General features: G+C 58.6%; 225 protein-coding genes, 7 tRNA genes and 4 pseudogenes (2 of these 236 running past the window's edge). 120 read left to right on the top strand and 116 right to left on the bottom strand.

The window, feature by feature from the left end; translation table 11 throughout:
* The 5 genes from ychF to mscL all read left to right on the top strand — a co-directional run.
* Positions 1-764, top strand: partial view of a redox-regulated ATPase YchF gene (gene ychF, locus H9Q10_RS03405; RefSeq protein WP_197902621.1) — the 3' portion only. The gene continues 328 nt to the left of window position 1, outside the view; only the last 764 of its 1,092 coding nucleotides appear in the window; its start codon lies off the left edge, out of view; its stop codon occupies positions 762-764.
* A 133-nt stretch (positions 765-897) separates the two neighbouring features.
* A complete protein-coding gene (locus tag H9Q10_RS03400; RefSeq protein ID WP_197902620.1) occupies positions 898-1,074 on the top strand; it encodes a hypothetical protein in 177 nt (58 codons plus the stop codon).
* 87 nt (positions 1,075-1,161) lie between these two features.
* Entirely contained in the window at positions 1,162-2,043 is an 882-nt protein-coding gene (locus tag H9Q10_RS03395; RefSeq protein ID WP_197902619.1) for a carbohydrate kinase family protein, read from the top strand.
* A gap of 215 nt (positions 2,044-2,258) precedes the next feature.
* A complete protein-coding gene (locus H9Q10_RS03390) occupies positions 2,259-2,570 on the top strand; it encodes an HAD family hydrolase (protein ID WP_197902618.1) in 312 nt (103 codons plus the stop codon).
* A gap of 118 nt (positions 2,571-2,688) precedes the next feature.
* On the top strand, positions 2,689-3,126 hold the full coding sequence (mscL, locus tag H9Q10_RS03385; RefSeq protein ID WP_067592561.1) for a large conductance mechanosensitive channel protein MscL: 438 nt from the start codon (positions 2,689-2,691) through the stop codon (positions 3,124-3,126).
* Positions 3,127-3,190: 64 nt separating this feature from the next.
* Here the strand turns inward: mscL and rng are convergent, their stop codons facing one another.
* From rng to H9Q10_RS03360, 5 genes are all read right to left on the bottom strand, one after another.
* On the bottom strand, positions 3,191-4,693 hold the full coding sequence (gene rng, locus H9Q10_RS03380) for a ribonuclease G (RefSeq protein WP_197902617.1): 1,503 nt from the start codon (positions 4,691-4,693) through the stop codon (positions 3,191-3,193).
* Positions 4,694-5,068: 375 nt separating this feature from the next.
* The gene (tyrS, locus tag H9Q10_RS03375) at positions 5,069-6,370 is read right to left on the bottom strand and encodes a tyrosine--tRNA ligase (RefSeq protein ID WP_197902616.1); all 1,302 of its coding nucleotides are present in this window, start codon (positions 6,368-6,370) and stop codon (positions 5,069-5,071) included.
* Between the two features lie 135 nt (positions 6,371-6,505).
* Positions 6,506-6,582 (bottom strand) — tRNA-Pro (locus H9Q10_RS03370).
* 102 nt (positions 6,583-6,684) lie between these two features.
* Positions 6,685-7,092: a hypothetical protein gene (locus H9Q10_RS03365; protein WP_420841830.1), complete on the bottom strand. Its 408-nt coding sequence runs from the start codon at positions 7,090-7,092 to the stop codon at positions 6,685-6,687.
* Complete coding sequence (locus H9Q10_RS03360) at positions 7,059-7,265, bottom strand: dioxygenase (RefSeq protein ID WP_197902615.1); 207 nt, start codon at positions 7,263-7,265, stop codon at positions 7,059-7,061. The genes H9Q10_RS03365 and H9Q10_RS03360 overlap by 34 nt, the downstream gene beginning before the upstream one ends.
* A 314-nt stretch (positions 7,266-7,579) precedes the next feature.
* Between H9Q10_RS03360 and dinG the strand changes: the two genes are divergently transcribed.
* Both dinG and H9Q10_RS03350 read left to right on the top strand, forming a co-directional pair.
* Positions 7,580-9,715, top strand: a complete 2,136-nt coding sequence (dinG, locus tag H9Q10_RS03355; RefSeq protein WP_197902746.1) for an ATP-dependent DNA helicase DinG — start codon at positions 7,580-7,582, stop codon at positions 9,713-9,715.
* A 173-nt stretch (positions 9,716-9,888) separates the two neighbouring features.
* Positions 9,889-11,043 carry a hypothetical protein gene (locus H9Q10_RS03350; RefSeq protein ID WP_197902614.1) on the top strand — a complete coding sequence of 385 codons (1,155 nt, stop codon included), beginning with the start codon at positions 9,889-9,891 and terminating at the stop codon, positions 11,041-11,043.
* A 97-nt stretch (positions 11,044-11,140) separates the two neighbouring features.
* Here the strand turns inward: H9Q10_RS03350 and cysI are convergent, their stop codons facing one another.
* The 10 genes from cysI to fba all read right to left on the bottom strand — a co-directional run bounded on the left by cysI (position 11,141) and on the right by fba (position 23,914).
* Positions 11,141-12,916, bottom strand: coding sequence for an assimilatory sulfite reductase (NADPH) hemoprotein subunit (gene cysI / locus H9Q10_RS03345; RefSeq protein ID WP_197902613.1), 1,776 nt, complete (start codon positions 12,914-12,916; stop codon positions 11,141-11,143).
* Between the two features lie 91 nt (positions 12,917-13,007).
* Entirely contained in the window at positions 13,008-14,798 is a 1,791-nt protein-coding gene (locus tag H9Q10_RS03340; protein WP_197902612.1) for an assimilatory sulfite reductase (NADPH) flavoprotein subunit, read from the bottom strand.
* Positions 14,799-15,195: 397 nt separating this feature from the next.
* Complete coding sequence (locus H9Q10_RS03335; protein WP_197902611.1) at positions 15,196-16,497, bottom strand: sulfate adenylyltransferase subunit 1; 1,302 nt, start codon at positions 16,495-16,497, stop codon at positions 15,196-15,198.
* 241 nt (positions 16,498-16,738) lie between these two features.
* Positions 16,739-17,680: a sulfate adenylyltransferase subunit CysD gene (cysD, locus tag H9Q10_RS03330; RefSeq protein ID WP_338082304.1), complete on the bottom strand. Its 942-nt coding sequence runs from the start codon at positions 17,678-17,680 to the stop codon at positions 16,739-16,741.
* Between the two features lie 194 nt (positions 17,681-17,874).
* Positions 17,875-18,663 (bottom strand): phosphoadenylyl-sulfate reductase, encoded by a 789-nt coding sequence (locus H9Q10_RS03325; protein WP_197902609.1) that lies wholly within the window; start codon positions 18,661-18,663, stop codon positions 17,875-17,877.
* A 10-nt stretch (positions 18,664-18,673) separates the two neighbouring features.
* Positions 18,674-20,128, bottom strand: a complete 1,455-nt coding sequence (cysG, locus tag H9Q10_RS03320) for a siroheme synthase CysG (protein WP_197902608.1) — start codon at positions 20,126-20,128, stop codon at positions 18,674-18,676.
* 219 nt (positions 20,129-20,347) lie between these two features.
* Positions 20,348-20,626, bottom strand: coding sequence for a hypothetical protein (locus tag H9Q10_RS03315; protein ID WP_197902607.1), 279 nt, complete (start codon positions 20,624-20,626; stop codon positions 20,348-20,350).
* Between the two features lie 169 nt (positions 20,627-20,795).
* Complete coding sequence (gene metW, locus H9Q10_RS03310) at positions 20,796-21,377, bottom strand: methionine biosynthesis protein MetW (protein WP_197902606.1); 582 nt, start codon at positions 21,375-21,377, stop codon at positions 20,796-20,798.
* Positions 21,364-22,512 carry a homoserine O-succinyltransferase MetX gene (gene metX, locus H9Q10_RS03305; RefSeq protein WP_197902605.1) on the bottom strand — a complete coding sequence of 383 codons (1,149 nt, stop codon included), beginning with the start codon at positions 22,510-22,512 and terminating at the stop codon, positions 21,364-21,366. The genes metW and metX overlap by 14 nt, the downstream gene beginning before the upstream one ends.
* A 334-nt stretch (positions 22,513-22,846) precedes the next feature.
* Entirely contained in the window at positions 22,847-23,914 is a 1,068-nt protein-coding gene (fba, locus tag H9Q10_RS03300) for a class II fructose-bisphosphate aldolase (RefSeq protein WP_197902604.1), read from the bottom strand.
* 116 nt (positions 23,915-24,030) lie between these two features.
* Here fba and H9Q10_RS03295 point away from each other — a divergent pair, with 116 nt between their 5' ends.
* Positions 24,031-24,681 carry a pyrimidine 5'-nucleotidase gene (locus H9Q10_RS03295; protein ID WP_197902603.1) on the top strand — a complete coding sequence of 217 codons (651 nt, stop codon included), beginning with the start codon at positions 24,031-24,033 and terminating at the stop codon, positions 24,679-24,681.
* A gap of 244 nt (positions 24,682-24,925) precedes the next feature.
* On the top strand, positions 24,926-26,356 hold the full coding sequence (locus tag H9Q10_RS03290; RefSeq protein WP_197902602.1) for an MFS transporter: 1,431 nt from the start codon (positions 24,926-24,928) through the stop codon (positions 26,354-26,356).
* 72 nt (positions 26,357-26,428) lie between these two features.
* Here the strand turns inward: H9Q10_RS03290 and H9Q10_RS03285 are convergent, their stop codons facing one another.
* The gene (locus H9Q10_RS03285; protein ID WP_197902601.1) at positions 26,429-27,013 is read right to left on the bottom strand and encodes a hypothetical protein; all 585 of its coding nucleotides are present in this window, start codon (positions 27,011-27,013) and stop codon (positions 26,429-26,431) included.
* A gap of 360 nt (positions 27,014-27,373) precedes the next feature.
* On the opposite strand from H9Q10_RS03285, the gene H9Q10_RS03280 reads away from it, so the two are divergent.
* Both H9Q10_RS03280 and glmU read left to right on the top strand, forming a co-directional pair.
* Entirely contained in the window at positions 27,374-27,661 is a 288-nt protein-coding gene (locus tag H9Q10_RS03280; RefSeq protein ID WP_197902600.1) for a hypothetical protein, read from the top strand.
* Between the two features lie 135 nt (positions 27,662-27,796).
* Positions 27,797-29,167: a bifunctional UDP-N-acetylglucosamine diphosphorylase/glucosamine-1-phosphate N-acetyltransferase GlmU gene (glmU, locus tag H9Q10_RS03275; protein WP_197902599.1), complete on the top strand. Its 1,371-nt coding sequence runs from the start codon at positions 27,797-27,799 to the stop codon at positions 29,165-29,167.
* A gap of 163 nt (positions 29,168-29,330) precedes the next feature.
* Here the strand turns inward: glmU and H9Q10_RS03270 are convergent, their stop codons facing one another.
* The 9 genes from H9Q10_RS03270 to H9Q10_RS03230 all read right to left on the bottom strand — a co-directional run bounded on the left by H9Q10_RS03270 (position 29,331) and on the right by H9Q10_RS03230 (position 36,360).
* Positions 29,331-29,783: an MliC family protein gene (locus H9Q10_RS03270; protein ID WP_197902598.1), complete on the bottom strand. Its 453-nt coding sequence runs from the start codon at positions 29,781-29,783 to the stop codon at positions 29,331-29,333.
* A 217-nt stretch (positions 29,784-30,000) separates the two neighbouring features.
* On the bottom strand, positions 30,001-30,639 hold the full coding sequence (locus tag H9Q10_RS03265) for an MBL fold metallo-hydrolase (RefSeq protein WP_197902597.1): 639 nt from the start codon (positions 30,637-30,639) through the stop codon (positions 30,001-30,003).
* Positions 30,640-30,885: 246 nt separating this feature from the next.
* Positions 30,886-32,451 carry a glutamine-hydrolyzing GMP synthase gene (gene guaA, locus H9Q10_RS03260; protein ID WP_197902596.1) on the bottom strand — a complete coding sequence of 522 codons (1,566 nt, stop codon included), beginning with the start codon at positions 32,449-32,451 and terminating at the stop codon, positions 30,886-30,888.
* 110 nt (positions 32,452-32,561) lie between these two features.
* Complete coding sequence (locus H9Q10_RS03255) at positions 32,562-32,924, bottom strand: hypothetical protein (RefSeq protein WP_197902595.1); 363 nt, start codon at positions 32,922-32,924, stop codon at positions 32,562-32,564.
* A gap of 80 nt (positions 32,925-33,004) precedes the next feature.
* Positions 33,005-33,796 (bottom strand): indole-3-glycerol phosphate synthase TrpC, encoded by a 792-nt coding sequence (gene trpC, locus H9Q10_RS03250; RefSeq protein ID WP_197902594.1) that lies wholly within the window; start codon positions 33,794-33,796, stop codon positions 33,005-33,007.
* 11 nt (positions 33,797-33,807) lie between these two features.
* On the bottom strand, positions 33,808-34,332 hold the full coding sequence (locus tag H9Q10_RS03245) for an RNA pyrophosphohydrolase (RefSeq protein WP_197902593.1): 525 nt from the start codon (positions 34,330-34,332) through the stop codon (positions 33,808-33,810).
* Between the two features lie 204 nt (positions 34,333-34,536).
* Positions 34,537-35,442, bottom strand: a complete 906-nt coding sequence (gene xerD / locus H9Q10_RS03240; protein WP_197902592.1) for a site-specific tyrosine recombinase XerD — start codon at positions 35,440-35,442, stop codon at positions 34,537-34,539.
* The gene (locus H9Q10_RS03235; RefSeq protein WP_197902591.1) at positions 35,436-35,900 is read right to left on the bottom strand and encodes a methylated-DNA--[protein]-cysteine S-methyltransferase; all 465 of its coding nucleotides are present in this window, start codon (positions 35,898-35,900) and stop codon (positions 35,436-35,438) included. The genes xerD and H9Q10_RS03235 overlap by 7 nt, the downstream gene beginning before the upstream one ends.
* A 10-nt stretch (positions 35,901-35,910) precedes the next feature.
* Entirely contained in the window at positions 35,911-36,360 is a 450-nt protein-coding gene (locus H9Q10_RS03230) for a peroxiredoxin (RefSeq protein WP_197902590.1), read from the bottom strand.
* Between the two features lie 216 nt (positions 36,361-36,576).
* Here H9Q10_RS03230 and H9Q10_RS03225 point away from each other — a divergent pair, with 216 nt between their 5' ends.
* On the top strand, positions 36,577-37,128 hold the full coding sequence (locus H9Q10_RS03225) for a nitroreductase family protein (RefSeq protein WP_197902589.1): 552 nt from the start codon (positions 36,577-36,579) through the stop codon (positions 37,126-37,128).
* Positions 37,129-37,305: 177 nt separating this feature from the next.
* On the opposite strand, the gene H9Q10_RS03220 is transcribed toward H9Q10_RS03225, so the two are convergent.
* The 3 genes from H9Q10_RS03220 to cmk form a co-directional block, all read right to left on the bottom strand.
* Positions 37,306-37,608, bottom strand: a complete 303-nt coding sequence (locus H9Q10_RS03220; RefSeq protein WP_067592341.1) for an integration host factor subunit beta — start codon at positions 37,606-37,608, stop codon at positions 37,306-37,308.
* Between the two features lie 11 nt (positions 37,609-37,619).
* Positions 37,620-39,296, bottom strand: coding sequence for a 30S ribosomal protein S1 (gene rpsA, locus H9Q10_RS03215; RefSeq protein ID WP_197902588.1), 1,677 nt, complete (start codon positions 39,294-39,296; stop codon positions 37,620-37,622).
* A 198-nt stretch (positions 39,297-39,494) separates the two neighbouring features.
* Positions 39,495-40,148, bottom strand: coding sequence for a (d)CMP kinase (gene cmk, locus H9Q10_RS03210; protein WP_197902587.1), 654 nt, complete (start codon positions 40,146-40,148; stop codon positions 39,495-39,497).
* 309 nt (positions 40,149-40,457) lie between these two features.
* Here cmk and H9Q10_RS12220 point away from each other — a divergent pair, with 309 nt between their 5' ends.
* Entirely contained in the window at positions 40,458-42,278 is a 1,821-nt protein-coding gene (locus H9Q10_RS12220) for a M48 family metalloprotease (protein ID WP_197902586.1), read from the top strand.
* A gap of 77 nt (positions 42,279-42,355) precedes the next feature.
* A complete protein-coding gene (locus H9Q10_RS03200) occupies positions 42,356-42,808 on the top strand; it encodes a hypothetical protein (protein ID WP_197902585.1) in 453 nt (150 codons plus the stop codon).
* A gap of 243 nt (positions 42,809-43,051) precedes the next feature.
* Here the strand turns inward: H9Q10_RS03200 and H9Q10_RS03195 are convergent, their stop codons facing one another.
* Positions 43,052-43,834 carry a polyamine aminopropyltransferase gene (locus H9Q10_RS03195; protein WP_197902584.1) on the bottom strand — a complete coding sequence of 261 codons (783 nt, stop codon included), beginning with the start codon at positions 43,832-43,834 and terminating at the stop codon, positions 43,052-43,054.
* A gap of 146 nt (positions 43,835-43,980) precedes the next feature.
* On the opposite strand from H9Q10_RS03195, the gene aspA reads away from it, so the two are divergent.
* Positions 43,981-45,375, top strand: a complete 1,395-nt coding sequence (aspA, locus tag H9Q10_RS03190; protein WP_197902583.1) for an aspartate ammonia-lyase — start codon at positions 43,981-43,983, stop codon at positions 45,373-45,375.
* Between the two features lie 149 nt (positions 45,376-45,524).
* Here the strand turns inward: aspA and H9Q10_RS03185 are convergent, their stop codons facing one another.
* The 7 genes from H9Q10_RS03185 to H9Q10_RS03155 form a co-directional block, all read right to left on the bottom strand.
* Positions 45,525-45,728 carry a DUF4926 domain-containing protein gene (locus H9Q10_RS03185; RefSeq protein ID WP_197902582.1) on the bottom strand — a complete coding sequence of 68 codons (204 nt, stop codon included), beginning with the start codon at positions 45,726-45,728 and terminating at the stop codon, positions 45,525-45,527.
* Positions 45,725-46,429, bottom strand: coding sequence for a beta-ketoacyl synthase chain length factor (locus tag H9Q10_RS03180; RefSeq protein ID WP_197902581.1), 705 nt, complete (start codon positions 46,427-46,429; stop codon positions 45,725-45,727). The genes H9Q10_RS03185 and H9Q10_RS03180 overlap by 4 nt, the downstream gene beginning before the upstream one ends.
* 68 nt (positions 46,430-46,497) lie before the next feature.
* Complete coding sequence (locus H9Q10_RS03175; RefSeq protein WP_197902580.1) at positions 46,498-47,619, bottom strand: beta-ketoacyl synthase N-terminal-like domain-containing protein; 1,122 nt, start codon at positions 47,617-47,619, stop codon at positions 46,498-46,500.
* A 3-nt stretch (positions 47,620-47,622) separates the two neighbouring features.
* Complete coding sequence (locus H9Q10_RS03170; RefSeq protein WP_197902579.1) at positions 47,623-48,099, bottom strand: hypothetical protein; 477 nt, start codon at positions 48,097-48,099, stop codon at positions 47,623-47,625.
* A 426-nt stretch (positions 48,100-48,525) separates the two neighbouring features.
* Complete coding sequence (locus H9Q10_RS03165) at positions 48,526-48,813, bottom strand: phosphopantetheine-binding protein (protein ID WP_197902578.1); 288 nt, start codon at positions 48,811-48,813, stop codon at positions 48,526-48,528.
* The gene (locus H9Q10_RS03160) at positions 48,813-50,060 is read right to left on the bottom strand and encodes an ABC transporter permease (protein WP_197902577.1); all 1,248 of its coding nucleotides are present in this window, start codon (positions 50,058-50,060) and stop codon (positions 48,813-48,815) included. The genes H9Q10_RS03165 and H9Q10_RS03160 overlap by 1 nt, the downstream gene beginning before the upstream one ends.
* A 71-nt stretch (positions 50,061-50,131) precedes the next feature.
* Positions 50,132-51,040 (bottom strand): ABC transporter ATP-binding protein, encoded by a 909-nt coding sequence (locus tag H9Q10_RS03155; RefSeq protein WP_197902576.1) that lies wholly within the window; start codon positions 51,038-51,040, stop codon positions 50,132-50,134.
* Positions 51,041-51,206: 166 nt separating this feature from the next.
* Here H9Q10_RS03155 and H9Q10_RS03150 point away from each other — a divergent pair, with 166 nt between their 5' ends.
* Positions 51,207-52,253, top strand: a complete 1,047-nt coding sequence (locus H9Q10_RS03150) for a 2,3-butanediol dehydrogenase (RefSeq protein WP_274381489.1) — start codon at positions 51,207-51,209, stop codon at positions 52,251-52,253.
* 81 nt (positions 52,254-52,334) lie between these two features.
* On the opposite strand, the gene darH is transcribed toward H9Q10_RS03150, so the two are convergent.
* The 3 genes from darH to H9Q10_RS03135 form a co-directional block, all read right to left on the bottom strand.
* The gene (gene darH, locus H9Q10_RS03145) at positions 52,335-53,339 is read right to left on the bottom strand and encodes a BtrH-related acyltransferase DarH (protein ID WP_197902744.1); all 1,005 of its coding nucleotides are present in this window, start codon (positions 53,337-53,339) and stop codon (positions 52,335-52,337) included.
* A gap of 248 nt (positions 53,340-53,587) precedes the next feature.
* Positions 53,588-54,130, bottom strand: coding sequence for a methylated-DNA--[protein]-cysteine S-methyltransferase (locus H9Q10_RS03140; RefSeq protein ID WP_238480124.1), 543 nt, complete (start codon positions 54,128-54,130; stop codon positions 53,588-53,590).
* A gap of 166 nt (positions 54,131-54,296) precedes the next feature.
* Entirely contained in the window at positions 54,297-54,554 is a 258-nt protein-coding gene (locus tag H9Q10_RS03135) for a SemiSWEET family transporter (RefSeq protein ID WP_197902575.1), read from the bottom strand.
* Between the two features lie 374 nt (positions 54,555-54,928).
* On the opposite strand from H9Q10_RS03135, the gene parC reads away from it, so the two are divergent.
* From parC to H9Q10_RS03115, 4 genes are all read left to right on the top strand, one after another.
* Positions 54,929-57,235, top strand: coding sequence for a DNA topoisomerase IV subunit A (gene parC, locus H9Q10_RS03130; protein WP_197902574.1), 2,307 nt, complete (start codon positions 54,929-54,931; stop codon positions 57,233-57,235).
* The gene (locus tag H9Q10_RS03125; RefSeq protein WP_197902573.1) at positions 57,235-58,839 is read left to right on the top strand and encodes a sensor histidine kinase; all 1,605 of its coding nucleotides are present in this window, start codon (positions 57,235-57,237) and stop codon (positions 58,837-58,839) included. Before parC ends, H9Q10_RS03125 begins: the two co-directional genes overlap by 1 nt.
* Complete coding sequence (locus H9Q10_RS03120; protein ID WP_197902572.1) at positions 58,832-60,409, top strand: sigma-54-dependent transcriptional regulator; 1,578 nt, start codon at positions 58,832-58,834, stop codon at positions 60,407-60,409. Before H9Q10_RS03125 ends, H9Q10_RS03120 begins: the two co-directional genes overlap by 8 nt.
* 304 nt (positions 60,410-60,713) lie before the next feature.
* The gene (locus H9Q10_RS03115) at positions 60,714-61,475 is read left to right on the top strand and encodes a class I SAM-dependent methyltransferase (RefSeq protein ID WP_197902571.1); all 762 of its coding nucleotides are present in this window, start codon (positions 60,714-60,716) and stop codon (positions 61,473-61,475) included.
* 237 nt (positions 61,476-61,712) lie between these two features.
* On the opposite strand, the gene aceF is transcribed toward H9Q10_RS03115, so the two are convergent.
* The 4 genes from aceF to H9Q10_RS03095 form a co-directional block, all read right to left on the bottom strand.
* Positions 61,713-63,335 carry a dihydrolipoyllysine-residue acetyltransferase gene (gene aceF / locus H9Q10_RS03110; protein WP_197902570.1) on the bottom strand — a complete coding sequence of 541 codons (1,623 nt, stop codon included), beginning with the start codon at positions 63,333-63,335 and terminating at the stop codon, positions 61,713-61,715.
* Positions 63,336-63,584: 249 nt separating this feature from the next.
* A complete protein-coding gene (locus tag H9Q10_RS03105; protein ID WP_197902569.1) occupies positions 63,585-63,782 on the bottom strand; it encodes a hypothetical protein in 198 nt (65 codons plus the stop codon).
* A gap of 192 nt (positions 63,783-63,974) precedes the next feature.
* The gene (gene aceE, locus H9Q10_RS03100; protein ID WP_197902568.1) at positions 63,975-66,665 is read right to left on the bottom strand and encodes a pyruvate dehydrogenase (acetyl-transferring), homodimeric type; all 2,691 of its coding nucleotides are present in this window, start codon (positions 66,663-66,665) and stop codon (positions 63,975-63,977) included.
* A 332-nt stretch (positions 66,666-66,997) separates the two neighbouring features.
* Positions 66,998-67,597, bottom strand: a complete 600-nt coding sequence (locus H9Q10_RS03095; RefSeq protein ID WP_197902567.1) for a Smr/MutS family protein — start codon at positions 67,595-67,597, stop codon at positions 66,998-67,000.
* A gap of 337 nt (positions 67,598-67,934) precedes the next feature.
* On the opposite strand from H9Q10_RS03095, the gene ubiM reads away from it, so the two are divergent.
* Complete coding sequence (gene ubiM, locus H9Q10_RS03090; protein ID WP_197902566.1) at positions 67,935-69,107, top strand: 5-demethoxyubiquinol-8 5-hydroxylase UbiM; 1,173 nt, start codon at positions 67,935-67,937, stop codon at positions 69,105-69,107.
* 30 nt (positions 69,108-69,137) lie between these two features.
* Here ubiM and H9Q10_RS03085 read toward each other — a convergent pair whose 3' ends face one another.
* Positions 69,138-69,305, bottom strand: coding sequence for a hypothetical protein (locus H9Q10_RS03085; protein ID WP_197902565.1), 168 nt, complete (start codon positions 69,303-69,305; stop codon positions 69,138-69,140).
* A gap of 16 nt (positions 69,306-69,321) precedes the next feature.
* Here H9Q10_RS03085 and H9Q10_RS03080 point away from each other — a divergent pair.
* Positions 69,322-69,397 (top strand) — tRNA-Thr (locus H9Q10_RS03080).
* Positions 69,398-69,483: 86 nt separating this feature from the next.
* Here the strand turns inward: H9Q10_RS03080 and H9Q10_RS03075 are convergent.
* The gene (locus H9Q10_RS03075; protein WP_197902564.1) at positions 69,484-69,828 is read right to left on the bottom strand and encodes a cupin domain-containing protein; all 345 of its coding nucleotides are present in this window, start codon (positions 69,826-69,828) and stop codon (positions 69,484-69,486) included.
* Positions 69,829-70,058: 230 nt separating this feature from the next.
* Here H9Q10_RS03075 and H9Q10_RS03070 point away from each other — a divergent pair, with 230 nt between their 5' ends.
* The 4 genes from H9Q10_RS03070 to pyrF all read left to right on the top strand — a co-directional run bounded on the left by H9Q10_RS03070 (position 70,059) and on the right by pyrF (position 72,958).
* Entirely contained in the window at positions 70,059-70,388 is a 330-nt protein-coding gene (locus H9Q10_RS03070) for a LapA family protein (protein WP_197902563.1), read from the top strand.
* Between the two features lie 4 nt (positions 70,389-70,392).
* Positions 70,393-71,571 carry a lipopolysaccharide assembly protein LapB gene (gene lapB, locus H9Q10_RS03065; protein ID WP_197902562.1) on the top strand — a complete coding sequence of 393 codons (1,179 nt, stop codon included), beginning with the start codon at positions 70,393-70,395 and terminating at the stop codon, positions 71,569-71,571.
* A gap of 18 nt (positions 71,572-71,589) precedes the next feature.
* Positions 71,590-72,120: a DMP19 family protein gene (locus H9Q10_RS03060; RefSeq protein WP_197902561.1), complete on the top strand. Its 531-nt coding sequence runs from the start codon at positions 71,590-71,592 to the stop codon at positions 72,118-72,120.
* Between the two features lie 100 nt (positions 72,121-72,220).
* A complete protein-coding gene (gene pyrF, locus H9Q10_RS03055; protein WP_197902560.1) occupies positions 72,221-72,958 on the top strand; it encodes an orotidine-5'-phosphate decarboxylase in 738 nt (245 codons plus the stop codon).
* On the opposite strand, the gene H9Q10_RS03050 is transcribed toward pyrF, so the two are convergent.
* Complete coding sequence (locus tag H9Q10_RS03050) at positions 72,930-73,268, bottom strand: hypothetical protein (RefSeq protein WP_197902559.1); 339 nt, start codon at positions 73,266-73,268, stop codon at positions 72,930-72,932. The genes pyrF and H9Q10_RS03050 overlap by 29 nt on opposite strands.
* Here H9Q10_RS03050 and H9Q10_RS03045 point away from each other — a divergent pair.
* The gene (locus H9Q10_RS03045) at positions 73,267-74,046 is read left to right on the top strand and encodes an amino acid ABC transporter permease (protein ID WP_197902558.1); all 780 of its coding nucleotides are present in this window, start codon (positions 73,267-73,269) and stop codon (positions 74,044-74,046) included. The two genes, H9Q10_RS03050 and H9Q10_RS03045, sit on opposite strands and share 2 nt — an antisense overlap.
* Before the next feature lie 97 nt (positions 74,047-74,143).
* Here the strand turns inward: H9Q10_RS03045 and H9Q10_RS03040 are convergent, their stop codons facing one another.
* The 4 genes from H9Q10_RS03040 to H9Q10_RS03025 all read right to left on the bottom strand — a co-directional run bounded on the left by H9Q10_RS03040 (position 74,144) and on the right by H9Q10_RS03025 (position 77,554).
* Positions 74,144-75,721, bottom strand: a complete 1,578-nt coding sequence (locus H9Q10_RS03040; RefSeq protein ID WP_197902557.1) for a glycosyltransferase family 2 protein — start codon at positions 75,719-75,721, stop codon at positions 74,144-74,146.
* A gap of 127 nt (positions 75,722-75,848) precedes the next feature.
* Positions 75,849-76,589: an SAM-dependent methyltransferase gene (locus H9Q10_RS03035; protein ID WP_197902556.1), complete on the bottom strand. Its 741-nt coding sequence runs from the start codon at positions 76,587-76,589 to the stop codon at positions 75,849-75,851.
* Positions 76,590-76,615: 26 nt separating this feature from the next.
* Complete coding sequence (locus H9Q10_RS12290; RefSeq protein WP_338082303.1) at positions 76,616-76,804, bottom strand: YciI family protein; 189 nt, start codon at positions 76,802-76,804, stop codon at positions 76,616-76,618.
* A gap of 159 nt (positions 76,805-76,963) precedes the next feature.
* Complete coding sequence (locus tag H9Q10_RS03025) at positions 76,964-77,554, bottom strand: Maf family protein (protein WP_197902555.1); 591 nt, start codon at positions 77,552-77,554, stop codon at positions 76,964-76,966.
* Between the two features lie 54 nt (positions 77,555-77,608).
* Here H9Q10_RS03025 and H9Q10_RS03020 point away from each other — a divergent pair, with 54 nt between their 5' ends.
* From H9Q10_RS03020 to H9Q10_RS02965, 10 genes and pseudogenes are all read left to right on the top strand, one after another.
* Entirely contained in the window at positions 77,609-78,112 is a 504-nt protein-coding gene (locus H9Q10_RS03020) for a YceD family protein (protein ID WP_197902554.1), read from the top strand.
* A gap of 36 nt (positions 78,113-78,148) precedes the next feature.
* Entirely contained in the window at positions 78,149-78,328 is a 180-nt protein-coding gene (rpmF, locus tag H9Q10_RS03015; RefSeq protein WP_003824258.1) for a 50S ribosomal protein L32, read from the top strand.
* Between the two features lie 235 nt (positions 78,329-78,563).
* Positions 78,564-79,097, top strand: coding sequence for a phosphoribosyltransferase (locus H9Q10_RS03010; RefSeq protein WP_197902553.1), 534 nt, complete (start codon positions 78,564-78,566; stop codon positions 79,095-79,097).
* Between the two features lie 100 nt (positions 79,098-79,197).
* Positions 79,198-80,247 (top strand): annotated as a pseudogene (gene plsX, locus H9Q10_RS03005) (phosphate acyltransferase PlsX); the annotation flags it as partial.
* Positions 80,248-80,295: 48 nt separating this feature from the next.
* Positions 80,296-81,042: a triose-phosphate isomerase gene (gene tpiA / locus H9Q10_RS03000; RefSeq protein ID WP_197902742.1), complete on the top strand. Its 747-nt coding sequence runs from the start codon at positions 80,296-80,298 to the stop codon at positions 81,040-81,042.
* Positions 81,043-81,054: 12 nt separating this feature from the next.
* Entirely contained in the window at positions 81,055-81,411 is a 357-nt protein-coding gene (gene secG, locus H9Q10_RS02995) for a preprotein translocase subunit SecG (protein WP_197902552.1), read from the top strand.
* Between the two features lie 15 nt (positions 81,412-81,426).
* A tRNA-Leu gene (locus H9Q10_RS02990) sits at positions 81,427-81,512 on the top strand.
* A 223-nt stretch (positions 81,513-81,735) separates the two neighbouring features.
* A pseudogene (locus tag H9Q10_RS12090) lies at positions 81,736-82,907 on the top strand (tyrosine-type recombinase/integrase).
* A gap of 440 nt (positions 82,908-83,347) precedes the next feature.
* On the top strand, positions 83,348-83,665 hold the full coding sequence (locus H9Q10_RS02970) for a helix-turn-helix domain-containing protein (RefSeq protein WP_197902548.1): 318 nt from the start codon (positions 83,348-83,350) through the stop codon (positions 83,663-83,665).
* A gap of 457 nt (positions 83,666-84,122) precedes the next feature.
* Positions 84,123-84,739: pseudogene (locus H9Q10_RS02965) on the top strand (IS1595 family transposase).
* Between the two features lie 181 nt (positions 84,740-84,920).
* On the opposite strand, the gene H9Q10_RS02960 reads toward H9Q10_RS02965, so the two are convergent.
* The gene (locus H9Q10_RS02960; protein ID WP_197902547.1) at positions 84,921-85,334 is read right to left on the bottom strand and encodes a hypothetical protein; all 414 of its coding nucleotides are present in this window, start codon (positions 85,332-85,334) and stop codon (positions 84,921-84,923) included.
* A 143-nt stretch (positions 85,335-85,477) separates the two neighbouring features.
* On the bottom strand, positions 85,478-86,821 hold the full coding sequence (gene gshA, locus H9Q10_RS02955; RefSeq protein WP_197902546.1) for a glutamate--cysteine ligase: 1,344 nt from the start codon (positions 86,819-86,821) through the stop codon (positions 85,478-85,480).
* 98 nt (positions 86,822-86,919) lie between these two features.
* Here gshA and mnmM point away from each other — a divergent pair, with 98 nt between their 5' ends.
* From mnmM to H9Q10_RS02900, 11 genes are all read left to right on the top strand, one after another.
* Positions 86,920-87,501: a tRNA 5-(aminomethyl)-2-thiouridylate-methyltransferase MnmM gene (mnmM, locus tag H9Q10_RS02950; RefSeq protein ID WP_197902545.1), complete on the top strand. Its 582-nt coding sequence runs from the start codon at positions 86,920-86,922 to the stop codon at positions 87,499-87,501.
* A gap of 122 nt (positions 87,502-87,623) precedes the next feature.
* Positions 87,624-88,064, top strand: coding sequence for a hypothetical protein (locus H9Q10_RS02945; protein ID WP_197902544.1), 441 nt, complete (start codon positions 87,624-87,626; stop codon positions 88,062-88,064).
* A gap of 135 nt (positions 88,065-88,199) precedes the next feature.
* A complete protein-coding gene (locus H9Q10_RS02940) occupies positions 88,200-88,571 on the top strand; it encodes a SirB2 family protein (protein WP_197902741.1) in 372 nt (123 codons plus the stop codon).
* Between the two features lie 127 nt (positions 88,572-88,698).
* On the top strand, positions 88,699-89,403 hold the full coding sequence (locus H9Q10_RS02935; protein WP_197902543.1) for a response regulator: 705 nt from the start codon (positions 88,699-88,701) through the stop codon (positions 89,401-89,403).
* Positions 89,400-90,734 (top strand): ATP-binding protein, encoded by a 1,335-nt coding sequence (locus tag H9Q10_RS02930; RefSeq protein ID WP_197902542.1) that lies wholly within the window; start codon positions 89,400-89,402, stop codon positions 90,732-90,734. Before H9Q10_RS02935 ends, H9Q10_RS02930 begins: the two co-directional genes overlap by 4 nt.
* Before the next feature lie 279 nt (positions 90,735-91,013).
* The gene (locus tag H9Q10_RS02925; protein ID WP_197902541.1) at positions 91,014-91,958 is read left to right on the top strand and encodes an energy transducer TonB; all 945 of its coding nucleotides are present in this window, start codon (positions 91,014-91,016) and stop codon (positions 91,956-91,958) included.
* 56 nt (positions 91,959-92,014) lie between these two features.
* Positions 92,015-92,671: a MotA/TolQ/ExbB proton channel family protein gene (locus H9Q10_RS02920; RefSeq protein WP_197902540.1), complete on the top strand. Its 657-nt coding sequence runs from the start codon at positions 92,015-92,017 to the stop codon at positions 92,669-92,671.
* Between the two features lie 3 nt (positions 92,672-92,674).
* Entirely contained in the window at positions 92,675-93,115 is a 441-nt protein-coding gene (locus H9Q10_RS02915) for an ExbD/TolR family protein (RefSeq protein WP_197902539.1), read from the top strand.
* Between the two features lie 357 nt (positions 93,116-93,472).
* On the top strand, positions 93,473-96,262 hold the full coding sequence (ileS, locus tag H9Q10_RS02910) for an isoleucine--tRNA ligase (protein ID WP_197902538.1): 2,790 nt from the start codon (positions 93,473-93,475) through the stop codon (positions 96,260-96,262).
* Positions 96,263-96,624: 362 nt separating this feature from the next.
* Positions 96,625-97,305 carry a hypothetical protein gene (locus H9Q10_RS02905; protein ID WP_197902537.1) on the top strand — a complete coding sequence of 227 codons (681 nt, stop codon included), beginning with the start codon at positions 96,625-96,627 and terminating at the stop codon, positions 97,303-97,305.
* 122 nt (positions 97,306-97,427) lie between these two features.
* A tRNA-Lys gene (locus tag H9Q10_RS02900) sits at positions 97,428-97,503 on the top strand.
* A gap of 89 nt (positions 97,504-97,592) precedes the next feature.
* Here the strand turns inward: H9Q10_RS02900 and H9Q10_RS02895 are convergent.
* The 3 genes from H9Q10_RS02895 to dapF are packed head-to-tail and all read right to left on the bottom strand — an operon-like array spanning position 97,593 to position 99,732.
* Entirely contained in the window at positions 97,593-98,231 is a 639-nt protein-coding gene (locus H9Q10_RS02895) for a hypothetical protein (RefSeq protein ID WP_218042242.1), read from the bottom strand.
* Complete coding sequence (locus tag H9Q10_RS02890; RefSeq protein ID WP_197902536.1) at positions 98,231-98,884, bottom strand: DUF484 family protein; 654 nt, start codon at positions 98,882-98,884, stop codon at positions 98,231-98,233. The genes H9Q10_RS02895 and H9Q10_RS02890 overlap by 1 nt, the downstream gene beginning before the upstream one ends.
* Entirely contained in the window at positions 98,884-99,732 is an 849-nt protein-coding gene (gene dapF, locus H9Q10_RS02885) for a diaminopimelate epimerase (RefSeq protein WP_197902535.1), read from the bottom strand. The genes H9Q10_RS02890 and dapF overlap by 1 nt, the downstream gene beginning before the upstream one ends.
* A gap of 328 nt (positions 99,733-100,060) precedes the next feature.
* On the opposite strand from dapF, the gene lgt reads away from it, so the two are divergent.
* Positions 100,061-100,927 (top strand): prolipoprotein diacylglyceryl transferase, encoded by an 867-nt coding sequence (gene lgt, locus H9Q10_RS02880; protein ID WP_197902534.1) that lies wholly within the window; start codon positions 100,061-100,063, stop codon positions 100,925-100,927.
* Here the strand turns inward: lgt and H9Q10_RS02875 are convergent.
* A complete protein-coding gene (locus H9Q10_RS02875) occupies positions 100,924-101,061 on the bottom strand; it encodes a hypothetical protein (RefSeq protein ID WP_197902533.1) in 138 nt (45 codons plus the stop codon). The genes lgt and H9Q10_RS02875 overlap by 4 nt on opposite strands.
* A 58-nt stretch (positions 101,062-101,119) precedes the next feature.
* Here H9Q10_RS02875 and H9Q10_RS02870 point away from each other — a divergent pair, with 58 nt between their 5' ends.
* Entirely contained in the window at positions 101,120-102,058 is a 939-nt protein-coding gene (locus H9Q10_RS02870) for a D-2-hydroxyacid dehydrogenase (protein WP_197902532.1), read from the top strand.
* A 116-nt stretch (positions 102,059-102,174) separates the two neighbouring features.
* Here H9Q10_RS02870 and H9Q10_RS02865 read toward each other — a convergent pair whose 3' ends face one another.
* Positions 102,175-103,338 carry a 5-(carboxyamino)imidazole ribonucleotide synthase gene (locus H9Q10_RS02865; protein WP_197902531.1) on the bottom strand — a complete coding sequence of 388 codons (1,164 nt, stop codon included), beginning with the start codon at positions 103,336-103,338 and terminating at the stop codon, positions 102,175-102,177.
* 490 nt (positions 103,339-103,828) lie between these two features.
* Between H9Q10_RS02865 and kdsA the strand changes: the two genes are divergently transcribed.
* The 11 genes from kdsA to H9Q10_RS02810 all read left to right on the top strand — a co-directional run bounded on the left by kdsA (position 103,829) and on the right by H9Q10_RS02810 (position 113,177).
* On the top strand, positions 103,829-104,680 hold the full coding sequence (gene kdsA, locus H9Q10_RS02860; RefSeq protein WP_197902530.1) for a 3-deoxy-8-phosphooctulonate synthase: 852 nt from the start codon (positions 103,829-103,831) through the stop codon (positions 104,678-104,680).
* A 21-nt stretch (positions 104,681-104,701) separates the two neighbouring features.
* Positions 104,702-105,100 (top strand): DUF4870 family protein, encoded by a 399-nt coding sequence (locus tag H9Q10_RS02855; RefSeq protein WP_238480123.1) that lies wholly within the window; start codon positions 104,702-104,704, stop codon positions 105,098-105,100.
* 87 nt (positions 105,101-105,187) lie between these two features.
* Positions 105,188-105,847 (top strand): uracil-DNA glycosylase, encoded by a 660-nt coding sequence (gene ung / locus H9Q10_RS02850; protein ID WP_197902529.1) that lies wholly within the window; start codon positions 105,188-105,190, stop codon positions 105,845-105,847.
* Complete coding sequence (locus H9Q10_RS02845) at positions 105,835-106,548, top strand: energy-coupling factor ABC transporter permease (protein WP_238480122.1); 714 nt, start codon at positions 105,835-105,837, stop codon at positions 106,546-106,548. Before ung ends, H9Q10_RS02845 begins: the two co-directional genes overlap by 13 nt.
* Positions 106,549-106,808: 260 nt before the next feature.
* Positions 106,809-108,203 (top strand): DEAD/DEAH box helicase, encoded by a 1,395-nt coding sequence (locus tag H9Q10_RS02840; protein ID WP_197902528.1) that lies wholly within the window; start codon positions 106,809-106,811, stop codon positions 108,201-108,203.
* A 235-nt stretch (positions 108,204-108,438) separates the two neighbouring features.
* Entirely contained in the window at positions 108,439-109,830 is a 1,392-nt protein-coding gene (gene dnaB, locus H9Q10_RS02835; protein WP_197902527.1) for a replicative DNA helicase, read from the top strand.
* Positions 109,831-109,891: 61 nt separating this feature from the next.
* The gene (locus tag H9Q10_RS02830) at positions 109,892-110,563 is read left to right on the top strand and encodes a GspH/FimT family pseudopilin (protein WP_238480121.1); all 672 of its coding nucleotides are present in this window, start codon (positions 109,892-109,894) and stop codon (positions 110,561-110,563) included.
* Between the two features lie 26 nt (positions 110,564-110,589).
* The gene (gene pilV, locus H9Q10_RS02825) at positions 110,590-111,147 is read left to right on the top strand and encodes a type IV pilus modification protein PilV (protein WP_197902526.1); all 558 of its coding nucleotides are present in this window, start codon (positions 110,590-110,592) and stop codon (positions 111,145-111,147) included.
* A 5-nt stretch (positions 111,148-111,152) separates the two neighbouring features.
* Positions 111,153-112,232: a PilW family protein gene (locus H9Q10_RS02820; RefSeq protein ID WP_197902525.1), complete on the top strand. Its 1,080-nt coding sequence runs from the start codon at positions 111,153-111,155 to the stop codon at positions 112,230-112,232.
* Positions 112,214-112,732, top strand: a complete 519-nt coding sequence (locus tag H9Q10_RS02815; protein ID WP_197902524.1) for a pilus assembly PilX family protein — start codon at positions 112,214-112,216, stop codon at positions 112,730-112,732. The genes H9Q10_RS02820 and H9Q10_RS02815 overlap by 19 nt, the downstream gene beginning before the upstream one ends.
* Before the next feature lie 16 nt (positions 112,733-112,748).
* On the top strand, positions 112,749-113,177 hold the full coding sequence (locus H9Q10_RS02810; RefSeq protein WP_197902523.1) for a type IV pilin protein: 429 nt from the start codon (positions 112,749-112,751) through the stop codon (positions 113,175-113,177).
* 69 nt (positions 113,178-113,246) lie between these two features.
* Here the strand turns inward: H9Q10_RS02810 and pheT are convergent, their stop codons facing one another.
* The 12 genes from pheT to mltA form a co-directional block, all read right to left on the bottom strand.
* Positions 113,247-115,607: a phenylalanine--tRNA ligase subunit beta gene (gene pheT, locus H9Q10_RS02805; protein ID WP_197902522.1), complete on the bottom strand. Its 2,361-nt coding sequence runs from the start codon at positions 115,605-115,607 to the stop codon at positions 113,247-113,249.
* A gap of 111 nt (positions 115,608-115,718) precedes the next feature.
* Positions 115,719-116,708: a phenylalanine--tRNA ligase subunit alpha gene (pheS, locus tag H9Q10_RS02800; RefSeq protein WP_197902521.1), complete on the bottom strand. Its 990-nt coding sequence runs from the start codon at positions 116,706-116,708 to the stop codon at positions 115,719-115,721.
* 276 nt (positions 116,709-116,984) lie between these two features.
* Positions 116,985-117,425, bottom strand: a complete 441-nt coding sequence (locus tag H9Q10_RS02795; protein WP_197902520.1) for a DNA polymerase III subunit chi — start codon at positions 117,423-117,425, stop codon at positions 116,985-116,987.
* A 130-nt stretch (positions 117,426-117,555) separates the two neighbouring features.
* Positions 117,556-118,506 (bottom strand): thioredoxin-disulfide reductase, encoded by a 951-nt coding sequence (gene trxB / locus H9Q10_RS02790; protein ID WP_197902519.1) that lies wholly within the window; start codon positions 118,504-118,506, stop codon positions 117,556-117,558.
* A 156-nt stretch (positions 118,507-118,662) separates the two neighbouring features.
* Positions 118,663-120,330 (bottom strand): DNA repair protein RecN, encoded by a 1,668-nt coding sequence (gene recN, locus H9Q10_RS02785; RefSeq protein WP_197902518.1) that lies wholly within the window; start codon positions 120,328-120,330, stop codon positions 118,663-118,665.
* A 206-nt stretch (positions 120,331-120,536) separates the two neighbouring features.
* Positions 120,537-121,688 (bottom strand): signal recognition particle-docking protein FtsY, encoded by a 1,152-nt coding sequence (ftsY, locus tag H9Q10_RS02780; protein ID WP_197902517.1) that lies wholly within the window; start codon positions 121,686-121,688, stop codon positions 120,537-120,539.
* 120 nt (positions 121,689-121,808) lie between these two features.
* Positions 121,809-122,177, bottom strand: coding sequence for a roadblock/LC7 domain-containing protein (locus H9Q10_RS02775; protein ID WP_197902516.1), 369 nt, complete (start codon positions 122,175-122,177; stop codon positions 121,809-121,811).
* A 23-nt stretch (positions 122,178-122,200) separates the two neighbouring features.
* Complete coding sequence (locus tag H9Q10_RS02770) at positions 122,201-122,860, bottom strand: roadblock/LC7 domain-containing protein (RefSeq protein ID WP_197902515.1); 660 nt, start codon at positions 122,858-122,860, stop codon at positions 122,201-122,203.
* A 2-nt stretch (positions 122,861-122,862) separates the two neighbouring features.
* Positions 122,863-123,399: a GTP-binding protein gene (locus H9Q10_RS02765; protein ID WP_197902514.1), complete on the bottom strand. Its 537-nt coding sequence runs from the start codon at positions 123,397-123,399 to the stop codon at positions 122,863-122,865.
* An 11-nt stretch (positions 123,400-123,410) separates the two neighbouring features.
* A complete protein-coding gene (locus H9Q10_RS02760) occupies positions 123,411-124,529 on the bottom strand; it encodes a hypothetical protein (RefSeq protein ID WP_197902513.1) in 1,119 nt (372 codons plus the stop codon).
* Positions 124,530-124,532: 3 nt separating this feature from the next.
* The gene (locus tag H9Q10_RS02755; RefSeq protein WP_197902512.1) at positions 124,533-126,038 is read right to left on the bottom strand and encodes a hypothetical protein; all 1,506 of its coding nucleotides are present in this window, start codon (positions 126,036-126,038) and stop codon (positions 124,533-124,535) included.
* A gap of 224 nt (positions 126,039-126,262) precedes the next feature.
* Positions 126,263-127,561 carry a murein transglycosylase A gene (gene mltA / locus H9Q10_RS02750; RefSeq protein WP_197902511.1) on the bottom strand — a complete coding sequence of 433 codons (1,299 nt, stop codon included), beginning with the start codon at positions 127,559-127,561 and terminating at the stop codon, positions 126,263-126,265.
* A 261-nt stretch (positions 127,562-127,822) separates the two neighbouring features.
* On the opposite strand from mltA, the gene mutS reads away from it, so the two are divergent.
* The 18 genes from mutS to rfbD all read left to right on the top strand — a co-directional run bounded on the left by mutS (position 127,823) and on the right by rfbD (position 148,203).
* Entirely contained in the window at positions 127,823-130,420 is a 2,598-nt protein-coding gene (mutS, locus tag H9Q10_RS02745) for a DNA mismatch repair protein MutS (RefSeq protein ID WP_197902510.1), read from the top strand.
* A gap of 255 nt (positions 130,421-130,675) precedes the next feature.
* Entirely contained in the window at positions 130,676-131,167 is a 492-nt protein-coding gene (locus H9Q10_RS02740; RefSeq protein WP_197902509.1) for a hypothetical protein, read from the top strand.
* A gap of 222 nt (positions 131,168-131,389) precedes the next feature.
* Complete coding sequence (locus tag H9Q10_RS02735) at positions 131,390-132,547, top strand: alpha-hydroxy acid oxidase (RefSeq protein ID WP_197902508.1); 1,158 nt, start codon at positions 131,390-131,392, stop codon at positions 132,545-132,547.
* 152 nt (positions 132,548-132,699) lie between these two features.
* Positions 132,700-133,137 carry a hypothetical protein gene (locus tag H9Q10_RS02730; RefSeq protein ID WP_197902507.1) on the top strand — a complete coding sequence of 146 codons (438 nt, stop codon included), beginning with the start codon at positions 132,700-132,702 and terminating at the stop codon, positions 133,135-133,137.
* Between the two features lie 56 nt (positions 133,138-133,193).
* Complete coding sequence (locus tag H9Q10_RS02725; RefSeq protein ID WP_197902506.1) at positions 133,194-133,625, top strand: hypothetical protein; 432 nt, start codon at positions 133,194-133,196, stop codon at positions 133,623-133,625.
* 103 nt (positions 133,626-133,728) lie between these two features.
* Positions 133,729-134,289, top strand: coding sequence for a hypoxanthine-guanine phosphoribosyltransferase (locus H9Q10_RS02720; RefSeq protein WP_197902505.1), 561 nt, complete (start codon positions 133,729-133,731; stop codon positions 134,287-134,289).
* Between the two features lie 385 nt (positions 134,290-134,674).
* Positions 134,675-136,753 carry a phosphate acetyltransferase gene (gene pta, locus H9Q10_RS02715; protein ID WP_197902504.1) on the top strand — a complete coding sequence of 693 codons (2,079 nt, stop codon included), beginning with the start codon at positions 134,675-134,677 and terminating at the stop codon, positions 136,751-136,753.
* Positions 136,754-137,095: 342 nt separating this feature from the next.
* Positions 137,096-139,159, top strand: a complete 2,064-nt coding sequence (gene glyS / locus H9Q10_RS02710; RefSeq protein WP_197902503.1) for a glycine--tRNA ligase subunit beta — start codon at positions 137,096-137,098, stop codon at positions 139,157-139,159.
* A 98-nt stretch (positions 139,160-139,257) separates the two neighbouring features.
* Positions 139,258-140,367 (top strand): glycosyltransferase family 9 protein, encoded by a 1,110-nt coding sequence (locus H9Q10_RS02705; RefSeq protein ID WP_197902502.1) that lies wholly within the window; start codon positions 139,258-139,260, stop codon positions 140,365-140,367.
* 6 nt (positions 140,368-140,373) lie between these two features.
* Positions 140,374-141,588 (top strand): glycosyltransferase family 9 protein, encoded by a 1,215-nt coding sequence (locus H9Q10_RS02700; RefSeq protein WP_197902501.1) that lies wholly within the window; start codon positions 140,374-140,376, stop codon positions 141,586-141,588.
* 136 nt (positions 141,589-141,724) lie between these two features.
* Positions 141,725-142,834, top strand: a complete 1,110-nt coding sequence (locus H9Q10_RS02695) for a glycosyltransferase family 9 protein (protein ID WP_197902500.1) — start codon at positions 141,725-141,727, stop codon at positions 142,832-142,834.
* Complete coding sequence (locus H9Q10_RS02690) at positions 142,827-143,885, top strand: glycosyltransferase family 4 protein (RefSeq protein WP_197902499.1); 1,059 nt, start codon at positions 142,827-142,829, stop codon at positions 143,883-143,885. Before H9Q10_RS02695 ends, H9Q10_RS02690 begins: the two co-directional genes overlap by 8 nt.
* Positions 143,886-143,913: 28 nt before the next feature.
* Positions 143,914-144,978, top strand: a complete 1,065-nt coding sequence (rffG, locus tag H9Q10_RS02685; protein WP_197902498.1) for a dTDP-glucose 4,6-dehydratase — start codon at positions 143,914-143,916, stop codon at positions 144,976-144,978.
* Between the two features lie 14 nt (positions 144,979-144,992).
* Complete coding sequence (locus H9Q10_RS02680; RefSeq protein WP_197902497.1) at positions 144,993-145,361, top strand: hypothetical protein; 369 nt, start codon at positions 144,993-144,995, stop codon at positions 145,359-145,361.
* 73 nt (positions 145,362-145,434) lie between these two features.
* Complete coding sequence (gene rfbA, locus H9Q10_RS02675; RefSeq protein ID WP_197902736.1) at positions 145,435-146,301, top strand: glucose-1-phosphate thymidylyltransferase RfbA; 867 nt, start codon at positions 145,435-145,437, stop codon at positions 146,299-146,301.
* A 15-nt stretch (positions 146,302-146,316) separates the two neighbouring features.
* Complete coding sequence (locus H9Q10_RS02670; RefSeq protein WP_197902496.1) at positions 146,317-146,760, top strand: hypothetical protein; 444 nt, start codon at positions 146,317-146,319, stop codon at positions 146,758-146,760.
* A gap of 15 nt (positions 146,761-146,775) precedes the next feature.
* Complete coding sequence (locus tag H9Q10_RS02665) at positions 146,776-147,225, top strand: hypothetical protein (protein ID WP_197902495.1); 450 nt, start codon at positions 146,776-146,778, stop codon at positions 147,223-147,225.
* 105 nt (positions 147,226-147,330) lie between these two features.
* Positions 147,331-148,203, top strand: a complete 873-nt coding sequence (rfbD, locus tag H9Q10_RS02660; RefSeq protein WP_197902494.1) for a dTDP-4-dehydrorhamnose reductase — start codon at positions 147,331-147,333, stop codon at positions 148,201-148,203.
* A gap of 145 nt (positions 148,204-148,348) precedes the next feature.
* Here the strand turns inward: rfbD and H9Q10_RS02655 are convergent, their stop codons facing one another.
* From H9Q10_RS02655 to H9Q10_RS02645, 3 genes are all read right to left on the bottom strand, one after another.
* On the bottom strand, positions 148,349-149,239 hold the full coding sequence (locus H9Q10_RS02655; RefSeq protein ID WP_238480120.1) for a prephenate dehydrogenase: 891 nt from the start codon (positions 149,237-149,239) through the stop codon (positions 148,349-148,351).
* 239 nt (positions 149,240-149,478) lie between these two features.
* Positions 149,479-150,204 (bottom strand): phosphatidylserine decarboxylase, encoded by a 726-nt coding sequence (locus H9Q10_RS02650; RefSeq protein WP_197902493.1) that lies wholly within the window; start codon positions 150,202-150,204, stop codon positions 149,479-149,481.
* Between the two features lie 248 nt (positions 150,205-150,452).
* Positions 150,453-151,013 (bottom strand): hypothetical protein, encoded by a 561-nt coding sequence (locus H9Q10_RS02645; protein WP_197902492.1) that lies wholly within the window; start codon positions 151,011-151,013, stop codon positions 150,453-150,455.
* 592 nt (positions 151,014-151,605) lie between these two features.
* Between H9Q10_RS02645 and argG the strand changes: the two genes are divergently transcribed.
* The 6 genes and pseudogenes from argG to H9Q10_RS12320 all read left to right on the top strand — a co-directional run.
* A complete protein-coding gene (gene argG, locus H9Q10_RS02640) occupies positions 151,606-152,952 on the top strand; it encodes an argininosuccinate synthase (protein WP_197902491.1) in 1,347 nt (448 codons plus the stop codon).
* Between the two features lie 270 nt (positions 152,953-153,222).
* Positions 153,223-154,407, top strand: a complete 1,185-nt coding sequence (gene hflX, locus H9Q10_RS02635; RefSeq protein WP_197902490.1) for a GTPase HflX — start codon at positions 153,223-153,225, stop codon at positions 154,405-154,407.
* Between the two features lie 46 nt (positions 154,408-154,453).
* On the top strand, positions 154,454-155,287 hold the full coding sequence (locus H9Q10_RS02630) for an alpha/beta hydrolase (RefSeq protein WP_197902489.1): 834 nt from the start codon (positions 154,454-154,456) through the stop codon (positions 155,285-155,287).
* A 113-nt stretch (positions 155,288-155,400) separates the two neighbouring features.
* The gene (locus tag H9Q10_RS02625) at positions 155,401-155,868 is read left to right on the top strand and encodes a hypothetical protein (protein WP_197902488.1); all 468 of its coding nucleotides are present in this window, start codon (positions 155,401-155,403) and stop codon (positions 155,866-155,868) included.
* A 208-nt stretch (positions 155,869-156,076) separates the two neighbouring features.
* Entirely contained in the window at positions 156,077-157,066 is a 990-nt protein-coding gene (locus H9Q10_RS02620) for an NAD-dependent epimerase/dehydratase family protein (RefSeq protein WP_197902487.1), read from the top strand.
* A 2-nt stretch (positions 157,067-157,068) separates the two neighbouring features.
* Positions 157,069-157,179, top strand: a pseudogene (locus H9Q10_RS12320) (IS5/IS1182 family transposase); the annotation flags it as partial.
* A 49-nt stretch (positions 157,180-157,228) separates the two neighbouring features.
* On the opposite strand, the gene H9Q10_RS02610 reads toward H9Q10_RS12320, so the two are convergent.
* The 7 genes from H9Q10_RS02610 to H9Q10_RS02580 form a co-directional block, all read right to left on the bottom strand.
* Positions 157,229-157,879, bottom strand: a complete 651-nt coding sequence (locus tag H9Q10_RS02610; protein WP_197902486.1) for a MarC family protein — start codon at positions 157,877-157,879, stop codon at positions 157,229-157,231.
* A 23-nt stretch (positions 157,880-157,902) separates the two neighbouring features.
* On the bottom strand, positions 157,903-158,433 hold the full coding sequence (locus H9Q10_RS02605; protein WP_197902485.1) for a cysteine hydrolase family protein: 531 nt from the start codon (positions 158,431-158,433) through the stop codon (positions 157,903-157,905).
* Between the two features lie 377 nt (positions 158,434-158,810).
* Positions 158,811-159,923 (bottom strand): rod shape-determining protein RodA, encoded by a 1,113-nt coding sequence (gene rodA, locus H9Q10_RS02600; protein ID WP_197902484.1) that lies wholly within the window; start codon positions 159,921-159,923, stop codon positions 158,811-158,813.
* A 2-nt stretch (positions 159,924-159,925) separates the two neighbouring features.
* Entirely contained in the window at positions 159,926-161,983 is a 2,058-nt protein-coding gene (gene mrdA / locus H9Q10_RS02595; RefSeq protein WP_197902483.1) for a penicillin-binding protein 2, read from the bottom strand.
* Entirely contained in the window at positions 161,980-162,483 is a 504-nt protein-coding gene (gene mreD, locus H9Q10_RS02590) for a rod shape-determining protein MreD (protein ID WP_197902482.1), read from the bottom strand. Before mreD ends, mrdA begins: the two co-directional genes overlap by 4 nt.
* 2 nt (positions 162,484-162,485) lie before the next feature.
* Entirely contained in the window at positions 162,486-163,364 is an 879-nt protein-coding gene (gene mreC / locus H9Q10_RS02585) for a rod shape-determining protein MreC (protein ID WP_197902481.1), read from the bottom strand.
* A 113-nt stretch (positions 163,365-163,477) separates the two neighbouring features.
* Positions 163,478-164,512, bottom strand: a complete 1,035-nt coding sequence (locus H9Q10_RS02580) for a rod shape-determining protein (RefSeq protein ID WP_067589912.1) — start codon at positions 164,510-164,512, stop codon at positions 163,478-163,480.
* Between the two features lie 197 nt (positions 164,513-164,709).
* Between H9Q10_RS02580 and gatC the strand changes: the two genes are divergently transcribed.
* From gatC to H9Q10_RS02500, 16 genes are all read left to right on the top strand, one after another.
* Positions 164,710-165,000, top strand: a complete 291-nt coding sequence (gene gatC / locus H9Q10_RS02575) for an Asp-tRNA(Asn)/Glu-tRNA(Gln) amidotransferase subunit GatC (RefSeq protein ID WP_197902480.1) — start codon at positions 164,710-164,712, stop codon at positions 164,998-165,000.
* Positions 165,001-165,121: 121 nt separating this feature from the next.
* Positions 165,122-165,628: a hypothetical protein gene (locus tag H9Q10_RS02570; protein WP_197902479.1), complete on the top strand. Its 507-nt coding sequence runs from the start codon at positions 165,122-165,124 to the stop codon at positions 165,626-165,628.
* Positions 165,629-165,743: 115 nt separating this feature from the next.
* Positions 165,744-166,457: an SMI1/KNR4 family protein gene (locus tag H9Q10_RS02565; protein ID WP_197902478.1), complete on the top strand. Its 714-nt coding sequence runs from the start codon at positions 165,744-165,746 to the stop codon at positions 166,455-166,457.
* A gap of 56 nt (positions 166,458-166,513) precedes the next feature.
* The gene (locus H9Q10_RS02560) at positions 166,514-167,119 is read left to right on the top strand and encodes a DUF4240 domain-containing protein (protein WP_197902477.1); all 606 of its coding nucleotides are present in this window, start codon (positions 166,514-166,516) and stop codon (positions 167,117-167,119) included.
* Positions 167,120-167,166: 47 nt separating this feature from the next.
* On the top strand, positions 167,167-167,748 hold the full coding sequence (locus H9Q10_RS02555) for a DUF4303 domain-containing protein (protein ID WP_197902476.1): 582 nt from the start codon (positions 167,167-167,169) through the stop codon (positions 167,746-167,748).
* 69 nt (positions 167,749-167,817) lie between these two features.
* Positions 167,818-169,266 carry an Asp-tRNA(Asn)/Glu-tRNA(Gln) amidotransferase subunit GatA gene (gene gatA, locus H9Q10_RS02550; RefSeq protein WP_197902475.1) on the top strand — a complete coding sequence of 483 codons (1,449 nt, stop codon included), beginning with the start codon at positions 167,818-167,820 and terminating at the stop codon, positions 169,264-169,266.
* 104 nt (positions 169,267-169,370) lie between these two features.
* Positions 169,371-169,790, top strand: coding sequence for an SMI1/KNR4 family protein (locus H9Q10_RS02545; RefSeq protein WP_197902474.1), 420 nt, complete (start codon positions 169,371-169,373; stop codon positions 169,788-169,790).
* A gap of 70 nt (positions 169,791-169,860) precedes the next feature.
* Entirely contained in the window at positions 169,861-170,487 is a 627-nt protein-coding gene (locus H9Q10_RS02540; RefSeq protein ID WP_197902473.1) for a trimeric intracellular cation channel family protein, read from the top strand.
* 131 nt (positions 170,488-170,618) lie between these two features.
* On the top strand, positions 170,619-170,789 hold the full coding sequence (locus H9Q10_RS02535; RefSeq protein ID WP_197902472.1) for a hypothetical protein: 171 nt from the start codon (positions 170,619-170,621) through the stop codon (positions 170,787-170,789).
* A complete protein-coding gene (locus tag H9Q10_RS02530; RefSeq protein ID WP_197902471.1) occupies positions 170,779-171,384 on the top strand; it encodes an ATPase in 606 nt (201 codons plus the stop codon). Before H9Q10_RS02535 ends, H9Q10_RS02530 begins: the two co-directional genes overlap by 11 nt.
* A gap of 26 nt (positions 171,385-171,410) precedes the next feature.
* Positions 171,411-172,841 (top strand): Asp-tRNA(Asn)/Glu-tRNA(Gln) amidotransferase subunit GatB, encoded by a 1,431-nt coding sequence (gene gatB, locus H9Q10_RS02525; RefSeq protein WP_197902470.1) that lies wholly within the window; start codon positions 171,411-171,413, stop codon positions 172,839-172,841.
* 80 nt (positions 172,842-172,921) lie between these two features.
* A complete protein-coding gene (locus H9Q10_RS02520; protein WP_197902469.1) occupies positions 172,922-173,389 on the top strand; it encodes an RDD family protein in 468 nt (155 codons plus the stop codon).
* Positions 173,390-173,590: 201 nt separating this feature from the next.
* The gene (gene tig / locus H9Q10_RS02515; RefSeq protein ID WP_197902468.1) at positions 173,591-174,895 is read left to right on the top strand and encodes a trigger factor; all 1,305 of its coding nucleotides are present in this window, start codon (positions 173,591-173,593) and stop codon (positions 174,893-174,895) included.
* 159 nt (positions 174,896-175,054) lie between these two features.
* Positions 175,055-175,675, top strand: a complete 621-nt coding sequence (gene clpP, locus H9Q10_RS02510; RefSeq protein WP_067589942.1) for an ATP-dependent Clp endopeptidase proteolytic subunit ClpP — start codon at positions 175,055-175,057, stop codon at positions 175,673-175,675.
* Between the two features lie 222 nt (positions 175,676-175,897).
* Positions 175,898-176,263, top strand: a complete 366-nt coding sequence (locus tag H9Q10_RS02505; protein WP_197902467.1) for a SpoIIAA family protein — start codon at positions 175,898-175,900, stop codon at positions 176,261-176,263.
* Positions 176,260-176,913 carry an esterase/lipase family protein gene (locus H9Q10_RS02500; RefSeq protein WP_197902466.1) on the top strand — a complete coding sequence of 218 codons (654 nt, stop codon included), beginning with the start codon at positions 176,260-176,262 and terminating at the stop codon, positions 176,911-176,913. Before H9Q10_RS02505 ends, H9Q10_RS02500 begins: the two co-directional genes overlap by 4 nt.
* Positions 176,914-177,099: 186 nt before the next feature.
* Here H9Q10_RS02500 and rplI read toward each other — a convergent pair whose 3' ends face one another.
* From rplI to H9Q10_RS02465, 7 genes are all read right to left on the bottom strand, one after another.
* Positions 177,100-177,552, bottom strand: coding sequence for a 50S ribosomal protein L9 (gene rplI / locus H9Q10_RS02495; protein WP_197902465.1), 453 nt, complete (start codon positions 177,550-177,552; stop codon positions 177,100-177,102).
* Positions 177,553-177,570: 18 nt separating this feature from the next.
* Complete coding sequence (gene rpsR, locus H9Q10_RS02490; protein WP_197902464.1) at positions 177,571-177,801, bottom strand: 30S ribosomal protein S18; 231 nt, start codon at positions 177,799-177,801, stop codon at positions 177,571-177,573.
* A gap of 5 nt (positions 177,802-177,806) precedes the next feature.
* Positions 177,807-178,103, bottom strand: coding sequence for a primosomal replication protein N (gene priB, locus H9Q10_RS02485; RefSeq protein ID WP_197902734.1), 297 nt, complete (start codon positions 178,101-178,103; stop codon positions 177,807-177,809).
* An 8-nt stretch (positions 178,104-178,111) separates the two neighbouring features.
* On the bottom strand, positions 178,112-178,489 hold the full coding sequence (rpsF, locus tag H9Q10_RS02480) for a 30S ribosomal protein S6 (protein ID WP_197902463.1): 378 nt from the start codon (positions 178,487-178,489) through the stop codon (positions 178,112-178,114).
* A gap of 241 nt (positions 178,490-178,730) precedes the next feature.
* Positions 178,731-178,806 (bottom strand) — tRNA-His (locus H9Q10_RS02475).
* A gap of 10 nt (positions 178,807-178,816) precedes the next feature.
* Positions 178,817-178,893: transfer RNA gene (locus tag H9Q10_RS02470), tRNA-Arg, on the bottom strand.
* 39 nt (positions 178,894-178,932) lie between these two features.
* Positions 178,933-179,010: transfer RNA gene (locus H9Q10_RS02465), tRNA-Pro, on the bottom strand.
* Positions 179,011-179,312: 302 nt separating this feature from the next.
* Here H9Q10_RS02465 and folD point away from each other — a divergent pair.
* The 4 genes from folD to H9Q10_RS02445 all read left to right on the top strand — a co-directional run bounded on the left by folD (position 179,313) and on the right by H9Q10_RS02445 (position 182,718).
* Positions 179,313-180,176 (top strand): bifunctional methylenetetrahydrofolate dehydrogenase/methenyltetrahydrofolate cyclohydrolase FolD, encoded by an 864-nt coding sequence (gene folD / locus H9Q10_RS02460; RefSeq protein WP_197902462.1) that lies wholly within the window; start codon positions 179,313-179,315, stop codon positions 180,174-180,176.
* A gap of 467 nt (positions 180,177-180,643) precedes the next feature.
* Positions 180,644-181,120 carry an LPS-assembly lipoprotein LptE gene (locus H9Q10_RS02455; RefSeq protein WP_197902461.1) on the top strand — a complete coding sequence of 159 codons (477 nt, stop codon included), beginning with the start codon at positions 180,644-180,646 and terminating at the stop codon, positions 181,118-181,120.
* Positions 181,120-182,127 (top strand): DNA polymerase III subunit delta, encoded by a 1,008-nt coding sequence (gene holA / locus H9Q10_RS02450; protein ID WP_197902460.1) that lies wholly within the window; start codon positions 181,120-181,122, stop codon positions 182,125-182,127. The genes H9Q10_RS02455 and holA overlap by 1 nt, the downstream gene beginning before the upstream one ends.
* 141 nt (positions 182,128-182,268) lie before the next feature.
* Complete coding sequence (locus H9Q10_RS02445) at positions 182,269-182,718, top strand: hypothetical protein (RefSeq protein ID WP_197902459.1); 450 nt, start codon at positions 182,269-182,271, stop codon at positions 182,716-182,718.
* Positions 182,719-182,782: 64 nt separating this feature from the next.
* Here H9Q10_RS02445 and H9Q10_RS02440 read toward each other — a convergent pair whose 3' ends face one another.
* The 5 genes from H9Q10_RS02440 to H9Q10_RS02420 form a co-directional block, all read right to left on the bottom strand.
* A complete protein-coding gene (locus H9Q10_RS02440) occupies positions 182,783-182,977 on the bottom strand; it encodes a DUF1737 domain-containing protein (RefSeq protein ID WP_197902458.1) in 195 nt (64 codons plus the stop codon).
* A 111-nt stretch (positions 182,978-183,088) separates the two neighbouring features.
* Entirely contained in the window at positions 183,089-183,583 is a 495-nt protein-coding gene (locus H9Q10_RS02435) for a hypothetical protein (protein ID WP_197902457.1), read from the bottom strand.
* Positions 183,584-183,614: 31 nt separating this feature from the next.
* Entirely contained in the window at positions 183,615-184,223 is a 609-nt protein-coding gene (locus H9Q10_RS02430; RefSeq protein WP_197902456.1) for a BON domain-containing protein, read from the bottom strand.
* A gap of 36 nt (positions 184,224-184,259) precedes the next feature.
* Positions 184,260-184,868 (bottom strand): phosphoheptose isomerase, encoded by a 609-nt coding sequence (locus tag H9Q10_RS02425; RefSeq protein ID WP_197902455.1) that lies wholly within the window; start codon positions 184,866-184,868, stop codon positions 184,260-184,262.
* Positions 184,869-185,164: 296 nt separating this feature from the next.
* Complete coding sequence (locus tag H9Q10_RS02420; RefSeq protein ID WP_197902454.1) at positions 185,165-185,512, bottom strand: YraN family protein; 348 nt, start codon at positions 185,510-185,512, stop codon at positions 185,165-185,167.
* Between the two features lie 58 nt (positions 185,513-185,570).
* On the opposite strand from H9Q10_RS02420, the gene rsmI reads away from it, so the two are divergent.
* Complete coding sequence (gene rsmI, locus H9Q10_RS02415) at positions 185,571-186,449, top strand: 16S rRNA (cytidine(1402)-2'-O)-methyltransferase (protein ID WP_197902453.1); 879 nt, start codon at positions 185,571-185,573, stop codon at positions 186,447-186,449.
* A 215-nt stretch (positions 186,450-186,664) separates the two neighbouring features.
* Here rsmI and H9Q10_RS02410 read toward each other — a convergent pair whose 3' ends face one another.
* The 6 genes from H9Q10_RS02410 to gshB form a co-directional block, all read right to left on the bottom strand.
* Complete coding sequence (locus H9Q10_RS02410; protein WP_197902452.1) at positions 186,665-186,946, bottom strand: DUF7710 domain-containing protein; 282 nt, start codon at positions 186,944-186,946, stop codon at positions 186,665-186,667.
* Entirely contained in the window at positions 186,943-187,368 is a 426-nt protein-coding gene (locus H9Q10_RS02405) for a hypothetical protein (protein ID WP_197902451.1), read from the bottom strand. The genes H9Q10_RS02410 and H9Q10_RS02405 overlap by 4 nt, the downstream gene beginning before the upstream one ends.
* A gap of 194 nt (positions 187,369-187,562) precedes the next feature.
* Entirely contained in the window at positions 187,563-188,006 is a 444-nt protein-coding gene (locus H9Q10_RS02400; RefSeq protein ID WP_197902450.1) for a hypothetical protein, read from the bottom strand.
* A 340-nt stretch (positions 188,007-188,346) separates the two neighbouring features.
* On the bottom strand, positions 188,347-188,814 hold the full coding sequence (locus H9Q10_RS02395; protein WP_197902449.1) for a copper chaperone PCu(A)C: 468 nt from the start codon (positions 188,812-188,814) through the stop codon (positions 188,347-188,349).
* A gap of 23 nt (positions 188,815-188,837) precedes the next feature.
* Positions 188,838-189,200: a diacylglycerol kinase gene (locus H9Q10_RS02390; protein WP_197902448.1), complete on the bottom strand. Its 363-nt coding sequence runs from the start codon at positions 189,198-189,200 to the stop codon at positions 188,838-188,840.
* Positions 189,201-189,547: 347 nt separating this feature from the next.
* Positions 189,548-190,501 carry a glutathione synthase gene (gene gshB, locus H9Q10_RS02385; RefSeq protein ID WP_197902447.1) on the bottom strand — a complete coding sequence of 318 codons (954 nt, stop codon included), beginning with the start codon at positions 190,499-190,501 and terminating at the stop codon, positions 189,548-189,550.
* A gap of 181 nt (positions 190,502-190,682) precedes the next feature.
* Here gshB and folE2 point away from each other — a divergent pair, with 181 nt between their 5' ends.
* Entirely contained in the window at positions 190,683-191,465 is a 783-nt protein-coding gene (gene folE2, locus H9Q10_RS02380; protein ID WP_197902446.1) for a GTP cyclohydrolase FolE2, read from the top strand.
* Between the two features lie 98 nt (positions 191,466-191,563).
* Here folE2 and H9Q10_RS02375 read toward each other — a convergent pair whose 3' ends face one another.
* The 8 genes from H9Q10_RS02375 to acpS form a co-directional block, all read right to left on the bottom strand.
* Positions 191,564-194,728, bottom strand: coding sequence for a type I restriction endonuclease subunit R (locus H9Q10_RS02375; protein ID WP_197902445.1), 3,165 nt, complete (start codon positions 194,726-194,728; stop codon positions 191,564-191,566).
* Between the two features lie 52 nt (positions 194,729-194,780).
* The gene (locus H9Q10_RS02370; RefSeq protein WP_197902444.1) at positions 194,781-196,094 is read right to left on the bottom strand and encodes a restriction endonuclease subunit S; all 1,314 of its coding nucleotides are present in this window, start codon (positions 196,092-196,094) and stop codon (positions 194,781-194,783) included.
* Entirely contained in the window at positions 196,087-197,745 is a 1,659-nt protein-coding gene (locus H9Q10_RS02365; protein ID WP_238480118.1) for a class I SAM-dependent DNA methyltransferase, read from the bottom strand. The genes H9Q10_RS02370 and H9Q10_RS02365 overlap by 8 nt, the downstream gene beginning before the upstream one ends.
* 211 nt (positions 197,746-197,956) lie before the next feature.
* Complete coding sequence (hpnC, locus tag H9Q10_RS02360; RefSeq protein ID WP_197902443.1) at positions 197,957-198,772, bottom strand: squalene synthase HpnC; 816 nt, start codon at positions 198,770-198,772, stop codon at positions 197,957-197,959.
* A 58-nt stretch (positions 198,773-198,830) separates the two neighbouring features.
* Complete coding sequence (locus tag H9Q10_RS02355) at positions 198,831-198,977, bottom strand: hypothetical protein (RefSeq protein ID WP_197902442.1); 147 nt, start codon at positions 198,975-198,977, stop codon at positions 198,831-198,833.
* Positions 198,978-199,019: 42 nt separating this feature from the next.
* Positions 199,020-199,223: a hypothetical protein gene (locus H9Q10_RS02350; protein WP_197902441.1), complete on the bottom strand. Its 204-nt coding sequence runs from the start codon at positions 199,221-199,223 to the stop codon at positions 199,020-199,022.
* A 188-nt stretch (positions 199,224-199,411) separates the two neighbouring features.
* Positions 199,412-200,758: an aldehyde dehydrogenase family protein gene (locus H9Q10_RS02345; protein ID WP_197902440.1), complete on the bottom strand. Its 1,347-nt coding sequence runs from the start codon at positions 200,756-200,758 to the stop codon at positions 199,412-199,414.
* 127 nt (positions 200,759-200,885) lie between these two features.
* A complete protein-coding gene (acpS, locus tag H9Q10_RS02340; protein ID WP_197902732.1) occupies positions 200,886-201,266 on the bottom strand; it encodes a holo-ACP synthase in 381 nt (126 codons plus the stop codon).
* Between the two features lie 202 nt (positions 201,267-201,468).
* On the opposite strand from acpS, the gene H9Q10_RS02335 reads away from it, so the two are divergent.
* The 3 genes from H9Q10_RS02335 to H9Q10_RS02325 all read left to right on the top strand — a co-directional run bounded on the left by H9Q10_RS02335 (position 201,469) and on the right by H9Q10_RS02325 (position 205,532).
* On the top strand, positions 201,469-202,242 hold the full coding sequence (locus tag H9Q10_RS02335) for a BUD32 family EKC/KEOPS complex subunit (protein WP_197902439.1): 774 nt from the start codon (positions 201,469-201,471) through the stop codon (positions 202,240-202,242).
* A 241-nt stretch (positions 202,243-202,483) separates the two neighbouring features.
* Positions 202,484-203,611 carry a phospholipase A gene (locus H9Q10_RS02330; protein ID WP_197902438.1) on the top strand — a complete coding sequence of 376 codons (1,128 nt, stop codon included), beginning with the start codon at positions 202,484-202,486 and terminating at the stop codon, positions 203,609-203,611.
* A 667-nt stretch (positions 203,612-204,278) separates the two neighbouring features.
* Entirely contained in the window at positions 204,279-205,532 is a 1,254-nt protein-coding gene (locus H9Q10_RS02325) for a M48 family metallopeptidase (RefSeq protein WP_197902437.1), read from the top strand.
* A gap of 198 nt (positions 205,533-205,730) precedes the next feature.
* On the opposite strand, the gene H9Q10_RS02320 is transcribed toward H9Q10_RS02325, so the two are convergent.
* The 3 genes from H9Q10_RS02320 to yihA all read right to left on the bottom strand — a co-directional run bounded on the left by H9Q10_RS02320 (position 205,731) and on the right by yihA (position 208,354).
* Positions 205,731-207,005, bottom strand: a complete 1,275-nt coding sequence (locus H9Q10_RS02320; RefSeq protein WP_197902436.1) for an N-acetylmuramoyl-L-alanine amidase — start codon at positions 207,003-207,005, stop codon at positions 205,731-205,733.
* Entirely contained in the window at positions 206,975-207,457 is a 483-nt protein-coding gene (gene tsaE, locus H9Q10_RS02315) for a tRNA (adenosine(37)-N6)-threonylcarbamoyltransferase complex ATPase subunit type 1 TsaE (RefSeq protein WP_197902435.1), read from the bottom strand. The genes H9Q10_RS02320 and tsaE overlap by 31 nt, the downstream gene beginning before the upstream one ends.
* Positions 207,458-207,694: 237 nt before the next feature.
* Positions 207,695-208,354 carry a ribosome biogenesis GTP-binding protein YihA/YsxC gene (yihA, locus tag H9Q10_RS02310; protein ID WP_197902434.1) on the bottom strand — a complete coding sequence of 220 codons (660 nt, stop codon included), beginning with the start codon at positions 208,352-208,354 and terminating at the stop codon, positions 207,695-207,697.
* Positions 208,355-208,490: 136 nt separating this feature from the next.
* On the opposite strand from yihA, the gene H9Q10_RS02305 reads away from it, so the two are divergent.
* The 10 genes from H9Q10_RS02305 to H9Q10_RS02260 all read left to right on the top strand — a co-directional run bounded on the left by H9Q10_RS02305 (position 208,491) and on the right by H9Q10_RS02260 (position 218,748).
* Positions 208,491-209,129, top strand: a complete 639-nt coding sequence (locus H9Q10_RS02305) for a c-type cytochrome (RefSeq protein ID WP_197902433.1) — start codon at positions 208,491-208,493, stop codon at positions 209,127-209,129.
* Between the two features lie 217 nt (positions 209,130-209,346).
* On the top strand, positions 209,347-209,700 hold the full coding sequence (locus tag H9Q10_RS02300; RefSeq protein ID WP_197902432.1) for a YgiW/YdeI family stress tolerance OB fold protein: 354 nt from the start codon (positions 209,347-209,349) through the stop codon (positions 209,698-209,700).
* A 106-nt stretch (positions 209,701-209,806) separates the two neighbouring features.
* Positions 209,807-210,178, top strand: coding sequence for a PepSY domain-containing protein (locus H9Q10_RS02295; protein WP_197902431.1), 372 nt, complete (start codon positions 209,807-209,809; stop codon positions 210,176-210,178).
* Positions 210,179-210,331: 153 nt separating this feature from the next.
* On the top strand, positions 210,332-212,380 hold the full coding sequence (locus H9Q10_RS02290; protein ID WP_197902430.1) for a cytochrome c biogenesis protein ResB: 2,049 nt from the start codon (positions 210,332-210,334) through the stop codon (positions 212,378-212,380).
* A gap of 34 nt (positions 212,381-212,414) precedes the next feature.
* Complete coding sequence (ccsB, locus tag H9Q10_RS02285) at positions 212,415-213,632, top strand: c-type cytochrome biogenesis protein CcsB (protein WP_238480126.1); 1,218 nt, start codon at positions 212,415-212,417, stop codon at positions 213,630-213,632.
* A 346-nt stretch (positions 213,633-213,978) separates the two neighbouring features.
* The gene (locus tag H9Q10_RS02280) at positions 213,979-214,785 is read left to right on the top strand and encodes a threonine/serine exporter family protein (RefSeq protein ID WP_197902428.1); all 807 of its coding nucleotides are present in this window, start codon (positions 213,979-213,981) and stop codon (positions 214,783-214,785) included.
* Positions 214,786-214,788: 3 nt separating this feature from the next.
* Entirely contained in the window at positions 214,789-215,247 is a 459-nt protein-coding gene (locus H9Q10_RS02275; RefSeq protein ID WP_197902427.1) for a threonine/serine exporter family protein, read from the top strand.
* Between the two features lie 205 nt (positions 215,248-215,452).
* Entirely contained in the window at positions 215,453-217,012 is a 1,560-nt protein-coding gene (locus H9Q10_RS02270) for a TerC family protein (protein ID WP_197902426.1), read from the top strand.
* 191 nt (positions 217,013-217,203) lie between these two features.
* A complete protein-coding gene (nfsA, locus tag H9Q10_RS02265) occupies positions 217,204-217,941 on the top strand; it encodes an oxygen-insensitive NADPH nitroreductase (protein ID WP_197902425.1) in 738 nt (245 codons plus the stop codon).
* A gap of 99 nt (positions 217,942-218,040) precedes the next feature.
* Positions 218,041-218,748 (top strand): hypothetical protein, encoded by a 708-nt coding sequence (locus tag H9Q10_RS02260; protein ID WP_197902424.1) that lies wholly within the window; start codon positions 218,041-218,043, stop codon positions 218,746-218,748.
* A 117-nt stretch (positions 218,749-218,865) separates the two neighbouring features.
* Here H9Q10_RS02260 and grcA read toward each other — a convergent pair whose 3' ends face one another.
* From grcA to moaA, 8 genes are all read right to left on the bottom strand, one after another.
* On the bottom strand, positions 218,866-219,255 hold the full coding sequence (gene grcA, locus H9Q10_RS02255) for an autonomous glycyl radical cofactor GrcA (protein ID WP_197902423.1): 390 nt from the start codon (positions 219,253-219,255) through the stop codon (positions 218,866-218,868).
* Between the two features lie 114 nt (positions 219,256-219,369).
* Positions 219,370-219,708, bottom strand: coding sequence for a cupin domain-containing protein (locus tag H9Q10_RS02250; RefSeq protein ID WP_197902422.1), 339 nt, complete (start codon positions 219,706-219,708; stop codon positions 219,370-219,372).
* A 393-nt stretch (positions 219,709-220,101) separates the two neighbouring features.
* Positions 220,102-220,545 carry a molybdenum cofactor biosynthesis protein MoaE gene (locus H9Q10_RS02245; protein ID WP_197902421.1) on the bottom strand — a complete coding sequence of 148 codons (444 nt, stop codon included), beginning with the start codon at positions 220,543-220,545 and terminating at the stop codon, positions 220,102-220,104.
* Between the two features lies 1 nt (position 220,546).
* Entirely contained in the window at positions 220,547-220,801 is a 255-nt protein-coding gene (gene moaD / locus H9Q10_RS02240; RefSeq protein ID WP_197902420.1) for a molybdopterin converting factor subunit 1, read from the bottom strand.
* Positions 220,785-221,258 (bottom strand): cyclic pyranopterin monophosphate synthase MoaC, encoded by a 474-nt coding sequence (gene moaC / locus H9Q10_RS02235; protein ID WP_197902731.1) that lies wholly within the window; start codon positions 221,256-221,258, stop codon positions 220,785-220,787. Before moaC ends, moaD begins: the two co-directional genes overlap by 17 nt.
* A gap of 252 nt (positions 221,259-221,510) precedes the next feature.
* Positions 221,511-222,125, bottom strand: coding sequence for a molybdenum cofactor guanylyltransferase (gene mobA, locus H9Q10_RS02230; RefSeq protein ID WP_197902419.1), 615 nt, complete (start codon positions 222,123-222,125; stop codon positions 221,511-221,513).
* Between the two features lie 4 nt (positions 222,126-222,129).
* Entirely contained in the window at positions 222,130-222,651 is a 522-nt protein-coding gene (gene moaB / locus H9Q10_RS02225) for a molybdenum cofactor biosynthesis protein B (RefSeq protein ID WP_197902418.1), read from the bottom strand.
* 3 nt (positions 222,652-222,654) lie between these two features.
* Positions 222,655-222,780: the 3' end of a GTP 3',8-cyclase MoaA gene (gene moaA / locus H9Q10_RS02220; protein WP_197902417.1), read on the bottom strand. 861 nt of this gene lie beyond the right edge of the window; the window shows 126 of its 987 coding nt (coding positions 862-987); its start codon lies off the right edge, out of view — the gene reads right to left on this strand; it ends in the stop codon at positions 222,655-222,657.

The following is a 222,780-nucleotide window of genomic DNA, read 5'->3' as shown; positions in this document are numbered from 1 at the left end:
ACAACATCGTGCACGTATCCGGCAAAGTCGATCCGATTGCCGACATCGAAACCATCGGCACCGAACTGGCTTTGGCAGACTTGGCCAGCGTGGAAAAAGCCATCGTCCGCGAAGAAAAACGCGCCCGCTCCGGCGACAAAGACGCGCAAAAACTGGTGGAACTGTGCAAAAAAATCCTACCGCACCTGAATGAAGGCCAACCCGTGCGCTCCTTCGGCCTCGACGCGGAAGAGCTCGCCCTGCTCAAGCCCCTGTTCCTGCTCACCGCCAAGCCCGCCATGTATGTGGGCAACGTGGCCGAAGACGGCTTTGAAAACAACCCGCATCTGGAACGCCTGAAAGAACTCGCCGCCAAAGAAAACGCCCCCGTGGTGGCCGTGTGCGCCGCCATGGAGAGCGAAATCGCCGAGCTGGAAGACGGCGAAAAAGCCGAATTCCTCGCCGAAATGGGCTTGGAAGAACCCGGCCTGAACCGCCTCATCCGCGCCGGCTACGACCTCTTGGGCCTGCAAACCTACTTCACCGCCGGCGTGAAAGAAGTGCGCGCCTGGACCATCCACAAAGGCGACACCGCCCCGCAGGCCGCCGGCGTGATCCACACCGATTTCGAACGCGGCTTCATCCGCGCCCAAGTCATCGCCTACGACGATTTCGTTTCCCTCGGCGGCGAAGCCAAAGCCAAAGAAGCCGGCAAAATGCGCGTGGAAGGCAAAGAATACGTGGTGCAGGACGGCGATGTGATGCACTTCCTGTTTAACGTGTAAAGCGCATCAAGGCTACCTGAAAAATGCCAACCGATTTTCAGGTAGCCTCTTCTTCATTTGGCTACCTGAAAACTGTCTGACACAGCCAAGACTGAAACGGCACTAAGCCAAAACCAAAAGAAACAACCGCCCCATGCAACCATCCCGCCTATTCCCGCCCCTAGCGCTGGCCGCCCTATTCGCCTGCCACACCGCCCAAGCCGACCCAGCCAACGAACGCATGCGGCGCGAAGCCGACCGGCAGCTTCAAGAGCGGATAGGGCACTGCCTGCAAACATACGGCAACCAAAACTGCACGCCCCAAACGTAAAGGCAATACAATGCTTGAGGCTACCTGAAAACATCCCAACCATTTTTCAGGTAGCCTCCCCCTAATATCCACCATAAGAGAACCATCATGAAAATCAGCAGTTTCGGCGAAGTATTATGGGACGACTTCCCCGGCGGCAAAGCCCTAGGCGGCGCCCCGCTCAACGTACTGGTGCGGCTCGCCTCCCTAGGCGCCGAATGCAGCATCATCAGCCGTTGCGGCCGCGATGCCGACGGCGAAGAGCTGCTGCGCCAGATTGCCGCGCGCCAAGTGGCCGCCGACCTGGTGCAAACCGACGAAGAACACGCCACCAGCCTGGTGAAAGTGCTGCTCCAGGCCGACGGCAGCGCCCGCTACGAAATCGTCTATCCCTGCGCTTGGGACAAAATCTGCGTTACCGAAGCCGCACTGGCGCGCGTGGCCGCCTCCGACGCCTTCGTGTATGGCAGCCTCTCCGGCCGCGATCCCGTCTCCCGTGCCGCACTCGAGCAAATCCTGCCCGCCGCCCGCTTCCGCGTGCTCGACGTGAACCTGCGCAAGCCGCACTACAGCGCCGATCGCGTACTCGGCCTGATGCGCAGCGCCCACCTCATCAAGCTCAACGACGAAGAGCTCTACGAGCTCGCCGCCGCCTTCGGCTCGCCCTACCGCAGCCTTGAGCAAAACCTGCGCTACCTCGCCGGCCACACCGATACCGAACACATCTGCGTCACTCTCGGCCAGCACGGCGCCCTCTACTTCCGCCACGGCGAAATCCTCGCCCACCACGGCTTCCGCGTGAACGTGGCCGACAGCGTGGGTGCGGGCGACAGCTTCCTCGCCGGCTTCCTCCACCAACTGCTCTCCGGCGCCGCCCCGGCCGACACCCTCGCCTTCGCATGCGCCATCGGCGCCCTCAACGTTACCCGCCACGGCGCCACCCCGCCCATTTCTTTGGAAGAAGTGCAAACCCTGATGCACCCGGGCTGATGGTAAAGCTCAGTCGCACGGGAAGTTTTCAGGTAGCCCGAAGCATTGGCGAAATATTGCTTACTCAGCCATAGGGTGAGTTTTATATCCACCTTTAGCCAACCAGCCAATTGAACCGTATCCTTGATAAATCAAGCAAACGGCAGAGAGGAAAGCCTCCGTTGCGAAAAATTTCGCCAAGGTTTCAGCCCCCAATATTTTTCAGGTAGCCTCAAATGACCCCGCCCCGCCCCCAAACCATTTTTGTCGATGTCGACGACACCCTCGTGCGCAGCGTCGGCCGCACGCGCATCCCCATGGCCGCCGTGATTGCCGACATCCGCCGCCTGCACGCCGCCGGGCATGCCCTCTACCTCTGGAGCAGCGGCGGCGCCGAATACGCCCGTGCCAGCGCCGAAGCGCTCGGCATCGCCCACTGCTTCCTCGCCTTCCTGCCCAAACCGCAGGCCTACCTCGACGACCAGCCCGTGGCCGATTGGCGTTTCTGCCGCCACATTCTGCCCGCCAACAGCGGCGATATAGAATAATCCGCCCTTTCCCGCCGCACCCGCCCACAATTAACAAAATTTATCCGCAACATACAGACGGCGGCTCATAAAACCATTATCATGCCGCCGATTTTAACCACACTTAAAGGAAACACACATGGCACTTCGCGACGAATTCAAAGCCTTCATCATGCGCGGCAACGTGATCGACCTCGCCGTCGGTATGGTGGTGGGCACCGCCTTTTCCGGCATCGTCAAATCATTGGTAGACGACGTGATCATGCCGCCCATCGGCCTGATTTTGGGCGGCGTGGATTTCTCCAACCTGTTCATCACTCTGAAAGACGGCGCCAACGCCCCCGCCGAAGGCTACGCCACCCTGGCCGCCGCCCAAGCCGCCGGCGCGGTTACGCTCAACATCGGCCTCTTCATCAACACCGTGATCAGCTTCCTGATTATCGCCACCGCCATCTTCGCCGTGATCAAAGGCATCAGCAAACTGCAAAAAGAAGCCCCCGCCGCCGAAGAAGCCCCGGCCGAACCTTCCGAAGAAATCCTCCTGCTGCGCGAAATCCGCGATTCGCTGAAGAAATAATCCGCCGCACAGCGCAAAAGGCTACCTGAAAATTTTCAGGTAGCCTTTCCTTCATCCCGCGCCATCACAGCAGCACAATATCATACTGCTCCTGCGTGTAGCTGCCCTCCACCATCAGCGAAATCGGCTTGCCGATGAAATCGATCAGCAGCGCCAACGACTGCGATTCTTCGTCTAAAAACAGATCGATCACCGGCGGGGCGGCCAGGATGCGGAACTCGCGCGCATCGAAGCGGCGCGATTCGCGCACGATTTCGCGCTGGATTTCGTAGCACACGGTTTGCGCGGTTTTCAGGTAGCCCCTGCCCTGGCAGGTGGGGCACGGCTCGCACAATACATGATTCAGGTTTTCGCGGGCACGCTTGCGCGTGAGCTCCACCAGGCCGAGGCTGGTGAAGCCGTTGAGGGTCACGCGGGTGCGGTCGAAGCGCAGGGCTTTGGCCAGCTCGCCGAGCACGGCCTGGCGGTGTTCTTCGCTGGCCATGTCGATGAAATCCACGATGATCATGCCGCCGAGGTTGCGCAGGCGCAGCTCGCGGGCGATGGAATGGCAGGCTTCGAGATTGGTTTTGAAAATGGTTTCGTCGAAATTGCGCGCACCCACGAAGCCGCCGGTGTTCACGTCGATGGTGGTCATGGCTTCGGTGCTTTCGATGATCAGATAGCCGCCGAAATTCAAATCCACGCGCGGCTGGAGCGATTGGTTGATTTCCTGCTCCACGAGGAAAAGCTCGAACAGCGGCTTCTCGCCTTGATAATGTTGGATGCGCTCCACGGCGCCCTGCACATATTGCCGGGCGAAATCCTGCATGCGTTGGTAGTTGTGCGCGGAATCGACGAAGATTTTCTGGGTGTTGCCGTTGAACATGTCGCGCAGCACGCGCAGGCTGAGCGGCAAATCTTGGTAGAGCATGGTTTCGGGCGGGCTGTTTTTGGAGCGCTGCCGGATGTCTTGCCAGAGTTTGGAGAGGTAGTCGATGTCGGCTTGCAGCTCTTCGTCGCGGGCGGTTTCGGCGCTGGTGCGGATGATGTAGCCGTGGCTGCCTTCTTCGGGCAGCAGGGCTTTGAGGCGCTCGCGCAGCTCGTTGCGCTCGTTTTCGTCTTCGATGCGCTGGGAAATGCCGATGTGGTTGTCTTGCGGCAGATAAACAAGGAAGCGGCCGGCCAGCGAGATTTGGGTGGAAAGGCGCGCGCCTTTGCTGTTGATCGGGTCTTTGATCACCTGCACGAGGATGGTTTGCCCTTCAAACAGCATGTGTTCGATGCGCTGGGTTTCTTCGGGCTTCTGGCGCTGTTCGAGCACGTCTACGATGTGCAGGAAGGCGGCGCGCTCCAGGCCGATGTCGATGAAGGCGCTCTGCATGCCGGGCAGCACGCGCCGCACCACGCCCAGATAAATATTGCCCACCAGGCCGTGGCCGCTGTTGCGGTCGATGTGCAGCTCGCACACTTTGTTTTCTTCCAGCAGCGCCACGCGGGTTTCCTGCGGCGTGATGTTCACCAGAATGGTTTCCGGCGGGCGGCCGGTTTCGTCGGCCAGCCGGATTTGGTTGATTGCCTGGGTCATTTTGTGTCTCGATTCAATAACATTTTGCAGAACGGACAGGCATGCCTGCGCGTTTTGCAAAATCTACTGGTGGCCGAAACTTCCCCGTTTCGCGGCAGCCGTAGCGGCGAATCATACGCTGAAAGCCGCCCCGCCGACAACCTGGGCGCGGCCGGGAAAACGGTTTGAGGCTGCCGGAATTCGCCTTTCAACTTCACAGGAATCCGGCTCCGGCTTAAGCTGGAACACCGCTTCGGCTTCGCTGAAACTTGCGCCCTCAGGCAGCCTCTTTGGCTAAACAATCATCCATGCCTTCAACACGCAAGCTGACAAAAAGGCTACCTGAAAAATGCCACGGCAAGATTTTCAGGTAGCCTTTCGCTTGGCTTTAGAAGATTACTGCCACACCAAGAGCGCGTGGTTGCGTTTGCCGCGGCGCAGGATGGTGTATTTGCCGAAACGTTTGTGCGCGTCGGCGATGAGGTAGGCATCGTCGGGGCGTTCGGCGGCGTGGTTCGGGTTGTTCTGCTCGGCGGGCGCGCCGTTGAGCAGCACTGCTTTGCTGTTCACAAAGCCGCGCGCTTCTTTGTTGGACGAAGCCAGGCCGGTTTTCACCAAGGCTTCCACCACATTGAGGCTACCTGAAACTTCAAATGCGGGCAGGCCGTCGAGCGCGAGCTGCTCGAAGTCGCTTTCGGTGAGGCTGCTTTGGTCTTCGGCAAACAGGCTCTCGCTGATGCGCTGCGCGGCGGCAAGTGCTTCTTCGCCGTGAATCAGGCGGGTCATTTCTTCAGCAAGGATGCGCTGGGCTTCGGGCTTGGTGCCGCTGGCTTGGTCTTTGGCTTCAATGGCGCCGATTTGCTCGATGCTCAGGAAGGTGAAGTATTTCAGGAATTTATACACATCGGCATCGGCCACTTTCAGCCAGAATTGGTAGAACTGGTAGGGCGAGGTTTTCTTCGCGTTCAGCCACACCGCGCCGCCTTCGGTTTTGCCGAATTTGGTGCCGTCGGCTTTGGTTACCAGCGGCAGTGTCAGGCCGAATACTTGTTTTTGGTTCAGGCGTCGGGTGAGGTCGATGCCGTTGGTGATGTTGCCCCATTGGTCGGAACCACCGATTTGCAGCAGTGCGCCGTGGCGCTTGTTCAGCTCGGCGAAATCGTAGCTTTGCAACAGCGTGTAGGCGAATTCGGTGAAGGAAATGCCCACGTCGTCGCGGTCGATGCGCTGCTTCACGGATTCTTTGTTCAGCATAGCATTCACGGAGAAATGCTTACCGATGTCGCGCAGGAAGCTCAGGCAGTTCATGCCGGCAAACCAGTCGGCATTATTGGCCATGATGGCGGCGTTTTCGCCTTCAAAACTCAGGAAGGGTTGGAGCTGGTTGCGGATGCTCTCTACCCAGCCGGCCACGGTTTCGGCGGAATTGAGGCTGCGCTCCACGGCTTTGAAACTGGGATCGCCGATCATGCCGGTGGCACCGCCCACCAGGGCAATCGGCGTGTGCCCGGCCTGCTGGAAACGGCGCAGGGCGAGCACGGGCAGCAGGTGGCCGATGTGCAGGCTGTCGGCGGTGGGGTCGAAGCCGCAGTAGAGGGCGATTTTCTGTTGGTTCAGCAGGGTGTTCAGGGCTTCGATGTCGGTGGTTTGCGCGATGAGGCCGCGCGCTTGCAGGTCTTGGATCAGGGAAACAGTCATAACGGTTTTCTTTGCGATAACTGGGTAGAAATGGGGGAAATATTTTTCAGGTAGCCTTTCCGGCTTGGGGGCATGGCATCGCTTACGCCGCACCAAAACAAAAAGACTTGGCAGCACCAAGTCTTTTTGAAAAGCTGGTCGGAATGAGAGGATTCGAACCTCCGACCCCTTCGTCCCGAACGAAGTGCGCTACCAGACTGCGCTACATTCCGAAAGAAGGCGCATTATAAGCCCGGGCAGGCCGTTTAGCAAGCATATTCTGCGGCCTTAGCGCATTCTCCTCGATGCGCCGCGCATGTCTGCACCGATGGTTTTCACGCTTCTTGCTTATCCCGCGCCCTGCCCCGCGCCGCCTGCACCTGCACGGCAAAATACAGCGCGGCCGCCGCACCGGCCATATCCGCCGCCGCATCCAGCCAATCGGCCTGCCGCGTGGCCGTGAGCGCGCCCTGTGCCCACTCGCTGCCCGCGGCCAGCACCAGCGCCACCGCCAGCAAAGCCCTCACCGGCACCGGCCGCCGCCGCTGCAAAAACACCTTGGCCAGCAGCCAAAACTGCCCGAAAAACAATCCCGCGTGCACGATTTTGTCGAAATGGGCAAACGGCGGCGGCGTATTGCCGCCCTCGTGCAGCAGCAGCGCATACACCATGCCGGCAAACCACAGCCCGCTCAGCAGCAGCCAGCGGCTCACGCGCCATGCTCCGCGAGCCAGTCGGCGCACATCATCGCCAGCCGCGTAAACCGCCCGCCTCGCGCATCCAGCACCGCCTGCCACTGCGCCACTTCCTCTGCCGTGGGCGCTTCGTCCAGGCTGCATTCGTTGAGCCAGAAATCCAGCGTTTCCGCCGCCGCGCCCACCGTTTCGGTGCGGAAAAATTCCAAGAGTTCAGACATTTCGTTTCTATCCTTTTGATTCGCGATGCGGCGGATTGTACTTGCCTTTTGAAATAGCCGCCATCCAGTTTCAGGTAGCCCTCCACCGGCATAAAGGCTACCTGAAAACGATGTCTTGGCGGTAAGCCAAGGCTGAGTTTCTGCGAAGCTAAAATGCCAGCTTCAACGCAGTGGACCGATGTCTTGGCGTAGCGCAGCGAGTTTCTACGAAGCTAAAAACCCGCGCCCGCCCCAAGCCATATTTTTCAGGTAGCCTCTCCGCCCGCCCACCCATAATCTCTTATAATACCCGCCTCTTTCCCACCCTTGCCGCCATGCTCACCGACTTAGAAAAAGACGCCATCCGCCGCCACTACCAGGCCATCAGCGAAAACCTGCCCCATTTCCGCCCGCGCAAAGCGCAGCGTGAAATGCTCGCCGCCGTGGCCAACACCTTCTCGCGCAGCCAGGAGCAGGCCGAAGGCGGCGAAGCGCCCAAGCGCGAGGGCGAGAGCATCGCCGTAATCGAAGGGCCCACCGGCGTGGGCAAAAGCCTGGCCTACCTCTTGGCCGGCGGCATCATGGCGCAAACACGCGGCAAACGGCTGGTGGTGTCCAGCGCCACCGTGGCGCTGCAAGAGCAGCTCGTAGGGCGCGATTTGCCGTTTCTCGTGGAACAAAGCGGGCTCGAGCTCACCTTCGCCCTGGCCAAAGGCCGCGGCCGCTACCTCTGCCCCTACAAACTCTACCAGCTCACCCAAGGCAGTGCCCAGCAAACCCTCGCCGGCTTCGACGCGCCCGCCGTTTTGTGGGACAGCAAACCCAAGCCCGAAGAAATCCAAACCCTGCGCGAGCTGGCCGACGCCTTTGCCGAGCGCCGCTTCAACGGCGACCGCGACACCTGGCCGGAAAAAATCGACGACGCCCTCTGGCTCAAGGTAAACAACGACAACTACGGCTGCCTCAAAGCCGCCTGCCCCAACCGGGCCGAATGCCCTTTCTACCTCGCCCGCGACACGCTGGAAACCGTAGACGTGGTGGTGAGCAACCACGACCTGCTGATGGTGGACATCGGCATGGGCGGCGGCGTGATCCTGCCCGCGCCCGAAAACAGCTTCTACTGCATCGACGAAGCCCACCACCTGCCCAAAAAAGCGCTCAACCAGTTTGCCGCCGAACATTCGCTCAACCAAGCCGTGTGGGCGCTGGAAAAACTGCCGCCAATCACCGACAAAATCGCCGCCCTCGCCGACAAAGCCGATCTCGCCAACCTGGCCGACGAAGCCGCCGCCAGCCTGCTCGACAGCCTCTACGAATGGCAGTTCCACCTCGGCGACACCCCCGAGCTCGCCTACAACGACAGCGGCCGCGATCCGCAATGGCTGTGGCAAGACGGCCAAATCCCCGAAGCGCTCTCCCTGCTCGTGTCCAACACCGCCGCCGCCGCGCAAAGCCTCTACAAACACGCCAACGGCCTCAACGACGCCCTCTCCGCCGCCCGCCGCGAAAAAGACAGCGACAGCGCGCAAATCGACCGCCTCAGCAGCGAATTCGGCGTCTTCCGCGCCCGCATCGAGCAAATCAGCGCCGTGTGGGACCTGCTCGCCACCGAGCCCACCGGCGACGCCCCGCCGCTGGCCAAATGGATAGAATGCAGCCACGGCAGCGACAAAACCGACTACTCCTTCCACGCCTCCCCCGTGAGCGCCGCCGCCATGCTTGCCGCCGGCCTGTGGCGCCGCGCCGCCGGCGCCGTGCTCACCTCCGCCACCCTGCAATCGCTCGGCAGCTTCGACCATTTATTAAAGCAAACCGGCCTGCACTGGCTGCCCGAAACTACCACCCTCGCGCTGGAAAGCCCCTTCAACTTCCCCGCCCAAGGCGAACTCTACCTCCCGCCCGTGGCCGCTAGCCCCAAGCAGGCCGAAGCCCACACCGCCGAAATCGCTGAATGGCTGCCCAAGCTCATCAGCCCCCAAGAAGCTGTGGGCACCCTCGTGTTGTTCTCCTCGCGCAAACAAATGCAGGATGTTGCCCTGAGGCTACCTGAAAGCCACCTGCCGCTCCTGCTCATCCAAGGCGACCAACCCAAAGCCATCCTGCTCGAGCGCCACCGCCAAGCCATCGCCGAAGGCCGCGCCAGCATCCTCTTCGGCCTCGACAGCTTCGCCGAAGGGCTCGACCTGCCCGGCAGCGACTGTGCCCACGTCATCATCGCCAAGCTGCCCTTCACCATGCCCGACCACCCCATCGAAAAAACCCGCAGCCGCTGGATCGAGCAGCGCGGCGGCAATCCCTTTATGGAAATCACCGTGCCCGAAGCCGGTATCAAGCTCGTGCAAGCCGTGGGCCGCCTCATCCGCACCGAGCACGACTACGGCCGCGTTACCATCCTCGACAACCGCATCCTCACCGCCCGCTACGGCAAACAGCTCCTCGCCTGCCTGCCCCCGTTCAAACGCATCGGCTAAGCGCTGCGCAGGCGAAAGGCTACCTGAAAACCGAAACCCGGTTTTCAGGTAGCCTTTTTTGCCATTAACAACAAAATGAGCTTACCCATTGTTTGCAAATAAATCATTTTTTGCAGCCCCCATGCCCCGGGCGTACAATCTCACCACAATACCTTGTTTACAGAGAAATCGCCATGCACCATAAAACCGCCACCCCAGCCAAACCCATCCGGGCAAAATTAATGCTGCCCATATTGCTTTCCCTCTTTGCCATTGCCGCCTGCACCCCGCAAACAAACCAATCCTCCGCAGAAACAGCGGCAAGCCAAGCTTCTATACCAATCACGCAACAACCCCATTTAACCCACGCAGAATTTAGTGATTTCCGTGCACTATATCTGCAAGATTACGAACAATCCGACCAAATCATAAACAGAAAACGGCTGAGTATGCAGAAACAGACTATACGTGGCTTTTTCTCTTCTGATTTGAACAGTAAATTCTCTCAAGGCGGCCCAGAATTAGTAGATTTATTGATTGTGGATGGTGTATATCATCTTCTAATTTTAGCTGAATATGACAACACTTTTGAATATACACGCCTGTATGAAAACGGCGTACCAGAGAACCTGATTAAGACCGAACAGGCCTCCCTATTGGTCAATTTAGAAACCGGCTCTGTGATTCAGGATGACAAAACAGACGAAATGAGGGTATATAACTATTTAAAATCAGCAGAATATATCGTTGAAGTGCCAGCTATTACAGGTGAGCGAAAAGCTATATTTATGGAACAAGAAGAACCTGCATATTATTGTGCAAATAAAATCTATCGTGGCTGTCATCATCCGATATACTATGACACCGGCTATCATCTTGGGGAATATAGATATGCCTTCTATACCAGCGACACCTCATATCAATCTATAAATAACAAGCCTTTATATATAGGTTTTTATCGTTACACCAACAACGACTCTAAAGCACTAGAAAATACTCCGTTTTTAGCACCTGAAACCCTAATTATCAATAGACCTGTTAGGGTTAAACTCGATCAACCCAATACCTATATCGATTCAAAACATGTTCCTGCCGACTTTGTCGGTAATATACGGACATTATGGCAAATTGACAAAAACCGCCGCTATTTAGTTTATTTCGGCGACCGCTATCCCTTCCTGTTCCTGATTATGGATGGCGAAAAGGGGCTGAATATTCCGGAAAACCAGTTTGACGGCATCAGTTTTGTGCCCTATGCCGAAGCGTATGCGAAATTCGGGCAGTACACCGATTACCGCAAACGTGCCAATGATTTGTCTGATTGGATGAATGCTAGGAAAGAGCGTTAAACAACAAGCCGCAGGCGAAAGGCTACCTGAAAACCGAAAAAGGATTTTCAGGTAGCCTTTTGCTTTTGCCTGCCGCGCCGTTTCACCGGATGCCGGTTTAGGCGGCGGAGGCGGCCCAGAAGTCGCGCGGTGGGTCGAGCACGGGGCGGACGATGCCGCTACGCACGGCGTAGTCGCCGAAGCCTTCGCCTGCCTCGCGCTGCTGCGCCCAGCCGGCAATCCAGTCGGCGAGGATGGCGAGGATTTCGGGCTCGGTGATGTTTTCTTTATAGAGGCGGGGGATGCGCGTGCCTTGGCGGTTGCCGCCGGCGTAGAGGTTGTAGCGGCCGGGTGCTTTGCCCACCAGGCCGATTTCGGCCAGCATGGTGCGGCCGCAGCCGTTGGGACAGCCATTTACGCGCAACACGATGTGCTCGCCGGAAAGGCCGTGTTCGGCCATGATTTCGTCCACACGGTCGATGAATTCGGGCAGGAAGCGTTCGGCTTCAGCCATGGCCAGCGGGCAGGTGGGCAGGGCAACGCAGGCCATGCTGTTTTCGCGCTGGCGGGTAACGGTGTCGCTAATGAGGCCGTGTGCGCGGGCGATTTGCTCGATGCGCTCTTTTTCGCCTTCGGGCACGCCGGCCACGATGAGGTTTTGGTTGGCAGTGAGGCGGAAGTCACCATGGTGGATGGCGGCGATTTCGCGCAGGCCGGTTTTGAGCGTTTTGCCGGGGGTGTCGGTGATGCGGCCGTTTTCGATGAAGAGGGTGAGGTGCCATTTTTGGTCTTCGCCCCGCACCCAGCCGATGCGGTCGCCGCGCGTGGTGAATTCGTAGGGGCGGACGGGCTGGAATTGGGCGCCCATGCGGCTTTCCACTTCGGCGATGAATACTTCGGCGCCCACGCGCTCGAGCGTGTAGCGGGTTTTGGCGGCTTTGCGGTCGCTGCGGTTACCCCAGTCGCGCTGCACGGACACCACGGCGGCGGCGCAGTCGAGCACTTTGTCGAGCCCGATGAAGCCGAATTCGCGGGCGGTGTTGGGGTAGGTTTTGGTGTTGCCGTGTTCGGTGGAGAGGCCGCCGCCCACGAGCACGTTGAAGCCGATGAGTTTGCCGTTTTCGCCGATGGCGACGAAATTGAGGTCGTTGGCGTGCAAATCGACGTCGTTGTGCGGGGGGATGACGACGGTGGTTTTGAATTTGCGCGGCAGGTAGTTGGCGCCGAGCACGGGCTCGGTGGCGTCGCCGCTTTTCACGCTGTCGGCGAGCGGGGCGGCGGGGGTGGTTTCGGTGGATTCCACCTTTTCGCCGTCGAGCCAGATTTCGGCATAGGCGCGGGATTTGGGCAGCAGGTGTTCGCTGATTTTCTTGGCCCATTCCCAGGCTTCGCGGTGCAGGCTGCTTTCCACGGGGTTGCTGGTGCACAAAACGTTGCGGTTCACGTCGCCGGCGGTGGCGATGGAGTCGAGGCCGAGCTTGTGCAGCCATTGGTGTACGGCTTTGATGTCGGGTTTGAGGATGCCGTGGTATTGGAAGGTTTGGCGGTTGGTGAGGCGGATGGAGCCGTAGAGGGTGTGGCTGCCGGCGAATTGGTCGATGCCGAGCCATTGCTGCGGGGTGATGACGCCGCCGGGCAGGCGGCAGCGCAGCATGACGTTTTTGAGGTTGTCGAGCTTTTGTTCGTGGCGCTCGGCGCGGATGTCACGGTTGTCTTGCTCGTACATGCCGTGGAAGCGGATGAGCTGGAAGTTGTCGCCGTTGAAGCCGCCGGTGAGGCCGTCGCCGAGGTCTTGGGCGATGGTGCCGCGCAAGTGGCGGCTTTGGCCTTTGAGGCGTTCGTTGTCGGCCAGGGGGGATTGGGGGAGTTTGGCGCGGGGGTCGGGGGTGGTCATGGCGGTTTCCTTTGGGTTTGGGATGTTTTGGGTTTTCAGGTAGCCTTTGCGTTTGCCTACGCTGAGGCTACCTGAAAAACAGCAGCTGTTTTCAATACACGTCGCGGCGGTATCGGCCTTCCTGGCGCAGGGTGTCGAGGTAGTCTTCGGCTTCGTCGGGGCTGAGGCGGCCTTGTTCGGCGATCACGGCGAGCAGGGCTTGCTCCACGTCTTTGGCCATGCGCGAGGCGTCGCCGCACACGTACACATAGGCGCCCTGTTGCAGCCATTGCCACAATTCGGCGGCTTCTTCGCGGATTTTGTGCTGCACGTAGATTTTCTCTGCCTGATCGCGCGACCAAGCGAAGCTGTATTTGCTCAGCAGGCCTTCTTTCGCCCAAGCCTGCCATTCGGTTTGATAGAGGAAATCCTGGGTGAAATGCGGGTTGCCGAAGAAGAGCCAGTTTTTGCCGGAGTCACCGTTGGCGGCGCGCTGCTGCATGAAGGCGCGGAAGGGGGCAATGCCGGTGCCCGCGCCGATCATGACCACGGGTGTTTCCGGGTTTTCAGGTAGCCTGAAGCGCGGGTTGGGCTCAACAAACACGCGCACGGTTTCGTCTTCGGCGATGCGCTCGGCCAGGAAGCCGGAGGCAGCGCCGGTGCGCGGGATGCCGTGGTGTTCGTAGCGCAGCACGCCCACGGTGAGGTGCACTTCTTCGCCCGCCTCTTCGGGCGCGGAGGAGATGGAATAAAGGCGCGGCGCGAGGGGGCGCAGCAGGCCGGCCAGCTGCGTGGCGGTGAGCTTGGCCGGGTGGCGCGACACGATGCCGGCAACCGGGTTGGCGGCGGCATAGGCGGCGGCATTGCCCTCGGCGGCCTGCTGCAGCTCGGGGCTACCTGAAATTTCGGCGTAGCCCTGCACAAACTGCGGCGTGTTTAGGCCGATTTCCAAATCGTGCAGCAGGGCTTGGCGGATGGGCTTGACCTGGCCGTTGATGCTGGCTTCTTCCTCACCCGTGAGCGAAACGGCGGCCAAAATCTCGTCCACCACGGCGGGGTCGTTATCAAACCACACGCCCAGCGCGTCGCCCGCGCGGTAGGAGAGGCCGGAGCCGGACAAATCCAGCTCGATGTGGCGCACGTCTTTATCGGAATCGCGGCCGGTGATTTTCTGGCGGGCGAGCAGCGTGGCGGGGAAGGGATTGGCTTTGCCGTAGGCGGATGCGGGGGCGGCCGTGCCGGTGCTGGCTGACACACCGCTCGGCACGGCAGCCGGCGCGGCTGCGGCGGCCTGCTCGCACACCAGCGGCACGATGCGCTCCAGCCAGGCTTCGGCAGTGGCGCGGTAGTCTAAATCGCAATCTTGCCGTTCCAACAGCCGCTCGCCGCCCAAATCGGCCAGCAGGCGGTCGAAATCGCGGGCGGCGCCGCAAAACAGCGGGTAGCTGGAATCGCCCAGCCCGAGCACGGCAAAGCGCAGGCCGGCAAGCTGGGGCGCTTTTTTGCCGCTGAGCAGTTTGTACAGGCTGAGCGCTTCTTCCGGCGGTTCGCCTTCGCCCTGGGTGGAGGTCACGAGCAGCACCAGCCGTTCGGCGGCGAGGTTTTTCGGTTTGTAGTCAGCGGCGGCTATGTGGGTGGCGTGCACGCCGGCGGCGGCGAGCTTTTGCTGTAACTGTTCGGCCACGGCGCGGGCGTTACCGGTTTGCGAGGCGGAAATCACGGCCACACGCAGGGGTTCGGCGGGCGCGCTTGGCGCGGAATGAGCTGCGGCGGCGGGCGCGGCAACATCGGACGGCACGGCTTGGCCGCCGGCCTGCGCCCAGCAATAGCCGGAGAGCCAGGCCAGTTGCAGCGGGCTGAGCGCGGCAAGTTGGGCGGCGAAATCGGGGGGAAGCGGGTTCATGGCGGGTTCCTTGGGGTTTGCTTGTTGTGATGGGTTGGGGCTACCTGAAAACGAACGTAGTGAGTTTCTGCGAAGCTAAAGTGCCAGCTTCAGCGAAGTGGACCGATGTCTTGCGAAGCAAGGCTGAGTTGCTGCGAAGCTAAAATCAGGGCGGCTTGGCTTGGTTGCGGCTTTCAGGCGGCCTTTGCGGCGGTTTGTGCAAGCCTGCGGCAACAGCGGCGTTCACGGCTATGTTCATCCAAACTGTCTGATTGGCAAAGCGGTTTAGGCTACCTGAAAATCGGCAGAAGGTTTTTAGCGAGCGGAATGTTGGGTTATGGCTTACTGCCTAACCCGGCCTACTCTTGCTAGGGCTACCTGAAATTTGCCAACTGGATTTCAGGTAGCCTTTGCCGCGTTAGCCTGCCGCTTCGCCGTTTGCCAATATCATGCCGGCAGCCACGGTGTGGTTGGTGGCGTCGTCGATGAGGATGAAGGCGCCGGTGGCGGGGTTGGCGGCGTAGGGGGTGCAGACGACGGGCTGGGCGAGGGAAAGCTCGGCTTCGCCCAGGTCGTTCATTTCCAGGGTGTGCCGTTCGGCAAAGTGGCTGAGGGTGTGCACGTCCCACACGCGGCGGATGGCGGTGATTTTGGCGGGCACGGTGCGGGTGGTGTGTTTGAGCAGGTAGCGGCGGGCGGGGTTGAGGGGGCGGCTGTCGAACCAGCATAGGGTGGCGGCCAGGCGGCGCTGCGGCTCGAGCGCTGAGGCGGCGGCGAGGAAGGTGTCACCGCGCGAGATGTCGATGTCGTCGGCGAGGCGCAGGGTAACGGGCTGTCCGGCGGCAGCCTGCTCCACGCGGCCTGTGAGGCTGATGATTTCGCGCACGCTGCTTTCCAGCCCGGCGGGCTCAACGCGGATTTTATCGCCCACGCGCACGCTGCCGGCTTCGATGCGGCCTTGGTAGCCGCGGAAGTCGTCTTGCTTGCTGCCGTCGGCGCGCTGCACGAGCTGCACGGGGAAATGGAAGTCTTGCGGCGCTTCGGACACGCCTTCGCCCACGGGCAGGCTTTCCAGCACGGAAAGCAGCGTGCCGCCGCCATACCAGGGGGTGTGTTCGCTTGCGTGGACGATGTTGTCGCCGTGGAGCGCGGAAATGGGGATGAAGCGGATTTCAGGTAGCCCTAGGGTGTCGGCAAGGGCGCGGTAGGCCTGCACAACGGCGTTGAATTTCTCTTGGCTGAAGCCGAGCAGGTCCATTTTGTTTACCGCCACGATGATGTGCGGGCAGCGCAGGTGACGCAGGATGGCGGAGTGGCGTTTGGTTTGCGGCAACAGTTGCAGCGGCTGCTGCGAGAAGTCGAGCTGGGCGGCGTCGATGAGCAATACGGCGGCATGGGCGGTGGAGGCGCCGGTCACCATGTTGCGGGTGTATTGCTCGTGGCCGGGGGTGTCGGCGATGATGAATTTGCGCTTTGCGGTGGCGAAGTAACGGTAGGCCACGTCGATGGTGATGCCTTGTTCGCGTTCGGCTTCGAGGCCGTCGGTGAGGGCGGAAAAATCGATGGCGCCTTGGCTGCGGCTGCTTTCGAGCCGGCGAATTTGGTCGCCGAGCAGGGCTTTGCTGTCGTAGAGCAGGCGGCCGATGAGGGTGGATTTGCCGTCGTCCACGCTGCCGGCGGTAATGAAGCGCAGGGGGGCTTGGCGGTTAGGGCTGGTCATGGCTGGGCTTTCTCGGGATGGTTTGGGTTTCAGGCGGCCTCTTGCTGTGTTGGGTGTGTAGTGCGTAGGTTGGGCGGTATGCCGTAACCCGGCCTACTCTTGCTATTTTTCAGGTAGCCTTCTGATGCGGCGTGCTGGGCTACCTGAAAGCGCAAGCTTCAACGCAGCGGGCCGATGTTTTGCGAAGCAAGGCTGAGTTTCTGCGAAGCTAAAATCGGGCGCTTGGTTTGAACTTCGTCGGCTAGAAATAGCCTTGTTTCTTGCGCTGCTCCATGGCGGCTTCGCTCACTTGGTCGTCGAGGCGGGTGGCGCTGCGCTCGGAAATGTCGGCCAGGGCAGTTTCGGCGATGATGTCGGCGGGGGTGGCGGCGCTGCTGGCCACGGGGCAGGTGCAGGAAATGTCGCCCACAGTGCGGAAGCGCACGGAAAGCTCTTCTATCGCTTCGCCTTCGCGCGGCGGGGTGAGCTCGGTTACGGGCACGAGCAGGCCTTGGCGGCGCACCACCCGGCGGCGGTGGGCGTAGTAGATCGGCGGCAGGGCGAGCTTTTCGCGTTCGATGTATTGCCACACGTCGAGCTCGGTCCAGTTGGAAATGGGGAACACGCGCAGGTTTTCGCCGGGGTGCAGGCGGGCGTTGTAGAGCGACCAGAGCTCGGGGCGTTGGTCTTTGGGGTTCCATTGGCCGAATTCGTCGCGGAAGGAGAAGATGCGCTCTTTGGCGCGGGCTTTTTCTTCGTCGCGGCGGGCGCCGCCCATCAGGGCGTCGAAGCTGTGTTCTTCGATGGCTTCGAGCAGGGTGACGGCCTGGGCGGCGTTGCGCGAGTCGGTGTTGCGGCGCAGCACGACGGTGCCTTTGGCGATGGAGTCTTCCACGCTGCCCACGATGAGCCTGGCGCCGGCCTGGCTGGCGGTTTCATTGCGGAAGGCGATGACTTCGGGGTAGTTGTGGCCGGTGTCGATGTGCAGCAGGGGGAAGGGCAGCGGGATGCTGCGCCCGGGCACGGCGAAGGCTTTGCGGGCAAGAGCGAGCAACACGACGGAATCTTTGCCGCCGGAAAACAGCAGGGCGGGATTTCGGCATTCGGCCAGTACTTCGCGGATGATGTGGACGGATTCGGCTTCGAGCCAGTCGAGGTGGTCGTTGTGCAGGGTGGCGCTCATGGCGGGCTTTCTGTGTCGGATGGGTTGTTTGGCTGCCGTTTGGTTTCAGGCAGCCTGTATGGCGGGTGGGGCTACCTGAAAATTTTTGCGGGGATGTTGCCGGGCAGGAATGCCCGGCTGCGGGTTTTAGCTTCGCAGAAACTCCGCCTTGGCTGTGCCAAGACATCGGTCCACTGCGTTGAAGCTTACGCTTTCAGGTAGCCTTTGCGGCGGGATTACTTGTGCAGGCCGCATTCTTTGCTGTCGCGGTTTTCCCACCACCAGCGGCCGGAACGGATGTCTGCGCCGGCCTTCACCGGCATGGTGCAGGGCTCGCAGCCGATGCTGGGGTAGCCTTGGCGGTAGAGCGCGTTGGCGGGCAGGCGGTGTTGCAGCACGTAGGCCCACACGTCTTGCTCGCCCCAGTCGGCCAGCGGGTTGTATTTGGCGATGCCGCGCGCGTTGTCTTGCTCGGCCAGGGGCAGGTGGCTGCGGGTGGGAGATTGGCCGCGCCGCTGGCCGGTGATCCAGGCGTCGGCGTCGGCCAGCGCGCGGTTGAGCGGCTCCACTTTGCGGATATGGCAGCACTGCCGCCGCAATGCCACGCTGTCGTAAAACGCGTTGGCGCCGAATTCGTTTACATAGGCGGCCACTTCTTCGGCATCGGGGTAATACAGGCGCAGGTCCAAATCGGGATAACGGCTGCTCACTTCATCGGCCAGCGCCAGGGTTTCGCGGTTGAGCCGGCCGGTTTCCAGCACGAACACTTCCACCCGCAGCGAGAGCGCGGCCAGCAGGTCGGTGAGCACCATGTCTTCGGCGGCCAGGCTGCTGGCCAGTTTTACCTTGCCGTGGCGCTGGTAGATGTCTTGCAGGCGGCGGCGCAGCGCAGCGGTTTTTTCAGGTAGCCTCTGGTAGACGCCGGCACCTGGCTGCGGTATCTGCCACAGCTTCGGTTTGGCCAGCACGCTGCTTGGCGGCACCAATTCCACCGTTGCTGTTTCCAATGTTTCTTCTTTGCTCATCACGCGCTCCTCAAGCCACCCGAACTGCAGGCTTATCCGCCCCGGCGGCGGGCTGCACATACCAGCCGCTGCGGTCGGCCGACAAAGCCGGCTGCTCGCCGAACCAGCCCAGCCGGTGATGTAGCGCGGCGGTTTCGCCGATAATCAACAATGCAGGCAGGGGCGCCTTCTCGGCCAGCCCGGGCAGCTCGGAAAGGCTACCTGAAAACACCTGCTGCCCAGGCAACGTGCCGCAGCTGACCACGGCGGCGGGCGTGTCGGCGGCGCGGCCGTGGGCAATGAGTTCGCGCGCCAGCTCGGCGGCCTTAATCGTGCCCATATACACCACCAGCGTTTGCCGGCTCTGCGCCAGCGCCTGCCAATCGGGCGCATCGGCGTCGATTTTACGCTGGCCGGGGATGAACATGGCGCTGTGCGCATGGTCGCGGTGGGTGAGCGGGATGCCGGCATAGGCGGCGGCGCCCAGCGCGGCGGTGATGCCGGGCACCACTTCAAACGGTACACCCGCCTCACGCAACGCTTCCAATTCCTCGCCGCCGCGCCCGAACACAAACGGGTCGCCGCCTTTGAGCCGCACCACGCGCTTGCCGGCCAGGGCATAGCGCACCAGCAGGCGGTTGGTTTCCTCCTGCGGCACGCTGCCGCCGTTCGCGCGTTTGCCCACGCAGATTTTGTCGGCATCGCGCCGCACCAGTTCCAGCACCTGCTCCGACACCAGCGCGTCGTACAGCACCACATCTGCTTCCTGAATGCGCTGCAAGCCTTTGAGCGTGAGCAGCCCGGCATCGCCCGGCCCCGCGCCCACCAGCGCCACTTCGCCGGTTTGCGGCCAATCGCCGGCCAGCTGCCGCCGTACCAGGCGTTCGGCCTCACGGCTGCGGCGGCTGTCGGCCAGCCGCTGGAAAGCGGCGGAAGTGAACAGCTTTTCCCAGAAACGGCGGCGCTGCGCCGTGCTGACCAATTTGGCTTTCACGCGGCCGCGCCACCGCCCGGCAATGCCCGCCATCACGCCCAAACCCTGTGGCAGCAAAGCTTCCAGCTTTTCGCGCAGCAGCCGCGCCAGCACCGGCGCTTGGCCGCCGCTGGAAATGGCGATTTGGATGGGATGGCGGTCGATGATGGAGGGGAAGATGAAGTTGCAGCGGGCGGGGTCGTCCACGGTATTTACCAGCAGGCGGCGCTGCTGCGCGGCTTGAAATACCTGCTCGTTCAGGTCGGCATCGTTGGTGGCGGCCACGGCGAGAAAGGCCGTGTCCAGCAATTCGGGGGAAAACGCGCGTGCCGCCCATTCCACCCGCCCGGCTTCGTGCAGCGAGCGGATGTGCGGGTGCAGCTTGTCTGCCGCAATGCGGATGAGTGCGCCGCATTTGAGCAACAGGCGGATTTTACGCAGCGCCACGCCGCCCGCGCCGACCACCAAAACGGGCCGGCCTTTCAAATCGGCAAACAGGGGGAAATAGTCCATTTTCGTTCTCCAAACCGTGCGCTCATCATAGGCGAAGCGGCGGGCAGAACGGAAAGACTGATTTTGCCCTTAGATAGAAGGAAAAATTATATATGCCGTAATAATATGATTTTAAAAAGGATTATTTATAGAAAACCCAAACGGCCAAATAAAAAGGCTACCTGAAAACCATCCTTCGGTTTTTCAGGTAGCCTCTTGTGCTTGATTATTGGCGGCAGCTTAAAGCTGAAAGCCCGCCAGCACTTTGCTGCGGAATTCGGGGTATCCCTCCAATTCGTCCAACACGAAGCGCTGTGCGTCGATTTCGCGCGCCATGTCTTTTTCGAATTTTTCCAGCAGCGTGGTGCGGGCGTTGCTGTCGTTGTATTTTTTGGTGATTTTCAGGCGCACCGCCCATTGGTGCCGAGCCTTGTCTTCGATGATCATCATCAGGCAATTGAGCTCGAATTCGCCTTTGTCGTCACTGGTGGTCAGCTTGTCGGAAAAATTACGCAGCATAAGTATCCAATCTCCCTATTCTTACAAAACAAACGGATATTTTTACTTAATTATACAATTCACCCCGGCCGGATATTTGACCCAGCTCAAACAAGCCAAACATTGTCTGAATTTGAATAATCTTTCTAAACCGGCGGCTAACTGCCGAAACAAACAGGAAAACCAACCATTAGCCCACGCGGTAAAACGCCAAGCTGCCCAGCAGATTGGGCAGGTATTGCACGCGCTGGCCGCCGGCCATCACCGCCCGTTCGAGCACGCGGATGCGGTTTTTGGCGCACAGGCGGTCGAAATCGCTCAGGGTGCACCAATGGATGTTGGGCGTGTCGTACCAATCGTAGGGCATGCGCTCGCTCACGGGCATGTGCCCGCCGAAGGCTACCTGAAAACGGTTGCGCCAATAGCCGAAGTTGGGGAAGGTTACGATGGCTTGTTTGGCTACGCGGGTGAGGTCGCGCAGGATGGTTTCCACGTTTTGCATGGCCTGGATGGTTTGGCTGAGCACGATGATGTCGAAGCTGCCGTCGCCAAAGGCTTGCAGGCCTTGTTCCAAGTCGGCCTGGATCACGTTCACGCCGCGGCCGATGGCGGCAATCACGCTGCCGGTGTCGATTTCCACGCCGTAGCCGGTACAGTTTTTGTGTTTCACCAGGGCTTGCAGCAGCTCGCCGTCGCCGCAGCCTAAATCGAGCACGCGGCTGCCCTCGGGAATCCAGTCGTAGATTAATTGCAGGTCGTCACGCAGGTTCATGCGCCAACTCCTTGTGGATATTGTCGATATAGGCTTTCACGGCTTTTAAGTAGGGCTCGTCTTCCATCAGGAAGGCGTCGTGGCCGTGGGAAGACTCGATTTCGATGTATTGCACGTTTTTCTTGGCGCCGATGAGGGCTTTTACCAACTCGTGCGAGCGCTCGGGGGCGAAGCGCCAGTCGCTGCTGAAGCTGGCCACGAAGAATTTGCCCTGCACGCCGGCGAGGGCGGCTTGGAGGCTGTGGCCGAAATCGGCGGCAGGATCGAAATAATCCAGTGCTTTGGTCATCAAGAGATAAGTGTTGGCATCGAAGCGTTCGGCAAATTTGTCGCCTTGATAGCGAAGATAGCTTTCCACTTCAAACTCAATGCCATAGCCATATTGCAGCTCGCCGCTTTTCATCTGGCGGCCGAACTTTTTGCCCAACCCGTCTTCGGCCAGATAGGTGATGTGCCCCATCATGCGGGCAATACGCAGGCCTCGGCGCGGCACGGCCTGGCGGCAGGCATAGTGCCCTTCGTGGAAATCGGGGTCGGTGAGGATGGCTTGGCGGGCCACGTCGTTGAAGGCGATGTTTTGGGTGGACAGTTTGGGCGCGGAGGCGATAACAAGGGCGTGGCGCACGCGCTCTGGGAAGTCGATGGCCCACTGCAAGGCCTGCATGCCGCCGAGGCTGCCGCCCATCACCGCCGCCCATTGTTGGATGCCGAAATGGTCGGCCAGGAGCGCTTGGGAGCGCACCCAGTCTTTCACGGTTACCACGGGGAAATCGGAGCCGTAGGGCTTGCCGGTGGCGGGGTTGGTGCTCAGTGGGCCGGTGCTGCCGGCACAGCCGCCGAGGTTGTTGAGCCCGACCACGAAGAAGCGGTTGGTGTCGACCGGCTTGTTGGGGCCGACCATGTTGTCCCACCAGCCGGGGTGTTTGTCGCCCGGGCTGTGCCGGCCGGCCACGTGGTGCGTGCCTGAAAGGGCGTGGCAGATGAGGATGGCGTTGGATTTGCTCTCGTTGAGCGTGCCGTAGGTTTCCGTGATCAGCTCGAAACGCGGCAGGGTGTCGCCGTTTTGCAGGCTGAAGGGCTGGTTGAATTCGATGGTTTGCGGGGTAACGATCCCCACGGAGGCGGGCGGGTTCATAAGCGTTCGGGTTGTTAAATTATGTTTATTATAGCGGAAGGTGCGGAGAAATTCATGGCGTGCGCCCAGAGGGGAAGGCTACCTGAAAGCACCAGCTTCAACGTGGTTAAAGCATACCTGCGGTTTGCCTGCCCCGCCCGCAAGAGAGGGGGATGGGTTTTCAGGTAGCCTCTATCCTATTCTGCCCTTCTGATTATTCTGTAAAAACCTGTTTTCAAAAACAAAACAGGCTACCTGAAAAGCTTCAGCTCCGCAGAAACTCGCAAAGCTCGTTTTAACTGCGTTGAAGCTGGCGCTTTCAGGTAGCCTGCTGGCTCGTCATCCGATCAAGCGTTTACTTCACCACCACTTGGTTCAGCTCGCCTTTGGCATAGCGGGTGGCCATTTTTTCCAGCGAAACGGGTTTGATTTTGTCTGCCATGCCTTCGCAGCCGAAGGCCTGGTAGCGGGCAAGGCAGATGCCTTTCATGGCTTCGATGGTTTTGGCCAGGTATTTGCGCGGGTCGAATTCGGACGGGTTTTCGGCCAGGAAGCGGCGGATGGCGCCGGTGCTGGCCAGGCGCAGGTCGGTGTCGATATTGACTTTGCGCACGCCGTGTTTGATGCCTTCCACGATTTCTTCCACCGGCACGCCGTAGGTTTCGCCGATGTTGCCGCCGTATTCATTGATGACTTTGAGCCATTCCTGCGGCACGGAGCTGGAGCCGTGCATCACGATGTGCGTGTTCGGCAGAGCAGCGTGGATTTCTTTGATGCGGTCGATGCGCAAAACGTCGCCGGTGGGCGGACGGGTAAATTTGTATGCGCCGTGGCTGGTGCCGACGGCAATCGCCAATGCGTCCACGCCGGTGTCTTTGACGAAGCGCACGGCGTCTTCCACGCTGGTGAGCATTTGGTCGTGGGAGAGTTTGCCGACTGCGCCCACGCCGTCTTCTTCGCCGGCTTCGCCGGTTTCGAGGTTGCCCAACACGCCGATTTCGCCTTCGACGGAGACGCCGCAGGCATGGGAGAAGTTGACGACGGTGCGGGTAACGTCCACGTTGTATTCGTAGCTGGACGGGGTTTTGCCGTCTTCAAGCAGGGAGCCGTCCATCATGACGGAGGAGAAGCCGAGCTGGATGGAGCGCTGGCACACGTCGGGCGAGGCGCCGTGGTCTTGGTGCATAACGACGGGGATGTGGGGAAACTCTTCCACCGCCGCCAAAATCAGGTGGCGCAAAAAGGGCGCGCCGGCGTATTTGCGCGCGCCGGCAGATGCCTGCACGATCACGGGCGCGTTCACCTGGTCGGCCGCTTCCATGATGGCGCGCATCTGTTCCAAATTGTTCACATTAAAGGCGGGCAGGCCGTAGCCGTGTTCGGCGGCGTGGTCCAAAAGCTGGCGCATGGATACCAAAGCCATAGCAATCTCCTGAGTGATAATCGTTGGTAAAAATCGGCACGATTATAGCAGCAAACGGCAGCCTTGGCGGGCTGGCGGTATAATCCTCGCCCTTTCCTTTTTTTCAGGTAGCCCTTATGCCGCCGCCCCAGCCCGTTTGGCTGTTTGATTTAGACGACACCCTGCACCGCGCCGATGCGGGCATCTTCCTGCTCATCAACCGCCGCATGACCGCCTTCATGGCGCGCGAGCTCGGCCTGAGCCTGCCTGAAGCCTCCGAGCTGCGCGAACACTACTGGCGGCACTACGGCGCCACGCTCGGCGGTTTGCAACGGCACCATCCGCACATCCGCCCCGCCGATTTCCTGCGCCAAAGCCACCATTTGCCCGAGCTCCTCGCCGCACTGCAGCCCATGCCGCACGCCGCCGAAGCGCTCGCCGCCCTCCCCGGCCGCAAAGCCGTGTTTTCCAACGGTCCCGCGTTTTACGTGCGCGCCCTGGTTGAGGCGATGGGATTGGGCGGCCATTTCGACGCGCTGCTCGGCGTGGACGACCTGGCCCTGCACCACAAGCCGCAGCCGCAGGCCTTTCATTTGGCCTGCGCCGCGCTGGATGTGCTGCCGCCGCAGTGCATCCTGGTGGACGACAGCGCCGCCAACCTGCGGGCGGCCAAGGCGCTGGGCATGCGCACGGTGTGGTTCGGCAGCCGCGCCGAGCCGCAGCCCTTCGCCGACTATGTGGCACGCGACATGCTTGATGTGCGGGATTTGGCGGGCGGAATCGGGTAGAATCCGCCGTTTGCCCCTGCCGGCCTACCTTACCGTTTGACTGCCTGTTTGCGCTGTGCCGAAGCCTGCGTTTTAGCTTCGCAGAAACTCACTCTGTTCGTTTTCAGGTAGCCTTCTGCTTCGTAGAACCCCTGCCCGGGCTGCACCAGTAGTTTTCAGGTAGCCTCACGCTTTCCGGCAGCCCTGTACTATTTTTCAGGTAGCCTGTTTTACCCACCATCCCACAACAAGGAAGAACGTCTCTATGCAATCTGCCGATTCCGCCGAATCCACACACGAATACTTCGCCGAGCGCGAGGGCTTCCCCGCCAAAACCATCGTGGCCACCCTCTTTATCGGTGCCTTCTTCGGCTACCTGAACGACACCCTGCTCAATGTGGCGCTCACGCCCATCATGCGCGATTTCCACATCGACAAAACCACCGCCCAATGGCTCACCACCGGCTTCCTCTTGGTGATGGGCGCGTTCACGCCGATTACCGCCGGCGTGATCCAATGGTTTGAAACGCGCAAAATGGTGCTCATCACCCAGGCTACCTTCCTCGCCGGCTCGCTGATTTGCGCGCTCGCGCCCAATTTCGGCACGCTTTTGGCCGGGCGCATGGTGCAGGCCGTATCGGCCGCGTTTTTCGTGCCGCTGCTGTTTAACGGCATCCTCAATATCTTCCCGCCCAACCGGCGCGGCACCGCCATGGGCGTAATCACCATGATGTTCACCGCCGCCCCGGCGCTCGGCCCCACCCTCTCCGGCATCATCATCGACCACACCCATTGGCGCGTGCTCTTCGCCGCCACCGCGCCGTTTATGCTCGTGGCCATGCTGCTGGTGGGCAAATACCTCAGCGTCAACCTCAGCCCCATCACCCGCCCGAAAATCGACATCCCCTCCGCCCTGCTCTCCATCGGCGGCTTCGGCGGGCTGGTGTATGCGTGCAGCAACTTCGCCGCGCTGCCCTTGGCTGAGTTTGCTCTGCTGTTTGCCGGATCGGTGGGGCTCATCGGCTGGTTTGTGCGCCGCCAGTTCCACATTGCCACGCCGCTGCTCAACCTGCGCGCGCTGCAATACGGCCAGTTCAGCCTGTGCCTGGCCATCCTCGCCTGCGCCTATTTCCTGTTTCTCGGCCTCGAGCTGATGGTGCCCATCTACACCCAGCAGGTGCTGCTGCTCACCGGCACCGCCACCGGCCTCATCCTGATGCCTGCCAGCATTGCCCAAGCCTTTGCTGCGCCGCTGTTTGGCAAACTGCTGGATAAAAAAGGCGGCCGCTTCGTGGTGCTGCCCGCCACCATCCTGCTCACCGCCTCGCTGGCCGTATTGTGGGGCTACCTGAAAATCGACACCCAAACCGCCGCCCTCTCCGCCATGTTTGCCCTGATGGCCGTGGCCGTATCCGCCTGCATCACCGGCGAAACCCACGGCCTCAACGCCCTGCCCAAACACCTCAACCCGCACGGCGCCGCCATCATCACCACCGTCAACCCCATCGCCGGCGCCATCGGCGCCGCCTTCTTCGTGGGCACCACCAATATCGGCGAACACCTCTCCAGCGGCAGCAGCCCGCAGCAGGCCATGCTCAACGGCATCCACCTCAGCATGAGCTTCGCCCTCGCCGTCGGCATCCTCACCATCGTCTGCGCCTACCGGCTCAAGCCGCACGGCGAAAACAGCGATTAACCCCGCTGTGCCTGCAAACCAAATAACAGGCTACCTGAAAATTTCAGGTAGCCTGTCTTCCTCACCGCACCATTACTCCCCCGCACACCCCTGCTCGCGGCAAGGCGGGCAAGATTCCCGCTCATGGTAGCTGCCCGCCAGCTGGAGCAGTGCCGCCTCCACCTCCACCGCCGCCGCATCTGCCCGAGCCGGCACCTGCGCCACAAAATAATTCACCGAGCGCCTGCCCGGAAAATACGCCGCCAGCTCCTGCCCGCCGTTGCGGTAGCCCGTAAAGCGCCACAGCTCGCCCGAGCCGCCGCGCGAACGGATACGGCGCACCATCGTCGGCCGGATTTGTTCGCCCGACTCGGCATACTGCGCCGCCACATCATTCACCTGCGCCCGCACCGCTTCGGCAAAACTCCCGCCCGGCTGGCGGCTGATGCTCCCCGTATACATCATCACCTTCGCCGCGCGCAGCCCGCCCGCCTGCGGCAGAAACACCATCGGCACGCCCTGGTCCGCCAGCAGCCGGTTATCCTGAATCCAACCCGCCGGCACCCGGAAACCATAGCAATGATTCGCCCCATGCGCATAGCCCGTGTCGCCCTCCGGCGCCGCCTGCACACTCCCCGCCGCCAAACACACCGCCAGCATCAAACCCAAACGTTTCATGATTTCTTCCTTTTCCAATCGGTTAAACGGCAAACCGCCGCCCCGCCACTCTATCATCCCGCCGCCAAAGCAGCCAGCCAGCCTGCTTCGCTTATTTTCAGGTAGCCTCAAAGCCGGAAAAGCTGATCAAATAAGCAAGCAAAAGGCTACCTGAAAAATAAAAAACACCAACCCAAACCGGCCAAACCCCACCCACCGTTTTCAGGCAGCCCCAGCGCACCCATCCTGATTGCGCAAAAAGCCGCCCGAAATCGCCGCCCCGCAACGCCCACCCCCGTTTTCCGGCCGTGCCGCAGCCAGCCTCCCCCGTTCGCGTTATAATTGCCCCAAGCCATCCCACAACAACACAAAGGAAAAGCCATGCGTCCCGCCATCCTACTGCTCGCCCTCCTCTCCCTCACCGCCTGCACCTGGGAAACCTACCAAGACCAGCACGGCAAAACCGGGCTGCGCCAGCGCTACGCCCCCGGCACCCCCGTCGTCTACCAAGACGGCACCTTCGCCCGCGACCAGCGCTACAACGAATACCGTCCCGTGCCCGTGCCCGTTACCCGCGAAGAACACCAGCACAGCGTGCCGCGCACCACCTGGAGCAACGAAGCCGCCCCCGAAACCTCCGGCGGGCAAACCATTCACCCCGCCCAATAAAACACCGTTTTAGGCAGCCCCAACATTTTCAGGTAGCCCCAAAGGCTACCTGAAACCCATTCCCCCGCTTCAGAAAGCCGGGGAAACACCGCAAGCAATTTACCTCGCCCAACAACCAATCCGAGAAAACCAGCCATGCCCACCCCCCTCCACATCGTCATCCTCGCCGCCGGCAAAGGCACCCGCATGCATTCCGCCCTGCCCAAAGTGCTGCACCAAATCGGCGGCCAAAGCATGCTCGAGCGCATTATCCGCACCGCGCAAAGCCTGCAGCCGCAAAGCATCAACGTCGTCATCGGCCACGGCCGCGAGCTCGTGCGCGAAAAGATAAGCCGCAACGACGTAAACTGGGTGGAACAAACCGAGCAGCTCGGCACCGGCCACGCCGTGCAAACCGCCCTGCCCCACCTCGGCACCGAAGGCCGCACCCTCATCCTCTCCGGCGACGTGCCCCTCATCAACCGCGAAACACTCCAAGCCCTGCTCGATGCCGCCGGTAACGAAGTCGGCCTGCTCACCGACATCCCGCCCAACCCCTTCGGCCTCGGCCGCATCATCCGCAATGCCGAAGGCCAGGTGGACGCCATCGTGGAAGAAAAAGACGCCAGCCCCGAGCAAAAAGCCATCCGCGAAATCAACACCGGCATCCTCGTGCTGCCCAACCGCCACCTCGCCGGCTGGCTCGCCCGCCTCTCCAGCAACAACGCCCAAGGCGAATACTACCTCACCGACGTCATCACCCTCGCCCGGCAAAGCGGCGTGGCCGTGCACCCCGTGCAAGTGGCCGCATCCCACCTCGCCGCCGGCGTCAACAACAAAGCCCAGCTCGCCGAGCTCGAACGCATCTTCCAGCGCGAACAGGCGCAAGCCCTGCTACAAGCCGGCCTCACCCTGCGCGACCCCGAGCGTTTCGACTTGCGCGGCAGCCTCGAGCACGGCCAAGACGTGGTCATCGACGTAAACGTTGTTTTGGAAGGAAACAACCAATTCGGCCACAACGTATCCATCGGCGCCAACTGCGTGATCAAAAACGCCGTCATCGGCAGCCACACCGTTATCGAGCCCTTCTCCCACCTCGAAAACTGCCGCATCGGCAGCAGCGCCCGCATCGGCCCCTTCGCCCGCCTGCGCCCCCATGCCGACCTCGCCGACGAAGTGCACATCGGCAACTTTGTGGAAGTGAAAAACAGCACCATCGGCCGCGGCAGCAAAGCCAACCACCTCACCTACCTCGGCGACGCCCAAATCGGCAGCCGCAGCAACATCGGCGCCGGCACCATCACCTGCAACTACGACGGCGTGCACAAACACCGCACCATCATCGGCGACGAAGTGCGCATCGGCTCCGGCAACATGCTCGTGGCCCCGCTCACCATCGGCCACCGCGCCACCACCGGCGCCGGCAGCACCCTCACCCGCAACTGCCCCGAAGGCGAGCTCACCCTCGCCCGCGCCCGCCAAACCACACTCCACGGCTGGGTGCGTCCCGAAAAAGAGAAAAAATAAGCCCGCGCCGATAGGCATCATTAGCAACGAAAGGCTACCTGAAAAATCTGCTGCGGATTTTTCAGGTAGCCTTTCCCTTGCACCCAGCAAAAACCGGCAGCGGCGGATTACTCCGTGGCTGCCGGCCTGATTTCACTCATGCGGCGGTTGGATTCAAATCAGCTTAACGGCGCTGGCAGGCAGTATCCACCTGGTTGCCGTAGGGGTCTTTGAAGCTGAACGCGGCTTCGTTGCCCTTGCGGTGCCATTCCGCGCCGCTGCCGAACAGACCGCGGTTGCTGGTATAGCGCTCGCCGGAAGCGGCAACGGCGCTGGTCAGCACGGCGCGTTTGTCGTCGAGCTGGAGGCTCACGCGGTTGGTGCCTTCCTGGCGCACGCTCACGCTTAAGCCGTTTTCGCAGCTGAAGCGCTCAACACCGTTTTGGCTGCGGTGTTCGGGGCGCGGGCGGCGCTGATGGTCGCGGTCGTCGCGGCGGTCTGGCATGTCGTCGCGGCGCTGTTCTTCATAACGGTGGCGGGGCGGCCTGTCGTGGTCGCCGTCTGCATGCATGGGCGCCACGCAGGCGGTGAGCAGCAGGGCCAATGAGGCGGGCACAGCCCAAGTACGTACTTTCATTATGCTGTTCCTATGAGGTTGGAAAATACCGCCTGCCTGATGCGGGCGGCAGGGTTATCTTAGTTCAAAGATTTCGGCATAAGAAGTGGGATTAACCAAGATTTACGGCGGCGGCGGAATGCATACGCCTTAACACTGGCGGCCTTTACAATTATCTTGCACAGGCTAGGCCGATTTCCTCTGCCGCGATGTTTCCCGGCGGGGGAATCGGGTTTCGTTATCCGGCCAGGAAAGGATTGTGCCGCTTTTCGTGGCCGATGGTGGTGGTGCGGCCGTGGCCGGGCACGACGATGGTGTCTTCGGGCAGCACCAGCAGTTTTTCGCGGATGCTGTGCAACAGGTCGGCATGGCTGCTGCGCTCGAAATCGGTGCGGCCGATGGATTCGTAGAACAATACGTCGCCGGCAATCAAGAGATTGGCTTCAGGGCAGTAAAACACGACGTGGCCGGGGGTGTGACCGGGGGCGTGCAGCACTTGGAAGCGGTAGCCGCCCACGGCGAGCTCGTCGCCCTCTTCCAGCCAGCGCGTGGGTTGCACGGGCGGTGAGACGGGGAAGCCGTAGCCGGCGGTGACAGCGGGCAGGCTGTCGAGCAGCCATTGGTCGGCGCGGTGCGGGCCGATAACGGGCAGCGGGGTGCGGGCGATCATGTCGGCCACGCCGGCGGCATGGTCGAGGTGGCCGTGGGTGAGCCAGATTTCTTTGGGCTGCAAGCCGAGTTTGGCGGCTTCGCTTTGCAGCCATTCGGCTTCGCCGCCCACGTCGATCCACACGGCTTCCTTGCTTTGTTCGTCCCACAGGAGGGAGCAGTTTTGCCGGAAGGGGGTAACGGGGAAGAGGTTGAGTTGCAGGGCCATGATGGTGTTGGGGGAAAGGTTGGAAAAGGTTTTCAGGTAGCCTGCGGCGCAAGGGAGGCTACCTGAAAATATGGCTGATGGTTTCGTTTCTATAACAGGCAGCGAGAAGTTCATCTGCGGCAAATATTTTTAGCTGGGCAGAAACTCAGCCTTGGTTTCGCCAAGATATCGCTTTAACTTCGTTGAAGCCGACGCTTTCAGGTAGCCTGTATTCATGCTGAGGCTACCTGAAAAACCTGCGCCGGCTTATTCCCACTCGATCGTGGCGGGCGGTTTGCCGCTGATGTCGTACACCACGCGGTTGATGCCGCGTACTTCGTTGATGATGCGGTTCGACACTTTGCCCAGCAGGTCGTAGGGCAGCTCGGCCCAGTGCGCGGTCATGAAATCGCTGGTCACCACGGCGCGCAAGGCCACCACGTATTCATAAGTGCGGCCGTCGCCCATCACGCCCACGGATTTCACCGGCAGAAACACGGTGAAGGCCTGGCTGGTGAGGTCGTACCATGATTGGCCTGCTTCGTTGAAGGTGTTGCGCAGCTCTTCGGTGAAAATGGCATCGGCGCGGCGCAACAGCTCGGCGTATTCGCGTTTAACTTCGCCCAAAATGCGCACGCCGAAGCCGGGGCCGGGGAAGGGGTGACGGTAGATCATTTCCTTGGGCAGGCCGAGGGTGAGGCCAAGCTCGCGCACTTCGTCTTTAAACAGATCGCGCAGGGGTTCGAGCAGCTTCAGGTTGAGGGTTTCGGGCAGGCCGCCCACGTTGTGGTGGCTCTTAATGGCGTGCGCCTTTTTGGTTTTGGCACCGGCGCTTTCGATCACGTCGGAATAAATCGTGCCCTGCGCCAGCCATTTGGCGTTTTTCAGCTTGGCGGCTTCGCGCTGGAACACTTCGATAAACTCGGCGCCGATGATTTTGCGCTTGCGCTCGGGGTCGGTTACGCCGGCGAGTTTGCCCAAAAATTCTTCGGAAGCGTCCACGTGCACCACGTGTATGCCGAAGTGCCGCCCCATCATCTCCAGCACGGCTTCGCGCTCATCCAGCCGCAACAGGCCGTGATCGACAAACACGCAGGTGAGCTGCTTGCCGATGGCGCGGTGGATGAGCGCGGCGGCCACGGAGGAATCCACGCCGCCGGAAAGCCCGAGGATCACTTCCTCATCGCCCACCTGCTCGCGGATTTTAGCCACCATTTCATCCACATAATTGGGCATGGTCCAGCCTGGTTTGGCGCCGCAGATATCCAGCACGAAGCGGTTGAGCAGGGCGCGGCCCTGTTTGGTGTGGGTAACCTCAGGGTGGAACTGGATGCCGTAGAAGCGTTTGGCTTCGTGCCCCATGATGGCCACAGGGCAGGAGGGCGTGTCGCCGAAAATGCGGAAGCCTTCGGGCAGGGCGGACACTTTGTCGCCGTGGCTCATCCACACTTCCAGCGTGTTCGGTTCGCCGTCGCTCAGGCCGGCGGTGAGCGGGCTGTCGGTGGTTTTCACTTCGGCATAGCCGAATTCGCGCTGGTCACCGGGGGAAACCTTGCCGCCGAGGTGGTGCGCCATAAACTGCATACCGTAGCAGATGCCGAGCACGGGCACGCCCAAGTCGAAAATGCCGGTGTCGGCCTGATAGTCGGAGTCGTACACCGAATTGGGGCCGCCGGAGAGGATGATGCCTTTGGGGTTGAAGGCCTTAATCTCAGCAAGCGGCATATCGTAGGGGTGCAGCTCGCAATACACATGGGCCTCACGCACGCGGCGGGCGATGAGCTGGGTCACTTGCGAACCGAAATCGAGAATCAGGATTTTGTCTTGGGTCATATCGGTGTCTCTGGGTGGTTTTGAATGGGGTTTCTTTTTTCAGGTAGCCTGCCCTCAAAGCAGCTTGAGGCTACCTGAAATATTTCATACACGCTGCCGGCGCGGCAGGATCAGCGGTAGCGCCGCAAAATCTGCCGGATATGCGCGCTGCGCTGCCGGCACACCGCCGCCGTATCCACATCGGCGGCCGCCTCATAACGGGCGCGCTCGGCCTGCATGCGTGCGCCGTTCTGCCGCCACCAGGTTTCTTGGTCGCTGCTGGAGCATTGGTTAGCCAGCTGCATCAGCTTGTCGGACTGCTGCTCGGCGGCGGCGGGCAGCGCGGCGGCATCGCTATCGGTGCAGGCATACAGATAAGTGAGCACCTCGATGCTGTCGCGGTTCACCTGCGGGCATGGCGCCTGCCCTGCCGTTTGTTTGGCGAAGGCGGCAGCTGGCAGCAGCAAAGCCAGGGCCATCAATAAGCGTTTCATACTGACTCCTTAATACGGGCAAACGAAGCACCTCAACTATTTTCAGGTAGCCTCATCATCAAGAAAGGCTACCTGAAAACTCAAGCAAACAATTTTTTCACTTCCGCGCCCACATCGTCGGCGCGCATAAAGGTTTCGCCAATCAGGAAGCTGTGCACGCCGTGGCGGCGCATAAACTCCACATCTTCGCGGCTGCGGATGCCGCTTTCGGTGACAATCACGCGGCCTTCTCCGCCAATTTCGGGCAGCAAGTCCAGCGTCTGCTGCAGGCTCACTTCAAAGGTGCGCAGGTTGCGGTTGTTCACGCCGACAAGCGGGGTGGCGAGGCGGCGGCATTTTTCCAATTCGCCGGCATCGTGCAGCTCCAGCAGCACGGCCATGCCCAATTCGTGTGCGATACCTTCAAATTCTTCCAGCTCGCCTCTATTAAGCGCGGCGGCAATCAGCAGCACCGCGTCGGCGCCCATGGCGCGGGATTGGTAAATCTGATACGCGCTCACCATAAAATCTTTGCGCAACACGGGCAGCGCCACGGCGGCACGGGCGGTTTTCAGGTAGCCTGCCGAGCCTTGGAAATACTGCTCGTCGGTGAGCACGGAAAGGCAGGCGGCGCCGGCGGCCTCATAGGCGCGCGCCAGCTGCTCGGGCTGAAAGTCTGGGCGGATCAGGCCTTTGCTGGGGCTGGCTTTTTTGATTTCGGCAATCAGCGCGGCCTGCCCTTGGCCGTGTTTGGCACGCATGGCTTGCACAAAGCCGCGCGGCGGCGGCATGTCGGCGGCGCGGGCGCGCACTTCGACCAAGGGCAGCGCGGCTTGCGCGGCGGCCACTTCTTGCTGTTTGGTGGCGAGGATGCGGGTGAGGATGTCGCTCATCGGCGGGGCTTTCACTCTTTGGGCAGGGCGGCCTGGCGCAGGTTAAACTGCTCCAGGCTTTCCAGGTTGTGCAGGAAGCGCGAAAGCTCCTGCAGGGCGTTGGTGTACACTTCTTTTTTAAATTCGATCACTTCTTCGATGGGCGCCCAGTAGTCGTGCCAGCGCCAGGCATCGAACTCGGGCTGGCTGCTGGCGCGCAGGTGCACGTCGCTTTCGCGGCCGGTGAGCCGCAGCAGATACCAAATCTGCTTCTGCCCGCGGTATGCCCCGCGCCATTGGCGGCGCACCCAGTTGCCGGGCACGTCGTAGCGCAGCCAGTCGCGCGTGCGGCCGAGGATTTTCACGTGGTGCGGCAAAAGGCCCACTTCTTCGGCCAGCTCGCGATACATGGCGGCTTCGGGGCTTTCGCCGGGCTTGATGCCGCCCTGCGGAAACTGCCAGGAATGCTCCTGCACGCGTTTGCCCCAAAACACTTCGTTGCGCTGGTTGGTGATGATGATGCCGACATTGGGGCGATAACCTTCTCTGTCCAACATAATATTTCGCCCGATTTGAATAATTTTAAATGTGCGGATTTTCCCACAAAACGGCCTGGCAGGCTACCTGAAAAGCTGGCGGGCGGCCTGCCGGGCGGGAAGCGTCCGCTTGTTTGATAAACTTGTTTGCATGTTTGGGTGGGCGGAAAATTTTTCAGGTAGCCTCAGAGGCTACCTGAAAACCAACCATGCCGCTTTCCGCCGCTACCCCCGCGGATGGTGCCGCTCCACCATCTGCTTGAGCCGCTCGTTGGCCACATGGGTGTAGATTTGCGTGGTGTTCAGGCTGGCGTGGCCGAGCATCATCTGCACGCTGCGCAAATCGGCGCCGTGGTTCACCAGATGGGTGGCGAAGGCGTGGCGCAGGCCGTGCGGGCTGAGCGCGGCAATGCCGGCATCGGCCGCATAGCGCTTCACCATCTGCCACACCAGCTGGCGGCTGATGCCCATGCGCTTCTGCCCCACAAATACGAAATCGCAAGGGGTTTGCCTGAGCAGCCTGCCGCGCGCTTCTTTCAGGTAGCGTTCCAGCCAGTACACGGCTTCGGCGCCCAGCGGCACGATGCGCTGCTTATTGCCCTTGCCGATGACGGTCACCACGCCGCGCTGCAAATCCAAATCCTGCAACTGCATTTCGGCGGCCTCGGACACGCGCAGGCCGGAGGCATACAGGGTTTCGAGCACGGCTTTGTCGCGCAGGCCGAAAACGGTGTCGGTGTTGGGCGCGGCAAGCAGCACGTCGATTTGCGCTTCGCTGATGAGCGGCGGCAGGGCGCGGCCGTTGCGCGGCGGGGAGAGGGTTTGCGTGGGGTTGTCGCTGCGGCGGTTTTGCAGCTGCAGCAGGCCGTAGAGCTGCTTCACGGCGGAGAGGGCGCGGGCTTGTGAGGCGGGTTTCTCGCTGTGGGCATACACGGCTTCTGCCAGCCCGGCAGCATCGGCCTGCAGCCAATCGGTATCGCGCGATTGCAGGCGGCGGGCGACCTTTTCCAAATCGCGCCGGTAGCCGGCCAGGGTGTTGGCGGAGAGCTGGCGGGTGAGGAAGAGGTCGTCCAGCGTTTGCTCGATGGGGTCTTGCCAACGCGGCGGCAGCGGCTCGGCTGTTTTCACCATGTGATGCCTTCGTGCTTGAGCAGCCAGCGTTTCACCGCCAGGCCGCGCTCGCTGTCGCCGCCCATGCTGAAGCCTCCCAGCCCGCTTGCGGAAAGCACGCGGTGGCAGGGTATCAGGAGCGGCAGCGGGTTTTTGCCGCAGGCGCCGCCCACCGGGCGCGGGTGGCTGCCGATGCGTTCGGCAATTTGTTGGTAGCTGAGGGTTTGCCCGGGCGGGATGCCGGCAATCTGCGCCCACACTTGGCGCTGAAACGGTGTGCCGGGCGGAATTTCGGCCACTTTGGGCAAAGCGTGGAGGCTACCTGAAAAATAGCCGTCCAGCCCGCGGGCGAGCGCACTGTTTTCCGGCAGCAGGGGCAGGAAGTCGATGCGCTCGTCGCCGAGCAGGATTTCGGTGAGCTTGGCGCCCTCGAAACGGCAGATCAGCGTGCCGAACGGGGCTTCGTATCGGTATTGCATCTCCGCACCCCTATTCCGCCTGTTCCCGCAGTGCGTCGAGCACGGCTTGGGCGTGGCCGGCGGCTTTCACTTTGCGCCATTCGCGCGTGATATTGCCTTGTGCGTCCAGCACAAAGGTGCTGCGCTCGATACCGAACACTTTTTTGCCATACATGTTTTTCTCTTTTATCACGTCAAACAGGCGGCACACGGTTTCGTCTTTGTCTGAAAGGAGCGGCACTTCCAGCGCGTATTTGCACACGAATTTCTGGTGGCTGGCCACGCTGTCGCGCGATACGCCGGCCACCTGGAAACCGAGCGCCTGAAATTCGGGCAAGAGCGCGCTGAATTCCTGCGCTTCGGTGGTGCAGCCGGGCGTGCTGTCTTTGGGGTAGAAATACAGCACCAGCGGCAGGTGGCCGGCGGCAGCGAATTCGTTGCCGTTTTGGTCGGGCAGGGTGAAGAGGTAGTTGGCGCTCATGGCGGGCTTTCGGGTGGATGGAAAATGTGCGCATTATATCGCCAAACGCTGCAGGGCGAGGCCGGCAATTTTTAGCTTTGCAGAACCTCAGCCTTGGCTATACGCCAAGACATCGTTTTAACTTCGTTGAAGCTGACGCTTTCAGGTAGCCTGAACGCAGGGCGTGTGGTATAAGCACGGCGTTTCTGTTTTCAACGCACACAAGGAATCAACCATATGAACACCCTAGATTTGCTCACCACCCGCCGCTCCGTGCGCCTCCTCACCGCGCCCGGGCCCGATGCCGCCCAGCTGGAAACCATCCTGCAAGCCGCCACGCAGGTGCCCGATCACGGCAACCATACGCCGTGGCACTTCATCGTGGTGCAGAGCGAGGCCGGCTGGCAAACCTTCCGCCACGTGCTCGGCCAATGCGCGGCCGAAATTGGCGGCGAAGCGGCGCGCAAGGCCGAAGCCGTGGGGCAGATGGCGCCGATGATGATCGGCGTGGTGGCCAAGCCCGACCTGAACTGCCTCAAGCCCAAACCCGAATGGGAACAAGTGCTCAGCGCCGGCTGCGCCGCCTACGCCATCCAGCTGGCCGCCAAGGCGCAAGGCTTCGACAACGTGTGGCTCACCGGCCTGTGGGTCAACTGCACCGCCCTGCGCGAAGCCTTCGCCTGCGAAAAGCACGACAAAATCATCGGCCTGCTGATGATCGGCACCGCGCAGAAAGAAGCCGCCGGCGGCAAAAATACCGATTTGGCGGAGTTTGTGAGCTATTGGTAATAGCTGCCTATAGATCAAAGAAAGGCTACCTAAAAGCGTAATCTTCAGCGCAGTTAAAACAAGCAAAGCAAGTTTCTTGTGCAGCTGAATTTTTCAGGTAGCCAACTCCCTATCCACCAAGCAACAAAAAGGCTACCTGAAATTTTCAGGTAGCCTTTTCTTCAGCTCAAGCCAGTCTTACTTGGCGGCCTGGTCCACGCGTTCGCGCAGCTCCTTGCCGGCTTTGAAGTGCGGCACGTATTTCTCGGGCACGTTCACTTTTTCGCCGGTTTTCGGATTGCGGCCCACGCGGGCCGGGCGGTGGTTCAGGTCGAAACTGCCAAACCCGCGAATCTCGATACGCTGGCCGCGGGCCAGGGCGCGGGTCATGGCATCCACCAAAACTTTCACGCTCTGCTCCACGTCTTTCACTGCCAGGCGGGCATGCCCCTGAGCCAGGTATTTTTCGGCCATATGGGCCATCAACTCTGATTTGGTCATTTACAGCATCCTTATTCGTTGTCGCCGCCCAGCTTGGCCTTCAGGAGGTCGCCCAGGCTAGTGGTGCCGGCATGGCTGGCCGCAGCGTTCACGGTGTTGAGCGCTTCGCGGTTTTCTTTGGCGGTGCGGGCTTTCACGGAAAGCTTGATGTTGCGGTTTTTGCGGTCTACCGTAACGATCACGGCTTCCACTTCGTCGCCTTCTTTCAGCTTGGTGGTCAGGTCTTCCACGCGCTCGCTGTCGAACTCGGAAGCGGGCAGGTAGCCCACCACTTCATCGGCCAGCTGCACTTCGGCGCCCTTGGCTTCAACGGATTTCACGGTGCCTTTCACCAAGGCGCCTTTGTCGTTGATGCTGATGTAGGTGCCGAAGGGGTCGCCTTCAAGCTGCTTGATGCCCAGGCTGATGCGCTCTTTCTCCACATCGATAGACAATACAACGGCTTCCACATCTTCGCCTTTTTTGTATTTGCGCACGGCTTCTTCGCCGCTTTCGCTCCAAGAGAGGTCGGAGAGGTGCACCAGGCCGTCGATATTGCCGGGCAGACCCACGAAAATGCCGAAGTCGGTGATGGATTTCACGGCGCCGGTGAGTTTGTCGCCTTTGTTGAAGTTGGCAGCAAATTCTTCCCACGGGTTGGCCTGGCATTGTTTCATGCCCAGGCTGATGCGGCGGCGGTCTTCGTCGATATCCAGAATCATCACTTCCACTTCGTCGCCCAGCTGCACAACCTTGCTCGGGTGTACGTTTTTGTTGGTCCAGTCCATTTCGGAAACGTGTACCAAGCCTTCGATGCCCTGCTCGATTTCAACGAATGCGCCGTAGTCGGTGAGGTTGGTTACCTTGCCGAACAGGCGAGTGCGGGCAGGGTAACGGCGGGCAAGGCCGCTCCAGGGGTCTTCGCCCAGCTGTTTCATACCCAGAGACACGCGGCTGCGGTCTTGGTCGAACTTAAGCACTTTGGCTTCCACTTCCTGGCCCACTTCCAGCACTTCGCTCGGGTGTTTCACGCGGCGCCAAGCCAAATCGGTGATGTGCAGCAAGCCGTCGATGCCGCCCAAGTCCACGAATGCGCCGTAGTCGGTGATGTTCTTCACGATGCCTTTTACCACGGTGCCTTCCTGCAGGCTTTCCAGCAGGGCCTGGCGCTCTTCGCCCAGGGTTTCTTCCAGCACGGCGCGGCGGGACACCACCACGTTGTTGCGTTTTCTGTCCAGTTTGATCACTTTGAATTCCACTTCTTTGCCTTCAAAGTGAGAGGTGTCTTTCACCGGGCGCACGTCCACCAGCGAGCCGGGCAGGAAGGCGCGGATGCTGTTGATCATCACGGTGAGGCCGCCTTTGACCTTGCCGTTGATCACGCCGGAGAGGATCTCGCCGCTTTCCATGGCTTCTTCCAAAGCCAGCCAATCGGCGGCGCGTTTGGCTTTTTCGCGCGAGAGCTTGGTTTCGCCGAAGCCGTTTTCCACCGATTCGATGGTTACGGTAACGAAATCGCCTACTTTCACTTCCAGCTCGCCCTGGGCGTTTTTGAATTCGTCCAGATCAATCAGGGATTCGGATTTCAGGCCGGCGTTCACGATCACGTGTTTGTCGGTAATCGCCACCACTTCGGCGGTGATCACCTCGCCCTGGTTCATTTCTTGTACGGCTGAGTATTCTTCCAGTAACTGGGCAAAATTTTCCATAAGGTTTTGTCTTTTCCACGCACGGCCAAGGAGTGCGGAGGGTTGAGGTTGCTAAAAGCCTGCCGCCCTTGGCGCGGCAGGCAGGGGTTTAATCTGTTTGCTTGTCTTTAACGGAAAAGCAATCAATCAACCGATTATGCAGCACACGCGCCTCAAAACAGGGCGGATGCGCTGAAAACGCGGCATTATACAGCAAGTTTATTTTTCCCGATACCAATCAAGCACTTTTTTTACCGATTCTTCGATGGTGAGTGCAGAAGTGTCGAGCAGGCGGGCCTCGGGCAGCCTTTGCAGCGGCGCAACGGCGCGCTTGCGGTCGGCTTCGTCGCGCGCTTCGATGGCGGCTAGGATGCACTCAAAACGCCCGCCTGAAAGCGGCTCGCCGATTTGCCGGGCGCGGCGTTCGGCGCGCACTTGGGCGCTGGCGGTGAGGAACACTTTGAGCACGGCGTCGGGGAACACCACCGAGCCCATGTCGCGCCCGTCGGCCACCAGGCCTTGTTCGGTTAGAAACGCGCGCTGCCGTTGCAGCAAAGCCGCGCGCACCGCCGGCAGCGCCGCCACCCGCGAGGCACCCATGCCGATTTCCTCGCTGCGGATGGCGGCGGACACGTCTTCCCCGTCCAGCAATACGGCGCCGCCGGCAAACTCGGCCGGCAAAGCCTGCGCCAGCGCGGCCACTGCCGCTTCGTCGCCCCAATCCGCGCCTTGGCGGCGGGCATATAGTGCGGTGATGCGATAGAGCGCGCCGGAATCGAGATAGGCCCAACCCAGCGCCTCGGCCACGCGCTGCGCCACCGTGCCTTTGCCCGATGCGCTCGGCCCGTCGATTGCGATTACTTTCTGCGGCATAGCTGTCTCCGAAAAAAGCGCTATCTTACCCGAGATTGCGCCGGCGCGGGGTTGGCTTGCCTTCGATGGAATTTTTCAGGTAGCCTCTAATGCCTACCAAAGGGTACCTAAAACCCTGCTTGCCCCTTTCTTTTACGAAAGGTTTGCTTTGTTTCCCTCCCTAGTTTTCAGGTAGCCTCCTTTACCAAACAACAGGCTACATGAAAACTTTCCCCTGCCGCCAAACCATTTTCAGGTAGCCCCAACCCTTTGCCAAACCCCGCCGGATTGGCTATATTCAGCCCATCCCTCCCGCACACGGATTCCCCCATGCGCTTCTTCCGCCGCCAACAGCAAGCACGCCGCCGCAGCGCCCGGCTGGTGGTGCTGTATGCGCTCGCGCTGGCCGGCACCGTCATCCTCACCGCCGCCGTGCTCGGCAGCCTGCCGCTCATGTTTGGCTTCGGCAGCCCGCGGCACAGCCTCTGGTGGTACTACCTGCCGCCCGCCGTCCTCGTGTGCCTGCTCACCGTCGCCCTCAGCCTGCACCGTCTGCGCGAACTGCGGCGCGGCGGCGAGGCCGTGGCCAAACGGCTCGGCGGCGAGCGGCTGCAGCTGCAGGACGGCACCTTCGCCGAACGCCGCCTGCTCAACGTGGTGGCCGAAACCGCGCTGGCCGCCGGCCTGCCCGTGCCGCCCGTCTACCTGCTGCGCCGCGACGGCAGCATCAACGCCTTCGCCGCCGGCCTCAGCCCGCGCCGCGCCGTGATCGGCGTTACCCAAGGCGCGATACACCGCCTCACCCGCGATGAGCTGCAAGCCGTGATCGCCCACGAATTCAGCCACATCCGCCACGGCGACATACGCCTCAACCTCCGCCTCTCCGCCTGGCTGCACGGCCTGCAAGGCATCGCCAGCAGCGGCCGCTATTTCCTCGAAGGCCGCGACGACGAACACTATCTGGAATACCGCCGCAATAAAAATGTGGACAACCACCCCTTCGACAACGGCATCGAAATCATCATGCAAACCCTGCCGCTGCAAGCCTTCGGCGGCCTGCTGATTGTGCTCGGCTCCATCGGCAGCCTGTTTGCCGGCTGGCTGCAGGCCGCCGTGTGCCGCGAACGCGAATTCCTCGCCGATGCCGCAGCCGTGCAGTTTACCCGCCAAACCGCCCCGCTCATCGAAGCCCTGTGCAAAATCGCCCGCAGCGGCAGCTGCCGCCTGCACGCCGCCCACGCCCCCGAATACGCCCACATGATGTTCGGCCGCATCAGCGCCGGCAGCCTCGCCGCCACCCACCCCCCGATCATCGAACGCATCCGCCGGCTCGACGCCTCCGCCGCCCGCCGCCTCGCCCCCAAACTCGAAGGCGCCGACAGCCCCGTCTTTTTTCCCGACGGCCACTTCCGCTTTGCCCCCGGCGACGAAGCCGCCCCGGTTACCGACCAGAGCGAAGCCAGCTACCGCCACCGCCAAGCCACCATGCAGGCACGCATCCGCCGCTACCGCCCCACCACCCCGCACCTCCCACTCCACGCCGACTGGCAGGCCGCCGCCCTCGACGGCGAACACGCCTCCGCCGCCCTGCTCTGTCTGTTCCAAATCCAAGGGCTACCTGAAAATACAGGCTTCAACGAAGTTCAAACGCAACGAAACGGATTTCTGCGCCGCAAGAACACCCCCCTCACCCCCTTCGTTTGGCAGCAACTCGCCCGCCTCCGCCAACACCCCCTGCTGCCCAGCACCGAGCTGCTCGAACACCTCCTGCCCGCCTTCGTGATGCAGGAAGACGCCGCCCAACAAGCCCTGCTCGACCAAGTCCGCCTCCACTTCAGCCAACAGAGCACCAGCCGCGAACAAACCCAGCTCTGGCTGCTGCTCAAAGCCTACCTCGCCCCTACCCCCCAGCCCGGCCGGCTCGCCCATCATCCTGCCGCCGACGCCCTCATCCACGCCACCACCCTTCCCCCCAAACAGCTGCAAACCGCCGTCAAAGCCGCCCTGCTGCTCACCGAACCCGCCAAAACCGCCCTGCTGCGCCCCCTCTCCGCCACCCTCGCCGTGAGTCAGCCCCTGCTGTGGCGCTACCTCTGCGTCCGCCTCGACGTCGGCGCCTGGCACTTCGGTGCCGCCGACCGCCGCGGCTAAAGGCTACCTGAAACCTTACCGCCCCGGTTTTACAGGTAGCCTTCATCCCAACCCAAGCGCACCAAAAAAGGAAAAACATGAAACGCCTGCTTCCCCTCCTCGCCGCCCTCTTCCTCCTCACCGCCTGTCAGAAAGACACCGCCATGCCCACCGCCACCTCCAGCCCAATGCCCCCACAAACCAACGAAGAAATCCTCGCCGCCGCCGAAGAGCACCTCGCCGCCTACCGCTATTTCGACGCCGCCGCCTGGGCATACGAGCTGAAACAACGCGGCGTTGCCCTGCCCCCGCGCCTGCAAGCCGTGCTCGACGAAGAACGCTACGACCCCGAAACCCCCATATCCACCGGCAGTATGTACCACCTCCAACCGCAGCAGCTCGCCCGCGTGCAAAGCCTGGCCGAACACGGCGACCGCGCCGCCGCCCACCGCCTGTGGCAATACTACACATTCTCCGCCCCCAACCGGGACACCGAGGAAGGCCAAGCCGCCGCAGCCTATTGGGCAAAACAAGCCGGCAATACGGACTAGGCACAGTAGCCATCCACTTCCCCACCAAAACAAAGGCTACCTGAAAGCATCAGCCTCAACGCAGTTACAACGATGCCTCGGCGCATTCAAGGCTGAGTTTCTGCGAAGCTAAGGCGGATTAAATTTAAACCTCCTGCCGGCAAGCACCACACGGCAAAACAAAGGCTACCTGAAAATTCCTCGGTGCAGCAACCCCGCTCAACACGCGCCATTTTCAGGTAGCCTTTTGCCCGCCATCCCGCCTCAGCGCAGCCATTTCCATTCGCTGCCCGGCGGCAGTTTGGCCTGATGCAGCATGGTTTTAAAGCCCAGCCGGAACTGCTTGTCGAGCCCGGCCGCTTTTTTCTGCAATCCGGCCAAGGGCTGCGGCTTCCAGCTTTGAAAGGCCAGCACCGCCACGTTGCCGTGCGTTTCCGCCGGCACGCACAGCACACGCTGTTCGAACACCTGAGAGAGCCGTTGCAGGAAGAGCGGATAACGCTTGTCGCCGCTCCACCAGTTGGTTACAAAAATGCCGTTTTCGCTCAAGGCGGTGCGGCAGTCGGCAAAGAAAGGCTCGCCCACCAGCGCGTCGATAATCTGCTCGCCGTCGAAGCCGTCCACCAGTAGGATATCCGTGCCACCGCGCAGGGTTTTGATGTATTCCGCGCCGTCGGCCTCGATGATTTCAAACTTTTCGCCTTCAAACGGCAGCTCGAACAGCCCGCGCGCCACGCTGATCACCTGCGGGTTGATTTCCACCGCCGTCTGCGCCACGTCGGGCAAATAGGCATCGATCCAGCGCACAAACGAGCCGCCGCCCAAACCGATCTGCGTGATGTGCCGCACGTTTTCGGCAAACAGCAGCCAGGCCATCATGGCGCGGCTGTAGGAGAGCACCAGCTCGGCTGGATCGTCCACATTCATCGAGCTTTGCACCGTTTCGCTGCCCAAATGCAGCGATCGGATGTTGCCGATTTCGGAAATGCCCACTTCGGGCATGGCCGTGCGGGCCGAACGCAGCCGGCGGTAGGGATGACGTGCCATATAACCAACCTTTATCGAGAGGGCGCGCATTCTAGCACATTTCCCCGGCGGCAATCGGGCGCGGCAGCACGGTTTAAACAAGCTGAAAGCGGCAGAACTTGGTATCATCCTTCCGTTTCCCACCCCTCCACACAAAAGGAACACGCATGAACACCCGCACCGAACACGACCTCCTGGGCGAACGCCAAATCCCCGCCGAAGCCTATTGGGGCATCCACACCCTGCGCGCCATGGAAAACTTCCAGATTTCCGGGCAGAAAATTTCCGACGTGCCGCAGTTTGTGCGCGGCATGGTGATGGTGAAGAAGGCGGCGGCGCAGGCCAACGGCGAATTGGGCGCGCTCAAGCCGGAAATCGCCACCGCCATCGCCCAAGCCTGCGATGAAGTGCTGGGAAAAGGCCGCTGTCTCGACCAATTCCCTTCCGACGTATTCCAAGGCGGCGCCGGCACCTCGGTGAACATGAACACCAACGAAGTAGTCGCCAACCTGGCTCTGGAAATCCTCGGCCACGCCAAAGGCCGCTACGACATTGTGAACCCGATGGATCACGTGAACGCCAGCCAATCCACCAACGATGCCTACCCCACCGGCTTCCGCCTGGCCGTGTACGAAAGCACGGGCGGGCTGCTGGACAAGTTAGGCTACCTGAAAAACGCCTTTGCCCAAAAAGCCGAAGAATTCAAAACCGTGCTGAAGATAGGGCGCACCCAGCTGCAAGACGCCGTGCCGATGACGGCCGGGCAAGAATTCAAATCCTTCCAAGTGCTGCTGGAAGAAGAAATCCTCAATCTGGAGCGCACCCGCCAACTGCTACTGGAAGTGAACCTCGGCGCCACCGCCATCGGCACCGGCGTAAACACGTCCAAGGGCTACGCCCAACTGGCTGTGCAGAAGCTTTCCGAAATCAGCGGCCTGCCCTGCAAGCTCACCGAAAACCTGATTGAAGCCACTTCCGACTGCGGCGCCTATGTAATGGTGCACGGCGCGCTCAAGCGCACGGCGGTGAAGCTCTCCAAAATCTGCAACGATTTGCGCCTGCTCTCCTCCGGCCCGCGCGCCGGCCTGAAGGAAATCAACCTGCCCGAAATGCAGGCCGGCTCCTCCATCATGCCGGCCAAGGTAAACCCGGTGATTCCCGAAGTGGTAAATCAAATCTGCTTCAAGGTAATCGGCAACGACACCACCATCACCTTCGCCGCCGAAGCCGGCCAGCTGCAACTCAACGTGATGGAGCCTGTGATTGCGCAATGCATGTTTGAAACCCTCTCCCTCCTGGGCAACGCCGCCGCCACGCTGGCCGACAAATGCGTGCGCGGCATCACGGTAAACCGCGACATCTGCGAGCGCTACGTATTCCATTCCATCGGCCTGGTTACCTACCTCAACCCCTACATCGGCCACGAAAACGGCGACCTGGTGGGCAGAATCTGCGCTCAAACCGGCAAAGGCGTGCGCGAAGTGGTGCTGGAGCGCGGCCTCTTGAGCGAAGCCGAGCTCGACCGCATCCTCGCGCCGGAAAACTTGGTGAGCATTGATTGACGGCGTCGGACGTCGCGAAACCTTAGCCGGCAATAAAAAAGGGATGATTCGTCATCCCTTCGCTTGGCCGAACATAAAGGCTACCTGAAATTTTTGTCTTCGCGGAAACGCCGCTGCATTGCATTTTAACTTCGTTGAAGCCGGTGTTTTCAGGTAGCCTCATGCCGCTCAAAATCGCTTTTCCCGTTCAACACCAGCAAAGCCAAAGTCTCACCCCTTTCGTTAGCAAACTCCACCTCGTAAGCATCCTGCCCATACACTTCCACCACCGTGCCGATGCTGCCCGCGCGCAACCCGTGCTCCGGCACATTCCGCTTTAAGCGCACCACATCCAACAGCCGATATTCCCTCATCCTTCACCCCACTCCACCCGCAAAGCCGGCCACATCCCACACGGCGGCAACACCACCCCGCCCTGCCGCGCCTGCGCCTCCCACGCCAGCACCGCAGGCAGAAAGCCCGTTGCGGTTGGGAAAACGGCTTGCTCCGCTTCATCTTCTTCCGCCGACACCGCTATCCTGCCGTTTCCGGCCTGCGGCATGAGGCTACCTGAAAGTTTCCACCACACGCTGCCTTCCAGCTCACCCTCCGCCGCGCGCTCATACGCCCAGCCCAGCAGCACGGTTTGCCCGGGCTCGGCCAGCATCTCGTTCAGCGCGGCATACAGCGCTGCCCAGCAATCTTCCGCTTCCGCCGCCAGAAACACACTGTTGCCGCTACTGCCCAGAATCTGCGCCAGCTGGAAAGTGGCGGCGTTATGAATATTGGCCATGAAATCCAGCGGCGAGGGCAACCCGGCCGCCAGCTTCTGCCGCATCGCCGCCAAACGGCCGGGCGAGCTGAACGGCGAAGCGAGATACACGGCCGGATTTTCAGGTAGCCCTTGGCACAGCGGCAGCACGCCCAGCAGGGCAAGCAGGGTAAAGCGGCTCAGGCGGCGCGCGTCGATGCCATATTGCTCGCGCAGCAGGCGGCGCAGTTCGCTATCTGTCTGCTGCGGCGCGGCCAGGAAGCGGCTGCTGGCCTGGATGCGGCAGAGGGTTTGGTTGGGCATGAAATTTGCCGGCATATCAGCGATCGTCCTTTCTGTTTTCAGGTAGCCCGATATTTTTCAGGTAGCCTTCAAGCCTGCCAATCCAGCAGCCAGGCGCAGTGGCTGCCGCCGAAACCAAGGAAATAGTTGAGGTAGCTGCCGTTGGGCAGTGGTCGGCCGTGCAGGGTGGGCAAGGGGAAATCGGGTGCAGCGGCAGGCAGCGGCGGCAGGCGGCCGTGTTGCAGGGCGTCGAGCAGCAGCGCGGTTTCCAGTGCGGCGCCGGCGCCCAGCGTGTGTCCGATATAGGGCTTAAACAGCAGGGCGGGCGTGTGCGGCCACAGCGCTTCACGCACCTGCATTTCCACGGTGTCGCTGAGGCCGCCGCTGCCGTGGGTTTTCACGCCGCGCAAATCTTGGGCGGAGATGCCGGCGCGGCACAGGCTTTCGGCCAGCAGGCGGTGCAGCGGCTCGGCAGAGGCGGCAGTGAGGTTGGCGTGGTCGGTTTGGGCGGCGAGGCCGCGCAAGCGGCAGGCGTAATCGCGGTGCGGCCGTGCGGATAAGGTCAGCACGGCCGCCCCTTCTCCCAGTACCAGGCCGCCGGCGTTGCGAAACGGCAGTCTGCCCGGCTCGGTTTCCAGCAGGTTCATGGCGTGAAAATGCTCGAAGGTGAGGCGGTTGAAACTCTCGAAACCGACCACGAGTGCGCGTTCGGCCAGCCCGTTTTCGATACTGCGGGCGGCGGCGAGCAGGGCTTGTGCGGAGGAGGTACAGGAGGTGGCAAAGCTGAATACGTTTTCGCTGGCAAAGCGGTTTTTCAGGTAGCCGGCGATTTCGCACAGGGTGAAGCGTTCATCTCCGGCGCGTTCAGGCGGTGCGGCTTCGCGGTCGGACATCACATAAGAAGTGGAACCGAGGAAGATGGGGAGGCCGGCCAATTCGTTTTCGTGCCAACCGGCAGTGGCGGCGGCCTGGCGGATTTCGGACTCAATCCAGCCGCACAGCTGCGCCAGCGTGGCTAGCTCGGCAGGGAATGCGGCAAAATACGGCAGCGCGCGCGGCTGCCCTAGGCCGTGTGCGGTGCGGAAGGCAGGCGGTGCGAAGGGGTTTTCGGCCGAGCCGAAACGGTGGCTGCCGCAGCTGCGCCCTTGTGCGCACCAATAGCTGCTGCCGCACAAATAAGCGGCGCGGGATGGGTGGCTTTTGATGTTCATTTTTCAGGTAGCCTCAAGCGGGTTGCCCTGCCGTTCCAACACTTCCCATTCGTATTCTGCCTCATGGATGGCCAGCGCATGGCCGTTTTCCAGATACAGCGCAAAATCGCCGTGTTGTTCAAACCAATTATCCAAGGCGGCCTGCAGGGCGGGCAGGGAGATGAGCGCCCAGAAGCCGAAGCCGTTTTCGCTTAAGCTTACCCACGCTTTATCGGCAAGCAAGGCGCGGATGCGGCGCAGCATATCGGCGCGGGCGGCTTGGTGCTGGGCTTGGCGGAGCGCGCAGCCGATTTCGCCGTTTTGGTGAAACGGGAAGGCGGCAGCGGCAGGATGCTCAATGCGGTAGATGCCGCTATCCACAAACCGGCGGGCAATCTCGCCATCGCTGCCTTGCACGGCTTCAATGCCGAGGAAGGCGTAGTGCTTCAGCAGGCATGCTTGGGCGTTGCGCTGTTGGAGTTGGGCGATTTTTAGGGTCATGGTTACACCCTTAAGGCTGCTACCTGAAAATATAGATAATTGTTTAACACCAGCATTCCAACCGCTAGGCACAAGTTTCCCAGTGCGAATGGTGCAGTGGTGCCTTCTCTGCTGGCGCAGCCGAACGGAGCACGGTTTTTCGGGAAACAAGGGCCCGCCCTGTCCGAAGCGGCGCAGCCGCAAGTTCGGGCCCGCCCGAAAAATCGTGCGGAGTGAGGGAAGTTTGGCGAAGCCAAACCTGTGCCCGCAGTCGCCTTTCTTTGCTTCCTTTCTTTGGCGAAGCAAAGAAAGGAAGTGCCCGCGCCGGCACGAGGCGCAAGGGTTAAAGATTTCCGAATGGCAAAAGGCTACCTGAAATTTGGCCACAGCCTGAAACCTGACTTATGACTTGTAAACAAATTTTGCAAGAAGCTTTTTCAGGTAGCCTCAAGCCCCACGCTGTTCGCGGACAAATGCCGCCAAATCGCGCACATTCATCATGTGCTTGCGCACCATGCGGTCGCCGTTGAGGCGCACGCCGTAGCGGGCTTGCAGCGCCACGGTGATTTGCAGCGCATCGAGCGAATCGAGGCCTATCGGGCTTTCGGGGCCGAACAGCGGCGCATCGTCGGAGAAAGCAGCCATGTCCACATCGTCCTGTTTTTCGGTTTCGCGCACAATCAGCGTTTTCAGCGCCTGCTCCAGCGCGGGGGAGCTTAAATCGGGTGTGTTCATCAGAATCTTGCCTGTGTGCTCAGTTGGCGGCGGTAGAGCGCGGCGGCAGCGGCGAGCGCAGCCAGGCCGAAGCCCGCAAGCCTCCACAGCTGCGGCGCAATTTGCGCCAAGGTGTAATGGTTTAACAAAAGTTTTTGGAAAGCAGCCAGCCCCCAGCCCATTGGCGAGAGCTGCGAGAGCTGCTGCATCAGCGCGGGCATGATGTGCACCGGCACCATCACGCCGCCCAGCGCGGCCATGATGATGATGCCGCCGCCGCCCAGTACCACAGCCTGCTCGGTGCTTTTGGCCAGCACGCTCACCAACAGCCCGTAGCCCAGCGCGGCCAGGCTCACGGCGCAAGACACAGCAGCATAGCCCGCCCAGCCGCCGGAAAGCGCGAAGGCGGGCATGCCCAGCAACGGTAACACCCACACGCCCAGCGCCACCATGCCGGCAAACTGCAACTGATTGATTAAAAAATAGGGAATCAGCTTGGCAGCCAAGAGTTTCCAAGCGGGTGCACGCGCCATGTTCAGGCGGGTGAGCGTGTTGGTCTGGCGCTCCATCGCCATCACATTGGAAAGCGGGATCATAATGAAAAACATGCCGAAAATCAGCCAGGCAGGCACGCTGTGCTGCACCGAGTTGGGCTGCTGTACGGCCTCGCCCTGGCGGTTGAGGTAGGTTTCCTGCCACATCTCGCGCCCAAGGTAGGCCTCGATTTGGCTGAATTTGCCGTCCAGCTCTTTGTTCACCTGCTCTTGAATGCGGCGCACGGCAGGGTTGCGGTTGTTGCTGAGCACAATTTCGTTGCCGTCGAAATACTGCGCCAGCCGCGCTTCGGTGTAATGCTGCTGCATCAGTCCTTTCACGCCGAGCAGCCAGCCGCGGTCGGCATCGGGCTGGAGCCACAGGCGCAGCGGCTGCTCTTCGCCCAGCGGAGTGGTTTCATCATTTGGATTAAGCAGCAGCAAATCGGCCTCGCCGCGCTGTAAGGCTACCTGAAAATCGGCAAGGCGGCTTGGCTCGGCCAATTGCACATGCAGTTTTTCGTTTTGCAGGGCTTGCAGGAATTGCCGGTTGAGTTGGCTGCCGGGCGCGCCGAGCAGCACGATTTGCGCATCGGGATTGAGGTTTTCCTGGCTGCTGCTCAAGGCGGCGGACATGATCAGCATAAACAGGATGGGCATCACAAACAGCACGGACACGCCGTGCAGGTCGCGGCGGAGCAGCTTGAGTTCTTTGGCAATGGCGGCGGCTAGCATAAATCGGCTCCGGCGCGAGGGTGGTTTTGGTGGTTCATTACTTTGTTATTAATAGGTGGTGCACAAAATTTTCAGGTAGCCTGTGTGGTGGCAGCCTGCTTGGCCAAAAAATCCAAATAAAAGCTTTCCAACGAGGCAAAACCGAAACGGCAGGCTTGTGCGGCATAGCCTTGGGCTTGCAATTTGGCCAGCAGTTCGGCTGGCGAGGCGGTGTCGAAATGCAGCGTGCCGTCAGCCGCACGGCGGCCTTGCAGTGCGGTCAGCTCGCCATCGGGCAGCGGCGGCTCGATGCGCAGGCTGAGGCCGGATTCTGCGCCCTGCCGCAAAATATCGCGCAGCCCGCCGTGATACACCAGCCTCCCGCCATGCAGCAGCGCGATGTTGCGGCACAGCAGCTCGATTTCCTGCAGATAATGCGAGGTATAGACCACGGTGATGCCTTGGCGCGTGAGCCCGGCCACGCTGTCCAAAATAAACCGGCGCGATTCCGGGTCGATGCCTACAGTGATTTCATCAAGAAAAATCAGCTTGGGGCGGTTGATGAGGCCGATGGCGAAATTCAGTCGCCGCTTGAGGCCGCCGGAGAGGTGTTTGGCCAGCTTCGCGCGGTGTTCGGCCAGGCCGGTTTGCGCCAGCAGGTTTTTCAGGTAGCCTTCATCGCGCACGGCATACAGCGCGGCGAAAAAACGCATATTGTCCCACACCGACAAAAGCGGATAAAAGGCGAAATCCTGCGGCACCAGCGACACGCGCTGCCGCTCCTTGGCCGGCAGCTTTTCCAGCGGCACACCGTCAAACAAAATCTGTCCGCCCTGCACCGGCAAGAGCCCGGCCAGAAGCGACATCAGCGTGGTTTTACCCGCGCCGTTGGGCCCGAGCAGGCCCAGTGCCGAACCTTCGCCCACCGGCAGGCTCACGCCGCACAGTGCGTTTTCCCGCGCACCCGGATAGCGATAAGTAATTTCTTGTATTTCAATCATAAATATTCACTTTTGCCCGCAAACCGCCTGATCTTCCCGTTTTACGCCATCGGGCGGCGGCCATAAAAAAATAATATCGAAATAATATATCAAATCAGCTTGAAACTCCCGCTCAAAGTTCCTACAATCTGGGCTCCTTTCCCAACCCAACATAAGGATTGCCGATATGAGCAAAATGAAAGCTGCAAGATGGTACGGCCGCCGCGACATCCGCGTGGAAGACGTAGCCGTACCCGAAATCACACGCCCCTCTCAAGTGAAAATCGCCGTGAAATACACCGGTATTTGCGGCAGCGACCTGCACGAATACCTCGGCGGCCCGATCTTTATCCCGGTAGAGAAAGAGCACCCCTATTCCGGCCGCAAAGCCCCGCTCACCCTCGGCCACGAATTCTCCGGCGAGATCATAGAAGTGGGCGCCGACGTCACCAACGTGAAAGTAGGCGACCGAGTAACCGTTGAGCCGATTTTGGCCAAAGACGGCCTCAAAGGCAAATACAACCTCGACAAAAACCTCGGCTTCGTCGGCCTGGCTGCCGACGGCGGCTTCACCAGCTACTGCGTGGTGGACGGCGAATTGTGCCACAAGCTGCCCGACAGCATCGACTACGAGCAAGGCGCGCTCACCGAGCCCGCCGCCGTGGCCCTGTATGCCGTGCGCCAGAGCAAACTGAAAGCCGGCGACACCGCCGCCGTGTTCGGTTGCGGCCCCATCGGCTTGCTCACCATCGAAGCCCTGCGTGCCGCCGGCGCCACTACCATCTACGCCATCGAGCTTTCTCCCGAACGCCAGGAAAAAGCCCGCGAACTGGGTGCCGTAGTGATCGACCCCTCCAAAGTAAACGTAGTGGACCACATCAAAGCCGAAACCGACGGCGGCGTGAACGTATCCTTTGAAGTAACCGGCGTGGCTCCCGTGCTCAAGCAAGCCATCGAATGCGTGGAAAACGACGGCGAATGTGTGATCGTGAGCATTTGGGAAAACGAAGCCTCCATCCACCCGAACGAAATCGTGATCAAGGAAAAAACCGTGAAAGGCATCATCGCCTACCGCGATATTTTCCCCGCCGTGCTGCAGCTGATGGAGCAAGGCTACTTCCCGAAAGAAAAACTGGTTACCAAACGCATCAAGCTGCAAGACATCGTGAACGAAGGCTTTGAAGCACTGGTAAAAGAGAAGAGCCAGGTGAAAATCCTCGTGTCTCCGAACTAATCGTTCGTTTCAAACCACTACCGCCTGCATGGGAAACCGTGCAGGCGGTTTTTCAGGTAGCCACACCATCCACACCAACCGTTATTTCGCACCTTGCAATAGCCCGCGCCACAACCGCTCTTCCCTATCCGCAATCTCCCGCAGGAAGGCAGCGATTTGCACGCAGCCCTGCTCGCCAGGGCGTTTGCACTGGCGCACACACAAGCTGGCAAGCTGGCGCCATTGGTCGCCAATCGCTGTCATTTCCTGCGAGGCGGCCTGCCAGTCGGGACGCGCGGCAATATCCGCCGCCTGCTCCAAAAAATAGGCATAAAGATAACGGAAGCCCGCGCCGCCGGTGCCGATTTCCTCTTGCATGCGCACCAAGTGGCCGAGCCACAGTTTTTGGTATTTGGCATCTTCCCGCGGCAGGTACTCGATTTTCTTAGCCACGGTGCGCATGCCGCGCACGCCCACAAAAAACACCGGTGCCAGCATCTGCTTGGCGTTGCGGCGGATGGCCTCGCGCAGCAGCACAGGCAGGTGAGCGACCAGTTGCGCTTTTTCAGGTAGCCTTTCTGCATCCACCGTATACATCAGCCCCTTGCCGGCCAGCGCGCCTCTGGCAAAACGCGCACGCTGCAAATCGGCGGCGGCGCAACGCTGCGGGCATTCGAACACCGGGTCGCTGATCAAATAATCATTGCCTTCGCGGCCGTACACCAGCAAATTGTGCGCATTAAAATGAAAACGCATTTCCGGCGGGAAATACGGCAGCCAATACACGGAAGTCTGCAAGCCCACCGGCCGGCCTTGCGCCAGCTCGGCATCCAGCGCGGCGGCACCCTGCTCGGGCTGAGCAAACCTTTGCAGCTTCAAATGGATGCCCAATGCGCGGCACACGTTTTTGATGATGCCCCGCGGGGCAATGCGGTAGGAAATCAGCGGCATGCCGTTGAGCTTGACGACAGGCAGGTAAACGAAGGTGAGCGCGTGCGCCAGGCCGAACACCATGGCTTCGTTGAGGTCGTAGCCGTGGTGTTTGAGCAGGGTGGAAACGACGCCGCTTTCGCAGTGGGCGGTGTGCTGGTGGGCAAATTGAGTCATGGCGGGATGGTGTGTGGGATTCAGGCGGCGGATGATACGCGAAAACGGTGAGAAGCGGAATTTCAGGTAGCCTGGCGCGGGCGGGAGGCTACCTGAAAACCGGCAGTATCTGCTTGCAGGCAAACCTTGTGGCCTATTTTCTCCAGGGTATGAAAGGAATAAGGTCTCAGCCCATCTCTAAATTTTTCAGGTAGCCTGCAACAGAGGCGGGCTACAAGCGTGCGCGCCTCTGCCGTTAGCCGGCGACCTCAGCTAAGCAAATCGGGCTGCACCTGGTGCCGCCCTTGTTCGTGGTCGAGCAGCCATTGTTTGCGGTGCAGGCCGCCGCCGTAGCCGGTGAGGCTGCCGTCTTTGCCGATCACGCGGTGGCAGGGGATGAGGATGGACACGCGGTTGGCGCCGTTGGCGGCAGCCACGGCGCGCACGGCGGCGGGCTTGCCTAAGGCTTCGGCCAGCGCTTGATAATGCGTGGTTTCGCCGTATGGGATGCTTTGCAGCGCGGCCCACACCTGCCGCTGAAAGGGGCTGCCGGGCGTGTGCAGCGGCACGTTGAAGCTTTGCCGCTCGCGGCGGAAATATTCGCCGATTTGGGCGGTGGCAAGTCGGGTGTGTTCGTTTTCGCCGATTTTGCTTTGGCTGCCAAGCAGGTGCTGCAAGTCGCGCAGTTCGCTTTCGATGCGGCGGCTGCCGGCAAACTCGAGCAGGCAGAGGCCGTGTTCGCTGGCGCCGGCGAGCATGTTGCCCAGGGGCGTGGGGAAGGTGTGCAAGACAATCATGCTTGTGGTTCCCATGAAAATTTGGCTTTACGGAAACTCAGCCTCGGCGGTGCCAAAGCATGGTTTTGACTTTAATGGAGGCTGCCGCTTTCAGGTAGCCTCCCGTGCTGGCAAAAGGCTACCTGAAACGACAGCTCCAACACAGTTAAAACGCGCAGGGTGGGTTTCTGCGCAGCAAAACCTACAGCGCGGTGATAAAGGCAATCAGCCCGAATACGATGCCGGGCGCGTTGGCCAGCGCCACGGGGATGTCGCGCGGTTTTTTAAACAGGCCGTAGCTGGTCCACAGCGTGCAGTTGATGGCGGCCACCAAGGGCTGAATCGGGCTGCCTTTGTGGCCGGCCAGGTTGTTGGCAATCTGCGGGATGTAGGCCACATACATGCCCACGGCCATGATGGTGGCCACTACGGCCAGGATGCGGATTTGTTTTTCGTTCATCGTGTTATCCTTGTGTGTTCAACGTTTGCATGCCGGCTTGAAGCTTGCCGGCTTCCCGTTTTAACTGCGTTAAAGCTTACGCTTTAGCTGCGCAGAAACTCAGCCTTGCTCCGCAAGGCATCGTTTTCAGGTAGCCTCTTTGCCTGGCGGCAGGCCGCCCGAAGGCGCGCGATTATAAACCCTCCTCCGCCGCCTTCCTTTCCCCGCAACAAAACTTAACCCAAGCCGTGCGCCCGTTTTTGCCGCGCTCCAACCTCGCCCCGCTGCGTTGAACCCCTAGTTTTCAGGTAGCCCATGCACACAACCAAGGCTACCTGAAAACCCTTGCTTGCTTTACAATTACGCCGTTTCACCACACAAACGCCAGCCACACCATGCCAGAAAACACCCCCTCCGCCGGCAGCGACACCCTGCTGCTCGCCCCCTACGCCGAACGCGCCTACCTCGAATACGCCATGAGCGTGGTGAAGGGGCGAGCCCTGCCCGACGTGGGCGACGGCCAAAAGCCCGTGCAGCGGCGCATCCTGTATGCCATGAAAGAAATGGGGCTGGCCGCCAACGCCAAACCCGTGAAATCCGCGCGCGTGGTGGGCGAAATCCTCGGCAAATACCACCCGCACGGCGATGCCTCCGCCTATGATGCCATGGTGCGCATGGCGCAAGACTTCACCCTGCGCTACCCGCTCATCGACGGCATCGGCAACTTCGGCTCGCGCGACGGCGACGGCGCCGCCGCCATGCGCTACACCGAAGCCCGCCTCACCCCCATCGCCGAGCTGCTGCTCTCCGAACTGCACCAAGGCACAGTGGATTTCGTGCCCAACTACGACGGCGCGTTTGAAGAGCCCGTGTCCCTGCCCGCCCGCCTGCCCATGGTGCTGCTCAACGGCGCCTCCGGCATCGCCGTGGGCATGGCCACCGAAATCCCGCCGCACAATTTGGGCGAAGTCACCGCCGCTGCCGTCGCCCTGCTCAAAAAGCCCGCGCTTACCACTGCCGAATTGATGGCGCACCTCCCCGCCCCCGATTTCGCCGGCGGTGGCCACATCATCACCCCCGCCAAAGACCTGCACCAGCTCTACGACACCGGCAAAGGCAGCATCCGCGTGCGCGCCCGCTATGAAATCGACAAGCTCGCCCGCGGCCAATGGCGCCTCGTCATCACCGAGCTGCCGCCCAACACCAGCGCTCAGAAAATCCTGGCCGAAATCGAAGAGCAAACCAACCCCAAGCCCAAAGCCGGCAAAAAGCAGCTCAACCAAGACCAGCTCAACACCAAAAAGCTGATGCTCGACCTCATCGACAAAGTGCGCGACGAAAGCGACGGCGAACACCCCGTGCGCCTCGTGTTCGAGCCCAAATCCAGCCGCACCGACCCCGCCGACTTCATCAACACCCTGATGGCGCAAACCGGCTTGGAAGGCAACGTGCCGGTAAACCTGGTGATGATCGGGCTGGACAACCGCCCCGCGCAGAAAAACCTCAAAACCATCCTGCAAGAATGGCTCGACTACCGCATCGCCACCGTGACCCGCCGCCTGGCACACCGCCTCGAACAGGTGCTCAAACGCATCCACATCCTCGACGGCCGCATGACCGCCTTTCTGCACATCGACGAAGTGATCCGCGTGATCCGCGAGGCCGACGAGCCTAAACCCGAGCTGATGGCCGCCTTCGGCCTTTCCGAAATCCAAGCCGAAGACATTTTAGAAATCCGCCTGCGCCAGCTCGCCCGCCTGGAAGGTTTCAAGCTGGAACAAGAGCTGGCCGACCTGCGCGAAGAAGAAGGCTACCTGAAAAATATCCTTGCCGACGAAGGCGCCAAGAAAAAGCTCATCATCAAAGAAATGCAGGCCGATGCCAAACAGTTCGGCGACGAGCGGCGCACGCTGGTGGCCGAAGCCGAACGCGCCGCGCTCACCCACACCACCGCCGACGAACCGGTAACGCTCATCCTCTCGCAGCAGGGCTGGATACGCAGCCGCTCCGGGCACGGGCTGGATTTGTCTGCCACCGCGTTTAAAGAAGGCGACAGCCTGCAGCAAACGCTGGAAACGCGCACCGTTGATCCCGTCGTTGTGCTCGACACGCTCGGCCGTAGCTACACCATCGACCCGGCCGAAATCCCTGGCGGGCGCGGCGACGGCGTGCCGCTAGCCTCGCTGATCGAACTGCAGGCCGGCGCATCTGTGCTCGCCATGCTGGCCGGCCAGCCGCAAGACCACTACCTGCTCGCCGGCAGCGGTGGCTACGGCTTCATTGCCAAACTGGGCGATTTGGTCGGCCGTGTGAAAGCCGGCAAGGAAGTGGTGAAACTGGAAGACGGCGAAGCCTTGCTGCTGCCGCTGCCGGTGCGCCAATCGGCGCTGATCAACCCGGATTGCCGGCTGGTGCTGGCTACCGAGGGGAAATACCTGCTCGCCTTTCCGGTGGGCGAACTAAAAGTGATGGCCAAGGGGCGCGGCCTACAGCTGATGTCGCTGCGCCAGGGCGACAAGTTGCAGCTGGCTGCCTTGGTGTCCACGCCGGATTTCTGGGCGGAAAGCAAGGGCAAACGCGGCGCAGCGCACCGCGAACGCCTGCGTGTTCAGGATATTGAGGGTAAACGCGGGCGCAAGGGTCGGGTGCTGGAAGTTTCAGGTAGCCTCACCGCGCTGACTGCCACACAGGAGGCTCAATAATGCAAACCACGCTGCGCCCCAGCCCGCCGGAGTTCGACAGCCAGTTTGACCGCCTGCCCTGGCTGATGAATATCGCCCGCGTGAGCCTGCTGCTCTCGCTGCTTACTTTTCATGTGCTGGTGAACGCCTACGGCGTCAATGTGGGTATGGCGCGGCTGGCGGCCATGCCCATCTTCGGCAGCCGCTTCTATATCTGGGCTGCGGTATACGGCGGCCTCATCGTGTTCAGCATGGTGTTCCCCAACTGGCAGCGGCAGGAAAACAATCTGCCCAACATCAGCGCGGTGGCCGATATCACCATGATGGTGCTCTTGATGCACTTGGCCGGCGGCATTTCCTCCGGCTTCGGCATCCTGATTCTGCCTTTTATCGGCGTATCCTGCCTGCTCAGCCAGGGGCGTTTCCCGTTGCTGTATGCTTCCTATGTTACCCTGCTGCTGGTGATTGGCGTGTGGCTGCGCTATTGGCCGTTTGAGGCCAACTCCCAGGGCGGCAGCGATGCAATTATCCACACGCTGGTGCTCGCCGCTGCAGGCTATCTGGTGGCGCTGCTCACTTCGTTTTACGCCTCCTTCCTCAACCGCGCTGCCTCCACCTTGAGCAAACACCGCCGTGCCTTCGACCGCCTCAAAGGCTTAAACGAGCTGGTGCTGAACCACGTGTCCGAAGCCGTGGTGGTGGTGGACGCCAACAGCCGTATCTGGCTGATGAACCGCCAGGCCGGCCACTATTTTCCCTATGTGCAGCTCGACCGCTACGAAGAAATGTTCGCCCTGCTGGTCAAACGCTGGCAACGCGCGCCCACCCGCAATTTCGTTACCCACGCCGAATTGGGTGGGCAGGGCGTGCAGGTGCGTGCCCGCCCGTTGGTGCGCGCCGACGAATCGCTGCTGATGCTGTTTATCCGCTCCGATCAGGAAGTGGCGGTAGAAGCCATGGCCACCAAACTAGCCGCGCTCGGCCAGCTCACCGCCAACCTGGCACACGAAATCCGCAACCCGCTCTCTGCCATCCGCCAATCCAACGATTTGCTGGCCGAAGAAGACGAAGACCCGATGACCGCCAAGCTGCGCGGCATCATCGACAACAACATCCAGCGCATCGACAAAATGCTGGAAGAAGTGAGCAGCCTGAATAAGAGCGACCGCATTCACGGCCAAAGCATCAACCTGATGAAATTCTGGCTCGATTTCAAACAAGAATTCCTGCTTACCCGCCCCGAAGCCAGAAACGCCGTCCATCTCTATATGCAGGGCGGCGCGCTGAAAGTGTATTTCGACAAGATGCACCTGCAGCAGATCCTGTGGAACCTCATCAACAATGCCTGGCAGCACGGCAGCAAAGGCCGCGACTCCATTACCGTGATGGTGAAGCCCACCGACGACGGTATCGCCGTATCGCTCACCGTGATGGACGATGGCCCCGGCGTGCCGCCCGAAAACCAGCCGCGCCTGTTCGAGCCGTTTTTCACCACCCGTGCCGAGGGCACCGGGCTGGGCCTCTATGTGGCACGCGAATTGGCTCACGCCAACTCCGGCCAGCTTGCCTACCATCCCGAAATCAAGGGATTCGAACTAACCATGCCGAAAGACCTCAATGAGTAAACAAAGCCTGCAAAAACCGGTATTGGTTGTGGACGACGAACAAGATATCCGCGACCTGATGGAAATGACCCTGATGAAAATGGGCCTGTCGGTGGAAACCGCCGAGGGTGTCAATGCCGCCAAGAAGTGGCTCGACAGCAAAAAATTCTCCCTCGTGCTCACCGACATGCGCATGCCCGATGGCTCCGGGCTGGAAGTGGTGGAATACATCAACGAGAAAGAGCTGGATGTGCCCGTGGCCGTGATCACTGCCTTCGGCAACGCCGACCAGGCCGTGCAGGCCATCAAAACCGGCGCCTTCGACTACCTGCAAAAGCCCATCACCCTGGCGCAATTGCGCACTCTGGTAAAATCCGCCATAAAAATCAACGAAGAAGATAGCCGCCCTGCTAGTGCCACCATCAAAACAGAGCCAGCCGAACCCGTGGCCGCCGCTCAGCCCGAAAGGCTACCTGAAAAAAGCGAGCCCGCCGCAGCCGAGCCACCCCTCGCCACCACCGCGCCCGCCAAACAGCCCGCCGCCAACCCCGAAGACATTCCCCGCCTGATCGGCCGCTCCCCGCAAATCGAAGAAGCGCGGCAGATGATCCGCAAGCTCGCCCGCACCACCGTGCCCGTATACATCGCCGGCGAATCCGGCTCCGGCAAAGAGCAGGCCGCGCGCAGCATCCACGAGCTTTCCGACAGGCGCAGCCGCCCCTTTGTGGCCGTAAACTGCGGCGCCATCCCCGAAAACCTCATGGAAAGCGAATTTTTCGGCTACAAAAAAGGCAGCTTCACCGGCGCCGACCAAGACCGGCTCGGCTTCTTCCAACACGCCCACGGCGGCACCCTCTTCCTCGACGAAGTGGCCGACCTCCCCCTGCACATGCAGGTGAAGCTCCTGCGCGCCATCCAAGAAAAGGCCGTGCGCCGCATTGGCGACGCGCAAGAAGTGAAAGTAGACGTGCGCATCATCTCCGCCACCCATAAAGACCTCGCCGGCCTCGTGGCCAAAGGCGCCTTCCGCCAAGACTTGTTCTACCGCCTCAACGTCGTCTCCCTCACCATGCCGCCCCTGCGCGAAATGCGCGAAGACCTGCCCCAGCTCATCACCCAGCTTTTGCGCAAACACCGCCAAGGCGGCGACTACAGCCTCACCCAGCCCGCCAAACAAGCCCTCCTGCAATACAGCTACCCCGGCAACTTCCGCGAGCTGGAAAACATCCTCGAACGCGCCGTCGCCCTGGCCGCCGACCACACCATCGACGCCGCCGACCTCCAGCTCTCCAGCTCACCCCTGCTCGAAGAAGACGAAGACGACTGGGGCAGCGCCATCGCCGCCGTCGGCCCTGCCGCCAGCCACAGTGAACCCGACACCGCCCACACAGCCGGCGACGGCCAGCCGAGCGAGCTGCCCGGCTTCGTGCTCGGCCGCACCCAAGTGCAGGACTACCTCGACGACGTCGAACGCATGATCATCGAGCAAGCCCTGCAAAAAACCCGCTACAACCGCACCCAGGCCGCCAAGCTGCTCGGCATCAGCTTCCGCTCCATGCGCTACCGCATGGAGCGCCTCGAAATCGAATAGCCGAAGCATTTGGCAGAAACAAGGTGGCAGATTTTCAGGTAGCCTTTGAGGCTACCTGAAAATTTATCAGCATGAATACAAAAACATTTTCTGCACCCGTTTCCGCAAACGCTATTGTAGGTCGGCGTTACCATGTCGATACCCCCGCCGGAGGCAATCCGAAGGAGTAAAATACCCAACATCTTTTTTCAGGCAGCCTCCACCTGCCGCCAAGGCTACCTGAAAAATGAAAGGCTACCTGGAATCCCCAGCTTCAACGAAGTTAAAACCCTGCCGCAAACGCAAATTCACACCCATCTCAGCCATGCATCCCATCCCCCTTCTCACCTCCTCCCCCCACGCCCTGCCCGACTACACCCAGCACCCCGCCCTCATCCCCACTGGCTCCCCGCCCGCCGCCGGCCTCTACCTCGCCGCCGAAGAGCAAGGCATCGTATTGCGCCGCGTCGGCAGCAAAGGCGCCGTGTGGGTCGATTTTGTCGGCGGTGCCGCGCAACACCGGCGCTTGCACGGCGGCGGCGAACTCCTGGCCAAAGCCGTCGGCCGCAGCAGCCAGCCGGCCGTATGGGACGCCACCGGCGGGCTCGGCCGCGACAGCTTCGTCCTCGCCGGGCTCGGCCTGCACGTGCACATCTTCGAGCAACACCCCGCCGTTTACTGCCTGCTCGCCGACGGCCTCGCCCGCGCCCGTGCCTGCCCCGACACCGCCCCCATTGCCGAACGCCTCACCCTGCATCACGCCGATGCCGCCACACACATGCCCCGGCTCGCCGCCCAAACAGGCCGCCCGCAAGTGGTCTATCTCGATCCGATGTACCCAGAACGGCGCAAATCCGCCGCTGTGAAGAAAGAAATGGCCTTTTTCCACGAATTGGTCGGCACCGCGCAAAACGATGCCTCCCTGTTTGACACCGCACGCACCGTGGCCGCCGCCCGAGTGGTAGTCAAACGCCCGCGCCTCGGCGAATTCCTCTGCGGCCGCCAGCCGGATTACCAATACACCGGCAAATCCACCCGCTTCGATGTGTACCTCCCTTTATCCCCAAGCCTGGTTGAGGCTACCTGAAAAAGCGCCAACCCAATCAATCCGGTAAACAAACTTTGCCGTTTCCAATTATATAGTGGATTAACAAAAACCAGGACTGCGTTGCCTCGCCTTGCCGTACTACTTGTACTGCCTGCGGCTTCATCGCTTTGTCCTGATTTTTGTTAATCCACTATAGCTACCGCCCCCAGTACCCTTCCCGACAAACAAAAAGGCTACCTGAAAATTTTCAGGTAGCCTTTCATCATGCCCAAACGCTTACAGCGAAACGCGGCGGAAGTCTTTGAGCAGGTTGGCCAGATACACGGTGAAACGCATACCGGCCGCGCCGTCGATCACGCGGTGGTCGAACGACAGGGAGAGCGGGCACATCAGGCGCGGTTCGAAGGCGGAGCCGTTCCACACCGGTTTCATCTGCGATTTGCACACGCCCAAAATGGCCACTTCCGGCGCGTTCACAATCGGCGTGAAACCGGTGCCGCCGATGCCGCCCAGGCTGGAAATGGTGAAGCAGGCGCCCTGCATTTCCTGCGGTTTGAGCTTGCCTTCGCGGGCTTTTTTGCTCAATTCACCCAGCTCGATGCTGATTTCCTTGAGGCCTTTTTTGTCCACGTCTTTAATCACGGGCACCACGAGGCCGTTCGGCGTGTCGGCGGCAAAGCCGATGTGGAAGTATTTCTTCAGAATCAGGTTGTCGCCGTCGAGCGAAGAGTTGAACTCGGGGAAGGCTTTGAGCGCGGACACGCTGGCTTTGATGATGAATGCCAGCGGCGACAGTTTCACGCCTTCGCGCTCCCATTCTTTGTTGAGCTGCTTGCGGAAGTTTTCCAGCTCGGTCATATCGGCATCTTCGTTTACGGTAACGTGCGGGATCATCACCCAGTTGCGCGACAGATTTTGGCCGGAAATCTTCTTGATGCGGCTGAGCTCTTTCACTTCGATCTCGCCGAATTTGGCAAAATCCACTTTCGGCCACGGCAGCAGATCCAAACCACCGCCCAAAGAGGCGCCGGCGGCTGCCGGTTTGCCTGCGCCGCCCTGCATGGCGGCTTTCACAAATTCTTTGATGTCGCCTTTGGTGATGCGGCCTTTGTTGCCGGTGCCTTTCACCAGGCTCAGGTCCACGCCCAGCTCGCGCGCCAGCTTGCGGGCGGAGGGGCCGGCGTGCGCCTTAGCGAAACCGGCTTCGTTGATTGGGACGCTGCCATAGGCGGCGGTGGCCGGAGCAGCAGGCGCGGCGGCGGGTGCGGGTACAGCGGCCGGAGCCGGCGCAGCGGCTTTGGGGGCTTCTGCCGGGGCAGGTGCAGCTGCTGCGGCACCGGCAGCGGCCACATCGATGATCACGGTGCCTTCGGAAACCTTGTCGCCCACTTTCAGGTGCACGGCGGTAACGGTGCCGGCGGCGGTGCTGGGCACGTCCATGGTGGCTTTGTCGGTTTCCAGGGTGATCAGGGTGTCGTCCACGGCCACGGTGTCGCCCACTTTCACTTCCACGGCGATCACGTCCACATTTTCATGGCCGCCGATGTCGGGCACAGCCACCTGAACCGTGGCAGCTGCGGCAGCCGGAGCGGGTGCAGCGGCGGGTGCCGGTGCGGCTTCGGCCTTGGGCGCTTCGGCGGGCGCGGCGGCTGCACCGGCGCCGGCAGCTTCCACTACCACAATCACCGTGCCTTCCGATACTTTGTCGCCCACTTTCACGCGCACTTCCTTCACCACGCCGGCGGCATCGGCCGGTACGTCCATGGTGGCCTTGTCGGTTTCCAGGGTAATTAGGGTGTCATCCAGCGCGATGGTGTCGCCGGCCTTCACGGCCACGTCGATCACGTCTACGTTTTCGTGTCCGCCGATGTCGGGGACTTTGATTTCTACGGTGCTCATGCGGTTTCCTTCTCAATGAAACGGGTTAATTGAAATACTGGCTTGGCCGGCTGTGTGGCCGGCTGTTCCTCTTGCGCCTGAGGGCGGGTACTGCGTTTTGACAGTTTATTGTTTACTGCCGGATGCCTTAATGCGGTAAGGCTACCTGAAAATAAGCAGAGCGATTTTCGCTCAAACGATGTTTTGATGCTGTCGAAGCGGTGTTTCCACAAAGCTAAAAACATCAACAAAACTTCGCTCGGCCCGCGGCTAATCTGCCGGATCAGGTGGCGGCCACAACGGGTAATCGGCTGTGTCGCAGGCTTCCTGCTCTGCTGCCGCACGCTCTGTATCTTCTTCCGCCTGCAACTGCTGCTGGAGAAAGTAGTCCATTTCGTCTTCGGCCAGATCGCTGGCGAAATCGCCGAGGGAATAATCGTCAAAAAAATCGGGGTCGGCTGCGTTCATTATCCTGCCCTTTCGGGCTGTTGCTTTCAGGTAGCCTGCCTGCGTACAAACAGGCTACCTGAAAGCAACGCCGCAAAGCGGTGGATTGTGCCACCTGCCCTGCGTGTTGCCAAGGAAGCTACCTGAAAACCGGAAACTTTAATGAATCCAAAATAGGTTTGTCGTTTTCAGGTAGCCTGCCGATGCGGCGGTTTAGCGTTTCCAGCTGGGGGCCACTTCGGTTTGCACCCCGTATTTCTCGATGGCTTGCTGTACCACGTCTTTGCCCACTTTGCCCTGTTTGGCCAAAGCATCGAGCGCGGCCACGGCTACGTGGTAGCGATCCACTTCGAAGAAGCTGCGCAGGTTGGCGCGGCTGTCGGAGCGACCGAAACCGTCGGTACCGAGCACCACGTAGTCGCCGTTCTCTTTCGGGAGGTAGGCGCGGATGCGGTCGGCAAAGCTGCGGATGTAGTCGGTGGCGGCAACTACCGGGCCGGGGTGGCCTTGCAGCTGCTGGGTAACGAAGGGCAGTTTCTGCTCGGCAGCCGGATGCAGGCGGTTCCAACGGTCGGTTTCGATGGCTTCGCGGTGCAGCAGGTTGAAGGAGGGGCAAGACCAAACATCGGCTTCCACGCCAAAGTCGTTTTTCAGCAGGTCGGCGGCGTGGATCACTTCCTGCAGGATGGTGCCGGAGCCCATCAGCTGAACGCGTTTGTCGCCTTTGCCCCCCTCGCGGAACAGATACATGCCTTTGAGGATTTCCTGCTCGATGCCCGCGCGCTGCGGCATGGCCGGGTGGGTGTAGTTTTCGTTCATCAGGGTGATGTAGAAGAACACGTCCTCGTTGTCCACATACATGCGGCGCAAACCATCCTGCACAATCACAGCCACTTCATATTGGAAGGTGGGGTCATAGCTGACGCAGTTCGGAATCAGGTCGGCTTGCAACTGGCTGTGGCCGTCTTCGTGTTGCAGGCCTTCGCCGTTGAGGGTGGTGCGGCCTGCGGTGCCGCCCAGGAGGAAGCCGCGGGCGTGCATGTCGCCGGCTGCCCAGGCCAAATCGCCCACGCGCTGGAATCCGAACATAGAGTAGTAAATGTAGAACGGAATCATGGCGTAATGGTTGTTGGCATAGCTGGTAGCGGCGGCAATCCAATCTGCCATGGCGCCGGGCTCGTTGATGCCTTCCTGCAGGATTTGACCGTCTACCGATTCTTTGTAGAACATCAGCTGGTCTTTATCCTGCGGGGTATACTGCTGGCCTTTCGGGTTCCAAATGCCGTATTGGCGGAACATACCTTCCATGCCGAAGGTGCGGCTCTCGTCGGGCACAATCGGCACAATGCGGCGGCCGATCTGTTTGTCTTTCAACAAGGTAGCCAAAATGCGCACGAATGCCATAGTGGTGGAGAATTCGCGGTCTCCGCTGGATTGCAGCTGGGTATCGAATGTTTCCAGCGCGGGGATCGGCAGCGCCTCGGCGTTCGGATGACGTGCCGGCAGGTAGCCGCCTAAAGTGTTGCGGCGTTCGCGCAGGTATTGCATTTCCGGGCTGTCTTCCGGGAAGCGGAAGTAGGGCAGGTTACCGCTCTCGATTTGCTCGTCGCTCACTTCAATGCCGAAGCGGTCGCGGAATTGTTTGAGCGACTGCACGTCCATTTTCTTAGCCTGGTGCGCCACGTTCTGGCCTTCACCAGAAGCGCCCATGCCGTAGCCTTTAATGGTTTTGGCTAGGATCACGGTGGGACGGCCGTCTGCGTTATTCACGGCTTCGTGGTAGGCGGCATACACTTTGTGCGGGTCATGGCCGCCGCGGTTCAATGCCCAGATTTCGTCATCGGACATATCGGCTACCAAGGCTTTCAGTTCGGGCGTATTGAAGAAATGCTCGCGAACATAGGCACCGTTTTTGGATTTGAAGGTTTGGTAGTCACCATCCAGGCATTCTTCCATACGCTGTTTCAGGGCATTATTGGTGTCGCGTGCCAACAGCCCGTCCCAGCGACTGCCCCAGATCACTTTCAACACGTTCCAACCGGCGCCACGGAAGTTGCCTTCCAGCTCTTGGATGATTTTGCCGTTGCCGCGCACCGGGCCGTCCAAACGCTGTAGGTTGCAGTTGATCACGAAAATCAGGTTGTCCAAGCCTTCGCGGGCTGCCAATGCGATGGCACCCTGGCTTTCTGGCTCGTCCATTTCGCCGTCGCCGCAGAAGCACCATACTTTGCGGCCTTTGGTTTTGGCCAAGCCGCGGGATTCCAGGTATTTCAGGAAACGAGCCTGATAAATCGCCATCAGCGGGCCCAAACCCATGGATACGGTGGGGAACTGCCAGAAATCGGGCAACAGGTGCGGGTGAGGGTAAGACGGCAGGCCTTGTCCGCCCACTTCCTGGCGGAAGTGGTCCAACTGCTCTTCGCTCAGGCGGCCTTCCACGAAGGCACGGGAGTAGATACCGGGAGAAGAATGGCCTTGCACAAACACCAAATCGCCTTCTTCGCCGGCGGCTTCGTTTTTGGCACGCCAGAAGTGGTTGAAGCCCACGTCATACAAAGTGGCGGAAGATTGGAAAGAAGCGATGTGGCCGCCCAGTTCCAAATCTTTCTTACCGGCACGCAACACCATGGCGGCGGCATTCCAGCGGATGGCGGCGCGGATACGGTGCTCCAGCTCGTGATTACCGGGCGACTTCTGCTCTTTGCCCACAGGAATGGTGTTCAGATAAGCAGTAGTGGCACTAAACGGCAGGTGCACGCCGCGGCGGCGGGTATAGCGCACCAGGTTTTCCAACAGAAAATGCGCCCGTTCCGAGCCTTCGGTTTCGAGCACGGAACTGAGCGCATCCAGCCACTCTTGGGTTTCGATCGGGTCAACATCGTGATCATGTTTTTCAACAGACATAATCCTCATCCTCTTTACTGGGGTTAATAAACAAAGTTCGCTTTTTCGTTTTGCAACACAGCAGAAATCAGCTATAAAAGCATACGCTTAAACAAGCAAATCGAAAAACTGTTGTTTTCCGAACATAAGCGCTAGACAAGCGATACCGCAACACACTGTATTTCCGCGAAATATTAACAGCACCCACTCTAAATGGCAATGTTTTTTTACCGCTTCCGGCGCTTTATTTCCTCCGCAGCCTACTGCCAATCCGCAGCAGGCTACCTGAAAAACAATCCAAATTTTCCTTCCGCTCCGGCATACACAAAACAACAAAATAGAAACACCGCCTGTTATTCATACCGCCGTTTGCGCAACAGGATGCGCACCGCCCCATCGTTGGCGCCGTGCGGTTCGGCATAGGCCAACACATCAGGATGCGCCATCAGCCAGCGGCGCACCAGGCTTTTCAATACCGGCGCGAAATCGTGCGAACCCAAGCCGCTGCCGTGTACAATCTCTGCGCACACCCCGCGCCGGTGAACCTCTTCGATAAACTCGCTCAACAACCGTTGCGCCTCCTCGCGCGTGCAGCCGTGCAAATCCAAATGCGCCACACAAGGCCAGTGCCCCGCCACCAGCCGGCGGATGTCATCCTGCCCGCGCCCGTTTTTGCAAAACGAACGCGGCGGTTCGTGTTCGCTGGTTTCGCTCACATAAAAATATTGCCCCTCATCCATCTCCTCCGCATCAAACCGCCGTTTCAGCGGGCTTTTATCTTGCAACCGCGGCGCCCGGTTGCTGCTCTTCAATGGCACCACCTCCCCCACCGCCGCCGCAAAATCAAACTCCTGCGCCTTCTGCCGCCGCGCCTGCGCCGCCTCTTCTTCCTGCCGCCGCTTCGCCTCCTTGCCCAACTGTTTCAACAACTGCTGCGTATCCTGCCTGCTCATGTTTCGCTCCGATTAATCAAACGGCGCTATTGTAAACCCAAGCGCCAGCACGCCACTATGGATAATGTGCGCCAAATAATGCGCGCCAAAATTTTCAGGTAGCCTCCATCCCGCACGCGGGCTACCTGAAAACTTCCGCAAAGCTAAAATGCATTCCTTATTTCTTATTTTTCAGGTAGCCCCTCTAATACAACCAAAGGCTACCTGAAAACACCGGCTTCAACGAAGTGAAACAAATAAAGCAAAACTCAAGCCACCCCTCAATCTCTCCGCCCGGCAACTTGCGGTATAATCCCCGCAACCTTTCCCAAGCGCATCACGCCCACAGGAGCCCATCATGCAGCACACCTGCGATATCGTCGTCATCGGCGCCGGCCCCGCCGGCCTCAGCTTCGCCACCGCCGCCGCACCCAGCGGCCTCAACATCCTACTTATCGAGCAAAGCAGCCAAGACACCCTCGCCAACCCGCCCTACGACGGCCGCGAAATCGCCCTCACCCACCCCTCGCAGCAAATTATGGAACAACTCGGCATGTGGCAGCGCATCCCCGCCGAAGCCGTGTATCCGCTCAAAGCCGCCAAAGTGCTCAACGGCAGCTCCCCCTACACCCTCAGCTTCCCCCCGCCCACCGACGGTAAAGGCCAGCTCGGCTTCCTTGTATCCAACCACGACATCCGCCGCGCCGCCTACGAATCCGCCAGCCAGCACAGCAACATCCGCTTCCTCACCGGCCACAAAGTGCAGGAAGCCGTCAACGGCGAAGACGGCGTGAGCGTATTGCTCGACAACGGCGACACCGTATCCGCCAAGCTGCTCATCGCCGCCGACAGCCGCTTCTCCCAAACCCGCCGCCAAGCAGGCATTTCCGCCGACATGCACGACTTCGGCCGCACCGTGCTCGTGGCCCGCTTCGCCCACACCGTCTCCAACGAAAACACCGCCTGCGAATGCTTCCGCTACGGCCGCACCATCGCCCTGCTCCCGCTGGGCGAATACATGACCAACTGCGTCATCACCATCGACAACCGCCGCCTGCACGAAATCACCGAGCTCAGCCCCGAAGCCCTCGCCGCCGACCTCGAACAGCAGCTGCAAGGCCTGCTCGGCAAAATGACCCCCGCCGGCAGTATCCACACCTACCCCCTGGTCGGCGTACACGCCCGCCGCTTTTCCGCCCGACGCACCGCCCTCATTGGCGACGCCGCCGTCGGCATGCACCCCGTAACCGCCCACGGCTTCAACCTTGGGCTCGCCAGTGCCAACATCCTCGCCGGCCTCATCGTGCAGGCCGCCGCTTCCGGCCAAGACATCGCCTCCTCTGACCTCTTGGAAAAATATGAAGCCAAGCACATTCTGCACACTCGCGCGCTCTATCACGGCACCAACTTCGTGGTGAAACTCTTCACCACCGAAACAGCGCCCGCCAAATTCCTGCGCAACACCGTGCTGCGCCTGAGCAACCACCTGCCTCCGGTGAAAAAACTCATCACCAAACAGCTCACCGGCTAAAGCATGCCCGGATTTAGAATAAGCGATTGTTCAAGCCATTTTCAGGTAGCCTCCGCATCCCATTGAGGCTACCTGAAAATTATCCCGCAGCCCGATGCCTCGCATCGCCATTTCGCCCCGCCCCGCCTGTTCGCCGCAAAACAACACATCACCCCATTCTGCCCCCAAGCCCTTGCCAAACACCCGCAACATCGGCATAATGCGCCGCTTCTTTGCCGGTGTAGCTCAGTTGGTAGAGCACCTGACTTGTAATCAGGGGGTCGCGAGTTCGATTCCTGCCGCCGGCACCAAACAGCAAAACAGGCTGCCTTTTTTCAGGTAGCCTGTTTTCTTTCATATTCGATCATTCAAACGAAAAATCAAACCATTACGCCGATCAATCCGCATTTACCATCACCAGCTGCATCCGGCAGGCGCTCACAGCGGTCAGCGCGTGCCGGTCGTTCGGCGCCAGATACACCACATCGCCCGCGTGCAGGATTTCGTGGCGTGCGCCGATGGAGAAGTCCATCTCGCCTTCCAGCAGGGTCACCACCACGGCTTTGGTGGAAGTATGCTCGGTCAGCATTTGGCCGGCGTCCAGCGTAAACATCACCACGCGCAACAGCTCATTATTCAGCACCGTGCGCGAGGTGGTGGCCTGTTCGCTCACGGGCAGCGCCTGGTTTAGGCCGAGCTTGAACAGGGATTCGGATACAGGGGTAACAGAAGTGGCAGACATCAGATTGCTCCTTGTTTCAGTGGTGGAAAATCCGGCCGGCAGGGTTTGGAGAAAGCTTTTTTATTTTAAAGGTTTGCCCGAATAGAACAGGCAGCCTAGAAACATCATAACACATTTTCAGGTAGCCTTTTCAGGCAATGGCAGCCATCAGTTAGGCTACCTGAAAACCCCCAAATGGTTTACACTTCGCCACTATTCCCATTACCGCCCGCATGATGAAAGGCTTGCCCATGAAACTGATTTCGCTGATTGTCAAACTGCTGCTTTTGGCCGTATTCATCGTTTTGGCCGCGTTCAACACCAAACTGGTCGGCTTTTCCTATCTGCCCGGCAGCGAAATCAGCCTGCCGCTGATTGTGCTCTTGCTGATTTTCTTCATCATCGGCGCTATATTCGGCGTGTTTTCCATGTTCGGCCGGCTGCTCACCCTGCGCCACGAAAACAACCGCCTGCGCAACGAAGTGCGCAAAAACGCCCGCATCGCGCAGGAACAGCTGCAAACGCCCAAACCGGCCGATACCGAGCAGCCCGTGCCCGCCGCCGCGCCGGTGAAGGAATAAGCGCATGGACGGCAATATCTGGTGGTGGCTCACGCCGATCATCCTGCTGCCCGTGTTTTTCGCCATGGGCTGGTTTGCCGCGCGTGTGGACATGAAAGCGGTACTCAAGCAGGCCAAATCCGTACCCACTGCGTTTTATGCCAGCCTGGATGCCCTGGTGGACCGCAACCTCGCTTCCGCCGCCCGCCACCTGGCCGATATGACCAGCATCATGCCCGCCGGCGACAACGCCTACGAGCTGCACCTCACCCTAGGCAAACTCTACCGCCAGCGCGGCGAAAACGACAAAGCCATCCGCATGCACCAAGCCCTGCTCGAAGCCCCCGAAACCGTGGGCGAAAAACGCAATCAAGTGCTGTTCGAGCTCGGGCAAGACTACCAAAGCGCCGGCTTGGTAGACCGTGCCGAACAAATTTTCCTCGGCCTGCAGCAAGGCAACATGTCCGCCCAAGCCCGCCAGGTGCTGCTCAACATCTACCAGCAAGACCGAGACTGGGCCAAAGCCATTGAAACCGCCCAGCTGCTCAGCCACGACGAGCAAACCTACCAGTTTGAAATCGCCCAGTTCCACTGCGAATTGGCGCAGGCCGCCCTGTTCAAATCCGACTTCGAGCAAGCTCGCGCCAACATCGCCAAGGCGTTGGATGCCAACCGCAAATGCGCCCGCGCCAACATGATTCTCGGCGATTTGGAGCAAAAACAGGGCAACTACCCCGCCGCCGTGGCCGCCTACACCGCCATCGAAAAACAAAACCACGCCTATCTGAGCATGGTGGGCGAAAAACTTTATGACGCCTACGACGCCCAAGGCCAAGCCGCCGCCGGCCTCGCCGTGCTCACAGGCTACCTGAAAACCTTCCCACAGCTCGATTTGATCAACGTCGTATACGAAAAATCGCTGCTGCTCTACGGCGAAGAAAAAGCCGCCGAAACCGCCGTCGAACTCGTGCGCCAGAAGCCCGACCTCGGCGGCGTATACCGCCTGCTCGGCCTGCGCCTGAGCAACCTCAACCCCGCCTGGAAGTCCGATGCCGACATGATCCGCAGCGTCATCGGCCGCACCCTGCAGAAAAACGTGATGTACCGCTGCCGGCACTGCCACTTCAAATCGCAAGTCTTTTTCTGGCACTGCCCCGCCTGCAACAAATGGGAAACCTTCACCCCCAACAAAATCGAAGTCTAGCCGCCCCATAGGAAGCCCATGCCCGAAAACAACATGTTCACCATCAACGAGCTCTACCGCATGCTCAACGTTTGGTCGCAGCGCGTGCGCCACACCGCCCGCGGTATCGAACATTTCCACGGCGCCGAGCACACCCTGCTCGCCTACCTCAGCCTCGACCTGTTGATGGAAGACGACGGCTTCGTGCTGCTGATTGCCGCCGGCCGCGGCGAACACGCCCTTTCTGCCGGATTGGCCAACGAACTGCGCCGCTGGGGCGTGCAAAACACCCCCGACATCATCGACCGTGCCCGCGCCCTTTTTCAGCAACACGGCGCCGCCATCCGCGCCGCCGCCAAGCGTGGCGACAACATCGAACAGCTGCGCGCGCAATTCCCCCAGTTCGACGAACTCGATGCCGACTACTGCATCGTCTGCGAAGAAGATTTTTCCACCATCTGCTCCTACGTGCGCCGCCACCCCGCTGATTTCGCTGGCCTGGCCGCCGCCGCAGGCCAAGTGAACAGCCCCCTGCCCCCGCTGCAACCGGAAAACCTGTTCCCCGCCTAAGCCATTGAATGCGCCAAAAGGCTACCTGAAAACCCTCTCCTATTTTCAGGTAGCCTATTTTCAGGTAGCCCATTGTCAAACCATCCGCCAAGGAATACTCATGAACCCGCTCATGCTCGACCCCGCACCGCCCACCGGGCGCATTCCCGTAATCGTCGCCCTCGATTTCGCCAACGAAGCCGACACCCTCTCCTTCGTGCGCCGCCTCAGCCCCGACCTGTGCCGGCTCAAAATCGGCAAAGAATTGTTTACCGCCACCGGCCGCCGCCTGGCCGAAGCCCTGATCAACCAAGGCTTCCAGCTCTTTCTAGACCTCAAATACCACGACATCCCCAACACCGTGGCCGCTGCCTGCCGCGTGGCTGCCGACATGGGTGTGTGGATGGTAGACATGCACGCCTCGGGCGGCCGCCGCATGATGGAAGCCGCCGCCGAAGCCGTGGCCAACCACGCCCAACGCCCGCTGCTCATCGGCGTCACCGTGCTCACCAGCATGGAACAGGACGATTTAAACGAGCTCGGCCTCACCGCCCCCATTGCCGAATGGGCATCACGCTGGGCAGCCTTGGCACAGCAATCCGGCCTCGACGGCGTGGTCTGCTCCCCTCACGAAGCCGCCTCCCTACGCCAAGAACGCGGCAAAGAATTCGTGCTGGTTACCCCCGGCATCCGCCCCAATCCCGGCAGCAACCACGACGACCAGCGCCGCATCATGACCCCCGCCCAAGCCCTTGCCGCCGGCGCCAGCTACCTGGTGATGGGCCGCCCCATCACCCAAGCCGCCGACCCAACCGCAGTGCTGGCCGAAATCAACCGGCTGGCCAATCCCGCCGCTTGAATACCCCAAGCCAAACCAAGGCTACCTGAAAACGACGTCTTAGCGCAGCAGCCGACCGAGGCTGAGTTTCTACGAAGCTCAAGCAAAGCTTCATCAAAATTAAAACAAAACAAAGCGGAGCTTTACAAAGCACGGCGATAAAGCAGGTTGTACTTTTCAGGTAGCCTTCATTCGTTTCACTGGCAACCAGCTTGGCCAAGCCTTTCCCGGCCCGCACGCCGCCTGACAACTCCGGCATTTTCTTGTACAATCCGCCCCTTATTTCGTCAAAATCGATAACACACTCCCGCACCGAAGCAAAGATTGCCATGAATAGCGAAACCGGCCTTATCCAAATGTTTTCCCAACATTTCCCGATTATTTACGAATATCGCCAAATGTTCTTCTACGGCGTGCTGGCCACCATCGGCATCGCCGCCGCCTCTACCTTCCTCGGCGTAGTACTGGGTTTGATCAACGCCCTCATCCGCGTGATTAAAATCGAAAAAGGCAACATGTTTACCCGCAGCGTGCTGTGGCTGCTGCAGCAATGCTCGCGCCTCTACGTTACCTTGTTCCGCGGCACGCCGATGCTGGTGCAGGTGTTTATTTGGCACTTTGTGTGGTCGCCGATGCTGGTGCACCAGCAGCACGGCCTGCTGATCAGCGGCGAATCGGCACTGTATCTGCGCCAAACCTATGGCGCGCTGGTGGCCGGCATTCTGGCACTGTCGTTCAACTCCGGCGCCTACATCACTGAAGTGTTCCGCTCCGGCATCAAATCCATCGACCGCGGCCAAATGGAAGCCGCCCGTTCCCTCGGCTTAAGCTACGGCCAAGCCATGCGCCACATCATCCTGCCGCAAACCCTGCGCCGCATGCTCGGCCCCTTGGGCAACGAATTCATCACCCTGCTCAAAGACAGCTCACTCCTCTCCACCATCGGCGTGGCCGAGCTGCTCTACGCCGCCAAAAGCGCCACCGGCCGCTACCTCACCTACGAAGAACCGTATTACTTCATCGCCTTGGTGTATCTGATGCTTACCATGGTGCTGGCCTGGTTCTTTGCCCGCTTGGAGAAAAAATACAATACCGACGGCAACCGCTAATCCCTTGCCTGAACATAACAAAAGGCTACCTGAAAACAGGCTACGCGAGTTTCTGCGAAGCTAAAATTTTCAGGTAGCCTTTTGTCGTTCGTGCCGTTTATTCGGCAGGCAAAAACCGATCCACCCCGTTTTCGCACCACACCAGCTTTTGCTCCTGCGCATCGGCCAGCAGGCGGTCGTTTTCCGGCAGGGCGGCGCGTTCGGCTTCGGGGTGGTAGAGGTGGTAGGCCACGGCGGCGAATTTCAGGTTGGCACGCCGACCGCCGCTGTTGAAAAAGCGGGCGACAAACTCGCTGTCTTCACGCCCCCAGCCGACAAAATCACTATTGAAACCGTTGATTTTCAGCGCGTCTTCGCGGAAAAAGGCCATATTGCAGCCGCGGATGCCGTGGAAATCGTTTCGGGTTTCGCGGCGCAAAATCCGGCCGGAAAGCCAAGGCAGGCGGCAGGCGGAGAAGCGTTTTTCCAAGCGTGTTTCCAAACCCTTTTCATACCATTTCAGCACGCGGTAGCGGGCAGGTTCGGCCAGTAGCTCGGCGGTTTTCTCGGGCGTGAGGATCACGCGGCTGCCCTGCACGAACAAGCCTTTCTTGGCCGCGCGCCGGTGGTCGCTGATAAATTCGGGATGCAGCACCATGTCGCCGTCGATGATGACGATGTAGTCGCCTCCGGCCTGCGCCAGGGCACGGTTGCGCGATTCGGCCAGGCGGAAGCCGTCGTCGGGCTGCCAAGCGTGGCGCAGTGGTACGGGGAATTCGGCCTGATAGCGCTCGAGCACGGCGCGGGTGTCGTCGCGCGAGCCGTCGTCGGCCACAATCACTTCCTGCGGCAGCACGCGCTGCGCCAGCACGGAGCGCAGCACGGCTTCCAGCGCGTCGGGGCGGTTGTAGGTGGTGATGATGAGCGACACGGTCAGCCGCTGGTTGGCTTCGTGCAGTTTGATGTATTTGTAGTAGGCGCCGCAGGCGTTGGCGAAGGCGATGGTGAAGCCGTCGCCGCCGTCGAGGATGCCGCGTTTCAAAATGTAGTTTTTGAAAAACGCCGCCGCGCCGTGCCCCACCGCACCGGCCACGGAAGCGCGTCGTTTGAATTGCTGCTGTTGGGCAAACAAATCGGTGTAGTGCTGCATTTTGCTGATGAGGGCGGCGGCGCCGTCGAAGGAGTAGTGCAGCAGCGGATATTTTTCAGGTAGCCTTTCTACGCTGCCGCCGGCGGGTTCGATCAGGGATTCGTGCACTTGGTTGTCGTTGAAGCGCACGGTGTGACGGTGGTAGAGGCGCTTCACCCAGTCGGGATACCATCCGCAGGTTCGGATGGGGCGGCCGCGGTAGTGGTTGAGGCGCGGCAGGGCGTAGATTTTGCCGTGCGCCTGCCAATCGAGTGCGCGGATGGCGGCGGCCTGCTCGGGCGGCAGTATTTCGTCGCTGTCAATGTTGAGCACCCAGTCGTTGCGCGCGAGGCCGGCGGCGAGGTTTTTCATGGGGCCGAAGCCGATAAAGTCGTGGTGGTGTACGGCCACATTGGGAAAGCGGCGGGCGATGTCGAGCGTGCGGTCGGTGGAGCCGTTGTCGAGGAGGATGATTTCGTCGAAATCAGCCAGGGCGGCGAGACTGTCCGCCAAATAGCGCTCGGCATTTTTCACCAGCATGGTGATGCTCACGGGAATGGGGGGCATAAGGCTTCTCTTCGGGTTGTTGTATGGGAAAGGCTACCTGAAAAATATCGGCCGTGCTTGGCTTCGCTTTTTCGTTTTCACTTCGTCTATCGCACTTTTCAGGTAGCCTCTCGGGTACTTCTATGGTTTAACGGCGTTTGCGGGCGGGCGTGGGTGTTTGGCCGGCATACAGCACGAACACGGTGGGCTGCTTGTGCAAATCGGGCAGCTGCGGCTGTTGGCGCCACTCGCCCGCCGTCATGCTGAGGATGCGCTGCTCGGGCAGGGTGAGGTTGCTGGCGGCGCACAGCAGGGTGTCGGGGTGCAGGGTGGCGACGGCGTCGGCCAGCAGGGCGTTGTTGCGATAGGGGGCTTCGATGAAGATTTGGCTTTCGTTGCGGCTGCGCGAATCTTGCTCGATGGTTTTCAGGTAGCCTTGGCGGCCGGCGGGGTCGGCGGGCAGGTAGCCACGGAAGGCGAACTGCTGGCCGTTGGCGCCGGAGGCCATCAGCGCAAGCATCAGGCTGGAAGGCCCCACCAGCGGCCACACGGCGAATCCGGCCTGATGTGCCAGTGCCACCAGCGCGGCACCGGGATCGGCCACGGCAGGGCAGCCGGCTTCGCTGAGCAGCCCCATGTTGCGACCTTGGTGCAACGGTTGCAGCAAGCTGGGCAGCTCGTCGGGGGCAGTGTGCTTGTTCAGCGCGCACAGATTGAGCTGCTGCAACGGCGTGTTCAAACCGAAATGGCGCAGGCAGGCGCGGGCGGTTTTTTCGGCTTCGACCACGAAATCGGTGAGGCCGGCGAGCAGGGTTTGCTCGTGCGGCAGGAGGCAGGGGGTGTCGGGGTTGCCGAGCGGGGTGGGGATGAGGAATAAAGTGGGTTGCATATTTTTCAGGTAGCCTCGAGGCCGCATTAAAGGGTTTCCCGATAGGCGATCAAATCATCGGCGGTTTTAGTCGGGATAAACTGGGTGATTTGGTATTCGGCCAGCTTGGCTTGGTAAAACGGGTCTTCGGCAATCATGGCTTCCGCCTGCACCCGGCTCTCGGCTCGCATAATAATCACGCCGCCGGTACGCGGTTCTTTGCGGCCGGAAAACAGGAAGTGGCCGGCGGCATAGTGGCGGTTTAAGTATTCGATATCGCAGGCAGGTGTGCTTCGATTTTGGCTAAAGGTTTGATGTAATCAAGGGAAACGATAAACATGATTCTTTTTCCAAAAGGCAGAAGAGGCTACCTGAAATTTCAGGTAGCCTCAAGTTTACAACACCGCCACACCTTCAGCCTGCAAAAAATCAATCAGCCGGAAAATCGGCAGGCCGATCAGCGCATTGGGGTCGCTGCTGTCGATGCGTTCAATCAGCGCGCCGCCCAAACCTTCGCTTTTCGCGCCGCCGGCGCAATACACGGCATCCGGTTCGCGCTTGAGATAGCTGGCGATTTGCTGCGCCGTGAGCGGGCGCATTTTCACGACAGTGGTGTCCACATGGCGATACAGGCTACCTGAAAAAGTATTGAGCACACATAACGCGCTGTAAAAATGCAGCTCTTGGCCGGCGGTTTCGGCCAGCATTTGTTGTGCTTTCGCCACGCTCATCGGCTTGCCCAGCTGCCGTCCGCCACAACAGGCCACCTGGTCGGCGCCGATCACCAAATGCCGCGGATAGCGTGCCGTCAGCGAGCAGGCTTTGGCTTCGGCCAGCCTCTCGGCGGTTTGGCACGGCGTTTCACCCGGCAGTGGTGTTTCGTCGCAATCGGGCTTGGCAACAACAAACCGCAAACCGAGTTTGGCCAGCTGCTGCTGGCGGAATACCGAGGAAGAGCCGAGCACAATCGGCAGGGTTTCGTTCATAAACCGTATTAAAATATTGACGTTTCAGGCAGTGGATTATATCATGGCGCGTTTATGTCAGACCCTATTTTGATTGATCCGCAAGCAGTCGCCGCGCAGGCACAGCATTTGGCCGGCCAAATCAGGCTGGACGAGATGGACGAACGCGTTGCCCGGCACGAGTGCTTGGCCGAGCGGGAAACACCTGTGGACTTCGTTCTGCAAGGTGGCCGTGACAAACGCGAACGGCTGTATTTAGACTTATCGGTTTCTGCGCAATTGTCGTTGGTTTGCCAACGCTGCATGCAGCCGATGCCGTTTGCGCTGGATGAGCAGGCGCGTATTGTCCTGTTCGGCAACGAAGCAGCCTTGGATGAAGCCATGGCCGCTGAGGAAGAACTGGAAGGCATGCTGCTGGTACCGGAGTTGGATGTCGGAGAGCTGGTGGAAGACCAGATTCTGATGGCGCTGCCCTACGCCCCTTGCCACACGGATTGCGAACACGGCCGACTGGCCGAAATCAATCAGGATCGTCCCAATCCCTTCGCTGCTTTGGCGGCGCTGAAAAATGGTCGTTAATTACTTTATTCAGGTTTATTTTTAGGAGTTTGCAACATGGCTGTTCAACAAAACAAAAAATCCCCCTCACGCCGCGGCATGCACCGCGCCCACGACGCACTGACCGCCCCCGCCCTGTCTGTAGACAGCGCCACCGGTGAAGTGCACCGCCCGCACCACATTTCCGCCAACGGCATGTACCGTGGCCGCAAAGTGGTTAAGGCCAAAGACGAATAAGCCAGCACAGGCCGATGACAAGCCAGCAGATTGCCCGCGCAATTACTGGCTTTTTTGCATTGCCCCGCCCCGGCAAACAGCAGAATATTTAGGCAGGCTGTGCATCATTAAACCGTCTTTTCAGGTAGCCTTTCAGTTGCCGACAGCCCTCTGCCTGTTTACAATTTGCCGCTGTTTCCCGGCACCCGGCGCACCAAACGCCGAGTTTGCCGCACGCCCCAACAAGGATTGAAATATGTCGGAAAAAATCTGGTACACCTATGATGAAATCCACCAAGCCCTACGCGGCCTAGCCCACAAAATCCAAACGTCCGGCACCCGCTACGATGCCATGATCGCCATCGGCGGCGGCGGATTCATCCCCGCGCGCATCCTGCGCAGCTTCCTCAATATCCCGATCTACGCCGTTACCACCGCCTATTACTGCAACGACCAAAGCCACGCCACGCGCGATTCCGTGCAGAAAATCCAATGGCTCGACCCTATGCCGGAAAGCCTGGAAGGCAAACACGTCTTGGTGGTAGACGAAGTAGACGACAGCCGTGTTACCCTGCAATTCTGCCTCGAACAGCTGATGCAGGAAGACTTCGCCTCGATGGGCGTGGCCGTATTGCACGAAAAAATCAAAGAAAAGAAAGGGATTCTGCCGCCTGGCATCGCCTATTTCAGCGGCCTCGTCACCCCCGATTGGTGGATCAACTACCCATGGGATGCCGACGACATCAGCGAACACAATGCTCTGGCCGCACAGCGCCAGCCCCTACCCTAAGCCCAGAGCAGGCTACCTGAAAAATATCCGTCATATCCAGTTTACATTTTTCAGGTAGCCCCATCGCACGGCAACAGAATACAATGGAGAATAGAATCAGATGATTACTTTAGCCATCGATGCCATGGGCGGCGACGCCGGCCTCACGGTAACCATCCCTGCGGCAATGGCATTCCTGCAAGAGAAAACCGACACCAAGCTGATTTTAGTGGGCGACGAAACCGCCATCCGCAGCGCGCTAGGCACACACGCCGGCCATGAAAGGCTGCACATCGTACACACTACCGAAGTGGTGGGCATGGATGAAGCACCGCAGGGCGCCCTGAAAAACAAAAAAGATTCCTCAATGCGCGTTGCCATCACACAAGTGAAAGAAGGCGCCGCGCAAGCCGCCGTATCGGCCGGTAATACCGGCGCGCTGATGGCCACCGCCCGCTTCGTGCTCAAAACCCTACCCGGCATCGACCGCCCCGCCATCGCTAAATTTATGCCTTCCAAAGGCGGCGGACTGGCGCTGATGCTCGACTTGGGCGCCAACGTGGATTGTTCGGCCGCACAGCTGCTGCAATTCGGCGTAATGGGCGGCGAACTGTTCGGCGCCCTGTATCCGAGCAACAGCCGGCCGCGCATTGGCCTGCTCAACGTTGGCACCGAAGACATCAAAGGCGGCAGCGTGATCAAAGAAGCGCACCACCTGCTGCAAAACAGCCCGCTGAACTTCATCGGCAACGTAGAAGGCGATGCCGTGTTCAGTGGCAAAGTAGACGTCGTCGTGGCCGACGGCTTCACCGGCAATGCCGTACTCAAAGCCATTGAAGGCGCTGTCAAATTCATCGGCGGCGTAATCCGCGAAGAATTCAGCCGCAACTGGCTGAACAAATTGGCCGCCCTACTCGCCTTCCCCACCCTACGCGGCTTCAAAAACCGGCTCGATCCGCGCAAATTCAACGGCGCCATCTTCCTCGGCCTGCGCGGCATCGTTATCAAAAGCCACGGCGGCGCCGATGTGGAAGCCTTTAAATATGCCCTACTGGAGGCCTACCACGAAGTGGAATCCGGCTCCATGGCCAAAATCGAACGAGGCATCGCCACCCAAATGGCGCGCCTGAACGCCTCGGCTGAGCAAACCGAAGCCTCCCGCACCCCAGCCCGAATAACACAACCCGTCTCAACTCACAGAAAGGATGGCGGCACCATGATGTGGCAACAACCCTGGATCATCGGCAACTGGAAAATGAACGGCCGCAGCAGCACTGTTGCCGCCTTCGCCCAAGCTTGGGCAGAGCAAAGGCTACCTGAAAACGTGGTGACCGGTATCGCCGCCCCCCTGCCCTATCTGTGCGCCCTCAAACAGGCCGCTGCCTCGACTGCCCTGCACATCGGTGCACAAGACGTCAGTCGCTTTGCCTCAGACGGTGCTTTCACCGGCGAAACTTCCGCCGCCATGCTGGCCGACCTCGGCGCACAGTTCGTGCTGCTCGGCCATTCCGAACGCCGCCAATACTTTGGTGAAAACAACGAAATCCTGTCGAACAAGCTGGATAACGCCTTGGCTGCCGACCTGATTCCGATTTTATGCGTTGGCGAAACCCTGGCCGAACGCCAAGCCGGGCGGGAAGAAAATATTGTTGCCGAACAACTCTCCGTATTGCGCGGCAAATCCATGACCCATATCGCCGTGGCCTACGAGCCAGTGTGGGCCATCGGCACCGGCCAAGTGGCCACGCCCGAGCAAATTTCCGCTATGCACGCCTTTATTTACACCGAACTCTTGTCTTTCTCCCACAAGGGTGCTAATATCCGCACTCTTTACGGCGGCAGTGTCAATCCGCAAAACGCGCAAACGATTCTGTCACTGCCCAAGGTGGATGGCGCGTTAGTTGGCGGAGCTTCCCTCAAAGCAGACAATTTCGCAACCATTGCCCAAGCCGCCGCAAAACCCTAACAGTGAACAGTCATGGAAGCATTTAAAACCATCATTATGATTATCGGCGGCTTTGCCTCGCTGGCAGTCATCGGCCTCGTCCTGATGCAACAGGGCAAAGGTGCCGATGCTGGTGCGGCATTCGGCTCCGGTAGCGCGCAAGGCGTGTTTGGTTCGGCCGGCAGCGCCAACTTCCTGAGCCGCAGCACCGCCATTGCTGCCGCGATATTCTTCTGCTGCTGTGTGGCGCTCAGCATCATTTCTAGCCGTGGCAGCAGCCAATTGGGTTTGGATAGTGCCGCCGCACCTCAGCAACAATCTGCTCCAGCTGCCGCCTCCCAGCCTGCCGCTCCAGCACAGGCTGCCAGTCAGGCAGTGATTCCGGAGTAATTGAAAACTTTTTAAGCCGACATGGTGGAATTGGTAGACACGCTATCTTGAGGGGGTAGTGACCGTAGGTCGTATGAGTTCAAGTCTCATTGTCGGCACCATCACATAGAAACAGCCCAGATTTTCGGGCTGTTTTTTTACATCTAATGCCATCCAACGCAACCAGCTAAATCTAAGCCAGATAAGGCTTTCAGGCTGATTTGATTTATCCCTGCTCCTTCCCTATTCAGCTAATCACGTCTAATGCCGTCCAATTGAATTGCCTACTTTGTGGGGGCATGATTGGGGGTATCTTGAAAGCACCCCTGAAAATATACCACCAGAATGCCTCTAAACGACCGCCAAATAAGGAATGCCAAGCCTGACAAAGCAGGGAAAAAAGCCAAGCTGTTTGACGGCGGAGGCCTGTATCTGGAAATTACCCCGGCAGGCGGCAAAATCTTCCGCCTGAAATACCGTATCGACGGTAAGGAAAAAACGCTGACTATCGGCAAGTATCCCGCCTTCTCCCTCTCCGAAGCGCGGTAGACTGCCGAGAATGCCCGCTCTCTGTTGGCACAGGGGCAAGACCCAGCCGCCGCCAAGCAACAGGCCAAGCAGGAAAGGCAGGCCGCTCTACAAAATACCTTTGAAGCCGTGGCTAAACGCTGGCATGCCGACAACCTGCACCGCTGGCAGCCCGTTCACGCCGAACGCATCCTTGCCGATATGCAAAAAGACGTATTCCCTACATCGGGCAAATGCCGCTGGCCGAAGTGAGCGTTTCCAACGTGAAAAACGTTATTGCGGCTATTGTGGCACGCGGCGCCAATGTAACCGCCGAGAAAGTGCGGCAATGGATAGGCGCGGTATACACCTATGCCGCCATGCTGGAGATAACCGACCGCAACCCCGCCGTACCGTTGCGCGGCCACTTCGAGAAAAAGACCACCCGACACATGCCCGCCCTGCCCCGTGAAGAACTGGCCGAGTTTTACCGCCGCCTGATACTGGCCGATATTGACCCGGCAAACAAAATTGCCCTGCTGCTGACTATGCTGGTGTTTGTGCGCAATACCGAACTACGCGGCGGGCAATGGGCGGAAGTGGATTTTTCAGCGGCGCAATGGATTATTCCCGCCGAGCGCATGAAGATGAAACGCAGCCATACCGTACCGCTTTCCGATTGGGCGCGGGAGCTATTGCGGGAACTACACGGCCTAACCGGCAATACTCCCTATCTGTTCCCCAGCCGCACCAAAACCACCGGCTTTATCAGCGATGCCACCCTGACCCGCATCATTGAGCGCCTAGGCTACAAAGGCATAGCCACCCCGCACGGCTTCCGCAGTTTGGCAAGCAGTATCCTGAACGAGCAGGGCTACAACCCCGATGCCATAGAACGCCAGTTAGCGCACGAAGAAAGCAACCGAATTAGAGCCGCCTACAACCGGGCGGAGTATCTGGCCGAGCGGCGGGAAATGATGCAATGGTATTCGGACTATCTGCGGGAGTGATACCGCCAAGCCCAAGCCTTGATTGCAACAAACAGAGCTACCTGAAACAACAAAACACCGGCGGACGGGCTGGTGTTTTATTTTGCTAAGCATTATCCTTAACCCCGCATAATGCCGTATTGTGCAGATAGCGGCAAGGTGTAGCGGATTTAGTAAAACTTATCCTTTGGGTTTCAACATTTTTCAACAGGAGGCAAGCAATGCGACAACCTACAACAATGGAAGACCTTACTCTTGCCGATTTGCCCGACTTGTCGGATTAGAGGTTTGTGCCGATTTTAAGTTTGGAGCAACCCGCAGCGCAAAACTCGGGAGCTGTTTGCCAAAATCTACCAATACCAGCCGGAGCAACTGGCCGAATAGGCTACCTGAAAACCTGCCACGAAAGACACGGCAACCATTAAGGCGCGTTATGCCGCGTTGGTAAAGGAGCTACAGCAATGAAATCAAAAACCACCCACACCACCCCCGCAGGCGGCAATGTATTTTCCGATTTGGGTTTTCATCCCGAAGAGGCCGCCAAGCTCAAGGCGCATAGCGATATGGTTATCCAAACCAAGCTGAAGCTGGCAAAGAGAGTGAGCGACTGGATAGCCGAGCAGGATTTAAAGCAAGAGCAGGCAGCCGCCCTCTTCAACACCAGCCGCCCCCGCGTTTCCGATTTGGTAAACGGCAAAATCGGCAAATTCACGATTGATGCTCTGCTCTCTATGCTGGCCTCCACAGGGCAAACCGCCGAGCTGAATATCAGGCGGTAAGCCGACAGAAGGCTACCTGAAAACCCGACACCAGCCGCCGCGCTGGTGTTGTTGTATTCCCAGTTGTTCGGATTTATTTCCGAGAGCCGGATTTATTTCCGAGCTTCGGTGTTAGGTTTTGTTGGGTTTCCCCGCGCCGCAATGACAAGTTTTGACAAGTAGCCGCCACCCGCCGGAGCTGGTGAACCATCTGCACCACCCAGTGAACCAAATGCACTAAGTAGTGAACCTGTTGCACCAGCCACGCCGGAAAACATAACAGGTTTTCAGCAACCCGAGCAGCGGCAAAATTCCCGATTGCCTCCCCCCGAAAAACAGGGGCGGATTGTGTGTTATACAATAGCAAATTCATTCAAACAAAATTAATTCGTGAGGGTTAAAAAATAACGCTATTGATTTATGACAGCGTTAATTTTTAGGGGCTGTACTAGATTAGCAGTTATGTTACTCTCAAGATATGAAGATAACACACTGCAAATTAAAGAAAAAAGTACAGAAAGAACTGCTTCGCTTTTTTGTGCTCTAAGTTACCGCCCATGCCACTGCCGATATTTTGGGCATACAGCCCAATTCCGCCATCCTGTTCTACCGCAAAATCTGTATGGTCATCAGCCATCATTTGGCATTAGCGGCCAATGAAATTTTCGCCGGCCCGGTCGAATTGGACGAAAGTTATTTCGGTGGTCATCGCAAAGGTAGGTGAGGACGAGGTGCAGCGGGTAAGGTGGTGGTATTCGGTATCCTGAAACGACAAGGACGGGTCTATACCGTCGTGGTGAATAATGCCAGGTCTGAAACATTGATGCCTGTCATTAAAAGAAAATCATGCCCGACAGCATTGTCTATACCGACAGCCTGAGCAGTGACGACAAGTTGGACGTGAGCGGTTTTATCCATCACCGTATCAACCATTCCAAGGAATTTGCAGACCGTCAGAACCACATCAACGGCATCGAAAACTTTTGGAATCAGGCAAAACGCGTCTTACGCAAATACAACGGAATCGACCGCAAATCTTTCCCCCTGTTCTTGAAAGAGTGCGAGTTTCGGTTTAACTTCGGCACTCCGTCCTAACAGTTTAAACCCCTGCAAAAATGGTGTGGAATTTAGGGCTAATCTAGTACAACCCAAAATTTTAGCTTTGCAGCGCTATGTTTTCAGGTAGCCTTATTTGGGGAAAGGCTACCTGAAAATTAGAATGATGGCGTGGGCAACAAGCTGCCTACTCTACCCGTCTTCGCTTTTTATATCGGCATTACGCCGTAATCCACTTTTGCGAGAGGGGCGCATAAATTTTTGCATTTTTATTAAATGTATCGTATTCGGTAATCAGTTGCTTAAACGCCGATATTTCTTCAAAAAATATATCTTTGCCAACTGAAAACCCCGATATACATAATTCATCCGACGATAACCGCGCAAGTTCTAACGAACGCTGAATGGCCTGAAGGAAGATTGGAATATTCTCCTCAGTCTGTAAATAATCCTTCAGCGAAACTAGGATACCGACAACCCAATGAGACAGCAATTCTTCAATTTCTGCTCGTAACACCACCATTTTATCGGGATGTTTTTTCAGTTCCTCCAACAGAATGGCAGCAAAGACTTCGCCTGTTGCATTGTGTATCCAGAAATATTTTTCTTTGTATGCAATTGCTGTTGTTCCCATTAGACCCCTAGTCTTCGGTATCTTTCCTTCATGTATTAATATTAAAAAAGGCTACCTGAAATTTTAGCTTCGCAGAAACTCCGCTGTGCTGCGGTTTAACTACGTTGATGCTTCGTTTTCAGGTAGCCCTTCATTCCATCACATCAACCCTGCTCCAACTCAATCGAAGCCGCCAAGAGCGAGAGCCGCGCCATCACGCCGTACACATACAGCCGGTTGTTGGCGCAGTCGCAGCCCTGGTTGTAGTCGGGCAGGCCAAGCGTTTGCCACTGCTCGAACACGCGCTTGCTGCCGGCGAGGAATTCCGGATCTTCGCCGCTGCTGTCGGTTTGCGGCATATTGCGGCTCAGGGGCACGAAGCGCATGCCGCTGGCGTTGAGGTTTTCATCCGTGCCGCGCCCTTCGTGCACGCGGAAGAATCCGCCCACCACGAAGCGGTCTATCATATACACCACAGGCTCGGCCACGGCGCCGTTGAGCGTTTCGTAGGTGTAAATCCCTTCCTGCACAATCACTTCCGTTACCGCCAAACCTTCTTTCACCGTGGCCATTTTGTTGCGGTTCTTGCGGTTGAGCGCGCGCACTTCGTCGGCGGATTTCACGCTCATCACGCCCATGCCGTAGGTGCCGGCATCGGCTTTCACAATCACGAAAGGCTGGTCGGTAATGCCTTTTTCGTCGTACTTGGCCTGCGTTTTAGCCAGCACGCGCTCCACAGCGGCGGCCAGCGCATCCTCGCCTTCGCGCTCGTGGAAGTTCAGGCCGGACACTTTTTCAAAATAGGGGTTAATCTGCCATTCGTCGATGCCGATCAGCGCGGCAAATTCGGCGGCCACTTGGTTATAGGCGGCGAAATGGGCGGTTTTACGCCGGGTAGTCCAGCCGCCGTGCAGTGGCGGCAGCACGGTATGGCGGACGCCCTGCAAAATTTCGGGCACGCCGCCGGAGAGGTCGTTGTTCAGCAGCACGAGGCAGGGCGAGAAGCCGTCGGCCAGGTGCACACGCTCGCGGGTGCGTTGCAGGGGCTCGAGCAAAATGGTGTGCCCCAGCGCGGTTTGAAATTCGGTGGGCGCGGTGATTTCCGGGTTGAGGCTGCCCAGGCGCACGGCAAAGCCGGCCTGGCGCAGGATATTGCTCAGCGCATATACGTTTTCCAAATAGAAGGTATTGCGCGTGTGGTTTTCCGGCACAATCAGCACGGATTTGGCCGATTCGCAATAGCGTTCCACCGCGTCGGTGGCGGCGGCGGCGGCCAGCGGGCTGAACTGCGGGTTTAAATTGTTAAAGCCGCCGGGGAAGAGATTCATGTCGATGGAAGCCATTTTATAGCCGCTGTTGCGGATGTCCACCGAGCCGTAAAACGGCGGTTTGTGCTGCTTCCACTGGCTGCGGAACCAGGCTTCGATCTCGGCTTGCTTTTGCAGGATGAGTGTTTCAAAATCCCGCAGATAGGGCGCGTATTGCGGGGAGATGGCCGGAATGCCCATGCTGATTTCCTTTCATAAAGATGCGTGCAGATGGCAGGCATTATACTCCAAGCCCGCGCCGCGATTGCCAATCCCCTTATATCCCGCAAGGCTACTCCATGCTCGACAACATCCTCCCCTTCGCCCACCGCCTGCTCGCCCAAGCCACGCCCGAGGGCGGCACCGCCATCGACGCCACCGCCGGCAACGGCCACGACACGCTGTTTCTGGCGCAATGCGTGGGCGCGCGCGGCCGCGTGTATGCCTTCGACATCCAGCCGCAGGCGTTGGCCGCCACGCAGGCGCGTTTGCAGGCAGCCGGGGAGGAGGATCAGGTGTGCCTGATTGCCGCCAGCCACGCCGATTTGGCCGAGCATGTGCGCGAACCTGTGCACAGTATCGTGTTCAACTGCGGCTTCCTGCCCGGCGGCAACAAATCGCTCACCACCGAAGCCGGCAGCACCCTCGCCGCACTCGCCCAAGCCGTGCGGCTGCTGCGCCCCGGCGGGCTGCTGGCCGCCGTGCTGTATCCCGGCCATGCCGCCGGCGCGCTTGAAGCCGAAGCCGTGTCCGCCTGGGCGGCCGAGCTGCCGCAGCAGGAATTTGCCGTGCTGCGCTACGGCTTCCTCAACCGCCGCAACCGCCCGCCCTATCTGCTGGCCATCGAAAAACATGCCGCATCCGCAGCAGAGGCTACCTGAAAGCGCCAGTATCAGCGAAGCTAAAACGGAGCTTCCGTGGGAAGCGGAGTTTCTGTGAAGCTAAAGCGTCAGCTTCAACGAAGTTAAAACTAAAACGGCAACTTCAGCCAAGCTCAAAACCCATGTCTAAAAAACGAAAACGCCAATCCGCCCCCGAATTTCCGCCCATCCTATTCCCTTATATCCAGCAAGCCAGCGATGATACCCTGCGCCGCATCAGCCGCTTCGACTATGGCATGGAAGCCGAGCGCCACTTCAACGCCCTGCGCCAAATCGTGCACGAGCAAAACGGCTACGTGAGCTTGAGTTTAGACCAAGCCTTCTACCCCGGCGACGTGATCGAGCTGGCCGCCTTCGACCCGCAAGACGCTTTCTGCTATACCGTCTGCCACCTCATCATGATACAGAGCGAGCTGGCCGAAACCTGCCGCTTCACCCTTTCACCCTACTGGAAACGCTACCGCACAGGCGAACGCGAAGCCCTGCCGCCCACCATGCAGGCACAGCTCGACGCCGCCTACCGCCTCGCCGACGAACGCAGCCTGATCGACCACGATTGGTAAACCCGAAAAGGCTACCTAAAAACCTCCACCGCCATTTTTCAGGTAGCCTTTCCCCATTTTTTCCCAAGGCTATTGGCTGTTCCCACACTTTCAGGTAGCCTTCCGTTTTCCAAACGCACACCACAAACCACCGCCATGTACCTCATCGCCAAACACAGCCACCTGCTGTTCGTCGTCATCACCGTCATCCTGTTCAACCTCCGCTTCTGGCTGCGCACCGCCCGCCCGCAGCGCCCCGTACCCAAAGCGCTACGCATCCTGCCGCACCTCAACGACACCCTGCTGCTCCTCACCGGCATCCTGCTGCTCGCCATCACCCGCTACACCCCCTTCGGCAACGCCAACTGGCTCGGCGTAAAGCTGATTTTGGTGGTGGTGTATATTTTCCTCGGCATGTTCTGCCTCAAAAGCCCGCCACGCTCCGGCAAATGGTGGCTCGGCTACGCCCTCTCGATGGGCTGCCTCTGCCTCATCTACTGGCTCGCCACCTACAAACCCCTGTTTTAACGCCCGCCTGATTCAGCCAACAGGCTACCTGAAAATCCGGCCGCCCCATTTTCAGGCAGCCTAATTTTCAGCTAATTCACTCCTGCTATACTGCCGCCATCTTTTTCAGGTAGCCTGCCACACCGCCATGCGCCTCCTCCTTATCGAAGACGACCCCATGATCGCCGAAGCCGTAGCCGGCAGCCTCCGCGACAGCGGCCACGCCGTCGATTGGCTCGACAACGGCCACAGCGCCACCGCCGCCCTCAAGAGCCAAAGCTACGACCTCATCCTGCTCGACCTCGGCCTGCCCGGCCAAGACGGCCTCCTCGTCTTGCAGCAGCTGCGCGGCAGCGGCAACCCCACCCCCGTACTCATCCTCACCGCCCGCGACGACCTCCACAGCCGCCTGTCCGGCCTCGACGGCGGCGCCGACGACTACCTGGTGAAGCCCTTCGACATGGCCGAGCTGCAAGCCCGCATCCGCGCCGTTATGCGCCGCCACCACCGCCAAACCGGCCCCGCCCCCGGCAACGGCGCCCTCACCCTCAACCCCGCCGCCCATCAAGTGCACATCGCCGGCCAAAGCGAGCCCGTCATCCTCAGCAACAAAGAATTCGCCATCCTCGAAGCCCTGCTCCAGCGCCCCGGCACCATCCTCTCCCGCAGCAGCCTCGAAGACAAAATCTACGGCTGGGGCGAAGAAGTGGAAAGCAACGCCATCGACTACCTCATCCACGCCCTGCGCAAAAAAATCGGCAAAGACCACATCAAAAACATCCGCGGCGTCGGCTGGATGGTGCCCAAAGAGCCCAACACCCGCCAACCGCCCCACATCACATCCCGCCCATGACCCTCCCCTTCCGCCACTCCCTCCAGCTGCGCCTCGCCGCCGCCCTCAGCGCCGCCCTGCTGCTCGCCGCCCTCATCGCCGGCGGCTTCTCCTTCTACGACAGCTACCGCAGCACCCACAAGCTCCAAGACGACCTCCTGCGCCAAATCGCCGCCCACATCGACCCCCAAAGGCTACCTGAAAACACCAAGAGCCAGCGCGACGCCCACATCCGCGTGCAAACCCCCGCCGGCGAGCAAGCCCGCGCACGCGATGATGATGATGACGACGAACACATCACCCTTCCCCCCAACCTCCCCGAAGGCCTCCACACCTTCCAAGAGCCCGGCGACAACGACACCTACCGCGCCTACATCCGCCACACCCCGCAAGGCCCCGTTGCCGTCCTGCAAGAAAACGAATTCCGCGAAGACATGGCCGAGCATGCCGCCTGGAGCAGCGCACTGCCCCTCCTGCTGCTCGCCCCCCTCTCCATCATCCTCACCATCCTCATCGTCCAGCGCACCATGCAGCCCGTGCGCCGCCTCTCCCAAAGCCTCGACACCCGCCCCAGCGCCGACCTCACCCCCCTGCCCGAAGCCGACCAACCCCACGAAATCCGCAGCTTCATCCGCGCCATCAACCACCTGCTCGCACGCACCGAAGCCGCCATGCAACAGCAGCAACGCTTCATCGCCGACGCCGCCCACGAACTGCGCAGCCCCATGACCGCCCTCTCCCTGCAAGCCGAACGCCTCGCCGCCCAGCCCCTGCCCGAGCCCGCCGCCGGCCAGCTCGCCGCCCTGCTGCAAGGCATCCGCCGCAACCGCCACCTGCTCGAGCAGCTCCTCTCCCTCACCCGTGCCCAAGCCCCCGAAGCCCAGCGCCCCAAAGCCCGCCTCAGCAGCCAAGCCCTCTTCCGCAGCGTGATTGAAGACCTCCACCCCCTCGCCGACGCCAAACAGCAAGACCTCGGCGTAGCCAGCCCCGACGACCCCGTTTTCCAAGCCAACGAAGCCGACATCTACACTCTCGTCAAAACCCTCGCCGACAACGCCATCCGCTACAGCCCCGCCGGTAGCCAGATCGACCTCTCCGCCGCCGAAACCCCCGCCCACATCATCTTCCGCATCGAAGACAACGGCCCCGGCATCCCTCCCGCCGAACGCCGCCGCGTGTTCGACCCCTTCTACCGCATCCTCGGCAGCGGCCAAGAAGGCACCGGCCTCGGCCTCCCCATCGCCCGCACCATCGCCGAACGCCACGGCGGCCGCATCGAGTTGGCAAGCAGCCCCCGCTTCCCCAGCGGCCTGCTCGTCAGCGTTTACCTCAGCAAACAGCACCTCGGATAGAACCCCTTTCGTTCAAAGCACACACCGCCCGAAAATTTTCAGGTAGCCCTCCCTTTCAACCGGCTACCTGAAAATAAAGCTCCAACATAGTGAAAACGCACAGAATCCTCATATCGTTCGAGCCGCCACAAGCCCCGCAAAGGCTACCTGAAAACCAGAAACCGCCTCCCCGCCAAACCCACCCATCACCACCCAACCCGCCGCTGCCGTGCCGAACCCGCCCGCCTTGCAAAAATATCTTGCAAACAGAAATAGTTCGCATTAATATGCCGCCCCATCATGCAAAACGAAAACCGCTTTCTCTCACCGGCCGCGCTGCTGTTCGTGATCGCCGCCCACGCCCTGCTGTATTGGCTGCTGGTTTCGGTCAAACCGCCGGAACTGCCTGCCGAACCGCCCGGGCTGAGCTTTGTTGATCTCGGCATGCTCGGCGGCGGCGGGGGGGGCGGCGGCCAAGGCGGCGATGTGGTGGTGGAAGAAGAGCCCGCGCCCGCGCAAGGCCGGCCCGAACAACCGCCCGCCCCGCCCCAGCCCAAACCGGAGCAGCCCAAGCCCGCGCCCGAGCAGCGCGCCCAAATCAAGCCGGTGGAACGAACCGACCGACCGGCCGACATCGTCCAGCCCAAACCCCAGCCCGAAGTCAAACCGGTGCGCCCCGAGCCCAAACCCGAGCCGCGCCCCGAAGCCAAACCAGTCGCACCTGCCAACACCCCGCCGTCTAGCACGGCCGGCAGCCACAGCGCCGGCGGCAGCAGCAGCGGCCAAGGCCACGGTGCGCCTTCGGCCGGTTCGGGCGGCGGCAGCGGCGGCGGTCAGGGCACCGGCGTCGGCCCCGGCCAAGGCAGCGGCCGAGGCCCGGGTTCCGGCTCCGGCGAAGGCGGCGGCCACGGCAGCGGTATCGGCTCAGGCAACGGCCCGGGCACCGGCGGTGGAGGGGGCGGCGACAGCAATCCAACCCACATCGGCGGCTACCTGAACAACCCGAAACCGCCCTACCCGCCGCAGCTGGAAGAAGAAGGCATCAGCGGCACGGTGCGTCTGCGCGTGATGGTGGAAACCAACGGCAAGCCCTCCAGCGTGGAAGTGCTTTCCGCCACCCATCCGCTGTTCGGGCGCTCGGCCGAGAAAACCGTGCGCGAACGCTACACCTTCGTACCAGCCAAACGCAACGGCCAGCCGATACGCGCCAGCTACACCTTTACCCTGCGCTTTACCGCACGCTAAGCCGCAACCCGGATTACCCACATTCACCCATATAAACAGCATCATTTAGGAGCATCATGAACTTAGGACACGTTTTCGCGCAAGGCGACATGGTATTGATCAGCGTCTTCGTTATATTAGTGCTGATGAGCATCGCCACCTGGTGGATCATCATCGTGCGCGGCATCCGCCTGCACCAAGTGCGCCACGCCAACCGCGGCACCATCGAAGCCGTGGCCACCGTCTCTTCCATGGAAGACATGCTGCGGCTGGCCAAAGCCCACCCCTCCCCGCTGAGCGAGCTCACCGAATCGGCCATCCGCGCCGCGCGCCAATACCGCGCCAACCCCGCCAGCCCGCTCACTACCATCCCGCTGGGCGACTACCTGGTGCAGCACATCCGCAACACCATGAGCATCGCCAACCGCAGCCTCAACGGCGGGCTCACCATCCTCGCCTCCGTGGGCGCCACCGCACCGTTTATCGGCCTGTTCGGCACAGTGTGGGGCATCTATCACGCGCTGGAAAACATCAGCCTGCAGGGCCAGGTGAACATTGCCACCGTGGCCGGCCCCATCGGCGAAGCGCTGGTGGCCACCGCCGTGGGCCTGTTTGCCGCCATCCCCGCCGTGCTCTCCTACAACTTTATCGTGCACGGCAACAAGCAGGTAGCGCAGGATATGGACGCCTACGCCTACGACCTGCACGTGAAAATCATGAACGACAAGGAGTAAGCCATGGCATTCGGCTCGATGAACAACGGCGACGATTCGCCGATGGCCGACATCAACGTTACCCCGCTGGTGGACGTGATGCTCGTGCTGCTAATCGTGTTCATGATCACCATGCCGGTGATGACCCATTCCATCCCGCTGGAGCTGCCCACCGCCTCGGCCAAGCAGGTGGCGGAAAACGCCGCGCAGCCCAAAGACCCGCTGCGCCTCTCCATCTCCGCCGACGGCAGCTACCACCTGGCCGAAGGCGAGCAGATTACCCTGCAGGCACTGGAAGCCCAGCTGCAGCAGCTGGCCAAAACCAATCCCGACCAAGTGATCGCCATCGCTGCCGACAAAAACGCCCAGTTCGACTACGTGGAAAAAGCCCTCAGCGCCGTGCGCGATGCCGGCCTGAGCAAAGTCGGCTTCGTAACCGAAGAACCGGAGCGGGCCGCACAATAAGCCTCTCTGCCGGCATCAAAGGCTACCTGAAAACCATTTCAGCTGTGCAGAAACTTTGCTGCGCCGCATTTTCAGGTAGCCTTTTCCTTATCTTTCCCCATCCCGCAGAAGGCTACCTGAAAACAAGCCAACCCGTTTTCAGGTAGCCTTTTGCGCCAAATCCTTATAAAATCGGCAGCTTGTTTTCCTTATCCTTCCAACCGCAGCGCAGGCTACCTATAGTGGATTAACAAAAATCAGGACAAGACGGCAAAGCCGCAGGCAGTACAGATAGTACGGCAAGGCGAGGCAACGCAGTCTTGGTTTTTGTTAATTCACTATAAAACCCACCGGCCGCCTGCCGACACCGAGACCACCATGACCGACTACTCCCAAACCGTAAACCTCTACGAATCCCCCTTCCCCATGCGCGGCAACCTTGCCAAGCGCGAGCCGGCGTGGGTGAAGCAGTGGCAGGACGAAAAACGCTACAAAAAGCTGCGCCAAATCGCCGCCGGCCGCCCTAAATTCATCCTGCACGACGGCCCGCCCTATGCCAACGGCGACATCCACATCGGTCATGCGGTCAATAAAATTCTGAAAGACATCATCATCCGCAGCAAAACGCTGGCGGGCTTCGACGCGCCCTATGTGCCCGGCTGGGACTGCCACGGCCTGCCGATTGAGGTGATGGTGGAAAAACTGCACGGCAAGGAAATGCCGCCTTCCAAATTCCGCGAGCTCTGCCGCCAGTATGCCGCCGAGCAGATTCTGCGCCAGAAAAAAGACTTTATCCGCCTGGGCGTCATCGGCGATTGGGACGACCCCTACCTCACTATGGACTACCAAACCGAAGCCGACACCGTGCGCACGCTGGGCGAAATCTACAAAGCAGGCTACCTGTATCGCGGTGCGAAGCCCGTGCAGTTCTGTTTGGACTGCGGCTCCTCGCTGGCCGAAGCCGAAGTGGAATACAAAGACAAAGTGTCGCCCGCCATCGACGTGGCCTACCGCTTCAAAGACAACGCCGCGCTGGCCAAGGCTTTCAGGCTGCCTGAAATTGCGGGCGACGCGTTTGCCGTGATTTGGACCACCACGCCGTGGACGCTGCCCGCCAGCCAGGCGATTTCCGCCGGCGCGGACATCGCGTACCAGCTTATCGACACGCCGCGCGGCAAACTGGTTCTCGCCAAAGATTTGGCCGAAGCCGCGCTGGAACGCTACGGTTTTTCAGGTAGCCCCATTCTGGCCGAATGCAGCGGCGCGGATTTGGAAAACCTGCACGCCGAACACCCCTTCATCGAGCGCGACATCCTGATTCTGAACGGCGACCACGTTACCACCGAAGCCGGTACCGGCCTGGTGCACACCGCCCCCGCGCACGGCTTGGAAGACTATTTCGTCAGCAACCAATACGGCATCGAGATGTATAACCCCGTGAACGCGCAAGGTAAATATATTGCCGAAGTACCGCGCGTGGCGGGCATGACCGTGTGGGAAGCCAACCCCGTGATTCTGGACTGGCTGCAAGAAAACGGCCGCCTGCTCGCCAGCGAAAAAATCACCCACAGCTACGCCCACTGCTGGCGGCACAAAACCCCGCTGATTTACCGCGCCACCGGCCAATGGTTCATCGGCATGGACAAAGCCGGCACCGACGGCAAAACCCTGCGCGACAAAGCCCTCAAAGCCGTGGACGACACCGAATTCTTCCCCGCATGGGGACGCGCGCGGCTGGAAGCCATGATTGAAGGCCGCCCCGACTGGGTGGTGAGCCGTCAGCGTTTCTGGGGCACGCCGATGACCTTCTTCGCCCACAAAGAAACCGGCGAGCTGCACCCCGATTCCGCCGCGCTGCTGGAAAAAGTCGCCCTGCTCATCGAGAAAAAAGGCATCAACGCCTGGTTTGAGCTGGACAAAGCCGAACTGCTGTCGCCCGAAGACTGCGCACAATACGACAAACTGCCCGACACCATGGACGTGTGGTTCGATTCGGGCAGCACCCACTTTTCCGTGCTGAAACAACGCCCCGAGCTCGCCTGGCCGGCCGATTTGTATTTGGAAGGCAGCGACCAGCACCGCGGCTGGTTCCAATCCTCCATGCTCACCGGCTGCGCCACGCTCGGCCGCGCGCCCTACAAACAGCTTCTGACACACGGCTTCGTGGTGGACCAGAACGGGCGCAAAATGTCCAAATCCATCGGCAACGTGGTCGCCCCGCAGGAGGTGTACAACGAATTCGGCGCGGACATCCTGCGCCTGTGGGCGGCCGCCACCGATTACAGCGGCGAATTGGCGATTTCCAAAGAAATCCTCAAACGCGTAACCGAAAGCTACCGCCGCATCCGCAACACATTGAGCTTCCTGTTTGCCAACCTCAAAGACTTCAACCCGATTGAAGACGCCGTGCCGCAGGCCGACATGGTGGAAATCGACCGCTACGCCCTCGTGCTGGCGCGCCAGTTGCAGGAAAAGGTTTCAGGCAGCCACTACCCGCGCTACGCCTTCCACTTCGCCGTGCAGGACATCGTGCAGTTCTGCTCCGAAGACTTGGGCGCGTTTTATCTGGACATTCTGAAAGACCGTCTCTACACCACCAAAAAAGACGGCCACGCCCGCCGCAGCGCGCAAACCGCGCTCTACCACATCACCCGCAGCCTCGTGCTCCTGATGTCGCCCATCCTCTGCTTCACCGCCGAAGAAGCGTGGGACATCATCGGCGGCGGCGAAGAAGACAGCGTGCTCTACCACACCCTGCACGACTTCCCGCCCATCCCCGCCGCCAGCGAAGCCGCGCTGCTGGAAAAATGGACGGCCGTGCGCGAAGTCCGCGCCCTGGTGAACGCCGCCATCGAGCCGCTGCGCGCCGACAAAACCGTCGGCTCGTCCTTGCAGGCCGAAGTCGATTTAAGGCTGCCTGAAAAGCTATACCGCCCCTGCGCCGCCTTGGGCAGCGAACTGCGCTTCGTGCTGCTCGTCTCATCCGCCACACTGCAAAACGGCGGCGAAGCCGAAGCCCAAATCAGCGTGCGCCCCAGCACCGCACCCAAATGCGAACGCTGCTGGCACTATGTGCCCGAAGTCGGCAGCATCGCCGCCCATCCGACCCTGTGCCCGCGCTGCGCTGAAAATGTGGACGGCAAGGGCGAAGAGCGGGACTACGCTTAGATCGGTTTAGGCTACCTGAAAACGAAGTTTCCGCAGGAAGCGGAGTTTCTGCGAAGCTAAAACGTCAGCTTCAACGAAATTAAAATATCCGCAGCAATAAGGTGGGCAACGAATGCCCACCTTTTTTCAGGCTACCTGAAAACACACATGGCTAAAATAATGATTTCTTCATACCGGGCAGCGGGCCGCAGGCATACAGCCAGCTAGTGCAGCAAGGCGGAGCAACAAAATTAGCCGCAAATCGGGTTTTCCAAACCCAAGATTTGGGCGTAACCGCTGTGCAGGATACAAGCATCCAACCTATGGCTACCCTTTGCTACCCCTCTTTCAGGTAGCCTGGAAATACATAAAGGATCAAACACATGACAAGCCACCCTTATTTAGACCTGCAACAGGGCAATGTGGAAAGCTGTTGCATGATGGTGTCCAAAGCAGAAGTGCCGCAATGGTACAAGCAAGGCTGGCTGCCGCATTACGCCGTCGGCCTGTCGCGCCGCGAGGCCAACCGCGCCTATATGGTTTACGGCTTCATGCGCTTCAAGCGCGATGTGCTGCTGTTTAGCCACCCCGAATATTTGGCAGCCAAATCCCCCATCGGGCGCAAAATTGTTGGCTTCTGCACTCATCTGGGCACTTACGGCATGGGCGGCCCCGGCTTTTTCGGGCTGCTGTTGGACACAAACGAATACTTGGTTTACACAGCATGGCACGCAGGATACAGCACGCTGCTGGACAACCGTGCAGTAGAAATCTACCCATACGGCAACACCGCTGCTCGCGGTTGGGTTGGCCATTTGAACGGAACCGAATGGGACGAACTCTCGCCCCTGCTCACCGGCTGCGAAATCGCCGACTGCACCCTCGCCGAGCACCGCTGCACCCTACAGCTGCAAAAAGACAGCCAAACCCATTTATTGGAATTCGTGCGCCAAGACGAACGCATCCCGAGTACCACTGATCAAGAACCCCGCCTGGCATACGAAGACGGGCAAATCGCCGACTATTTGATGTATCAGCATAAAAACGCTTGGCTGGTAGTATAGGCCGGCTTGTCTATGCGGCAAAAGGCTACCTAAAAACCATTTTTTAGTTTTCAGGTAGCCTCCCCTTCCCGCCCATACTTGACAGCGCGTTAAACAATTTTTACAATGCGCATCTTCCATTCGGGTCGTTAGCTCAGTTGGTAGAGCAGCGGACTCTTAATCCGTAGGTCGAGCGTTCGAGCCGCTCACGACCCACCAACACAAAACCAGCTTAAGCAAGCACTTAAGCTGGTTTTTGTTTGCCGTACAGCATGGCAGATTCCATCACTTCGGCAAAATCCTGCCACTTAATAAAACAGCATCCACAGCCCGCGCAACACCGCAATCAGCAGCATCTTCTCATTCGCCAGCAAACAGGCTACCTGAAAAAGCAAACTCAGCAGCAACACCCCCTGCAGCTGCAACGGGCTGAACAACAGCACATCATCCCGGCTCAGATAACGCCGGTGCAGCCACATCAGCAGCATCAGCAGCATCTGCCCCGCCATCCACAACACCGGCTGCAAAAAATACAGCGACAACAGCCCGGTGAGCATCGGCCCCGACATCCCCTGCGGATATTGCCAGATCGCAATCAGCAGCAGAAACAGCAGCGTAATGTGCTGCACCGCGCCCGCCACCGCAAAATACGCCAAAAACGTGCCGCCGCCTTCCAGCTTCCAGCCCATCTGCCGCGCATCATAGCGCCAGCCGTTGGCAAACAGAAACAGGCTGGCCAGCGCGATGTAGCCATACACCGGATACACATTGGCGATGTGCGTGATCCCCAGCACGCCGGGCATAATCCGCGCACTAAGCAGGCCGAAGCCCAGCCACAGCAGCACGCTGCCCCACAGCCAGGAAAACTGCTGCCGCTGAAACGCCGCCGTGAGGAACAGCGTGATATATAGCGACAACACCCACAGCGTCAGGCTTTGCCCTGCCATTATTGCCACCCGCCGGCACGCGTCAGCGCCACCGCCGTGCAGGCGGCCAGCTCGCGCACCCAATCCAGCGGTAAATCCGGCGTGAAACGCGTTTCATCGGCATCGCCCGCCGCCAGCACAGCCACGGTTTGCCCGTTTACCCGCACCGGCAGGAGCAAAAAACTTTCCAGCCCTTTTCCATCGTGCGGCAGCGCCTTAATCAGGGCGGGCGAAATATGGTTATCACACAGAGGCTCTTGCAAAGCACACAAAGCAGCATGCGCGGCATGATTTTCAGGTAGCCTGTAGCCGCCATCGGGCGTGTTTTTCTTCGGCGGCGCGGCCAGCAGCCACACGCAGCCCGAAGCCAGCCCGAAATCCTCGCGCAAACCCTTCTCCGCCGCGCGCAGCACCTGCAACAGCGTGTTCGCCGCCAGCAGCCGGCGCACGAAGCCCAGCATACGGCCGAGGGTTTGGTGGTTGCTGTCGGCATCCTGCATGATTTGCGCCAGCTGGCCGGCCATCTTGGCCGCCTTCTCCTGCTGCGCCAGCCATTGCGCCTGCACGAAAGACTGCACCCTCCCCTGCGCGGGCCGCACGCCCAATTCGGCGGCGTGGTTCAACACAAACTCCGGGTGTTCCTGCAAATAGGCCAATATTTTCTTTTCGTTCATCAGTAGCTTACCGTTCCTTCAAACACCGTGGCCGCCGGCCCGGTCATCAACACATGGTTATTTGCCGCCCACTCGATGCGCAAATCGCCGCCGGGCAGGCTCACGTTCACTTCGCCGTCGCGCGCGAGCAGCCCCAGGCGGATGCCCGCCACCACCGCCGCACACGAGCCGCTGCCGCAGGCCTGCGTTTCGCCCACGCTGCGCTCGAACACGCGCAAGCGGATATGGTGCGCGTCCAGCACCTGCATGAAGCCCACGTTCACCCGCTCGGGAAACTGCGGGTGCCGCTCCAGCTTGGCGCCCCAATCGGCCACCGGCGCCTTGTCCACATCGGCCACCGGCAGCACGGCGTGCGGGTTGCCCATGCTCACGCAGGCCAGGCGCGCCGTTTCCGCGCCCAGGGCAACTTCGTGCAGCAGCGCGTCTGCCGCCTCGCCCGGCGCAGGCACAAAGGGAATCTCGGCAGCGGCTAGGCGCGGCTCGCCCATATCCACCGTAACCAAACCGTCCGATGTTAAGTGCAGCACAATCAGCCCTTTGGCAGTGAGCACCTTGATGTGGTCGTGCCGGCTCAGGCCTTTTTCGCGCACGAAGCGGGCGAAGCAGCGCGCGCCGTTGCCGCACTGCTCCACTTCGCTGCCGTCGGTGTTGAAAATGCGGTAGCGGAATTCGGCTTCCGGCAGCGGCGAGGCTTCCACCAGCAAAAGCTGGTCGAAGCCGATGCCCCAATGGCGGTCGGCCCAGGCGGCAATCGGCGCGGCGGCGGGGTCGAAACGCTGGCTGATGCCGTCAACAACCATAAAGTCGTTGCCCAAACCGTGCATTTTGGTGAATTTGATCTCTGCCATTTCCGGCCTCCCGCCGGCAGTTGGAAAAAATGGCCTATCATACCCAATCCGCGCCGCGAGTTAAAGCCGCATCGGAAGCGGCGCTAAAAGCTACCTGAAATTGGGCAGGTCATCGTCACCTGAACAGAAGTTTTTCAAACTAAAGAAAAATGATTGCCGGAAAAATTTTCAGGTAGCCTCCGGCTGCCGCGGGCAGGCTACCTGAAAAATACGGTAAACCATGCCGCCCGTTCCTAACCCAATCCGTTTGTTCTTTAACTTCCCGCCGGTTATTGCCGCCCGCCAGATGCGCTATAATGCGCCCTTTTGTTTATCCTGCGTTTTCCCTATGCTCATCCATCCCGCTTTCGATCCCGCCATCTTCACACTCGGCCCCTTGGCCGTCCGCTGGTATGCCGTCAGCTATATTGTCGGCTTCGCGCTGTTTATGTGGCTGGGGCGGCGTCGCATCCGCCAGGGCAACAGCGTGTTCACCAAACAAACACTGGATGATTTCCTCACTTGGGGCGTGTTCGGCGTGATTCTGGGCGGGCGGCTGGGCTATGTGCTGTTTTACCAGCATGCCTATTATTTCGCCCATCCGTTGGAAATTTTGAAGGTGTGGCATGGCGGGATGTCGTTTCACGGCGGCTTCCTCGGCGTGGTGGTTGCCGGGCTTTTGTTTGCGCGCAAACACAAAATCAGCCCGCTGAAGCTGGCCGATTCGATTGCGCCGCTGGCGCCGCTGGGCTTTGCGGCGGTGCGCCTGGGCGGCAATTTCATGAACGGCGAGCTGTGGGGGCGGGTAACGCGGCCGGATGCTTTCTGGGCGATGGGGTTCCCGCAGGCGCGCAGCGAGGATTTGAAACTGGTGGCGGAGCAGCCGCAGGTGTGGGGCACAATCTTCCAGCAATACGGCATGCTGCCGCGCCATCCTTCGCAGCTCTATCAGTTTGCACTGGAAGGGATTTTGCTGTTTGTGCTGCTGTGGTGGTTTTCCAAGAAGCCGCGTCCGAGCGGGCAGGTGGTGAGCCTGTTTTTGCTGGGCTACGGCACGGCGCGCTTCATTGCAGAGTTCGCCCGCGAGCCGGATGAGTTTCTCGGCCTGCTCTATCTCAACCTTTCCATGGGGCAGTGGCTGAGCCTGCCGATGATGGCGTGCGGGCTGCTGGGGATGGTGTATTTCGGGCGGCGCCAACCCTATCAAACCGATTAAAGGCTACCTGAAAACCTGAGGCTACCTGAAAACCTGAGGCTACCTGAAAACCGATTTTCAGGTAGCCTTTCGTTTACCCAAATCAAACCCCGCGCCCGCCCCAAGCCGCCGTTTCGCGCTATACTCAAACCCATGCGGCTGCCTGAAACGGCTGAAGCCGCCGCCCTCCCCCACCCACCCAAGGAGCCCGCCATGAACATCGTCTTCCTCGACCGCGACACCCTCCCCGCCCGTCCGCTCACATTCAATTTCCCGCACACCCTGCGCGAATACCCCGCCACCGCCCCCGAAGAGCTCAACCAACGCCTCGCCGGCGCCCAAATCGCCATCACCAACAAAGTATCCATCCGCGCCGAACACCTCGCCGCCAACCCCCAGCTCAAGCTCATCGCCGTGGCCGCCACCGGCTTCGACCACATCGACGTGGCCGCCGCCAAAGCCGCCGGCGTTACCGTGTGCAACGTGCGCAACTACAGCAGCGAAAGCGTGGCCCAACACGCCTTCATGATGCTGCTCGCCCTCATCCGCCACCTGCCCGCCTGCATGCGCGACATTGCCGCCGGCGCCTGGCAGCAATCCCCCCAATTCGTCCACTTCAACGCCCCCATGCACGACCTCGGCGGCAAAACCCTCGCCATTTTCGGCCGCGGCAACATCGGCCGCACCCTCGCCGGCTACGCCCAAGCCTTCGGTATGCACGTCCTCTGGGGCGAACACAAAAACGCCGCCACCGTGCGCGAAGTCTACACCCCCTTCCAAGCCGCCCTCCGGCAGGCCGACGCCGTATCCCTGCACTGCCCTATGACCCCCGACACCCGCCACATGATCGGCGAAGCCGAACTGCGCCTGATGAAGCCCGGCGCCATCCTCATCAACACCGGCCGGGGCGGCCTTGCCGACGAACAAGCCGTGTTCCAAGCCTTGGAGCAAGGCCGGCTCGGCGGCGCCGGCTTCGACGTGCTCAGCCAAGAGCCCCCGCGCCAAGGCAACCCCCTGCTCGCCTCCCTGCCCAACCTCATCGTGACCCCCCACATCGCCTGGACCAGCCAGGAAGCCCTGCTCAACATGACCGAAATCCTCGAAGCCAACATCAACGCCTTCGCCGCCGGCCGGCCGCAGAATGCCTTGTAAACACAAAGATAAAATTTTTCAGGTAGCCTGATTGCCGCATACAGGCTACCTGAAAAAAACAGGGCAACCGTTTCCGGCTGCCCTTTTCATTCTTCCAAAATCTATTGACTCAAACGTTATTTCCCCTTGCGCTGCAGCTGCCGCTGCAATTTGTGCGCCAACATAAAGGCGATGTCGGCGGATTGGCTGGAGAGCACGGTGAAGTGCCCCATCTTGCGGCCGGGGCGCGCGTCTTTTTTGCCGTAGAGGTGCAGGTGCACGTCGGGGCGCTGCAGAAGCGGCAGCCAGTTTACCTTGCCTTCGGGCAGCCACACGTCGCCCAGGAGGTTGGCCATGCTGCAGCTGGAAAGCAGGCGCGTGTCGGCCGGCGGCAGGCCGCACAAAATGCGCACCTGCTGCTCAAACTGGCTGCTGGCGCAGGCGTCGAGCGTGTAGTGGCCGGAATTGTGCGGGCGCGGCGCCATTTCGTTCACAATCAGCTCGTGCTCGGCGCCGATGATGAACATTTCCACCGCCAGCACACCGATGTAATTCATGGTGTCGGCCAGCTGGCAGGCCATTTCCTGTGCCCGTTTCTGCACTTCGTCGGGCAGGCGGGCGGGAATGATGGAATAGGCGAGGATGCCGTCTTCGTGGCGGTTTTCGGCGGGCGGGAAGCATTTCACCTGCTGGTTGTTGAGGCGGCACACGATCACGGAAATCTCGGAATGCAGGTTGAGCATTTTTTCCAATACGCAGGGCACCTTGCCCAGCTGTTCGAATGCGGCGCGCGCTTCTTCGGGGGTGGACACACGCACCTGGCCTTTGCCGTCGTAGCCGAGCATGGCGGTTTTCAGCACGCCGGGCAGCAGCGGCTCGACGGCTTCGTCGGTGAGCGCTTCGGCACGGGTAACGGGCAGGTAGGGCGCGGTTTTGAGGCCGGCTTTGGTGATCCAGGCTTTTTCCTGGATGCGGTTTTGGGTGATTTCCACGCTGTCGCCGCTGGGGCAGACGCGGGTTTCCAAGGCCAGCGCGCGCATGGCTTGGGCGTTGACGTTTTCAAATTCGGTGGTCACGGCGGCGCAGGTGGAGATGTCGGCCAGCGCGCCCAGGTCGTCGTAGGGGGCGCAGATGTGTTTGTCGGCCAAGGCGGCGGCGGGGGCGTGGGGGTCGGGATCGAGCACGGTCACGCCGTAGCCCATCTGTTTGGCGGCCACGGTAAACATGCGGCCCAGCTGGCCTCCGCCCAGAATGCCCAGCATGGCGGGCGGCAATATCGGCAATTTTTTCGCTTTGGTCATGATCTGCTTTCTGCGCTGCGGGCGCGGTCTGAGCCGGTAACAAACGCCAGCCTGTTTCGTTCTTTATTGACGGGAAACGCGGTGAAGGCAAGGGCCTGCGGCGTTTTCCGGCCTGGTTCCGGCAAGGGCTGGCGGATGGCGTTATTGTACTCAAATATCGCCGCCTAGCCTAGGGCACCCGACGGCAGCCGACGTTAATCGATTGTCCTTATTAACCTTTGCAAACGGAAGAGGCTACCTGAAAATGCTGCGTGCGGTTTGGGCGGAGATGGTGCGCGTGCAAACGCTTTACATGCTGTAGAAGCTGCGCTGTATTTTTCAGGTAGCCTGCAAACAGCCAATAGGCAAATCGGCAAAGGCTACCTGAAAACGAAGTTTCAACGAAGCTAAAGCCTGAAATCATTTTGCAAACCGCCTCCTTTACCGCCGCCAAACATTCCCCGCCCGCCTTTTCCGTTATAATCCCGCCATCACTTTTCAGGATACCATTATGCAAACCGCCCTGCCCCAAATCCCCCTTAAAGGCTTCACCATCGCCAACAACCGCCCCTTCGTGCTGTTCGGCGGCATGAACGTGCTGGAAAGCCGCGAGCTGGCGTTGGAAATCGCCGCCGCCTATGTGGACATCTGCCGCCGGCTCGGCATCCCCTATGTATTCAAAGCCAGCTTCGACAAAGCCAACCGCTCCAGCCTCCATTCCTTCCGCGGCCCCGGTTTGGAGCGCGGCCTGCAATGGCTGGCGGAAATCAAAGAAACCTATAATGTGCCGGTTATCACCGACGTGCACGAGCCCCATCAGGCCGCCCCGGCGGCCGAAGTGGCCGATATTTTGCAGCTGCCCGCCTTTCTGAGCCGCCAAACCGATTTGGTGTACGCCATTGCCCGCACCGGCGCCATCATCAACGTGAAAAAGGCGCAATTCCTCGCCCCGCACGAAATGCGCCACATCATCAACAAATGCCTGGAAGCCGGCAACGACAAAATCATCCTGTGCGAACGCGGCTCCGCCTTCGGCTACAACAACCTGGTGGTGGACATGCTCGGCTTCGACAGTATGAAGCAGATGAACGTGCCCGTATTTTTCGACGTAACCCACAGCCTCCAGCAGCCAGGCGCGCGCAGCGATTCGGCCGGCGGCCGCCGCGAGCAGATCGTTACCCTGGCACGCGCCGGCATGGCGGTGGGCCTGGCCGGGCTGTTCCTTGAAGCCCACCCCGACCCCGAGCAGGCCAAGTGCGACGGCCCCTGCGCCTTGCGCTTGGGCCAGCTCGAGCCCTTCCTGCGCCAGCTCAAGCAAATCGACGATTTGGTGAAAGGCTTTGCCGAGCTGGATACGCATTAACCCAAGAAAAGGAGTGCCTCCATGGATGCCCAACAACCCGATTCCGCCTACCCGCCGCCGCGCGTGATTTCGCCCACGCCCGAACAGCGCAACTATATGTATGTGATCTACGGCCTATACGCGCTGGGGCTGCTCAGCTTCGCCCTGCCCACGCTCATTGGCGCCATCGTGGCCTACGTGAAGCGCGACGAAATGCGCGGCACGATTTATTTCGACCACATCCAATTCCTGCTACGCACCTTCTGGGGTAGCCTGATTGGTTTGGCCGTGAGCACCCTGCTGATTATCACATTTATCGGTGCGATTCTCGGCGTGCCGCTGTTCCTGCTGGTTTGCCTGTGGTATCTCTTCCGCGTGGTGGTGGGCATCGTGCGCCTGATTGACAACCAACCCGTTAGCCCAGACGGCTGGCTGATGTAAAGCAAAAGGCTACCTGAAAATATCTGTTTTTATTTTTCAGGTAGCCTCACTATTTTCAGGTAGCCTCACAAACAACAAGGAAGCTTCATGCAAACCTGGCACCAAGCCATCGGCGCCGAAAAGCAGCAGCCCTATTTCCAGCACATCATCAGCAGCGTGCGCCAAGAGCGCGCAGCCGGGCAGATTGTCTATCCGCCCGCCGCCGACGTGTTCAACGCCTTCCGCGCCACCGAGTTTGGCCGGGTGCGCGTGGTCATCCTCGGGCAAGACCCGTATCACGGCCCCAACCAGGCGCACGGGCTGGCCTTTTCCGTGCGCGAGGGCGTGGCCGTGCCACCCTCGCTCGTTAACATCTATAAAGAGCTGGCGCAAGACATCCCCGGCTTCGTTATCCCGCCGCACGGCTATTTGCAGCGCTGGGCCGAGCAGGGCGTGCTGCTGCTCAACACCGTGCTCACCGTGCGCGCCGGCCAAGCCCATTCCCACGCCACGCTGGGCTGGGAAACCTTCACCGACCACGTGATCAGCGTGCTCAACGAAGGGCGCGAACATTTGGTATTCATGCTGTGGGGCAGCCATGCGCAGAAAAAAGGCGCCATCATCAACCGAGCCCGCCACCTGGTGCTTACCGCACCGCACCCCTCGCCGCTTTCGGCACACCGCGGCTTCTTCGGCTGCCGCCATTTCTCGCAGGCCAACGCCTATCTGCAACAACACAGCCTACCGCCGATTGATTGGCAGCCCTAAACCGCCGCGCCATGAATTTCCCCGCCCACTGGTTTTCCGCGCCCATCCTGCTGGCTGCCAACTTATTGTGCCTGCTGCTGTTTGCCGCCGCGCTGCGCCCCGCCCTGCCTGCCTTGCGCCAACACGGCCGCGCGGCGCTGGCGGGGCTGATGCTGGCGGCCTTGTGCTGGAGCCTGCGCGCCGCCCCAGCCGGCGGATTGCTGGAAGGTATTAGTTACCACCTTTTGGGGGTTTGCCTGCTCTCGCTGATGGCGGGCATACCGGCAGCGTTTTGCCTGCTCTCGCTGCTGATGCTGCCTTATGTGTGGCTGTGGCAGGGGGCGGAAAACCTGCCCGTGGCCGGCCTGCAGGTTTTGGCGGGTATCGTGCCGCCGCTGCTTTGCGCGGCGCTGGCGCGGCATTTGGTGCGCAAACTGCCGCGCAATCTGTTTGTTTATATTTTTGTGAACGGCTTTTTCGCCGCCGCGGCCGGCGTGCTGCTGAGCGGGGCGGCGGCAGGGCTGCTGCTGTATGGCGCGGGTGTGTTCCCGCTGCCTATTTTGCAGGGCTCGGTGTTGCCGGTGTTCTTCCTCATCGCTTGGGGCGAAGCTTTCCTTACCGGCCTGCTCACCGCCATCTTCATCGCCCTCGCGCCGCAGCTCATCACCACTTTTTCCGACGCGGACTACCTGCGTCCGAAGCCGCGGCAAATCTGGAAATAACCCTAGCCTCACCGCCCATCGTCGGGTTGAAGCGCCGTTCGAAACAATAGCCGAAGACGGAAACCGGCAGCCGCCAGGCTACCTGAAAATCCTTTTTTCAGGCAAAATACAGCCCTTTCGAACGCATTGCGCCTTTTTCAGGTAGCCTGTTGGCATATGGCCAATACGGCACACAAACCGCCCGCCCAACCCGCTGCCTGCATCGTTTCCCCATTCCCCGCCGCTGCCGCCACCCACCGCAACGGCCACATGGAGCCAATATGAACCCCTTCACCAACCTCGGACTGTCGGCCGAAATCACCGCCGCCCTAGCCGAACAAGGCTACGAACAGCCCACCGCCATCCAAACCGCCGCCATCCCCAAAGTGCTGGCCGGCCACGACTTATTGGCCGCCGCCCAAACCGGCACCGGCAAAACCGCCGCCTTCATGCTGCCCAGCTTGGAGCGCCTGCGCCGCTACGCCACCGCCAGCACCTCGCCCGCCATGCACCCCGTGCGCATGCTCGTGCTTACCCCCACCCGCGAGCTGGCCGACCAAATCGACCAAAACACCGCCGCCTACATCAAACACCTGCCCCTGCGCCACACCGTATTGTTCGGCGGCATGAATATGGACAAACAAACCGCCGACCTGCGGCGCGGCTGCGAAATCGTGGTGGCCACCGTCGGCCGCCTGCTCGACCATGTGCAGCAGAAAAACATCCGGCTCGATAAAGTGGAAATCGTGGTGCTCGACGAAGCCGACCGCATGCTCGACATGGGCTTCATCGACGACATCCGCCGCATCATGCAGATGCTGCCCAAACAGCGCCAAACCCTGCTGTTTTCCGCCACCTTCTCCCCACCCATCCGCAAGTTGGCACAGGATTTCATGCACCAGCCCGAGCAAGTGCAAACCACTCCGCAAAACACCACCAGCGCCAGCGTCGAGCAGCACATCATCGCCATCGACACCGCGCAAAAGCGCAACCTGCTGGAACGGTTGATTGTGGATTTGCACATCAACCAAGTCATCGTGTTCTGCAAAACCAAGCAGAGCGTCGACCAGGTGGCGCGCGATTTGAAGCGGCGCGGCCTCAGCGTCGCCCCCATTCACGGCGACAAATCGCAGCAAACCCGCCTGGAAACGCTCAACGCCTTCAAGGCCGGCGAACTGCGCGTGCTGGTGGCCACCGACGTGGCCGCACGCGGGCTGGACATTGCCGAACTGCCTTTCGTGATCAACTACGAAATGCCCACCCAGGCCGAAGATTACGTGCACCGCATCGGCCGCACCGGCCGCGCCGGCGCCGAGGGCGTGGCCATCTCGCTGATGGACGAAGACGAACAGAAAATGTTCGAAGCCATTAAAGAACTCATCGGTCAAGACCTGCCGGTGGAGCGGATTGAAGGCTTCGAACCACGTTGGTGGCAGCGCCAGCAGGAGGACGGCCGCCCGGCAGCCGAACGTGAACCCGCCCGCGAACCGCGCGCCGGCCGCCGCACCGGCGGCAAACCCGAACCTGGCAACGAACGCCGCAGCCGCAGTGCCGCCCGCCATACCCCCGACAACAGCCCAGCGCAGGAATGCGGCCGCATCCCCGGCCGCCGCCACCGCAGCCGCCGCCACCGGCCGGTGTGCGCGCTGGTACAGCCGAACTACGGCGCCGAGTAAACACCCTCCTACCCGCGTGCCAGCGCCAAAAGTGACGGAGTTTGTCAGTCTGTTTAGCCGGGCTGCGTACGCATCCGAGGCTACCTGAAAATAAGCGGATGCATTTTTCAGGTAGCCTCATTGTTAGGCAGTCCGCCCCAATCCAACTCTTTCCACAGCGCAGGCCGGGCGCCCAAACCCGCGTTAAACGCCTTCCGTTTTTCAGATAGCCTCTTCCCTGCAGCAACAAAGCATTATGGACATCCAAGACCAAACCAACGAAAGCCTTGCCCTGCCACCCCACTCCATGGAAGCCGAACAATCGGTGCTGGGCGGGCTGATGGTAGACTCCTCCGCCTGGGACCGCATCGCCGGCACCGTGTCCGAAGAAGACTTCTACCGCTACGAACACCGGCTGATTTTCCGCGCCATCGCCCATCTGGCCGAGCGCAACCGCCCCGCCGACACCATCACCGTGGAAGAAGTGCTGCAGCGCGAAGAAGTACTGGAAGAAGCCGGCGGCTTCGGCTATCTGGTGGATTTGGCACAAAATACCGCCTCCGCCATCAACATCGCCCGCTACGCCGAAATCGTACGCAGCCGCTCCATCATGCGCCAGCTCGCACAAGCTGGCACAGAGATTGCTAGGAATGCTTACAATCCGCAAGGCAGAGATGTCAAACAAATGTTAGACGAGGCGGAAGCCAAAATCTTTAAAATCGCCGAAAGCACCAGCAGAGTGCAGCACGAATTTTTAGAGATGCCTGCCATGCTGAAAGAAGCCATCGCCAAAATCGACAAGGCTTACTCAAGGGAAAATAAAGACGATGTAACCGGCATTCCAACCGGCTTCATCGATCTGGATAAAAAAATAGCCGGTTTGCACGGTGGCGACCTCATCATCGTGGCTGGGCGACCGGCAATGGGGAAAACCGCATTTTCATTGAATATCGCGGAAAACGTCGCTATCAGTACGCACCTGCCCGTTGCCATCTTCTCGATGGAAATGGGCGGCGTGCAACTGGTAATGCGTATGCTCGGTTCGGTTGGGAGGCTGGACCAGAGCCTACTCAAAACCGGTCAATTGCAAGACGAACATTGGGCTAGGCTCAATGAAGCTTTGCACAAACTATCGGATGCCCCCATTTTTATCGACGAGACTCCTGCCTTGAATTCGCTGGAAGTCCGCGCGCGCGTGCGCCGGTTAGCAAGAAGGAAAGGCAATTTGGGTTTAGTGGTGATTGACTACCTACAGCTCATGAGCGGAAACGGCGGCCACAACAGCAGCAACCGTGCGGCAGAATTGGGAGAAATCTCCCGCTCGCTGAAATCGTTGGCTAGGGAATTGAATATCCCGATTATCGCCCTCTCCCAGCTGTCGCGTACCGTAGAATCGCGCACCGACAAGCGCCCCATGATGTCAGACTTGCGGGAATCCGGCGCCATCGAACAAGATGCCGACCTGATTATGTTTATGTATCGCGATGAGTACTACCACCCCGATACCGACAAAAAAGGCTTGGCTGAATGCATCATCGGCAAACACCGTAACGGCCCCACCGGGAAAATCCCTCTGGTGTTTACCGGCGAATTTAGCAAATTTGACAATGCCGTACACAGCGGGCATACTTATTTTACTGAAGAATAAGAACAATCCTTCCGGCTTGCCCACCTTTTCAGTGCCCTTATCCCATTTAAAAGTGATGGCCATGAAGACACGACAAAACACCCAAGGCTTTACCCTGATAGAACTGATGATTACCGTAACCCTGATCGGGATTATGGCCACCATTGCTATGCCCAGCATGAGTAATTTTATTGCCAATCAGAGGCTGGGTAATAGAATTACTCAAGTAACGACTGCTTTCCGATTCGCCCGGGCAGAAGCTGTGCGGAGAAACGAACCAGTCCTGATTTGTGGTGGAATTATTTTAAAGTCTGATGGCAAACCAGATAATGGTTGCGATAAAAATGGTAACTCTCTTTTATCCTTTGTAGATAGAAACAGCGATAACAACTACCAAAGTAGTATTACACAGGGTAGCAAAGGTGATATTGACCTGCGTTCTGTTCTGATAGATAGGGATGATATTCAAATTAATACTTTAAATATCAATCTCAATTTAAACACCGATGCCAACAATAAATATCGTTTTATTTTCCAACCTAATGGATCTTTTGGCTATGCTATAGATAATAATGGAAATATGGCATACAGTTATACCAATAATTATGTTAGGATTTCTGCCAATGATGGCAAACGGGTTCGTATGGCTCTTATTGCACCAAGCGGTCGTGTCATTCCTTGTAATTCTTCTATATCACCTACTGATTTCAGCAACCTTCAAGCAGCTAACTATAAAAATCTTTGCGCGCTCTAAAAATTAAACTTAAAAGGATTTTCATAATGATTTATAAAAATAAATCAATGTTGCCAATAGTTCGCCTAACACAAGGGAGTACCCTCCTTGAAGTATTAGTCTCTGTATTTATCATGGCTTTCGGCATTATGGCATTGATGCTAGCGCAGCTGAAATCTGTCAGTAATGTACGTGAAGCCGAAATGCAAACCCGTGTTGCACAAGCCGTGCAAAACCTCTCTGCGGGCATGCTGAGTAATCCCGATACCATCAGCAATGTAGGCTCTATCAGTGCTGCCCAGACTAAGTTAAGCTATACCCGCTACAATACTGCTTCTCGGACTATTAATGTCACTACCTCTCCTTCAGATATTCCAGTATGTGGTAAATCAGATAAAAACAATGGTGTAAGCAATACAGCACTAGCTACCTGCCATACTCAGGCCTTTACAACAGAACTACAAAATGCTTTACCTAATGCCACCGCCATCTCTTATAGTATTCAGAGCAAAAATAATACAACAACTATTAATGTTGAATGGACAGAAAGCAATGGGAGCAGCGATAGTTTTAAATATAGCTACAGCGCCGTTGTAGGAGACTAAATACCATGCAAATTCATACCAATTTGATGTTTAAGAAAAAAATCTATCCCTCCATAGTAAAACCTTCTGGCTTTACACTGATTGAATTCATGGTTGCTAGCGCTTTGGCTCTCGTTGTATTATTAGCTATTGGTGTTACTTATGGCATCACCAGTAATATGCGCAATGCCTCGGAGAATCGTTTAGCTGCTCAACAAGATTTGCGTAATGCTTCCGAACTATTGCTACGAGATGCTCAAATGGCCGGCTCATTTGGCTGTTTTAATATGGGTAATTTGTTAAATAAACAAATGCCTGTATCACCCAATTCAAATACAGGATTTCACTCCGCTAGAACAGGTGTAAAGCTGATACTTAATGATCCAGATTATAGCGGCATTAGTGTCATGAGTAATGATGATGCAAGACGTGTTTTAAATGCAGCAGGATTCCAGACAACAACTAATTCTCCTGTATTGGTTTTTACCTATGGCCAGCATTTAGCTCCTATTACTAATGGAACAGGAATGCATATCGCTACTGATGTGCCTCAAGAATTGCTGAATACCGCAGCAAATAATGGTCCAATTGCACTGTCTTCATGTACTCGTATGTATATTGGTAATGGTAGCAGTTTAAATATTGATACCAACCGGAAACGTATTACTGTCAACAATTCATTCGGTGGATCTCTAGTTTCAAATTTTAGCTCAGCTGACTCATTCTACCTCCCGCAAACTACCTTATCACAAGTCCAAAGCGTCGCTTATGCTATTGGCCGTATCCCTAACGCTAACACAACCGATGCACTTTATCGTTTCACACTTAACACCAATGGAACATGGAGTAACCCCCAACTAATGGCTTCTAACATCCAAAGCATGCAGGTAAACCAACTTTATGCAGGTTGTGATAACTCCAGTACGGATGTTACTTTCTCGAACAATCGCTCAACTTTAGCTAACCTGCCTCGTATTTCTATGTTGCCAGCAATTATTGAGGTTCGATTACAACTTACCGAGAACCAAAAGACTTATGGTTCTGTTACCCAGTATTTAATTCGCGCCAATGTCCGAGGAGGAAACGTATGCGCCAATCAATCCTAAAAAAGAATCAAGGTTATACCTTATTCATTGTATTGATCATGATGCTGGTGATTGCATTGATCGTGGTTGCCAGTATGCAATCTACCAATACCGAAATGCGCATCAGCTCAAACGAAGCGGATAGAAAGTATGCTTTCTCACTTGCTGAGCAAGCGCTTAGGGCTGGTGAACAACGCATCGTTGAGGTACAAAACCAAGCTTTTGATAAGGTCGTTAATGGTACAAAATGTGAGGACGGTATCTGTGGAGAAAAAGCGTCTGCAACAACACCTGTTTGGAAACGCGCTGACGATGTAAACTTAAATGAAAGCGGCAAAGGACGCCGTTGCCTAAATACTGGCACAAAAAATATTAACAATGCTTGCTATATGATAGAACGATTGGGTGAAACAGCAGACTCCCGATATGCCCACGTATTCCGTGTAACCGCACGCGCTTGGGGTGCCAATGAAAATACTGTTGTCACTCTGCAATCATATGCAGAATACTCTGGTCGATAATAACCTGGATTTTAAAATGAAAACTCAAACCAGTGGCTTCTCATTATTAGAGGTAATGGTCGTAGTAGCAATTATCGGCATATTAGCCGCAATTGCCCTACCATCCTATCAATCACATGTTGAAAAAACCCATTTAGCTGCTGCCAAAAATAATCTAGTGGATATAGTTTCACAGATGAGACGCAATAAGCTGCTCAACAATGGTAATTACAGTATTCCTGGCTTAACTAGATTAATTAGTGCCCAAAATAGTGATGCAAATAGTAGATATACTTTTATTGCAGGCAACACCAATATCAATGACTACTTTGTCTACGTTCAACCGCGTCAGCGCAATTTCACTAAATCGCTTTATATAACTGCTGCTGGTACTGTGTATGAATGTAAAAACGTAGCTGCCGCTCAAAGCCGCTCATCTGCTGATTGCACATTATCCAGCCGTTAATCCTTAGCGATCTCTTCCAAATTAAACGGGCTACTCTATTGAGTAGCCCGTCCTTCTACTTCCATATTCCTATCGTAATTGCCCGCCAATTGAATGAGCGGCAGCAATCAGCTTCTCCACCACCGATTCTACTGCCTCTTCCGTCAGCGTCTGCCCGTCATCCTGCAAAATTACCTTCACCGCCATGCTCTTGCTATTTTCAGGTAGCCCTACACCGCGATACACGTCAAACAGCGTAATCTCCCGAATCAGCGGGCTTTTTACCCCAAGCAGCACCGCCAACAGGGCATCATGCGTTACCGCTTCTGGCACCACAAACGCCAAATCGCGGCGCGCCGCCTGGAATTTGGATACGGCCTGATAACGCGTTTTTTCGCGTCCCAATACGGCGGCCATATCAATTTCAAACACCAGCGGCGCTTGCGGCAGGTCGTGTTTTTGCAGCCATTTCGGATGCAGTTCGCCGACAAAACCGATAATTTGGCCATCTGAAACGATATTGGCGGCACGGCCGGGATGCAGTGCGGGATGTTCGGTTTTGACGAACGCCACTGTATTGTTTTTCAACAGACTTTCCACATCTGCCTTGATGTCGTAGAAATCCGCATTGCGCGTTTTTTCGCCCCATTGTTCGGGCATGGCCGCGCCGTACCACAGACCGCCGATGCGTTCGTTTTGGACAAAGCTGCCGTCTGAACCTTTGCTGAACACGCGGGCGATTTCAAACACGCGCACGCGGTTTTGCTTACGGTTCAGGTTGTTTTGCAGGATTTCCACCAAACCGCCGATCAGCGTGGAACGCATCACGGCATACTGCGCCGCCAGCGGGTTTTGCAGGCGGATGGGGTCGGTATTGGCGGCAAAATCGTGTTCCCACTGCTCATCGACAAAGGCATAGCTGACCACTTCGCGGTAGCCGCGCGCCGCCATTTCGTTGTAAACGGCAAAACGCGGGCGGCGGGTTTCGGGCAGCGCCAGCATTTTCAGACGACCTGACGTGTAATCGTCGGGGATATTCTCATAACCGTAAACGCGGCCGATTTCTTCAATCAAGTCGGCTTCGATTTCAATGTCGAAACGGAAGCTCGGCGCGGTAACGCGGAAGCCTTCAGCCGTTTTTTCGGGCTGCAAACCCAAGTGCTGCAAAACGGTTTCTACCTGTTCGGCAGCCATATCCACGCCCAACACGGTTTTCAGACGACCCAAACGCAATTCGACCTGCTTCGCCTCGGGCAATTCGCCCAAGGCCTCCACCATTTCACCCGCCGCACCACCGCAAATTTGCAAGACCAATTCGGTGGCGCGTTCGATGGCATCCGCCTGCAAACGGTAATCCACGCCGCGCTCGAAACGGAACGACGAATCCGATCCGAAACCGTATCGGCGCGATTTGCCGGCAATGATTTCGGGCGCAAACCAGGCTGCTTCCAACACAATATTTTTCGTGTCGTCTGAAACCGCGCTCGCTTCGCCGCCCATCAGTCCGGCCAGGCTCAACGCACCTTTTTCGTCGGCCACCACCAGCGTGTTGTCGGCCAGTGTTACGGTTTTTTCGTTCAGACATGCCAAGGTTTCGCCGTTTACGGCACGGCGGACGATCAGGCTACCTGAAAGTTTGTCGGCATCGAAAACGTGCATGGGCTGCCCGATTTCCAGCATCACATAATTGCCGATGTCCACCAGCGCGGAAATACTGCGGATACCGCTGCGTTCCAAGCGCTGTTTCATCCAATCCGGCGTAGCGGCGCGCGCGTCTACGTTTTCAATCACGCGGCTGACAAAACGGCCGCAGTCGGCGGGCGCATCAATACGAACCGGTTGTTTTTTGCTGCTGTTTGCAGAGGTCGTCTGAATCGCAACCGGCGCGAATGCACATTGCGTCAGTGCGGACACTTCGCGGGCAATTCCTTTAATGCTCAGGCAGTCGGCACGGTTCGGCGTAATTTTCAGCGTGAATACCGTGTCGTCCAAATCCAGATATTCGCGCAAATTCTGCCCCACCGGCGCATCTTCCGGCAGGATATGCAAACCGTCCACACCATCGTCGGGCAGTCCCAACTCATTGGTCGAACACAACATTCCGTTCGACACTACTCCGCGCATCTTGGTCGGCTTGATTTTGAAATTACCCGGCAACACCGCCCCGGGAAGCGAACACGGCACTTTAATACCCGCCTTCACATTCGGCGCACCGCACACAATCTGCACCAACTCGCCCGTACCCGCATCGACTTGGGTAACATTCAAACGGTCGGCATCCGGATGTTTTTCAACGGATTTCACTTCTGCAACCACCACGCCCGTAAACGCAGGTGCGGCAGTTTCGGCTTCTTCCACCTCCAAGCCCGCCATCGTCAAAAGATGCTCCAGCTTGTCGGCAGATAAATCGGGATTGGCTTGGGTTTTCAGCCAGGAGTAGGAAAATTGCATGATGCTTTCTCTGCTATTAGGCCGTCTGAAAATGTTTTCGCAATGTTTTCAAACAGCATCAATAATGTAGATATTTTTTTCAGACGACCTATAAAAAAGGTCGTCTGAAAATCATTTAAACTGTTTCAAGAAGTTCAAATCGTTATCGAAAAACAGCCGCAAATCGTTCACGTTGTAACGCAGCATGGCGAAGCGGTCGAGACCGATACCGAAGGCGAAACCGGTATATTTCTCGGGGTCGATGTTCACATTTTTCAATACGTTGGGATGCACTATGCCGCAGCCGCCGACTTCCAGCCATTTGCCGTTCTCGCCCATGATGTCGATTTCGGCGGACGGTTCGGTGAACGGGAAAAAGGACGGACGGAAGCGCACCTGCAAATCGTCGCGCTCGAAAAAGCGGCGGATAAAGTCAGTGAACACGGCTTTCAGGTCGGCAAAGGTTACGCCCTCTTCCACCCACAAGCCTTCGGCCTGATGGAACATGGGCGAGTGTGTGGCGTCGCTGTCCACGCGGTAAACACGGCCGGGCGCGATGATGCGGATGGGCGGCTCTTTTTTGTCGAGCATATAGCGGATTTGAATCGGCGAGGTGTGAGTGCGCAAAACATCGCCGTTTTCCACATAAAACGTGTCCTGCATGGCACGGGCGGGATGATTTTGCGGGATATTCAAAGCTTGGAAATTGTGGAAATCGTCTTCGATTTCAGGGCCGTCCGCCACTTCGAAACCCATGCTGTGAAAGAGTTCGACCACGCGTTGCAGGGTCAGGGTAACGGGGTGCAGGCCGCCAATTTCTTGTCCGCGCCCGGGCAGAGTAATGTCCAAGGCTTCGGCGGCGAGCTGGGCCTGCAACTTGGCTTCGGCCAATTCGGCGCGTTTGGCATCGTAGGCGGCCTGAAAACGCTGTTTGCATTCGTTGATATGCGCGCCGACGGTTTTACGCTCTTCGGGCGGCATTTTGCCGAGCTGTTTGAGCAGGGCGTTGAGCTCACCCGTTTTGCCGAGGTATTGGGCTTTGACCAGCTCCAGCGCCTGCTGGTCGGCGGCGGCCTGCACGGCGGCAATGCCGGCGGCAGCAATTTGTTCTGCATTTTGCATAGTGAAGATGAGGAATGAAGGCTGCTGCGGCGCTCAGAAAGGCTACCTGAAAATTCCGCAACGGCGGTTGAGATAAAGGAAGGCGGCATTTTAGCCGAAAACGTGCTGTTTTTAAACGGCGGCAAGCAGGGTCTCTCGGCAGCGGCCGGTTTTCGCGCTTTTCCTACCCCCCAAACAGCATCTTTCGCGTTGGCATCCTCCCCTTGCTACGCTTGCCGCCTTGAATCTGCCGCTTTTAGAACAAAACCCGCTTGAGAAAGTAATAGCCAGCAAACCCTAGGCCTTGCCCTGCATTTTGTGATACTCGAGCCGGCCGCCGCTTTGGCGGTAGGCACTGAAGCGTAGGCGGGCGGCAGCCAGTTGCGGCTCACTACTACCCACAATCTCTAAAATGCGCGCAGGCACTTGCGGTGCCCGGCTCCAAACCGCCGCCGACAAATTGAGCACCACCCAATCGGCAGCAATGGCGGGCAGTTCGCTGCCGTCGGCCAACAGCACGGCCGGCTCGGGCGGCATGGGCATATCGGGCAGCCAGATTTCGTGTGGCAGGAAACTTTCCGGCTCAAACGACCACAGCAGTTTATCCAGCGCTTCGGTCTGCTCCGCGCTGTCCGACCAAACCAGCACCCGACAGCCGGCCTCGACTGCGCGTTTGCTCAGGCGGCAGGCAAACTGTTCTAAATCGGCAACATGGGTGTAGAAGGTAACGGTGGGCATGAGGCTACCTGAAAATTAGCACGGGATGATTCGGGATAGCGGAATGGTTTGAACGGCTTTGCCATCGGATACAGGCTACCTGAAAATCAAAATGTTTTTCAGGTAGCCTGCCTAGCTGTAGTTGGGCGGTTTACAGGCCTTGGCGGTCAAGCCAGCGTTCGGCATCCAGCGCGGCTTGGCAGCCGGAAGCGGCGCTGGTGATGGCTTGGCGGTAGGTGTGGTCTTTCACATCGCCGGCGGCCCAGATACCTTCGATATTGGTGGCGCCCACGTTGTCGCCGCTGCCGCCTTTGGTTTTCAGGTAGCCTGCCGCGTCCATATCGAGTTGGCCTTTGAAGATGTCGGTATTCGGCTTGTGTCCGATGGCGATGAATACGCCATGCACGGCGATATCTTCGCTGCCGCCGTCTGCGTGTTTCAGGCGGGCGCCGCTCACGCCGTTGTCGTCGCCAAGGATTTCATCCAGCTCGCTGTTGAGCTTGAGGATGATTTTGCCCTCGGCCACGCGCTGCATGAGCTTGTCTACCATGATTTTTTCGGCGCGGAAGCTGTCGCGGCGGTGGATGAGGGTAACGGTGTTGGCAATGTTGGCCAGATACAGCGCTTCTTCCACGGCGGTGTTGCCACCGCCCACCACAGCGACATCTTGTTTCTTATAGAAAAAGCCGTCGCAGGTGGCGCAGGCGGACACGCCTTTGCCGGCAAAGGCGGTTTCGCTGGGCAGGCCGAGGTATTTGGCGGAGGCGCCGGTGGCCACAATCAGCGCATCGCAGGTGTATTCGCCGGCGTCGCCGATGAGCTTGAACGGGCGTTGTTGTAACTGGGCGGTGTGGATGTGGTCGAAGATGATTTCGGTGCCGAAGCGTTCGGCGTGCGCCAGGAAGCGCGCCATCAGCTCGGGCCCTTGCACGCCGTCGGCATCGGCCGGCCAGTTGTCCACTTCGGTGGTGGTCATCAGCTGTCCGCCCTGCTCCAGGCCGGTGATGATGACGGGTTTAAGGTTGGCGCGGGCGGCGTAAACGGCAGCGGTGTAGCCGGCAGGGCCGGAGCCGAGGATGATGAGTTTGTGGTGTTGGGACATGGTGTTTTCTTTCAAAGGGAACGGCGGGTATTGTACCTGTATTTCTCTGTTGGAAACACCGCAGGGCTGGCTAGGCTTTAGCGGCATTTGCTATTTTCAATCGGGCTTGAGTTTTACGGGATTGGCTGAATTTGCAGCCAAATATGCTGCCTATTTTCAGGTAGCCTCTGCGGCCAGCTGCAACATTTCGGCGGCGTGGCGGCGGGTGGTGTCGGTGATGGTTTCGCCGCCGAGCATGCGGGCGATTTCTTCCACCCGCGCTGCGCTGTCCAGCTCGCGGATGCTGCTCACGGTTTGCCCGCCGGCACTGCGTTTACTCACCTGCCAATGCTGCTCACCGCAAGCCGCCACTTGCGGCAGGTGCGTTACCGCCAGCACCTGATGGCGCCGCCCCAGTGTGCGCAGTGCGCGGCCCACGGTTTCGGCCACCCCACCGCCGATGCCGCTGTCTACTTCATCGAAAATCAGCGTGGGGATTTGCGTGTACCGGCTGGCGGTTACCTGCAATGCCAAGCTGATGCGCGCCAGCTCGCCGCCGGAAGCGACTTTGTTCAGCGGGCGCAGCGGGCTGCCCTGATTGGCGGCTACCTGAAACTGCACCTGCTCCAACCCGTAGGACTGCGCTTCATGCGGCAGCAGCTCGATGTGGAAACGCGCGCCCTGCATGGAAAGCTGCTGCATATGGGCGGTGGTTTCCTCGGCCAGTTGGGCGGCAGCCTGCCGGCGTTGTGCGGAAAGCGCGCGCGCCGGCCGCATATATTCCGCTTCGGCCTGCCGTACTTGTGCCTGCAGGGCTTCGATGTCGGCGGCGGCTTCGGAATCGGCCAGCGCCTGCTGCATTTTCGCCCATTTTTCCGGCAGCTCGGCGGGTTCGATGCGGTGGCGGCGGGCGGCCGACATCAGCTCGGCCATGCGCTCTTCCTGTGCGGCCAGCTCGGCCGGGTTGATTTCGGCGCGGGAGGCGACACTGTGCATATGGCTGCTGATTTCACCCAACTCGGCTTCGATGCTGTCGAGCATGGCCAGGCTTTCGGCAAAACGCGGCTCGATGCCGGAGAGGCTTTCCAGCTGGCGGCGGCAGCGGCCGGCCAGGCTGTGCAGGCCGTCGTCGCCATCGATGCTGGCGGCCACTTCTTCGGCAACCTGCAGTAGCTCGGCGGCGTGTGCCAAACTATCGTAGCTTTGCGACAGCTGCTCCCATTCGCCCGCCAGCGGCGCCAGTTTTTCCATCTCGCTCACCTGCCAGGCCAGCCGTTCGCTCTCTTCCTGCAAACGTTCGCTCTCCAATTGCGCGATTTCCAAAGCTTCGATGGCCTGCCGCCATTGCTGATATGCGTTTTTCACTTCTGCTGCCAAAGGCTTGCTGCCGGCAAAGGCATCCAATAATTCGCGCTGCACGGCTTCGCTGTTGAGCGAGTGGTGGGCGCTTTGGCCGTGAATGTCCACCAGCCGGCTGCCGATTTGGCGCAGCTGGGCAAGCGTGGCGGCTTGGTTGTTGATAAAGCTGCGGCTGCGGCCTTTGGTGTCGATGATGCGGCGCACTGCCAGCTCGCTGTCGTCTTCGCCCAGCAGGCCTTGCTGTTGCAGTTCGGCGCGCAATTCGGGCAGCTCGGCCAAATCGAACAGGGCGGAGAGCTGCGCTTCGTTTTTGCCGTGGCGGATTTGGCTGTAGTCGGCTTTGCCGCCGAGCAGCAGGTTGAGCGCGTCGAGGGTGATGGATTTGCCGGCACCGGTTTCGCCGGTGAGCACGGTGAATCCGGGCTGGAAATCCAAATGGAGTTGCTCGACGATGACAAAATCGCGCAGGGATAGGGCAAGCAGCATGGCTGTTCTCGCAAAACGTTGGATGATGGCGGATTATATAACAGGCTACCTGAAAAGTTTTCAGGTAGCCTTTATGCCTGCTTCATCGAAAGGGTAAATGGTTCAAGCATTGTTGCCGCGTGGCCAAGCAGGCTACCTGAAAACGGTGATGGCGGATGCTGCAAGGCTGAAAATTTTTCAGGTAGCCTTATCGTGCGACGGGAGGTTTACAACAGGGCATCCACAAATTCGCGGGCGTTGAACGGGCGCAAATCGTCGATGCCTTCGCCCACGCCGATAAAGCGCACCGGCACCGGCCGCCGGCTGGCCAGCGCCGCCAACACTCCGCCTTTGGCCGTGCCGTCGAGCTTGGTCACAATCAGGCCGGTGAGCCCCAGCGCGTCGTCGAATGCAATCACCTGGTTGATGGCGTTCTGGCCGATGTTGGCATCAAGCACCACCACGATTTCATGCGGCGCATCGGGCAGCGCTTTCTGCAACACACGCTTCACTTTTTTGATTTCTTCCATCAAATGCGTTTGCGTGGGCAGGCGGCCGGCGGTGTCGGCCAGCACGATGTCGATGCCGCGCGCTTTGGCCGCTTCCACCGCATCGAAGCAGACGGCGGCGGAATCACCCGAAGCCTGGGCGATCACGGTTACGCCGTTGCGCTCGCCCCACTCGGCCAGCTGTTCGCGCGCGGCGGCGCGGAAGGTGTCGCCGGCGGCCAGCAGCACGGATTTGCCCTGCGCCTGGAAATATTTGGCCAGCTTGCCGATGGAGGTGGTTTTCCCGGCGCCGTTGATGCCGGCGAGCATGATCACAAAGGGCTGTTTGTCTGCCGGAATATCCAGTGGCTGCTCCAGCGGTTTGATCAGTTCGTAAACCGCCTCTTTAAGCGCACCGCGCAGCTCTTCGCCGTCTTTCAAACCACGCAGGCTGACGCGTTTGCGCACTTCTTCCATCAAGTGCTCGGTGGCCTCGATGCCCATGTCACTGGTGAGCAGCACGGTTTCCAGCTCTTCATATAGGTCTTCGTCTATCTGGCCGCCACCGAACACACCGGCCAACGATTTGGCCATCTGCTGGCGCGATTTGCTCAACCCTTGTTTCAAACGGGCGGCCCAGCCGAGCGCGGGCGTTTGCTCGCTTGGCGGCTCCGTGTGGACGATACTCTCGATTTCGGGTGGCTCTTCAGCCGGCTCGGCCTCTTCCGGCATCACGCTTTCCCCTGCCGCAATTGGAGCATTTTCCAACTCTTCAGCCGCAGCTTCCTCGGCTACGGTTTCTTCAGGCACGCCGGCAGTTTGAGCTGCTTCAAGCTCCTGAGCTTGCTCGTCAGGCTGCGTTTTCTGTTTTCTAAAAAATCCAAATACCATTTTGCGAGAGTTTCCCTAAACCAGCCGGTTTGCAGCCCGGCAATGTAACAAAGGCTACCTGAAACAGATTGGCTGTATTTTCAGGTAGCCTGATGACTTTACTGCATCGTGTTGGATAGATTAGCTGCTTTCCAAATCCACGATGTTGCGTGCAGCGCGGCGCGCATCCAGCAGAATCAAACCTAATTTGGCACTTTCGCGGGCGGTTACCACCAAAACGGTATCTTCGCCGGCCTGAATCAGCAGGATGTAGCCGTCGGTACCTTTAACGATAACCTGCTCCAATTCGCCACACAGCAGCTCTTTGGTGGTGCGGTTACCCAAAGCCAGCAAGGCGGCAGACATAGCGCCCACGCGGTCCGGGTCGATATTGGCTTGGAGCATGGAGGCAATCGGCAGGCCGTCGCTGGAAATAACGGCGGAAGCGGTAATATCAACAGAAGAACTGTTTAAATCGCTCAGTACGGAAGAGACTAATTGTTGTTGCATATCGTGTTTTCCCAATAATTTAATCAGAATGTTTCAATTTGGTTGGCAGAATCAACAATTTGATACAAGGCGCGCACCAAGGACACAAATTCATCTTTATGCAATTGCGGCACCCCGCCGGTTACTAGAATAAATTTCAAATCACCAATATACAGCGGGAAGAAGGTCAGCTCGCTCTGGCCGGATGGGTCGCAAATACCCACTGCGTTGTGATAAATATTCAAATTGTTTTTAATCAAAAGGCTATGCTGCTCATACAAGCGAACTGCTTCGCTGGCTAATACGGCAATTTCTTCCGCTGCTTCGTGATTAAAGCCCGAACTGGAGAAATAGAAGCCGTCTTGATCCACCAGCAAGGCTTTTTGCACATCGGAAAGGTGCATCAGAATATTGGGCAAGCCGGTACCGCTTAGCAAGTCGGTTTTTTGATCCGGCTCATCTTCGCCATACAAAAACTCCAAGCGCTGCATCCGATACAATAGATTCAAAGCAGCATCAATATCATTAGTTTGCGCCCAACGCAACACGTTTTCCCGGCTGACGGTCTCTTTCTCGCCGGCCTGCAAAATGCCACCCAGCAAAGTACGGCTGGCGCTTTGTCCCTTATTAGACACCGCATAGTAAGCCCCAGCCGGCGTTACTCGCGGATATAAATTAGGCTGCAAAAGTAGTGTTGAATCCATTTTTATACCTCTAAACCGGGATCAATTGAATACAGCATCGCAGTAACCAGCTGCTTAACGTCGTTTTCATTGCGGGCATCAATCTCAAACACTGGCACATTCATACCATATTGCAGCAGATATTTTTGATAAACATCAATACCCGGTGTGGCTTTCAAATCCATCTTGGTTACACCCACTACAACAGGCGCAGTTTTGAGCAAATCACTAAACGAATCTAAGAAAAATTTTAAATCTTTTAGGGGGTTAGATCGAGTATTATCTAACAGCAGTACCAAGCCCATACTGCCTTGACTCAAGATATCCCACATGAAATCAAACCGCTCCTGACCAGGCGTACCATACAAATGTACTTTGGTGTTTTCGTCCAAATGAATGACGCCATAGTCCATTGCTACTGTGGTGTGGCTTTTCATGGAGGTAGTCATATCCGATGCACGGGCATCGGTTTTGATGGGCGGATCATCTGATAATGCTGCAATAGCAGTGGTTTTCCCCACCCCGACAGGGCCAGTAAAAATAATCTTATTCTCTGCCATGTTATATTCCTTTATCGGCCAATAATTTTATTCATCAAACGTTGCAGCAATCCGCGCTGTCTCGGTTCGTGTTCTTCCGAATCATCATGCTGTCTAGCGTGCACGCTCTCCGGACGCTGGATAGTTTGAGCTTGGGTAGCATGTCTTACTTGGCCGGCTGCCGGCTGCTCTGCTTGCATTGAAGTCTCTATAACCAAATGATCGGTCACATAGGCGGCAGTCAAATAATCAGCTAAGTCTTTGTTGTCGATCAGCATCAGCTTATGCAGAATCGGGAGGCTACCTGAAGCTTTAGTTAAAAAAGCTGATAAGCGCATGGATTCAGCCAAAGGAGCCAACCTAGTCAGATTGGGCCAGCTTTTCACCCGGAATACCGTATTTTTATTAATAACTTTAGGGAAGCGGCCATTACCAGTCCAAATTGCCAGCTGCCATAAACAGGCACTAATGGAAAGTTTAGCCTTAGCCTTGAGATGTTCTTCCGTAATCACTCGTGTCTGCAAATCTACGAATTTCTGTTCACATAGAGATTTGAGCGTTTCCGAGTCTGTTGCCAGCAGAACTTTTTGGATTGAGGGGAAAACCAATAGTACCGGTTTCCCATTGTGCATTACTGCAACGTCGGCTTCCTGCTTTGCCGCTTTGCGGACTTCACCAAGTAAGCCTCCATCTTCATCAAAATGATCAATTGATACAACTGTTGCCGGAGATTGCTGTGGAACATGACCTTTTTCAGCTTCAGGTATAACTTGGGAAGAAGCTGGTTCTGGTCGGCTGCCACTAACCACCCAAATACCGTTACCCTGCTGAAGATTTTTCAGACTTAAAAACAGAGTATCAAATTTAATCGGTTTGGCTAAATAAGGAGCGGTTACCGGTGGTGGAGAGCTGGAGAAATACACCACTTTTGCCTCTGGAAACTGGCTTCTGGCATCTTTCCAAATCTGCACGTCAGTATCAGCATCGGCCAGCACTATATCAGGCTGAATACCCTGCTCCACCGTAACCAGCTCATAATTAGTAATGCCATGCATTTTGAAAGCCATACGAAACATCGCATATTGGCGCTCTTCCATGCCCAGCAGCATAATATGGACTGTTTTCACTTGGGGGATTGCGTTGTTAGTCATTTATTATGTCCGAACAGAACCGTAATTGATCTTTTGCAGCAGTTGGCTCATTGCCAACACCACTTCCTCTGGCGGATGCTGGATATTGGCACGTATTTTATGCAACACCTGCTCCAAACGCTCCCATTCCTCTGCACGCTCACAGATATCGAACAGGGTAATATATAGCTGCGATTCGCTGGGGTATTCCAAAATGGATTCTTCCAACAGGTTCATTGCTTCATCAAGCTGACCATACATCAACAAAGATTCTACATCGCGCAACACTTTTTCTGCAGGCGTTTGTTTTACGCTTATGTCATCAGTTCGTGTTCTGATTAATGGTTTGCGATGTGCTTTTTGAGTACTACTGCCGCGTTCCAAGAAGCCGTAAGCAATCCCCATATCTCTCAGCTGAGATTCATTCGGATTAGCTTCCAGCTGAGTAAAAATAGGATGTTCCCCCAAATTTAAGCCCCAACCCAGCATTCTTTCCTTAACTTGGCGGCCATATTGGCCAAGTGTGTAATACAACTGCCACAGATGTTGAGCGAAGCGATCGATATTCCGATTCTTATAATCCAAACTCAACGCATCGATAATCAAGGCAGCTGGCTTATTTGCCTGGCGGATGGCTTTATTTGCATAGCTAACCGCAGCATCATAGGCCAAACGGTCCTTCATTAGACGGTAACCGGATTCAGGCTGCATAAAACCCATCAAAGCAGCTTTTTCCTCATCATGCACCAAAATAGCACCAGCATATTTGGAATTGGTAACCAACTCTTTACGAACTTTAGCAGCGGATAGTTCCGCAGCCTTCTGCTCGTTGGCAGCATCCCCCGGCACAGCAGCACGGCGGCTTTTCTGTTTCGCCTGAGTAGGTGCATCCAAGCCGGTACGCTCACCGATTTCGGCTGAAGTCTGTTGCACGCCCCAGCCCAACACCTCTTCTGCCAACACACGCAGATTCAGGTTGTTCTTATCGATAGCCAAACCCTGCTTGATATAGTCTTCAATTTGGGCTTTAGTCAGCACGCTACCGAACTGCCGCAGCGTTTCAGCCAACTCGTCCGGTTTTTTCGCATCCAGCCACAGTTGTACCAGTTCATTAACCAGCGTACTGCGCATGCCTTCACTGATTGCAGATGAACCGGAAGTCAGATATTGCGACAAAGATTCGGCTGCTTTTTCGTGATAGCCGAATTGCTTGTAAACTTTATACTCAGTCAGCGCATCCACTTCTTGAGATACGGTAGCAGCTTCCTCAACCTCTACATCAGGAACCGCTTCCCAACCCCAGTCTTCGCCCACAGTAACATCCGGCTCAGACTCTACCGCCGTTACAGGCTGACGTTCGGCAACAGCAGCCGAACGCTTCGCCGTCGTTTTAGCTTGGGATCGCTTGCCCTTACCACGGCCTTTTTTATCAGCTTCGGCACTGGCTTGCGCCTGTTGCTTCTGGCGACGCTGGACGAAAATCAATCCAGCCAGCACCACTAATAGCGGAATCAGAATCATCAGATCCATTTATCCCACCCTCCCTAAACATAATTGAATGAAAATATTCATCCTACGTCTCTTAACGTCTTTCAAAACACAAATGTTGAAATTTAGCCTAAAGTATATATTAATTTACACGTTTGATTCAAACGGATTCATCAATCTATGCGCTTTTAGGCAAGGCATCTGGCCGGATTGGACACATCTGACCGCACTCAGCCGACTAAAACTTGCCCCATTTCAACTTTCGCCTACTGTTGAGGCAGCATCCCGTTCGGCAGCAACTGCCACACATAACCGGTCTGCTTCATACGCCCGGCCACCCTGCCGGCCTCGTCACCGTAGCCCCAGAAAAAATCCACCCGCACTGCGCCGTTGATGGCGCTGCCGGTATCTTGCGCCATCATTAAGCGGTTGAGCGCACGACCGGTTTCCGGATGGGCGGTAGCGAGGAACAGCGGCGCCCCTAGCGTGATAAACCGCTTATCCACCGCACCCGAGTAGCCGCCGGTGAGCGGCACGCCAAGGGAACCGATCGGCCCGTCGTTACTGTCGGGCAGTTGGCGGAAAAACACATAACTGGGGTTTTTCCCCAACACTTCGGCCAACTTGTCGGGATGGGCACGCAGCCAATCGCGGATTTTCGGCATGCTGGTCTGTGCCAGCGGCAGGTAGCCACGGTCAGCCATGTAACGGCCGATCGAAGCATACGGATGATCGTTTTTATCGGCAAAACCTAAGCGGACAAACCGCCCGTCCGGCGTACGCAGCCTCCCTGAGCCTTGGATATGCAGGAAGAACAGCTCGACCGGGTCGTTGGCATAAGCCAGCACCGGTGCACGCCCGCTCAGCGCGCCGGCATTGATTTCGGCACGGGTGTAATACGGCACCAAGCGGCTACCTGAAATCCTTCCCTTCAGCGTTCGGCTTTTTTCGCGGCCAGGGAAATCAGCCAAATTGGCCGTGTATTCGCCGTTGGTGGCAATCTGCCCACTGTTGGGGCCGGTAAGGCGGATACGGACGCTGCCCGACTGCGGCGCACCCACCAGCGGCACGGTAACCAAATCGTTCGGCACGCCGTAAATCGGGAAACGCGCCTGCACCGTCTGCTGCGTGCTGCCTTGCAGCACCGGCTCATAGTAGCCGGTAATCGTGCCGCCCAGCTGGCCGTTATGGTTCACTTCCCAAGGCGTGAAATAAGTTTCGAAAAACTGCCGGGCAGCGTGCTTGCGGGTGTTGCCGGCCTGCGCGCACACACTCTGCCACTGCGGCCGGTTTTTTAGCGCGAGGCAGCTCTTGCGGAAGGCCTCCAAGCCGGCGCCGAAATCCTGCTGCGCCCACTGCGGCAGGGCGGCAAACGACACCACCTTATACCCCGCCGGGCTACCTGAAACCCGATACTGGTAACCTTCCGCATGGCGTTGCCCCGGCGGCAAAGCCGAAACCGCGCCGCCGCCAGACGGTTTGTGCGAATGAAAAAAACAGCCGCCCAGCAGCAAGGCCGGCAGCAAAAGCCAGCCCTTGCGTAGAGAAAGAAATTTTCCTGCCATTTCCGTCGAAATTCCGTAAAGAGGGTTTATACCGCTGAAAGAAATTAACAAATAATACGCGCTTGCCGCTGCCCGTCTCGCGCCGCTTCCGGCGCGATCTGGCCCAAACTGCCCCTTTACGGCGGCCGCAGGCGTAAACGGGCAGGATTTAACCACTCGCCCCGGCTGCCGGGCAAACCTTTTTACAAGCACAAACACTTCGCCCACCGCCGCATCGGCTACAATACCTGCCTCCGCCTTTCTATTTTTCAGGTAGCCTCCATGAGCCGCAAAAGCGCCGTCTCCCCCATGATGCAGCAATATCTCGACATCAAAGCGCAGCATGCCGACAAACTGCTGTTCTACCGCATGGGCGACTTCTACGAACTCTTCTTCACCGACGCCGAAGAAGCCGCTCGCCTGCTCGACATCACGCTCACCACCCGCGGCCAGCTCAACGGCGAGCCCGTCAAAATGGCCGGCGTGCCGCACCATGCCGCTGAGCAATACCTGGCCAAACTGGTGAAGCTCGGCCGCAGTGTGGCCATTTGCGAGCAAGTGGGCGAAGTAGGCGCCGGCAAAGGCCCCGTGGCGCGCGAAGTGGTGCGCATCATCACCCCCGGCACCCTCACCGACGCCGCCCTCCTCGAAGACAAAGAAACCAACCGCATCGCCGCCGTAGCCTGGGGCGGCAAAGCCAAACAGCCCGTCGGCCTCGCCTGGGCCTCCCTGCAAAGCGGCGAATTCAAAGCCAAAATCATCCCCCCCGCCCAGCTGGCCGACGAACTCGCCCGCCTGCAAGCCGCCGAAGTTCTGCTGCCCGACCAGGCCGCCGCCCACTTGAGGCTACCTGAAAACTGCCAGCCCACCCGCCTGCACGACTGGCAGTTCGCCCCCGACAGCGCCTACACCCTGCTCACCGACTACTTCGGCAGCCAAGACCTGCTCGGCTTCGGCCTCCAGGCCGGCGAGCACGACCCCGCCATCGGCGCCGCCGGCGCCCTGCTCAACTACATCCGCCACACCCAATCCCGCCTGCCCCGCCACCTCGACAACCTCAGCCTCGAAACCGAGCAGCAACACATCGGCATGGACGCCGCCACCCGCCGCAACCTCGAAATCACCGCCACCCTCGGCGGCAAAAAAGAGCCCACCCTCTTCTCCACCCTCGATTACTGCGCCAGCAACATGGGCAGCCGCCTGCTCGCCCAATGGCTGCACAACCCCCTGCGCAACCGCCAGCACATCCGCGCCCGCCAAGAAGCCGTAGCCGCCCTGCAAAACGACTACCCCGCCCTGCAAGGCTACCTGAAAAACATCGCCGACATCGAACGCATCGCCGCCCGCATCGCCGTCGGCTCCGCCCGCCCGCGCGACCTCGCCGGCCTGCGCGACAGCCTCGCCACCCTCGCCCAACTGAGGCTACCTGAAAGCAGCCTGCTCAACACCTTATCCGACATCTTTCCCCAAGGCGCCGCCGTTGCCGAGCGCCTGCAAGCAACCATCCTGCCCGAGCCAGCCGTATGGCTGCGCGACGGCGGCGTCATCAACCACGGCTTCTCCCCCGAGCTCGACGAACTGCGCCGCATCCAAAACCACGGCAGCGACTTCCTGCTCGAACTCGAAGCGCGCGAACGCGAACGCACCGGCCTTTCCACCCTCAAAGTCGAATACAACCGCGTGCACGGCTTCTACATCGAGCTTTCCAAAATCCAAGCCACCGAAGCCCCCGCCGACTACCAGCGCCGCCAAACCCTGAAAAACGCCGAACGCTTCATCACCCCCGAGCTCAAAACCTTCGAAGACAAAGTGCTCAACGCCCAAGAGCGTGCCCTCGCCCTCGAAAAACGCCTCTACGACAACCTGTTGCAAGAATTGCAACAGCAGCTGCCCCTCCTCCAGCGCAGCGCCAAAGCCGCCGCCGCGCTCGACGTGCTCTGCTGCTTCGCCCTTTTCGCCGCCGAACACGGCTACCGCGCCCCCCAGTTTGCCGACTACCCCGGCATCGACATCGACAACGGCCGCCACCCCGTGGTCGAGCGCCAAGTGCCACACTTCACCCCCAACCACACCCGCCTCGACCACAAACACCGCCTCATGCTGCTCACCGGCCCCAATATGGGCGGCAAATCCACCTATATGCGGCAAGTCGCTCACATCGTATTGCTCGCCCACACCGGCAGCTTCGTGCCCGCCGAAGCCGCACGTATCGGCCCCATCGACCAAATTTTCACCCGCATCGGCGCCTCCGACGATCTCGCCGCCAACCGCTCCACCTTCATGGTGGAAATGAGCGAAACCGCCTACATCCTGCGCCATGCCACCGAGCAATCCCTCGTGCTCATGGACGAAGTCGGCCGCGGCACCTCCACCTTCGACGGCCTCGCGCTGGCCCAAGCCGTGGCCGAACACCTCATCCAGAAAAACCAATCCTTCAGCCTCTTCGCCACCCATTATTTCGAGCTCACCCGCCTGCCCGAACAACACAACGCCGCTGTCAATATGCACCTCTCCGCCCTCGAAGAAGGCCGCGACATCGTCTTCCTGCACCATATCGAGCCCGGCCCCGCCGAAAAAAGCTACGGTATCGCCGTGGCCAAACTCGCCGGCCTGCCAGCCCCCGCCCTCAAAGCCGCGCAGAAACACCTCGAAGAGCTCGAAACCCAAGCCGCCGCCCACCGCCCGCAGATGGACATGTTCAACCTGCCCGCAAGCGCCGAACACGACATCGGCTCCGCCGAGCCCGCCCCAAACCCGGCCAGCCATCCCCTGCTGCAAGAGCTCGCCGCACTGCACCCCGACGAGCTCACCCCCCGCCAAGCCCTCGACCTGCTGTACCAACTGCAACAACAGGCCGCCGCCGCGCAAGAGGCTACCTGAAAACAGTGCGGCAGGTTTTCAGGTAGCCTCAAACCGCAATTCCAAGCTGCATGTAAAGTGCCCGTATTATTTTCAGCCAGCCCACGCCGCCAAAGGCTGCCCAAAAGGCAACACAGGCCACGCTTTCGGCCGGCTGCCCGCAAACTTTCCGCCGCCCGCAGCGTAATAATTTGTATATTTTCCGTAAACCAGCGATAATACCCCCGTTTTCGGACACGAAAGCCCTGAATTCAACTACTAAAGGACTCTTCCACCATGAAACAACACTTGCTCGCTTTAGCCCTCATTTCCGTATTGGCAGCCTGCGGCGGCCAAAACAACGGCTCCGCCCCCGCCGCCTCTGCGCCCGCCCAGCCGGCTTCCGAAGCCAGCGCCGCCAGCGTTGCCGAACAGCCTGCCGCTCCGGCTGCTGCCGACCTGGATCCGATCCTGGCCGATCCCCAAGTGGGCGACCTCTACGCCGCCAAACTCAGCGACTTCTCCGCAGCCGATTTCGGCGACAACAAAGGCCGCGAGCAGGAAGTTTCCTACGGTCTGATGAAAGTGGTTGAAGTGCAGCCCGACCGCCTCATCGTCATTACCGAAGACGCCGCCTGGGACAACCCGCGCGGAGCCAGAAACGACCTGAACGGCGATTTGGCCGACATCACTTGGGACGAATCCGAGCGCATTCCGGTGAAACGCGCCGACCTGGCCAAACTGGTAGCCGACGGCAGCATCCTCGAAACCCGCCGCCTCGACAAATAATCCGGCCAGATCCAATTAAGGCTGCCTGAAATTTAGCAGGGCTATTTTCAGCCGGCCTCATCCGAATTAAAGGCTACCTGAAAACCCACATAGGTTTTCAGGTAGCCTTTTCCCATTCCCGCCGCACATGAAGCCCCGCCGCTTTAGCGCTATAATGCCCGCCATTCCCCGCCACACATCAGCGGCGGCCCCTTCCATAGCCATACCAACAAAGGCATCCCCATGACACCCAATCTGAGCAAAATCACCTGCATCGCCGATTTGCAGCGCATCGCCCGCCGCAAAGTGCCCAAAATGTTCTACGACTACGCCGACACCGGCTCCTGGACCGAATCCACCTACCGCGCCAACGAAGCCGATTTCCAAAGCATCCTCTTTCGCCAAAAAGTGCTGGTGGACATGGAAAACCGCAGCCTCGCCACCCAAATGGTCGGGCAAGACGTGAAGATGCCGCTCGCCCTCGCCCCCGTCGGCCTCACCGGCATGCAGCATGCCGACGGCAAAATCCTCGCCGCCCGCGCCGCCGCCAAATTCGGCGTGCCCTACACCCTCTCCACCATGAGCATCTGCTCCATCGAAGACGTGGCCGCCAACAGTCCCGACCCCTTCTGGTTTCAGCTCTACGTGATGCGCGACCGCGAATTCATGAGCAACCTCATCCGCCGCGCCAAAGCCTCCCAATGCTCCGCCCTCGTGCTCACCGCCGATTTGCAAGTGCTCGGCCAGCGCCACAAAGACATCAAAAACGGCCTCTCCACCCCGCCCAAACCCACCCTGCTCAATCTGCTCAACCTCGCCACCAAACCCGAATGGGGTCTGGGCATGCTCAACACCAACCGCCGCGGCTTCGGCAACATCGAAGGCCACGTTAAGGGTGTGAGCGACATGAGCTCCCTCTCCGCCTGGACTGCCGAACAGTTCGACCCGAGCTTAAGCTGGAGCGATGTGGCCCGCATCAAAGACGAATGGGGCGGCAAGCTCATCATCAAAGGCATCATGCTGCCCGAAGACGCCGAAGCCGCCGTGAAAAGCGGCGCCGACGCCATTGTCGTGTCCAACCACGGCGGCCGCCAGCTCGACGGCGCCCCCTCCTCCATCCGCGCCCTGCCCGACGTGGTATCCGCCGTTGGCTCCGACATCGAAGTGTGGATGGACGGCGGCATCCGCAGCGGGCAAGACATCCTGCGCGCCTGGGCGCTGGGCGCGCGCGGCGTGCTCATCGGCCGCCCCTACATCTACGGCCTCGGTGCCTACGGCGAAGCCGGCGTCACCCGCGCGCTGGAAATCCTCTACAACGAAATGGACATCACCATGGCCTTCACCGGCCACCGCAACATCCACGACGTTACCCGCGATATTTTGGTGGAAGGCACATACTGATTCCGCCTGCCTTACACTATAATGCAGGCTACCTGAAAACCAATACAGCGCCCTTCTGCAAAGCGCAAGCGGCACAGCCGCACCGCCCGGTTTTCACTTCGTCGAAGCCCACGTTTTCAGGTAGCCTTTTCATCAATCTGCGGAAACCCAAAATGCGTTCCCAACTTTTATTACTCTCCCTCCTCATCGCCGCCCCCTTCGCCGCCGCCGGCAACCTTGAATGCAACCAGGTGGAGGAAGGCGTGCCCGCCATCTACCGCTGCGTGTACCACAACGGCAGCCTCGCCCAAGCCTATGCCGCCCTGCGCGCCAACCGCAGCGAAGACGAAGCCCTGCGCCTCGACCATCCACACCTGCCGCACACCCTGCCCGATCGCAGCTTCCACCACCGCAGCCAAGACGTGTTCGACTACGACGGCGACGGCAAAACCGAATCCTATCCGGTCGAGCTTTCCGTCAAACGCCCCTCGCCCGACCGCGTGGTGGTGCAATATGAACACGACAGCCCCGCCAGCCCCTACAGCCGCGAAACCCTGTTCCAGCGCAAAGGCCGCAATGTGGAAATCACCATCAAAAGATACGCATCCTAAACCTACTGCCACGCCGATATTTTCAGGTAACCTTTTCATTTATTTGGAGACCAATCATGAAACCCCAAACCCTGCTGCTCAGCCTCCTCATCGCCGCCCCCTTTGCCGCCGCCGGCCAACTTGAGTGCAACCCCGAACCGGTCAAACAAGGCGTGCCCACCGAGTACCGCTGCGTATATCGCAACGGCAGCCTCGCCCAAGCCTACGCCGCCCTGCGCGCCAACCAAAGCGAAACCCGCGCCCTGATGCTCGACCACCCCCACCTGCCGCGTACTCTGCCCGCCCGCAGCTTCACCCGCCGCGTACAGCTCCGCGACCACAACGGCAGCGAAACCTATCCGGCCGAAATCAGCCTGCGCCGCCAAGGGCAAAACCGCGTGCTGGTCAAATATTCCGACCAAGCCGAGGTAACGCCCTACAGCCGCGGCACCCTGTTCCAGCGCAAAGGCCGCAACGTGGAAATCACCATTACCGAAATCGCTCCCTGATTTCCGTCCGAAGCCTGCTACCGCAGCCGGGCAGCGGAACAGCCCCTGCCCGGCAGCCCCGCCGTTTTCAGGTAGCCTCTTTCCCCCGCGCAAAGGCATCACCATGACCATCAAAGAAAGATTCTGGCAAGCCAGCACCATGCTGGAAGAAGCCGACCTGCTGTTCGACGAAGCCGCCTGCCGCGCCGCCCTCGAGCGCATGGCCGCAGACATCACCGCCGACCTCGGCGAACAATACCCCCTGCTGCTGCCCGTGATGGGCGGCGCCGTCGTGTTCACCGGCCAGCTGCTGCCCCTCTTGCGCTTCCCGCTTGATTTCGACTACGTGCACGTTTCCCGCTACGGCAGCGAGCTCAGCGGCAGCGCCGAATTCAACTGGCTGCGCGCCCCGCAAAACAGCGTGGAAGGCCGCCACGTGCTCGTGCTCGACGACATTCTCGACGAAGGCCACACCATGGCCGCCATCCACCGCCAAGTGATGGATATGGGCGCCGCCTCCTGCCGCACCGCCGTATTTGCCAACAAAGCCATCAACCGCCCCAAGCCCATCGAAGCCGACTACGTGGGCATCCACGTGCCCGACCGCTACGTGTTCGGCTACGGCATGGATGCCGCCGGCATGTGGCGCAACCTCGGCGCCATCTACGCCCTGGCCAACAAATAAAGCACCCGCCGCCCCACCCCGGCAAAGGCTACCTGAAAGCGCAGCTTCAACGCAGTTAAAACGAGCAACGCGAGTTTCTGCGAAGCTAAAAAAACCAAAGGCTACCTGAAAACCATCATCCCGATTTTCAGGTAGCCTCTTTCAGGCAGCCTCGATAACAACGCAACCCACCCCGCCCCCTCGACACAGACCCCATTATTTGACCTAGCTCACATCCGATCCCGCCCCCGCGCCGAAAATCCCCGGCCTAAAACCTTGTCGTCCCTTATTAATAATGCAACAATGCGGCCTGCAATCCAGCGGCGCCTCCACTCGGCGGCAGCCGCCCGGCCGATTACACGGTTTAGCCAATTTCATCAACCTATTACCAAGAAAGACACCGATTATGCCCAAATTCCTACTGGTGCCCCTGGGCGCCAAAACCGGCCTCACCAGCATTTCCCTCGGCCTCTTGCGCGCCATCCAGCGCAGCGGCCGCCGCCCGGTATACTACAAGCCCGTGGCCGATTCGCCTGCCGCCTCCGGCAGCAGCGACCCCGCCGTCGTATTTGCCAACAACCTGTTCCACCTCAACCCGCCCAGCCCGCAGCCGCTCTCCAAAGTGGAAGAGCTGGTCAGCGCCGGCCGCGACGACGACTTGATCGAGCTGATGGTGTCCGATTTCGACCAGGTTACTTCCGCCGAACACGACGTGGCCGTGATTGAAGGCGTGGTACCGGATGACGAACGCAGCTTCCTCACCAGCAAAAACGCCCAAATCGCCGCCTCGCTGAATGCCAGCATCATCCTGGTGGCCGCCGTGGGCAAATACAGCGCCGAGCAGGTGGCCGACCAAATCAACCTTGCCGCCCACGAATACGACAACAGCCACACCGAAGTGGCCGGCTTCATCCTCAACCGCTACCACGGCAGCGACGCCCAAGCCTTTGCCGCTGAGGTTTCCGCCAAAGTGCGCGGCAAACTGCCCTGCCTGGGCGTGGTGCCCTTCTCGCCCGAACACTCGCTGCGCCGCGTAGCCGATATTGCCGGCTACCTGAACGCGCAAGTGATTGCCGGCGAGGCGCACTTGGGCAACCGCACCAAAGAAATTGTGGTGGCCGCGCAAAACGCCGCCCAGATGCACCACCGCATCACTTCCGGCGCGCTGGTGATCACCCCCGGCGACCGCGAAGACATCCTGATGGCCGCCTCGTTGAAAATCCTCAGCGGCGTACCCGTGGCCGGCCTGCTGATTACCTGCGGCACGCCGCCCTCGCCGGCCGTGCAGGGCATCATCAGCCCGGCGCTGAGCCACAACGTGCCCGTGCTGCTCACCGAACTCGACACCTTCGCCACTGCCTACGCACTGGCGCACCAAGACCAAACCGTCCCCGCCGACGACACCGAACGCATGGAAACCATGGTGGATTTCGTGGCCGAACATGTGGACGTGGACACGCTGTGCCGCAACATCGGCAAGCCGCGCCAGCTGCTGATGTCGCCGCCCGCCTTCCGCTTCCGCATGATGGAGCAAGCGCGCGCCGCCAACAAGCGCATCGTGCTGCCGGAAGGCGACGAGCCGCGCACTGTGGAAGCCGCTGCCATCTGCCAAAGCAAAGGCATCGCCCGCTGCGTACTCCTGGCCAAGCCGGAAGCCGTGCGCGAAGTGGCTGCCAACCGCGGCATCACGCTACCTGAAAACTTGGAAATCATCGATCCCGACAGCATTCGCGAGCAATATGTCGCCCCGATGGTGGAACTGCGCAAACACAAAGGCCTCACCCCCGGCCTGGCCCGTCAGGCATTGGAAGACAGCGTGGTGCTCGGCACCATGATGCTGCAACAGGGCGACGTGGACGGCCTGGTGTCCGGCGCGGTACACACCACCGCCAACACCATCCGCCCCGCCCTGCAGCTGATTAAAACCGCGCCCGGCGCCAGCCTGGTGTCCAGCGTGTTCTTTATGTTGATGCCCGAGCAGGTGTTGGTGTACGGCGACTGCGCGGTCAATCCCGAGCCCACCGCCGCCGAGCTGGCCGACATCGCCATCCAGTCGGCCGAATCCGCCAAAGCCTTCGGCATCGAGCCGAGAGTGGCCATGATTTCCTACTCCACCGGCACCTCCGGCAGCGGCGCCGATGTGGAAAAAGTGAAGGAAGCCACCAAGCTGGCGCAGGAAAAACGCCCCGACCTGCTCATCGACGGCCCGCTGCAATACGACGCCGCCAGCGTGCCCAGCGTGGGCCGACAGAAAGCGCCCGACAGCAAAGTGGCCGGCCAGGCCAACGTGTTCGTCTTCCCCGATCTGAACACCGGCAACACTACCTACAAAGCCGTGCAGCGCAGCGCCAATGTATTGAGCGTCGGCCCCATGCTGCAAGGCCTGCGCAAGCCGGTAAACGACCTGTCGCGCGGCGCATTGGTGGACGACATCGTGTACACCATCGCGCTCACGGCCATCCAGTCGGTGCAAATGGGCAAATAAGCCCTTGGCTTAGCACCATACCGTAGTAAACAAAGGCTACCTGAAAACGGATTTCCGATTTTAGCTTCGCAGAAACTCGCGTTGCCCGTTTTCAGGTAGCCTTTTTAGCCGTCCGGCAAACACAGGAACTGCGCTCCCGTACTGCTCAAACACGCCCTGCTTCGCCGGCACAAATTTTCAGGTAGCCCATACCCGACAATCTCCCCCGCAAAGGCAGCCCTTTTGTGGCATAATCCGCACCATCAAAATACCCATACCGCCCGCCTGTGCCCGATGCCAAACAAAACGCCAATCCCATCAACGCCAAGCAGGCTACCTGAAAACCATCAAACGATACGTCCGATGAGCACCTCCACCCTTCTAATCGAACTCCTCACCGAAGAGCTCCCCCCGAAAGCCCTCAACAATTTAGGCAACCATTTCGCCGCCTCCGTTGCCGAGGGCTTGGAAAAAGCGCAACTGACTGACGGCGCGGCAGAATATACCGCCTACACCTCGCCGCGCCGTTTGGCCGTTCAAATCAAAAACGTCAAAGCCGTTCAAGCCGACCAGAAAATCGTGAAAAAAGGCCCTGCCGTGGCGAATGCCATGAAAGACGGTGCGCCGACCAAGGCTTTGGAAGGTTTTGCACGCGGCGCAGGGGCGAAAATCGAAGACCTGACCATCATCAATGACGGCAAGCAGGACGTGTATGCCTACGAATACGTCCAAACCGGCAAACCGCTGGGCGAACTCTTGGAAGACATCATCAACCAAGCCGTCAAAAAGCTGCCGATTCCGAAAGTCATGCGTTGGGGCAGCAGCACGTTTACCTTCGTCCGCCCCGTTCACGGTTTGACCGTTTTGCATGGTGCAGACATCGTCAACGTCAGCGTTTTGGGTCTGCAAAGCGGCAATCAAACCTTGGGGCACCGCTTCCTGTCGCAAGGCGCCATCACGATTGAACACGCCGACAGCTACGCCGGACAAATGAAAAACGAAGGCAAAGTCGTCGCTTCGTTTGCCGAACGCAAAGCCGCGATTCAGACGGCCTTAAACGAGCAGGCAGGTCGTCTGAAAGCCGCCGTTGCCGCCGATGAAGCCCTGCTGGACGAAGTGACCGCCTTGGTGGAATGGCCGGTCGTATTGGAAGCCGGTTTTGAAGCACACTTCCTTGCCGTGCCGCAGGAATGCCTGATTCTGACCATGCAGCAAAACCAAAAATACTTCCCGCTGCTCGACCAAAACGGCAAACTGATGAACCGTTTCCTGCTGGTGTCCAACCTGCAAACCGACGACCCGTCGCACATCATTCAAGGCAACGAACGCGTCTTGCGCGCGCGCCTGTCCGACGCCGAGTTTTTCTACAAGCAAGACCAAAAAGCAACTTTGGAAAGCCGCCTGCCCAAGCTGGCGAACGTGGTCTATCACAACAAAATCGGTTCGCAGGCCGAGCGCATCGAACGCCTGCAAAGCATCGCCGCCCACATCGCCAAAGCCTTGGGCGCGGATGCCGCCGCAGCCGAACGCGCCGCGCGTCTGGCCAAAGCCGATTTGGTTACCGAAATGGTCGGCGAGTTCCCCGAGCTGCAAGGCACGATGGGCAAATACTACGCCCGCTTGGACGGCGAAACCGAAGAAATCGCCGAAGCCATTGAGCAGCACTATCAGCCGCGTTTCGCGGGCGACAGGCTACCTGAAAATAAAATCGCCACCGCCGTCGCGCTGGCCGACAAGCTGGAAACCCTGGTCGGCATTTGGGGCATCGGCCTGATTCCCACCGGCGACAAAGACCCCTACGCCCTGCGCCGCGCCGCCTTGGGCATTTTGCGGATGCTGATGCAGTACGGTTTGGACGTAAACGACCTGATTCAGACGACCTTCGAGAGCTTCCCCAAAGGCCTGCTCAACGACAAAACGTCGTCTGAAACCGCCGACTTCATGCAGGCGCGCCTCGCCGTCCTGCTGCAAAACGACTATCCGCAAGACATCGTTGCCGCCGTACTCGCCAAGCAGCCGCGCCGTTTGGACGACTTGACCGCCAAACTGCAGGCCGTCGCCGCGTTCAAGCAACTGCCCGAAGCCGCCGCCCTCGCCGCCGCCAACAAACGCGTGCAAAACCTGCTGAAAAAAGCCGATGCCGCGCTGGGCGAAGTCGATGAAAACCTGCTGCAACAGGACGAAGAAAAAGCCCTCTACGCCGCCGCCCAAAACCTACAACCCAAAATCGCCGTCGCCGTCGCACAAGGCAATTTCCAAACCGCCTTATCCGAGCTGGCAAGCGTCAAGCCGCAGGTCGATGCCTTCTTCGACGGCGTGATGGTGATGGCCGAAGACTCCGCCGTGAAGCAAAACCGCCTCAACCTCTTGAACCGCTTGGCAGAACAGATGAACGCCGTCGCCGATATTGCACTCTTGAGCGAATAAGCCACCGCATGAGATGGGTTGTCTAAAATTCCTATCGGTACTTTAGCCAACCGGCTACAGGTTTCAGACGATATTCTTTCCGATTACCGAATTCAACCATGTCCGTCCCCTTATCCAAACGACTGATTCTCGCCTTATGCGCTCATAAAACGCCCTGCCGTCATTTCGATTTTGGCAACATTTCTTCCATCCTAATCCGCCCATTCGGACAGGGTTTGGGGGATGCCATGATGCATTTGGCATTTGCCGAGCAAATCAAGTCTGCAATACCTCACATACGCTTAGGCGTGATTGTCGGGCGTAACCGCGATATCTTTGCACGCAGCCAATATTTTGACGAATTAATTCCTGCAACCTTGAAGGGGTATTACCACAATCGAAAGAAATGGCAATTTTTGCTCGATTTTAGTGAATCATTCAACACGCCCGACTTGATCGCCGACAAAATTCTGCTACCGCAGGCTGTGATGATTTTTAGCAAAGCTGATAAAGCCTATTACAACCATCAAAGCATATCCAACTTTGATTTTTGCTGCCCCTTCATCCCTACCAACCATGTTGTACGCCATTTGGAAACTTCGCTGTTGGCGAAATATTTTACCTTATCGCACATACCACCAAGCTTCTCTGTATCCAAAGAAGAAATTTATCAAGCAAATACTTTCTGGCCCAAACAACCTACCATAAAAATCCTACTTGCCCCGCAGGGTCATTCTCGAACCGGCAAGCAAATCCCACCGATTGAACTAGCTCACATACTCAATAACGCCATCCGCGATACAACACGCATCAACCTATTGTTGGGCAACACAACAAATAGCAATGAATACTTAATTGAGTTAAAGAAATACTGCCGCCCAGAATTGAATATCGCCCTCTCCCCACCAACCAGCCTTAGCAAGTATCTTGCACTGGCTGCTTCCGCCGACATTATTATTGGTGTGGATAGTGGCACGGTACATTTAGCCTGTGCTTTAAAAAAGCCAACTATGGCTTTTTACGGACAGGCAAATATCCAAACATGGCATCCCTTGCCACATCCCGACACCCCCTATCTATTACTCATTGCTTCCAAGCAAAATATAGACCCTGCAGTCTTAGAACATTTTGATTTAGCAGCGGCCACAAATTGGCTACGAGAACAAATTTCCAATATCAATGAAAACTTAACCACAACGCCAAGGCTACCTGAAAACAAAACAGAGTGAATAGATATGTCAATCATTAAAAAACTGAAAGAGTGGAACTGGCGACGAAACTTCGCGACAAAAAAATTTAAACTTTATCTACGTTATCAGCCTTTGATTATACTTGATCGCCTGTTTGCTAGAGAAAAACCACAAGAGACGCACCCTATCAAAAATATTCTGTTAATCCGCAACGACGTTATTGGTGATATGATTGTTAGCACAGGGTTGATTCGAAAACTGGCACAAGCAGGTTATAATGTGTATGTTTCATCTGGGAAATCTGCCTTAGATATTATTCGTAACAACCCCTATGTATGCGGCACTTTCTTATATGATTCGTCTTCTCTTTCTCGTTTTATCCGCTCCATACGAAAAATCCGTCAACACCATTTTGACTTATCAGTAGAACTACGAGTTTCACGTGAAATATCTTTATATGACTCTCTTTATCATGGATTAATCCATACAGATATCTTATTAGGCTTTAATAAACCATTTTTACACACATTTAATGCATCTATTAATTGTGATGTGTCAAATATTCATGTTACTGAACCTTTCAAACTTCTACTAGAATATCTGCATCTTGACTCCTTATATTTAGATTATGAATTATTTATTGATGCCGATACTGAACACTACATCTTACCTTATCTACCTAAACAAAAATTCGCAGTATTAAATCCATTTGGCAGCAAAGAAAAGAGATGTCTATCAGAGCAACAGATACAAGCAATTTGTTACAATTTAGAGCAACAAGGATTTGCAACCATATTAGTAGGTTCTCCAGATAAAATTAATAAGATTAAAATAGATAAATCTACTACTTTTCCTTCTCGAGATATATTAGATGTTATTGCTTTAATTAAATATTCTGACTTAGTTGTTACTGTCGATACATCTGTTATTCATGCAGCTGCTGCTTTTACTAAAAATACCATTGGGCTATATTTGGATACCCAGCACCCACTAGCAGAATGTAGTCAGATAAATAAAGGGTTAAAATACAAACTTAATATGGATTTTTTTAGATATCGCGCCAAAATATGTTATGGCTTATCCAAATCATCTAATGATGTTTTACATAATTTTTTTACTGTTAACAATATATTTTGGGCACCAAATAATCCTAATGCAGTTCAGCTTTTCTTTCCAGAAGAGGAAATCTCATTAGTCCCTATTGAAGAATTATCTCTACAGATTAACCATGCCTTACATATAATAAACGATTTAAAATAACTAGCCTTCTAACCCAATAAATCATACGTAAATAAAGCTTTCTTTCTATGGAACACAAATTTGAAAGAATTTCTATCCATAAATATAGATTCAATACTACTAAAAGGTTATTTATAAATTCCTAAGGAATTTTTTGATGAAGATACCCCTTTCTAAACTTTTTGTTATTTATTTTTTTGGTCAAAAAAAACACCATATTAATTTTAACTTCTATAAAGTAAAATCTATTCTAATACGCCCACTTGGTGATGCGGTAGGTGATGCCATTATTAATCTGGCTTACGCACAACAGCTAAAGACTATATATCCTCACTTGAAACTTGGAGTTTTGGTGACATCAAGAAACGAGGCTATTTTTGCTCACTCCCCCCTAATAGATACACTAATAGTGCGTAAGCCATTTAATTACTGGACACAAAGGAAAAAATGGCAAATATTACTAGATTTCAGTGAACAATTTGATAGTCCAAATATTATTTCCACTTCCATTCTATCTCCGCAAGTCGTTATGATTTTCAGAAAACGAAGTAATAAAAAATACTATTCTCTAGAAAATATCCACAATTACGATTTTTACTGCCCTTATCCGCCAGACAGCCATGTCGTCGATCATTTGCATACAACCACTTTTTCAGAATACTTTCAGTTGCCACACGTTTATCCCAAACTATCTGTTAGTTTAGAAGAACAAAATGGTATATTACCTTTTTGGGGTATGAGCAACAGTAAGATTCGCATCTTCATCGCACCACAAGGTAGCGTACCTGATAAATATATCCCTGCAGAAGAGATAGCTAATCTGCTTAACCATATAAATAAAAATTTGCAATCAACTATTCGTTTTCTACTATGCAATAGTAAAACTAGCGAGAAATATTACCAACAACTTAAACCATTATGCGACCCTGATATTGATATTGGATTATCACCGCCAACATCAGTTGATCAGTATATAGCACTGACCGCATCAGCTGATTTAGTTATCGGTGTAGATAGTGGTACTGTACATTTAGCCTGCGCTTTATCCAAACCACTACTCAGTTTCTATGTAGATCATAACATTCAAACTTGGGGACCATTGCATCATCCTAATGTTCCACATTTTACGGCAATTGCTCACGCAAGAAAACGACATCGTGATTCAGAAGAAATTGCTTGGCAATCACGAGAAACATTCCCAATTACTGAAGCCTCCAACTGGCTAAACCAACAAATTGCTACTCTTCTGGAACAAAAAAATGCATAAGCCTATTTCCATTAGCACCCATAAATTTGCCCAAGGCGGCGGTATAGAAAGCTATACTATTGACCTAGCAAGACAGCTATCTGCCAACAATAAGCCCGTGAAGGTATATGCATCGAAGTTCGATCAAACATTGATAGAATATGCAGAAATTCAGCCTGTATTAATCAATCAAAAGCATACTCCAAAAAAACTCCGCCCATTTTATTTCACACGTCAGCTCAATAAGCTTCATACTTCGGCTGAGTATCTGATTGCTTGCAGCCCTTCTGACAATGCAGATATTTATATTTGTGGCGGCACACATCTAGGCTACCTGAAAGCAATGCATCAATCCCCCAACCTGATTGATTGCTTGGCGATTTATCGCAACCGTACCAATTATGCTACGGCCAAATCTATTATGGCGCATTCAGAAATGATGCGGCAAGAATTGATTACCCTATATGATATTTCCCCAGAAAAAATTCAAACCATCCATCCTCCCGCCGACACAAGCCGCTTTACCCCCGAAACAACACAAGAACTTTCTGCTACTCGCCAACAATACGGCTGGAACGATGATGAAGTTGTTTTCTTGTTCCCCTCCACCGGACACCGAAGAAAAGGTTTTGATTTATTAGCCAATTATTTCCAATCTACTAATTTGCCAATTCGTCTCGCCGTGGCCGGCTCTCCTCTGCCCCATCCTGTTTCGAATGTACAAGAGCTCGGTTTCTGCAAAAATATGCCTGAACTTTATCGTGCAGCCGACTACACCATTATGGCTTCTCTATACGAGCCTTTTGGTTTGGTAGGTGTGGAATCTATCTTATGCGGAACACGTGTTGTATTATCGGAAAACATGGCTTGTTGCGAAGTGATGAATGAAGAAGCAGGCTTTTTCTTCTCCCGGGAAAATCATCTGAGCTTAGACCAAGCCATTCATAACGCGATTACCCTCAAACAACAAGGTAAACACAAACTCAGCAATCCATTATCTGCTCTCACGTATAACCCTTCTATCGAGCACCATATAGCCCGACTTTATAGCATGCTGGATTCGCTCGAATAAATCTTCCCTCATCCAGCGTATTTTGCCCATGCACCTCCTCCTCACCGGCGGCGCCGGCTTTATCGGCTCGGCAGTTGTCCGCCACATCATCCACCATACCCAAGACTCCGTTGTCAATCTCGACAAGCTCACTTATGCGGGCAACCTCGAATCCTTGGCAGAAGTTTCAGGTAGCCCCCGCTATTCCTTCGAGCAAGTGGATATTTGCAATCGCGCCGAGCTCAACCGCGTGTTTGCCCAACACCAGCCCGATGCCGTGATGCATTTGGCGGCAGAAAGCCATGTCGATCGCTCCATCGATTCCGCCGGCGAATTTATCCAAACCAACATCGTCGGCACCTTTCATCTGCTCGAAGCCGCCCGCGCCTATTGGCAAGGGCTACCTGAAAACCGCCGCTCCGCCTTCCGCTTCCACCATATCTCCACCGACGAAGTGTATGGCGATTTGCACGGCACGGACGATCTATTCACCGAAACCACGCCCTACGCCCCCTCCAGCCCCTATTCCGCCAGCAAAGCCTCCAGCGACCACCTCGTGCGCGCCTGGCAGCGCACCTACGGCCTGCCCACCCTCATCACCAACTGCTCCAACAACTACGGCCCCCACCACTTCCCCGAAAAGCTCATCCCCCTGATGATTTTAAACGCGCTAGCCGGCAAACCCCTGCCCATATACGGCAACGGCCAGCAAATCCGCGATTGGCTCTTCGTGGAAGACCACGCCCGCGCGCTATATCAAGTCATCACCCAAGGCAAAGTCGGCGAAAGCTACAACATCGGCGGCCACAACGAAAAAACCAACCTTGAAGTAGTACAGACCATCTGCGCCCTGTTGGAAGAGCTCGTGCCGCAGAAACCCGCCGGCGTGGCGCACTATGCCGACCTCATCACCTTCGTGCCCGACCGTCCCGGCCACGACCTGCGCTACGCCATCGATGCCGCCAAAATCGGCCGAGAGCTCGGCTGGCGGCCGCAGGAAACATTTGAGTCCGGCATGCGAAAAACCGTAGAATGGTATTTAAACAACCGCTCCTGGTGGCAGCACATTCTTGACGGCAGTTACCGCCTCGAGCGCCTCGGTCTCAACCCATGATTTCGGAGAAGCGAATGAACATCCGCCACACCGCCCTGCTCGGCTTTATCGCCCTAGGCCTCGCCGCCCCCGGCCTCACCCAAGCCAAACCGCAACCACACCGCACACCTGCCGCTCAGCAGCAACGTGCCGATGGCAGCAGCCAAGAGCGTGCCGTCGTAATCCACGAAAACGACACCCCGCGCGGCATCGCCGCCGAAAACCGCTGGATTGCGCAACATATGCCAGGCTACCGCAAAGTCGGCCAAGCCCTGATCCAAGGGCAGCACGGCATTTACGACCGCATCAGCGTGGTCGGCCCGAACGGCGAGCGCAAAGAAGTGTTCTTTGAAATCAGCGAATTCTTCGGCCGCTACAACGGCAAACTGCTGGGTGCCGAATAAACATCAACACCACGCAACAACAGGCTACCTGAAAACTTTTTCAGGTAGCCTGTTGGCAGGAAAAGACCCAAATATGAAAGGCATCATCCTCGCCGGCGGCTCCGGCACACGGCTCTACCCCCTCACCCGCGGTACCGCCAAGCAGCTCCTGCCCGTGTACGACAAACCGATGATCTACTATCCCCTGTCCGTGCTCATGCTCGCCGGCATCCGCGACATCCTCATCATCACCACCCCCGAAGACAACGCCGCCTTCCGCCGCCTGCTCGGCAACGGCGCCGACTTCGGCATCCGCCTGCAATACGCCGAGCAGCCCAGCCCCGACGGCCTCGCCCAAGCCTTCATCATCGGCGAAGAATTCATCGGCAGCAGCAACGTCTGCCTCGTGCTCGGCGACAACATCTTCTACGGCCAATCCTTCACCCAAACCCTACAGCAAGCCGCCGCCAAAACCCACGGCGCCACCGTGTTCGGCTACCAAGTGAAAGACCCCGAACGTTTCGGCGTGGTCGAATTCGACAGCCAATTCAACGCCCTATCCATCCAAGAAAAACCCAATCAGCCCAAATCCGATTGGGCAGTAACCGGCCTCTATTTCTACGACAACCGCGTAATCGAATTCGCCAAACAAATCAAACCCTCCCCGCGCGGCGAGCTCGAAATTTCCGACCTCAACCAGCTCTACCTCGAAGACGGCAGTCTCTCCGTGCAGCTGCTCGGCCGCGGCTTTGCCTGGCTCGACACCGGCACGCATGAAAGCCTGCACGAAGCCGCCGCCTTCGTGCGCACCATCCAAAACGTGCAAGCTCTCCAGGTAGCCTGCCTCGAAGAAATCGCCTGGCGCAACGGCTGGCTCTCCAACGAGCAGCTAGCCGCCCTAGCCCAACCCATGGCCAAAAACCAATACGGCCAATACCTGCTGCGCCTGCTAAACAAATAATCCCTCAGCTGCCCCATGAAACCGCTTGCCCTCCTCACCCTCCTGCTCGCCGCCCCGCTCACCCGCGCCGACATATCCTTCGTCCGCCACATGAGCCACGCCGAATGCCAGAAAGCTCTCACCGACAGCTTGGAAATGTATGTTGATGCCCGCCACTGCGAAAAAGCCGACACAGAGCAAACCCGTCAGCGTGCCCTAATCGGCTGGTATGCCGTGGGCGAGCTCAACAGCCAATCCGGCAACGAAGAGTTCAAGCGCTGCTCCCCCACCCCCGCACAGCGGCAAGAGCTTGCTAACCTGGTCAATCGCTACGAAGCCATCATGCGCAGCCCTGAGCGCCTGCAAAGCTTCTGCACCCCCACCCACCGCGCCCGCATCGCCCCGCTCTATCCCCGCTATATGCAATTGCTGCAAGAGCTGGAAAACACCCGTCGGCAAAACAGCAATCCACCCAACTGATTTTCAGGTAGCCCTATGCGCCACATCGCCATCTTTGCACTATTTATTGCTGCTGCTATGACTGCCTTTGCCAAAACACGCTTCGAGCGCCTTCCAGCCAATAGCAACGATTGGATAACCGGCTCATTCCTGCGCGAACACGCCCAATGCCGCCCTGCCATGCCCAACGGCCGCCCCGGCGCGCCCCTGCCCTGCATCGTGTACCACATCCCGCCCATGCCCGGCGCCCCGTCTGACACACCATACGGCAAACACTTTCTGCAATTCGAATTCTCCGGCCAAAGCATGCAGCTCCCACTCACGCCAAACCGCCAAAACCAACTTGCCTACACTCCGCAGCCGCCTGCCATTGCCCAAGCACAAAACAACGGCTGGACATATTTCCGCTTCACCAACATCGGAGGCAAACCCATCAGCTTTTATAGCAACACACAAATGCTCAACCACCTCAACCACAAAAAATAACCCAGGCTACCTGAAAAACATCATGCACATCCTCCACAATGTCAAACTCCTGAGCCAAACCATACTGTTCGGCTAAACAGCAAACTTTTCAGGTAGCCCACCCCCATGAAACTCCTCATCACCGGCCACCAAGGCCAAGTCGGCCAATCCCTTGTGCAACAGGCCGCCGCCCGGCATTTTCAGATAGCCGCCTACGACCGCAGCCAGCTCGACATCGCCGATCCCGCCGCCGTATGGCAGGCCGTCGAGCGCGAGCAGCCCGCCGTCATCATCAACGCCGCCGCCTACACCGCCGTAGACAAAGCCGAAAGCGAGCCCGCCGCCGCCCACGCCGCCAATGCCGCCGGCCCCGCCAACCTCGCCCACGCCGCCCAACGCAGCGGCGCCGCCCTGCTGCACATTTCCACCGACTACGTCTTCGACGGCCGCACCAGCCGCCCCTACCGCGAAACCGACACCCCCCATCCCCAAACCGTCTATGGCCAAAGCAAGCTTGCCGGCGAACAAGCCGTGCAGGCCGCCTGCCCCCGCCACATCATTTTGCGCACCGCCTGGGTGTTTGGCGAACACTGCGGCAACTTCGTCAAAACCATGCTCCGCCTCGGCCACGAACGCGACAGCCTCGGCATCGTGGCCGACCAAGCCGGCGCCCCCACCTACGCCGGCCACATCGCCGCCGCCCTGCTGCATCTCGCCGAACGCACCCAAAGCGCCAACTGCCCCTACGGCCTCTACCACTTTTCAGGCAGCCCCCACACCACCTGGCACGGCTTCGCCGCCGAAATCTTCCGCCGCGCCACCGAGCAAGGCATCCTGCCACGCGCCCCCGAACTGCACGCCATCGCCACCGCCGACTATCCCACTCCCGCCCGCCGCCCCGCCGATTCCCGCCTCGACTGCGGCAAAATCCACAGCGCCTTCGGCATCCCTCCCAGCGACTGGCAAAGCGCCTTAAACAACTTGGCCTCCTACCTCTAATCAGCCGGCCACACAGCAGGCTACCTGAAAAACAAGCCACAGCGCGTTCCCTGTTTTTGTAAAACCAATACCACGCCCGCCCCAAAAAATTTTCAGGTAGCCCCATAAAGGCTACCTGAAAAATAATCTCCAAATAAATCAAACCCTATCCCCGCTCCCTTTCCCACGCCCGCCGCGCCGCGCTCGCCTCGGCAAACCTTTCCCGCAAGCCCGCCTTATCTTCCCGCGCCAAACATTCGCGCAACTGCGCCAGCTGCCGCTCCTGCCCTTCCAGCAGCGCCAACAGGTTTCCCCGATTGGCCAGCGCAATGTCCGCCCACATCGTCGGCTCGCTCCCCGCCAGCCGCGAAAAATCGCGGAACCCGCTGCCCGCCAGCCGCAGCCATTCTTCCGACTCCGCCGCGAGCGCAATCTGCCGCATATAGGCATAGGCCAAGAGCTGCGGCAGGTGCGACACCGCTGCAAACGCCGCATCGTGCGCCGCCGCATCCATGCGCTCCACCTGCGCGCCCACCGCCTGCCACAGCGCCTCCACCCGCGCCAGCGCCGCCGCGTCCTGCGCCTCGTGCGGGCAGACGATCAGCCGTTTGCCGGCAAACAGCCTCGCCTGCGCCGCCGCCGCGCCCGAACGCGCCGAGCCCGCAATCGGGTGCGCCGCCACGCAGCGCGGCCACGCCTCCGGCAAGTGCGCCCACCAAGCCGCCAGCACTGACTGCTTGGTGCTGCCCACATCGCTCACCGCGCATCCCTCCGGCAGCAGCGGCGCCAATTCCGCCGACACCTGCGCCACCGCCCCCACCGGCACCGCCAGCAGCACCAAATCCGTATCCGCGCCCACCGCCTGGCGCAGCGAGGCAAAGCCCTCGTCCACCACGCCCAGCCGCAGCGCCTCGCGCAGGTTGGCCGCATCCGCGTCCACCCCCGCCACGCAGTCCGCCAGCCCCAGCCGTTTCACATCCAGCGCCAGCGAGCCGCCAATCAGGCCCACCCCCGCCAACACCATCCGCCGCATCATCACCATTGTCTTCTCCTTCATGCAAAATCTATCCGTGCACGCATTCTAGCCGCACAACAGGCTACCTGAAAATGAGCAAAGCGAATTTCTGCGAAGCTAAAGCGTGAGCTTCAACGAAGTTAAAACGATGTCTTGGCATAGGCCAAGGCTGAGTTTCTGCGAAGCTAAAACCCAAAAGCCCGCCGCCGGCATAACAAAAGGCTACTTGAAAACCCTTTCCGGTTTTCAGGTAGCCCTTCAATCACATTCACGGCACAGGCTCAGCCCGGCAGCACCTCTTCCGCCGCCGCCTGCACCAAGGCCGCCGCTTCCTCGATCACCTGCTGTTCGCCGTCAGCCTCCAGCGGCAGCCGCGCCAAGATGGTTTCGCTGGCACGCACCTGCTCGCCGATGGCCACCAGCGGCACCGCGTCCGCAGGCAGATACACATCCACCCGCGAGCCGAAGCGGATAAAGCCGTAGCGCTGCCCGCGCGTTACCCGCTCGCCCGGCCGCACGTAGCACAAAATACGCCGCGCCACCAAACCCGCCACCTGCACAAACGTGATCTCGCGCCCGCTCTTCGTAGTGGCCAGCACCGCGTTGCGTTCGTTTTCCGTGCTCGCCTTATCCAGCGCCGCGTTCACAAACTGGCCGGGAAAATAATCCACCTGCGTGATTGTGCCGTCGATCGGCGCGCGCTGCGAATGCACGTTGAACACATTCATAAACACGCTGATTTTCAAGGCCGGCACTTGGCGGAACGGATCTTCCGCACGCTCCACCACCACAATCCGCCCGTCGGCCGGGCAGAGCACCGCATCCGTATCCGCCGGGATATCGCGCGCCGGATCGCGGAAAAACTGCACCGCAAACACGGTAAACAGCCAAAACGGCAGCGACCACCAGCCGCCGCACCAGCTCACCAGCACACTCAGCAGCAGCCCGCCCAAAATAAACGGCCAGCCTTCCCGCGCAACCAGCGGGTGGGGATAAAAACGGTTCACGGCATCATCCTTTGAAACAGAATTAGAATACGTCGGATTATACAAGAAAAGGCGGCCAACGCCCGCAACGTCCATTGAGGCTACCTGAAAATACAAACCCCCGAGTCGCCCCTGCCGGCGCAGCCGCAGCTTACAGCTGATTTCCTTCCCCTTCGCGCCTGAAAACTGCACAGAAAAAGGGAAGTTTGCACGGCACACCCGTGCCCTCGGTTTGCCGGAATGCCGTTTTCAGGTAGCCCCGGGCCGCCTCACCAATCCTCCCCGCGCTCGCCCGTGTAATCGCCCCACGTTTCCTCTTGCTCATACGGCAGCGCCAACAGCGCCGAAAGCCAGCCGCCCGCTGCCGCCACCGCCAGCAGCATATACCACGGCGGCACCGCCAGCAGCTGGATGAGCATCTCGTATGGCCAAGGCAGCACGGCGCCCAAGGTGGCCGCAATCAGGCGGTTAAACAGCCGCGGGGCATCCAGCCCCGCCAGCCGCAGCAGGCCGAACGAAGCCGCCGTCAGCCCCGCCCACACCAGCGCCGACAGCAGCCGCCCGCGCAGATTGTTTTGCAGCCGCAGCACCGCGGCCGCCCAGCCCGTGAGCGCCGACGGCAGCGCCAACAGCCACAGCCCGTGCACCGCCGATGCCAGCAACACCCCCAAACCGCCCACGCTCAGCAAATCCAGCAGCATCTCCTGCGGCGCCTGCCAGCCCCCTTTCCACCACACCGCCAACGCGCCATACAGCAGCCCGCAGCCCATTCCCGAATACAGCACATACCAGCCCACCATGCGCCGCAGCGGCAGTTTCTCCCCAGCCATCGCCGGCCTCCGTTCCAAAAAAACCGAAGGCTACCTGAAAAAGGTTCGGCGGCATAGCCGAAGGCTTCAGCTTGGCAAAACCCGCCCAGCCCGTTTTCAGGTAACCTCACCGCACTAAGAGGCAACACAGGACATATACCACAAATGCGCTGTGCTATGCCGTCCCTGCTGGCGCAGTGAGGGGAGTTTGGCGCAGCAAACCTGTGCCCGCAGTCGCCTTTCTTTGCTTCCTTTCTTTGGCGAAGCAAAGAAAGGAAGTGCCCGCGCCGACATGAGGCGCAAAGGTGAACAGGGCGCAACTAATGAAAGTTGTCTGAAACTCAAAAGGTTCGGAATTCAAACAAATGTCGATTTACCGCCTTACCGCCCCACTTTGACCGCCACTGTTTTCAGGTAGCCCACGCACACAGCAGGCTACCTGAAAAATAAGCGCAGCAAATTCCAGCAAAGCCAAAATGCCCCACACCCTTTGCCATCTGCCTTTCATGACGCCGAAACATTTTCAGGTAGCCTCTGCGCCAAAACTAGACAAGCCCCCGCCTTCTGGCACACAATCCCAGCCTTCAACCATCTTGCCAAACAAAGGAGCATCATGAGCCAGAATAACGCCACCATCCTGCAAACCCTGCCCGTTGGCCAAAAAGTCGGCATCGCCTTCTCCGGCGGGCTCGACACCTCCGCCGCCCTGTTGTGGATGAAACTCAAAGGCGCGCTGCCCTACGCCTACACCGCCAACCTCGGCCAGCCCGACGAGAGCGACTACGAAGCCATCCCGCGCAAAGCCAAAGAATACGGCGCCATCGAAGCGCGCCTGGTGGATTGCCGCGCCCAGCTCGCCCACGAAGGCATCGCCGCCATCCAATGCGGCGCATTCCACGTGTCCACCGGCGGCATGCCCTATTTCAACACCACCCCACTCGGCCGCGCCGTAACCGGCACCATGCTCGTTTCCGCCATGAAGCAAGACGACGTGCACATCTGGGGCGACGGCAGCACCTACAAAGGCAACGACATCGAACGCTTCTACCGCTACGGCCTTTTGACCAACCCCGCGCTCAAAATCTACAAACCCTGGCTCGACCAGCAGTTTATCGACGAACTCGGCGGCCGCCACGAAATGAGCCAATTCCTCATCGCCAACGGCTTCCACTACAAAATGTCGGTGGAAAAAGCCTATTCCACCGACTCCAATATGCTCGGCGCCACCCACGAAGCCAAAGATTTGGAATTCCTCAACAGCAGCGTGAAAATCGTGCAGCCCATCATGGGCGTGGCGTTTTGGGACGAAAACGTGCAAGTGAAGCCCGAAACCGTGTCCGTGCGCTTTGAAGAAGGCGTGCCCGTGGCATTGAACGGCCAAACCTTTGCCAACGCAGTGGAGCTCTTCCTCGAAGCCAACCGCATCGGCGGCCGCCACGGATTGGGGATGAGCGACCAAATCGAAAACCGCATCATCGAAGCCAAATCGCGCGGCATCTACGAAGCCCCCGGCATGGCGCTGCTGCACATCGCCTACGAACGCTTGGTTACCGGCATCCACAACGAAGACACCATCGAACAATACCGCATCAACGGCCTGCGCCTCGGCCGCCTGCTGTATCAAGGCCGCTGGTTCGACAGCCAAGCCCTGATGCTGCGCGAAACGGCGCAACGCTGGGTGGCCAAAGCCGTCACCGGCGAAGTGACGCTAGAGCTGCGGCGCGGCAACGACTATTCGATTCTGAACACCGAATCGCCCAACCTCACCTACCAGCCCGAACGCCTGAGCATGGAAAAAGTGGAAAACGCCGCCTTCACCCCGCTCGACCGCATCGGCCAGCTCACCATGCGCAACCTCGACATCACCGACACCCGCGCCAAACTCGGCATCTACGCCGACAGCGGCCTGCTCTCGCTGGGCGAAGGCGCCGTGTTGCCGAAGCTCGGCAGCGGCAAGTAAGCCTCAGTCAGAGCAAATAAAAGGCTACCTGAAAGCGGCAGCTTCAACGAAGTTAAAACGATGTTTCGGTTTTAGCTTCGCAGAAACTCGCTCTGCTCGTTTTCAGGTAGCCTTTATTCCGCACAGCTTGAGCAACACAGAGCAGAGAACTTTCACTTTGCAGGAATCAGCCAAGCCACGTTCCAGCTTCATCCAAGCCCCGTTTTTCAGGTAGCCTCCCTCCACCCATGCGCTATAATGCCGCATCTTCAATTCATTATGCCTGATGTCATGCCGCGCCGCCCGCCCTTCCAACCCGACAAATCCCTCAGCCGCCCCGAGCGCGTCTTGCTGGTGGGCGTGATGCTGGCCGACAGCTTTTCCGGCAGCAACGAGCAGCGCGCCCGCGCCTTCCAAAACGTGCTCGACGAAGCCGCCGAGCTGGTGCGTGCCGGCGGCGGCGAATTGGTGCACATCTCCACCGCCCGCCGCGATCGCCCCACCGGCGCCCTGTTTGTGGGCAGCGGCAAAGCCGAAGAGCTCGCTGCCGAAGTGCAGGCGCACCATATCGAATTGGCCGTGTTCAACCACGAGCTCACCCCCACTCAGGAGCGCAACCTCGAAGCCAAGCTGCAATGCCGCGTGCTCGACCGCGTGGGCCTCATCCTCGCCATCTTCGCCCAGCGCGCACAAAGCCAGGAAGGCCGCCTGCAAGTGGAGCTCGCCCAGCTCACCCACCTATCCGGCCGCCTGGTGCGCGGCTACGGCCACCTGCAAAGCCAAAAAGGCGGCATCGGCCTCAAAGGCCCGGGCGAAACCCAGCTCGAAACCGACCGCCGCCTCATCGCCCAAAAAATCACCACGCTGAAAAAACGCCTTGCCGACGTGCGTCGAGGGCGCGCCACCCGCCGCAAGGCCCGCCAGCAAGGCAGCCTGCCCACCTTCGCCCTGGTGGGCTACACCAACACCGGCAAATCCAGCCTCTTCAACCGCCTCACCAAAGCCGACGTACTGGCCAAAGACCAGCTCTTCGCCACGCTCGACACCACCGCCCGACGCCTGTATCTGGATAACGAACACAGCATCATCCTCACCGATACCGTCGGCTTCGTGCGCGACCTGCCGCACCGCCTGGTGGCCGCTTTTTCCGCCACGCTGGAAGAAACCGCTCAAGCCGACGTGCTGCTGCACGTGGCCGATGCCTCCCAGCCCGACTGCGAGCAGCGCATGGAAGACGTGAACCGCGTGCTGGCCGAAATCGGCGCCGCCGACGTGCCCCAGCTCGTGCTCTACAACAAAATCGACCTGCTCCCGCCCGAGCAGCAAGAACCCGGCGCGCTGCGCAGCAAAAACGGCCGCATCGCCGCCGTGCGCCTCTCCGTTACCCAAAGCCTCGGCCTCGATGGCCTGCGCCAGGCACTGATTGAATGGGCCGATGCACACAGCAAAGCCGCAGGCGGCAAAAAGGCTACCTGAAAGCTGCTGCTTTCAGGTAGCCTTTCATCCCGCATAAAGCCCCGCCATGAAATATCTCTTTATTCCCGCCCTTATCCTCGCCGCCCTGTTCGGCCTCGCCTCCTGCGCCAACCAAGCCTTCTACTATCCCGACCATATCGACTACGGCTCGCCCGCACAATCCGGCCTGCCCTACCAAAACGTTTATTTCCACAGCGCCGACGGCACCCGCCTGCACGGCTGGTTTGTGCCCGCACAAGGCGTGGCCAGCCCCAAACAGGCCGCCACCATCGTCCACTTCCACGGCAACGCCCAAAATCTCTCCGCCCATTGGCAGGCTGTGAAATGGCTGCCCGCGCAAGGCTACAACGTCTTCCTGTTCGACTACCGCGGCTACGGCCAATCCGCAGGCAATCCCAGCCGCCAAGGCCTGTTTGAAGACAGCAACGCCGCGCTTAACTACATCCGCACCCGCCCCGATGTGGATGCCGAGCGCCTGCTCGTGTTCGGCCAAAGCCTGGGCGGCACCAACGCCATCGCCGCCGTGGGCGCCGGCAACAACGCAGGCGTGCGCGCCATCGTCATCGAATCCACCTTCTCCTCCTATGCCGCCATCGCCCACGACAAACTCCCCGGCGCCGGCCTGCTCCTGAGCAACACCCACAGCGCCAGCCGCCACATCGCCGCCCTCAGCCCGATCCCCCTGCTGCTGGTTCACGGCACCGCCGACCAAGTGATCCCCGCCCGGCATTCCCAAACCCTGTTTGACTTGGCGCAGCCGCCCAAACAACTCGTGCTCATTCCCCGCGGCACCCACCTCGGCCTGCAAGGCCTGGGCGGCTACAAGCAGACCCTGCTCGAATTCTTTGCCCGCCACAGCCGAAGCAGCCCGCCAAAATAGGCTGCTGCGAAACCCAAACCCCTGCCCTCCCCCATTTTTAGCCACGCCAAAGCTGCCGACATAGCTTCACAGAAACTCGTAAAACTCATTTTCAGGTAGCCTTTATTCACGCCATGTACCCCGCTAGCCGCCTCAAACTCATCATCCACACTCTCTTCCTCGCCGCACTCAGCTCCCTGCTGTGCATCATCGCCCTCGGTGTATATGCCCACGGCGCACGTTATGCACGTTTCGCCAACGAGCCATACGCCACAACAGAAGCCCGCTCCTATTCCGGCCGCTACAGCCGCCAACGCCAAAGCTGGGAAACCGATTTGGTATTCAACACTGCCACCGGCCAAACCCTCCGACTGCGCGGCGAACGCATCAGCGCCGGTGAGAAAACCCTGCTCGAAGCCGGCCACCCTGTCCGCCGCCACTACCTGCTCGCCGCCCCGCACATCATCAAACCCCTTGGCCGGGCAGCCTCCGCCCAAGCCGAAACCACCCTCGCCCTCATCCTCGCCGCCTGCGCCCTGTTTACCCTCGGCTGGCTGGTTTACTCCGTTAAACAACGCCTGCATCTGCAAAAGGCTACCTGAAAATCCTGAAAACGATATCTTAGCGAAACCAAGGCTCAATTTCTGCAAAACTAAAGCATCAACTTCAGCGGAACTTAAAGATGTCTTATTCCAACCGCAACCGGGTTGCCGCAAAACCAAACCCAGTGCAAACATCAGCCCCACAGCCTCCCATTTTTCAGGTAGCCTCCCCCCTTACCCCGCCAACCCTTTCCCAAACCCAACGCCCATGACCATCCTCATCACCGGCGCCACCGGCGGCCTCGGCCGCAACGCCGCCGAACTCGCCCTGCAAACCGGCAGCCCCGTGCTCGCCCTCGGCCGCAATCCCGCCGCCCTTGCCGAACTCGCCGCCCAAGGCTGCCGCACCGTTGCCGCCGACCTCACCCGGCCCCTGCCGCCCAAGCTGCTGCACGGCATCCGCGCCGTGTGGCACTGCGCCGCCCTCTCCTCACCGTGGGGCCGCTATGCCGACTTCCACGCCGCCAACGTGCTCGCCACCAAGCAGCTCGCCCAAGCCGCCGGCCAAGCGCAAGTGCCCGTGTTTGTGCACATCTCCACCCCCTCCCTCTATTTCGATTTCCACCACCGCCGCAACGTGTCCGAAAACTTCCGCCCCGTGCGCTACGCCAACCACTACGCCGCCACCAAAGCCCTGGCCGAACAGCGCATCCTCGCCGCCGCCGAAAAGTTTCCACACACCCGCTTCGTCATGCTGCGCCCGCGCGCCATCTTCGGCCGCCACGACCAAGTGCTGCTGCCCCGCCTGCTGCACGTCATCCGCCAACGCGGCTTCCTGCCCCTGCCGCGTGGCGGCGCCGCCCTGATGGATTTCACCTACGCCCCCAACGTTGCCCACGCCATGCGGCTCGCCACCGACCGCCCCGGCATCCCCAGCGGCAGTGTGTTCAACATCACCAACCAAGAGCCGCTCGCCCTGCGCCAAGTGGTCGATACCCTGCTCAAAGGCTACCTGAAACTCGATTTCCCCATCCGCACCCCGCCCTATCCCCTGCTCGCCGCTGCCGCCGCCGCGCTCGAAGGCTGGAGCGCCCTCAGCCGCCGCGAGCCCCTGTTCACCCGCTACAGCATCGCCGCGCTGCACTACGACATGACCCTCGACAACCGCGCCGCCCAAACCCTGCTCGGCTACACCCCGCCCCACAATATGCAGCAGGCCATGGCCGCCACCGCCCGCTACTGGCACGAAAGGCTTTAGCAACAATATATAGTGGATTAAATTTAAATCAGGACAAGGCGACGAAGCCGTAGACAGTACAGATAGTACGGCAAGGCGAGGCAACGCTGTACTGGTTTAAATTTAATTCACTATAAAAGGGCGGGTATCCATACCCGCCCTTCATCATGGCTTTGAGCCGCCTCAGCCCATAATCTTCAAGCCCGGGAACAAACCGCGCAGGCCGGAGAGCACAATCTCCACCGCAATCGCCGCCAGCAGCAGGCCGGACACACGGTTGATGATTTTGATACCCACGCTGCCGAGCAGTTTGCTCAGCCTGCCCGCGCCCGCCAAAAGCAGATAACAGGCCACGCCCACCATAAAGCAAGCGGCCAGCAGCTGCACAGCACCGATCCACGTGGTCACATGGCTGCTGTAAATAATCACGATGGAGAAGCCGCCCGGGCCCACGATAATCGGCGTGGCCATCGGCACCACGGCAAAAGCAAACTGCTTCTCCGGCGGCAGGCTCGAATGCTCATGCTCATTGTTGAAACTAGGCTTCACCGGATTGTCTTCACCACCCATCATGCTCAGAGCAATCACAAACACCAAAATCCCGCCGGAAATCTGGAAGGCCGGAAGACTAATGCCCAACACTTTCAGCAGCGGAGTACCGACCACCCCGGCCACCACCATACACACAAAAGCGCTTATTGCCGCCAGGCGCGCGGTTTTGCGTTGCTCCTTCAGCGTGAAATTCTCTGTTTTTTCAACAAAATAGCCAAGCGCAATCAATGGGTTGTTCAGCACAATCAGGCCGGTAAACAAATATAGGGTATAGGTAATCATCTTTTCTCTCTCAAACAATCCAATCAGGCCGACAGCAGCGCCACGGCTTCGTCCACGCTCGGCATGGCGGCGAAACGGTCGCGCATAATATCGAAATTGTGGTGCTCATACAGCTCTTGCGCCGACCAGCGGCCATTGCCCAGCGTGCTGTTGGCGCCTTCCGGCAACACCACTTCGAAGCCCAAATCACTGGCGGCGCGCACTGTGGTTTCCACGCAGTATTCGGTCATCATGCCCACCACCACCAAACGTTCCACACCTTTGCCGCGCAGATAATCCAGCAAATCCGTGCCGCGGAAGGCGCTGCTATACCATTTGTCCACCACCTTTTCGCCGGGCTGCGGCGCCACTGCGGCGGCAATCTGCCAGCCGGGCGTGTTCGGCGCGAAGGGCGAATCCGCTTCGTTGTGGCGTACATAGATCACTTCGTGCCCATGCGCGCGGGCAGCAGCCAGCATGCGGCCGATGGCCGCCAGCATTTCCGCGCCGCGATAGGCGCCCATATCCAGCAAGGCCTGCTGGGTGTCGATGACCAGTAAAACGGTTTTCTTCATGTTGTTCTTTCTGTGGCAAAGGCTACCTGAAATTTCCGTTTCAGTGCAGCCCAAAACAATAAGCCCGGCGCAGGCCGGAGCAATGTCGCTATTCTATACGCACGGCGCGGCCTTTGCCATGGAGGAACACCACACTGGGTCAAATATATAGCGGATTCAACACACCTAGCCGCCATTTTGCATGGAAAATCCCTCCCTACAGCAAAGGCTACCTGAAAATGAACAAAGCAAGTTTTAACTTGCGTTGAAGCTCACATTTTAGCTTCGCAGAAATTCGCTTTGCTCATTTTCAGGTAGCCTTTTTCGGGCTTCTGCCGTTCGCGTTTCCCTCTTTCGGAAACCGTGTTTCGGGCAGGTAAGGTTTTCAGGTAGCCTGCTTACATTTTGCTCTGCTGGTTGCTGATGCCCATCAGCATGGCGATAATGATCATGATGGAAAGCGTGGCCGTGCCGCCATAGCTCACCAAGGGCAGCGGCACGCCCACCACTGGCAAAATGCCGCTCACCATGCCCATGTTCACGAAAATATAGCAAAACAGCGTCATGGTGAGCGCGCCGGCCAGAGTGCGGCTGTAGAGCGTGGGCGCTTTAGCGGCGATGTAGAGGCCGCGACCCAGCATGATGGTGTATACCAGCAGCAGCAGGATGTTGCCAATGAGGCCGAATTCCTCGCCATACACGGCGAAAATGAAGTCGGTGGTGGATTCGGGAATGTAGTCGAGATGGGTTTGCGTGCCGTTGAGCCAGCCTTTGCCCCAGATACCGCCGGAGCCGATGGCGGTCATCGACTGCAAAATGTGGTAGCCGGCGCCGAGCGGATCTTTGCTCGGATCAAGCAGGGTGAGCACGCGGGTGCGCTGGTAGTCGTGCATCACGTAATTCCACATCAGCGGCAGCGAGGCGAAAAAGCCCACAATCGACACCGCAATCACCCGCCACGACAACCCGGCAAAAAACATCACAAACAGCCCGGACGCCATAATCAGCACCGCCGTGCCCAAATCGGGCTGCTTCAAAATCAGGAACACCGGCGCCATCACCAGCCCCAGCGCGCCCAAGTAATGCTTCCAATCCAGCTCCGATTCGTGCTTCTGCAGAAACCACGCCACCGTCATCGGCAGCGCGATTTTCATCAATTCGGAAGGCTGCAGGCGGATGATGCCCAAATTCAACCAGCGCTGCGAGCCGTTCACAGTGATGCCGAAAAAGTGCACGCCTATCAGCATCAGCAGGCTGAAGGCATACAGCGGCACGGCGAAATTGCCCAGCATCTGCGGCCGCGTGCGCGCGATGCCCCACAGCAGCACGAAGCCCAGCACCGTGTGCAGGGTTTTGTTTTCCAGCTGGCCGATGCTCTGACCGTCGGCCGAATACAGCAGGAACAGGCTCATCACATAGATGGCGAGCATGCTGTAAAACAGCCACATATCCATCGGCTCCCAGATTTTCTGCCAATAGCGGCGGATCGAACGAACGGGATGTTGTTGCATGGTTATCGCACCTCGGATGCGGCAGCCGGCTGGCTACCTGAAAGGCTACCTGAAACCGCCTGATAGGCAGACAACGTACGCACCGCCTGGGCATGAATAACCGGATATTCGGTTTGGCTCATCGCCCCGGCACCGGGCAATACCGGCTTGGGCAGCGGCAAGTCTTTACCGTTTTCGCCTTGCAGCTGGAGCAGGTAGAAATCGGCCAGCTGGCGGGCAATCGGCGCTGCGTTGGCGCCCCAACCGCCGTTTTCCAGCAGCACGGCAATGGCGATTTTCGGGTTTTGCGCCGGCGCGAAGGCGATAAACCAAGCATGGTCGCGGTGTTGCTCAGCCAGCGCTGCCGCGTTATAGGATGCACCCTGCCGAATCTGCACCACCTGCGCGGTACCGGTTTTGCCGCCCATACTGTATTTCAGCCCGCTGCCCACGCGCCAAGCCGTGCCGCCCGGCCGCAACACACGCTCCATGCTTTGCTTCACAAAGGTGAAATATTCCGGCTTAAACGGCAGGCGGGCGCTGGGCTCGGTGCCCACCAGGATGCGGGCTTGGTTTTGGTGGTCGATCAGCTCGCGCACCAGATGCGGGCGGTACATCACGCCGTTGTTGGCCAGGGTGGCGGTGGCGTGCGCCATTTGCAGCGGGGTGTAGGCATTGTAGCCCTGACCGATGCTGATGGGCACCATATCGGCAGCGTTCCAGCGGCGGGCGGTTTCGCTGCGGGCATTGGCAAAACGGCGTGCCTTCCATTCCGGGCTGGGTAGGATGCCTTTGTACTCATTTGGCAAATCGATGCCGGTTTGCTGGCCGAAGCCGAAGTGCGCCAGATAGGGATAGGCTTTGTTGATACCCATCTCGTAGCCCAGACGGTAGAAAAAGGTATCGGACGACACTTGGATGGCCTTGCCCAGATTAGCCGAACCATGCCCACTGCGCACCGAATCACGGAACTGGTGGCGGCTGCCGGGAATACTCCACGCGCCGGGCGCGGGCAGCACGGTATTGGGCGTAATCTGCCCGCTTTGCAGCGCCGCCATGCCCATAAAGGGTTTGAAAGTGGACCCGGGTGGATAGAGGCCTTGAGTAACGCGATTGATGAGCGGGCGCTGCCAATCTTCGTTTAGGCTTTTCCAGGTGTCACCGTCAATTCCGTCGATAAACAGGTTGGCGTCGTAGGATGGTTTGGACACCAGTGCCAGCACACCACCGGTTTGCGGGTCGATGGCCACCACGGCGCCGCGCCGGTTGCCGAGCAAATCGCTGGCTTTCTGCTGCATGCGGATGTCGAGCGACAGGCGTAGGGTTTGCCCGCTCACCGCCGGCGCGGTTTTCAGGGTGCGCACGATGTTGCCCTGCGCGTCTTTTTCCACTTCCTGATAGCCGGGCATGCCGTGCAGCTGCTGCTCGTAGAAGTTTTCCAAGCCCATTTTGCCGATGTGGGTGGTCCCGCGGTAGAGCTCGTAGCGGTCTTCGCCCTCCAGCCGGTCGCGGTCTTTGTCACTGATGCGGCCGATGTAACCGAGGATATGGGTGGTGAGTTCGCCGTATGGGTATTCGCGGAAGGTGCGGGCGTTCACTTCCACGCCTTTGAAGCGGAACAGCACCGCCGCCAGCCGCGCGGCTTCTTCTGTGCTCAGCTTCAGTTTGAGCGGGATGCGCTCATACGAACGTGAGTCGGCGCGGACTCGCTGGAAACGCTTCAAATCGGCCTCGCTGATGTCCACATAGGGGCTCAGCGCGGACACCAATTCCTCAACTTTCATATCCAATTCGTTCGGAATGATTTCCAGCGAATAGGCCGGATAATTGTGCGCCAGCACCACACCGTTCACATCGGTGATTTCGCCGCGAATCGGCGGAGTGGGGATAAGGGAGATGCGGTTGGTAGCGGCTTTGGCTACGAATTCTTCGTGGCGGGCTACCTGAAGCCGCACAAATTGCCACACCAACACGCTGAAAAACACCAAAATCATGGCAAAAGCCACCATCAGCCGCAGCAGATAATCCTTCTGCCGGCGGCGGACGGGCTTGGCGGGCGTGTAATGGCGGCGCGACTTCATTTGTGGTTACGGCGAAAATGGGCGATGGCGAGCATCATATTGTTGAGCTGCGGCCACAAAAGGCCGGTGGTAACCGAGGGTAGCCACAGCCGCCACAGTGAAAACGGCTGCTGCTGAAACAGGCTCACTACAAATACCACCATTTGGCTGGCCAACATCGCGCCGGCAATCGCCACCGCCTGCCAGCCAAAAGAATTGAGCGCAATCTGCCGCCGCTTGCGTTCAATCAAAAACGCCGCCACGGTATAAGCCAAAGCGTGCTGCCCCAACAGCGCGTTGCTGCCGATATCCACCAGCAAGCCGATGCAGAACGCCGCGCCGATGCCGATTAGCTGCGGGCGGTGCAGCAGCCAATAAGCCAGCAGGATCAGCGTGAAATCCGGCAGCGGATACACCCAAGGCGGCGGCACCGGAATAAAATCCAGCAACAGCACCAACAGGAAGCTGAACGCCACCCAGCGTTTGGGCGTGGTTTCTTTGAGCGGGTTAACGGGTGCCATGTTTACTCCTGCTCCTCGGCGGGGGCCGAAGCATTTTCAGGTAGCCTGGCGGCGGCCTGCGGCTTCTGCGGAATCACCAAAACATAGCTGCTGCTGTTCAACTGCGCGGCCGGCTGCAAAGTGGTGCGGTAATAGGGTGTGCCGGAATTGCGGTCGGCATGGGTTACCTTGGCAATCGGGATGCCGGCCGGATAAATGCTGTCGATGCCGGAAGTCACCAGCAAATCGCCTTCTTTCAATTCGGCCGATACCGGAAAATAGCGCAAATCCAGCATATCGCCACGCCCGTACACCAACGTGCGCACCCCACTCTCAGCCACCATTGCCGGAATCACCGATTGGCGGTGGTTGATTAGTGTCACCTCCGCTGTGGCCGGCTGTACCGCAGTTACCTGGCCGATCAAGCCCTGCTCGTCGCTCACCGGGTCGCCCACGCGGATGCCGCTGCCGCCACCCTTGGTAATCAGGATGCGATCGGCCTGTGGGATGCGCCCGTTAGACACGATTTCCGCCACCACCGCCTGCGGTGCCAAAAGCGGCTGCAAACGGTTGAGTGTTTTCAACTCACCCAATTCGCGCGCCGCCGGCGCCTGCAGCTGCAACTGCATATTCAGGCGGGCATTTTCTTCTTTCAATCGGGCGTTTTCCCCCAACAAAACCTGCTTGTCCTGCAAATAGTCCGTGCCGCCGCGCACCCACTCTGCCGGCTGGCGCGCCACCCATTGCAGCGGATACAAACCGGTGGCCACATAAGACTTGGCCTGCTGCAGGGCGGCATAGCGGTTGTCGAGCACCATCAGCGCCATCGACAACATCCCCAGCAACACCAGCTTGCCGGTAGAGTTGATAATCGGGCTGACAAAATTGATTTCTTGCGACATGGGGGATACAGGCTACCTGAAAACTGAAAACACAATACCGCGCAGGTATCTGGTGTGGCGGAGAACCGGCATACCGAGGCAGCGTGCGCCGCGCGTGATGCCGGGAAAGAAGATTATACGGTGGTGAACACAGAATTCATCTTGCCGATGTAGTCCAAAGCCTTGCCAGAACCGCGCACCACGCAGGTGAGCGGGTCTTCGGCAATGCTCACCGGCAGGCCGGTTTCCTCGGCCAGCAGACGGTCCAAACCGTTGAGCAGCGCACCGCCGCCGGTGAGCACCAGGCCGCGGTCGGCAATATCCGCGCCCAGCTCGGGCGGGGTTTGCTCCAGCGCGTTTTTCACGGCCTGCACAATTTGGTTCAGCGGCTCGGCCAAAGCTTCCAGCACTTCGTTGGAGCTGATGGTGAAGGCGCGCGGCACGCCTTCGGCCAGGTTGCGGCCTTTGGCTTCAATTTCGCGCACGGCTGTGCCCGGAAAGGCGGTGCCGATGGCTTTTTTGATTTCCTCGGCGGTGGTTTCGCCGATCAGCATGCCGTAGTTGCGGCGCACGTAGTTGATGATGGCCTCGTCGAAGGCATCGCCGGCCACACGGATGGAGTGTGAATACACCACGCCGGTGAGCGAGATGATGCCCACTTCGGTGGTGCCGCCGCCGATGTCCACCACCATGGAACCGGTGGGCTCTTCAATCGGCAGGCCGGCGCCGATGGCTGCGGCCATGGGCTCTTCAATCAGGTTTACCGAAGCCGCGCCGGCCTGTTTGGCCGAATCGTGAATCGCTTTACGTTCCACCTGGGTGGAGCCGCAGGGCACGCAAATCACGATGCGCGGCGCAGCGGCAAAGCGGCTGTTGTTCACTTTGCGGATGAAGTGCTTGAGCATTTTTTCGGTAACGTCGAAATCGGCAATCACCCCGTCTTTCATCGGGCGCACCGCCTGAATCGTGCCGGGCGTACGGCCCAACATACGCTTGGCTTCCGCACCCACCGCCACCGTGGCATTGTTGTTGCTCATATCGTTGGGCAGCGCCACCACCGAAGGCTCGTCCAAAACGATGCCGCGGCCTTTGATGTAAATCAGGGTGTTGGCCGTACCTAAATCGATGGCCAGATCATTGGAAAAATATCGGGTGAGAAAGCGGAACATGCTTTAAATCCTAGTGTATTGATACGGGGAAAACCAAGCTTGCGGAGAAACCGGCGCATTTTCAGGTAGCCTCATCATACGCCGTGCCGACGGGCGGGCTTTTAGGCTATAATCCGAGCTTTGCAGGCCGGTCTTGATTGAAACGCGTAATGATACCCGAGATTGGCTGTTTGCTAAACATAATTTAAGGAAATTTTATGTCGCTTACACTTTCCGACGTCGAAAAAATCGCCCGCCTGTCGCGCCTGAGCCTGGGCGAGACCGAGAAAGCCACCGTCCTCTCCGAGCTCAACGGCATCCTCGCCATGGTGGCGCAAATGCAGAGGGTGAACACCGACGGCGTCGAGCCGATGACCCACCCGCACGAGGTCGCCCTGCGCCTGCGCGAAGACAAAGTAACCGAAACCGACCACGCCGCCGAATACCAAGCCTGCGCCCCCGAAGTGCGTAACCGCCTGTATATCGTGCCGCAAGTAATTGAAGAGTAATTTTCAGGTAGCCCCAACAAACGCAAGGCTACCTGAAAAACACCGGCCTCCACGGAGCAAAACAAACAGCACACGCTCCTACGAAGCGACCCCCCTAGGCCCCTTTGCCAAGCAAACCACCATGAAAAAACTCCTCCTCGCCGCCTTCCTCAGCTTCCTAGCCGCCGGCGCTCACGCCGAACCAAGCCCGGCCGAACGCGAAGCCAACCCCAAGGCCACCGCACTGGCACAAACCAAGCTGGGCGAGCCCGTGCGCCTCTACAGCTACCAAAGCGAAGACGACGGCGCCTACACCGCCCACCTTTATCCCGCCACCATCCAACCCCTAGGCGAAGGGTGGTATGCCTCCGTATCCCGCCACCGCTCACAACGCGATGAGGCCGAGCCCTATATGCTGGTGCTGGACTGGGTGTCCTGCGACAGCAAAGAGCCGCACGCCGTAATGAGCGCCCTGGCCCTGTTCGACAGCCAAGGGCAGCTCGACGGCCTGAAAGACACCCACCCCTATGCCAAACCGTCCGAGCTGAGCGCAGAAGACATCCGCGAACTCAACGCCCCCGACGGCGAAGAGAAGCACACCGCCGAAATGGTACAGGCCGTATGCGGGCGTGTCGGCGCAGCCAAATAAAAGCAGCCGCTACTTTCAGGCAGCCGCCAAGCCAAAAAGGCTACCTGAAAACATAGGCAGTTGGGCCCACAACAGCTTTTCAGGTAGCCTCATGCTTGCCAACCAAGGATAACCCATGCCCTTGCCACAAGCCCTCGCCGCGTTTTACTTGGCCGTACACGGATTGGAAACCAACGGATACCTGCCCTTCCACTACCCCGAAAACGGCGACCCCAACGAATTCCGCGACGACTACTTCGGCAGCGAATACCCTAGCTTCCACATCATCGCCCTCAACAGCATGGACGACTTCTTTTTTGTGGATGAACGCGAAGCCGCGCAAGGTTTTCCCGTGTACTTCTCCTTCCATGACGGCGATTGGAGCAATCCCTTTACCGTGTCGCCCGGCTTGGCGGAATTTGCCCGCTTCCTGCTGCGGCTGCGCGAAGTCATGGAAACAGAGCAAGACAGCAGCCAAACCGCCGATTTTGTCGCCCGGCATTGCGACGTGGCGCACAACGGATTCTGGCAGGAAGTGCACCAAAGCCTGTGCGAACAAAAAGAGCTGGAAGCCGAATGGGCAAGCCAAGAAGCCCGCCGCCAAGCCAAAATCGCCAGCGGCGACTGGGTGTTCGGCAGCATCGTAATTACCGACTTGGGCGATGCCAAAATGAAAGTGGCCGCCCGCATGAAACAGCTTCACGGCCTGAGCACCGCCGAAGCCCTAGCCGCCGCCAACCACCTTCCCATCCTCTACCGCAGCGGGCTGTGGCAATACATGCGCGCCCATCTGGAAGAACTGCATTCGTGGGGCGTCAGCGCGCAATTCGTCCCCCAATCCGAGCAATAACGATTTTCAGGTAGCCTCACAATCAGGCAGCCTGAAAACAGAACGGCAACAACACCATGACCCCGAACGACTTTTGGCACATCATCGAACAAGCCCGCACAGCATCGCACAGCATCGCCGAGTTCAACCAAAATCTGACCCAATTATTGGCTAAGCTGTCCGACGAAGATTTGCTGTATTTCCATGATTTCTTTGAAAACTACGAAACCGCCGTTATCGCCAGCCCCAACCAGCTGATTTGGTCCGCCCTGTCGCTGGTGCACGGCGGCAAATACGCCTACCACACCTACGGCTTTGCCGCCTGGCTGATACTGCAAGGCAAAAGCACCTATCTGGCCGTATTGCACGATGCCGACCGCCTGGCCGACACCGCAGCCGCCCCCAACTATTGCAGCGGCTGCCTGAAAGGACACGAACACGAATTTCCCGAGCAGCGTTACCTGGCGGGCAGAATTTACCGCGAACGCACCCGCACTGGCATCCGCGCCTTCAAAAAAACTGCCGCCGAATTCGCCAAAAAAGCCTACGCCGAATGGCAAAACACCGCGCAGCAGGAATTGGACATCCCCGCCCGCAGCAGCGACAGGAATTGGACAATGGAAGACCTCGCCGCCGTGCTGCCCAACACCTACCGCAAATATATCCTGCATGAACACAGTTAAAGGCAGAATCCGATTTTTCAGGTAGCCCCAAAACCCGAAGGAAACCCATGCCCGCCGAAACGCAAACCCTGCACCACACCGCCGCCGCCCACATCCGCCAATGCTTCGCCCGCATCAGGCAGCAGACCGACCAAGCAGGCAAAGAGATTGCCGCCTATTATTTCTATCTGACGGACGACTTTTTCGCCGCAGGCAACGCCGCCATCACCCATCAGGATTGGGCTGCCTTTGCCGCCGACCATACAGACGACTACCCAAACTGCACCCTATTGCAGGCGGTTTGGGATGGTAGGTGCACACTTTATGACGGTGATGACGAAATCCAAAATATTTCGGATAACTGGCCGGAAAACCAAAGCCAACTCTACCAAGCGGCCTACCGCAGCATAGAAAACCTAGGCGACGACGAAGATGCCTACCGGCAAAAACGCGCCGAATACGAAACCTGCCTGATTGCCGCGTTGCAGCAGTGTGACCACGAAGGCCTGTTCGGCAACCGCGCCGAAAACGGCATCCTGCTGTTTGCATTTTATATTGATGACTACGATGAAAATGGCGAACAATCCCTGCTTTACCGTTCCGCCACGCAGCTCAACCAAGCGGATACTTACCGAAAACTGATAGGCTAATATTTTCAGGTAGCCTCACGTCCAATTAACCCTTTTAAAATCCAATACATTTTCAAGCGAAAGAACCAAATGACCCATTACACCCTCAAACAAGCCGCCGACCTGCTGCAATCCAAACAAAGCTCCGCCGTCGAACTCGCGCAGGAATACCTCGCCGCCATCGCCGCGCAAAACCCCGCCATCAACGGCTACATCACGCTGGATGCGGAAAAAACCCTCGCCGAAGCCCGCGCGGCGGACGAACACATCGCCCAAGGCAAGGCCGGCGCGCTCACCGGCGTGCCCGTCGCCTACAAAGACATCTTCTGCCAAACCGGCTGGCGCAGCGCGTGCGGCTCGAAAATGCTCGACAACTTCGTCGCCCCCTACACCGCCACCGTGGTGCAAAACCTGCTCGACGCGGGCATGGTCACGCTCGGCCGCACCAATATGGACGAGTTTGCCATGGGTTCGACCAATGAAAGCTCGTTCTACGGCGCGACCAAAAACCCTTGGCATACCGAACACGTCCCCGGCGGCTCGTCCGGCGGTTCGGCGGCCGTGGTGGCTGCGCGCCTTGCCCCCGCCGCGCTCGGCTCGGACACCGGCGGTTCCATCCGCCAGCCCGCCGCCCACTGCGGCATCACCGGCATCAAGCCGACTTACGGCATCGTCTCCCGCTTCGGCATGGTGGCCTACGCATCCAGCTTCGACCAGGCCGGACCGATGGCGCAAACCGCCGAAGACTGCGCCATTTTGTTGAACGCCATGGCTGGTTTTGACGAGCGCGATTCCACCAGCCTGCAACGCGACAAAGAAGACTACACCCGCGATTTGGGCGCACCGCTGAAAGGCTTGCGCGTCGGCCTGCCCAAAGAATACTTCACCGCCAGCAACAGCTCCGACGTGCAGGCTGCTTTGGAAAACGCCAAAACCCTGCTGCAAAGCCAAGGCGCGGAATTGGTGGAAGTTTCCCTGCCGCAAACCGAGTTGTCCATCCCCGCCTATTATGTGCTCGCCTCCGCCGAAGCCAGCACCAACCTCTCCCGCTACGACGGCGTGCGCTACGGCCACCGCGCCGCCCAGTTCGCCGACTTGGACGAAATGTACAGCCGCACCCGCGCCGAAGGCTTCGGCAGCGAAGTGAAACGCCGCATCATGATTGGCACCTATGTGTTAAGCCACGGATATTACGACGCTTATTACCTGAAAGCGCAAAAACTGCGCCGCCTCGTTGCCAACGATTTTCAGGTAGCCTTTGAGCAATGCGACCTCATCCTCGCCCCCGCCGCGCCCACCGCCGCGCCCAAACTCGGCGAGCTGAACCAAGACCCCGTGCAGGCGTATCTCTCTGATATTTACACCATCGCCGTAAACCTCGCCGGCCTGCCCGCATTGAGTTTGCCCGCAGGCTTCTCCACCAACGGTCTGCCCATCGGCGTGCAGCTCATCGGCAACTATTTTGCCGAAGCCAAAATCCTCGGCGCGGCGCACCAGATGCAGTTGGCGAGCGATTGGCATACGAAAGCGCCGGAGTGAAATTTTTCAGGTAGCCTTTGAGGCCGTCTGAAATTGGTGAATTCATCGCATTTTTTGTTTTGGATAACCTTTTTCAGGCTGCCTGAAAATCATTGGGAGAAAAAATGCCCCAACCCGAAATCCCTCAAAACTATGCCGAGCTACGCAGAAAATACAAGGGATTGTGCGGCACGCTCAAACAGGAACAAGACCAATTCGGCTACGAACTGTTTACCGAGACCCATATTTTTTACGACTCGGACGAAATCCGGAAATACAGCCGCGAGCTGCCCAAAGATTTCCCCGCAGAAATCGCCGCAGAATATGCCGGCTGCCAAAAGCAAAGCGAATACGATTTGGGCTATATTACCGATTTTTCGTCAATTCTCGTATTCGGCATTGACGGCAGCGATTGCCCGTTCTGCATGGATTTCTCGGAAAACGAAGCAACGCCCCGAGTGATTTATTGGGATGCCGGCCAGCTGATATGGCGCGTGATTGCCGATTCGTTGGAAAATTTTTTTAACCTGTTTGATTGGGGATAGCCGCATGCAGAGCATTTGTTCCCGACACCGTCATTACCTCCATTAAAGCTACCTGAAAAACCGTAACACCATGACCTCCACCGACTTCATCCAAATCATCGGCACCGCCGCCTTCGCCGTATCCGGCTACCTCGTCGGCTACGGCAAGCGGCTCGACGTGCTCGGCGTCATCATCACCGCCCTGCTCACCGCCGTGGGCGGCGGCATGATGCGCGACGCCCTGGTCGGGCAAATCCCGCAGGTGTTCCAGCACACCGACGCGCTGATTGTCGTGTTTGCCACCCTCGCCCTCGCTTGGCTGCTGCGCCTGCAACGCTACCGCCGCACCTACCTCGCTGCCGCCTTCCTCATCGCCGATGCCATCGGCCTGGCCGCCTTCAGCATCACTGGAGCGCAAATCGGCATCGGCCTGCATCTAAACCTATTCGGTGTCATCGTGCTCGCCTTCGTTACCGCCGTGGGCGGCGGCATTGCCCGCGATATTTTGGTAAACGATGTGCCCATCGTGTTGCGCGCCGACCTCTACGGCAGCGTCGCCATCCTCATCGGCGGCCTAATGTACCTCTTTGCACGGCTCGGCTGGATCAACGCCTTCACCCTGCACCTGCTGTTCGCCGCCGGCCTGTTCCTGCGCCTGGCCGCCTACCGCTTCCATTGGCAGCTCCCCGGCTTCCAGCCGCACCGGCACAGAAAATAACGGAGGCTACCTGAAAAACAGATGGCATATTTTTCAGGTAGCCCAAGCCCACCGAAAGGCTACCTGAAAACGCCTGCTCCAACACAGCCAAAATATTTTCAGGTGGCCTTCATAGATTGATAGGACACACCATGAACAAACGAGAAGAACTGCTGGAACAGCAACGCCGGATGCACATCCTGTTTGAAGCCTGGATGAACGACAAAAAAACACGCGAAGTGCTGACCTACCGCCGCGCAAATGGCGACTTGATCGAACACCATCCGGACGGCAGCGAAAAAGTGATTGAGTATGCAGGATAAGCACCTTGCCATCTTCTACTGTGGCACTAATGGCGCGGGTAAATCCACACTGCGCGGCTTTAATCGGGACTCAGTGCAAATCGTGATTGATTCCGACCATATCGCGATGGAAATCAACCCACAATCGCCGCGTTCGGCCGATTTTGAGGCCGGCAAGAAAGCCGTATCGCTGTTCCGCTTCGCGCTGGAACACCGAATTTCGTTTTCCATGGAATCCACCTTATCCGGTCATTCCGTGTTGCAGCGCATGAAATCGGCCAAAGAAAACGGTTTTCATGTGCGGCTGAATTACGTTGCCGTCGATAGCGTCGGAATCAACCTTTCCCGCGTGTCCGCGCGTGTCCGCTTGGGCGGGCACTTTATCAACGAAGCCACCATCCGCCAGCGCTTTGAGCGCAGTAAGGAAAACCTCCTGCTGGCTCTGCCGTTGTGCGACGAAGTTTTTGTGTACGACAATTCTGCTGACAAACCAGAATTGGTGTTTTGGCTGAACCGGCAAAAAATCATCACGGTAACTGCCACGCCGCCCGCTTGGTGCAGCAGACTGAAAACCGAATTGACCGATATGGGTTTTGTCGAAGACAAGACCGTTTGAACAACCGAAACCCCAAAGGAAACCTTATGACCTGGGAAACCGTAATCGGACTGGAAATCCACGTCCAACTCAACACCCAATCCAAAATTTTCAGCGGCGCATCGACGGCATTCGGCGCAGAGCCGAACGCACACGCCAGCGTGGTGGAATGCGCCTTGCCGGGCGTGTTGCCGGTGATGAACCGCGAAGTCGTGGAAAAAGCCATCAAACTGGGTTTGGCTTTGGATGCGAAAATCAATCAAAAAAACGTGTTCGACCGTAAAAACTATTTTTATCCCGACCTGCCCAAAGGTTATCAGATCAGCCAGTTGGATTTGCCGATTGTGGAACACGGCAAGCTGGAAATCGTGGTCGGCGATACGGTGAAAACCATCAACGTTACCCGCGCGCACATGGAAGAAGACGCGGGCAAATCGGTACACGAAGGCTTGAACGGCGCGACGGGCATCGACCTGAACCGTGCGGGTACGCCGCTGTTGGAAGTGGTGTCCGAACCCGAAATGCGTTCCGCCGCCGAAGCCGTCGCCTACGCCAAAGCGCTGCACGGTTTGGTCACTTGGCTGGACATCTGCGACGGCAATATGGCGGAAGGCTCGTTCCGTGTCGATGCCAACGTGTCCGTGCGTCCGAAAGGACAGGTGGAATTCGGCACACGCCGCGAGATTAAAAACCTCAATTCCTTCCGCTTCTTGGAGCAGGCCATCAATTATGAAGTGGATGCGCAAATCGAGATTTTGGAAGACGGCGGCAAAGTGCAGCAGGCGACCATGCTGTTCGATCCCGAAAAAGGCGAAACCCGCGTCATGCGCTTGAAGGAAGACGCGCACGACTACCGCTATTTCCCCGACCCCGACCTGCTGCCCGTCATCATTTCAGACGGCCAATTGCAAAAAGCCAAAGACGAAATGCCCGAGCTGCCGAAAGAAATGGCGGCGCGTTTCGTGGCGGACTACGGCGTATCCGACTACGACGCGCGCCTCTTGACCGCCAGCCGCATTCAGGCTGCCTATTTTGAAGAAGCCGCCAAAGCCAGCGGGCAAGGCAAATCGGTTGCCAACTGGATGAACGGCGAACTCGCCGCCGCGTTGCACAAAGCCGAACTAGGGCTACCTGAAAGCCCGATTACCGCGCCGCGCCTGGCCGAACTGGTGGGCAAAATCGCCGACGGCACTTTGAGCAGCAAGCTGGCGAAAAAAGCCTTTGAAGCCATGTGGGAGGAACCCGAAGCCTCCATCGCCCAAATCATCGAAAAACACGGTTTGCAGCAGATTACCGACACCGGCGCGATTGAAGCGATGGTCGATGAAGTGTTGGCCAACAATGCCAAAGCGGTCGAGCAGTTCCGCGCGGGCAACGACAAAGCACTGAACGCCATCGTCGGGCAGGTGATGAAGGCCAGCAGGGGCAAAGCCAATCCGGCGCAGGTGCAGGAGTTGGTGCGCGCCAAATTGCAGTAAGGCAGGTTGAGGCTACCTGAAAATTAGGGATGCGGTTTTCAGGTAGCCTATCCAACCAAGCAAACCAATCAACCAATTCTATGCTCCAAGAAGTCTACCTAACCGACGGCAGCACCCATCCGCTCGCCCCTGTTTGGAAAAGAATCGCCGCAGCCGCATTTAATTTCGGTTTGGCCTATGCCCTGCTGCAAATCTTGCTGCAACGTTTTCCCGCAGCGAACGAAGACTTCCGCCTTGTACTGCTGCCGATGCTGGCCTATCTGCTACTGCAAACCATGCTGATGTCGCTCAAAGGGCAGTCATTGGGCAAATGGCTGTTCCGCATCCGCGTATTAGACCAAAACGGCAGCAATCCCGGTTTTTTCGGCACCGTGCTGGCACGTGAAACGGCTTTTGTGTTGCTGCTGCTCTTCTTCCGCTGGCCGGCAGGCCTTGCCTATCTGATTTGCCTGATTATGCTGCTGATTCCCAAATTTAAACGCCGCACCCTGCAAGACAGGTTTATGGGATCGGTGGTCGTGTCGTTGCCCAAATCAGCTGTCCGCTGATTTTCAGGTAGCCGCAAGCCATCCATCCAAACCCAATCCGCACTACAATTCAACCGCCGGATACTGCCCGCAACCCCAAGTTATGATACACTTGCGCCTTTCATTTACCGTCGGCGTTCACCGCAGCGCGCCGGTTTGTTCCAACTTTCCCGACGGGTGCACCGCCTGTCGGTTTGATCAACACAAAAACAAGGTTTTACGATGAGCGTAACAATAGAAAAACTGGAAGGTCTAGAACGCAGCCTGCAGCTTGAGCTGCCCTGGGCAGAAATTGAAGCAGCCGTACAAAAACGCCTGCAAGCCACCCAAAAACGCGCCCGGGTAGACGGCTTCCGCCCTGGCAAAGCACCGCTGCGCATGATTGAATCCATGTATGGTGCCGGCATCCGCGAAGAAGTGATGAACGAAAACCTGCGTCGCAAGTTCGCCGAAACCATCGACACCGAAGAAATCCGCTTTGCCGGCTTGCTCTCTTTCGACGCTGCCGAAGCGCAAGACGATGAAAAAGTATTCAAAGTAAAAGCTCGTTTCGAAGTGTTCCCGGAAATCACCGTAGGCAGCCTGGCCGACAAAGAAATTGAGAAAGTGGTGTGCGAAGTGGGCGAGGCGGAAGTGGAAAAAACCATCGACATCCTGCGCCGCCAGCGTACCCGCTTCAACCGCGTAGAGCGTGAAGCAAAAGACGGTGATCGCGTGATCATCGATTTCGCCGGCACCATCGACGGCACCCCGTTTGAAGGCGGCTCTTCGCAAAACTACCCCTTCATCCTTGGCCAAGGTCAGATGTTGCCCGAATTTGAAGCCGGCATCCGCGGCATGAAGGAAGGCGAAACCAAAGACGTAACGGTAAACTTCCCTGCCGACTACCACGGCAAGGAAGTGGCTGGCAAATCTGCCGTGTTCGCCATCACCCTGCGCAATGTGGCCGAAGCCGTGCTGCCGGAAGTGGACGAACAGTTTGCCAAAGCCTTGGGCATCCAGGACGGCGACGTGGCCAAGATGCGCGAGGAAGTGAAGAAAAACATCGAGCGCGAAGTAACCCGCCGCGTGGAAGCGCAAACCAAAGACAACGTGATGAATGCGCTGCTGGAAGTAACCCAGTTTGATCTGCCGAAAACCTTGGTGCGTGAAGAAGTTGCCCGCTTAGCCAACAACGCCCGCCAAAACTTGGTCAGCCAAGGCATGAAAGAGGAAGATTTGGATCTGTCCGACAGCCTCTTCACCGAGCAGGCCGAGCGCCGCACCGCTTTGGGCTTGATTTTGTCCGATCTGGTGGCCGAACACAGCCTGCAGCCGACCGACGAGCAAATCAAAGCCGTGGTGCAAACTTTCTCCGAGAGCTACGAAGATCCGCAGGAAGTGGTGGACTGGTATTTTGCCGACCGCTCCCGCCTGGAAGGGCCGATTTCCATGGCCGTGGAAGCCAACGTGGTGAAATACGCATTGGATCAGGCCAAGGTAAACGAGAAGAAACTGAGCTTCGACGAAGTGATGGGCCAGCAGTAACAGGCTACCTGAAAACGCAGCAGCTTCAACGAAGTGAACCATGTTTCGGCGTAGCCGAAGCGGAGTTTCTGCAAAGCTGTAATTTGTACACACCGAAAAGCACCGAGGCCGCCTCCGCCGCCGAGGTGCTTTTTTCCCAACCCACCTTGCGAGAACAATATGAATTCCGTGATTGAAAACAACTATCTGGTGCCCACCGTAATCGAGCAGAGCGGTCGCGGCGAACGCGCCTTCGACATCTACTCCCGCCTTCTCAAAGAGCGGATTATCTTCCTGGTCGGCCCGGTGGACGACCACAGCGCCAACCTAGTCGTCGCCCAACTGCTGTTTTTGGAAAGCGAAAACCCCGATAAAGACATTTTCCTCTACATCAACAGCCCGGGCGGCTCCGTTACCGCCGGCATGTCGATCTACGATACCATGAACTTCATCAAGCCCGACGTATCCACCCTCTGCCTCGGCCAAGCCGCCAGCATGGGCGCCTTCCTGCTTTCCGCCGGGGCCAAAGGCAAACGCTTCGCCCTGCCCAACAGCCGTGTGATGATCCACCAGCCGCTGATCAGCGGCGGTCTCGGCGGCCAGGCCTCCGACATCGAAATCCACGCCAAAGAGCTGCTCAAGCTGAAAGCCAAACTCAACCAGCTTCTGGCCGAGCACTGCGGCCGCACCCTAGACGAACTGGAACGCGACACCGACCGCGACAACTTCATGTCTGCCGAAGAAGCCCAAGCCTACGGCCTCATCGACCAAGTCCTCTCCAGCCGCAGCGACATCAAATAACCCGCTATCTGGCATACCCAAGGCTACCTGAAAACCCAAAACCCGTTTTCAGGTAGCCTTTTGCCCCCTACCATTGGCACAAAGTTTACCCACATCAAGCCTTATCCCCGTCTCCCACGTGAAAAACCGCCAAGCCGCCCCCATTTCGTTATAATAAGCAGGCATCAACGCCGGTACCACTCCCACCCCTTGCGGGAAACCCATCTCAACAGGAGTTCTGCCATGATATCCATCCGCCAGCAAAACTACGGCCTCAACGTCGCCCTCTACAACGAATTTACCCTTGAAGACTTCAAAACCCTCGAAGCCGCCATCATCGAATGCCTCGGCCGAGTCCACCGCCCCGACATCCTGCTCGACCTCTCCCTGCTGCGCGACTACACCATCGATATGGCTGCCGAGCAACTGCGCTTCCTCAATAACCACGACAACGACTTCGGCCGCATCGCCGTTGTCACCGACGACCTCTGGATCCGCCTCTCCTCCCACATCTCCAGCCTGCTCACCCGCCAACACCCCAAATATTTCGACGACGCCGCCGAAGCCCAACAATGGATACTCTCCAGCGGCAGCCACGAGCAGCCATGAGCCAAGCCAACACCAGCCCGCTGCGCGCCATGCTGCTGCACGGCATCCATATGCATGCCTGGGCCATGCTTCCCCTCAGCCACCGCCTGCTCTCCTACGGCATCCACAACCAGCGTTTCGGCTACTACAGCGTTGCCCAAACTTTGCCGCAGCACAGCCGCCGACTCGCCGAAGCCGTGCGCTACTACTACCGGCATCACCAAGAGCCCTTACACTTCATATGCCACAGCCTCGGCGGCCTCGTCCTTCGCCGGTTCGCCGCCGACCACCCCGAGCTGGTACGCGGCCGTAGCGTTACCCTCGCTACCCCGCATCTGGGCAGCCAAGCCGCCGAGCGTTTATACCGACTCGCCCCTGCCCTCATCGGCGGCGCCTACGCCGCCGGACTCGACGGTCAACTCCCGCCCTGGCCGCCGCAGCTTGAGCTCGGCTGCATCGCCGGCAACCGCAACCTTGGTCTCGGCCAACTCATTGGCCTGCGCGGCGAAGGCGATGGCACCGTATTGCTTAGCGAGACCCGAGCAGAAAACTGCCGCGACTATTTAATCCTGCCCGTCAGCCACTCCGCCATGCTCACCGACCGAACCGTCGCCATGCAAACCGCCTATTTTCTGCGCCACGGCCGCTTTCTCCGTGCCGAATCAGCCTGAGCTGGTACCAACATCCGGCACAACCACCACGATTTTCAGGTAGCCTCTTCCCTATTCTGGCTCCATCCAACACCCATTAGTACAGGCACTTTTAGCCCTTAAGCCCCTAGGCATTTTGAGCAGACCAAAAAAGGCTACCTGAAACTTTTCAGGTAGCCTCTCGCTTTGTATTGCCCAAACTGGAAATTACTCCTCAGTCGGAATAACCACCACTTTGATACCTGCCACTGCATCGGTGTGCAGCGCCACTTCGATTTCATATTCGCCTACCGCCTTGAACGGGCCGTTGGGCAGGCGGACGTTGGCCTTCACTGCTTCCACACCGAATGCGCGGATGGCTTCGGCGATGTCGGCATTGGTTACAGAACCGAACAAGCGGCCGTCTACACCGGCTTTCTGAGCGATAGTAATGATTTGGCCTTCCAGCTTGGTCTGACGGGCCTGGGCATCAGCCAAAATCTCGGCCTGACGGGCTTCCAGCTCGGCACGACGGGCTTCGAAATCAGCCAAAGCAGCTTCAGTAGCGCGCTTAGCTTTGCCTTGCGGGATCAGGAAGTTGCGAGCATAGCCGTTTTTTACGGTTACCACATCGCCCAAGTTACCCAAACCGCCAATTTTTTCTAACAGAATGATTTGCATAATAAAATTCTCCGTTAATTATTTGTGTTGGTCGGTGTAGGGCAGCAAAGCCAGGAAACGAGCACGTTTCACGGCCACAGACAGCTGGCGCTGGTAGCGGGCTTTGGTGCCGGTGATGCGGGCGGGGATGATTTTGCCATTTTCGGAAATGAAGTCTTTCAGCAAATCCACTGCTTTGTAATCTACCTGTTTGATACCTTCCGCGGTGAAGCGGCAGAATTTTCTACGTTTAAATGTTTGACGAGCCATCTCATTCAACCTTTATTTTCATCAATAGTCTGTATATGCAGTATGGGGCGGCGGTATTTTTGGCTGTATGCGGCAAGAAATCCTGCCACTTCCACCATGCTGCCTACTTTGTTTTGCCAAATTTTCGCTTGTTCACCGATGATTTTCGCCTGCATTTCAAACCGGGCGAGATACGGTTCGCCTGCTTCAAGCTGCCAAGATTCGTGCTCTAAAACCAAACCCAGCACAGGGATGCCGGCCGGCGTGTAGCGCAAAGTGTCGGCTTCTTTAATGCGGGCTCCGAAGCGAACGGCGTTATCCAAAATCAATTTCAAGCTTCGGCGGCAGCTGCTTCTTCTTGGGGCTGGCCGTCCAGCAGGTTTTTGGATTTTTCTTCTTTCATCATCGGGGAAGCTTCGGTAACGGCTTCGTCCATCTTCACAGTCAGATGGCGCAGTACAGCATCATTGAAACGGAAACCGGTTTCCAACTCTTCGATCACTTCCGGTGTGCACTCGATGTTCATCAGCACATAGTGCGCTTTGTGCAGTTTGTTGATGGGGTAAGCCAATTGGCGGCGACCCCAGTCTTCCAAACGGTGGATATGACCGCCTGATTCGGCGATCATGGTTTTGTAACGCTCAACCATAGCGGGTACCTGCTCGCTCTGGTCGGGGTGAACGATAAATACAATCTCGTAATGACGCATGCTCTCTCCTTACGGCTAATACAGCCCGCCATCATGCGGATATAGCGGGCAAGGGGTGGAAAACGTGTCATTATATTAGCAAAAACCAATTTCAGCAAACATTTGCCGCCACCTTCTCGGAAAAGGCTACCTGAAAAAGCTTCGCCAACGTGGAAATACAACACCGCCTGTGCTCTACCAAGCATCGAGACGGAAAGAAATAAAGAAAACCCGCGCGGTCTCGCACGGGTTTTCAGAATGGTGGGGTGGCTGATGGGGCTCGAACCCACGACAACCGGAATCACAATCCGGGGCTCTACCAACTGAGCTACAGCCACCACAAAACTTTGGCGCGCCCGACAGGAATCGAACCTGTAACCGCCCGCTTAGAAGGCGGGTGCTCTATCCGGTTGAGCTACGGGCGCTCTACCTTTTCCTGTCGTTCACAACATCTCGGAGGTCTTTGGTCGGGGCGGTGGGATTCGAACTCACGACCCTCTGCTCCCAAAGCAGATGCGCTAACCAGACTGCGCTACGCCCCGATAAGAAAGGCGGATTCTACGCAAGCACCTTCCCGCTTGTCAAGCAGGCTACCTGAAAATAAATCAGCAACCTTATCCACAGCCCACCTTAGCCAATTAAAATCAAACATCTAATTACATCACAACCACAGCACACCAAGCACAAAAACAGCATGCTCGCACACCTTCCCCACCCCCGTTTCCCCAATAAAAATCATTAACAACGTGCTATAATCAACACAATAAATCATCTCTATCGCCGCCAAGTTTTTTATGCGGCAACACTCCCGAGTCCCCCTCACCAACCCACGAAAGGAATAGTCATGACCGCACAGATTCTCGATGGCAAAGCCGTAGCCGAGCAGCGCCTGCAGAAAATCGCCGAGCAAGTAGCCGAGCGTCGCAAACAAGGCTTGCGCACCCCCTGTTTGGCCGTAGTGTTGGTGGGCAACGATCCAGCCAGCACCGTGTATGTGCGCAACAAAAAATTCGCCTGCGAAAAAGCCAACTTCGCCTCCCGCTCCTACGAGCTGCCCGCCTCCACCAACCAGGAAGAGCTGCTGCAACTGATTGACGAACTCAACGCCAGCCCCGCCGTGGACGGTATCCTTGTGCAGCTCCCCCTCCCCAGCCACCTCAACAGCCAATCCATCATCGAACGCATCCAACCCGATAAAGACGTAGACGGCTTCCACCCCTACAACGTCGGCCGCCTCGCCGTGCGCATGCCTCTGATGCGCCCCTGCACCCCCAAAGGCGTGATGACCCTGTTAGAAACCTACGGCGTGAACGTACTCGGCAAGAAAGTCGTCATCGTGGGCGCCTCTAACATTGTCGGCCGCCCGCAGGCACTGGAAATGCTGCTGTCCGGAGCCACCGTTACCGTGTGCCACAAGGCCACGCAGAATCTGGAACACGAAGTGGGCGAGGCCGACATCGTGGTGGTGGCCGTCGGCAAACCCAGCCTGGTGAAAGGCAGCTGGATCAAGCCCGGCGCCATTGTGGTGGATGTGGGCATCAACCGCCTGGAAAACGGCCAGCTCTGCGGCGATGTGGAATTTGAAGCCGCCAAAGAACGCGCCTCCATGATCACCCCCGTGCCCGGCGGCGTCGGCCCCATGACCATCGCCACCCTGCTGGAAAACACCCTCTACGCCGCCACCCTACACGATAAACCCGCCGCCTAACCCGGCTGCAACGTAAAACCAAAGCAAGGGCAAATTGTTCCCCATCGGCAATTTGCCCTTTTACCGTGCCACGCATTATTCACACGCCTAAAGGCTACCTGAAAATTTAAACTTCGCAGAACCGCAGCCCTGTGTTTTCACCTCGTTGAAGCCAATGCTTTCAGGCAACCCTCTTATTACTTGTTTTTATTAGCTGTGCAGGCCTACCTAAAATAGCCCAAACCTTTGCGTATCTATTTTCAGGCAGCCTTTGATGGCACACACCAAGGCTACCTGAAAACATGAGGCCCAGCTAAAGTTAACACAAACAACCCGGGTTTCCGCGAACCCCTCCCTTCTGCAAAGCCAAAATCCCGCCACCCCTTAGCCTTCGTTAGCGGCAGCACTTTTCAGGTAGCCGCCCCCAGCCACAATCCGCTAGAATACGCCCCAGCCTGCGGCACCCGCCGCCCAAGCAAGGAACCCCCATGAAAAAATACCTGATGCTGCCCCTCGTGCTGCTGCTCGCCGCCTGCGGCTTCCGCCTGGCCGGCACCGACCCCGCACTCAACCCGCCGCTGCCCTACTCAACCTGGTCGGTGCAGGGCAACGAACTGCAGCAGGCCATCGAAACCGAGCTGCTGCGCCGCGATGCCAAAATCGACAACGCCTTTGCCCAAGCCGGCCTCAGGGTAACCGGCATCCAAGCCAACAAAGACATCCAAACCCTCAACCTCTCCGGCACGGTCAGCGAATACCGCCTCGAGCTCAAAGTGTCCGCCCAGGCCTGGCACGGCGAAAAAGCCCTCGGCGCGCCGATCAACGTGACCGTGTACCGCACGCTCGACTACAGCGACAGCGAAATCCTCGGTAAGCAAGAAGAAGAAGCCCAGCTCTGGGCAGAAATGCGCGCCGATGCCGCCCGCCAGCTCGTGCGTCGTTTAGGCTACCTGAAAGCCGAATAATGGCCGCCCTCAGCACCGAGCGCCTGCTGCAACAGCTAGAATCCCCGCTGCAAGCCCTGTATGTGCTACACGGCGAAGAAGACCTCCTGCGCATCGAAGCGCTGGATGCCCTGCGCGCCGCCGCCAAAGCCCAAGGCTACCTGAACCGCGAAGTGCACACTGCCGACACCGGCTTCGACTGGCAAGAGCTGCTCGTCTCCGCCAACAGCATCGGCCTGTTTGCCGAACTCAAACTGCTCGAAATCCACATCCCAAACGGCAAGCCCGGCAAAGCCGGCGGCGATGCACTGGAGCAACTCGCCGCCAACCTGCCGCCCGACACCGTCACCATCGTGCTGCTGCCCAAGCTGGAGCGTGCCCAAACCCAAGCCAAATGGTTTGCCGCCCTCAGCCGCAGCGGCGTGGTGGCCGAAGCCAAAGCGGTAGACAGCCAGGCCCTGCCCGGCTGGATACGCGGCCGCCTCGCACAACACGGCTTGTCTATCGGCCAGGAAGCGCTGGCACTGTTTGCCGAGCGCGTGGAAGGCAACCTGTTGGCTGCCAAGCAGGAAATCGACAAGCTCGCCCTGCTCTACCCCGCCGGCCACGAATTGGACATTGCCGAAACCGAAGCAGCCGTGGCCGACGTGGCGCGCTTCGACGTGTTCCAGCTTGCCGCCGCCTGGATGACCGGCGACGCCGCCCGCGTGGTGCGCCTGCTCGAAGGCCTCGAAGCCGAAGGCGAAGAGCCGGTGATGCTGCTGTGGATGCTGGCCGACGACATCCGTACCCTCATCCGCCTCACCGCCGCGCTCAAGCAGGGGCAAACCGTGGCGCAGGTGCGCAACAGCCTGCGTCTGTGGGGCAGCAAACAGCAGCTCGCGCCAGTTGCCGTGCGCCGCCTCGCCACGTCGCGCCTCTTGGCCGCCCTGCAAGAATGTGCCCGCATCGACCGCATCATCAAAGGTGCGGAAACGGGCGCGGCCTGGCCGGCCATCCGGCAGCTGCTGGTGAGCCTGGCCACCTAGGGCGGGCCACACAAAATGATGCAAGCGTTTGACTATGTTGAAACTTGCGCTTTCAGGTAGCCTGCTTTGCAAGCTGGAGGCTACCTGAAAAACCATCCGTCCCCTTCAATCATCGTTTTTCAATCAACCCAAGGAGAAAGCATGTCCCCCAAAGCCAAAAAAATCCTCATCGGCGCCGCCATCGCCATTGCCTTCTTGGGCTGGCGCGGCTACGCAGCCACCAAATCGCTTGCCCTGCAAGACTTCGTGAAAAACTACAACATCTTCATCAACAACGAAAACCGCTTCGTCTCCCACCTCAACGAACGCGATGATTTCGGCGCCGTGCCCGAAGCCGTTATGATGCCCGTGCGCCACACCGCCGGCTTCATGGCCACCTCCGACAGCGGCTGCCAACGCATCCCCGATGCAGCCCTGGCCGCCGAATGCAGCAGCGCCTTCTCCGACTACCACAGCATCCTGCAAGAAGTAGAAAAACAAGGGCTGGACGAATCGCGGCTGAAACAAGTAATCGAGCGCGGCGAACGCACCCACCGCATCATCAACCAAGTGGCGGCCAAATTCCCCAACCAAGTGGAAGTGCAAAACTAAACACGTCCATAAGGAAACAGGCTACCTGAAAATTTTCAGGTAGCCTGTTTGCCCATTCGCGCCATCAATACTCGCTTAACGGTTTAGCCGGGTCGTAATGTTCCACTTCCTTCACAATCGCCTGCCCCACGCGCACGCCGTTGTCGGTGTGCGTCATGGTTGGGCCGCCGTGCAGCTCCCAGCCCTGCTGCAGGGCTTCGGTGACGCGGCGGCAGAACACGGAATCGTCCGGGCCGGTGAGCATACGGTACACTTTCATCGCTATCTCCTTCGCTTTCTCAATTCGTGATAACACCATGCCGGCGTTATCCATTCAAACAAAACAGGCTACCTGAAAACAGCAACGCATTTTTCAGGTAGCCCTTACGGATTAAAACAGGCTGTCCACCGGATTGCCACCGCCATCGCCCGCAGGCTGGCGCGGCACCGGCTGCGGCGCCGGTTTCACCGGCACTTCGATCGGGCGGATTTCGGTTTCCGGTTGCGGTGCCACCGGCTGAATCGGCACTTCCTCCACCACCGCCGGCGCAGAAGCCGCCGCCGCACGGCGCGGTGCGGCCGGTCTTTCATTGACTGGCGGTGCGGAAGCTTGCGATGCCGCACTCATATCGGCAGCGGGCGGCAAGCTGTAAGTTTGGCCGGCTGCGGCCGAAGCGCCGTTGGGCTGCCAGATTTCCACACCCTGCGGCGCGGAAGCATCGTTAGCAACCGCGCGGCCGCCGTCCGGTCGGCTCAGCATCAGCCAAGCCATCGCCACCAGCACCAGCACCACGATGAACGCCACGGCAAACGAAACCATCACCACGCGGCTAAACACACTGCGCGGCGGTTTTTTGGAAGAAGGGGGCATTTCTTTGCCGGACATGGGTTTTCCTTATGATTCAAAAATAAGAGGGTTAGCGCGCATTGCTGGGCACGAAGGTTTCATACAGCGTCACCACCTGCCGCACGCCGGCGGTGGTGCTCACGGTTTCGCTCACGCGCGCCTGCTCTTCCGGCGTGAGGATGCCCATCACATAAGTGATGCCGTTGTAGGTTACCACTTTCACGTGGTTGGCCGACACGCCCTTGGTGCCGATCAGCGTGGTACGCACTTTGGACGTGATCCACGAATCGTTGCTCACGTCGCCGAAGCCGCGCTCGCCGGCGGCTACCTGAATATGGTTGTAAATCTTCTCGGCATTGGGCTGTGAACGCGCCACGCGCTCCGCAAATTCCTTATCCGCTTCGCTGGCCACCAAGCCCATCAGCAGGATCTGGCGGTTGAAGCTCACCACGGACAATTTCGGCTCGAAATTCGGCGTAGTGTTGCTGTTGCGCAGGTGGGTGAGCGCCGTGTTTTGGATGCGCACTTCCATCACTTGGTCGTCGGCTTGCGCGCCGGTGCTGCGGCGGTCGGTGGCCGACATCACGCCGAGCGCGCCGGCGCCGGCCACAGCGGCAAAACAGCCGGAGAGCGAGAGCGGCAGCAGGCACAACAGCAGGAGGCGGAAACTTTTCTTCATGGTTTGTCCTTTCGGCGGGAATAGTGATGGAAACGCTTATTCTTCAAACAGGGCGGTGTCGATAAACAGGGCGGTGTCGATGTGGTCGCACAGGGCGTGAATCAGCAGGATGTGGATTTCCTGAATGCGCGCGGTGCGGCGCTGCGGCACGTTGAGCAGCACGTCGCCTTCGGCCAGTACGCCGGCGATTTTGCCGCCGTCGCGCCCGGTGAGCGCCACCACGTGCATACCCTGCTCGCGGGCGGCTTCGATGGCGGCCAGCACGTTGCCGGAATTGCCGGAAGTGGAAATCGCCACCAGCACGTCGCCCGGGCGGCCGAGCGCGGACACCTGGCGGGCAAAAATTTGCTCGAAGGCGTAGTCGTTACCGATGGCGGTGAGCGCGGAAGTGTCGGTGGTGAGCGCGATGGCGGCCAGCGGCATGCGTTCTTTTTCGAAGCGGCCGGTGAGCTCGGCGGCGAAGTGCTGCGCATCGGCGGCGGAACCGCCGTTGCCGCAGATCAAGATTTTTCCGTCGGCGGTGAGCGAGTGCATCAGCAGCTCGGCGGCGCGGGCGGTGGGCTCGGCCAGCAATTCGGCACACTGCTGCTTGGCGGCAATGCTTTCTTGGAAATGTTGCAATACGCGTTCTGCGGCGGAGTTCATCCGAGGCTACCTGAAAATGATGAAATGAAAACGCCGGCTATTGTAGCGGCATACGGCGGTTTGAACAATTGCCGGCACGGGCTGGCGGAGGTAAAGGTGCAAACAAAAGGCTACCTGAAAGCGCAGCTTCAACGCAGTTAAAACGATGTCTTGCGAAGCAAGGCTGAGTTTCTGCGAAGCTAAAGCGCAGCTTCAACGCAGTTAAAACGAAGCTTCCACAGAAAGCAAGGTTTCTGCAAAGCTAAAACGCCGCTTTATTTTTCAGGTAGCCTTCCCGTTCCGCCCGACCTGCCGCTTCAATACCCGCCGATATTCTGCACCCACTGCGGTGGGGCATCGCCTTCAAGCAGCACGGCATCGAGGCGGCAGGGGCGGTTGGGGGCGTTTTGCTGAAGCCAGGCTTCGGCGCTGCGACTGAGTTTGGCCAGCTTGGCGGGAGTGATGCTGGCCGCCGCGCCGCCGAAGGTTTGGCTGCGCCGCTGCCGCACTTCCACAAACAAATACACCCCGCCCTGCTCGGCAATGATGTCGATTTCTCCGTAGCGGCAGTGCCAGTTGCGCGCGAGGATGCGGCAGCCTTGGTTTTTCAGGTAGCCGGCGGCGGTGTCTTCGGCGGCTTGGCCGGCGGCGTGGTTCAGGCGCATGGGTTTCCTTTCGTGGTATAGTTTGCGGCGTTTCAAACGCAATGATACCCGAAGACAAATGTGGCAAAAAATATTGGATAAGGCGGCAGGCCAAGTCGAGCCGCACACGCTGTATGTGGTGGCAACCCCCATCGGCAACCTGGCCGACATCACACTGCGCGCGCTGGCGGTGTTGCAGCGGGCGGATTTGGTGTGCGCGGAAGACACGCGCGTGAGCCAGCAGCTGCTTTCGGCCTACGGCATCCGCGCGCGGCTCGTGAGCGTGCGCGAACACAACGAGCGGCAGATGGTGGGCACGGTTTGCGCCGCGCTCGCTGCCGGGCAGGTGGTGGCGCAGGTGTCCGATGCGGGCACGCCGGCTGTGTGCGACCCGGGCGCTCGGCTGGTTTCGGGCGTGCGCGCGGCGGGCTTCAGAGTGGTGCCGGTGGCGGGGGCGAGCGCGGTGATGGCGGCCTTGAGCGTGGCCGGGGTCACGCAGCCGGACTTTTATTTTGCCGGCTTCCTGCCGCCCAAGGCGCTCGAGCGTGCGCAGTGGTTTGAACGCTGGAAAAACGTGCCCTACGCCGTGGCAGCCTTTGAAACGCCGCACCGCATCGAGGCGGCGCTCGCGCAGATGGCGGAGCTCTTGCCCGGGCGGCATCTGCTGCTGGCGCGCGAAATCAGCAAAACGTTTGAAACCTTCATCAGCGGCAGCGTGGCCGAGGTGCTGGCCGCCGTGCGCGCCGATGCCAACCAAACGCGCGGCGAGATGGCCTTGGTGCTGCACCCGGCCGAGGTGGTGGAAAGCGCCGGATTGAGCGAACAGGCACAACACATCATGGCGCTGCTGGCCACCGAGCTGCCGCCGAAAAAAGCCGCCGCGCTGGCTGCGGAAATCAGCGGGGCAAATAAGAAGGCGCTGTATGAATGGGCGGTGGCGCAAAAGCGGGAGGAATAGGGGCTAGGCCTTTAAATAGCTGAAGGCTACCTGAAAATGGTTTTTCAGGTAGCCTTTTATACAGCCGTATCAATGCTAGATCGTGCGTGAATGCCCGCCTAGTGCTAAGGCAAAATTTCGATTTTGGCCTGCGGTTTGACGTGGGAGTAGCGTTCGCCGAGGGCGATGGGTAGGTTTTCAGCGGCAGGAAGGAATGGCCACGCGTTGCGCGGGATTCAAGCTTCTTGGCCGTTTTCGTAGTGGTGGTGTTCCAAATGGGCGCTGCTGAAGTTTTGAATGAATTTGGCGGTTTTTTGGTAGTCTTTGCTGGGCGTGATGATTTGGTTTTGCACTGCCCACTCATACGCGGGATTGTCAATCGGATAGGCGGTGAGCAGGCCGCTGAGGGCGTGCTGAGCAATCCAGCGCTCTGCCTTTTCTTTGCAAGAAAAGCAGGCGGACACATTTTGGCTGCCGCTGCCTTGAAACACCCAAACCCGATTATCCTCCCGGCTCATGCCGCAATCCCTTGATTGAGCCGCTCGCGCAATTTACCGTTTTCGCCGAATTCGGCCAGCGTGCCGCCGAGGTCGAACCAGACTTGCTGGCTCGGCTCCCCGCCTTTGCCGTCGAGGTGCCAGGCGGCCCAGCTGTACACGCCGGAAAGCTCGTGGGTGCGGCCGCCGGAAGAAACGTGCAGGCGGAATTCGAAGGCGACGGCAGTGCGGCTCACGGCCACGATGCCGGGTTCGCCGGCGGAGCGGGCGGCGGCGGTGAGCCAATCGGGCGGGGAGGTAACGGCGAAATCGAGCAGACGGCTGTCGGCGGCCTGATCGCGCAGGATGCTTTCGATGCTGGCGCGGATTTCGGCGTAGGGTTCGGCGGCGAGCCATTGCAGCATGTGGCGGGTGTCGTCGAGGAGTTGGAAGTTGTCTGGCATTGGGTTGGGAATCCTGTGGCTGATGTTTCAGGTAGCCTTTGTTTGGCGGATAAGGCTACCTGAAAACGATGTTTCCGAAGGAAGCTGAGTTTCTGCGAAGCTAAAGCGTGAGCTTCAACGAAGTGGACCGATGTTTGGGCGCAGCCCAAGTTGAGTTTTTGCGAAGCTAAAAAAGCAGGAAAGCTGGGAAACGCTTAACTCATCGCGTTCAGGCGTTCGGCCAAGCGGCTGCCGCCGAAGTTGGCCAGCGTGCCGCGCAGGTCGAGCCAGGTTTGCTGGCGCTGTTCGGCGGGAGGGCGGTTCAGGCGGCGGCCTGCCCAGGTGTACACGCCGCGCAGTTCGTGGGTTTTGCCCCGGCCGGACACGTGCAGCACAAATTCAAACGCTAGGCCGGTGCGGCGGACGGCGACGGTTTGCCCGTTTTCTTCTTCCTGTGCGGTAACGGTTTGCCATTGCGGCATGGAGGTGGCGGCGATGCTGAGCAGGCGGCTGTCGGAAACTTGTTGGCGCAGCAGGTGTTCGATGTTTTGGCAGATGCGTTGGTAGGGGGCGTCGGCCAGCCATTGCAGCATGTGGTAGGAAGCGTGCAGCGTTTGGAAATCGTAGAGGTCGGTGGCGGGCGGCTCGGGCGGGGGCATATTGGCTCGGCATTGCGGGGATGCAGCCGTTTCTTGTTGCTGTATAGGTGATGCCACTCCACTCTTGTTAAACAGGCTAACAGATACAACATACACTACAGCAATTATGAAAATAATCAGTAGCAAAATACCAACCCAACCAAGCATAAGAAACGGTAACAATATGAACATGCCCAGAATGGGACTGAAAACATAAATCGCTACAATCACTACACCCACAACCATAAGGGCTTTCAAAAAATCATTCATCATCTCTCTCCAATCATCTTTTACACCAAACTATCCTTTCTATTTTTCAGGTAGCCTCCACCCCGCCAAGAGGCTACCTGAAAACCTCCCGCTAATGCGCGTGATGATGGTGGCGATGCTGCATTCCGCCCGCTTCCTCCGCCGGGCTTTTCACTTCCACCTGCACGGTTTGCGCCGGAGCGTGGCGGAATTTCAGCGTGAGCGGGAAGCGGCTGCCGGCGGCGAGCGGCTGTTTGAGGCCGATGAGCATGATATGGCGGCTGCCGGGCTTGAGCTCGGTGCGCGAACGCTCGGGCAGCGGCAGGCCGTGCGGCATGGCCTGCATGCGCATTTGCCCGCCCTGCATGATGTGCTCGTGGATTTCCACGCGCTCGGCCACGGGCGTGCTGCCGCCGATGAGCGCGTCGGCGGGACGGCCGTTTTCCAGCCGCACAAACACGCCGCCGGACTGCATGCCGGGCACGGTGAAGCGCGCCCAGGCTTGGCTGGCCCGCACTTCGGCCTGCGCGGCGGCGGCAAGGCACAGCAGGCCGGCTGCGAGGAGGGTTAGCTTATTCATGGCATTCCTTTCCAATCAGCTGCTTACAGCGTGTTCAACGCCATCAGCCAAAACACGGCCAACAACAACAGCGCCACCATTTGCGCCGCCGAGCCAACATCTTTGGCGATTTTAGAGAGCGGGTGCAGCTCTTCGGAAATCCTGTCCACCACGGCTTCGATGCCGGTGTTGAACAGCTCCACAATCAGCGAGAGCAGCGAGGCGCCCACCAGCAGCATGCGCACGGGGGTGTCGAAATCGAGGCAGCAGGCTAAGGGCAGCAGCACGGCGTGCAGCCACACCAGCTGGCGGAAGGCGGCTTCGTTGCGGTAGGCGGCGGCGAGGCCGTCGCGGGAATACTGTGCGGCGGCGATGATGCGCGCGAGGCCGCGTTTGCCGGGTTTCATGTGTCGGGTTCCTTTTATGGTTGCGTTGTTGGGAGGATGGATTTTCAGCAAAAGGCTACCTGAAAATATCTGGCGCGGCGTTAAGGCAAACCTGCACTTTGCCCGCCTTCTCCTGCGGGAGAGGGGTTGGGTTGCGGGCGGATGATCATTTTCAGCCAGCCTTCAACCGTGCTTATTCAATAAAGTGGCAACTGCTTTCCTGTTCGTGGTTTGTTGTTTTTCAGGTAGCCTCCGTTTGGCCGATCAGGCTACCTGAAAGCGCAGCTTCAACGAAGTTAAAACGATGTCTTGGCGCGCCAAGGCTGAGTTTCTGCGAGGCTAAAGCGTGGGCTTCCATGCAGTGCAAACTAGCCTGCATTCCGCTCCACCGCGTCGATAAACTTAGCCGCCACATCAAAGCCTTTCTGCTTCATGATTTCTTGGAAGCCGGTGGGGCTGGTTACGTTCACTTCGGTGAGGTTTTCGCCGATCACGTCGAGGCCGGCCAGCAGGATGCCGCGCCGCTTCAGCTCGGGTGCGAGGGTTTCGGCGATTTCGCGGTCGCGCTCGGACAATTCCTGCGCCACGCCGCGCCCGCCGGCGGCCAAATTGCCGCGTGTTTCGCCCTGCTGCGGGATACGCGCCAGCGCAAAGGGCACGACTTCGCCGTCAATCACCAGAATGCGCTTGTCGCCATGCACGATGTCGGGGAGGTAGCGCTGCGCCATGATGGTGCGCGTGTCGAGCTGCATCAGGGTTTCGAGGATGCTGCCGATGTTGGGGTCGCGCGCGGTGAGGCGGAAGATGCCCATGCCGCCCATGCCGTCGAGCGGTTTGACGATGATGTCGCCGTGTGCGGCCAGAAAGGCGCGCACGTCGGCGGCGCGGGTGGAAACGAGGGTGGGGGCAACAAACTGGGGGAAGTTGAGGATGGCGAGTTTTTCGTTGAAGTCGCGCATGGCCTGCCCGCTGTTGAACACTTTGGCGCCCTGTGCGGCGGCGAGGGTGAGCAGCTGGGTGCTGTAGAGATACTGCATGTCGAAGGGCGGGTCGGTGCGCATGATCACGGCGTCGAAATCGGCAAGCGTGCGCTGCCCGGCGGATGCTGCCTGAAACCAAGCGTGATCATCATCCCCTTTTGCGCCGATAAATTGGAAGGGCGCGGCTTGGGCAAACACTTGGCCGTCTTGTACGGAAAGTTCGCCCGCCAGCGCGTGGTGCAGCCTATGCCCGCGTTTGGCGGCTTCGCGCATCATGGCGTAGGTGGTGTCTTTATAGGTTTTGAAGGTAGAAAGCGGGTCGGCGATAAAGAGGAGGTTCATGGCGGTCCTTAATATGGATAATGGCGCAATGATAAACCAAAACCCAAATCCGTACCCGCCCGTGAAAAATCGCCGCCATAAACCCGCGCTATAAGGGCAAGCCGCCATTTGCCCCCAAGCCACGGCGGGGCTATACTTCGCACCCTATTTCCCATCACACGCACCCAAAAGGATAATACGGATGAATGCCATTGCCGACGTGCAAAGCAGCCCCGACCAACGCAATATGCCCATCAACCAGGTGGGCATCAAAGACCTGCATTTCCCGCTGCAAATCCAAAGCGCGGAAGGCGTGCAGCACACCATCGCCCGCATCGGCATGACCGTGGCCCTTCCCGCCTCGCAAAAAGGCACGCATATGTCGCGCTTCGTGGCACTGATGGAAGAGCGGCAGCACCTCGTGCTCGACTTTGCCAGCCTGCACCAGCTCACGCTCGATATGCTCGAGCGGCTCGACGCTCAAGCCGGCCGCATCCACATCAGTTTCCCCTTCTTCCGCAAAAAAGCCGCCCCCGTGAGCGGCATCACCTCCTTCCTCGACTATGCCGTCAGCTGGCAGGGCGAAGTGCATGCTAGCGGAGAATACAGCCACCAAATCAAAGTATTGGCACCGGTAACCAGCCTCTGCCCCTGTTCCAAGGAAATCTCGCAATACGGCGCGCACAACCAACGCTCGCACGTTACCGTTACCCTCACCTGCCACAAACAGGAAGTTTCCATCGAAGAAATCATCGATTTGGTGGAAAGCAAGGCCTCCTGCCAGCTCTACGGCCTGCTCAAGCGCCCCGACGAGAAATACGTCACCGAACACGCCTACGAAAACCCCAAATTTGTGGAAGACATGGTGCGCGACATCGCCGTGGCGCTGAAAAGCGACCCGCGCATCGACTGCTTCGCCGTGGAAAGCGAAAACTTTGAAAGCATCCACAACCACTCGGCCTATGCGCTGATTGAGTATCCTTAAAGCAGGCCTCCGCGGTACAACTAAGGCTACCTGAAAAATATTTCAGGTAGCCTTAGTTGTGGGAAATCGCCGCACTGCTCCCTTCTCTACAGTTTCATTCAACTAGTTAACTCATCCGCAATCTCCTCCGCCTGTTTCAGCACAAATTCCACCGCGCCTTCTGCCTGATCGGGCGGATATTTGTATTTCTGCAAGGCGCGGCGAACCAGCAACCGGATTCTTGCCCGCACGGCTTCCTTATGCTGCCAATCGATACTCACCGATTTGCGCAAAATATCGGTAATTTCTTTTGCCAATTTGGAAAGCACTTCATCATTCATCAATTCCCTTGCGCTGTCATTTTGGGCGAGCGCATCGTAAAACGCCAATTCTGCGGTGTTTAAACCCAATTTTTCGCCACGCGATAAGCGTTCGGAAAAATCCCGCCCCATTTGCACGAGGGCATCGAGAATTTCCACCACGCTCAAATTATGATTGTGATATTGCGTGAGTGCCTCTTGCAAACGCTGCTCGAAATCTTTTTGCGCGGCGAGGTTGCGGCTGGCTTTGGCTTTGATTTCCTGCTTCAAATAGCGTTCCATCGCCAGCACCCACAGGCTTTTGGTCTCGCTGTTTTTGATTGCCTGCAAAAATTCATCGGAAAACAGATTTATCTGCGTTTGTTCCTTGCCGAGCAGGTCAAACAGATCAATCGTGCCTTCAGAAACAATGCTTTGGTTAATCAATGCCTTGAGCTGAATCAAGCGTTCGTTTTTGCCTTTACCATTTTGCGAACGTTTGGCAAGCACAGCGCGCACGGCATCGTAAAAAGCGATTTCTTGCTGATACGGCTCGGCTTCAGGTAACGCGCCGCATAAGGCGTAACCTTTTTTCAAACTGCCGACCGCTTTTAGAAAGGCTTTTTTGCGCGGTTCAGGGTCGTCTGCATGGTGCCAATGCTGCTCATGGGCTTTCCCTTCGTTGGGTAGTTGATCAAGCGTGGCAATATGGTTCGCCGCCTGTGCGATGGCTTTCAGCAATACGGCGGGGTCGGTTTCTTGAATTGCCGCCTGAACATTAAACGCTTTGCCCTCAATTTTCGTCTCAAACAACGTGCGGACAAATTCCAGCTGTTCTTTCATTTTGCAGAACACGCTTTGCACATCTTCTGCCAATTGCCCTTTACCGGTGGAATTGGTGTATTGCAAGGTGGCGTCGCGCAGCTCTTCCGCCAGGCCGACATAATCCACAATCAGCCCGCCGTTTTCGCGGCTTTTGTTGGCGAACACACGGTTCACGCGCGCAATCGCCTGCATCAGGTTATGCCCCTTCATCGGCTTGTCGAGATACATCGTATTGCAGCAGGGCGCGTCAAACCCTGTGAGCCACATATCGCGCACAATCACCACTTTCAGCGGATCGTTCGGGTCTTTAAAACGGCGTTCCAGCGTCTGTTTTTCGGGCTTGCTGTAAACGTGTTTCTGCATTTCGGGCGCGTCGGTTGCCGAGCCCGTCATCACAATTTTTATCGCGCCTTCATTGACGTTATCGGAATGCCATTCAGGGCGCAGGGCGATAATCTGGTTATACAAATCCACGCAGATCTGACGGCTGGACACCACAATCATCGCCTTGCCGTCTTGCTGCTGATTGCGTTTGGCAAAATGCTCGACAAAATCGACCGCTAAATCATGCAATCGTGCCTGTGAACCGAGCAATTTTTCCCGCAGGCGCAATTTCGGGTTGTCTTCGCCTTCCAACAGCTCGTCAATTTCCGCAAACAGTTCTTCGTGGTTGGCTTTTTCGGCGAGTTTAATTTGGCGCGCTTCATAAACAATCGGCACGGTTGCGCCGTCCTCCACCGCGTCTTGCAAGTCATAAATGGACACATACTGCCCAAACACATCTTGCGTATCGCGATCTTCCAAACTAATCGGCGTGCCGGTGAAGCCAATAAAAGAAGCATTTGGCAGCGCATCGCGCAAATGGCGGGCGTAGCCTGCTTGGAATTTGCCGTTGTGCAATTTTTTCGTGAAGCCATATTGCGAGCGGTGCGCTTCATCGCTGATGACAATAATGTTGGAACGCTGGTTCAACACCGGGAATTGGCTTTCTTCTTCGTCCAGGCCGAATTTTTGAATGGTGGTGAAGAACACGCCGCCCGATTCGCGCTCGCTCAACAGTTGGCGCAGCGCATCACTATCTTCCACCTGTTGCGGCGTTTGCTTGATTAAATCCTTGCCGCTGCTGAAGGTTTGAAACAATTGCCCGTCTAAATCGTTGCGGTCGGTAACAAGCAAAATCGTCGGGTTTTTCAATTCAGGCTGGGAAAGCAGTTTGCCTGCGTAAAACAACATGGAAATGGATTTGCCCGAACCTTGCGTGTGCCACATCACGCCGATGCGTTTGTCGCCTTTTTCCGATGTGGCAAAAATGGTCGATTCCACCGCTTCATTTACGCCGTAGTATTGATGATAAGCGGCGATTTTCTTGATTAACGCACCATTTGAACCGCGCTCAAACAGCACAAAATAGCGGATATAATCCAGCAGTTTTTGCGGCATCATCAAACCATTGAGCAGATTTTGCAATTCATCGCCAAAATCCAGCCGCTTGCTGTCCGCTTTTTCGTCCACCACTTTCCACGGCGTGAAGCGTTGAAAATCCGCCGACAGCGAACCGAGCCGCGCATTCAGCCCATCGCTAATCACCAGCGTTTGGTTATAGACGAACAAATCGGCGATTTCGTCTTTATACGTCTGCAACTGATTAAACGCCTGCAACAAATCCGCCGATTCACGCAGCGGATTTTTCAGCTCAAACACCACCAGCGGCAAACCATTCACAAAGCCGATAATATCGGGAATCCGCTTGCCGCCTTTACGACTGCGGATTTCCAACTGGTTCACCATCACAAAGCGATTGTTTTCTACGTTCTCAAAATCCACCAAACGCGCCACATCAAACTTCTGCTCGCCGTTTTGCCGGTATTCCACCTTCACGCCATCGCGTAGCAATTTATAAAATGCCTGATTGCGCCCCACCAGCTCGCCAATTTCGCTTTTGGTCGCCAAAGCCACCACCGAATCCACCGCATTTTCAGGTAGCCTCGGGTTGAGCTGGCGCACCGCTTGGCGAAGCTGTTCTACAAACACCACCCCGCCCAAATCCCCACGCGCAAAGTCGCCTTCGGAAACAGGGAGGTCTTTGCCGTAGAAGTGTTGCCAGCCGAGTTTTTCCAAACGTTCTAGCGTTAATTGTTCTATTGTGTTTTCGTTAATCATGGATATTCCTGTTAAATCTTTGGCTTGTTGCACACGCCCTGTTAAATACGTTCTATAAATCGCCACTCAACAATCTAGGCAACAACAAATCTCTTGTCTTCTCAAGATTTTTATTTTCTTCAATATGAAGATTAATCTTCTCAAAAATAGGTGATGTTTGTTTGCAAAATGCTTTTAATAATTTGCCGTTTGGATTTACAAACTCAAAACTTGGTACTGCATCTTTCCCGAGATGTAAAACGGTTGTACCTGTACAAAATGATTTTGTATGAGCTTGGAATGAATCAGTCATTGCAAGACAATATAAAAAATACTTGTACACATCATCAAATGGTCGTACAACGCCAACATCAAGAGAAATAATCAAATGCTCGTAGCGAGAATCTGACATTACCATTGCTGGTTTACCAATCACGTCTGCCGCTTGTGTCACATCGGTATAAGCAATAATCAATTCCCCAGAAAAAACTTCTTGTTCTGATTTATATTTACCAGTGTATTCTTTTAAGCCATCTAGTCGATAACCACCACCGCGATTAAATGATTTTAGAGTGACCAGTGCAGTTGTCGATTCTTCAAGTTCGCTACTTTTGTAGGATTTACCTTTGATGATATTTGCGACTCCATCAATCCGCTTAACCTCCCACCCCTTCGGCACTTCCACTCCATCAACTTCCCCCATCTCATTCGGAAACGCTGCCGCAATTTCTGCCAATTCTGCATAGCGTTCCGGTTCAAGTACGGTGAGTTCTTCCGCTGTTTTCCCGCTGATGACCGACATTGCGGCAAGTTCGGCTTCGGCTTGGGTTTTGCCGTCTGAAAGGGCTGCAACTTTTGAGCGTACAGGGTCAAAATCCACAAACCAGCTTTTGAAAATCGCTTGGGCGATGTGTTCTAGGGTTTGGTTGATTTGGGTGTTGAGTTGGATTTTTTCGTCAAAAATAGAAAGTCTTTTCCCAATTTCACGTCTATGAAATTTATCTTTTGGAATTTTAATTCTTAATGAATGTGCATTTTCTCTATTTAAACCGGGAACAGCAGAATCAGAATTCATTTCTGATAATCCTAAAGTTTTTAGTAAATAATAAATGAATTTCAATTCTTCGATATTATCATTGACTACATAAAAAGCTGTATCAATAACCCAAAATGGCTTTTCAGATAAATGAACAGCTCCAACACTGCCTTTTCTTCCTATAATAATTCCAGCACTATCAACGCAACTTGAATTGTGAAAATCTACAATTCCATTTGAACCATAAACAGGAATATCTACCGAAATACGTTTTGACTGTGGTAGTGCTTTACCATAAATAAATGGGCAGTATTCTCCAACGGTAGTTTCAATCCATTCGATTTTACTCATACCCCAATCCCCCTAAATTCTTCTTAATCTCCGCTTCCAACTCCGCACTTTTCGCAAACTGTTCTTTTAAAAGAGCGGTCAGATTTTGCATTTTTTCTGCAAAGGGTACGCCGTCGTCTTCTTGTTCTGCCGTGCCGACGTAGCGGCCGGGCGTGAGGACGAAATCATTGCCTGCAATCTCTGCCAAGCTGGCGGATTTGCAAAAGGCTGGCGTGTCTTGGTAGCCGTCGGATTTTTGCCAGGCGTGGAAGGTGTCAGCGATTTTAGCGATGTCGTCCGCCGTGAAATCACGCAAGACGCGGTCTTTCATGTAGCCGATTTGGCGTGCGTCGATAAACAACACTTCACCTTTGCGTGCTTTGTTGCGGTTTAAGAACCAGATGCAGGCGGGGATTTGGGTGTTGGTGAAAAGTTGCCCCGGCAATGCCACCATGGCTTCTACAAGGTCGGCTTGCACAATGGCTTTGCGGATTTCGCCTTCGTTGTTGGTTTGGCTGCTCATGGAGCCGTTGGCGAGCAATAACGCCATTTTGCCCTTGGGCGAGAGGTGGTAAATCATGTGTTGCAGCCACGCGAAGTTGGCGTTGCCTTTCGGCGGGGTGCCGTATGCCCAGCGCGGGTCGTCGGCGAGGGATTCGCTCCACCAGTCGCTGCTGTTGAACGGCGGGTTCGCCATGATGAAGTCCATCTTTTTATCGATATGCTGTGGCTGGGCGAAGCTGTCGGCGTTGTGTTTGCCGAAGTCGTAATCAATGCCGCGAATCGCCATATTCATGGCGGCGAGTTTCCACGTGGTCGGATTGAATTCTTGCCCGTAGATGGAAACCTGGTTGATGTTGCCTTGATGGGCGGTGATAAAGCGTTCGGTTTGCACGAAGAATCCGCCGCTGCCCATGGCCGGGTCGTACACGCGCCCTGAGTAGGGTTCGAGCATTTCGACGATGAGGGAAACGATAGATTTTGGCGTGAAATACTGCCCGCCGCGCTTGCCTTCCGCTTGGGCGAATCTGCCGAGGAAGTATTCGTAAACGTGCCCGAGTATGTCTTTCGCGCCTAAATGCACGGGTTCGCCGTTGTAGGTGGGCGCGGTGAAGTTGGTGTCGGAGAAGAGGAGAATCAGCCCGCGCAGGGTGTTTTCTTCCACCGAGTAGCCGCTGATGCGTTGCAGTACGCCTTTGAGTTTTTCGTTGTCTTTTTCGATGGTGTCAAAGGCATCGTCAATCAAGCGCGCCACGCCCGCGAATTTGCCGCCCCAGGGCAGTTCTGCGCCTGTGTTTAAAATGGAGACTTCTTGCAAGGATTTCCAGCGCGCTTGTTCTGGCACCCAGAATACATTGTCGGCAGTGTAATAGTCGCGGTTTTCAAGCTCGAAATTTAAGGCTTCTTGATATTCAGCATCCGAATCGTAAAAAGTGCGGTCAAGATAAAGCGGGTTTTCAGGGGAGGACAAGTCAGCTAAGATTTTTTCTTGCTGGGCGGTGAAGCTGTCGGAGATGTATTTTAAGAAGATTAAACCGAGAACGATGTGTTTGTAGTTCGCGGCATCGAGCTGCTGACGGAGTTTGTCGGCGGAAGACCAAAGTTTTTCATCCAGGTCGTTGAGGAAGGCTTGTTGGATAGATACAATTTGCTTGTCTGATGCCTGCATCATATTAAAATCCTTAATAAATTTTATAAACCGATAGACTATGCTTTTGTAAAATTTTGTTATGCTGGGCGAATTATAGCTGTGCCTGATTGGGCTGTCATTTTTCTATTCCTAGAAAAAGGCTACCTGAAAACTCTTAGCTTTGCAGAAACTCATCCTTGCTTCGCAATACTTTATTTTCAGGTAGCCTTTCTAATCGCGCTTTGCCTAAATACTAACGCTTCAGCCAGGCCCGTTTCAGCATCAGCCACCAATCTTTCGCGCCGAGCACGGGGCGGCGGGTGAACACGTCGTAGCGGTTGGTTTCGAGCTTTTGCAGGATGGTTTGCCCGCCGAGGATGATCAGGCGCAGTTCGAAGCCGATGCGGCCGGGCAGGGTTTTGCCCAGCGGGGAGCCGGCTTTGAGTATTTTGTGGGCGCGTTCGCATTGGTGCGCCATCAGGCGTTGGAAGGCGGCGTCGGCCTGTCCGGCGGCGATTTGCGCTTCGCTCACGCGGAATTTTTGCAGGTCGTCTTGCGGCAGATACACCCGGCCTTTCTGCCAATCCACGGCCACATCCTGCCAGAAGTTGATGAGCTGCAGGGCGGTGCAGATGCCGTCGCTTTGGGCGAGGCTGAGCGGGTCGGTGCGGCCGTAGAGGTGCAGCAGCAGGCGGCCGACGGGGTTGGCGCTGCGGCGGGCGTAGTCCACCAGCTCGCCGAAGTGCTGATAGCGGGTTTTCACCACGTCTTGGCTGAAGGCAGAGAGCAAGTCGTAGAAAGGCTCGAGCGGGAGGCCGAAAGGCCGCACGGCTTCGCGCTGGAGCCGCTGCATGAGCGCGGTGTGCGGGCTTTGGCCGGCGCCGATGCGGGCAAGCTCGGCGCGCAGGTCATCGAGCCGGCGCAGGCGTTCTTCGTTGGGCAAATCGCCTTCGTCAGCCAAGTCGTCGGCGGTACGGGCGAAGGCGTAGATGGCGTGCACGGGGCGGCGCAGGCGGCGCGGCAACACCAGCGAGCCGACGGGGAAGTTTTCGTAGTGTCCGACTGACATGGGTGTGTCCTGTGTGTGTCCAATGATTTTCAGGTAGCCTGAAGCGGTGCTCCGGCGCTTATTTTTCAATCAGGAATAGGCCGTTAAATGTTTTCTGCGCGAAGAGCTCGGGCAAATCGGCCAGCGGGATGGCGGCGGGTTGGTGTTTATCAGGGTTTAAATCGGCGCGGTTGTCGTTGATGAAGATAAACAGCACGGGCTGCACGCAGGGGTGGCGCAGGCGCCCGGCGATAAATTGCGATAGCTGCTACGGCAATTCGGAATCGGGCCGATAGATGGCCGATGCCGCGCCCCAGCCGAATTCCCAAGCCGCAATGCTTTTCCCTTTGCGCCGCAGCGTGATGGGCGAGGCTTCAAACGCTTCGGGAAGGTGGAAGCGGTTTACTTCACCGTATCCGGCATAGTCGGCTGAAGGGCGGTTTTCTTCAAAATACAGAATGCTCACGCTCATGGTGGATTGAATATGTTTTCCAGCAGGGGAAGAGCAAGAGGCTACCTGAAAATTTTTGCTTCACAGAAACTCAGCTTGGGCTGCGCCCAAACATCAGTCCACTGCGTTGAAGCTGCGCTTTAGCTTCGCAGAAACTCAGCTTGGGCTGTGCCCAAACATCGTTTTCAGGTAGCCTTTTCCCCGCCGCGCTATTTCTGCCAATAAGCCTTCACGTTCACAAATTCATACAAGCCGAATTCGGAAAGCTCGCGCCCGAAGCCGGAATCTTTCACGCCGCCGAAGGGCAGGCGCAGGTCGCTGCTGGTGTGGCGGTTGATGAACACGCTGCCGGCTTCGATTTGCTGACCAAGCTCCCAGGCTTTGTCGAGGTTGGCGGAATAGATGCTGGCGCCCAGGCCGAAGGGGTTGTCGTTGGCCAGGCGCACGGCATCGGCGGCATCGCGGGCGTGGAAAATGCCCACGGCGGGGCCGAACACTTCTTCGCGGTACATGCGGCAGGCGGGGGTGATGTTATCCAGCACGGTGGCGGGGTAAAAGGTGGTGTCGGCTTCGTTGGGCAGCTCGCCGCCGAGCAGGAGCTTGGCGCCGTGTTCGAGCGCGTCTTGCACTTGTTCGTGCACTTGCAGCTGGAGGTCTTTGCGGTGCAGCGGGGCGAGGGTGGTATCCGGATCGAGCGGATTACCGCGGGTGAGGCGGCGGCAGTGATCGAGGAAGAGGCGGGTGAATTCTTCGGCGATGCCGGGGGTGAGGATGATGCGTTTGCCGGCGTTGCAGGATTGGCCGGCGTCGCGGAAGCGGGCGTAGCAGGCGTCGGCGGCGGCTTGGGCGATGTCGGCGTCGTCGAGCACAATGAAGGCGTTGCTGCCGCCGAGCTCCATCACGGATTTTTTCAGGTAGCCGCCGGCATAGGCGGCAAGGCGGCGGCCAACATCGGCGGAGCCGGTGAAGGCGAGCGCGTTGGTTTGCGCGATGGCGTGCTCCACGTCTTCGTGGGCGAGCCAGGCGGCGCGCCAGGGCAGCTCGCTGCCCACGGTGTCGAACAGGGCGGCGGTGACGCGGGCCACGCTGGGCGCGGGTTTCACCAAACAGGCGTTGCCGGAGCACAGGGCGGGCACGGCGAAGCGGATAATCTGCCACACGGGGTAGTTCCACGGCATCACGGCGAGCACCACGCCCAAGGGCTCGAAACGCACTTGGCTGAGGCTGGCCTGGGTAGCGATGGTTTGGTGCTGCAAAAGCTGGGGAGCGAGTTTCACATAATAGCGGATGAGGGAAACGGACTTTTCCATCTCGGCTTCGCACTCGCGCAGGCAGCGGCCGACTTCTTGGCAAATCATGCGGGCGAGACGGGGCTTTTCGGCTTCGAGGCGGTCGGCGAAGGCGGCGAGCATGGCCACGCGCGCCTGCACGCCGGCGGCGGCAAAGCGGCGCTGGGCGGTGCGCATTTCGGCCAGAGATTGGCCGAAGGCGTCCATACTGTCGGCGGGGCGCTCGTATAGCAGGGTGTTGCTCACGACGTCGCGGCTGTAAAACATGGCGGGTTCCTTTCTCTATTTGCTTTGGATTAACCGGTTTGGCAGCCCTGCATGCTGCGCAGAAGGCTACCTGAAAATGGATGTGCTGGTTTTTATTGTTTTGATGATTGTTCTGCCCGGCAGCGGGCTAGGCTTTCTCGGCCACGGCAAAGGCCACCACCGTGCCGTTGTCGTCGCTCAGGCTCAGATGCACGCGTGCGATGCCTTGCGCTTCCAGCCATTCCTGCAAGGGCGGCTCGGCCACAAATTCGGGGCGGCCGAGCTTGTCGTGGGCGATGGAGATGTGGTGCAGCGTAACCGGCGCGCGCAGGCCGGTGTGCACGGCTTTGGCAAAGGCTTCTTTGGCGGCGAAACGCTTGGCCAAAAAGTTGGTTTTGTTGCCGGCGGTGCGCCATTCCAAGAGCTCGATGCGGCTGAGCAGGCGCTCGGCCAGCGCGTGACCGTATTTTTCGTATAGTTTCTCGATGCGGCCGATGGCGAGGATGTCGGTGCCGATGCCGTAGATCATGTGCGCTCCCGTGCGGGTGAGTGTGATGATGAGTAGGCGCATTGTAGCGCATTTTCGTGCCGCCCTTAATCGGGGGAGTAAGGGTGTTGGCGCCAGGTCAAAACAGGCTACTTGAAATTTTCAGGTAGCCTCCTTTCCGCTCTGCGCACGATAAAACAGCCATATCCGCTATAATGCTGCTTTCCCAGCTTATCTGCCCGCTATGGACTACGCCGCCCAACTGGCCGCCCTCGCCGCTGCCCAAACCGCCACCATCGCCCGCCACACGCTCGGCAACGGCGAAACCGTGTGGCTGCGCAAAGCCGCCCCGCGCCAAGCCGCCTGGCGCTACAGCCTGCTCAACGGCCTAGGTAAAGTGCTCCGCCTGGGCGTGCTCACCCCCGTGCCCAACCCCGGCGGCAACGCCGGCATCGCCATCGAAGCCGGCCGCCTGCGCGAGCTGGCCGCAGCCGGCATTACCGCGCCCAAGCTTCTCGCCGTGCAGGGAAACGCCCTTTTGATGAGCAACGCGGGCGAGCAAACCCTGCTCATCGCCATCGAAAAACAAACCGAAGCCGGCAGCCTCGAAGGCTGGCTGCAAGGCCTGCACGCCATCGAAGCCGTACACCGCAAAGGGCAATACCTCAGCCAAGCCTTTGCCCGCAACATGGTGCTCACCGCCGAGGGCAGCATCGGCTTCATCGACTTCGAAGACAACCCCGCCCTCGTGCTCAGCCTCCCGCTCTGCCAAAGCCGAGACTGGCTGTGCTACCTGCAATCCACCGCCGACATCCTGCTGCGCCAAGGCCTGCTCGACCAAGCCGCCGGCTTGTGCAAAACCTGCCTGCAACGGCAAGACCCCGCTATCATCCGCTCCCTGCAACGCAGCGTACGCCCCATCTTATGGATGCGCCGCCTGAAATCCGAACGCTGGGGCTGCGACACCCTGCGCCTGGCCGCCCTGGCCGATTTGTTTTACCGCATGGGCAACATCTAAAAATACGTTCAGGCAGCCTACCCACCCCAAAGGCTACCTGAAAACGATGTTTGGGCGCAGCCCAAGCTGAGTTTCTGCGAAGCTAAAGCGCAGCTTCAACGCAGTTAAAACGAAGCTTCCGTAAGTAAACGGAGTTTCTGCAAAGCTAAAATCAGGCAAACCGCCATACCGCAAAATGTCGTCGGGCACCTGGCCAATTTTCAGGTAGCCTTACCCCACCCACCAACGAAGTATCCGAATCATGAATACCACCCGCCTCCTCCTCTGCACCGGCGCCCTCCTCGCCGCCTCCGCCCAATCTGCCGCCCAATCTGCCGCCCAAACCGTGCCGCAAAACGCGCTGGCCTGCACCCAAATCGGCGACCCCGCCGCCCGCCTCGCCTGCTACGACCGCACCCTCGGCACCCAGCTGCCGCCCGCCCAGGCCCTGCCCGACACCGCCGAGGCCAAACCCGTCATCGACCTGGAAAAAAGCCTCGAGCAAAGCCAAGAACAGCGCAGCCCCCAAATCGTGCTCACCGCCCCACCTGCCGCCCCCACCCAGCCCGAAGCCTACACCCCCCTCAGCCTCGCCTATGATTTAGATGTCAACCACGAATCCGGCATCCTCAGCGTCCGCGCCCACCGCCCCATGTACCTCCTGCCCGGCTGGTACAACAGCTCGCCCAACCGCAACCCCTCCTCCCCCGAGCACACCTCCGCCATCAAAGAGCAGCAAAACCAAAACCACGTTGAAGCCAAGATGCAGATCTCCTTCAAAACCAAGCTGCTGCAAGACCTATTCGGCACCAACGCCGACCTCTGGTTCGGCTACACCCAAGTTTCCCACTGGCAGGTATACCAAGGCTCCATGTCCTCCCCCTTCCGCAACACCGACTACGAGCCCGAAATCTTCCTCACCCAGCCCGTGAAAGCCGCCCTACCTGGCGGCGGCAGCCTGCGCATGCTCGGCGTCGGCGCCGTGCACCAATCCAACGGCCAGAGCGACCCCATCTCCCGCTCCTGGAACCGCCTCTACGCCATGGCCGGCATGGAATGGGGCAAACTCACCGTCATCCCCCGCCTCTGGTGGCGGCTACCTGAAAAAAGCGGCAACGACGACAACTCCGACATCAACCGCTACATGGGCTACGGCGACCTCCAGCTCAACTACCGTCTCGACAACCGCCACACCGTCGGCGCCCTCGCCCGCTACAACCCCGCCAGCGGCAAAGGCGGCCTCCAGCTCGACTATACCTTCCCCATTGCCGGCCGGCTCAAAGGCTACGTGCAAGGTTTCCACGGCTACGGCGAAAGCCTGCTCGACTACAACCACAAGCACAACAGCATCGGCATCGGCGTGATGCTCAACGACTGGGACGGCCTATAAGATCCGCCCCTACCCAAATTTTCAGGTAGCCTTTCCAGCACACACAGGCTACCTGAAAAATATGGCTGTCTGAAAACCCTCCGATATTTTCAGGTAGCCTTTCCCACAAACCGCATCGCCACACCTCACTCAAACCAACTTGATTACTTAATTACCCAAACACCAGCCGAAAGCCTCCGCTCGATTTGCACGCAACCCGCCTCTTTCCCGCCCCATCAATGCGAACAATCCCATCCCTCCTCCTTCCCGAAACGCTGCTGCACCGCCTTATCGTATATTTAAATTCCACTGCCCTTTCAGGCCGCTAGCCACCTTCTTTCACACTTGCTTACAATCAAGAAAAAGCAGGTTAAATCATAGCATTAGCCTTGCCCCGCCCTCTGAGCGCCCGTATAATTCGCCCCGTTGAGTGGTTGGAAACGACTGCTTAACAAGTTTCTCCTCTATTTCTCCTTTGTAGATTTGGCACATATTTTTCATATGCGCCGCTTTTTTTCGCCTAAAATCAGCCAAACCTTGGCATTTTCAGCCACTCCGCCACCAAATCCGGCATCCCGCTCTTCCGACAGCGGTTTTGAGCAGCACGAATTAAATCGGCAACAACACAGGCGGCAGGCCACAGATTGGCTTATACTGCCGCCGTTTTTATTTGAAACCGATTCAGCCCATGTCTGCCGCCGTGTTCTCCATTTTCCTGGCCTTTACCGCCCTCTCCACCCTGCTGCAGCTGTATTTGTCGCTGCGCCAGAGCCGCGCCGTACTGCTGCACCGCGACCGCGTGCCGCGCGACTTCAAAACCGTGATCACGCTAGAAGAACACCAGAAAGCCGCCGATTATGCGCTGGCCAAACAGCGGCTCTCGCGCTGGCATATCCTGTACGATACCTTGCTCCTGCTGCTATTCACACTCGGTGGCGGCCTGAACCTGCTCGCAGAAGCCGCCGCCCGCCTCAGCACTGCGCCGCTCACCCAAGGTGTGTTGCTGATGGTGCTGTTTTCGCTGGCCAGCAGCCTGCTGTCGCTGCCCTTCGCGCTCTACCGCAGTTTCCGCCTAGAAGCCGCGTTCGGCTTCAACAACATGACCTTAGCTACCTTCTTTGCCGACCAAATCAAAGGCCTGCTGCTGGGCGCGCTTATCGGCATCCCGCTGCTGTATGCCGTGATTTATCTGATGGGTGCGGCCGGCGCGCTGTGGTGGCTGTGGGTGTGGCTGCTGTGGCTGGGTTTTTCCCTGCTGATGCTGTGGGCGTTTCCCAAGTGGATCGCCCCGCTGTTCAACCGCTTCGAGCCGCTGGCCGACGAAGCGCTGCAACAGCGCATCACCAACCTGCTCGCGCGCACCGGCTTTGCCAGCAAGGGCATTTTCGTGATGGACGGCAGCAAACGCAGCGGGCATGCCAACGCCTATTTCACCGGTCTGGGCCAAAACAAGCGCATCGTCTTCTTCGACACCCTGCTGCAAGGCATGCAGCCGCAGGAAGTGGAAGCCGTGCTGGCGCACGAGCTCGGCCATTTCAAACACCGCCACATCGTGAAGCAGATCGCCGTGCGCTTCCTGCTCGCGCTCTTGGTGCTGTTCGCCCTCGGGCAGATTATCCACTTCGCCGCCGTGTATCACGGGCTGGGCGTGGCCTACCCCAGCCACGCCATGGCGCTGCTGCTGATGATGCTGGTACTGCCCGTGTTCGCCTTCCCGTTCACACCCTTGGGCAGCTTCTCCTCGCGCCGCAACGAATTCGAAGCCGACCGTTTCGCCGCCGCACACACCGATGCCGAAGACCTCGTTTCCGCCCTCATCAAGCTCTACCGCAGCAACGCCGCCAGCCTGGTGAACGACCGCTGGTATGCCCGTTGGTACGACAGCCACCCCAACGCCCGCGAACGCATCGCAGCCCTGCGCCAAACCAAGGAGGCTACCTGAAATTGCCAGCTTTGCAGAAACTCCGCTACACTGCGTTTTCACTTCGTTGAAGCTTTACTTTTATTCAGGCAGCCTGCCAAGCAGCTAGGGCAACCGTTTGCCATCAAGCGATAAATTGAAAGAGGCTACCTGAAAACCAGATCGTAGGTTTTCAGGTAGCCTCTTTACAAGCAAACTAATCGTCTGCGCGCCCTCACACTAACGCCGCGCCACCACCGCCGTGGCCAGATAGCGCTGCGCCCCGGCGGTAATCGCGCGGGCGGCTTTTTGGCGGAACTGGCTGCTGGCCAGCATCCGCTCCTCGGTGGGGTTGGAGATAAAGGCCGTTTCCACCAGGATCGAGGGAATATCCGGCGCCTTGAGCACGGCAAAGCCGGCCTGGTCCACATGCCCTTTATGCAGGCGGTTGATTTTGCCCATTTCGTCGAGCACCGATTTACCCAGGCGCAGGCTGTCGTTGATGGTGGCGGTTTGCACCAGGTCAAACAGGGTGTGGTCCACCTGCCGGTTGCCGCTCACGCGGATGCCGCCGATTTGGTCGGAGGCGTTTTGCGACTGCGCCAGCCAGCGCGCGGCGGCGCTGGTGGCCCGACCGCGGCTGAGGGCATACACACCGGTGCCGCGCGGCTGCGGCGTGGTGAAGGCATCGGCATGGATGGAAATAAAAATATCGGCCTTGCGGCTGCGCGCCTTGGCCACGCGCACGCCCAGCGGGATAAATACGTCTTCGTTGCGCGTCATGTATACCTGGTGGCCGAGCCGTTCCAGCTCGCGCTTGGCTTCGCGCGCGATGGAAAGCACCACATCCTTCTCGCGCAGGCCGCTGGGGCCGACCGCGCCGGAATCTTCGCCGCCGTGGCCGGGATCAAGCATCACCACCAGCTTGCGGTTGCCGCGCCGCGTGTTGGCGGCGTGGTTTTGCACCGGCGGCACGCTGGTTTGCGCCTGCGCGGTGGCCGTGCCGTCTTGGCGGATACGGCCATTGGTGTAGTCTTGCAGGAGCGCCATCAGCGGGTCGTTGGCTTCCTGCGCCAGCGCCACGGCCTGCGTGGGATAAAGGTCGATTACCAGGCGGTGCTTGAAGTTGGCCACCGGCGCGAGCGCGAACACCTGCGGATTGACAGCGGTTTTCAAATCCATCACCACGCGGATGGTTTCGGGGTTGAATTGCCCCACACGGATACCGGCCACATAAGGATCATTGCGGCTGAGCTTCTGCGGCAGGCTCTGCACCACACTGTCGAGACTGGCGCCCTGGATATCCACCACCAGGCGGCGCGGGTTATCCAGCAGGAAATATTTGTGCTGCAGGGGGCGGGAGGATTCAAGCGTGGCGCGGGTGTAAGAGGAAGCCGGCCAGATGCGCACGGCCACGAAATGCGATGTGCCTTGTGCGGCGCCGATGGGCGTGATGCCCAACAGCAGCAGGCCGGCACCGTTGGTTAGGAAAGTTCGGCGGGTAAGTTTTGCCATAATGCCAAGAGTTGTTTGCCTTTTTCGGAAGCGGCGCTAAGGGTGCAGATACGGCCGCCGCCCTGCATTTGCAGAGCTATGCGCAGATCGGCTTCGGGCACGAAACCTTCGGCGCGTTGCGGCCATTCGATGAAGTGGACGGCGGGGGCGGCGAATAAATCGTCCAGCCCGGCATCTTCCCATTCTTCGGGCGAGGCGAAGCGGTAGAGGTCGAAATGGTGTACCGCCAGGCCGCCCGGCTCGTAGCTTTCCACGATGGCGTAGGTGGGGCTTTTCACTGCGCCGGCGTAACCGAGCCGGCGCAGCACGGCGCGCACCAGCGTGGTTTTGCCGGCGCCCAAATCGCCTTCCAGCCACAACACCAGCGGCGCGGCCAAATCGGGGGCGATGCGGCCGGCGAGGGCTTCCGTGGCGGATTCGCCGTTGAGGAAGAGGGTGAGCGGGTTGTCCATCGTGCAATTATAACCTGAAATATTGTTGGAAAAGTTTAAGCGGCGCGGCCTGCGGGCGCGGTGTGTGCGGGTTTTGGCTTCGTTGCCGCTGATGTTTTCAGGTAGACTGTAGCAGCCTGAGATGAGGCTACCTGAAAGCGAAGCGCCAACAAAGTTAAAACGCGGGTTGCAAAGGAATGGGAAACCGGTTGCCTCTATTATGAAAAATGGATTTGTTTCTAGTGGCTTTTGAAGTTTTCAGGTAGCCTCTCCTTCATTGTCGGCGGCTTGTCCGTTTTCAGGTAGCCCGTGTGCCGCCTGCCACTGCTCAAACCATGCGGCCACCACGGCATCCACTTCTTCCATGCCCTGTTTTTTCAAGCTGGAAAACAGCTGCACGCCCACAGCCTGCCGTTCGGCAAAGGGCTGGAGCGCGCGGCGCACGGCGGCGAGGGTGTTGATTTGCTCGTTTTTAGAGAGTTTGTCGGCTTTCGACAACAAAATATGCACGGGCTTGCCGGTGGCGGCGAAAAAATCCAGCATTTGCTTATCGAGCTCTTTGAGCGGATGGCGCGCATCCATCACCAGCACCAGCCCGATGAGCTGGGAGCGGGTTTGCAGGTAGCCGCCGAGCAGCTGCACCCAATGCGTGCGCACGGCTTCGGGCACTTGCGCGTAGCCGTAGCCGGGCAAATCGGCCATGTAGCAGCCGTTGGCGAGGCGGAAGAAGTTGATGTGCTGGGTGCGGCCGGGGGTTTTCGACACGAAGGCCAAACGGGTGTGGCCGGTGAGCGTGTTGATGGCGCTGGATTTTCCGGCGTTGCTGCGCCCCACAAAGGCGATTTCGGCAGGCGTGTCGGGCAGGTCTTTGAGGTGGTTTACCGTGGTATAAAACTCGGCGTTTTTAAAAAGCGGCATAAGCTGGAACAAAAAGTAAAATTTAGTATAGAATACCACGTTTATAACAATATCGGTTTCAATCGGGCCGCCCGGTTGGAAAACAGAGTATTTGGGAGGGCGCGGCAAACAGCGCCCGATGATTCGGAGCATATTCATGAAACACACTACCCTCGCCGGCCTGCTGCTGGCCGTTTCCGGCTTTGCCCTGGCCGCACCGCCCGCTGCCGACACCGCCCGCGGCAAACAAATCGCCGACACCGTGTGTGCTGCCTGCCACGGCGCCGACGGTAACACCAACATCGCCATGTATCCGCGCCTCTCCGGCCAGCATCCGGCCTACATCATTCAGCAAACCCTGGCCATTAAAGCCGGCCAGCGCAACACCGGCGCCGCCGTTACCATGCGCCCCTTGGTGGAGAACTTAAGCGAGCAGGATATCGCCAACGTGGCCGCTTACTTCTACCGCCAGATTCCCAAATCTGGCGAAACCAACCCCAAAGAAAACCCTGAGCTGGGCGCACGCCTGTTCCGCGGCGGCATCGCCTCGCGCGGCATCCCCGCCTGTATGTCGTGCCACGGCCCGGGCGGCGCCGGCATCCCCGGCAACCAAACCCAGAAAGAAGGCACCGTGGCCTATCCGCGCCTGGCCGGCCAGCACAAATCCTATATCGTGGACCAACTGCGCGCCTACCAGAGCGGCCTGCGCGGCAACTCCATCATGAGCGACATTGCCAAGCGCATGAGCAACGAAGAAATGGACGCCGTGGGCAACTTCATCCAAGGCCTGCAATAAACCGCACCGGCCGCAAACCATCAACAGCCGTATCCATCAGATACGGCTGTTTTGTTTTTCAGGTAGCCTCTCCCGTTAGGCCGCCCAACAGGTTTACAAAACTTTCCACTTCCCTAATTTTCAGCTAAACCGCCCTCCCTATAATGCGGGCCATCCACTAAGCGGCAACACCCGTTGCCTACTTTTAACACCTCCCTATCTTGAAAAGGAAAACACCATGAAAAACGCCCTGCTCCTCACCGCCCTCCTTGCCGTATCCGCCACCGCCTCCGCCGGCTTTTCCGAAAACGGCCAGCCTGCCGCCGCCCAGCCCGCCGTCAGCCGCGTGGCCGACCTGCGCAACCTGCCCGACGACGCCCGCGTTACCCTCGAAGGCCACATCGAACGCCAAGTGCGCCGCGAACACTACATCTTCCGCGATGCCAGCGGCACCATCGAAGTGGAAATCGACGACGACGTATGGCGCGGCCTGAACGTTACCCCGCGCGACAAAGTGCGCCTCGACGCCGAAATCGACCAAGAATGGCGCCGCACCGAAGTGGACGTAAAAGCCGTTACCCGCATCCAGTAAACAACAAAAGGCTACCTGAAAACGAGCTTCGCGAGTTTCTGCGCAGCTAAAACATTTTCAGGTAGCCTTTCCCCTCTTGCCCGCATCCCAACAGAAAGGAAATTCCATGTCCGCACGCCAATCAGCCCTGCTGCTCGCTGCCGCCCTGATGGCCGTATCCCTAAGCGCCAACGCCAAAGGCGACGGCGGCCGCCATGGCGACGAAGAAGACCATCCCCACCGAAGCGGCTACGCCCAGCAACACCGCCCGCAGCGCGCCCAAGCCAACCGCACGCGCCAAGGCTACATTTCCAGCAGCCGCGCCGCCGGCATCGCCGCACGCCACACCCGCGCCCGCGTAACCGACGTGGATTTCACCACCTGGCGTGGCCGCCGCGTGTATGAAGTGGAGCTGGACGCCCGCCGCGGCGACTACGAAGTGATCGTGGATGCCCGCAGCGGCCGTATCCTTTCCTCCAAATTCGACCCCGACGATTAAACCCTTTGCCCGTTCAACACACAAAGGCTACCTGAAAAGTGAAAACTCCTTTTCAGGTAGCCTTTCCCTTCTCTGCAAATCCGCCGAAAGTTTGCGCTAAATCAGGTATAATCCCACCGTTTTTCCCTTTTCCGCCCGGCCGGATTTTCGGTTATGAGTACCCCGCCCGCCCCCGCCAAAACCCCGCTATTGCGGCGGCCTTGGTTTGCCTTCCTCAGCTCCATGCGTTTCGCCGTGGCGCTGCTCTCGCTGCTGGCGCTCGCTTCCGTGATCGGTACCGTGTTGCAGCAAAACCAATCCGAAGTGGCCTATTTGGTGGAATTCGGGCCGTTCTGGCATCAGATTTTCCGCTTCCTCGGCCTCTACGACGTGTACTCCGCGCCATGGTTCGTGGTCATTATGGCCTTTCTGATCCTCTCCACCGGCCTGTGCCTCTGGCGCAACATCCCGCCCTTCCTGCGCGAAATGCGCGGCTTCCGCCTCAACGCCTCTGAGCGCTCTCTGGCCGCAATGAAACACAGCACCCTGCTGGCCGAAATACCACAACCGGAAATCACCGAACGCTACTTAAAAGTATCCGGCTTTGCCGTGCGCCGCGAACAGCGCGCCGACGGCAGCCTGATCATCGCCGCTAAAAAAGGCAGCATCAACAAATGGGGCTACATCTGCGCCCACGCCGCCATCATCGTCATCTGCCTGGGCGGTCTCATCGACAGCAACCTGCCGCTCAAGCTCGCCATTTTTTCAGGTAGCCTCAAGCCCGATAAAACCGCCCAATTCGCCAACGATTTCGGCGCACAAAGCCGCCTCGGCAGCGGCACACTCTCCTTCCGTGGCAACGTAAACATCCGCGAAGGGCAAACCATTCAAGAAACCTTCCTCGACACCGGCAACGGGCTGCTGGTGCAGGAGCTGCCCTTCAGCGTCACCCTCAAGCAATTCCACGTCGATTACTACGACAGCGGCATGCCGAAAAACTTTGCCAGCGACCTCATCGTTACCGATAAGCAAAGCGGCGACACCTACACCCCCACCCTGCGCGTGAACCACCCATTCACCCTGCACGGCATCACACTCTATCAAGCCAGCTTCGGCGACGGCGGCTCCGGCCTCAGCTTCCGCGCCTGGAACCTTGGTTCCCCCTCCGCCGATGCCACCGAACTCAAAGCCGCTTCGCTCAGCGCCTTCCCGCTGCGTTTGGGGCAAAACCAGCCCGATAAACAATACACCCTCGAATTTGCCGAGCTGCGCCCGCTCAATGTAGAAAACGAAGAAGAAGCCGACAGCAGCAGCGCCCCGCAACAGCCCGGCAGCCTGCAGCAGCGCCTGAGCGACGCCCGCAGCGTGCAGCAGGCCAGTGCCCTGCGCAACGTCGGCCCCACCATCACCTTCCGCCTGCGCGACCAGGCCGGCCAGGCGCACGAATACGTCAACTACATGCTGCCCCTGCGGCGCGGCAGCGACTACTATTTCGCCACCGGCGAGCGCAACAGCAACACCGAGCCCTACCGCTGGCTGATGATTCCCGCCGACAAACAGGGCAAGCCCGACACCTTCATGCACCTGCGCGCCGTACTGCTCGATCCCCAGCAGCGCCAGGCCGTGCTCGACCGCGCGGTGGCCGATATGCCCGAGGCCTCCAAAGCCCGCTTCCGCGACGCGCTGAACAACATCCTGGAGCTGTTTGCGCGCGAAGGCCTGACCGGCATCAACCAATTTGTGCAAACCCAAATCCCCGCCGCCGAGCGGGATCGGATGCGCGAGCTGTTCTACCAGATGCTGTTCGGCGCGGGTAACATCGCGCTGGATCAGGCGCTGACTGAGCAAGGGCTGGACTGGCCGCAGGGCGAAGAGCGAAACCGCTTCCTAATCAACAGCTTCGATGCCTACACCGGCCTCACCCGCTTCGGCTCGCCCGTGCTGCTGCAATTAAACGGCTTCAACGAAGTGAAATCCTCCGGCCTGCAGATGACCCGCTCGCCCGGCCAGGGCTGGGTGTACCTCGGCTCAGCGCTGCTGATATTGGGCACGTTTTTGATGTTTTACATCCGCGAGCAGCGCGCCTGGCTGCTGTATCACAACGGCAGCGTACGCTTCGCCATGAGCGCCGCCCGCCACAAGCGGCAGCTGGAACAAGCCTTCTCCCAACACACGCAACACCTCACGCGCCTCGCACAGGAGCTCAACCATGACCAACCCTGATTCCCCCTCCCGCGTGCTGCCACAGCCGCCCGCCATGGCACAGGCCCAGGCGCACGACGCCTACGCCCCGCCTGAGCTGCCGGCACACGAACTCTTGCAGGAGCGCCGCTTCTGGAAACGCCTCTCTTGGGCCGACTGGCTGTTTGCCGCCCTCATGCTCGCCATCGCCGCCGCGGTGCAGATTCTGCTGCCGCACCGCATGGATGCATATGAAGTGTGCATTTTGTGGGGCAGCGCGGCGGCAGCTGTCGCCTTGGGCTGGTTCGACAAACCCTTGCGCTGGTTTATCCCGCTGTGCATCGCGCTCGCTTATGCCGCCACGCAGCTTTATGCCGGGCAGATGGCCAACGGCGAACGCTTCCTGCTGCGCTATTTCCTGGCCAGCCAATCGGCCATCGGCTGGCTGTGCGCACTGGTGCCGATGGCCTGGCTGTGCTACGCGCTAGGCCTGCTCGGCGGCAAACGGCCTGCGGCCGGCGGCATTGCCTCCGATGCGCCAGCCACACCGCTGCTGCGCATCGCGCGCTACCTGGCTTGGGCGGCCGCCGTGGCCGGCTTCACCGGTATGCTGGTGCGCTGGCACGAGAGCTATTTGCTCAGCCCGGGCAACGGTCACATCCCGATTTCCAATCTGTATGAAGTGTTTATCCTGTTTATCGTGATCACTGCGCTGCTGTTTTTGTATTACGAGGGCAAGTTCAAATTGCAGCGGCTGGGCGTGTTTGTGTATGCCCTGCAAACGATTTTGGTGGGCTTTGTGCTGTGGTACACCTTCAGCCGCAACGCACAACAGATTCAGCCGCTGATTCCGGCTTTGCAGTCGTGGTGGATGAAGCTGCACGTGCCGGCCAACTTCATCGGCTACGGCGCGTTCTGCCTGGCGGCGTTTTTGGGCGTGGCCGAGCTGATGAAGCTGCGCCGCCCTGCGCTGCGGTTGCCGGAAGCAGAGGTGATTGAGGAGGTGATGTATCAGGCCGTGGCCATCGGTTTCCTGTTTTTCACCATCGCCACCGTGCTCGGCGCGCTGTGGGCGGCGGATGCCTGGGGGCGCTATTGGAGCTGGGATCCGAAAGAAACTTGGGCGCTGGTGGTGTGGCTCAACTATGCGGTCTGGCTGCACATCCGCTTGGTGCGCGGTTGGGGCGGCCGGCTCTTGGCCTGGTGGGCGATTATCGGCTTTTTCATCACTGCCTTCGCTTTTGTGGGCGTGAATATGTTCCTCAGCGGGCTGCACTCCTACGGCGGGCTCTGAGGCTACCTGAAAAATAAATTTTTTGCGTAGGCAGTTAGTTAGCAGCATTGTCTTGCATCGGAAGGCTACCTGAAAACAGTTTGCATTTTTCAGGTAGCCTTTATCTCCCTCCCACAAAAGGCTACCTGAAAATCCGACTGATGTTTTAATTTCGCAGAAACCTGCTTCAATCGTTTTTGCTGCGCAGAAATCCGCTCGTTCCTTTTCAGGTAGCCTTCCCTTCACCAAGTGGCTGCCCTATGGTGCTTGCGGTATAATCCGCCTCCCCATCACAATCAAAACAACCGGCTGCCCGGCCGCTTCCGCACGCCATCTCAATCTGTTTCTCCCACTCCGGTTTATTAAGATGACGCCCCCTCCCTCCCCCGATACCGCCACTCCCCCCATCAGCCACGAGCAGCAGCAGGAAATCACCCGCCTGTGTATCCACGCCGCACTTTTGCTGCTGCAATACGGCGCGGAAAGCACGCTAATCGACCAAATCGCCTTCCGCCTCGGCCGCGCGCTGGGCATGGACAGCGTGGAATGCGCGCTCACACCCAACGCCATCGTGATCACCACCCTTTGCAACAACCACTGCATCACCACCACGCGCAAGAATTTCGACAAAGGCATCAATATGTCGGTGATCACCGTGGTGCAGCACATTGTGATCGCCGCCGAGCAGGGGCTATACGACGTGCACCAGGTGCGCGCACTGTTGGATGCGGTGAAGCCGGTGAAATACAACCGCTATTTAGTGGTGCTGATGGTGGGGCTGTCTTGCGCCAGTTTCGCCCACCTCTCCGGCGGCGACCCGCTGATTTGCGGCATCACGTTTGTCGCGTCGGCCTGCGGCATGTGGGTGCGGCAGATGCTGTCGGCGCGGCAATACAATCCGGCGGTGGTGTTTGCGGTCACGGCGTTTGTGGCCTCCATGGTGTCGGGCATGGCGCTGAAATATGGCTGGGGTGCGCGCCCGGAAGTGGCAATGGCTTCGAGCGTGCTGCTGTTGGTGCCTGGAGTGCCGCTGATCAATTCGCTGGCCGATATTTTGAAAGGCCATGTGAATATGGGCATGAGCCGTTGGGCGGTGGCCACGGTGCTTACCTTCAGCACCTGCCTGGGCATCGTGCTGGCCTTGAGCCTGCTGAACGTTTCCGCTTGGGAGTGAGCCATGCTGCTGAATTTGCTGGACGATATGTTTTTTGCCGCCATCCCCGCCGTGGGTTTTGCGATTTTGTTCAACGTGCCGCGCAATGCCTTGAAATACTGCGCCTACTTGGGCGCGCTGGGGCACGGCACGCGCACGCTGCTGATGCATTGGGGCATGTCGCAGGGTTTGGCCACGCTGTGCGCGGCTTCGCTGGTGGGCTTCATCGGGGTGTATTTGTCGCAGCGCTATAAGGCGCACCCGAAAGTGTTCACCGTGGCTTCCATCATCCCGATGATCCCGGGGGTGTATGTGTATAAGGCGATGATTGCGCTGGTGCAGATGAACCACAAGGGCTTTTCCGAGCAGCTTTTGGTGCAAACGGTGGATTATTTCCTGAAGGCGGGCTTTGTGATCGGCGCGCTGGCTTTCGGCCTGGCGCTGCCCGGGCTGCTGTTCTACCGGCAGCGGCCGGTGGTGTAGCCGTATTACGCAAGCCGCCGCAATCTGCTAAACTTGTCCCGTCTTTTTTCTCCTGCGCCGATATGCACTCCCCTTCCCCCGCCCCCTTAGAACCCGAGCCTGCCGCTGCTGCTGCGGCTCCCCGCATATTGCGCTAAAGGCTACCTGAATTTTTTCAGGTAGCCTTTGCTTGTTTTTATCATTCGTTTATCAAGGACTTGCATTCATGGATTTCTCCTGGCTGGCCGACCCGGTAACCTGGCTGGGCTTCGCCACGCTGATTATTCTCGAAATCGTGCTCGGCATCGACAACCTCGTGTTCGTGGCCATTTTGGCCGGCAAGGTGCGCCCCGCCCAGCGCGACCGCGCCCGCGTTACCGGGCTGATGCTGGCCGTGCTGCTGCGCCTGCTGATGCTGGCCTTCATGAGCCGCATCATGCAGCTCACCGCCCCGCTGTTTGCGCTGGGGCGGCTGGAAGTGGCCGGCAAAGACATCATCATGTTCCTCGGCGGCCTCTTCCTGCTCTACAAAGCCACCACCGAGCTGCACGAGCGGCTCGAAGGCGCCAACCACTACGCCGTATCCGACACCGACCGGCGCAAACAGCATTCGCCGTTTTGGGGCGTGGTGGTGCAGATTTTGGTGTTGGATGCCGTGTTTTCGATCGACGCAGTGGTTACCGCCGTGGCCGTGGTGCAGCACATCCAAATCGCCATGGCCGCCGTGGTGGTGGCGATGGCGCTGATGATTTGGGCCAGCAAGCCGCTCACCGACTTTGTGAACCGCCACCCCACCGTGGTGATGCTCTGCCTGGGCTTCCTGCTGATGATCGGCTTCAGCCTGATTGCCGAAGCCTTCCACGTGATCATCCCCAAAGGCTACCTGTATGCCGCCATCGGCTTCTCCGTGCTGATTGAAGTGTTCAACCAAATCTCCCAGCGCAACACCGACAAAAACGCCTACGGCAGCCGTTCCTGGCGCCGCCGCACTGCCGAAAACGTGCTCGGCATGATGGGCATCCGCGAAACCATGCTGGCTAAAGCAGGCGAAGAAGGCAGCGACGACAGCCATTTTGAAGAAAACGAAAAATCCATGATCCGCAGCGTGCTGACCCTCGCCGAGCGCCCCCTGCCCGGCATCATGGTGCCCCGCCGCGACATTGAACGCCTCGACCTCTCGCAAAGCCGCGAACAGCAATACGCCCAGCTGCAAAACACGCCCTACTCCCGCCTCTTGGTGGTGGGCAAGGCCGGTGCCGACGAACCCCTGGGCTACATCAACAAAAAAGACCTGCTCAATCAGCTCCTCGCCGGCCAAGAGCTCGACATCCAAGCCGCCCTGCGCCAGCCCCTCATCCTGCCCGACAGCACCAACGCCCTCTCCGCCATCGAACAATTCCGCCAAAGCAGCGCCGACTACGCCCTAGTGGTAGACGAATTCGGTGCCGTGCAAGGCATGGTTACCACCAAAGACCTGCTCGAAGCCATCGCCGGCGAGTTTCCCGAAGCCTTCGAACGCCAAGCGCAGCCAGGCTCCCCCGCCGAGGGCGGCAACACCCTCATGGTGGACGGCAGCCTCGAATACGCCGAGCTCGCCCCCCAGCTCGGCCTCCCCCCGCCCGAAGAAGACGCCGACTACCACACCGTGGCCGGCCTGATGATGGAAGAGCTGCAAACCCTGCCCAACGTGGGCGACACCCTCGACTACCACGGCTGGCGCTTCACCGTGAGCAGCAAAGAAGGCCAGCGCATCGAGCAGATCAGCATCAGCCCCCTGCCCGAATAATTTTCAGGTAGCCCCAACCCCGCCGCAGGCTACCTGAAAATCATCATTTGCCCGCAGCCATCGCTTCTCCTGCGGGAAAACAGTAAAACCAAGATTTGCCGCCAAACAACACACCTCACTTTTTTCAGGTAGCCGCAACCCCTGAAAGGCTACCTGAAATCTTCCTCCCCCTCCCACCAAAGGACTTCATCATGCCCGCCCCCATCCTCCCCTCCCAGCCCACACTCGCCACCGCCCTTGCCCACCGCTCCATCCGCAAATTCACCGGCGAACCCGTCGCACCCGAACAACTGCAAGCCATCCTCGAAGCCGGCCGTGCCGCCTCCTCCTCCAGCTTCATGCAGTGCATCCACATCATCCGCGTTACCGATCCCGCCCTGCGCCAACGCCTCTGCCACATCGCCGCCGATCAAGAATACGTCCGCATCGCCCCCGAATTCCTCGTATTCTGCATCGACTACAGCAAACATCGCCGCCTCGTGCCCGACATCCAAACCGACTACACCGAAGCCCTGCTGCTCGGCGCTGTGGATGCAGGCATCACCGCGCAAAACGTGCTGCTCGCCGCCGAATCGCTCGGCCTGGGCGGCGTATACATCGGCTCCCTGCGCAACGACATCGCCGCCGCAGCCGAAGCCCTCGGCCTGCCCGACACCGCCGTGCCCCTGTTCGGCATGTGCCTAGGCCACCCCGCCCAGCAGCCCCTCTACCGCCCGCGCCTGCCGCTGGAAGCCATCGTGAGCGAAAACCGCTACCGCGAATGCAGCCCCAACACCCTCGAAGCCTACGACCGCGAGCTCGCCGCCTACTACCAAGCCCGCAGCGGCCTCGACCTCGATTGGACGCGCCAAATCGCCAACACCCTGGCCAAACCCCTGCGCCCGCACATCCTGCCCTTCCTGCAACAGCGCGGGTTTGCCCGGAAATAAACTCTGGCAAACAAAAAGGCTACCTGAAAATTTCGCTGCGCAGAAACTTCACTGCATTACGTTTTCAGGTAGCCTTTCTCACCAAACAAGGAGAACATCATGAAGAAAGCATTGTTTTTCTTAATCGGCGCGCCCTTTTTCGTCTGGCTGTTTATCCTTGCCGCCAAATACGTCCTCTTCAGCCCGGATCCGCCACGCACTTGGCAGGAAGAAGTGCGCCTCAGCGACGGCACGGTAATTCTTACCGAACGTTCTGCCAATTGGGAAACAAGGGACAGCCTGACGAAGCAAAGCATCCGCGTGATTGACGCCAAAGGGCTGGATATTCCGCCGGAATGGTCGGATAAGTGGCATTTGATGGTTTTGGATCGGGATAAGCAAGGGGTATGGAATTTGATTATTCAGATGGGACCTTGTTACGACTGGAACGATACCTTTCCGTATCGCCAATACCAAGCCATCAATGGCCGCTGGCAGCAGGTGGAGTTTGACAAGACCCTGCATGGCCGTCCGGCTAATCTTGAAGTTGATATTTATTCACGGTTAGAGAATATGCCTAGATTTATGGGGGTAGATGAGAAACTATATGCTCCCCAAGAACCACGCCCTGAAGTTGTCAGTGTAATGGATAGTCAATATTATCGATGGATCAATGTTCATGCGCTTTCTGGATGCGATCTCTATTGCTGGCTGGATGGAGAAAGAAAGTTAGGTATCCGTTGTGAAAAATATGGGTTCTGCGAACAGCCCGGGAATGAAAGCAAGCCGCAATGTTATCGATATAGGGAAACACCCAACTATTTTTAGCGGGCAAGCCGACAGTTTCGTTTTCAGGTAGCCCCTACTTGGAAACAATCTCCCGCCGCCCACATAAAAAGGCTACCTGAAAATTTTCAGGTAGCCTTTTTTAACTTACCGCCCAGCTTACATATGCTGGGTGAAAGTGCGGGTGATCACGTCGCGCTGCTGTTCCGGAGTCAGGGAGTTGAAGCGCACGGCATAGCCAGACACACGGATGGTGAGCTGCGGATATTTGTCGGGGTTGGCCGCGGCGTCTTCCAGCATTTCGCGGGTCATCACGTTCACGTTCAGGTGCTGGCCGCCTTCCACTTTCGGCGGAATGTGTGCATCAACGGGCACTTCTTCATAGCTCACGTCGCCCAGCTCGCTCAGGGCAACCACTTGGTCGGCGGCGAAACGCTCGTCGTTGCTGCACAAGCAGCGGGCTTGCTGGGTTTCATCGTCCAGCAGCCAGAAAGAACGTGCCAAAGCAGGATGTTGTGCGGATTGGGTGATTTGAATCCCTTTAATCATGGTTTATATCTCCAAATAAAAGCCCTTGCGGACTGTGTTTTCAAACAAACTACAAACAAACTTCAAAAATCCCCATCAAACCCTAAGCGGGAATCCGATGCGGCAAAACAAACTTTATAAACAGCACTGACCGAAGCGCAGCTTTTTATTCAGCAGCGCGTTGTAACACAGCTGTTTCACAACCAAAATTGAAGTGTCGTTTTCCAAAGCTTCGATCACGTGCGTTTCGCCCGGCTCGATGCGCGCTAGGTTCATCGGGTGCAAATCAATGTGCCCCTGCTCAGTTTTCACGCGAGCCGCGCCGGCCAGCACGACCACAGTGATGATGGCTTCGGCGGAATACGGCGGCACTTCGTTGCCTTTTTGCAGGTTGAGCTGAACGATTTGCTGATCGGCATCTTCCACCACAATGCCGCCCAAAGTTTCTTTCGGGTTGAGTTGATAGCCTTGCATGATTTTCTGCTTTCGAAATACGGTTGGCGGCGCAGGAAAGCCGCTCTTTCTGCCTGCTATTTTATCCGATTTTCAGCCGCTGGCTCAAGGCGATAGTGCACATTGGACAAAAGATTCGGCGCCAGTGTGCCGATTGGGCAAAAACCCGGCCGACGGGTTTGAGCAACCTGCCTAAAACATTAACTTCAACGTAGGCAAAACAAAGCCGGAATAAAGGGAAACGGCATTTCCGCCAAGCGGAAATATTAATTTCCTTGCCGATCAAGTTTTCAGGCAGCCTGGTTGGTTGAAAGCAAACAGGCTACCTGAAACCCGACTGCATTTCGTTGCAGCCGTATTTTCAGGTAGCCTGAATCTTTGCAAAGGCCCGCCGGTTTTCCGATGCGGGCGTTATCAAAACTGCCGTCGCTTGGCATCGGCCGTTTGGTTATCCGGCCAGGCGGAGATCACGCTATCGCTGTAAAACTCCTGTTTCCAAATCGGCACTTCGGCCTTTACGGTGTCGATGATGAAGCGGCAGCCGGCGAAGGCTGCGTCGCGGTGGCCGGCGGTGACGCCCACCCACACGGCCATGTCGCCCACTTCCAGCCGCCCGTGGCGGTGCACGCACACGGCTTCTGCCAGCCCGAAGCGGCGTTTGGCCTCTTCGATTACGGCCTGCCCCTGGCGGCGCGCCAGCTCTTCGTACACTCTGTACACCAAATAATCCACGCGCCGGCCGTCGTTTTGGCGGCGCACCCAGCCTTCAAAACTGAGGAAGGCGCCACATTGCTCGTTGTCCAGCAGCCTTTGGCGCAGGGCTTGGCTGTCGATGGCTTGTTCGGTCAAATCAAACATTTCAACCTCCGGCCACGGGCGGGATGAAGGCCACGATGTCGCGCTCGGCCAGCGGCTGCGTCCAATCGGCAAAGGCGTGGTTTACCGCCGCACGGATACGCTCCTGCGGCAGGCTGAAATTATATTGCCGCGCCAACTGTTCATACAGCGCGGCGGGGGTGCTGCCTGCGGCAACGGCGAGCGTTTCCTGCTCTTTGCCGGCCTGTTCGCGCAGGGCGGCGAAATACAGCACGGTGATTTCAACGGTTGAACTCATGTTTGCCTCCGGATTTGTGCACCAGGCGGATGTCTTGGATTTGGATGTCGTGGCTCAAGGCCTTGGTCATGTCGTACACGGTGAGCGCGGCCACGGACACGGCGGTGAGCGCTTCCATTTCCACGCCGGTTTTGTGGCTCACGGCCACTTCCGCGCGGATGTTCAGGCTGTGCGCGGCATCGTCGTAGGCCAGCTCCAGCTTGCAGCGCTCCAGCATCATCGGGTGGCACAGCGGGATCAGGTTGGCGGTGTTTTTCGCCGCCATGATGCCCGCCAGCCGCGCCACTTCGGTAATCGCACCTTTGGCGGTTTGGCCGTTGGCGGCCTGGATTCGGGCATAAACTTCGGGCGGGAACACCACGCGCCCGGCGGCTGCGGCCACGCGGCGGGTCACGGCTTTGTCGCCCACGTCCACCATGCTGCTGCGGCCTTGTCGGTCTAAATGTGTCAGCAAAATCTTGTCCTTGTGTAAAAACTCATTGAAGGCCGTCTGAAAACGGACGGCCTGAAATTTTCAGGTAGCCCCTTAATGTGCACCTGCTGTAAAGGCTACCTGAAAAATATCAATATGCAAAATAAACGGTGGCTTTGTTGGGTTGCGTAGGGCGGGCTTCAGCCCGCCAATCTTTTATCGATACGCTCAAATGACGGGCTTCAGCCCCCCTGCTCAGGCCGTCTGAAAAACATCCGTTTCAGCCAGCCGGAAACGTTATTCCCACTCCAGCCGCTCCGCCTGCACCACCGCCTGCTCAAACTCCTGCGGCGTGTTGAAATTGCACAACGGCCGCCACTCGGCCGACAGCGGCGCGGCGGCAAACGGCACGGTTTCCAGCCACGTTGTAACGCGGCGCTGCCCGCTTTCCAAATACTGCCGCAGCGGTTCGACCAGCGCCGCCGACCAATGCGCCAGCAGCGGATACACCCGTTCTCCGTCCTGCAAAGCCGCCACACCGCCATACCACGCCGCGTTGTTTCGCGCCTGCTGCAAACAATCCGCCACCTGCTCGGGTAGCAGCAGCGTATCGCAAGACAGCACATACACGCCGCCGTAGCCCTGCCCCGCCGCCCATTCCAGCGCGGGCAGGACGGCGGACAGGGCGCCCTGCCGTTCAGGTAGGGCATCGGATAGATAGTGCGCCTGCGGCAGACGGGGGAAACGCTGCCCCGCCGCCGCCAGCCACAGCGGGCGTTGCGCCGCCGCAGCCAAACGCTCTATCAGCGGTACGCCGCGGTAGGTCAGCAAGGGTTTGGGGCTGCCCATGCGCCGGCTCAGCCCGCCGCACAAAATCAGCAGCGGTTCCCGCTGTGCCGCCGTGGAATCCATTGTTTTATTTGCCCCACGCGTTCAGCACGCGGGTGAAGCCGCAACTGTTGATGCGCGGGTCGAGCTGCGGGGCGATGATGTTTTCCCAGGCGGTGCGGCAGGCGCCGGTGGAACCGGGCAGGCAGAAAATCAGCGTCCGGTTGGCGATGCCCGCCACCGCGCGGGATTGGATGGTGGACATGCCGATTTCCTGCAAAGACACGGCGCGGAACACTTCGCCGAAGCCGGGGATGGCTTTGTCGAACAGGATTTCCACCGCATCGGGGGTGACATCGCGGTCGAACATGCCGGTGCCGCCGGTAATCAACACTACATCGGTGTCCGGCTCGGCAATGGCAACGGACACGCGGGCGCGGATGTCATACAGCTCGTCGCGGCACCATTCGCGCGCGTGCAGCACATGGCCGGCGTTTTGCAGGGCTTCGGCCAAATAATTACCGCTGCCGTCTTCTTTCGGGCTGCGGGTGTCGGTAACGGTGAGCAGGTGGATGCGGAAGGGGCGGAATTCGGGCGCGGCGCGGTGCATGGTTTAGCCTCCGGTCATGGACAGGTTGGTGATGAGGCCGACTTTTTTGTCGTGCAGATAGTGGTGTTCGGGCTTTTCGGCGATGGTTTGGTGCAGGTATTGCCGCAGGCCTTCGGCATTGCCAGCGCG

Origin of the sequence: Eikenella glucosivorans (assembly GCF_016025525.2) — a bacterium.
Taxonomy (GTDB): domain Bacteria; phylum Pseudomonadota; class Gammaproteobacteria; order Burkholderiales; family Neisseriaceae; genus Eikenella; species Eikenella glucosivorans.
Note: the sequence above shows the minus strand (reverse complement) of the source record. Positions and strands in the feature narration are given on the sequence as shown.

Excerpts from the sequence above, each read along its gene's own strand:
- H9Q10_RS02425 (WP_197902455.1), bottom strand. The coding sequence starts at position 184,868 with ATGAACTCCGCCGCAGAACGCGTATTGCAACATTTCCAAGAAAGCATT.
- metW (WP_197902606.1), bottom strand. The coding sequence starts at position 21,377 with ATGAACCTGCGTGACGACCTGCAATTAATCTACGACTGGATTCCCGAG.
- H9Q10_RS03160 (WP_197902577.1), bottom strand. The coding sequence starts at position 50,060 with ATGCTAGCCGCCGCCATTGCCAAAGAACTCAAGCTGCTCCGCCGCGAC.
- H9Q10_RS03050 (WP_197902559.1), bottom strand. The coding sequence starts at position 73,268 with ATGGCAATCTTTGCTTCGGTGCGGGAGTGTGTTATCGATTTTGACGAA.
- H9Q10_RS02345 (WP_197902440.1), bottom strand. The coding sequence starts at position 200,758 with ATGTTTTACAGCCGCGACGTCGTGAGCAACACCCTGCTATACGAGCGC.
- moaB (WP_197902418.1), bottom strand. The coding sequence starts at position 222,651 with ATGCACCGCGCCGCGCCCGAATTCCGCCCCTTCCGCATCCACCTGCTC.
- dnaB (WP_197902527.1), top strand. The coding sequence starts at position 108,439 with ATGGACATCCAAGACCAAACCAACGAAAGCCTTGCCCTGCCACCCCAC.
- H9Q10_RS02500 (WP_197902466.1), top strand. The coding sequence starts at position 176,260 with ATGAGCCAAGCCAACACCAGCCCGCTGCGCGCCATGCTGCTGCACGGC.
- H9Q10_RS02740 (WP_197902509.1), top strand. The coding sequence starts at position 130,676 with ATGAAACAACACTTGCTCGCTTTAGCCCTCATTTCCGTATTGGCAGCC.
- H9Q10_RS03295 (WP_197902603.1), top strand. The coding sequence starts at position 24,031 with ATGCCGCCGCCCCAGCCCGTTTGGCTGTTTGATTTAGACGACACCCTG.
- kdsA (WP_197902530.1), top strand. The coding sequence starts at position 103,829 with ATGCAAACCGCCCTGCCCCAAATCCCCCTTAAAGGCTTCACCATCGCC.
- gatA (WP_197902475.1), top strand. The coding sequence starts at position 167,818 with ATGACCCATTACACCCTCAAACAAGCCGCCGACCTGCTGCAATCCAAA.
- ileS (WP_197902538.1), top strand. The coding sequence starts at position 93,473 with ATGACCGACTACTCCCAAACCGTAAACCTCTACGAATCCCCCTTCCCC.
- H9Q10_RS03235 (WP_197902591.1), bottom strand. The coding sequence starts at position 35,900 with ATGCAATACCGATACGAAGCCCCGTTCGGCACGCTGATCTGCCGTTTC.
- rodA (WP_197902484.1), bottom strand. The coding sequence starts at position 159,923 with ATGCAACAACATCCCGTTCGTTCGATCCGCCGCTATTGGCAGAAAATC.
- mscL (WP_067592561.1), top strand. The coding sequence starts at position 2,689 with ATGGCACTTCGCGACGAATTCAAAGCCTTCATCATGCGCGGCAACGTG.
- H9Q10_RS02725 (WP_197902506.1), top strand. The coding sequence starts at position 133,194 with ATGAAACCCCAAACCCTGCTGCTCAGCCTCCTCATCGCCGCCCCCTTT.
- H9Q10_RS02410 (WP_197902452.1), bottom strand. The coding sequence starts at position 186,946 with ATGAGCCGGGAGGATAATCGGGTTTGGGTGTTTCAAGGCAGCGGCAGC.
- guaA (WP_197902596.1), bottom strand. The coding sequence starts at position 32,451 with ATGACCCAAGACAAAATCCTGATTCTCGATTTCGGTTCGCAAGTGACC.
- holA (WP_197902460.1), top strand. The coding sequence starts at position 181,120 with ATGGCCGCCCTCAGCACCGAGCGCCTGCTGCAACAGCTAGAATCCCCG.
- H9Q10_RS03280 (WP_197902600.1), top strand. The coding sequence starts at position 27,374 with ATGCGTCCCGCCATCCTACTGCTCGCCCTCCTCTCCCTCACCGCCTGC.
- H9Q10_RS02960 (WP_197902547.1), bottom strand. The coding sequence starts at position 85,334 with ATGGGAACAACAGCAATTGCATACAAAGAAAAATATTTCTGGATACAC.
- H9Q10_RS02735 (WP_197902508.1), top strand. The coding sequence starts at position 131,390 with ATGACACCCAATCTGAGCAAAATCACCTGCATCGCCGATTTGCAGCGC.
- H9Q10_RS02375 (WP_197902445.1), bottom strand. The coding sequence starts at position 194,728 with ATGATTAACGAAAACACAATAGAACAATTAACGCTAGAACGTTTGGAA.
- H9Q10_RS03400 (WP_197902620.1), top strand. The coding sequence starts at position 898 with ATGCAACCATCCCGCCTATTCCCGCCCCTAGCGCTGGCCGCCCTATTC.
- mutS (WP_197902510.1), top strand. The coding sequence starts at position 127,823 with ATGAGCCGCAAAAGCGCCGTCTCCCCCATGATGCAGCAATATCTCGAC.
- H9Q10_RS02945 (WP_197902544.1), top strand. The coding sequence starts at position 87,624 with ATGTCTAAAAAACGAAAACGCCAATCCGCCCCCGAATTTCCGCCCATC.
- acpS (WP_197902732.1), bottom strand. The coding sequence starts at position 201,266 with ATGATCTACGGCATCGGCACCGACATCCTCGCCATCGGCCGCATCGAG.
- H9Q10_RS02810 (WP_197902523.1), top strand. The coding sequence starts at position 112,749 with ATGAAAACTCAAACCAGTGGCTTCTCATTATTAGAGGTAATGGTCGTA.
- H9Q10_RS03185 (WP_197902582.1), bottom strand. The coding sequence starts at position 45,728 with ATGAGGGAATATCGGCTGTTGGATGTGGTGCGCTTAAAGCGGAATGTG.
- H9Q10_RS02705 (WP_197902502.1), top strand. The coding sequence starts at position 139,258 with ATGTCCGTCCCCTTATCCAAACGACTGATTCTCGCCTTATGCGCTCAT.
- H9Q10_RS03115 (WP_197902571.1), top strand. The coding sequence starts at position 60,714 with ATGCATCCCATCCCCCTTCTCACCTCCTCCCCCCACGCCCTGCCCGAC.
- rsmI (WP_197902453.1), top strand. The coding sequence starts at position 185,571 with ATGTGGCAAAAAATATTGGATAAGGCGGCAGGCCAAGTCGAGCCGCAC.
- H9Q10_RS02925 (WP_197902541.1), top strand. The coding sequence starts at position 91,014 with ATGCAAAACGAAAACCGCTTTCTCTCACCGGCCGCGCTGCTGTTCGTG.
- H9Q10_RS02760 (WP_197902513.1), bottom strand. The coding sequence starts at position 124,529 with ATGACTAACAACGCAATCCCCCAAGTGAAAACAGTCCATATTATGCTG.
- H9Q10_RS02325 (WP_197902437.1), top strand. The coding sequence starts at position 204,279 with ATGTCTGCCGCCGTGTTCTCCATTTTCCTGGCCTTTACCGCCCTCTCC.
- H9Q10_RS02420 (WP_197902454.1), bottom strand. The coding sequence starts at position 185,512 with ATGCGCCTGAACCACGCCGCCGGCCAAGCCGCCGAAGACACCGCCGCC.
- tyrS (WP_197902616.1), bottom strand. The coding sequence starts at position 6,370 with ATGACTGTTTCCCTGATCCAAGACCTGCAAGCGCGCGGCCTCATCGCG.
- H9Q10_RS02755 (WP_197902512.1), bottom strand. The coding sequence starts at position 126,038 with ATGGATCTGATGATTCTGATTCCGCTATTAGTGGTGCTGGCTGGATTG.
- H9Q10_RS03285 (WP_197902601.1), bottom strand. The coding sequence starts at position 27,013 with ATGAAACGTTTGGGTTTGATGCTGGCGGTGTGTTTGGCGGCGGGGAGT.
- H9Q10_RS03135 (WP_197902575.1), bottom strand. The coding sequence starts at position 54,554 with ATGAACGAAAAACAAATCCGCATCCTGGCCGTAGTGGCCACCATCATG.
- H9Q10_RS12220 (WP_197902586.1), top strand. The coding sequence starts at position 40,458 with ATGCGCTTCTTCCGCCGCCAACAGCAAGCACGCCGCCGCAGCGCCCGG.
- mobA (WP_197902419.1), bottom strand. The coding sequence starts at position 222,125 with ATGGATTCCACGGCGGCACAGCGGGAACCGCTGCTGATTTTGTGCGGC.
- lapB (WP_197902562.1), top strand. The coding sequence starts at position 70,393 with ATGGACGGCAATATCTGGTGGTGGCTCACGCCGATCATCCTGCTGCCC.
- H9Q10_RS02865 (WP_197902531.1), bottom strand. The coding sequence starts at position 103,338 with ATGACCAAAGCGAAAAAATTGCCGATATTGCCGCCCGCCATGCTGGGC.
- nfsA (WP_197902425.1), top strand. The coding sequence starts at position 217,204 with ATGCCCGCCCCCATCCTCCCCTCCCAGCCCACACTCGCCACCGCCCTT.
- H9Q10_RS02365 (WP_238480118.1), bottom strand. The coding sequence starts at position 197,745 with ATGATGCAGGCATCAGACAAGCAAATTGTATCTATCCAACAAGCCTTC.
- H9Q10_RS02435 (WP_197902457.1), bottom strand. The coding sequence starts at position 183,583 with ATGTCCGGCAAAGAAATGCCCCCTTCTTCCAAAAAACCGCCGCGCAGT.
- folD (WP_197902462.1), top strand. The coding sequence starts at position 179,313 with ATGACCGCACAGATTCTCGATGGCAAAGCCGTAGCCGAGCAGCGCCTG.
- H9Q10_RS03350 (WP_197902614.1), top strand. The coding sequence starts at position 9,889 with ATGCACCATAAAACCGCCACCCCAGCCAAACCCATCCGGGCAAAATTA.
- folE2 (WP_197902446.1), top strand. The coding sequence starts at position 190,683 with ATGAATGCCATTGCCGACGTGCAAAGCAGCCCCGACCAACGCAATATG.
- gshB (WP_197902447.1), bottom strand. The coding sequence starts at position 190,501 with ATGAACCTCCTCTTTATCGCCGACCCGCTTTCTACCTTCAAAACCTAT.
- rng (WP_197902617.1), bottom strand. The coding sequence starts at position 4,693 with ATGACCCAGGCAATCAACCAAATCCGGCTGGCCGACGAAACCGGCCGC.
- H9Q10_RS03125 (WP_197902573.1), top strand. The coding sequence starts at position 57,235 with ATGCAAACCACGCTGCGCCCCAGCCCGCCGGAGTTCGACAGCCAGTTT.
- metX (WP_197902605.1), bottom strand. The coding sequence starts at position 22,512 with ATGAACCCGCCCGCCTCCGTGGGGATCGTTACCCCGCAAACCATCGAA.
- H9Q10_RS02370 (WP_197902444.1), bottom strand. The coding sequence starts at position 196,094 with ATGAGTAAAATCGAATGGATTGAAACTACCGTTGGAGAATACTGCCCA.
- xerD (WP_197902592.1), bottom strand. The coding sequence starts at position 35,442 with ATGGTGAAAACAGCCGAGCCGCTGCCGCCGCGTTGGCAAGACCCCATC.
- H9Q10_RS03120 (WP_197902572.1), top strand. The coding sequence starts at position 58,832 with ATGAGTAAACAAAGCCTGCAAAAACCGGTATTGGTTGTGGACGACGAA.
- H9Q10_RS03195 (WP_197902584.1), bottom strand. The coding sequence starts at position 43,834 with ATGGCACGTCATCCCTACCGCCGGCTGCGTTCGGCCCGCACGGCCATG.
- H9Q10_RS02870 (WP_197902532.1), top strand. The coding sequence starts at position 101,120 with ATGAACATCGTCTTCCTCGACCGCGACACCCTCCCCGCCCGTCCGCTC.
- H9Q10_RS02505 (WP_197902467.1), top strand. The coding sequence starts at position 175,898 with ATGATATCCATCCGCCAGCAAAACTACGGCCTCAACGTCGCCCTCTAC.
- yihA (WP_197902434.1), bottom strand. The coding sequence starts at position 208,354 with ATGCCGCTTTTTAAAAACGCCGAGTTTTATACCACGGTAAACCACCTC.
- H9Q10_RS03360 (WP_197902615.1), bottom strand. The coding sequence starts at position 7,265 with ATGTCTGAACTCTTGGAATTTTTCCGCACCGAAACGGTGGGCGCGGCG.
- H9Q10_RS02895 (WP_218042242.1), bottom strand. The coding sequence starts at position 98,231 with ATGGCAGGGCAAAGCCTGACGCTGTGGGTGTTGTCGCTATATATCACG.
- H9Q10_RS03335 (WP_197902611.1), bottom strand. The coding sequence starts at position 16,497 with ATGACCAGCCCTAACCGCCAAGCCCCCCTGCGCTTCATTACCGCCGGC.
- H9Q10_RS02610 (WP_197902486.1), bottom strand. The coding sequence starts at position 157,879 with ATGATTACCTATACCCTATATTTGTTTACCGGCCTGATTGTGCTGAAC.
- H9Q10_RS02250 (WP_197902422.1), bottom strand. The coding sequence starts at position 219,708 with ATGCAAGGCTATCAACTCAACCCGAAAGAAACTTTGGGCGGCATTGTG.
- cysG (WP_197902608.1), bottom strand. The coding sequence starts at position 20,128 with ATGGACTATTTCCCCCTGTTTGCCGATTTGAAAGGCCGGCCCGTTTTG.
- darH (WP_197902744.1), bottom strand. The coding sequence starts at position 53,339 with ATGACTCAATTTGCCCACCAGCACACCGCCCACTGCGAAAGCGGCGTC.
- H9Q10_RS03395 (WP_197902619.1), top strand. The coding sequence starts at position 1,162 with ATGAAAATCAGCAGTTTCGGCGAAGTATTATGGGACGACTTCCCCGGC.
- H9Q10_RS02840 (WP_197902528.1), top strand. The coding sequence starts at position 106,809 with ATGAACCCCTTCACCAACCTCGGACTGTCGGCCGAAATCACCGCCGCC.
- H9Q10_RS02545 (WP_197902474.1), top strand. The coding sequence starts at position 169,371 with ATGCCCCAACCCGAAATCCCTCAAAACTATGCCGAGCTACGCAGAAAA.
- H9Q10_RS03315 (WP_197902607.1), bottom strand. The coding sequence starts at position 20,626 with ATGCTGCGTAATTTTTCCGACAAGCTGACCACCAGTGACGACAAAGGC.
- ung (WP_197902529.1), top strand. The coding sequence starts at position 105,188 with ATGCAAACCTGGCACCAAGCCATCGGCGCCGAAAAGCAGCAGCCCTAT.
- mnmM (WP_197902545.1), top strand. The coding sequence starts at position 86,920 with ATGCTCGACAACATCCTCCCCTTCGCCCACCGCCTGCTCGCCCAAGCC.
- H9Q10_RS02300 (WP_197902432.1), top strand. The coding sequence starts at position 209,347 with ATGAAAAACGCCCTGCTCCTCACCGCCCTCCTTGCCGTATCCGCCACC.
- dapF (WP_197902535.1), bottom strand. The coding sequence starts at position 99,732 with ATGGCAGAGATCAAATTCACCAAAATGCACGGTTTGGGCAACGACTTT.
- pilV (WP_197902526.1), top strand. The coding sequence starts at position 110,590 with ATGATTTATAAAAATAAATCAATGTTGCCAATAGTTCGCCTAACACAA.
- H9Q10_RS02765 (WP_197902514.1), bottom strand. The coding sequence starts at position 123,399 with ATGGCAGAGAATAAGATTATTTTTACTGGCCCTGTCGGGGTGGGGAAA.
- rpsR (WP_197902464.1), bottom strand. The coding sequence starts at position 177,801 with ATGGCTCGTCAAACATTTAAACGTAGAAAATTCTGCCGCTTCACCGCG.
- H9Q10_RS02730 (WP_197902507.1), top strand. The coding sequence starts at position 132,700 with ATGCGTTCCCAACTTTTATTACTCTCCCTCCTCATCGCCGCCCCCTTC.
- H9Q10_RS02665 (WP_197902495.1), top strand. The coding sequence starts at position 146,776 with ATGCGCCACATCGCCATCTTTGCACTATTTATTGCTGCTGCTATGACT.
- aceF (WP_197902570.1), bottom strand. The coding sequence starts at position 63,335 with ATGAGCACCGTAGAAATCAAAGTCCCCGACATCGGCGGACACGAAAAC.
- H9Q10_RS03085 (WP_197902565.1), bottom strand. The coding sequence starts at position 69,305 with ATGCCGATGTTGCGGGTGTTTGGCAAGGGCTTGGGGGCAGAATGGGGT.
- H9Q10_RS03265 (WP_197902597.1), bottom strand. The coding sequence starts at position 30,639 with ATGGCCCTGCAACTCAACCTCTTCCCCGTTACCCCCTTCCGGCAAAAC.
- H9Q10_RS02670 (WP_197902496.1), top strand. The coding sequence starts at position 146,317 with ATGAAACCGCTTGCCCTCCTCACCCTCCTGCTCGCCGCCCCGCTCACC.
- tpiA (WP_197902742.1), top strand. The coding sequence starts at position 80,296 with ATGTGGCAACAACCCTGGATCATCGGCAACTGGAAAATGAACGGCCGC.
- H9Q10_RS02540 (WP_197902473.1), top strand. The coding sequence starts at position 169,861 with ATGACCTCCACCGACTTCATCCAAATCATCGGCACCGCCGCCTTCGCC.
- H9Q10_RS03140 (WP_238480124.1), bottom strand. The coding sequence starts at position 54,130 with ATGGGAACCACAAGCATGATTGTCTTGCACACCTTCCCCACGCCCCTG.
- fba (WP_197902604.1), bottom strand. The coding sequence starts at position 23,914 with ATGGCTTTGGTATCCATGCGCCAGCTTTTGGACCACGCCGCCGAACAC.
- H9Q10_RS03150 (WP_274381489.1), top strand. The coding sequence starts at position 51,207 with ATGAGCAAAATGAAAGCTGCAAGATGGTACGGCCGCCGCGACATCCGC.
- H9Q10_RS02350 (WP_197902441.1), bottom strand. The coding sequence starts at position 199,223 with ATGAGCGTGAGCATTCTGTATTTTGAAGAAAACCGCCCTTCAGCCGAC.
- H9Q10_RS03025 (WP_197902555.1), bottom strand. The coding sequence starts at position 77,554 with ATGAACGAAACCCTGCCGATTGTGCTCGGCTCTTCCTCGGTATTCCGC.
- ftsY (WP_197902517.1), bottom strand. The coding sequence starts at position 121,688 with ATGGTATTTGGATTTTTTAGAAAACAGAAAACGCAGCCTGACGAGCAA.
- rplI (WP_197902465.1), bottom strand. The coding sequence starts at position 177,552 with ATGCAAATCATTCTGTTAGAAAAAATTGGCGGTTTGGGTAACTTGGGC.
- H9Q10_RS02645 (WP_197902492.1), bottom strand. The coding sequence starts at position 151,013 with ATGGCTGGGGAGAAACTGCCGCTGCGGCGCATGGTGGGCTGGTATGTG.
- recN (WP_197902518.1), bottom strand. The coding sequence starts at position 120,330 with ATGCTGCTTGCCCTATCCCTGCGCGATTTTGTCATCGTCGAGCAACTC.
- H9Q10_RS02320 (WP_197902436.1), bottom strand. The coding sequence starts at position 207,005 with ATGGCAAAACTTACCCGCCGAACTTTCCTAACCAACGGTGCCGGCCTG.
- hpnC (WP_197902443.1), bottom strand. The coding sequence starts at position 198,772 with ATGTCAGTCGGACACTACGAAAACTTCCCCGTCGGCTCGCTGGTGTTG.
- H9Q10_RS03270 (WP_197902598.1), bottom strand. The coding sequence starts at position 29,783 with ATGAAAGTACGTACTTGGGCTGTGCCCGCCTCATTGGCCCTGCTGCTC.
- pheT (WP_197902522.1), bottom strand. The coding sequence starts at position 115,607 with ATGCAATTTTCCTACTCCTGGCTGAAAACCCAAGCCAATCCCGATTTA.
- H9Q10_RS03035 (WP_197902556.1), bottom strand. The coding sequence starts at position 76,589 with ATGCAACCCACTTTATTCCTCATCCCCACCCCGCTCGGCAACCCCGAC.
- H9Q10_RS02290 (WP_197902430.1), top strand. The coding sequence starts at position 210,332 with ATGAGTACCCCGCCCGCCCCCGCCAAAACCCCGCTATTGCGGCGGCCT.
- gatB (WP_197902470.1), top strand. The coding sequence starts at position 171,411 with ATGACCTGGGAAACCGTAATCGGACTGGAAATCCACGTCCAACTCAAC.
- dinG (WP_197902746.1), top strand. The coding sequence starts at position 7,580 with ATGCTCACCGACTTAGAAAAAGACGCCATCCGCCGCCACTACCAGGCC.
- aspA (WP_197902583.1), top strand. The coding sequence starts at position 43,981 with ATGAACACCCGCACCGAACACGACCTCCTGGGCGAACGCCAAATCCCC.
- trxB (WP_197902519.1), bottom strand. The coding sequence starts at position 118,506 with ATGTCCCAACACCACAAACTCATCATCCTCGGCTCCGGCCCTGCCGGC.
- parC (WP_197902574.1), top strand. The coding sequence starts at position 54,929 with ATGCCAGAAAACACCCCCTCCGCCGGCAGCGACACCCTGCTGCTCGCC.
- H9Q10_RS02245 (WP_197902421.1), bottom strand. The coding sequence starts at position 220,545 with ATGTTTGATTTGACCGAACAAGCCATCGACAGCCAAGCCCTGCGCCAA.
- H9Q10_RS03060 (WP_197902561.1), top strand. The coding sequence starts at position 71,590 with ATGCCCGAAAACAACATGTTCACCATCAACGAGCTCTACCGCATGCTC.
- H9Q10_RS02330 (WP_197902438.1), top strand. The coding sequence starts at position 202,484 with ATGAATACCACCCGCCTCCTCCTCTGCACCGGCGCCCTCCTCGCCGCC.
- H9Q10_RS02620 (WP_197902487.1), top strand. The coding sequence starts at position 156,077 with ATGACCATCCTCATCACCGGCGCCACCGGCGGCCTCGGCCGCAACGCC.
- clpP (WP_067589942.1), top strand. The coding sequence starts at position 175,055 with ATGAATTCCGTGATTGAAAACAACTATCTGGTGCCCACCGTAATCGAG.
- H9Q10_RS03045 (WP_197902558.1), top strand. The coding sequence starts at position 73,267 with ATGAATAGCGAAACCGGCCTTATCCAAATGTTTTCCCAACATTTCCCG.
- H9Q10_RS03255 (WP_197902595.1), bottom strand. The coding sequence starts at position 32,924 with ATGAAACGCTTATTGATGGCCCTGGCTTTGCTGCTGCCAGCTGCCGCC.
- glmU (WP_197902599.1), top strand. The coding sequence starts at position 27,797 with ATGCCCACCCCCCTCCACATCGTCATCCTCGCCGCCGGCAAAGGCACC.
- glyS (WP_197902503.1), top strand. The coding sequence starts at position 137,096 with ATGAGCACCTCCACCCTTCTAATCGAACTCCTCACCGAAGAGCTCCCC.
- tsaE (WP_197902435.1), bottom strand. The coding sequence starts at position 207,457 with ATGGACAACCCGCTCACCCTCTTCCTCAACGGCGAATCCGCCACGGAA.
- H9Q10_RS02820 (WP_197902525.1), top strand. The coding sequence starts at position 111,153 with ATGCAAATTCATACCAATTTGATGTTTAAGAAAAAAATCTATCCCTCC.
- rpmF (WP_003824258.1), top strand. The coding sequence starts at position 78,149 with ATGGCTGTTCAACAAAACAAAAAATCCCCCTCACGCCGCGGCATGCAC.
- H9Q10_RS02690 (WP_197902499.1), top strand. The coding sequence starts at position 142,827 with ATGCATAAGCCTATTTCCATTAGCACCCATAAATTTGCCCAAGGCGGC.
- H9Q10_RS02580 (WP_067589912.1), bottom strand. The coding sequence starts at position 164,512 with ATGTTCCGCTTTCTCACCCGATATTTTTCCAATGATCTGGCCATCGAT.
- H9Q10_RS03180 (WP_197902581.1), bottom strand. The coding sequence starts at position 46,429 with ATGCCCAACCAAACCCTCTGCCGCATCCAGGCCAGCAGCCGCTTCCTG.
- H9Q10_RS03165 (WP_197902578.1), bottom strand. The coding sequence starts at position 48,813 with ATGAACACACCCGATTTAAGCTCCCCCGCGCTGGAGCAGGCGCTGAAA.
- H9Q10_RS02430 (WP_197902456.1), bottom strand. The coding sequence starts at position 184,223 with ATGAAGAAAAGTTTCCGCCTCCTGCTGTTGTGCCTGCTGCCGCTCTCG.
- H9Q10_RS02795 (WP_197902520.1), bottom strand. The coding sequence starts at position 117,425 with ATGCCCACCGTTACCTTCTACACCCATGTTGCCGATTTAGAACAGTTT.
- H9Q10_RS03010 (WP_197902553.1), top strand. The coding sequence starts at position 78,564 with ATGTCGGAAAAAATCTGGTACACCTATGATGAAATCCACCAAGCCCTA.
- mreD (WP_197902482.1), bottom strand. The coding sequence starts at position 162,483 with ATGGCACCCGTTAACCCGCTCAAAGAAACCACGCCCAAACGCTGGGTG.
- H9Q10_RS02405 (WP_197902451.1), bottom strand. The coding sequence starts at position 187,368 with ATGCCAGACAACTTCCAACTCCTCGACGACACCCGCCACATGCTGCAA.
- H9Q10_RS03155 (WP_197902576.1), bottom strand. The coding sequence starts at position 51,040 with ATGATTGAAATACAAGAAATTACTTATCGCTATCCGGGTGCGCGGGAA.
- trpC (WP_197902594.1), bottom strand. The coding sequence starts at position 33,796 with ATGAGCGACATCCTCACCCGCATCCTCGCCACCAAACAGCAAGAAGTG.
- H9Q10_RS02655 (WP_238480120.1), bottom strand. The coding sequence starts at position 149,239 with ATGAAGGAGAAGACAATGGTGATGATGCGGCGGATGGTGTTGGCGGGG.
- H9Q10_RS02905 (WP_197902537.1), top strand. The coding sequence starts at position 96,625 with ATGACAAGCCACCCTTATTTAGACCTGCAACAGGGCAATGTGGAAAGC.
- H9Q10_RS03020 (WP_197902554.1), top strand. The coding sequence starts at position 77,609 with ATGTCAGACCCTATTTTGATTGATCCGCAAGCAGTCGCCGCGCAGGCA.
- H9Q10_RS02395 (WP_197902449.1), bottom strand. The coding sequence starts at position 188,814 with ATGAATAAGCTAACCCTCCTCGCAGCCGGCCTGCTGTGCCTTGCCGCC.
- H9Q10_RS02935 (WP_197902543.1), top strand. The coding sequence starts at position 88,699 with ATGCGCCTCCTCCTTATCGAAGACGACCCCATGATCGCCGAAGCCGTA.
- mltA (WP_197902511.1), bottom strand. The coding sequence starts at position 127,561 with ATGGCAGGAAAATTTCTTTCTCTACGCAAGGGCTGGCTTTTGCTGCCG.
- H9Q10_RS02625 (WP_197902488.1), top strand. The coding sequence starts at position 155,401 with ATGTACCCCGCTAGCCGCCTCAAACTCATCATCCACACTCTCTTCCTC.
- H9Q10_RS02930 (WP_197902542.1), top strand. The coding sequence starts at position 89,400 with ATGACCCTCCCCTTCCGCCACTCCCTCCAGCTGCGCCTCGCCGCCGCC.
- H9Q10_RS02695 (WP_197902500.1), top strand. The coding sequence starts at position 141,725 with ATGAAGATACCCCTTTCTAAACTTTTTGTTATTTATTTTTTTGGTCAA.
- mreC (WP_197902481.1), bottom strand. The coding sequence starts at position 163,364 with ATGTCGCAAGAAATCAATTTTGTCAGCCCGATTATCAACTCTACCGGC.
- rpsA (WP_197902588.1), bottom strand. The coding sequence starts at position 39,296 with ATGGAAAATTTTGCCCAGTTACTGGAAGAATACTCAGCCGTACAAGAA.
- H9Q10_RS02570 (WP_197902479.1), top strand. The coding sequence starts at position 165,122 with ATGAAAAAACTCCTCCTCGCCGCCTTCCTCAGCTTCCTAGCCGCCGGC.
- H9Q10_RS02815 (WP_197902524.1), top strand. The coding sequence starts at position 112,214 with ATGCGCCAATCAATCCTAAAAAAGAATCAAGGTTATACCTTATTCATT.
- ubiM (WP_197902566.1), top strand. The coding sequence starts at position 67,935 with ATGCAGCACACCTGCGATATCGTCGTCATCGGCGCCGGCCCCGCCGGC.
- lgt (WP_197902534.1), top strand. The coding sequence starts at position 100,061 with ATGCTCATCCATCCCGCTTTCGATCCCGCCATCTTCACACTCGGCCCC.
- H9Q10_RS02390 (WP_197902448.1), bottom strand. The coding sequence starts at position 189,200 with ATGAAACCCGGCAAACGCGGCCTCGCGCGCATCATCGCCGCCGCACAG.
- H9Q10_RS02530 (WP_197902471.1), top strand. The coding sequence starts at position 170,779 with ATGCAGGATAAGCACCTTGCCATCTTCTACTGTGGCACTAATGGCGCG.
- H9Q10_RS02940 (WP_197902741.1), top strand. The coding sequence starts at position 88,200 with ATGTACCTCATCGCCAAACACAGCCACCTGCTGTTCGTCGTCATCACC.
- tig (WP_197902468.1), top strand. The coding sequence starts at position 173,591 with ATGAGCGTAACAATAGAAAAACTGGAAGGTCTAGAACGCAGCCTGCAG.
- H9Q10_RS02775 (WP_197902516.1), bottom strand. The coding sequence starts at position 122,177 with ATGCAACAACAATTAGTCTCTTCCGTACTGAGCGATTTAAACAGTTCT.
- H9Q10_RS03230 (WP_197902590.1), bottom strand. The coding sequence starts at position 36,360 with ATGAGCGCCAACTACCTCTTCACCCTGCCCGACCAAAACGGCAACGAA.
- rfbD (WP_197902494.1), top strand. The coding sequence starts at position 147,331 with ATGAAACTCCTCATCACCGGCCACCAAGGCCAAGTCGGCCAATCCCTT.
- H9Q10_RS02535 (WP_197902472.1), top strand. The coding sequence starts at position 170,619 with ATGAACAAACGAGAAGAACTGCTGGAACAGCAACGCCGGATGCACATC.
- H9Q10_RS03075 (WP_197902564.1), bottom strand. The coding sequence starts at position 69,828 with ATGTCTGCCACTTCTGTTACCCCTGTATCCGAATCCCTGTTCAAGCTC.
- H9Q10_RS02770 (WP_197902515.1), bottom strand. The coding sequence starts at position 122,860 with ATGGATTCAACACTACTTTTGCAGCCTAATTTATATCCGCGAGTAACG.
- H9Q10_RS02970 (WP_197902548.1), top strand. The coding sequence starts at position 83,348 with ATGAAATCAAAAACCACCCACACCACCCCCGCAGGCGGCAATGTATTT.
- H9Q10_RS02920 (WP_197902540.1), top strand. The coding sequence starts at position 92,015 with ATGAACTTAGGACACGTTTTCGCGCAAGGCGACATGGTATTGATCAGC.
- H9Q10_RS03290 (WP_197902602.1), top strand. The coding sequence starts at position 24,926 with ATGCAATCTGCCGATTCCGCCGAATCCACACACGAATACTTCGCCGAG.
- H9Q10_RS02700 (WP_197902501.1), top strand. The coding sequence starts at position 140,374 with ATGTCAATCATTAAAAAACTGAAAGAGTGGAACTGGCGACGAAACTTC.
- mrdA (WP_197902483.1), bottom strand. The coding sequence starts at position 161,983 with ATGAAGTCGCGCCGCCATTACACGCCCGCCAAGCCCGTCCGCCGCCGG.
- H9Q10_RS03070 (WP_197902563.1), top strand. The coding sequence starts at position 70,059 with ATGAAACTGATTTCGCTGATTGTCAAACTGCTGCTTTTGGCCGTATTC.
- H9Q10_RS02275 (WP_197902427.1), top strand. The coding sequence starts at position 214,789 with ATGCTGCTGAATTTGCTGGACGATATGTTTTTTGCCGCCATCCCCGCC.
- H9Q10_RS02830 (WP_238480121.1), top strand. The coding sequence starts at position 109,892 with ATGAAGACACGACAAAACACCCAAGGCTTTACCCTGATAGAACTGATG.
- pheS (WP_197902521.1), bottom strand. The coding sequence starts at position 116,708 with ATGCAAAATGCAGAACAAATTGCTGCCGCCGGCATTGCCGCCGTGCAG.
- secG (WP_197902552.1), top strand. The coding sequence starts at position 81,055 with ATGGAAGCATTTAAAACCATCATTATGATTATCGGCGGCTTTGCCTCG.
- cmk (WP_197902587.1), bottom strand. The coding sequence starts at position 40,148 with ATGCCGCAGAAAGTAATCGCAATCGACGGGCCGAGCGCATCGGGCAAA.
- H9Q10_RS02455 (WP_197902461.1), top strand. The coding sequence starts at position 180,644 with ATGAAAAAATACCTGATGCTGCCCCTCGTGCTGCTGCTCGCCGCCTGC.
- H9Q10_RS02855 (WP_238480123.1), top strand. The coding sequence starts at position 104,702 with ATGGATGCCCAACAACCCGATTCCGCCTACCCGCCGCCGCGCGTGATT.
- H9Q10_RS02680 (WP_197902497.1), top strand. The coding sequence starts at position 144,993 with ATGAACATCCGCCACACCGCCCTGCTCGGCTTTATCGCCCTAGGCCTC.
- H9Q10_RS03390 (WP_197902618.1), top strand. The coding sequence starts at position 2,259 with ATGACCCCGCCCCGCCCCCAAACCATTTTTGTCGATGTCGACGACACC.
- H9Q10_RS02555 (WP_197902476.1), top strand. The coding sequence starts at position 167,167 with ATGCCCGCCGAAACGCAAACCCTGCACCACACCGCCGCCGCCCACATC.
- H9Q10_RS03040 (WP_197902557.1), bottom strand. The coding sequence starts at position 75,721 with ATGCCCCCCATTCCCGTGAGCATCACCATGCTGGTGAAAAATGCCGAG.
- H9Q10_RS03220 (WP_067592341.1), bottom strand. The coding sequence starts at position 37,608 with ATGACCAAATCAGAGTTGATGGCCCATATGGCCGAAAAATACCTGGCT.
- H9Q10_RS02890 (WP_197902536.1), bottom strand. The coding sequence starts at position 98,884 with ATGAACGAAAAGAAAATATTGGCCTATTTGCAGGAACACCCGGAGTTT.
- gatC (WP_197902480.1), top strand. The coding sequence starts at position 164,710 with ATGTCGCTTACACTTTCCGACGTCGAAAAAATCGCCCGCCTGTCGCGC.
- H9Q10_RS02305 (WP_197902433.1), top strand. The coding sequence starts at position 208,491 with ATGAAACACACTACCCTCGCCGGCCTGCTGCTGGCCGTTTCCGGCTTT.
- H9Q10_RS03200 (WP_197902585.1), top strand. The coding sequence starts at position 42,356 with ATGAAACGCCTGCTTCCCCTCCTCGCCGCCCTCTTCCTCCTCACCGCC.
- H9Q10_RS03325 (WP_197902609.1), bottom strand. The coding sequence starts at position 18,663 with ATGAGCAAAGAAGAAACATTGGAAACAGCAACGGTGGAATTGGTGCCG.
- H9Q10_RS02605 (WP_197902485.1), bottom strand. The coding sequence starts at position 158,433 with ATGAAGAAAACCGTTTTACTGGTCATCGACACCCAGCAGGCCTTGCTG.
- H9Q10_RS02875 (WP_197902533.1), bottom strand. The coding sequence starts at position 101,061 with ATGGGTTTGAGTATAGCGCGAAACGGCGGCTTGGGGCGGGCGCGGGGT.
- H9Q10_RS03175 (WP_197902580.1), bottom strand. The coding sequence starts at position 47,619 with ATGAACATCAAAAGCCACCCATCCCGCGCCGCTTATTTGTGCGGCAGC.
- H9Q10_RS03095 (WP_197902567.1), bottom strand. The coding sequence starts at position 67,597 with ATGAGCAGGCAGGATACGCAGCAGTTGTTGAAACAGTTGGGCAAGGAG.
- H9Q10_RS02280 (WP_197902428.1), top strand. The coding sequence starts at position 213,979 with ATGACGCCCCCTCCCTCCCCCGATACCGCCACTCCCCCCATCAGCCAC.
- H9Q10_RS02440 (WP_197902458.1), bottom strand. The coding sequence starts at position 182,977 with ATGAAAGTGTACCGTATGCTCACCGGCCCGGACGATTCCGTGTTCTGC.
- H9Q10_RS02335 (WP_197902439.1), top strand. The coding sequence starts at position 201,469 with ATGGACTACGCCGCCCAACTGGCCGCCCTCGCCGCTGCCCAAACCGCC.
- rpsF (WP_197902463.1), bottom strand. The coding sequence starts at position 178,489 with ATGCGTCATTACGAGATTGTATTTATCGTTCACCCCGACCAGAGCGAG.
- H9Q10_RS02630 (WP_197902489.1), top strand. The coding sequence starts at position 154,454 with ATGAAATATCTCTTTATTCCCGCCCTTATCCTCGCCGCCCTGTTCGGC.
- ccsB (WP_238480126.1), top strand. The coding sequence starts at position 212,415 with ATGGCACAGGCCCAGGCGCACGACGCCTACGCCCCGCCTGAGCTGCCG.
- cysI (WP_197902613.1), bottom strand. The coding sequence starts at position 12,916 with ATGACCACCCCCGACCCCCGCGCCAAACTCCCCCAATCCCCCCTGGCC.
- pta (WP_197902504.1), top strand. The coding sequence starts at position 134,675 with ATGCCCAAATTCCTACTGGTGCCCCTGGGCGCCAAAACCGGCCTCACC.
- H9Q10_RS03340 (WP_197902612.1), bottom strand. The coding sequence starts at position 14,798 with ATGAACCCGCTTCCCCCCGATTTCGCCGCCCAACTTGCCGCGCTCAGC.
- H9Q10_RS02400 (WP_197902450.1), bottom strand. The coding sequence starts at position 188,006 with ATGCCCCCGCCCGAGCCGCCCGCCACCGACCTCTACGATTTCCAAACG.
- H9Q10_RS02270 (WP_197902426.1), top strand. The coding sequence starts at position 215,453 with ATGGATTTCTCCTGGCTGGCCGACCCGGTAACCTGGCTGGGCTTCGCC.
- rfbA (WP_197902736.1), top strand. The coding sequence starts at position 145,435 with ATGAAAGGCATCATCCTCGCCGGCGGCTCCGGCACACGGCTCTACCCC.
- rffG (WP_197902498.1), top strand. The coding sequence starts at position 143,914 with ATGCACCTCCTCCTCACCGGCGGCGCCGGCTTTATCGGCTCGGCAGTT.
- H9Q10_RS02915 (WP_197902539.1), top strand. The coding sequence starts at position 92,675 with ATGGCATTCGGCTCGATGAACAACGGCGACGATTCGCCGATGGCCGAC.
- aceE (WP_197902568.1), bottom strand. The coding sequence starts at position 66,665 with ATGTCTGTTGAAAAACATGATCACGATGTTGACCCGATCGAAACCCAA.
- H9Q10_RS02560 (WP_197902477.1), top strand. The coding sequence starts at position 166,514 with ATGACCCCGAACGACTTTTGGCACATCATCGAACAAGCCCGCACAGCA.
- grcA (WP_197902423.1), bottom strand. The coding sequence starts at position 219,255 with ATGATTAAAGGGATTCAAATCACCCAATCCGCACAACATCCTGCTTTG.
- argG (WP_197902491.1), top strand. The coding sequence starts at position 151,606 with ATGAGCCAGAATAACGCCACCATCCTGCAAACCCTGCCCGTTGGCCAA.
- H9Q10_RS02295 (WP_197902431.1), top strand. The coding sequence starts at position 209,807 with ATGTCCGCACGCCAATCAGCCCTGCTGCTCGCTGCCGCCCTGATGGCC.
- H9Q10_RS02565 (WP_197902478.1), top strand. The coding sequence starts at position 165,744 with ATGCCCTTGCCACAAGCCCTCGCCGCGTTTTACTTGGCCGTACACGGA.
- gshA (WP_197902546.1), bottom strand. The coding sequence starts at position 86,821 with ATGGGCATTCCGGCCATCTCCCCGCAATACGCGCCCTATCTGCGGGAT.
- H9Q10_RS02520 (WP_197902469.1), top strand. The coding sequence starts at position 172,922 with ATGCTCCAAGAAGTCTACCTAACCGACGGCAGCACCCATCCGCTCGCC.
- H9Q10_RS02720 (WP_197902505.1), top strand. The coding sequence starts at position 133,729 with ATGACCATCAAAGAAAGATTCTGGCAAGCCAGCACCATGCTGGAAGAA.
- H9Q10_RS03170 (WP_197902579.1), bottom strand. The coding sequence starts at position 48,099 with ATGACCCTAAAAATCGCCCAACTCCAACAGCGCAACGCCCAAGCATGC.
- H9Q10_RS02260 (WP_197902424.1), top strand. The coding sequence starts at position 218,041 with ATGAAGAAAGCATTGTTTTTCTTAATCGGCGCGCCCTTTTTCGTCTGG.
- H9Q10_RS02445 (WP_197902459.1), top strand. The coding sequence starts at position 182,269 with ATGTCCCCCAAAGCCAAAAAAATCCTCATCGGCGCCGCCATCGCCATT.
- H9Q10_RS03105 (WP_197902569.1), bottom strand. The coding sequence starts at position 63,782 with ATGAACGCAGCCGACCCCGATTTTTTTGACGATTATTCCCTCGGCGAT.
- pyrF (WP_197902560.1), top strand. The coding sequence starts at position 72,221 with ATGAACCCGCTCATGCTCGACCCCGCACCGCCCACCGGGCGCATTCCC.
- moaD (WP_197902420.1), bottom strand. The coding sequence starts at position 220,801 with ATGAGTTCAACCGTTGAAATCACCGTGCTGTATTTCGCCGCCCTGCGC.
- H9Q10_RS03225 (WP_197902589.1), top strand. The coding sequence starts at position 36,577 with ATGAACACCCTAGATTTGCTCACCACCCGCCGCTCCGTGCGCCTCCTC.
- H9Q10_RS03245 (WP_197902593.1), bottom strand. The coding sequence starts at position 34,332 with ATGTTGGACAGAGAAGGTTATCGCCCCAATGTCGGCATCATCATCACC.
- hflX (WP_197902490.1), top strand. The coding sequence starts at position 153,223 with ATGCCGCGCCGCCCGCCCTTCCAACCCGACAAATCCCTCAGCCGCCCC.